At 42.8% G+C, this 230,686-nt stretch carries 202 protein-coding genes, 4 tRNA genes, 2 rRNA genes and 1 pseudogene (2 of these 209 only partly in view); 109 read left to right on the forward strand and 100 right to left on the reverse strand.

Translation table 11 applies throughout. From position 1 onward, the window contains the following. The 8 genes in view from L6E24_RS07620 to L6E24_RS07655 are tightly spaced (at most 41 nt apart) and all read right to left on the reverse strand, a layout consistent with a single transcriptional unit that may run on beyond the window. Positions 1-713 carry the beginning of a bifunctional N(6)-L-threonylcarbamoyladenine synthase/serine/threonine protein kinase gene (locus L6E24_RS07620; protein WP_257741393.1) on the reverse strand. 880 nt of this gene lie to the left of the window's left edge, so 713 of the gene's 1,593 nt are visible here — the first part of the coding sequence; it begins with the start codon at positions 711-713; its stop codon lies off the left edge, out of view. A 5-nt stretch (positions 714-718) separates the two neighbouring features. After that, the gene (locus tag L6E24_RS07625) at positions 719-871 is read right to left on the reverse strand and encodes a 30S ribosomal protein S27ae (RefSeq protein WP_257741394.1); all 153 of its coding nucleotides are present in this window, start codon (positions 869-871) and stop codon (positions 719-721) included. 5 nt (positions 872-876) lie between these two features. Continuing rightward, on the reverse strand, positions 877-1,176 hold the full coding sequence (locus L6E24_RS07630; protein ID WP_257741395.1) for a 30S ribosomal protein S24e: 300 nt from the start codon (positions 1,174-1,176) through the stop codon (positions 877-879). Positions 1,177-1,217: 41 nt separating this feature from the next. After that, a complete protein-coding gene (locus tag L6E24_RS07635; protein WP_257741396.1) occupies positions 1,218-1,724 on the reverse strand; it encodes a GTP-dependent dephospho-CoA kinase family protein in 507 nt (168 codons plus the stop codon). Between the two features lies 1 nt (position 1,725). Further along, a complete protein-coding gene (gene spt4, locus L6E24_RS07640) occupies positions 1,726-1,929 on the reverse strand; it encodes a transcription elongation factor subunit Spt4 (protein WP_257741397.1) in 204 nt (67 codons plus the stop codon). Next, positions 1,913-2,485 (reverse strand): DNA-directed RNA polymerase, encoded by a 573-nt coding sequence (locus tag L6E24_RS07645; RefSeq protein WP_257741398.1) that lies wholly within the window; start codon positions 2,483-2,485, stop codon positions 1,913-1,915. The genes spt4 and L6E24_RS07645 overlap by 17 nt, the downstream gene beginning before the upstream one ends. 23 nt (positions 2,486-2,508) lie before the next feature. Further along, entirely contained in the window at positions 2,509-2,922 is a 414-nt protein-coding gene (locus L6E24_RS07650) for a type II toxin-antitoxin system VapC family toxin (RefSeq protein ID WP_257741399.1), read from the reverse strand. Beyond that, positions 2,886-4,121: a translation initiation factor IF-2 subunit gamma gene (locus L6E24_RS07655; protein ID WP_257741400.1), complete on the reverse strand. Its 1,236-nt coding sequence runs from the start codon at positions 4,119-4,121 to the stop codon at positions 2,886-2,888. Before L6E24_RS07655 ends, L6E24_RS07650 begins: the two co-directional genes overlap by 37 nt. A 335-nt stretch (positions 4,122-4,456) precedes the next feature. On the opposite strand from L6E24_RS07655, the gene nikR reads away from it, so the two are divergent. Next, positions 4,457-4,879, forward strand: a complete 423-nt coding sequence (gene nikR, locus L6E24_RS07660; protein ID WP_257741401.1) for a nickel-responsive transcriptional regulator NikR — start codon at positions 4,457-4,459, stop codon at positions 4,877-4,879. Positions 4,880-4,936: 57 nt separating this feature from the next. Here the strand turns inward: nikR and L6E24_RS07665 are convergent, their stop codons facing one another. Next, positions 4,937-5,329 (reverse strand): DUF2098 domain-containing protein, encoded by a 393-nt coding sequence (locus L6E24_RS07665; RefSeq protein ID WP_257741402.1) that lies wholly within the window; start codon positions 5,327-5,329, stop codon positions 4,937-4,939. Between the two features lies 1 nt (position 5,330). Here L6E24_RS07665 and L6E24_RS07670 point away from each other — a divergent pair, with 1 nt between their 5' ends. Further along, complete coding sequence (locus L6E24_RS07670; RefSeq protein ID WP_257741403.1) at positions 5,331-6,455, forward strand: YcaO-related McrA-glycine thioamidation protein; 1,125 nt, start codon at positions 5,331-5,333, stop codon at positions 6,453-6,455. Between the two features lie 164 nt (positions 6,456-6,619). On the opposite strand, the gene L6E24_RS07675 is transcribed toward L6E24_RS07670, so the two are convergent. Then, positions 6,620-9,217, reverse strand: coding sequence for an oligosaccharyl transferase, archaeosortase A system-associated (locus tag L6E24_RS07675; protein ID WP_257741404.1), 2,598 nt, complete (start codon positions 9,215-9,217; stop codon positions 6,620-6,622). Between the two features lie 112 nt (positions 9,218-9,329). On the opposite strand from L6E24_RS07675, the gene asnB (L6E24_RS07680) reads away from it, so the two are divergent. Then, the gene (gene asnB, locus L6E24_RS07680) at positions 9,330-11,141 is read left to right on the forward strand and encodes an asparagine synthase (glutamine-hydrolyzing) (protein ID WP_257741405.1); all 1,812 of its coding nucleotides are present in this window, start codon (positions 9,330-9,332) and stop codon (positions 11,139-11,141) included. 3 nt (positions 11,142-11,144) lie between these two features. Here the strand turns inward: asnB (L6E24_RS07680) and L6E24_RS07685 are convergent, their stop codons facing one another. Beyond that, complete coding sequence (locus L6E24_RS07685) at positions 11,145-12,257, reverse strand: glycosyltransferase (RefSeq protein WP_257741406.1); 1,113 nt, start codon at positions 12,255-12,257, stop codon at positions 11,145-11,147. Positions 12,258-12,262: 5 nt separating this feature from the next. Further along, entirely contained in the window at positions 12,263-13,552 is a 1,290-nt protein-coding gene (locus L6E24_RS07690; protein WP_257741407.1) for a tRNA(Ile)(2)-agmatinylcytidine synthase, read from the reverse strand. 55 nt (positions 13,553-13,607) lie between these two features. Here L6E24_RS07690 and L6E24_RS07695 point away from each other — a divergent pair, with 55 nt between their 5' ends. From L6E24_RS07695 to L6E24_RS07705, 3 genes are all read left to right on the forward strand, one after another. Further along, a complete protein-coding gene (locus L6E24_RS07695; RefSeq protein WP_257741408.1) occupies positions 13,608-14,525 on the forward strand; it encodes a transcriptional regulator in 918 nt (305 codons plus the stop codon). Between the two features lie 55 nt (positions 14,526-14,580). Then, entirely contained in the window at positions 14,581-16,242 is a 1,662-nt protein-coding gene (gene thsA / locus L6E24_RS07700) for a thermosome subunit alpha (RefSeq protein ID WP_257741409.1), read from the forward strand. Between the two features lie 538 nt (positions 16,243-16,780). Continuing rightward, positions 16,781-18,667, forward strand: a complete 1,887-nt coding sequence (locus tag L6E24_RS07705) for a HAMP domain-containing sensor histidine kinase (RefSeq protein WP_257741410.1) — start codon at positions 16,781-16,783, stop codon at positions 18,665-18,667. Positions 18,668-18,813: 146 nt separating this feature from the next. On the opposite strand, the gene L6E24_RS07710 is transcribed toward L6E24_RS07705, so the two are convergent. After that, the gene (locus L6E24_RS07710) at positions 18,814-19,695 is read right to left on the reverse strand and encodes a methanogenesis marker 12 protein (RefSeq protein WP_257741411.1); all 882 of its coding nucleotides are present in this window, start codon (positions 19,693-19,695) and stop codon (positions 18,814-18,816) included. Positions 19,696-19,811: 116 nt separating this feature from the next. Between L6E24_RS07710 and L6E24_RS07715 the strand changes: the two genes are divergently transcribed. Beyond that, complete coding sequence (locus L6E24_RS07715) at positions 19,812-20,966, forward strand: CPBP family intramembrane glutamic endopeptidase (RefSeq protein WP_257741412.1); 1,155 nt, start codon at positions 19,812-19,814, stop codon at positions 20,964-20,966. Positions 20,967-21,536: 570 nt separating this feature from the next. On the opposite strand, the gene L6E24_RS07720 is transcribed toward L6E24_RS07715, so the two are convergent. From L6E24_RS07720 to L6E24_RS07730, 3 genes are read right to left on the reverse strand one after another with little or no spacing between them, the layout of a single operon-like run. Further along, positions 21,537-22,394, reverse strand: a complete 858-nt coding sequence (locus L6E24_RS07720; protein ID WP_257741413.1) for a DUF368 domain-containing protein — start codon at positions 22,392-22,394, stop codon at positions 21,537-21,539. A gap of 23 nt (positions 22,395-22,417) precedes the next feature. Next, positions 22,418-23,047 carry a uracil phosphoribosyltransferase gene (upp, locus tag L6E24_RS07725; RefSeq protein WP_257741414.1) on the reverse strand — a complete coding sequence of 210 codons (630 nt, stop codon included), beginning with the start codon at positions 23,045-23,047 and terminating at the stop codon, positions 22,418-22,420. A 2-nt stretch (positions 23,048-23,049) separates the two neighbouring features. After that, entirely contained in the window at positions 23,050-24,297 is a 1,248-nt protein-coding gene (locus L6E24_RS07730; protein WP_257741415.1) for a uracil-xanthine permease family protein, read from the reverse strand. 371 nt (positions 24,298-24,668) lie between these two features. Here L6E24_RS07730 and L6E24_RS07735 point away from each other — a divergent pair, with 371 nt between their 5' ends. The 3 genes from L6E24_RS07735 (at position 24,669) to L6E24_RS07745 (ending at position 27,818) form a co-directional block, all read left to right on the forward strand. Further along, positions 24,669-25,625: a nucleoside recognition protein gene (locus L6E24_RS07735; RefSeq protein WP_257741416.1), complete on the forward strand. Its 957-nt coding sequence runs from the start codon at positions 24,669-24,671 to the stop codon at positions 25,623-25,625. A 72-nt stretch (positions 25,626-25,697) separates the two neighbouring features. Beyond that, the gene (locus L6E24_RS07740; RefSeq protein WP_257741417.1) at positions 25,698-26,645 is read left to right on the forward strand and encodes an NAD-dependent epimerase/dehydratase family protein; all 948 of its coding nucleotides are present in this window, start codon (positions 25,698-25,700) and stop codon (positions 26,643-26,645) included. Positions 26,646-26,654: 9 nt separating this feature from the next. Beyond that, positions 26,655-27,818, forward strand: a complete 1,164-nt coding sequence (locus tag L6E24_RS07745; protein ID WP_257741418.1) for a cofactor-independent phosphoglycerate mutase — start codon at positions 26,655-26,657, stop codon at positions 27,816-27,818. 330 nt (positions 27,819-28,148) lie between these two features. Here L6E24_RS07745 and L6E24_RS07750 read toward each other — a convergent pair whose 3' ends face one another. Continuing rightward, positions 28,149-28,304: a hypothetical protein gene (locus L6E24_RS07750; RefSeq protein ID WP_257741419.1), complete on the reverse strand. Its 156-nt coding sequence runs from the start codon at positions 28,302-28,304 to the stop codon at positions 28,149-28,151. Between the two features lie 117 nt (positions 28,305-28,421). Here L6E24_RS07750 and L6E24_RS07755 point away from each other — a divergent pair, with 117 nt between their 5' ends. The 4 genes from L6E24_RS07755 (at position 28,422) to mch (ending at position 31,416) form a co-directional block, all read left to right on the forward strand. After that, positions 28,422-28,604 carry a hypothetical protein gene (locus L6E24_RS07755; RefSeq protein WP_257741420.1) on the forward strand — a complete coding sequence of 61 codons (183 nt, stop codon included), beginning with the start codon at positions 28,422-28,424 and terminating at the stop codon, positions 28,602-28,604. Continuing rightward, positions 28,594-29,220 carry a hypothetical protein gene (locus tag L6E24_RS07760; RefSeq protein ID WP_257741421.1) on the forward strand — a complete coding sequence of 209 codons (627 nt, stop codon included), beginning with the start codon at positions 28,594-28,596 and terminating at the stop codon, positions 29,218-29,220. Before L6E24_RS07755 ends, L6E24_RS07760 begins: the two co-directional genes overlap by 11 nt. 50 nt (positions 29,221-29,270) lie before the next feature. Beyond that, on the forward strand, positions 29,271-30,398 hold the full coding sequence (locus L6E24_RS07765) for an ORC1-type DNA replication protein (RefSeq protein ID WP_257741422.1): 1,128 nt from the start codon (positions 29,271-29,273) through the stop codon (positions 30,396-30,398). 70 nt (positions 30,399-30,468) lie between these two features. Continuing rightward, positions 30,469-31,416 (forward strand): methenyltetrahydromethanopterin cyclohydrolase, encoded by a 948-nt coding sequence (gene mch, locus L6E24_RS07770; protein ID WP_257741423.1) that lies wholly within the window; start codon positions 30,469-30,471, stop codon positions 31,414-31,416. A gap of 210 nt (positions 31,417-31,626) precedes the next feature. Here the strand turns inward: mch and L6E24_RS07775 are convergent, their stop codons facing one another. Next, positions 31,627-32,184: a hypothetical protein gene (locus L6E24_RS07775; protein ID WP_257741424.1), complete on the reverse strand. Its 558-nt coding sequence runs from the start codon at positions 32,182-32,184 to the stop codon at positions 31,627-31,629. A gap of 88 nt (positions 32,185-32,272) precedes the next feature. Next, positions 32,273-32,668, reverse strand: a pseudogene (gene tnpA / locus L6E24_RS07780) (IS200/IS605 family transposase). A 95-nt stretch (positions 32,669-32,763) separates the two neighbouring features. Between tnpA and L6E24_RS07785 the strand changes: the two are divergent. Together L6E24_RS07785 and L6E24_RS07790 are read left to right on the forward strand one after the other, a co-directional pair. After that, a complete protein-coding gene (locus tag L6E24_RS07785) occupies positions 32,764-33,192 on the forward strand; it encodes a helix-turn-helix domain-containing protein (RefSeq protein ID WP_257741425.1) in 429 nt (142 codons plus the stop codon). Next, the gene (locus tag L6E24_RS07790) at positions 33,131-33,826 is read left to right on the forward strand and encodes an RNA-guided endonuclease TnpB family protein (RefSeq protein WP_257741426.1); all 696 of its coding nucleotides are present in this window, start codon (positions 33,131-33,133) and stop codon (positions 33,824-33,826) included. The genes L6E24_RS07785 and L6E24_RS07790 overlap by 62 nt, the downstream gene beginning before the upstream one ends. Before the next feature lie 316 nt (positions 33,827-34,142). On the opposite strand, the gene L6E24_RS07795 is transcribed toward L6E24_RS07790, so the two are convergent. Continuing rightward, the gene (locus L6E24_RS07795; protein ID WP_257741427.1) at positions 34,143-34,964 is read right to left on the reverse strand and encodes a tetratricopeptide repeat protein; all 822 of its coding nucleotides are present in this window, start codon (positions 34,962-34,964) and stop codon (positions 34,143-34,145) included. A 242-nt stretch (positions 34,965-35,206) separates the two neighbouring features. Between L6E24_RS07795 and L6E24_RS07800 the strand changes: the two genes are divergently transcribed. Both L6E24_RS07800 and L6E24_RS07805 read left to right on the forward strand, forming a co-directional pair. After that, positions 35,207-35,848 (forward strand): hypothetical protein, encoded by a 642-nt coding sequence (locus L6E24_RS07800; protein WP_257741428.1) that lies wholly within the window; start codon positions 35,207-35,209, stop codon positions 35,846-35,848. Between the two features lie 112 nt (positions 35,849-35,960). Then, positions 35,961-36,338 carry an OB-fold nucleic acid binding domain-containing protein gene (locus tag L6E24_RS07805; protein ID WP_257741429.1) on the forward strand — a complete coding sequence of 126 codons (378 nt, stop codon included), beginning with the start codon at positions 35,961-35,963 and terminating at the stop codon, positions 36,336-36,338. Between the two features lie 118 nt (positions 36,339-36,456). Here L6E24_RS07805 and L6E24_RS07810 read toward each other — a convergent pair whose 3' ends face one another. Further along, positions 36,457-37,443: a hypothetical protein gene (locus L6E24_RS07810; protein ID WP_257741430.1), complete on the reverse strand. Its 987-nt coding sequence runs from the start codon at positions 37,441-37,443 to the stop codon at positions 36,457-36,459. Continuing rightward, complete coding sequence (locus L6E24_RS07815) at positions 37,444-38,970, reverse strand: SLC13 family permease (RefSeq protein WP_257741431.1); 1,527 nt, start codon at positions 38,968-38,970, stop codon at positions 37,444-37,446. It lies immediately after the preceding gene. A 376-nt stretch (positions 38,971-39,346) separates the two neighbouring features. On the opposite strand from L6E24_RS07815, the gene L6E24_RS07820 reads away from it, so the two are divergent. Then, positions 39,347-40,099, forward strand: a complete 753-nt coding sequence (locus L6E24_RS07820; protein WP_257741432.1) for a class I SAM-dependent methyltransferase — start codon at positions 39,347-39,349, stop codon at positions 40,097-40,099. Then, on the forward strand, positions 40,089-41,624 hold the full coding sequence (locus tag L6E24_RS07825; RefSeq protein ID WP_257741433.1) for an MBL fold metallo-hydrolase: 1,536 nt from the start codon (positions 40,089-40,091) through the stop codon (positions 41,622-41,624). The genes L6E24_RS07820 and L6E24_RS07825 overlap by 11 nt, the downstream gene beginning before the upstream one ends. A 236-nt stretch (positions 41,625-41,860) precedes the next feature. Here the strand turns inward: L6E24_RS07825 and L6E24_RS07830 are convergent, their stop codons facing one another. From L6E24_RS07830 to L6E24_RS07840, 3 genes are all read right to left on the reverse strand, one after another. Then, entirely contained in the window at positions 41,861-42,826 is a 966-nt protein-coding gene (locus tag L6E24_RS07830; protein ID WP_257741434.1) for a PAS domain S-box protein, read from the reverse strand. Positions 42,827-43,128: 302 nt separating this feature from the next. Next, complete coding sequence (locus tag L6E24_RS07835) at positions 43,129-43,923, reverse strand: response regulator (RefSeq protein WP_257741435.1); 795 nt, start codon at positions 43,921-43,923, stop codon at positions 43,129-43,131. Between the two features lie 193 nt (positions 43,924-44,116). Next, on the reverse strand, positions 44,117-45,307 hold the full coding sequence (locus tag L6E24_RS07840) for an ABC transporter substrate-binding protein (protein ID WP_257741436.1): 1,191 nt from the start codon (positions 45,305-45,307) through the stop codon (positions 44,117-44,119). An 85-nt stretch (positions 45,308-45,392) separates the two neighbouring features. Here L6E24_RS07840 and L6E24_RS07845 point away from each other — a divergent pair, with 85 nt between their 5' ends. Next, entirely contained in the window at positions 45,393-45,872 is a 480-nt protein-coding gene (locus L6E24_RS07845) for an LEA/WHy family protein (protein WP_257741437.1), read from the forward strand. A 74-nt stretch (positions 45,873-45,946) separates the two neighbouring features. Here the strand turns inward: L6E24_RS07845 and asnB (L6E24_RS07850) are convergent, their stop codons facing one another. From asnB (L6E24_RS07850) to L6E24_RS07865, 4 genes are all read right to left on the reverse strand, one after another. Next, positions 45,947-47,770, reverse strand: a complete 1,824-nt coding sequence (gene asnB / locus L6E24_RS07850) for an asparagine synthase (glutamine-hydrolyzing) (RefSeq protein WP_257741438.1) — start codon at positions 47,768-47,770, stop codon at positions 45,947-45,949. Positions 47,771-47,933: 163 nt separating this feature from the next. After that, a complete protein-coding gene (locus L6E24_RS07855) occupies positions 47,934-49,580 on the reverse strand; it encodes an ABC1 kinase family protein (RefSeq protein ID WP_257741439.1) in 1,647 nt (548 codons plus the stop codon). A 136-nt stretch (positions 49,581-49,716) separates the two neighbouring features. After that, positions 49,717-50,742, reverse strand: a complete 1,026-nt coding sequence (locus L6E24_RS07860; RefSeq protein ID WP_257741440.1) for a hypothetical protein — start codon at positions 50,740-50,742, stop codon at positions 49,717-49,719. Between the two features lie 284 nt (positions 50,743-51,026). After that, the gene (locus L6E24_RS07865) at positions 51,027-52,184 is read right to left on the reverse strand and encodes a PAS domain-containing protein (protein ID WP_257741441.1); all 1,158 of its coding nucleotides are present in this window, start codon (positions 52,182-52,184) and stop codon (positions 51,027-51,029) included. A 107-nt stretch (positions 52,185-52,291) separates the two neighbouring features. On the opposite strand from L6E24_RS07865, the gene L6E24_RS07870 reads away from it, so the two are divergent. After that, positions 52,292-54,073 (forward strand): IS66 family transposase, encoded by a 1,782-nt coding sequence (locus tag L6E24_RS07870; protein ID WP_257741442.1) that lies wholly within the window; start codon positions 52,292-52,294, stop codon positions 54,071-54,073. Here the strand turns inward: L6E24_RS07870 and L6E24_RS07875 are convergent. Together L6E24_RS07875 and L6E24_RS07880 are read right to left on the reverse strand one after the other, a co-directional pair. Continuing rightward, the gene (locus L6E24_RS07875; protein WP_257741443.1) at positions 54,043-54,636 is read right to left on the reverse strand and encodes a PAS domain-containing protein; all 594 of its coding nucleotides are present in this window, start codon (positions 54,634-54,636) and stop codon (positions 54,043-54,045) included. The genes L6E24_RS07870 and L6E24_RS07875 overlap by 31 nt on opposite strands. 699 nt (positions 54,637-55,335) lie before the next feature. Then, on the reverse strand, positions 55,336-56,493 hold the full coding sequence (locus tag L6E24_RS07880; RefSeq protein ID WP_257741444.1) for a WD40 repeat domain-containing protein: 1,158 nt from the start codon (positions 56,491-56,493) through the stop codon (positions 55,336-55,338). A 229-nt stretch (positions 56,494-56,722) separates the two neighbouring features. On the opposite strand from L6E24_RS07880, the gene L6E24_RS07885 reads away from it, so the two are divergent. Then, positions 56,723-57,745 (forward strand): type II glyceraldehyde-3-phosphate dehydrogenase, encoded by a 1,023-nt coding sequence (locus L6E24_RS07885; protein ID WP_257741445.1) that lies wholly within the window; start codon positions 56,723-56,725, stop codon positions 57,743-57,745. A gap of 39 nt (positions 57,746-57,784) precedes the next feature. Here L6E24_RS07885 and L6E24_RS07890 read toward each other — a convergent pair whose 3' ends face one another. After that, on the reverse strand, positions 57,785-58,612 hold the full coding sequence (locus L6E24_RS07890; protein WP_257741446.1) for a class I SAM-dependent methyltransferase: 828 nt from the start codon (positions 58,610-58,612) through the stop codon (positions 57,785-57,787). A 262-nt stretch (positions 58,613-58,874) separates the two neighbouring features. On the opposite strand from L6E24_RS07890, the gene thiM reads away from it, so the two are divergent. Together thiM and thiE are read left to right on the forward strand one after the other, a co-directional pair. Next, a complete protein-coding gene (gene thiM / locus L6E24_RS07895) occupies positions 58,875-59,675 on the forward strand; it encodes a hydroxyethylthiazole kinase (RefSeq protein ID WP_257741447.1) in 801 nt (266 codons plus the stop codon). Next, positions 59,675-60,304, forward strand: coding sequence for a thiamine phosphate synthase (thiE, locus tag L6E24_RS07900; protein WP_257741448.1), 630 nt, complete (start codon positions 59,675-59,677; stop codon positions 60,302-60,304). The genes thiM and thiE overlap by 1 nt, the downstream gene beginning before the upstream one ends. 80 nt (positions 60,305-60,384) lie before the next feature. Here the strand turns inward: thiE and L6E24_RS07905 are convergent, their stop codons facing one another. The 3 genes from L6E24_RS07905 to L6E24_RS07915 all read right to left on the reverse strand — a co-directional run bounded on the left by L6E24_RS07905 (position 60,385) and on the right by L6E24_RS07915 (position 65,946). Further along, positions 60,385-61,071, reverse strand: a complete 687-nt coding sequence (locus L6E24_RS07905) for an ABC transporter permease (RefSeq protein ID WP_257741449.1) — start codon at positions 61,069-61,071, stop codon at positions 60,385-60,387. A gap of 71 nt (positions 61,072-61,142) precedes the next feature. Beyond that, the gene (locus tag L6E24_RS07910; RefSeq protein WP_257741450.1) at positions 61,143-61,823 is read right to left on the reverse strand and encodes an ABC transporter ATP-binding protein; all 681 of its coding nucleotides are present in this window, start codon (positions 61,821-61,823) and stop codon (positions 61,143-61,145) included. A 4-nt stretch (positions 61,824-61,827) separates the two neighbouring features. After that, the gene (locus tag L6E24_RS07915) at positions 61,828-65,946 is read right to left on the reverse strand and encodes a HEAT repeat domain-containing protein (RefSeq protein ID WP_257741451.1); all 4,119 of its coding nucleotides are present in this window, start codon (positions 65,944-65,946) and stop codon (positions 61,828-61,830) included. A gap of 371 nt (positions 65,947-66,317) precedes the next feature. On the opposite strand from L6E24_RS07915, the gene L6E24_RS07920 reads away from it, so the two are divergent. From L6E24_RS07920 to cgi121, 5 genes are all read left to right on the forward strand, one after another. Next, positions 66,318-67,271, forward strand: a complete 954-nt coding sequence (locus tag L6E24_RS07920; protein ID WP_257741452.1) for a tyrosine--tRNA ligase — start codon at positions 66,318-66,320, stop codon at positions 67,269-67,271. Between the two features lie 191 nt (positions 67,272-67,462). Continuing rightward, a complete protein-coding gene (locus tag L6E24_RS07925; protein WP_257741453.1) occupies positions 67,463-68,251 on the forward strand; it encodes a serine protein kinase RIO in 789 nt (262 codons plus the stop codon). Between the two features lie 237 nt (positions 68,252-68,488). Then, positions 68,489-69,031, forward strand: coding sequence for a KH domain-containing protein (locus L6E24_RS07930; RefSeq protein ID WP_257741454.1), 543 nt, complete (start codon positions 68,489-68,491; stop codon positions 69,029-69,031). A gap of 172 nt (positions 69,032-69,203) precedes the next feature. Then, the gene (locus L6E24_RS07935) at positions 69,204-71,618 is read left to right on the forward strand and encodes an ATP-dependent DNA helicase (RefSeq protein ID WP_257741455.1); all 2,415 of its coding nucleotides are present in this window, start codon (positions 69,204-69,206) and stop codon (positions 71,616-71,618) included. Between the two features lie 301 nt (positions 71,619-71,919). Next, positions 71,920-72,774: a KEOPS complex subunit Cgi121 gene (gene cgi121 / locus L6E24_RS07940; protein ID WP_257741456.1), complete on the forward strand. Its 855-nt coding sequence runs from the start codon at positions 71,920-71,922 to the stop codon at positions 72,772-72,774. 1,035 nt (positions 72,775-73,809) lie between these two features. Here the strand turns inward: cgi121 and L6E24_RS07945 are convergent. Further along, positions 73,810-75,591, reverse strand: a complete 1,782-nt coding sequence (locus L6E24_RS07945) for an IS66 family transposase (RefSeq protein ID WP_257741442.1) — start codon at positions 75,589-75,591, stop codon at positions 73,810-73,812. Between the two features lie 860 nt (positions 75,592-76,451). Between L6E24_RS07945 and L6E24_RS07950 the strand changes: the two genes are divergently transcribed. The 9 genes from L6E24_RS07950 (at position 76,452) to cbiB (ending at position 84,887) form a co-directional block, all read left to right on the forward strand. Then, entirely contained in the window at positions 76,452-77,771 is a 1,320-nt protein-coding gene (locus tag L6E24_RS07950) for an ORC1-type DNA replication protein (RefSeq protein WP_257741457.1), read from the forward strand. A 203-nt stretch (positions 77,772-77,974) separates the two neighbouring features. After that, positions 77,975-78,466: an Lrp/AsnC family transcriptional regulator gene (locus L6E24_RS07955; protein ID WP_257741458.1), complete on the forward strand. Its 492-nt coding sequence runs from the start codon at positions 77,975-77,977 to the stop codon at positions 78,464-78,466. Positions 78,467-78,747: 281 nt separating this feature from the next. Further along, positions 78,748-79,905, forward strand: a complete 1,158-nt coding sequence (locus L6E24_RS07960; protein ID WP_257741459.1) for an aminotransferase class I/II-fold pyridoxal phosphate-dependent enzyme — start codon at positions 78,748-78,750, stop codon at positions 79,903-79,905. Positions 79,906-80,187: 282 nt separating this feature from the next. Beyond that, positions 80,188-81,084: a pyridoxal 5'-phosphate synthase lyase subunit PdxS gene (gene pdxS, locus L6E24_RS07965; RefSeq protein WP_257741460.1), complete on the forward strand. Its 897-nt coding sequence runs from the start codon at positions 80,188-80,190 to the stop codon at positions 81,082-81,084. Continuing rightward, the gene (gene pdxT, locus L6E24_RS07970) at positions 81,074-81,670 is read left to right on the forward strand and encodes a pyridoxal 5'-phosphate synthase glutaminase subunit PdxT (RefSeq protein ID WP_257741461.1); all 597 of its coding nucleotides are present in this window, start codon (positions 81,074-81,076) and stop codon (positions 81,668-81,670) included. Before pdxS ends, pdxT begins: the two co-directional genes overlap by 11 nt. Before the next feature lie 449 nt (positions 81,671-82,119). Then, the gene (locus tag L6E24_RS07975; protein ID WP_257741462.1) at positions 82,120-83,130 is read left to right on the forward strand and encodes an adenylosuccinate synthetase; all 1,011 of its coding nucleotides are present in this window, start codon (positions 82,120-82,122) and stop codon (positions 83,128-83,130) included. A gap of 19 nt (positions 83,131-83,149) precedes the next feature. Then, positions 83,150-83,359, forward strand: a complete 210-nt coding sequence (locus tag L6E24_RS07980) for a methytransferase partner Trm112 (protein WP_257741463.1) — start codon at positions 83,150-83,152, stop codon at positions 83,357-83,359. A 104-nt stretch (positions 83,360-83,463) separates the two neighbouring features. Beyond that, positions 83,464-83,982: a DUF7524 family protein gene (locus tag L6E24_RS07985; RefSeq protein WP_257741464.1), complete on the forward strand. Its 519-nt coding sequence runs from the start codon at positions 83,464-83,466 to the stop codon at positions 83,980-83,982. Then, a complete protein-coding gene (gene cbiB, locus L6E24_RS07990) occupies positions 83,964-84,887 on the forward strand; it encodes an adenosylcobinamide-phosphate synthase CbiB (protein WP_257741465.1) in 924 nt (307 codons plus the stop codon). Before L6E24_RS07985 ends, cbiB begins: the two co-directional genes overlap by 19 nt. A 28-nt stretch (positions 84,888-84,915) precedes the next feature. Here cbiB and artA read toward each other — a convergent pair whose 3' ends face one another. Further along, positions 84,916-85,764 carry an archaeosortase A gene (gene artA, locus L6E24_RS07995; protein ID WP_257741466.1) on the reverse strand — a complete coding sequence of 283 codons (849 nt, stop codon included), beginning with the start codon at positions 85,762-85,764 and terminating at the stop codon, positions 84,916-84,918. Positions 85,765-85,888: 124 nt separating this feature from the next. Here artA and L6E24_RS08000 point away from each other — a divergent pair, with 124 nt between their 5' ends. Together L6E24_RS08000 and L6E24_RS08005 are read left to right on the forward strand one after the other, a co-directional pair. Then, positions 85,889-87,067, forward strand: coding sequence for a histidine kinase dimerization/phosphoacceptor domain -containing protein (locus L6E24_RS08000; RefSeq protein ID WP_257741467.1), 1,179 nt, complete (start codon positions 85,889-85,891; stop codon positions 87,065-87,067). A 9-nt stretch (positions 87,068-87,076) separates the two neighbouring features. Next, positions 87,077-87,457, forward strand: coding sequence for a response regulator (locus L6E24_RS08005; protein ID WP_257741468.1), 381 nt, complete (start codon positions 87,077-87,079; stop codon positions 87,455-87,457). Positions 87,458-87,939: 482 nt separating this feature from the next. Here the strand turns inward: L6E24_RS08005 and L6E24_RS08010 are convergent, their stop codons facing one another. Beyond that, the gene (locus tag L6E24_RS08010; protein ID WP_257741469.1) at positions 87,940-89,340 is read right to left on the reverse strand and encodes a sensor histidine kinase; all 1,401 of its coding nucleotides are present in this window, start codon (positions 89,338-89,340) and stop codon (positions 87,940-87,942) included. 387 nt (positions 89,341-89,727) lie between these two features. On the opposite strand from L6E24_RS08010, the gene L6E24_RS08015 reads away from it, so the two are divergent. After that, positions 89,728-90,789 (forward strand): RNA-guided endonuclease TnpB family protein, encoded by a 1,062-nt coding sequence (locus L6E24_RS08015; protein WP_257741470.1) that lies wholly within the window; start codon positions 89,728-89,730, stop codon positions 90,787-90,789. A gap of 105 nt (positions 90,790-90,894) precedes the next feature. Here L6E24_RS08015 and L6E24_RS08020 read toward each other — a convergent pair whose 3' ends face one another. The 4 genes from L6E24_RS08020 to L6E24_RS08035 all read right to left on the reverse strand — a co-directional run bounded on the left by L6E24_RS08020 (position 90,895) and on the right by L6E24_RS08035 (position 94,430). Continuing rightward, on the reverse strand, positions 90,895-91,287 hold the full coding sequence (locus L6E24_RS08020; RefSeq protein WP_257741471.1) for an ArsR/SmtB family transcription factor: 393 nt from the start codon (positions 91,285-91,287) through the stop codon (positions 90,895-90,897). A 137-nt stretch (positions 91,288-91,424) separates the two neighbouring features. Continuing rightward, entirely contained in the window at positions 91,425-92,183 is a 759-nt protein-coding gene (locus L6E24_RS08025) for an ABC transporter ATP-binding protein (protein ID WP_257741472.1), read from the reverse strand. Continuing rightward, complete coding sequence (locus L6E24_RS08030) at positions 92,180-93,250, reverse strand: FecCD family ABC transporter permease (RefSeq protein WP_257741473.1); 1,071 nt, start codon at positions 93,248-93,250, stop codon at positions 92,180-92,182. The genes L6E24_RS08025 and L6E24_RS08030 overlap by 4 nt, the downstream gene beginning before the upstream one ends. 40 nt (positions 93,251-93,290) lie before the next feature. Beyond that, positions 93,291-94,430, reverse strand: a complete 1,140-nt coding sequence (locus tag L6E24_RS08035; RefSeq protein ID WP_257741474.1) for an iron ABC transporter substrate-binding protein — start codon at positions 94,428-94,430, stop codon at positions 93,291-93,293. Positions 94,431-94,732: 302 nt separating this feature from the next. Between L6E24_RS08035 and L6E24_RS08040 the strand changes: the two genes are divergently transcribed. Then, on the forward strand, positions 94,733-94,963 hold the full coding sequence (locus L6E24_RS08040) for a hypothetical protein (protein ID WP_257741475.1): 231 nt from the start codon (positions 94,733-94,735) through the stop codon (positions 94,961-94,963). Between the two features lie 92 nt (positions 94,964-95,055). On the opposite strand, the gene tsaA is transcribed toward L6E24_RS08040, so the two are convergent. After that, positions 95,056-95,490, reverse strand: coding sequence for a tRNA (N6-threonylcarbamoyladenosine(37)-N6)-methyltransferase TrmO (gene tsaA / locus L6E24_RS08045; RefSeq protein ID WP_257741476.1), 435 nt, complete (start codon positions 95,488-95,490; stop codon positions 95,056-95,058). Positions 95,491-95,588: 98 nt separating this feature from the next. Continuing rightward, positions 95,589-96,206, reverse strand: coding sequence for an FmdE family protein (locus L6E24_RS08050; protein WP_257741477.1), 618 nt, complete (start codon positions 96,204-96,206; stop codon positions 95,589-95,591). Positions 96,207-97,341: 1,135 nt separating this feature from the next. Between L6E24_RS08050 and L6E24_RS08055 the strand changes: the two genes are divergently transcribed. From L6E24_RS08055 to L6E24_RS08065, 3 genes are read left to right on the forward strand one after another with little or no spacing between them, the layout of a single operon-like run. After that, positions 97,342-98,034 carry a glycosyltransferase gene (locus L6E24_RS08055; RefSeq protein WP_257741478.1) on the forward strand — a complete coding sequence of 231 codons (693 nt, stop codon included), beginning with the start codon at positions 97,342-97,344 and terminating at the stop codon, positions 98,032-98,034. Positions 98,035-98,047: 13 nt separating this feature from the next. Further along, on the forward strand, positions 98,048-98,746 hold the full coding sequence (locus L6E24_RS08060; RefSeq protein ID WP_257741479.1) for a class I SAM-dependent methyltransferase: 699 nt from the start codon (positions 98,048-98,050) through the stop codon (positions 98,744-98,746). 31 nt (positions 98,747-98,777) lie between these two features. Then, entirely contained in the window at positions 98,778-99,737 is a 960-nt protein-coding gene (locus L6E24_RS08065; protein ID WP_257741480.1) for a lysylphosphatidylglycerol synthase transmembrane domain-containing protein, read from the forward strand. Positions 99,738-100,169: 432 nt separating this feature from the next. On the opposite strand, the gene L6E24_RS08070 is transcribed toward L6E24_RS08065, so the two are convergent. Together L6E24_RS08070 and L6E24_RS08075 are read right to left on the reverse strand one after the other, a co-directional pair. Next, entirely contained in the window at positions 100,170-101,693 is a 1,524-nt protein-coding gene (locus L6E24_RS08070) for a glycosyltransferase family 39 protein (RefSeq protein ID WP_257741481.1), read from the reverse strand. Between the two features lie 44 nt (positions 101,694-101,737). Continuing rightward, positions 101,738-102,115 carry a cupin domain-containing protein gene (locus tag L6E24_RS08075; RefSeq protein ID WP_257741482.1) on the reverse strand — a complete coding sequence of 126 codons (378 nt, stop codon included), beginning with the start codon at positions 102,113-102,115 and terminating at the stop codon, positions 101,738-101,740. Positions 102,116-102,189: 74 nt separating this feature from the next. Between L6E24_RS08075 and L6E24_RS08080 the strand changes: the two genes are divergently transcribed. Next, positions 102,190-102,675: a peptidylprolyl isomerase gene (locus L6E24_RS08080; RefSeq protein ID WP_257741483.1), complete on the forward strand. Its 486-nt coding sequence runs from the start codon at positions 102,190-102,192 to the stop codon at positions 102,673-102,675. Between the two features lie 105 nt (positions 102,676-102,780). Then, positions 102,781-104,310 carry a DNA-directed DNA polymerase II small subunit gene (locus tag L6E24_RS08085; RefSeq protein ID WP_373020855.1) on the forward strand — a complete coding sequence of 510 codons (1,530 nt, stop codon included), beginning with the start codon at positions 102,781-102,783 and terminating at the stop codon, positions 104,308-104,310. Positions 104,311-104,728: 418 nt separating this feature from the next. Here the strand turns inward: L6E24_RS08085 and L6E24_RS08090 are convergent, their stop codons facing one another. Continuing rightward, positions 104,729-105,886: a transposase gene (locus L6E24_RS08090; RefSeq protein WP_257741484.1), complete on the reverse strand. Its 1,158-nt coding sequence runs from the start codon at positions 105,884-105,886 to the stop codon at positions 104,729-104,731. Positions 105,887-106,330: 444 nt separating this feature from the next. On the opposite strand from L6E24_RS08090, the gene L6E24_RS08095 reads away from it, so the two are divergent. The 10 genes from L6E24_RS08095 (at position 106,331) to L6E24_RS08140 (ending at position 115,774) form a co-directional block, all read left to right on the forward strand. After that, entirely contained in the window at positions 106,331-106,834 is a 504-nt protein-coding gene (locus L6E24_RS08095) for an LEA/WHy family protein (RefSeq protein WP_257741485.1), read from the forward strand. After that, a complete protein-coding gene (locus tag L6E24_RS08100) occupies positions 106,835-107,446 on the forward strand; it encodes a hypothetical protein (RefSeq protein WP_257741486.1) in 612 nt (203 codons plus the stop codon). Between the two features lie 378 nt (positions 107,447-107,824). Further along, positions 107,825-108,622 carry a 2-amino-3,7-dideoxy-D-threo-hept-6-ulosonate synthase gene (locus L6E24_RS08105; protein ID WP_257741487.1) on the forward strand — a complete coding sequence of 266 codons (798 nt, stop codon included), beginning with the start codon at positions 107,825-107,827 and terminating at the stop codon, positions 108,620-108,622. A gap of 4 nt (positions 108,623-108,626) precedes the next feature. Next, entirely contained in the window at positions 108,627-109,409 is a 783-nt protein-coding gene (locus L6E24_RS08110) for a 2-amino-3,7-dideoxy-D-threo-hept-6-ulosonate synthase (RefSeq protein WP_257741488.1), read from the forward strand. An 11-nt stretch (positions 109,410-109,420) separates the two neighbouring features. Further along, positions 109,421-110,407 (forward strand): 3-dehydroquinate synthase II, encoded by a 987-nt coding sequence (locus L6E24_RS08115; RefSeq protein WP_257741489.1) that lies wholly within the window; start codon positions 109,421-109,423, stop codon positions 110,405-110,407. A gap of 13 nt (positions 110,408-110,420) precedes the next feature. Then, the gene (locus L6E24_RS08120) at positions 110,421-111,260 is read left to right on the forward strand and encodes a prephenate dehydrogenase/arogenate dehydrogenase family protein (protein ID WP_257741490.1); all 840 of its coding nucleotides are present in this window, start codon (positions 110,421-110,423) and stop codon (positions 111,258-111,260) included. Then, positions 111,257-112,084: a prephenate dehydratase gene (locus L6E24_RS08125; RefSeq protein ID WP_257741491.1), complete on the forward strand. Its 828-nt coding sequence runs from the start codon at positions 111,257-111,259 to the stop codon at positions 112,082-112,084. The genes L6E24_RS08120 and L6E24_RS08125 overlap by 4 nt, the downstream gene beginning before the upstream one ends. Next, complete coding sequence (aroA, locus tag L6E24_RS08130; protein ID WP_257741492.1) at positions 112,060-113,364, forward strand: 3-phosphoshikimate 1-carboxyvinyltransferase; 1,305 nt, start codon at positions 112,060-112,062, stop codon at positions 113,362-113,364. Before L6E24_RS08125 ends, aroA begins: the two co-directional genes overlap by 25 nt. 74 nt (positions 113,365-113,438) lie before the next feature. Continuing rightward, positions 113,439-114,755, forward strand: a complete 1,317-nt coding sequence (gene aroE / locus L6E24_RS08135; protein WP_257744004.1) for a shikimate dehydrogenase — start codon at positions 113,439-113,441, stop codon at positions 114,753-114,755. Next, on the forward strand, positions 114,752-115,774 hold the full coding sequence (locus tag L6E24_RS08140) for a chorismate synthase (RefSeq protein ID WP_257741493.1): 1,023 nt from the start codon (positions 114,752-114,754) through the stop codon (positions 115,772-115,774). The genes aroE and L6E24_RS08140 overlap by 4 nt, the downstream gene beginning before the upstream one ends. Positions 115,775-115,825: 51 nt before the next feature. On the opposite strand, the gene L6E24_RS08145 is transcribed toward L6E24_RS08140, so the two are convergent. The 3 genes from L6E24_RS08145 to L6E24_RS08155 form a co-directional block, all read right to left on the reverse strand. Beyond that, positions 115,826-116,314 (reverse strand): type IV pilin N-terminal domain-containing protein, encoded by a 489-nt coding sequence (locus L6E24_RS08145; RefSeq protein ID WP_257741494.1) that lies wholly within the window; start codon positions 116,312-116,314, stop codon positions 115,826-115,828. 205 nt (positions 116,315-116,519) lie between these two features. After that, a complete protein-coding gene (locus L6E24_RS08150) occupies positions 116,520-117,815 on the reverse strand; it encodes a uracil-xanthine permease family protein (protein ID WP_257741495.1) in 1,296 nt (431 codons plus the stop codon). 139 nt (positions 117,816-117,954) lie between these two features. After that, complete coding sequence (locus L6E24_RS08155) at positions 117,955-118,551, reverse strand: HdeD family acid-resistance protein (RefSeq protein WP_257741496.1); 597 nt, start codon at positions 118,549-118,551, stop codon at positions 117,955-117,957. Positions 118,552-118,708: 157 nt separating this feature from the next. On the opposite strand from L6E24_RS08155, the gene L6E24_RS08160 reads away from it, so the two are divergent. Then, positions 118,709-119,062: a DUF5518 domain-containing protein gene (locus L6E24_RS08160; protein WP_257741497.1), complete on the forward strand. Its 354-nt coding sequence runs from the start codon at positions 118,709-118,711 to the stop codon at positions 119,060-119,062. A gap of 153 nt (positions 119,063-119,215) precedes the next feature. Then, a complete protein-coding gene (locus L6E24_RS08165; protein WP_257741498.1) occupies positions 119,216-119,677 on the forward strand; it encodes a GNAT family N-acetyltransferase in 462 nt (153 codons plus the stop codon). Positions 119,678-119,730: 53 nt separating this feature from the next. Here L6E24_RS08165 and L6E24_RS08170 read toward each other — a convergent pair whose 3' ends face one another. Further along, the gene (locus L6E24_RS08170) at positions 119,731-121,383 is read right to left on the reverse strand and encodes a hypothetical protein (protein ID WP_257741499.1); all 1,653 of its coding nucleotides are present in this window, start codon (positions 121,381-121,383) and stop codon (positions 119,731-119,733) included. 346 nt (positions 121,384-121,729) lie between these two features. Here L6E24_RS08170 and L6E24_RS08175 point away from each other — a divergent pair, with 346 nt between their 5' ends. Next, positions 121,730-122,941 carry a tRNA (N(6)-L-threonylcarbamoyladenosine(37)-C(2))-methylthiotransferase gene (locus tag L6E24_RS08175; RefSeq protein WP_257741500.1) on the forward strand — a complete coding sequence of 404 codons (1,212 nt, stop codon included), beginning with the start codon at positions 121,730-121,732 and terminating at the stop codon, positions 122,939-122,941. Between the two features lie 60 nt (positions 122,942-123,001). On the opposite strand, the gene L6E24_RS08180 is transcribed toward L6E24_RS08175, so the two are convergent. After that, positions 123,002-123,502, reverse strand: coding sequence for a hypothetical protein (locus L6E24_RS08180; protein WP_257741501.1), 501 nt, complete (start codon positions 123,500-123,502; stop codon positions 123,002-123,004). A 117-nt stretch (positions 123,503-123,619) separates the two neighbouring features. On the opposite strand from L6E24_RS08180, the gene L6E24_RS08185 reads away from it, so the two are divergent. Beyond that, positions 123,620-124,165, forward strand: a complete 546-nt coding sequence (locus tag L6E24_RS08185) for a hypothetical protein (protein ID WP_257741502.1) — start codon at positions 123,620-123,622, stop codon at positions 124,163-124,165. Positions 124,166-124,429: 264 nt separating this feature from the next. Here the strand turns inward: L6E24_RS08185 and L6E24_RS08190 are convergent. Continuing rightward, a tRNA-Ile gene (locus L6E24_RS08190) sits at positions 124,430-124,502 on the reverse strand. 384 nt (positions 124,503-124,886) lie between these two features. Between L6E24_RS08190 and L6E24_RS08195 the strand changes: the two genes are divergently transcribed. Then, on the forward strand, positions 124,887-126,116 hold the full coding sequence (locus L6E24_RS08195; protein WP_257741503.1) for an exonuclease SbcCD subunit D C-terminal domain-containing protein: 1,230 nt from the start codon (positions 124,887-124,889) through the stop codon (positions 126,114-126,116). A gap of 9 nt (positions 126,117-126,125) precedes the next feature. Further along, positions 126,126-129,794, forward strand: coding sequence for an AAA family ATPase (locus tag L6E24_RS08200; protein ID WP_257741504.1), 3,669 nt, complete (start codon positions 126,126-126,128; stop codon positions 129,792-129,794). 108 nt (positions 129,795-129,902) lie between these two features. On the opposite strand, the gene L6E24_RS08205 is transcribed toward L6E24_RS08200, so the two are convergent. Then, positions 129,903-130,097 (reverse strand): DUF504 domain-containing protein, encoded by a 195-nt coding sequence (locus L6E24_RS08205; protein ID WP_257741505.1) that lies wholly within the window; start codon positions 130,095-130,097, stop codon positions 129,903-129,905. Positions 130,098-130,241: 144 nt separating this feature from the next. Between L6E24_RS08205 and L6E24_RS08210 the strand changes: the two genes are divergently transcribed. The 13 genes from L6E24_RS08210 (at position 130,242) to hepT (ending at position 142,798) form a co-directional block, all read left to right on the forward strand. Further along, positions 130,242-132,311, forward strand: a complete 2,070-nt coding sequence (locus L6E24_RS08210) for an acetate--CoA ligase family protein (protein ID WP_257741506.1) — start codon at positions 130,242-130,244, stop codon at positions 132,309-132,311. 136 nt (positions 132,312-132,447) lie between these two features. Beyond that, positions 132,448-134,220 carry an indolepyruvate ferredoxin oxidoreductase subunit alpha gene (gene iorA, locus L6E24_RS08215; protein WP_257741507.1) on the forward strand — a complete coding sequence of 591 codons (1,773 nt, stop codon included), beginning with the start codon at positions 132,448-132,450 and terminating at the stop codon, positions 134,218-134,220. Continuing rightward, positions 134,217-134,807 (forward strand): indolepyruvate oxidoreductase subunit beta, encoded by a 591-nt coding sequence (locus tag L6E24_RS08220; RefSeq protein ID WP_257741508.1) that lies wholly within the window; start codon positions 134,217-134,219, stop codon positions 134,805-134,807. The genes iorA and L6E24_RS08220 overlap by 4 nt, the downstream gene beginning before the upstream one ends. Before the next feature lie 171 nt (positions 134,808-134,978). Then, positions 134,979-135,125, forward strand: coding sequence for a hypothetical protein (locus tag L6E24_RS08225; protein ID WP_257741509.1), 147 nt, complete (start codon positions 134,979-134,981; stop codon positions 135,123-135,125). Between the two features lie 3 nt (positions 135,126-135,128). Beyond that, positions 135,129-135,920 carry a nitrilase-related carbon-nitrogen hydrolase gene (locus tag L6E24_RS08230; RefSeq protein WP_257741510.1) on the forward strand — a complete coding sequence of 264 codons (792 nt, stop codon included), beginning with the start codon at positions 135,129-135,131 and terminating at the stop codon, positions 135,918-135,920. A gap of 15 nt (positions 135,921-135,935) precedes the next feature. Continuing rightward, on the forward strand, positions 135,936-136,667 hold the full coding sequence (locus L6E24_RS08235; protein ID WP_257741511.1) for a metal-dependent hydrolase: 732 nt from the start codon (positions 135,936-135,938) through the stop codon (positions 136,665-136,667). 57 nt (positions 136,668-136,724) lie between these two features. Continuing rightward, a complete protein-coding gene (thrC, locus tag L6E24_RS08240; protein WP_257741512.1) occupies positions 136,725-137,927 on the forward strand; it encodes a threonine synthase in 1,203 nt (400 codons plus the stop codon). Next, positions 137,867-138,553: a hypothetical protein gene (locus L6E24_RS08245; RefSeq protein WP_257741513.1), complete on the forward strand. Its 687-nt coding sequence runs from the start codon at positions 137,867-137,869 to the stop codon at positions 138,551-138,553. Before thrC ends, L6E24_RS08245 begins: the two co-directional genes overlap by 61 nt. A gap of 779 nt (positions 138,554-139,332) precedes the next feature. Then, positions 139,333-140,427, forward strand: coding sequence for an ABC transporter substrate-binding protein (locus tag L6E24_RS08250; RefSeq protein ID WP_257741514.1), 1,095 nt, complete (start codon positions 139,333-139,335; stop codon positions 140,425-140,427). Positions 140,428-140,441: 14 nt separating this feature from the next. Continuing rightward, positions 140,442-141,395: a HAMP domain-containing protein gene (locus tag L6E24_RS08255; RefSeq protein ID WP_257741515.1), complete on the forward strand. Its 954-nt coding sequence runs from the start codon at positions 140,442-140,444 to the stop codon at positions 141,393-141,395. A gap of 23 nt (positions 141,396-141,418) precedes the next feature. Next, on the forward strand, positions 141,419-141,625 hold the full coding sequence (locus L6E24_RS08260) for a hypothetical protein (RefSeq protein WP_257741516.1): 207 nt from the start codon (positions 141,419-141,421) through the stop codon (positions 141,623-141,625). A 342-nt stretch (positions 141,626-141,967) separates the two neighbouring features. Beyond that, on the forward strand, positions 141,968-142,384 hold the full coding sequence (locus L6E24_RS08265; protein ID WP_257741517.1) for a nucleotidyltransferase domain-containing protein: 417 nt from the start codon (positions 141,968-141,970) through the stop codon (positions 142,382-142,384). Then, on the forward strand, positions 142,385-142,798 hold the full coding sequence (gene hepT, locus L6E24_RS08270; protein ID WP_257741518.1) for a type VII toxin-antitoxin system HepT family RNase toxin: 414 nt from the start codon (positions 142,385-142,387) through the stop codon (positions 142,796-142,798). 169 nt (positions 142,799-142,967) lie between these two features. On the opposite strand, the gene nifU is transcribed toward hepT, so the two are convergent. Both nifU and nifS read right to left on the reverse strand, forming a co-directional pair. Continuing rightward, positions 142,968-143,381, reverse strand: a complete 414-nt coding sequence (gene nifU / locus L6E24_RS08275) for a Fe-S cluster assembly scaffold protein NifU (RefSeq protein ID WP_257741519.1) — start codon at positions 143,379-143,381, stop codon at positions 142,968-142,970. A gap of 78 nt (positions 143,382-143,459) precedes the next feature. Continuing rightward, complete coding sequence (gene nifS / locus L6E24_RS08280; protein ID WP_257741520.1) at positions 143,460-144,647, reverse strand: cysteine desulfurase NifS; 1,188 nt, start codon at positions 144,645-144,647, stop codon at positions 143,460-143,462. Positions 144,648-144,946: 299 nt separating this feature from the next. Here nifS and L6E24_RS08285 point away from each other — a divergent pair, with 299 nt between their 5' ends. Then, positions 144,947-148,675 carry a PKD domain-containing protein gene (locus L6E24_RS08285; protein ID WP_257741521.1) on the forward strand — a complete coding sequence of 1,243 codons (3,729 nt, stop codon included), beginning with the start codon at positions 144,947-144,949 and terminating at the stop codon, positions 148,673-148,675. A gap of 31 nt (positions 148,676-148,706) precedes the next feature. Here the strand turns inward: L6E24_RS08285 and L6E24_RS08290 are convergent, their stop codons facing one another. Beyond that, entirely contained in the window at positions 148,707-150,698 is a 1,992-nt protein-coding gene (locus L6E24_RS08290; protein WP_257741522.1) for a S9 family peptidase, read from the reverse strand. Positions 150,699-150,898: 200 nt separating this feature from the next. On the opposite strand from L6E24_RS08290, the gene L6E24_RS08295 reads away from it, so the two are divergent. After that, on the forward strand, positions 150,899-151,291 hold the full coding sequence (locus L6E24_RS08295; protein WP_257741523.1) for a gamma-glutamylcyclotransferase family protein: 393 nt from the start codon (positions 150,899-150,901) through the stop codon (positions 151,289-151,291). Positions 151,292-151,321: 30 nt separating this feature from the next. Here L6E24_RS08295 and L6E24_RS08300 read toward each other — a convergent pair whose 3' ends face one another. Beyond that, positions 151,322-152,011: a phosphoribosylaminoimidazolesuccinocarboxamide synthase gene (locus L6E24_RS08300; protein WP_257741524.1), complete on the reverse strand. Its 690-nt coding sequence runs from the start codon at positions 152,009-152,011 to the stop codon at positions 151,322-151,324. Positions 152,012-152,080: 69 nt separating this feature from the next. Between L6E24_RS08300 and L6E24_RS08305 the strand changes: the two genes are divergently transcribed. Together L6E24_RS08305 and L6E24_RS08310 are read left to right on the forward strand one after the other, a co-directional pair. After that, entirely contained in the window at positions 152,081-152,290 is a 210-nt protein-coding gene (locus tag L6E24_RS08305) for a hypothetical protein (protein WP_257741525.1), read from the forward strand. A gap of 71 nt (positions 152,291-152,361) precedes the next feature. Further along, positions 152,362-153,549: a C45 family autoproteolytic acyltransferase/hydrolase gene (locus tag L6E24_RS08310; protein ID WP_257741526.1), complete on the forward strand. Its 1,188-nt coding sequence runs from the start codon at positions 152,362-152,364 to the stop codon at positions 153,547-153,549. A 60-nt stretch (positions 153,550-153,609) separates the two neighbouring features. Here L6E24_RS08310 and L6E24_RS08315 read toward each other — a convergent pair whose 3' ends face one another. Then, positions 153,610-153,867, reverse strand: coding sequence for a hypothetical protein (locus tag L6E24_RS08315; protein WP_257741527.1), 258 nt, complete (start codon positions 153,865-153,867; stop codon positions 153,610-153,612). Between L6E24_RS08315 and L6E24_RS08320 the strand changes: the two genes are divergently transcribed. Continuing rightward, entirely contained in the window at positions 153,862-154,431 is a 570-nt protein-coding gene (locus L6E24_RS08320) for a QueT transporter family protein (RefSeq protein ID WP_257741528.1), read from the forward strand. The two genes, L6E24_RS08315 and L6E24_RS08320, sit on opposite strands and share 6 nt — an antisense overlap. A 297-nt stretch (positions 154,432-154,728) precedes the next feature. On the opposite strand, the gene L6E24_RS08325 is transcribed toward L6E24_RS08320, so the two are convergent. Continuing rightward, complete coding sequence (locus L6E24_RS08325; protein ID WP_257741529.1) at positions 154,729-155,184, reverse strand: hypothetical protein; 456 nt, start codon at positions 155,182-155,184, stop codon at positions 154,729-154,731. Between the two features lie 372 nt (positions 155,185-155,556). Here L6E24_RS08325 and L6E24_RS08330 point away from each other — a divergent pair, with 372 nt between their 5' ends. The 3 genes from L6E24_RS08330 (at position 155,557) to L6E24_RS08340 (ending at position 157,987) form a co-directional block, all read left to right on the forward strand. After that, complete coding sequence (locus L6E24_RS08330; protein WP_257741530.1) at positions 155,557-155,829, forward strand: ACT domain-containing protein; 273 nt, start codon at positions 155,557-155,559, stop codon at positions 155,827-155,829. Positions 155,830-155,841: 12 nt separating this feature from the next. After that, entirely contained in the window at positions 155,842-157,206 is a 1,365-nt protein-coding gene (locus L6E24_RS08335; protein WP_257741531.1) for a PFL family protein, read from the forward strand. A gap of 190 nt (positions 157,207-157,396) precedes the next feature. Then, positions 157,397-157,987 carry an acetate uptake transporter gene (locus tag L6E24_RS08340; protein WP_257741532.1) on the forward strand — a complete coding sequence of 197 codons (591 nt, stop codon included), beginning with the start codon at positions 157,397-157,399 and terminating at the stop codon, positions 157,985-157,987. A 223-nt stretch (positions 157,988-158,210) separates the two neighbouring features. Here L6E24_RS08340 and L6E24_RS08345 read toward each other — a convergent pair whose 3' ends face one another. The 3 genes from L6E24_RS08345 to L6E24_RS08355 form a co-directional block, all read right to left on the reverse strand. Continuing rightward, complete coding sequence (locus L6E24_RS08345; protein ID WP_257741533.1) at positions 158,211-158,843, reverse strand: DUF2115 domain-containing protein; 633 nt, start codon at positions 158,841-158,843, stop codon at positions 158,211-158,213. Between the two features lie 118 nt (positions 158,844-158,961). Continuing rightward, on the reverse strand, positions 158,962-159,780 hold the full coding sequence (locus L6E24_RS08350; RefSeq protein ID WP_257741534.1) for a nitroreductase family protein: 819 nt from the start codon (positions 159,778-159,780) through the stop codon (positions 158,962-158,964). A gap of 74 nt (positions 159,781-159,854) precedes the next feature. Further along, positions 159,855-159,980 carry a hypothetical protein gene (locus tag L6E24_RS08355; RefSeq protein WP_257741535.1) on the reverse strand — a complete coding sequence of 42 codons (126 nt, stop codon included), beginning with the start codon at positions 159,978-159,980 and terminating at the stop codon, positions 159,855-159,857. A 45-nt stretch (positions 159,981-160,025) separates the two neighbouring features. On the opposite strand from L6E24_RS08355, the gene L6E24_RS08360 reads away from it, so the two are divergent. Together L6E24_RS08360 and L6E24_RS08365 are read left to right on the forward strand one after the other, a co-directional pair. Further along, a complete protein-coding gene (locus L6E24_RS08360; RefSeq protein WP_257741536.1) occupies positions 160,026-161,600 on the forward strand; it encodes a S41 family peptidase in 1,575 nt (524 codons plus the stop codon). A 169-nt stretch (positions 161,601-161,769) separates the two neighbouring features. Continuing rightward, complete coding sequence (locus tag L6E24_RS08365; RefSeq protein WP_257741537.1) at positions 161,770-162,657, forward strand: CPBP family intramembrane glutamic endopeptidase; 888 nt, start codon at positions 161,770-161,772, stop codon at positions 162,655-162,657. A gap of 120 nt (positions 162,658-162,777) precedes the next feature. Here the strand turns inward: L6E24_RS08365 and L6E24_RS08370 are convergent, their stop codons facing one another. The 12 genes from L6E24_RS08370 to L6E24_RS08425 form a co-directional block, all read right to left on the reverse strand. Further along, complete coding sequence (locus L6E24_RS08370) at positions 162,778-163,050, reverse strand: type II toxin-antitoxin system RelE family toxin (protein WP_257741538.1); 273 nt, start codon at positions 163,048-163,050, stop codon at positions 162,778-162,780. Continuing rightward, the gene (locus L6E24_RS08375) at positions 163,050-163,331 is read right to left on the reverse strand and encodes a DUF7557 family protein (protein WP_257741539.1); all 282 of its coding nucleotides are present in this window, start codon (positions 163,329-163,331) and stop codon (positions 163,050-163,052) included. Before L6E24_RS08375 ends, L6E24_RS08370 begins: the two co-directional genes overlap by 1 nt. 71 nt (positions 163,332-163,402) lie before the next feature. Continuing rightward, positions 163,403-164,299: a metal-dependent hydrolase gene (locus L6E24_RS08380; protein ID WP_257741540.1), complete on the reverse strand. Its 897-nt coding sequence runs from the start codon at positions 164,297-164,299 to the stop codon at positions 163,403-163,405. Positions 164,300-164,756: 457 nt separating this feature from the next. Beyond that, entirely contained in the window at positions 164,757-165,722 is a 966-nt protein-coding gene (locus L6E24_RS08385; protein ID WP_257741541.1) for an alpha/beta fold hydrolase, read from the reverse strand. A gap of 95 nt (positions 165,723-165,817) precedes the next feature. Continuing rightward, positions 165,818-167,791, reverse strand: a complete 1,974-nt coding sequence (locus L6E24_RS08390; RefSeq protein ID WP_257741542.1) for a S9 family peptidase — start codon at positions 167,789-167,791, stop codon at positions 165,818-165,820. Between the two features lie 194 nt (positions 167,792-167,985). Further along, positions 167,986-168,540 (reverse strand): class I SAM-dependent methyltransferase, encoded by a 555-nt coding sequence (locus tag L6E24_RS08395; protein WP_257741543.1) that lies wholly within the window; start codon positions 168,538-168,540, stop codon positions 167,986-167,988. Between the two features lie 125 nt (positions 168,541-168,665). Next, positions 168,666-170,759 carry a M3 family metallopeptidase gene (locus L6E24_RS08400; RefSeq protein ID WP_257741544.1) on the reverse strand — a complete coding sequence of 698 codons (2,094 nt, stop codon included), beginning with the start codon at positions 170,757-170,759 and terminating at the stop codon, positions 168,666-168,668. A 202-nt stretch (positions 170,760-170,961) separates the two neighbouring features. After that, positions 170,962-171,993, reverse strand: coding sequence for a mechanosensitive ion channel family protein (locus tag L6E24_RS08405; protein WP_257741545.1), 1,032 nt, complete (start codon positions 171,991-171,993; stop codon positions 170,962-170,964). A gap of 108 nt (positions 171,994-172,101) precedes the next feature. Beyond that, positions 172,102-172,575, reverse strand: a complete 474-nt coding sequence (locus L6E24_RS08410) for a flavodoxin family protein (RefSeq protein WP_257741546.1) — start codon at positions 172,573-172,575, stop codon at positions 172,102-172,104. 126 nt (positions 172,576-172,701) lie between these two features. Further along, positions 172,702-173,538 (reverse strand): hypothetical protein, encoded by an 837-nt coding sequence (locus tag L6E24_RS08415; protein ID WP_257741547.1) that lies wholly within the window; start codon positions 173,536-173,538, stop codon positions 172,702-172,704. A gap of 341 nt (positions 173,539-173,879) precedes the next feature. Continuing rightward, positions 173,880-175,586, reverse strand: coding sequence for a cache domain-containing protein (locus L6E24_RS08420; RefSeq protein WP_257741548.1), 1,707 nt, complete (start codon positions 175,584-175,586; stop codon positions 173,880-173,882). 247 nt (positions 175,587-175,833) lie between these two features. Continuing rightward, positions 175,834-177,624 (reverse strand): cation:proton antiporter, encoded by a 1,791-nt coding sequence (locus tag L6E24_RS08425; protein ID WP_257741549.1) that lies wholly within the window; start codon positions 177,622-177,624, stop codon positions 175,834-175,836. Between the two features lie 401 nt (positions 177,625-178,025). On the opposite strand from L6E24_RS08425, the gene L6E24_RS08430 reads away from it, so the two are divergent. Next, entirely contained in the window at positions 178,026-179,489 is a 1,464-nt protein-coding gene (locus tag L6E24_RS08430; RefSeq protein WP_257741550.1) for an MFS transporter, read from the forward strand. Positions 179,490-179,528: 39 nt separating this feature from the next. Here the strand turns inward: L6E24_RS08430 and L6E24_RS08435 are convergent, their stop codons facing one another. After that, positions 179,529-181,367 carry an ATP-grasp domain-containing protein gene (locus L6E24_RS08435; protein WP_257741551.1) on the reverse strand — a complete coding sequence of 613 codons (1,839 nt, stop codon included), beginning with the start codon at positions 181,365-181,367 and terminating at the stop codon, positions 179,529-179,531. 254 nt (positions 181,368-181,621) lie between these two features. After that, positions 181,622-181,969: an STAS domain-containing protein gene (locus tag L6E24_RS08440; RefSeq protein WP_257741552.1), complete on the reverse strand. Its 348-nt coding sequence runs from the start codon at positions 181,967-181,969 to the stop codon at positions 181,622-181,624. 41 nt (positions 181,970-182,010) lie between these two features. On the opposite strand from L6E24_RS08440, the gene L6E24_RS08445 reads away from it, so the two are divergent. From L6E24_RS08445 to brxL, 7 genes are all read left to right on the forward strand, one after another. Then, positions 182,011-183,591: a sodium-dependent transporter gene (locus L6E24_RS08445; RefSeq protein ID WP_257741553.1), complete on the forward strand. Its 1,581-nt coding sequence runs from the start codon at positions 182,011-182,013 to the stop codon at positions 183,589-183,591. A gap of 128 nt (positions 183,592-183,719) precedes the next feature. Beyond that, positions 183,720-184,685: an IS1 family transposase gene (locus tag L6E24_RS08450; RefSeq protein WP_257741554.1), complete on the forward strand. Its 966-nt coding sequence runs from the start codon at positions 183,720-183,722 to the stop codon at positions 184,683-184,685. A 490-nt stretch (positions 184,686-185,175) separates the two neighbouring features. Beyond that, positions 185,176-187,239 carry a hypothetical protein gene (locus L6E24_RS08455; RefSeq protein WP_257741555.1) on the forward strand — a complete coding sequence of 688 codons (2,064 nt, stop codon included), beginning with the start codon at positions 185,176-185,178 and terminating at the stop codon, positions 187,237-187,239. Beyond that, positions 187,240-189,612, forward strand: coding sequence for a phosphoadenosine phosphosulfate reductase domain-containing protein (locus tag L6E24_RS08460; protein WP_257741556.1), 2,373 nt, complete (start codon positions 187,240-187,242; stop codon positions 189,610-189,612). It begins immediately after the preceding gene. 11 nt (positions 189,613-189,623) lie between these two features. Continuing rightward, positions 189,624-193,802: a hypothetical protein gene (locus L6E24_RS08465; protein WP_257741557.1), complete on the forward strand. Its 4,179-nt coding sequence runs from the start codon at positions 189,624-189,626 to the stop codon at positions 193,800-193,802. A gap of 24 nt (positions 193,803-193,826) precedes the next feature. Beyond that, complete coding sequence (gene pglZ, locus L6E24_RS08470; protein WP_257741558.1) at positions 193,827-196,163, forward strand: BREX-4 system phosphatase PglZ; 2,337 nt, start codon at positions 193,827-193,829, stop codon at positions 196,161-196,163. Between the two features lie 46 nt (positions 196,164-196,209). Next, positions 196,210-197,625 carry a BREX system Lon protease-like protein BrxL gene (gene brxL / locus L6E24_RS08475; RefSeq protein ID WP_257741559.1) on the forward strand — a complete coding sequence of 472 codons (1,416 nt, stop codon included), beginning with the start codon at positions 196,210-196,212 and terminating at the stop codon, positions 197,623-197,625. A gap of 279 nt (positions 197,626-197,904) precedes the next feature. On the opposite strand, the gene L6E24_RS08480 is transcribed toward brxL, so the two are convergent. Then, positions 197,905-198,546, reverse strand: a complete 642-nt coding sequence (locus L6E24_RS08480; RefSeq protein ID WP_257741560.1) for a 3'-5' exonuclease — start codon at positions 198,544-198,546, stop codon at positions 197,905-197,907. Positions 198,547-198,611: 65 nt separating this feature from the next. On the opposite strand from L6E24_RS08480, the gene L6E24_RS08485 reads away from it, so the two are divergent. Continuing rightward, complete coding sequence (locus L6E24_RS08485; RefSeq protein ID WP_257741561.1) at positions 198,612-199,193, forward strand: nitroreductase family protein; 582 nt, start codon at positions 198,612-198,614, stop codon at positions 199,191-199,193. 79 nt (positions 199,194-199,272) lie between these two features. On the opposite strand, the gene L6E24_RS08490 is transcribed toward L6E24_RS08485, so the two are convergent. Together L6E24_RS08490 and L6E24_RS08495 are read right to left on the reverse strand one after the other, a co-directional pair. Then, a complete protein-coding gene (locus tag L6E24_RS08490; RefSeq protein WP_257741562.1) occupies positions 199,273-200,106 on the reverse strand; it encodes a DUF3307 domain-containing protein in 834 nt (277 codons plus the stop codon). An 82-nt stretch (positions 200,107-200,188) separates the two neighbouring features. After that, on the reverse strand, positions 200,189-200,869 hold the full coding sequence (locus L6E24_RS08495; RefSeq protein WP_257741563.1) for an RNA polymerase sigma factor sigma-70 region 4 domain-containing protein: 681 nt from the start codon (positions 200,867-200,869) through the stop codon (positions 200,189-200,191). Positions 200,870-201,236: 367 nt separating this feature from the next. On the opposite strand from L6E24_RS08495, the gene L6E24_RS08500 reads away from it, so the two are divergent. After that, on the forward strand, positions 201,237-201,845 hold the full coding sequence (locus L6E24_RS08500) for a type 1 glutamine amidotransferase family protein (protein WP_257741564.1): 609 nt from the start codon (positions 201,237-201,239) through the stop codon (positions 201,843-201,845). Between the two features lie 44 nt (positions 201,846-201,889). Here L6E24_RS08500 and L6E24_RS08505 read toward each other — a convergent pair whose 3' ends face one another. The 5 genes from L6E24_RS08505 to L6E24_RS08525 form a co-directional block, all read right to left on the reverse strand. After that, positions 201,890-202,549 carry a TfuA-related McrA-glycine thioamidation protein gene (locus L6E24_RS08505; RefSeq protein ID WP_257741565.1) on the reverse strand — a complete coding sequence of 220 codons (660 nt, stop codon included), beginning with the start codon at positions 202,547-202,549 and terminating at the stop codon, positions 201,890-201,892. Continuing rightward, complete coding sequence (locus L6E24_RS08510) at positions 202,500-203,726, reverse strand: YcaO-related McrA-glycine thioamidation protein (RefSeq protein WP_257741566.1); 1,227 nt, start codon at positions 203,724-203,726, stop codon at positions 202,500-202,502. The genes L6E24_RS08505 and L6E24_RS08510 overlap by 50 nt, the downstream gene beginning before the upstream one ends. Continuing rightward, positions 203,714-204,112, reverse strand: coding sequence for a molybdenum cofactor biosynthesis protein MoaE (locus tag L6E24_RS08515; protein ID WP_257741567.1), 399 nt, complete (start codon positions 204,110-204,112; stop codon positions 203,714-203,716). The genes L6E24_RS08510 and L6E24_RS08515 overlap by 13 nt, the downstream gene beginning before the upstream one ends. A 3-nt stretch (positions 204,113-204,115) precedes the next feature. Then, complete coding sequence (locus tag L6E24_RS08520) at positions 204,116-204,388, reverse strand: MoaD/ThiS family protein (RefSeq protein ID WP_257741568.1); 273 nt, start codon at positions 204,386-204,388, stop codon at positions 204,116-204,118. Between the two features lie 88 nt (positions 204,389-204,476). Beyond that, a complete protein-coding gene (locus tag L6E24_RS08525; protein WP_308219114.1) occupies positions 204,477-205,208 on the reverse strand; it encodes a HesA/MoeB/ThiF family protein in 732 nt (243 codons plus the stop codon). Between the two features lie 210 nt (positions 205,209-205,418). On the opposite strand from L6E24_RS08525, the gene larE reads away from it, so the two are divergent. Beyond that, positions 205,419-206,231: an ATP-dependent sacrificial sulfur transferase LarE gene (gene larE / locus L6E24_RS08530; RefSeq protein ID WP_257741569.1), complete on the forward strand. Its 813-nt coding sequence runs from the start codon at positions 205,419-205,421 to the stop codon at positions 206,229-206,231. Here the strand turns inward: larE and L6E24_RS08535 are convergent. Both L6E24_RS08535 and gad read right to left on the reverse strand, forming a co-directional pair. Continuing rightward, on the reverse strand, positions 206,228-207,085 hold the full coding sequence (locus L6E24_RS08535; protein ID WP_257741570.1) for a cache domain-containing protein: 858 nt from the start codon (positions 207,083-207,085) through the stop codon (positions 206,228-206,230). The two genes, larE and L6E24_RS08535, sit on opposite strands and share 4 nt — an antisense overlap. 185 nt (positions 207,086-207,270) lie before the next feature. Further along, positions 207,271-208,665 (reverse strand): glutamate decarboxylase, encoded by a 1,395-nt coding sequence (gad, locus tag L6E24_RS08540; RefSeq protein WP_257741571.1) that lies wholly within the window; start codon positions 208,663-208,665, stop codon positions 207,271-207,273. A 243-nt stretch (positions 208,666-208,908) separates the two neighbouring features. Here gad and L6E24_RS08545 point away from each other — a divergent pair, with 243 nt between their 5' ends. Then, complete coding sequence (locus L6E24_RS08545; protein ID WP_257741572.1) at positions 208,909-209,964, forward strand: DUF3821 domain-containing protein; 1,056 nt, start codon at positions 208,909-208,911, stop codon at positions 209,962-209,964. Positions 209,965-210,001: 37 nt separating this feature from the next. On the opposite strand, the gene L6E24_RS08550 is transcribed toward L6E24_RS08545, so the two are convergent. The 5 genes from L6E24_RS08550 to L6E24_RS08570 all read right to left on the reverse strand — a co-directional run bounded on the left by L6E24_RS08550 (position 210,002) and on the right by L6E24_RS08570 (position 213,576). After that, positions 210,002-210,640: a tetratricopeptide repeat protein gene (locus L6E24_RS08550; protein WP_257741573.1), complete on the reverse strand. Its 639-nt coding sequence runs from the start codon at positions 210,638-210,640 to the stop codon at positions 210,002-210,004. Between the two features lie 66 nt (positions 210,641-210,706). Further along, positions 210,707-211,606 (reverse strand): thiamine pyrophosphate-dependent enzyme, encoded by a 900-nt coding sequence (locus L6E24_RS08555; protein WP_257741574.1) that lies wholly within the window; start codon positions 211,604-211,606, stop codon positions 210,707-210,709. A gap of 1 nt (position 211,607) precedes the next feature. After that, the gene (porA, locus tag L6E24_RS08560; protein WP_257741575.1) at positions 211,608-212,768 is read right to left on the reverse strand and encodes a pyruvate ferredoxin oxidoreductase; all 1,161 of its coding nucleotides are present in this window, start codon (positions 212,766-212,768) and stop codon (positions 211,608-211,610) included. Between the two features lie 2 nt (positions 212,769-212,770). Then, positions 212,771-213,031 carry a 4Fe-4S binding protein gene (locus tag L6E24_RS08565; RefSeq protein ID WP_257741576.1) on the reverse strand — a complete coding sequence of 87 codons (261 nt, stop codon included), beginning with the start codon at positions 213,029-213,031 and terminating at the stop codon, positions 212,771-212,773. Continuing rightward, positions 213,031-213,576 carry a pyruvate ferredoxin oxidoreductase subunit gamma gene (locus L6E24_RS08570; RefSeq protein ID WP_257741577.1) on the reverse strand — a complete coding sequence of 182 codons (546 nt, stop codon included), beginning with the start codon at positions 213,574-213,576 and terminating at the stop codon, positions 213,031-213,033. The genes L6E24_RS08565 and L6E24_RS08570 overlap by 1 nt, the downstream gene beginning before the upstream one ends. 248 nt (positions 213,577-213,824) lie before the next feature. Here L6E24_RS08570 and L6E24_RS08575 point away from each other — a divergent pair, with 248 nt between their 5' ends. After that, positions 213,825-214,160, forward strand: coding sequence for a 4a-hydroxytetrahydrobiopterin dehydratase (locus L6E24_RS08575; protein ID WP_257741578.1), 336 nt, complete (start codon positions 213,825-213,827; stop codon positions 214,158-214,160). Positions 214,161-214,248: 88 nt separating this feature from the next. Here the strand turns inward: L6E24_RS08575 and trxA are convergent, their stop codons facing one another. Beyond that, complete coding sequence (trxA, locus tag L6E24_RS08580; protein WP_257741579.1) at positions 214,249-214,674, reverse strand: thioredoxin; 426 nt, start codon at positions 214,672-214,674, stop codon at positions 214,249-214,251. 163 nt (positions 214,675-214,837) lie between these two features. Between trxA and L6E24_RS08585 the strand changes: the two genes are divergently transcribed. Together L6E24_RS08585 and L6E24_RS08590 are read left to right on the forward strand one after the other, a co-directional pair. Continuing rightward, positions 214,838-214,912: transfer RNA gene (locus L6E24_RS08585), tRNA-Met, on the forward strand. 310 nt (positions 214,913-215,222) lie between these two features. Next, positions 215,223-215,297, forward strand: a tRNA-Met gene (locus L6E24_RS08590). Positions 215,298-215,494: 197 nt separating this feature from the next. Here L6E24_RS08590 and L6E24_RS08595 read toward each other — a convergent pair. From L6E24_RS08595 to L6E24_RS08610, 4 genes are read right to left on the reverse strand one after another with little or no spacing between them, the layout of a single operon-like run. Next, a complete protein-coding gene (locus L6E24_RS08595) occupies positions 215,495-217,714 on the reverse strand; it encodes a PKD domain-containing protein (protein WP_257741580.1) in 2,220 nt (739 codons plus the stop codon). 59 nt (positions 217,715-217,773) lie between these two features. Further along, positions 217,774-219,192, reverse strand: a complete 1,419-nt coding sequence (gene purF, locus L6E24_RS08600; RefSeq protein ID WP_257741581.1) for an amidophosphoribosyltransferase — start codon at positions 219,190-219,192, stop codon at positions 217,774-217,776. A gap of 4 nt (positions 219,193-219,196) precedes the next feature. Then, positions 219,197-219,379 (reverse strand): 50S ribosomal protein L37e, encoded by a 183-nt coding sequence (locus L6E24_RS08605; protein ID WP_004077315.1) that lies wholly within the window; start codon positions 219,377-219,379, stop codon positions 219,197-219,199. A 38-nt stretch (positions 219,380-219,417) separates the two neighbouring features. After that, positions 219,418-219,645, reverse strand: a complete 228-nt coding sequence (locus L6E24_RS08610) for an LSM domain-containing protein (RefSeq protein WP_004077316.1) — start codon at positions 219,643-219,645, stop codon at positions 219,418-219,420. Between the two features lie 116 nt (positions 219,646-219,761). Here L6E24_RS08610 and L6E24_RS08615 point away from each other — a divergent pair, with 116 nt between their 5' ends. From L6E24_RS08615 to L6E24_RS08630, 4 genes are all read left to right on the forward strand, one after another. Continuing rightward, the gene (locus tag L6E24_RS08615; protein ID WP_257741582.1) at positions 219,762-220,259 is read left to right on the forward strand and encodes an RNA-binding protein; all 498 of its coding nucleotides are present in this window, start codon (positions 219,762-219,764) and stop codon (positions 220,257-220,259) included. A 110-nt stretch (positions 220,260-220,369) separates the two neighbouring features. Further along, a complete protein-coding gene (locus L6E24_RS08620; protein ID WP_257741583.1) occupies positions 220,370-220,738 on the forward strand; it encodes a cell division protein SepF in 369 nt (122 codons plus the stop codon). 4 nt (positions 220,739-220,742) lie between these two features. After that, on the forward strand, positions 220,743-221,270 hold the full coding sequence (locus tag L6E24_RS08625; RefSeq protein ID WP_257741584.1) for a ZPR1 zinc finger domain-containing protein: 528 nt from the start codon (positions 220,743-220,745) through the stop codon (positions 221,268-221,270). A 118-nt stretch (positions 221,271-221,388) separates the two neighbouring features. Further along, entirely contained in the window at positions 221,389-222,372 is a 984-nt protein-coding gene (locus L6E24_RS08630; protein ID WP_257741585.1) for a Vms1/Ankzf1 family peptidyl-tRNA hydrolase, read from the forward strand. Between the two features lie 30 nt (positions 222,373-222,402). Here the strand turns inward: L6E24_RS08630 and L6E24_RS08635 are convergent, their stop codons facing one another. From L6E24_RS08635 to L6E24_RS08645, 3 genes are all read right to left on the reverse strand, one after another. Further along, a complete protein-coding gene (locus tag L6E24_RS08635; protein ID WP_257741586.1) occupies positions 222,403-224,634 on the reverse strand; it encodes a BMP family ABC transporter substrate-binding protein in 2,232 nt (743 codons plus the stop codon). Positions 224,635-224,703: 69 nt separating this feature from the next. After that, a complete protein-coding gene (gene purM, locus L6E24_RS08640; protein WP_257741587.1) occupies positions 224,704-225,714 on the reverse strand; it encodes a phosphoribosylformylglycinamidine cyclo-ligase in 1,011 nt (336 codons plus the stop codon). Then, positions 225,711-227,099, reverse strand: coding sequence for an aspartate kinase (locus tag L6E24_RS08645; RefSeq protein WP_257741588.1), 1,389 nt, complete (start codon positions 227,097-227,099; stop codon positions 225,711-225,713). The genes purM and L6E24_RS08645 overlap by 4 nt, the downstream gene beginning before the upstream one ends. 779 nt (positions 227,100-227,878) lie before the next feature. Between L6E24_RS08645 and L6E24_RS08650 the strand changes: the two genes are divergently transcribed. From L6E24_RS08650 to L6E24_RS08660, 3 genes are all read left to right on the forward strand, one after another. Next, a 16S ribosomal RNA gene (locus tag L6E24_RS08650) occupies positions 227,879-229,347 on the forward strand. A 79-nt stretch (positions 229,348-229,426) separates the two neighbouring features. Next, positions 229,427-229,499, forward strand: a tRNA-Ala gene (locus tag L6E24_RS08655). Between the two features lie 145 nt (positions 229,500-229,644). Next, positions 229,645-230,686, forward strand: a 23S ribosomal RNA gene (locus L6E24_RS08660) (it continues 1,885 nt past the right edge of the window). Together the 16S and 23S rRNA genes with 1 tRNA gene alongside form the textbook arrangement of a ribosomal RNA operon.

A 230,686-nucleotide genomic window follows, 5' to 3' on the forward strand; every position in this document is an offset into this window, starting at 1 on the left:
GCAAGCGCCCTCTCGGTCACCTCAACACACATTGCAAAGGCGCTCTCCTGAAAACCGGCACAGACATCTTCAATCGGAGCATTGCAGCTTTTTGCGGCGGACATCAGCCCGGAAAAAGCAAGATCCATACCCTTCACAGTATAGGGCAGATCTACAGGACTGCCCTCAAGTGCATATTTCTCAATCAGAGGGCCGCCGGGATGGGGCAGTCCCTTACTGCGTGCAAACTTATCAAGAGCATTGCCAAGGCCGATATCAAGAGTCTCACCAAATATCCTGTACCGTGATTTTAAAAAACCAAGTACCTGCGTATTCGCTCCGCTGGCATAGAGGACAACCGGGTCATCACATCCGCACTGCCACCTGCCAATCTCAACGTGGGCAACGCAGTGATTGACACCAATCAGAGGCACACCAAGGGAGAGAGACAACGTCCTTGCAGCAGTACCGACTGTCCTCAGACACGGTCCAAGACCCGGCCCCTGCGAGAAGGCAATGCCTGAAATATCAGCCGGGTTATGCCCCTCAAGAACTCTGGATATAACATCCTTTAAAACAGATGCGTGATGCTGAGCAGCCTCGCGCGGGTGAATGCCACCGCTCGGCGGGCTGTATGGTCTGGAATGCAGAGAGAGTACATCCTCTCCAAAAATTGCGGCACTAAGGTTCCAGGCAGTCCCCTCAATACCCAGTATAAGCCCTGGTTCAGGCATTATTCTTATTTATTGAATTCGGTATATCCGCACTTGCCACAGGACACACGATCCTTGTGTTCAGCCATATAGACTCCGGGTCCACAGCGTGGGCAGTTCTTCTTCTGCACTTCTGCCTTATCGCCCTCAACATTATAATATTTATAGCGGCTCACCATAATACTCAGGCCTCCTCTTCTGCCTCAGTCTCAGGATTATTGCGTTTTACCAGATAGTCAAGCTCAGTTGACTTAAGAGCCTCTGCATCTGTATAAATGCGTGCCTTTGCAATGATCTCCTGCTTACCGAATTCACTCTTAAGTGAATCAATGACACAGACTGTCACCGGCACATTGCGGAGTGCACAGAGTTTGCCCAGTATCTCTTTTCTTGAAGGTGTAGCGCCTTCATAATTAATAACAAAATCAAGCTCAGTGCGGTTAAGAAGCTTGTTTTCCTCTTCTTTTACGAATACAAAGTCCATCGATATCCCTCAAATATTGTTCGCAGATTTATTTAAATATATCAACCGGAAGAATCCGGAATTTCCTTCTTAACAAAGAGTGAAAAAAGCTCTTCTGCAACTTTTCTTGATTCAGAATCAACTATTCTGACCACAACACCCTCACCAGGCTGACCATAGAAGACTGCCGAACCCAGAGGGGCATACATCACCATAGGAATTACTGCAAGATCCTCCTCACCAATGACATAGACAAGAACAGGCGGACTCACTATGGCAGATAAAAGCACATCTATAAGCTTATCTGTAATTGTCCCTGCCGGATTTTCAACCTCAATCAGTTCTGCAGGAAGAATGGGTGTCTTGGTACAGATCTTTCTCATGGTTATGCCGTCAATAACCGCCACTTCAGGCACAACTCCGTTTTTGGCAAGGTTATAGGTCACAACATCACCGACCGCATACACCGGAGATTCACCTGAAAAGTTCAGAGCCGAAACTATATCCGGGAAAAGCTCCCCAAAAGGTTCTTTAAACCTGCCGCGATGCTCTTCTGGAAGATACCACATTTTAGCGAACTTTCAGGGCATACCTTCCGGGCATGTCAATATTCATCTTTTTTGCGATATCAGAATTTTTGGGATCCACAATATAGAGATAGCCAGCCCAGTCATCGCTGAGGTTTGAACTGCCGCAGGTCACGCATGACTCACCATCAACTACGTGGTGACAGTTGCGGCATACTTTAACGGATTTCTTATTGCGAGGAGCCATCTGCTGTCTCTCCCTCAACCTCTTCCTTCAGCCAGGTCTCTGTTCCAAGCCCTGCCTGTCTCATGGTAAGGCCGATTTTGCTCTCCCTTGGGTCTCTTTCCGAGAGCGAGAGCGAAACAACACGTGCACGAAGGCCATCTCCGACTGCGATCTGTCTGCGGCTCTCCTGGCAGACAAGCCTTCCGTTCTTCTCATCATAATTGATATATTCATCAGATATCTGGCTGACATGAAGCATTGCATCAATCGGACCAAGAGAGACAAAAGCGCCAAAACTTGTGGTTTCAACAACCTCACCCTCAATAATTTCCTGCATTGAAAGCCTCATTACAACAGAATCAAAAATTACAGAGTAGTAAACAGCGCCGTCACCCGGGATAATATCTCCTTCTCCGATCTCCTTTATCTCAGTTACTGCAATAAAAATTCCAATATCCTTGTCTATACTGCCCTCAAGCTGTTTCTGAAGTTCGTCCATCACAACAATTTCAAGGTCTTCACCAAGGCGGATAGGGGGCACACGCACCTTGTCCTCAAGCGTCATTCTAAAATACATAAATTAAATCTCCGGTGATTATTTCAGGCCTTAATGATCTCAAATGTCTTCTGTTTCCTTAAGGTTATTACATCAATATTCTTATCTAAGAGGCGCTTTTTCAGTCCCCGGTCATTTGTTGCGACAATCCCTCCGCAGTCTTCAGCAAAAGAGATTATTCTGTCATCAACAGTTAAGCCGGAATAAGGCCCGCCTGCGACTCTGCATCTCCGTGAAAGCATTATACCGACACGTGCCGCAGATGAATCACGCCCCTTTCCGGTGGATATTCCCTTCAGTTCAGAGAGAACATCTTCAAGAGTTAAAGGTTCATATGAACCCAAAATCCCTTCTATCCCAGAGAATATATCCACGCCGAACTGCCCCGGAATCATCAGGGCATTGGCATCAAAGATTACCTTTATTCTACCAGTGTTCCCATTCCGATCAGGCGCCACCTGCCACCGACCTGCCTGCTAATTGCAATTCTTGAGCCAACAGCGACACAGACCGGCCTTTTGAGCACAACTTCCACTACATCCTTTTTGGTATTGGTAACAACACCAACAGTGACAGCTGTTCCGACAGAGAGCATAAGCGGCTCCTTGTGTTTCAGCGGATCAATAGTGAACTCGTCATCTGCACCGACAACACGCTCCATAAGAACAACCTTAAACGAGAGTTTGTTCCATACCGGAGGAAGCCTGCCGACATGACCTGCAACCTGTCCGGAGAGTGCATCACTCTTGGTGATTGCCGGATCAAGCTTTGTACCTATACCAAGAAGTCCTCCGGGTGTTGCCTCAGTAACCTTCCTTGAACCGGAATTCATAGTAGTTACTTTGGTCTGAATTGATTCCCATCTGACCTGGTTTTCTGCCTCGACCTTCCTTCCGGGACGTATCTCAATATCATCACCTTCATTGAAGACACCCTGGGTAAGAGAACCTCCAATAACGCCTCCTTTAACATCCCGCCAGCTGCATCCCGGCTTGTTGATATCAAAAGAACGGGCAACAAGCATCAGAGGGTCATCTTTGGGATCCCTTTCAGGCACTGGAATATGCTTATTGATCGCCTCAATAAGGGCACCCATATTAATACCCTTCTGCGCTGAAACAGGAATTACCGGAGCATCCTCAGCGACAGTGCCCTTTACAAATTTTTTAATCTGCTGGTAGTGAGCAAGTGCTGCTTCCTGGGAAACAACATCTATCTTATTCTGAACAATTACAATATTTTTTATTCCGACAAGTTCAAGAGCCATAAGATGCTCTTTTGTCTGAGGCTGGGGGCACTTCTCATTGGCTGCAATTACAAGCATTGCACCGTCCATGAGTGCGGACCCTGACAGCATCGTTGCCATAAGAGTCTCGTGGCCGGGTGCATCCACAAATGAAATTGTTCTGAAAGGTTCGGTTTTACCGTTGCATACCTGACACTCCTTATCTGTCGAATATGATTCAGAACCTTCACATTCAGGGCATTTATAAAATGTTGCATCGGCATAGCCAAGCCTGATTGATATTCCGCGTTTTATCTCTTCACTGTGACGGTCTGTCCACTGGCCGGTCAGATGTGACACCAGGGTTGTCTTTCCATGGTCAACATGACCAACAAGACCGATATTTACACTTGGGATTAATGGATCGCTCACTACTACTCAAACCTCCTTATAAATATATGACAATATTACTTATACCTGATCTGTGGTAAATGAAAGCTCATAAAAGTACTGATGAACACACAAATCCGGCAAAAAAAGAGAGAAATCGTTAATTTAACAGCACATATGATTATTTTGGAGAAATAGCCGGTACTTTTTGCTCTTCACTCCGGTTTATTGACATGAGAGAAAAAACCAGACTTTTTTTTATCACCGGCATTCATAACAGCATAAAAGTTAAGAAATATTCTCAATAATTCACTCAAATAGTAAAACTTCCGAAAGAAATTATTTATAATAATTACAATAGTTAAACGGAGAGTAAAATGTCACAGGAATCAGACCTTTCAAGAATAGGAATATCGCTCCCAAAAAACCTTCTGGATAAATTTGATGAAATTCTGGAATACAGAGGATATTCATCCCGTTCAGAGGGGATACGCGATGCAATAAGAAATTACATCACATATTACAGATGGATGTCTGATGTTACAGGAGAGAGACAGGGAGTAATTACAATGGTTTATGACCATGAACACCGGGGTCTCCTTCAGACACTGACTGAAATACAGCATGAACATACTGATATAATCCAGTCATCCCTGCACAGCCATGTCTCACATGACAAATGCCTGGAGATCATTCTTGTCCGCGGCGATGCGGGTGACATCAAGAAAATTGCTGAAAGCCTGATGGCGCAGAAGGGTGTTGAATCGGTGAAACTGACAACAATAGCGATTGAAGATTAAATAATCAGTTAACAGAGTAATTGCGGCTGAAAAACACAAAAATATTTTTTTAAGATATTATCCCGCACCAACACCATCCACATGATCAAACGCATCTTTGATCTCGTCTGAATCAAGGCGCTTTTCATATTTCAGCCTTTCAATGCCGGAATTTTCGCCACGCTCAGCTTTCTTCTCATACTTATCCGTGATTATCAGGGTATCTGTCCGGTAATACAGGCCGGTCTCCTCAATCCTTGCAAATTCCTCTCCGTCAAAGAATTCAACTGAGTCAACTCTGCCTGATGTGCCGGTCTTTGGATACCTGACAAATGAACCTACAGCAAATGATCCCATACCTGTAATGAACTTTGTGTCGGCTATAATATATGGTTGTTTTTCCAATTTTTCAGTAATGTACAGTGCCGAACCAATAGCTATCGGAAATGTTAAAAAAACAGACCAAAGCATAATGCACAGGTCAGAAGATACTGAAAAGACCTTAAATCTGCTAAAACAGATTCTTTCTGATATCGGAGTCACAGAAGTCAGGGATTTGACAGCCTGTGACAGAGTGAAAATCCCGGTTTACTCCGCCATAACTCCGGATAACAGGCCCGGCGCACCAAGGGAGCATACAGGTAAAGGAGTTACTCCGGCAGATGCCGAAACTGCGGCAATAATGAATGCTGTGGAGAGTTACTGCGCAGAATACAGAGGGGAGAGGCTTATCACCGGAAGTTACGAAAATTTCGGGCCGGCAAGGGCCGTTGATCCAAGGGAGCTGATTCTGCCGCAGGAGCCTGAGAACAACCAGCTGCTGTACTGGAGTCCGGTATGGGACATCTTAAACGAGGAGGAGGTTCTGATTCCGGCAAATGCCATATATCACCCGTATGATCCTCCCGGAATGGCTAACCAGCTCTTCAAAAGCAGCACAACCGGCCTTGCAGCCGGAAATAATATGGAGGAAGCAATACTCCATGCCATGTATCAGATCATAGAAAAGGATGCCATAAGCATTGCCGAGAGCAAAAGGATGCTTGGCAGAAGACTTGTGATCGATACAGAAGGCACTGCAAAAGATCTCCTGAATAAATTTAAGGAAAACGGGATAGAGATTCACCTGTGGCTCTTAGACGGAAAAACATCCGTGCCTGTGGTCGCCGCAGCAGCGGACGATACAGAGACAAAAGATCCTGCAATGCTTGTGACAGGAACCGGTGCGCACCTCAGTCCTGAGATTGCGGTTATAAGGGCGCTCACCGGCATTGCAAAAAGCCGCGCTTCACTGATAGCAGATAAGAATGAGAATGCCGCCAAAAATCTTATGATTCAGAAGGCCGGATATGAGAGGCTTAAAAGGATAAACAAAATGTGGTTTAAGGAGAATGAGGATACAATAAAAATCTCTGACATTCCCGACAGCAGCACAGACTCCATTGATGGTGATATTAAGAGGGTGACAGAAGAGGTTGAGAGGCATGCTGACCGGATATGTGCCTGCGATCTCACTAAGACCAGCATTCCGGTGGTAAAACTAGTAATACCCGGATTTGAAGTCACCCACATGGACCCGACAAGAATTAAAAAATAACTACTATTTTTCCGGATGCACAATGTCCGGGCTGTCTCACTGATATTCAGGCACTCATAACCGGGGCTCAACAGCAGCCATCATCATAGAACAGACAATTAACATCCAGTCTCATTTCAGGAACAATTGTCTCAAAAAAGTTTTTAAAAAGGGAATATCAGATTTCAGTTGATATAAAGGCCGTTCATCACAGCATCCTCTGAAACCTTAAATGTCTCTCCGGTATCTATGACTGTATAATCCGAGAGAACCCTGGTTCCGTAATTATCGCCACCGGTAGAATAAGGAACAGTGAATTCACCGTTTACGCTCTCCTGCATATATGTGAACTTTCTGCCCTGATCTGACTCAAGGTTTACTGCAATTATTCCGTCACCACGGATTATTGCACCGGGCACATACTCAAATGTCTTGACATATTTCAGATCGGCTCCACCCTGTCCGCTGAGAACATTTGTCGGCGACTCATGCACAAGCCTGTAATGCTGAAGTGCCGGCACCTTTGTTGAAGGCTGAATAACATTAGGACTTAGGAGGGCAGCGCCTGCTTTCGCATTATTCCCGTTAAATGCTGCAACCGCAGATTCAGCGGCATCATAAGGCATATACTCAGCCTTTGATATTATCGGCAGTGGTGCGCCGTACATGTCTCCGCTGACATATTCGACATACAGCACCTCAGACGGAATAACAAGTGAACCGTCAAAGTTGTGCAGCTTTGAGATCATTGTCTCAAAATATTCGTCCCTGTACAGTGTGGCCGGGGTGAGTGAGCCGTCCTCCTGGTGCTGGTACAGGTTCATCACATATGGAGACTGCTGAAGCTCCGGATTGAACCATGTTGCCATTGCCCAGAATTTGGCTGTATCCATCTCGACATCGGTTATGACAAACCTTGTGTCAAGGTTGTCAAGCACAAGGTTTGAACCAGCCTCATCTGTCTGAACAAAGAATGCGGCGGAACCGTTTGGACCTGCAACCCCCTCCTGGAAGGGGTTTGCATTAGGCATCCTCTTGGCATTGAAGGTTATCCAGTGGCCGTAGTCCCACCATGACATAACGCCGTAGGCTTCCTCAGGATATTCAAAGGAGTCTTTTTCATATAGTTTGTAGTAATCAACTCCGGTTTCAGGAGTATTTGCACCCATCCACTCAAGGGATTCCATCCAGTCGCCGTTAATCCCGCCTACATTATTTGATACAGCAAGATCGACATTTACTGAGAAATAACTGAAGAGGAGCAGAAAAATTACACCAACAACTGCAATTCCGGCAGGGAATGCTTTTGGCTTTGCTGCATGTGCTTTTTTAACCGGTTTTTTCTTCTTCGCCGATGAACCCTCAGATTTCTTCTTTTTTCCCGTCTTTTCTTCTTCAGGCATCTCCTCTAAAATTTTATCCTGAGGCTTTATTCCGGCAAATCCAAGTATATCTTTCAGACCATAATCAAGTGTCCATGATATGAAGTATGCAGACATAAGAGCGATATTTGCACCGAGATAATACTCATACCTCAGCTGCACAGTTGTAGCATAGAGAATTACCAGCGACCAGACAATGGTGAAGATGAGCTCCGGTTTATGCTCACGGATAAACTGATAGACCATCACAAAGAATGCAAGGACCATCATTATCAGGCCGAAGTTAAACGCATTCCAGGCATTCTCAAAACTCCAGTGGTTTGCCTCCTGGATTGTTGATAGTGTTGTCTTATAGCCGAAAAAGCTCCAGAGGCCGTTAACAATTATAGTGTACAGATCAGGCAGAACAACCATAAGCCCAAGCAGACCTGCTATTGCAAGGCCGAATATTGCTCCGACATAGTAATATGAAGGTTTCTCTGAGAGATAGGTTGAAAGAGCATAAAGAACCACAGTTCCGGCAATAAGGGCAAGATATGCAAATATATGGCCGACAGAGTACCTTGCCATATCAAAGCCGTCAAATCTGATGCCGATGAGTGCAGCATAAAGAACTATCGCTGTCAGAAATGCAACCACATTGAAGAGAAGAAGAAAGTCTGATGTTTTATTCTTGATATGGTCATAAATGAACTGAATTCCGGTATAAATAGCCATAATAAATGCAAATAGAAGCATTGTCGGCATTACAGCAAGGCCCAGGAAATAGGCAAATCCTGCCCCGGCAGAGATCAGAGCCGGAATTTTGAGTGACTCGGTATTTTTGAGGTCCACCGGGTGATCCCTTACATATGAGAGGTAGAAGAGAATCACCAGACAGAAGAGCGTACTGAAGAATACCTCTGCCACATGGTGATCCACAAACCCAAAGAGGGACCTGTAAAAGAACTGACCTGATACTATTGCAGTAAGGAAAGCAGCAATAAGTCCGGTTTTATAACCGGAAAGACGCTCACCGGCAAAGTACATCACAGGCACCATAGCCGCACCCATAAGTGCAGGCAGCCAGGACGAGACATACATGATGTCAGTACGGGTTGCCGCACCTGTCACAATGCACATCACAGCCGCAATCAAAGGATACAGCGGCCCCCAGAAGTTGTTAGTCCCGTACGGATAATTCGTCATCGGGTCATACCACGGGTACTGAAGCGAATCTGAGATCAGAAGCTCAATCTGCCTCAGGTTATACCACGGATCATTGCCAAGCAGATTCACTCCGTCCACAGCAACTAAATTTCCGGCAGGAATGAGCCGGATCATTAAGGAGAGAAGTGTAAATACGGCAACAAGTCCCGCAATAATTAATATTCTCTTATTTTTAAACTGGTTAAAATCCATAAAATCTCCTTTGTCTTACATTTAACTTATGATATTAAAATTATTATTGAATTAAAAAGAACTTCGCCATAGGAAGAATAATTATTGGAATAAATATACAATATCTAATACAATGTGTGGAATCGCGGGACACTTCAAAATAACAGGAGAAAATATCAATAAGGATTATTTAATGCAGATGTCGGAAATTCTGTCACACAGGGGACCCGATGATTCAGGCTTCTTTATTGAAAATGAAATAGGTCTTGCACACCGTCGCCTCTCAATAATTGACCTCTCAGAAGAGGGCAGGCAGCCAATGACAAATGAGGACGAAAGTATCTGGCTGACATTCAACGGAGAGATATATAATTTCCATGAAATACGGGAAGAACTTATTAGTAAAGGACATAAATTTAGATCCAAAACAGACAGTGAAGTTATTATTCACAGTTATGAAGAATGGGGATCTGACTGTCTATTAAAATTTAATGGAATGTGGGCTTTTGCAATCTGGGATAAAAATAAAAAAGAGCTATTCTGCGCACGCGACAGGTTTGGAATAAAACCACTCTATTATACAATACAAAACAACAATTTCATATTCGCTTCTGAGATAAAAGCGCTCTGTTGCTACCCAGATGTCGGTAAAAAGCCAAACGACAGACAGGTGATAACCTTCCTTAAATGGGGTCTCTCAGATCATACAAACGAAACAATGTTTGAAGGTATTCTTCAGTTGCCGGCAGGGCATTTTATGAAAATATCAATAAATAACCAGCCAGAAATAATAAAATACTACTCTCCCGGCAAAAGTGATGAGATAATATCCGATAGTAATACCGATGAAAGAGATGCAAACGAATTATTGAATCTTCTTAAAGATTCAACAAAACTCCACCTAAGAAGTGATGTTCCGACAGGAACATGCCTGAGTGGAGGCCTGGATTCATCAACAATTACAGTACTTATTAGTAAAATATTGAAGGAAAATAGTCCGGATGCCCCAAAACAGAAAACATTTTCAGCCATTTTTGATGAGAAAAAGTTTGATGAAAGTGACTATATCAAAATTATTGTTGAATCCACAGATGTGAATGCCCATTACATCAAGCCAAATCCAAAAGAACTATGGAATGACCTTGATCACCTAATCTATTCAAATGATGAACCATTTATGCAGCTTACACTTTACTCACAATACTGCATAATGAGGTATTTATCAAAGGATGTAAAAGTTGTTCTTGACGGACAGGGTGCAGATGAAATATTTGCAGGCTACATTGCTTATTTATACAGCCATATCTCCAGCCTGATTCATAAAAGGCATTATCTTAAAGCCAGCAAAGAACTGACCGGAACGCTGAAGAACCATTCAGGATTTGTGAAGTATGCAATCAAACAGTTTTTTATTCGTAAAGGCAGAAGAGACCTGATAAATGGATATGAAGAACCACTGGAAAGGTATCAGGGAAATCTGAATGAAGCGCTGATAACAGATCTGACAAGCGCCAACCTCCCATATCTACTTCACTGGGAAGACAGAATGTCAATGGCTTTCTCAGTTGAAGCCAGAGTGCCCTTTTTAGATTATCGGATAGTCGAATACGCCAATAACCTACCCGGTGATAAAAAAATCAGAAAGGGAATTACAAAATATATCCTCAGAAAATCAATAAAAGGAATTATCCCTGAAGAAATCAGGTGCAGAATGGATAAAAAAGGATTTTCTACGCCTGAAGAAATATGGATGAAGGAGGAGTTAAAAGATAATATAATTGAAGTTATGAAATCCAGTTCGTTTAAAACAAGGAAATACTGGAACTCAGTATTAGTTTACTCAGATTATTGTAGCTTTATCAATGACAAAAAAGAATACTCCTCAGAAATATGGAGGATAGTATGTACAGAATTGTGGCTCAGAAAATTTTTTCCTGAGTCTTAACCCCTAAACAGAGGTACTATCCCAGATAGTCATATTTTTCCTGATTTTTAATAGCCCGACCAATAGATAGAATTGATTTAGTATAAATGATGATATAAAAGACGATTTTTTTAAACTGATAAAGAGGATGAATAAAACAATAATTACTGTCCCGACAAAAACACTATAAACCAATACTGAGATTATAAACAATATCAATCCAGAGAGAAAAAATGCCGGAGAGATAACATACATCATAATTCTGAAAGGGTAAAATCTTATCGAGAAAATTCTCTTCTCTGTAAGTAAGTCCATATTAAACAATGTTGCTTCAATAAGCCTCTTTGCCCTCCGGACTTTCTGTTTGTACTGTTTATTAATTTCAGGTGGAATTTTTTCATATATTACTGACTCAATCACATAGACAGCCCTGTAGCCACTCCTTATCGCTTCAAAAGCTGTATTTGCATCATCTGCGCCCCTGTTTTCCTTTATTGAAGATATAATATTCTTTTTAAAGGCAACCAGAGCACCATTGAAATTATATGTTGAATCATTTGCAGACTCCCAGTCACACATCCGTCCATAAAAATTCCTGTATATACCTTCCATTCCTCCTAATTTTTGGTTTTTAGATTCTTCAAAAGGCCTGACATCAGCACATACAGCCGCAACAGAATCATCAGAAACCAAACGTGAAATCAGAATAACCAGTGTATCTGCTTCAAAAAATTTATTCGCATCAGTTGTGACAATGATGTTATTTTTGGCCCTGCTCAAAGCAAAATTATATGACTTGTTTGTGCCCTTCCTTTCATAATTTGAAAATATTCTGTAGTTTATTCCAGAATCCCTCAACTTAGATTCTGCAAGATATTTGGTGTTATCATCAGAATGATCATCGATAAAAATAAGTTCAAATTTATCTTTAGGATAGCCAGTTTCAGCCAGATTATCAATTCTTTCAGAAATAATTTTCTCTTCATTATATGCAGAAATAATTATGCTTATATTGGGAAATTCCTTCAATAAATAAACAGAACAAGTTTTTTTCCCAAATTTAATTCCAAATAAATAATATATATATGGCAATGCCGAAACTGAGATTAACAGAACAGAAACTACAAAAATAAACATTTTACTCACCTATAAATCTGATTCGACTTAAACACCTGAAATTTCCCCCGGATGAGCGGCTTTGACAGGTGCCTTCTCGCAACTGGCGGAACCTCATACCAACCAGGGCTTAAGTTCCTTTCAGTAACGGTAATTTCCGGAACCATACTCTTTTCAGAGCATTTCCGGCATTTATAACCCTTGCCGGAACCCGCGCTGGTCATCCTCTTCCCGCATACGCAGACCGGAGGTTTCTCCTCTGTCAGGAGAGCAGTTTCAGTCACTTCAATCTTTTCAAGGTTTATACTGCCGCCCTTAAAACTGCCGCATACCCTGACAAGATCTCCGGGTATCAGTGCCCTGATAATATTCCTGAAATTTTTGGTCGGTTCATACGCCATGCATCTGACAGGAGATCCATCCATTCCTTCCAGCATGAAAGATACATGGCCGCCAGGCCCGGATTCAGGGGAGGAGAAGACCTTTCCGGAAATTCTGTAGGATTTTCCATCCTCAATATCTCCGGCATCTGCATCAGTCAGATGGGCATCAGTCCCCTGATTGGTCCTGAAGAGAGAGCTTCTCTCCGGCATCTGGGATATAATATATGAATCTGCCTTCTGTAGCCATTCCGGGGATTCGCCCCTTATGCCATAAATAACAGGATCAGGAGTGTGGGGCACACAGACAACTGCGTTATTGACAGTATCAACTGAGTCCCAGGTATGCGGATATGTCTTCTCCTCCGCCTCAAAGAGGCTCTCCCTATCCACATACCGCATGCCCTTATCCTCCGGATCTCTGTACACAAGAAGCTCATAGGTGCAGTCGTCAGCGCATTTATCCGAACAGTCACCCAACTCTGCAGCAACCGAAGCAGAAGCACCAATAAGGCCCCGTTTATTCTTCCAGCCCCTGTATCTCACCTTATCAGCCGGAATTTTATCCAGCATCCCGACAGTACCGTCAATTGTGCAGAAGTCCCTGAGTGCCCGGAGATAAAACCCGGCACCGGGCCTTGCATCCTCCGCCACTGCAACAACTCCCGGATTTGTGTTCCCGCAGCCAAAGTCAGCATATTTTTCGACCATAATGCAGGCTGTATCAAAGGCACAGTCCAGATCACCCTCACATATCAGGCATACAGCGGCATTGCCCCTGGTCTTAAATTTAACATTGGGATTAAGCCTGACAAGAAGCAGTTCCTTAACCGTTATACCCTCACTTCTGAGCTTATCCGAGAGGACTGAGGCGAGATAAGTCGTGCACATCCCTTCCGGAGAATCAGTGTCATCAAGTCCGAGTCTGAAAATCATGGCAAATACAGTATTAATATATATCCTCCGGGTACTAATCAACCTATATAGTGCAATGACGCATGAAAGACTGCTTCAGACCGTAATCAGTGTCCTTCTGATGGCGGGATACAATGTATCAGAGAGGTGCGGCATACGTCCGAGAAGCTTTGATCTCATCGCGAGAAAGAGTGAGAATATTCTCGTAATAAAAGTTGTGCCGCATATAGACAGCGTAGGCGAGGATAGTGCAAGCGATCTTCATATTATTGCAACACACCTCAGAGGAAAACCAATAATTGTCGGGGAAAAGGCAAGGGATTCTGACCTTGAGAGGGGAGCTGTCTATCTCAGATACGGCATCATTGCCACAAATGCAACAACCCTCTATGACTTTTTTGTTGATGAGGTGCCGCCTCTTGTATATGCCCAGCCCGGCGGCCTTTATGTAAATATTAACGGAAACAGGCTCAGAAATCTGCGTGAAGACCAGAACCTGTCACTGGGAGATCTTGCTGCCATCCTGGGAGTATCAAGACGTACTATATCCAAATATGAAGGCGGAATGAGCACAACTCTTGACATTGCCATCAAACTGGAGGAGATGTTTGACAGTGCAATTGTTGAGGCAATAGACCTGCTCTCACATAAAACTCCGGAAACAAAACATAAGGAGATGCCCTCCAGCGAGAAAATTCCGGCAGACTTCGAGAGGCTCGGACTTGAAACACATATCATGCAGAGAGCACCATTTGAAGCGCTTGTGGTATTTGAGAAGGAGACCATCCTCACCGGATACGGAACCACACAGAAGACAATCAGGCGCGCTGCACTCATAGGCAATATATCCGATATAACAGATTCAAAGGCAGTATGTGTCCTTACCGATTACAAAAAGAAGAAAAAGATAGGTAAAACACTGATTATTGGAGAATCCGAACTCTCTGACTTAAGTTCCGGAACAGACCTTATTGATATGATCAACCACACGTAAGGTATATATAGAACCACTAACCACATTTTTAGGGACTAATATAGGAGATTATACTATGGTAGCAAATCTTGGTGGCCAGCCAATCTTTATTCTTAAAGAAGGAAGCACCCGCACACGCGGTCGCGACGCACAGAGCGGAAACATTGCAGCAGCAAAAGCAGTTGCAGGTGCAGTAAGAACAACACTCGGACCAAAAGGCATGGACAAGATGCTCGTTGACACAATCGGTGATGTTGTCATCACAAACGATGGTGTTACAATCCTCAAAGAGATGGACATCGAGCACCCTGCTGCCAAAATGATGGTTGAAGTTGCAAAGACACAGGACGATGAAGTCGGAGACGGTACAACAACAGCAGTTGTCGTTGCAGGCGAACTCTTAAAGCGTGCAGAAGATCTCCTTGAGCAGGATGTTCACCCGACAGTAATTGCACACGGGTACCGCCTTGCAGCAGACAAATCACAGGCACTCTTAAAAGAGATGGCAATTGAGATCAAACCTGACGACATTGAGATGCTCAAAAAGATTGCCGACACAGCAATGACCGGCAAAGGTGCAGAAGCTGCAAAGGACAAACTCAACGATCTCGTTGTAAAAGCAATCACAATGATCGCTGACGAAGACGGCACAGTTGACACAGACTTTGTAAAGGTCGAGAAGAAGGTCGGCGGCACAATCGAAGACTCAGAGATCATCGAGGGTGTTGTAATCGACAAAGAGCGTGTACACCCTGCAATGCCAAAGAAGGTAGAAGCAGCAAAGATTCTTCTCCTCAACGCTGCGGTAGAGTACAAAAAGACCGAAGTGGATGCAGAGATCTCAATCACATCACCGGACCAGCTTCAGATGTTCCTTGATGAAGAAGAGAAGATGATCAAAGGAATCGTTGAGAAGATCATCGCATCCGGCGCAAATGTTCTCGTATGCCAGAAGGGAATTGATGACATTGCTCAGCACTACCTTGCAAAGGCAGGAATCCTTGCAGTACGCCGTGTAAAGAAGTCAGATTTAACAAAACTCGCACGTGCAACAGGCGCTTCAGTCATCTCATCCATTGATGCAATCGATGCAGGTGAACTTGGGAAGGCAGGACTTGTAGAAGAGAAGAAGGTCGGCGGCGAAGAGATGATCTTTGTCACAGACTGTGACAATCCAAAGTCATGCACACTTATCGTCCGTGGCGGTACAGAGCATGTAGTAGATGAACTTGACCGTGCACTTGAAGACGCACTCCGTGTAGTATCAGTTGCAGTTGAGGACGGAAAGTTTGTCGCAGGCGGCGGTGCACCTGAAGTTGAACTTTCACTCAGACTCCGTGAATATGCAGCATCACAGGAAGGACGCTCACAGCTTGCAATCGAGGCATTTGCAACAGCTCTTGAGATCATCCCACGCACACTTGCAGAAAATGCAGGTCTTGACCCAATTGACATGCTTGTTGAACTCCGCTCAGAACATGAAGCAGGAAATAAGACAACAGGTCTTAATGTATTCGATGCAAAGCCGGAAGATATGCTTAAAGCAGGCGTTATCGAGCCACTGCGTGTAAAGACGCAGGCAATTGCATCAGCAGCAGAAGCAGCAGTTATGATCCTCCGCATTGATGATGTCATTGCATCATCAGGCTCAGGCGGACCAAGCCCAGAAGAGATGGCTGCCATGGGCGGCGGTATGGGCGGTATGGGTGGAATGGGCGGCATGCCTCCCATGATGTAATAACATCCACCAAAAAACCAACCATATAAATTTTAACAAATATTCTTTTTTTCTGACAATAACAGAACCGGACTTACCCCGCAGTCCCTGCCTGACATCAAAACCCGGATTGATTTATTCATCAGGATTATTCCGGAACAGATCAGTTTTCCAGGATTTCCTCTCAAAAGAGAGGTATCCAGACTGGAACACAATAGCAGTTCAGCATAAAATGAAATCCAATTTGAGCTTTATTTTGCGATGATACTAAATGCCATAACTTCCCAGATACTTTTCCGGCACAGCCTGCATCTGTCCAATCCAAAAGGATGGGCGGGAAATAGATAATCAGACAGGTACAGCAGCTTTTAAAAAAGAAAGCCAACCATCTAATCCGGAAGGATAACAGAGATCCATAATCTGAATGCAGAACAGATATTGTAATGCAGTTAATTCACAGACAGACAGACATTTATTGAATTGAGAAAAATTATAATGCAATAAAATATTTACAAAATGTTTTATTTCCGGCAGAAAGGGAATTTCAGAGAGGAGTTATATGGACATAAAGAAGATGATCAGCAGGGACAGCCATTCATACTCAACGTATATCCTCCTGCTCTGCATTGCAATTATAGTCCCCTTTGTCATATGCCTCTCAATAGTACATTACACTCAGCTTTCGGACGATCTTACTTACAACAGCATTCAGCTTCAGGAAAATACCGAAATCAGCATGATAGAACTGACAAATGTCATAAATTCAGGTCTTGAAATCTATGACAGCAGCCTTGATGACAGACTGAAATCTGCCTTTGAAATATATCTTGCAGAATACAATTCATCCGGCGGAGAACTATCCGACAATGATCTTTTAGCCATAAAAAACCGGCTTGGTGACGGATATAATCTGTACATATTCAATGAGAGCAATATCATCACCAAAACAACATTTAAACCGGATTTAGGACTGGATTTAGGCAAATTTGAGTATTTCTCAGATTATCTTGACAATATCAGAAATGGTGATTCATACCACGGAGACAGGGTTGTAACAAGCATTCTGGACAGTTCAATCACAAAAAAATACGGCTATATCCCATCACCGGATCATAATGAAATTCTTGAGATCTCATATGACCTTAAACAAAATGATGCCAGAAAAAATTTGAAATACAGTGATACAGCAAATAGAATTCAGAACCTCAGTCCAAATCTCATTGAAATAAGATTCTTTGACATATTCTCCGATCCAATAGGGGATTCAGAATATAAATTTCCCGGCGAAGAAGAGATTATAAACCGGATCATCAGGTCCGGAAGTGATTATACCTACGTTGATTCCAAAAACCTGACAACAGTAAACTACAGGTATATTGACCTTTACAATCCGGATTATGGATCAGATCTCTCACTTGTAGCAGCCTTTGAATATAACGACTCAATACTGAATGAACAGCTGAACAGCCTGCTGATCTCACAGATTGCTGCACTTCTGCTCATGCTTTTCCTGATAATCCTCTCAATATATCTGGCAGCAGTGATTGTCACACGGCCGGTCAGGGAGATTGTGAAGGATGTTGACGTAATTGCCTCAGGTGATCTTGGACATCAGATCACTGCCAATAACGGAAGCCGGGAATTCGGGCAGCTTGAGAAGAGTATCAGAAATATGGTTGAAACTCTCAATGAGATGATCTTCCGGCTGAAAAGTTCAGAGGAGATTATAAAAGAGCAGAATGAAAATCTTGAAAATCTTGTTGGAAAGAGAACAGCTGAACTGAAAGAGGCCAATGAAGAGGCTAACTTCTATCTTGATCTGATGACGCATGACATAAACAATGCAAATATGGCAGCTCTCGGCTACGCTGAAATGCTTGATGACGGGACAGGAGGCTGCGTACCGGAATTTTCCGGAAAGGTAATAAATGCCGTAAACCAGAGCATCCGGATTATAAACAATGTCTCAATGCTAAGAAAGATCAGGGATTATAATAAGGTATTAAAGCCAGTCAGCCTGTCAAAAACCATTGATGAAGCCCTTGACCATATATCCGGTATCAGTCCGGAATATGAAAAGACAGATATCAAAGTCCTTGCAGATGAACTGTTAACCGAAGTATTTGTAAATCTCATAGAAAACTCAAAGAAATATGCAGGAGAAGAGTGCAGAATAAAAATCACTGCTGAACCAAAAGGCGGAGAAGTGATTATCTGCATTGAAGACAACGGACCCGGAATGCCCGATCACCTAAAAGCCAGATGTTTTGAGAGAACTGTCAGGGGTGAAAAGACAGCACGCCTGAAATCCGGAAAAGGCCTTGGTCTGCATATTGTCAGAACCCTCATTGAAGAAAGATATGGCGGAGAGATTTATGCTGCCGACAGAGTTTCCGGCAGTGAAAAAGATGGCTTAAAGATCTGCTTCACCCTTAAAAAAGCATAAATTATTCTGCCTGATAAAAACTCTCCCTCAGACATTCCTGAATACCTCTCCTGCGGGCACTAAGAGCTTAGATATCAACTAATGCCACTCCACGCAGGGATACTTCACACCTGACTGAATTAAAATCAGAAAAATAAAATATATATTCAGCGCTTCAGTTCAGATACTTTAAGTCCAAGAATCTCTTTTTTACCGGAGAATACATCAGATGCAATCATTGAAAGTCCGTCTGATGCCGCCCATTCGTCATATACAAAGACCTCCTCATCCAGCAGGGAAGATATAATATCAGAGACCTCTTCTGCCATTGATCCGGCAAGGGCAACAGGTGCATCACGGTTTAACAGTTTAAGCGAGGCACACTCCATTGCTGCAAACATTGCAATGGTATCTCTTCTGTATTCAGGAGGGACATTCTCATCAGTTCCGGCATGCAGAAATGCCTCGTTTGCTGTCCATTCACCGCTGTCAGTCTTTCTTATGCCATCAACATCAATAGCCCCGTGCTTAGTTCCGGGGGCGAAGATACAGGCATCAAATGCACCGGTGATATGACCGCCGGTCACAAGAAGACTCACTGTATTTGAGCTGATATCCGAAACTATGAAATTATCACCGAGATCCCGGTGAACCAGATAGGCAATGCCAATTTTCTCAGGACTTGTCTGGTGGGAATATACCTTAAATCTTGGATCTGTCGGTGAGTTCCTGTGTATGCCGGGAATTACAACCGCAGGAATGCCGCTTCTTTCAATCTCATCATACACTTTTGTCCCGCCGCCGATATGCTCGCCTGCGCCTTCCTTTGTGACAATACCCCTGTTTTTAACTTTATCAATGGGGGTGATCTCAGTTATCGCATCTCCCATCGAGTAGCAGACCGCAATGCCCTCTATACAGTCCAGTGGACAGAGGCGGTTTAAATCTTCATAACTGAAATTAACTGCATCCTTCCTGGAAATTTTAAATTTATCCTCACCTGAGGAGAACCTGATCGCAGATGTACCGTGATCAATACCAATATACATTAAACAACTCCGTCTGATTAATTTGCCCTTAATTATTAAAATAAGAATGACATTGGTTTATCCAAAAAAGATTAAAGAAAGAAATAAGAGATTAATGTAACATTCCGGATGACCAAATGAACAATAATGAATATTTCAACAAAAAAGGAGTAATTGCGCTTGTACTTTTTTTCGCAGTATTCTCCCTCTTCGCAGTGATACAATGGCCCGGAGGTGAGGCAAACGCCTTTGCAACCGCATCACTTGAGGTATCACCCTTTGTCCTTGCAGCAGTACTTGCATATCTCGCAGATTCCGGCAAAATTCCAAAACTTCTGGCGGCACTGTATATCATCTCCTTAATTGCAGGTATAGCCCTCATATCCGTATTTGTAGGTATAATGGGAATAATGCCTGCAAATCTTCTGACAACCGGAAATATCAATACAATAACGGACTCAATGGACACTGAAAAGATCATACAGTCACTTGAGATAATTCTCCTCTCATTTCTTGGTTTTATTATATCCTGCCTCTGCTATCTGAGACCGTTACGCAGGTACCTCTCCCACTACATTCCAATTGACCCTGAATCATTCCTTCATGCATCAGGACTTGTTATTGTCCTGTCAGTGGTACTGATTCTCATAATCCCGGTTACAGTCACAGGTGAACCACCCTTTCTGTCAGATGTAATTTTAAGCTCAGTAGTATCAGATCCGGAATTTATTTCCGGTACAGTAGGAGCTGATATCTACGGCCTCATATGGATGACAATAGGATCATTTACCGCTGCCGGACTCTTCTTAAAAAGAGATCTCAGGGGCATGCTGCGGAGAATCGGGCTTGAAAGGCCAACGGTCAGGCAGGTGCTGACGGCACTGGTAATCGGAGCAGTATTTGTTCTCCTCTTCACTGCCCTTGATGAAATAGTGACGGCAATATGGAATTTCTTAGGATGGAATATTACAGACACCGACAAATTTGAATTCCTGCTCTCACCATACCTCACAATTCCGGGCATAATTGCAGCATCTCTGTCAGCAGGCTTTGGCGAAGAGATTGCAGTCAGGGGAGTTCTTCAGCCAAGATACGGAATAATACTCTCGGCCATGTTCTTTGCCGCCCTACATGCCTTTCAGTACAACTGGGATGGCATAATTACGGTTTTCATCGCCGGAATTCTATTCGGGCTCTTAAGAACGCGCTACAATACAACATTCTGTGCAGTGACCCACAGTACATATGACTTTATCCTGTTCTTACTATTAATGCTTGGAGTACCATTATAGTAAATAGATTTAATTAATTCATTTACCACAAATCATACAAAATTGAGTAAAGTTCATAACACATGACTATGATATTACTATTGTAGAACTGCCCGCCGGACAATTACCTGACCCGTCCGGCCGGCAGTCTGCAATACCAAAAGCACCAGAAAGTGAACCTGATTAAGGTATATGACATAGTATCCATTAAAATCAGGGAGAAACAGACTCCAGTAACCATAAGTCTGTGTCAGGAGATAAACTAAAGTATTCCGAATCATAATCCGGAATTCACGACCATTCCGGAAAGAAAAATAAACCAGAACATCTGTCCATAACATAAACCAGAATATAAGCACGAGACCGGAAAAAATCCTGTAAACTAAAATTTATCCGGTAAAACGGCTTTTATCAGGGAAACTTCGCCAGTTTAAACGGGCAGAATTCCTACCTGAAAGATTAAAAATCCTTATTTTCTGCATCTTTGACTGATTTATCAGAAAGATCTGGTAGTCAGTAAAAAAATGTTCATTCTCCTCCGGACTCACTCATTAACATTAAAAAACCAGAAAATATTCAGTTTTGTGAACTTTAAGCACCATATCGCCTTCTGATAAATTCTATCAGAGCAATGACAAAAATTCCGAGAATAAGGAAGAGATAAATGCCTCCGTCAAAACCACCATCCTCAATGACTTTGCCATACAGCATCCTGGAAGAACCAAGCATAAATCCGGTGAGAACTGCCAGCATGAGGGCATGGTAATGACTTATCAGATATTTAAGAGCCTTTGTAAAGAGAAGAATACCAATTACCGCACCACCCATAAATGCCGCAATATCAATCACAGAGAGTGTCTTTATCGCATGGAGCATGTACTCATACTGGCTCATTATCATTGTAATGTACGCACCGGAAATTCCGGGAAGCACCATTGCACATATAGCAAAAGCCCCTGTAATGAAGAGGACGGGCAGGCTGTGACCAGGATCAACGGCACTAAGACCGGATACAGCAAGGCCGATTAAAATTCCGGCTATAAGCCCTGAGACTGTCTTTACTGAGACAGGGCCTGAACCCGAGAAAATCACAACCGCAGACGCAGCTATCAGACCTAAAAAGAAAGAATATGTCTCTGCCGAATAATTATTCAGAAGAACCAGGATGACACGTGACATCAGGATAAAGGACGTACCTATTCCTGCGGCAAGAACAATCAGGAATAAGAGGTCAATTCTCTTCAGCTCTTCTGAGAATCCGTCCCAGTCCCTCTTCAGGAAAGTTAACAGAAGTTCAGGTTCGATATTGCCGACAGCCCGAATCAGCCTCTCATAAATCCCGGTTATAAGAGCCATTGTGCCGCCGGATACACCCGGAATTATATCACAGACACCCATAAGTATGCCTTTGATGTACACCGGAAGAAAGCTTGATAATTTATCATTCATAATAATCAGAAGTTAAAAAAATATTATTTTGTACCAAAGAGGCGGTCACCCGCATCTCCAAGACCCGGCACGATATACCCGTTCTCATCCAGTTTAGTGTCAATAACTGCCGGAATTATGACTACATCAGGATGGTCCTTCTCCATCCTCTCAATGCCTTCAGGCGCTGCAATAACACAGAGCACTTTGATCTTCTGACAGCCTGCCTCTTTTAAGAGTGTACAGACAGCCGAGGTTGTTCCTCCGGTTGCGAGCATTGGATCAAGAATATATACAGTTCTCTCACTGATCTCATCTGCGAGCTTTGCATAATATTTCATCGGCTGAAGGGTTTCATGGTCCCTGTAATAGCCGATATAGCTGATTCTGGCAGTAGGGAAAAGATTCATAAATCCCTCCTGCATCCCGATTCCTGCTCTGAAGACAGGAATGATGGAAGGATCTTTCTCCAGATACTTCTCAACCTCAACAGGTTTACCCTCCCATCCGGTTATGAAATCCTTTGAGAGTTCAAGATCTTTTGTAGCTTCATAGGTAAGAAGCATGGTGAGTTCAGTGACGATATCCCTGAAATCCTTTGAGTTTGTCTTCATATCCCTCAGAAGGCTGACCTTATGTGTCACAAGAGGGTGCGAAAAAGAGTGAACAGACATTGTTAATTATTCGCCTCCTCACTACTTTTAACATCCTCCGGAAGTACAAGATTCAGAATTACACCGATTATTGCCGCAAGGCCAATGCCTGCAAGCTTAAATTCACCGATTGGAATAAAGAGTCCTCCGATTCCTGTGACAAGAATTAACGAAATAATTACAATATTCTTCTGCTTTGAGAGGTCCACCCTGTTTTTAATTAGCTGATCAATTCCAAGGCTTGCAATAAGGCCAAAGAGGAGTATCATAACACCACCCATAACCGGGCCGGGAATGCTCTGCAAAAATGCCCCGATCTTTCCGATAAATGAAAATATTATTGCAATGATGGCAGCTGCTGTCATGATCCAGGGATTAAATACCTTTGTCAGTGCCACTGCACCGGTAACCTCAGAATATGTAGTATTTGGAGGACCGCCCACAAATGACGCGAAGAATGTAGCTACACCATCACCAAGCATTGTTCTGTTCACACCCGGATCTTTGAGGTAGTTCTTACCTGTGACTGATCCAATCGCCAGAATATCACCAAAATGCTCAATTGCAGGTGCAATCGCAACCGGGACTATGAATAGTATGGCTGCAAGGTTCCACTCAGGAAAAACGAAATTGGGCAGTCCAATCCATACCGCGCTTCCGAGTGATGAAAAGTCAACAAGACCAAACCAGAGGGAAGCCAGATATCCAGTCGTAATGCCAAAGAGAATGGGCACAAGCCTCAGCCACCCTTTTGTAAACATAAATATTGCCAGAGTTGTGATGAGGGATATCCCTGCCACAATGAGGGCGGTCTCAACAGGTATTACCTGTAAATCTCCGGATTTTCCAAGTGCCATCCCGACTGCAACAGGTGCAAGAGAGAGACCAATCACAGAAATGACAGGGCCGACCACAATCGGAGGGAATACCCGGTTTATTACCTCTACACCGAAGATCGTGATGATGACACTTAACAGGACATAGAAGAGACCCGCAGCGGCAAGGCCGCACATGGTTGACGGAATACCCCATGTTGCCACACCGTATGTTATCGCCGGAATAAAGGCAAAGGAGGATGCCAGAAAGATTGGGACCTTCATCTTTGTAATCAGCTGAAATATCAGCGTGCCTGCCCCGGCGGTGAAGAGTGCCACATTGGGGTCAAGGCCGGTAAGAAGGGGAACAAGGACAAGTGCACCGAATGCAACAAAAAGAATCTGAAGTCCCTGAAAGCCTCTCTTAACTATATTTACGGGATTTATTTCTGTCATATGAGAATACACCTCAGAAATTAAGGGCGGTTTATTGCTAAAACCATATAGAAGCCATTCTGCATCTTAAATGAGCCAGCAGAATGGAGATTATAATAATTTTGAGGAAACTTTCAGATATAATGATCTTTTTAGCCCCCGGAATGAGTGCCGGACTCAATAATATACCCGATCAATCAGACAATATTTAAAACCATTGTAATTAAGTAAAATTAATTTGAACTAATAATTGAATATAGTAATATTTTTAATAACTTATTTCATAACAAACAGAGGGAGTTCAGACAGGTACGGATTAAAAATTAAATAAATTACTCCTTAAATAAAAATGCCTCTAAAAAAGAAGAAAATAATCTCCGGGAGATTATGAATTGATAGCACTGGATTTTCTTAAGGAGACACTGATACAGTTCCTAAACCTTTCTCTCCAGACGATTCCTTTTATGATTCCGGGAGTAATATTTGCAGAGTTTCTGATTGCAAAGAAGATTACCGGAAAGATTGCAAAATGGACAAAACCTCTGACCGGATTTGCAAATCTGAATGATATATGCGGAACCTCATTTCTCCTGGCTTTTATATCCCCGAAAGCTGCAAACACCATGCTTGTAAATTATAAAGATAAGGAGCTGATCTCAGAAAAAGAGATGATTGTAGCTTCTGTCATGAACTCCTTTCCAACCGTAGTTATGCACTGGCGTTATCTTCTCCCTGTTTATATCCCACTTCTTGGATTTACAGGGATTCTCTATTTCCTGATACTTATGGCTGTCGGGTTTGGAAAGACCGGAGTGGTCATGCTGTATGGAAGATTTAAATTCAGGGAGAGGGAGTATATCCCTGAAGAGGAGAGAGGAAGTGTAGAGTTCATAACCTCGAAAGCTGCGTTAAAAACAGCTATTGAAAGTTCAAAAAAGCCTCTCATAAAAATTCTCTCAATCACCATCCCGACACTGCTTATTGTATCAGTTCTTATAAATCTGGGAATATTTGATCAGCTTGGAAACGGAATGAAAAACCTGAGTTTCCTCTTCCCAATACCAACAGCCGCACTTGCGATTATTGCAGCGCAGTTTGGATCGTTTATCGCAGGCGCAGGTGTTGCTTCTGCTCTCTTAAACGGAGGTGAGTTAACTCCGGCAGAGATTATAACCACGCTGCTCATAGGAAATATACTAACGAGTGTTACAAGAAGCATAAAATGGTATGGCTCATCATACGCAGCAATCTTTGGCCCTAAAACCGGGGCTTCTGTTATGATAATCTCAACGGCTCTGAGAAACGGGATGATGCTCATTGCTGTAATCATACTTCTGACACTTTTCTAAGCTCAGCAACAGGTCACTCATCTCCGGCATAAGCAGAAATAAAAAATTACAGGCAGCACATATATTCCAGTAATGTATTCAGTAATCACAGGCGGAGCCGGGTTCATAGGATCACACCTTGTGGATGCCCTTGTAAAAAGAGGAGATAAAATCCTCATAATTGACAATTTAAGCTCAGGAAACCTGGATAATATAACAGAACACATAGAGAGCGGAAAAATTGAGTTCCTGAAGGCCGATCTTCTCTCAGACGGCTGGCAGGATTCATTTGCCGGCGCTGACAGGATATATCATATTGCCGCTGATCCGGATGTAAGGGCAAGCGCAGTCACTCCGGCACCCATCTTTGATAACAACGTGGCCGCAACCGAGAATGTCCTTGAGGCCATGAGAATTCATAATGTCCCTGAGATAGTATTCACCTCAACGTCAACAGTGTATGGTGAGGCGACTGTAATACCCACACCTGAGGATTATTCGCCTATGATACCCATATCAATCTACGGTGCCACCAAGATGGCCTGTGAGGCCATGATAGCCTCCTATGCCCACTCCTTTAACATGAAGGCATGGGTATTCCGGTTTGCAAACATAATCGGTGAGAGGAACAACCACGGAGTCATATGGGATTTCATACACAAATTAAAGGAGAACCCAAAAGAACTTGAAATTCTGGGTGACGGAAAGCAGGTAAAATCATACCTCTCAGTAACAGGATGTGTAAATGCAGTGCTTTTTGCGGTTGAGAACTCAGATGAGACCTTCAACTTCTACAACATAGGCTCAGAGGACTGGATTAGTGTCACTGAAATAGGAGAGATAATCACCGAAGAGATGAATCTCAAAGGCGTGCCGTTCTGCTATACCGGCGGAGACCGTGGATGGGTCGGCGATGTCCCGAAGATGCAGCTCTCAGTTGAGAAGATGAAAAGTATAGGCTGGATTCCGGAAGAGACCTCAAAAGGGGCTGTCAGGGCGGCATGCAAATCCTCGATCAGGGAGATCTGCGGGGAGAACTGAGATATAATTATGAAATATATTCTGATACTCGGGGACGGAATGGCAGATGAACCCCTTGAAGAACTTGGAGGAAAGACCCCTCTTGAATCTGCAAAAACCCCGAATATGGACCGAATTGCAGAGACAGGCAGATGCGGCATGCTCAAAACCGTACCTGAGGGCTATGAACCCGGAAGTGACATAGCAAACCTCTCCGTTCTCGGATATAATCCCGGTGAGTGCTATACCGGGAGAGGCCCCCTTGAGGCGATAAGCATGGGAGTAGAACTTGGAGAGGATGACATCGCCTACAGGTGCAATCTGGTAACCCTCAGAGACGGGATTATGGAGGACTTCTCAGCCGGACATATATCCGGAGAAGAAGGAAAAGAACTTATCGAATCCTTAAACAAAAAAATCCGGAGAGCAAAGGGATATCCGGGAGTGAGCTACAGAAACCTGCTTGTGGTTCCGGGCGGAGAAGGGTGCAGCACAACCCCCCCGCATGATATAGTGGACCGGGAGATCGCGCCGTACCTTCCGGAAGGCAGGGACAGTGAAGTACTTCTGAATTGTATGGAGGAGAGCCGGGAGATCTTTAAGGAACACCCGGTAAATACCAGGCGGCTTAGTGCCGGAAAGAGGGCTGCAACCTCCATATGGCCGTGGAGCGGCGGGAAAAAACCTGCAATGGAGAACTTTGAGGATAAGTTCGGATTTAAAGGTGCAATGATCTCAGCAGTTGATCTCCTGAAGGGTATAGCCCTCTGCGCAGGCATGGATACTATTGAAGTTCCGGGCGCGACAGGATATCTCGATACTGACTATATGGCAAAGGCAGAATATGCAGTCTCCGCGCTCAAAAAATATGATTTCATATACCTTCATATCGAGGCACCCGATGAGGCCGGACATCTTGGCAGCACTGAAGAGAAGATAAAAGCAATTGAGAGTGTTGATGAAGTCACAGGATATATCCTTGATAATACAGAGGATGCTATTATTGCAGTGCTTCCTGACCATCCGACACCGATCAGGTTAAAGACGCACACCTCAGATCCCGTACCATTCGCAGTCCTCGGCAGGGGGCATGACAATGCGGAATGCTACAGTGAAAAGGAAATTGCAGATAAAGGCGGATTCGGCCTGAGGAATTCTGAAGACCTGATGAAGATAATTTTCGGGAAGATCTGAGAAGAGGATCAGGATGAAGCTGCGGCATTTCCGGGAGAGAACAGTATTGTCTGTGAAACCCAAGTTTGACACTTGACCTATAAAGGCATTTTAAATCCCAAAATATCCAAAAAAGCCGGAATTGAATTTGACAGTTGACCAAATTTAAGGGTAAAATGGGAGTTTTATTTTTAGAATGTTCATGTCACATTAAATCTAAGCTCAAATTAAGGAGATTTTGATAGATTATTCTGCAAAAGTATGTAACTGTCAAATTCTTTTTTGCCACAAATAGGTGGAAATACATGAACTGTCAAACTTAGGGTGAAAATCTCCTGTTAATTGCTCACATTATGAAAAATAATCAAAAAATGTTCTCTGAACAGTAATGCCGGCATCAGATCCCTGCTTCTTCATACGAAGATAAACTCCGTCAGTGGGGGTAACTTTCATCATCTGCCGACCTTCAGAGAGATCAGTAATTATTATTTCGTCTAAGTAATACAAATAGTACACTATTCAGCCCAAAAATACCATAAAAAAGATCTCCCAAAAGTTACTCACGTGCCGGCAGGTTCTGCCTGCACACATTATAGATGAAACGGTGAAACGGTGCACTGTTTCATGATAGTCATACATGAGCCTGCAGGTTCACAGACAGCAGATGAAAAATTGAAGTTTTTCACAGGAGATATAGTAACAGAGGCTGAAAGATTAAAAAAACAGGTATGTCAGTACCTGAAAACAAAGAGAAATGCAGGCGGAATAAACACAAAAAAACTTCCGGATATGAAATATGCCAGATAAAAAGAGCCTCAAAATCGGAGTTACTGTAAACCTTGAGAATTATGAAAATCTCAGGGTAGAGGTAGAAGGAGAGATCTCAGAGGGATGCGGCCCGGATGAACTTATAAATTATCTTGACATAGTTCTCGAAAAATTCGGCAATAATGATCCGGATACTAAAAAAAGGGTGGACAGTTACAGAAGAAGAGTAATCCGGCAAAAACCAGAGCAGTCCCTGACATCTACCGGAAAAACAGAAGGGAATAAACAGTCTCTGTCACCCGAAGAACCGGACAATACAAAAAAAGAGAATGCAGGCCCGGCATCAAATCCGGATATAACAGCCACATATAATCCCGGCGGGGAAGAGAAAGATAAAAAAACGCATGAAATAAGATCAGGTACAGATTTAAAAGAAGAGATTACAGAAAAATCCGGAAAAACTGAGAACGACCCGGATAAAGTATCAGACATTCAGGAAGAAATTCTTCGGTATAAAGAGAATAATAAAATTGTAAATAAGACCACACTCTGTGAAATTTGCGGCTCTGCCGTTACACCGAAGGCAGAGCATGCCTCAAAGGTTATTGCCGGAAGGGTACTCTGCCGGAAATGCCTCGACAGGATGAAAAGATGAAGGATAGAGATAATATACGAAGCAGAATTTCCGGAGATGAGAGATAAGCCATGACAAAAGATCTTCTGATGTGGGATGAGACAATATTCAGGGACCCGGAAGTATTTGAGACAGATTTTATTCCGGAACAGTTCAATTTCAGAGAGAACCAGATCAAAGAACTGGCTTTTAAGATCAAACCCGGAATGTCAGGCTCAAGGCCGTTAAATACAATATGCAGAGGTCTGCCCGGAACAGGCAAAACAACGACAATAAAAAAGCTTTTTAGCGAGATCGAATCACACACACAGAGGCTTGTTCCGGTGCATATCAACTGCCAGATTGACAATACAAAATTTGCAATTTTTGCCCAGATATACCATAAACTTTCAGGAAAGAGTATTCCGGCATCCGGCACATCCTTCAAGACTGTCTTTGAGATGCTCTGCAAAATAATCCTGGACAGAAATATTGTCCTTTTAGTCTGCCTTGATGATGCAAATTATCTCCTTTATGAAAAAGAGATCAACAAAATTCTCTACACACTTCTCCGCGCCCATGAAGCTGTTAAAGGGGTAAGAATAGGAATAATTACTGTAATCTCAGATATGGACATCAACCTGATGGAAGAAGTTGACATGAGAGTCTCATCCGTCTTCAGACCTGATGAGATCTATTTTCCGCCATACACCAGTGATGAAATGAAAGAGATTCTCCTTCAGAGAGTTTACCAGGGATTTTATCCCAATGTTATCAAATCTGCTGTTATTGACATTGTTGTGGAACAGACGATGAAAGCCGGAGATCTCAGGGTTGGAATTGACCTCTTAAAGAGAGCGGGTATTAATGCGGAGATGGATGCCAGAAAGACAATTGAGATCGACGACATATGCCGCGCATATGAGGTCTCAAAGAATATTCATCTGAAAAATACCTTAAAGACGCTGAAGATTGATGAAATGGATCTGCTAAAGATGATCTCAGATCTGGCAGGCGAAAATAATGAGATCACCTCCTCAGATTTATTCATCACAGTAAAGGAGAAACTGAAGATGGGTTATACCAGATTTACCGAAACAGTAAAAAAACTGGACTCACTCAGAATAATCAATATTAATTATAAAGGTATCAGGGGAAGGTCAAGAATTATCACTCTGAGATACGAGCCGGACCAGATAAAAGAGAATCTCCGGAAATGAAACCTCCAAATGAATTTGACAAATATTATCTATTTTGTTTGATCAATGTATGAATCAGGAGGTTTAACTCTTGATTAGTGTAAATGAACTTGCTCTGGACATATTTGAGGGACTCGCAGAGTTTCCGGAAGATTATAACGTTGAATTCCACCAGCTGAACAACGGCGCACGATTTGTTGACTGTGGAGTAAATACAAAAGGCGGTTACTCAGCAGGGAGAATTTTTACAGAGATCTGCATGGGCGGACTTGGAGAGGTAACTTTCCGCAATGGACAGATTAACGGCGTACCAATGCCGTTTATTGACGTAAACACAGATTTCCCTTCAATTTCATGCCTTGGCGCACAGAAGGCAGGGTGGACAGTAAAGTCCGGAAAATTCTTCGCAATGGGAAGCGGCCCGGCACGTGCACTTTCACTTATGCCAAAGCACACATATGAAGTCATTGAATATGAGGACGAATCAGATTATGCAGTAATATGCCTTGAATCAGACACACTCCCGGACGAAGCAGTAATGGAGCATATTGCAGAGAAATGCGGTGTTGACGTTACAAATGTATGCGCACTTGTTGCACCTACTGCATCCATCGTTGGTTCCATTCAGGTCGCAGGACGCTGTGTTGAGACCGCAATCTACAAACTCAATGAACTTGGGTTTGACACAAAGAAGATCGAGTCTGCAATGGGCACTGCACCAATTCCACCAGTCAAGAAGGATTCAACAAGGGCAATGGGATGCACCAATGATGCAACCATCTACCACGGCCAGATCTATCTTACCATGAGAGCACCTGAAATCACTGACTATCTCGAAAAGATTCCATCCAACAAGTCTTCGTCATACGGTGAACCATTCTATGACACATTCAAGAAGGCAAACTTTGACTTCTACCAGATTGATACATCCCTCTTCTCACCGGCAGAGGTTATCATCAATGAGCTTACCGAAGGGGAGACATACCGCGTGGGTGCAGTCAATCCTGAAGTCACATTAAAGTCCTTTGGACTTTTATAAACCAAAAATATTTTTGAAATAATTATACAAGCAGAATACCGGCATAATCCGAACTACAATTACAGTTTTTTTACTGCCGGAATTATCTTTAGACTGTTTTTTTGGGAATTTTATATTCATACTGAATCCAGATACCGGACCTTACGTCATAACCGGATCCCCGGAAGAAAACAGAGAAAAATAGATTGATTCAGGAAAAATCGGGATTTCTTACTGGTACTCTGCAAGAACGGATTCAACCTCTTCTGCAAGCTCTTTTGCCTCAGTAAATGAACCGCCTATGCCTCCAGGGGTCTCAAAATCAACGATGACAACGGCATTGGCTTTTATAACCCCCACCTGTGAGATCCTGCGTTCGGTCCAGGCATATGCCTCGTCCCCGGCATCAATCTCGACCATTTTAAACCCGGAATACTGCCCTTTCTCAGCATCATAGGCATTCTGAGCCTCAGCTTTAGTAAGGTAAACGCTTGCTGCAATTACTGCCTTATCACCGTTTTCACTCTCAAGAACTGCCGTGCATGTATTGCCCTCACATGCAACATCAGAGACGGCCCAGACTTCTGCAATTGCCAGAAGCTTCTCCTCAATCTCCTGAAGCTCAGGATTGTCAGAGACTTTGCCGGATATATCACTGCCGCTGAGATCACTCTCCTGAACCTTTGATTTCAGATCGCCCCCCCGATCACCAGTACAGCCGGATGACAAAACCAGACAGACACCAAACAGAACGACTGCAACAGCACAAAAAACACTCGTGAACTTCATAATTTTCTTCAGTCTGAATAACAGATATAATTTTTTAAAAATTTAGCGTAAATCCCCTTGGTCTTTAGCCAAGGGGGTGTAAGCGACATTATCCTTGTTCTCGTATATATTTCGTAATTGTAGTTTTACTAACATTTCCAATTGTGCAATAGAAATATCCATCGCTCCATAATGTATGTTCTTTCCAATAATATAACTTCAAATAATCCCCATGTTGTTTCCACATATTGAACGTGGATTCTTGTTTCAATCGTCTGACTATTGATAAGATACTAATTTCTGGATAACTTTCAATGAGTAAATGAATATGATCTTTGTCACATTCCATTTCTAGAATATCAAAATCAGATTTGGATGCAATACAATTCAAAATTTGTTTTAGATCGTTTTCATATCCAATTATTACATTTCATCGATATTTGCATACAAAAATGACATGATACATAAGAAGGAATTTACTGTGATTGCGTTGTTTGTAATCCATATTAACAAAAGATATATATGTGGTTATAATCAAGTCAAATATGAATGTTGAGAGCCTACAAATACCGAATCTATCCTAACAAAGAACAGGAGAAAATGTTCTTTCAGCATTTCGGTGCCTGTAGGTTTATCTACAATTGGGGTCTGGAAAATAAGATCCGAACTTATGAAACAGATGGAAAATCAATATCGAGATTTGCATTACAAAAAATGCTACCTGATTTGAAATCAGAGCATGATTGGATGAAAGATGTTAATTCGCAATCAATACAGAGTGCATTGTTAAATCTTGAGAATGCATTTACTCGTTTCTTCCGGGAAAAGAAAGGATTTCCAAAATTCAAATCCCGAAAAAATCCAGTGCAGTCATTTTCAGTTCCACAACATTATATTGTGAATTTTGATACTCATAAAATTAAATTACCTAAAATTGGATGGGTTAAAACAAAATTACACAGGAAATATGAAGGAGCCCGGAAAAACTGCAACAGTATCAGTCACCTCAACGGGCAAATTTTTTATTAGTATTTTGATAGATGATGGGCAGGAGCAACCTCCTGCACAATGTTTTGATGTAAATACAACTGTGGGTGTTGATGTAGGTATCAAAGATTTTGCAATACTTTCCAATGGGGAAAAGATTGAGAATCCCCGATATTTGAAACAGTCAATTCTCCGAATGAAAGTGTTGCAAAAACGATTGAGTAGAAAACAAAAAGGTTCTAACAACAGAAATAAAGCAAAAAATGCAGTAGCAAAAATTCATGAAAAAATTCACAATCAAAGAAGCGATTTCCAGCACAAACTCTCTTTTAGATTAGTATGCGAGAACCAAGCAATTGCTCTGGAAACTTTGAATGTTGAAGGGATGCTAAAAAATCATAAACTGGCACAACATATTGCTGATGCATCATGGAGTTCATTTGTTACTCAATTGGAATATAAAGCACAAAAACAAGGTAAAACTATCTTACGGATTGGACAATTTGAACCATCTACAAAAATCTGTAGTGAATGTGGATATTACAACCGTGACTTGACTTTATCTGATAGAGACTGGATTTGTCTGGATTGTGGGATACATCATGACCGGGATATTAATGCCGCAATAAATATCAGGAAATTTGCTTTAGATAGACAGAATCTAATTGGAATATAATATCTTTGCACCCTTGGAACGAGGGGAAGGGCCTGTGGACTTACGAACAATGGTTCGGGGTATGAAGCAGGAAGCCTCTGGGTCTTTAGCCCAGAGGTAGTTCACTTATCCAATATACTGAAATATCCTGTCAGCTGTCACATATCATAAGCAAAGATCTGAATTAAGCAAAAAGTCATACATAAACCAGCGATTAGCAGATAAACCGGAAATATTCCAAAAATTCACCCAGTACCGGCATTTCTGCCTGCATACAGATAATGGATGAAACATCAGGACGTTTGATGATAATGTTTCATGAAAAAATGATAATTATTCAGAGATTTTCCAGGATGTCCTGGTAACTGCTGATACTCTTCTCATAACTGCCCATAATTTTGGCAGCAACCGCCGGATATACAAGGGGATCAATCTCAACAGCCTTCTGATATGCCTCAACCGCCCTTCTGTGCGACTCAAAAGAGGAGAAATCTATTCTCTTTACCGAATCCCTCTCTGACGGAACCTTACCAAGCTCCTTATACATATCCTTGAGCTGGCCCTTATCATAGAGGGACTTGTAGAGATAGGCATCCCCAAGGCCGATCCAGGCCTTTGAGCTGGAAGGATTGATCTCAAGTACTGAATTATAGCAGGCAATTGCCTCATCATACCTCTGAAGCTTTACAAGCACTGCTGCTTTCTCATGGTAGGAGGTCTCATCTTCTCCTTCGACTGTGTCCGCACCCATAGATGAGAAATCATACATATCAACAACCATCTCATAGGCTTCCACACATTCAGCAAGATCCCCCGACTTTGCACTTAATTCAGCAAGTTTGTACAGATCGCTCTTATCTGCCAGGGCTCCTTTGTCTGCAATAATAAATTTCTGCATCTCTGATGCCGACTCGTACTCTTCAAGGCCGCAGAGTGCATCAACCTTCATCTCACGTGCCTCAATATTTGACGAATCCGCTTCCAAAACCCAGTCTGTTGTCATAACCGCAAGATCATACTTATTCTGCTCAATCAGATTTCCCGCAAGTGCATTTCCAATCCCCGATCTCAGTTCAGTATTTTCAGAGATTGCAGGCGGAATTACAATGCAGGCAAACGCAATTACGGCAATTATAATTAAGATGGTCTTGACTTTCATTATATAGCTCAATGATCTGAATCATATGATATTTAAAAGTTTAGATCACTACTGATAGGCACAAAAATATAGCCTGTAATTCAACATATTTTCTGGAACAAAAGGAATTGCACCCCTTATTATCAGGGCAGACTGATATTACATTACACCTCTTCAGCAGTAGAGAATATTACATGATCAGAAAACAGAGACCTTCTTTGTCAAATATTAAATATATATCAACCAACTATTAGATTATCAATATGCACTCTGACTCCGAAGGTATGACTGTACTTGAACTGCTTATCCTTACAGGACTTTTCCTGATATTTATCGGCCTCTTCGGCGGCACAATATACAGTGCATTTTTTGGTTCTGATGCACAGATTACAGGCGGAATTGTATCAGGGAGTGTCAGAGGAGAAACTACAGTCATCTATACTGAAGGCAGCATCTCCGGTTACGAAGACATATGCGGAACATTTGACGGTGTAGAACTCTATACCGCCAGACCTGACAGCAGAAAACTCGGAAGCATACTGCTGCCGGTCAAGACAACCATATCCTCATACACAAAAAATCCGGTTGACATCAGAAGTTTTACAGTAATGGTATATTACAGCGGCAGCAGTGAAACCCTTACCTATTCTGAAAAAAATCCGCTTGAGAAACCTGCATGGACAGTTGCACAGAGATCAGGCTATATCCCGCTTCAGGATGCAGATGATGACTATCTGATTGAGTCTAACGAAATATTTGATATACTGGTCTATCCAGGAAGTTCACTACCGCCGGGAGCAAATTTCGGGGTTGAAATTTCATCAGGTACAGGTATTCCATTGAAGGAAGACCTGACAGTCCCGCCGCAGATAGATTCCAGAGAGGTGGTGATATTAAAACCCTGAAAACTGATGAAACAGACCATTCTGCACATGTATTAACATCAGACCCACCTGCATCAGGGCCGGTTAATTTCCGGAATTTCAGGTTATAAACAGAGAAAATGAGAATATAACCATGTTATTTGAGAGAGAAGAGAAGACAGCCCTTATAATTCTTGCCGCAGTGATCATTGTCCTTTTTTTGGCACAGTTTGCCATCTCAGGTTATGACAAGTCAGAATTTGCAGAAATTTATTCAAATGAATCAGAAACAGGCAATTTGGTAATTCTAAAGGGTGAAATTAACACAATAGACAGGACAAAATCCGGCGGGCATATAATCCTCGATGTGTCCGGTGTAAAAGTATTCATTCCGGGAGGAGAGGAATACAATCTCTCAGTTCAGAAGAATGATATTGCTGAGATAACAGGAACTGTCGATCTTTATAACGGGGAAAGGGAGATAGTTGTGGATAAGAGAGAAGACATCAGAATAACGAAGAAAAAAGGCTGATATACCCCTATCCGCTGCACAACCCAGACATATTACCCCTGTACAATGCTCCCAGACTGATCAGGGATGTAATATTCCGGAAAAATAAAATATTCAGGTTAAATATTCTGAAAAATGCTTAAACACTGAAGAGATCATCATCATCTCTCTCAAATATTGATGATCTCTTAACCGTTTTATCCGGTTTGGGTATTTCATCATCATCCCGGTCAGATACTGAAAAACTTTTTACCGGCTTTGCCTCTTCGGGTTTTTCAGTAACATCTCTGTCAAAGACTGAAGAAGTCATAAACCTCTTTTCCGGCCTGATATCTTCTGCAAAAGACTCCATGATCGCATCTTTATCAGTTTCCTCTTCCGGGATTATATTCTCAAAAATATCATTGTTATTATGAACAAAATTGATCTCATCCTTTACCTCATTGGAAGTTCTGCCAGGACTTTCCATTAAATCTTCTCTCCTCTGAGGTTCATTTTCACTCTGCCTGATATTATCATCCTCCCTCTGGTTTGTATATCCAAAACCGGTATAAAAGGGATCATTCTCAGGACTTTTTTTATTCTTTTTGGATTTGGCAGGTGAATCAATATTCACGTTACCGGAAAAATCACCACTACCACTGCTATTATCCTCCTCAAAGCCCCCGGATTTTCTGCTACTCCCAGAAGATCTCCCTCCCGACATCTCCTTTGAGCCAAAAGCGTCTGAAAATATATCACCATCTCTCTCTTTTACTGATCTATCAGCACAATGCCCTTTTCTACCAGGCCCCGACTCTCCAAAACCTGTATAAAACGGATCCTCAGATTTGATCTTCGAACCTGAGCTCTTTTTTACCGGAGGTTTGCCGGTACGCCCAAAACCTGCATCCACCAGGTCTTTATCTTCATTATCATGACTTTCTTTTGAGGTTAACTTTCTCCTGTTCTTTCCCTCAACACCTGCCCCCTCAAGTCCGCCTGATATAAACTTCTCTCTTCTCATATACCTAACAACTATAGAATCCACAGATAATAAGAATAATGTGATTAAGTAAACCAGAGAGATTATAATTGTAACCGCAATTATAATTATAAAATAATATGGTGAGTATCTGGTGCTCACTCAGACACCGGTCACAGGTTCAAGCCCCCAGACAGGAATCTCCGGAGTAAGGCCCAGCACCCATGTGATCACAGTGAGCATGAAGATAGTCATAACAAAAATACCGATCAGATTCAGTATCCATCCGGTTCTCATCATATCACGCATTGTCACATAACCTGAACCGTATGCCACAGCATTCGGAGGGGTTGCAACGGGCAGCATAAATGCCATTGAACATGCAAATGCAGCGGAAAGCATAAGATAGTACGGATGAACACCCATACTGACCGCAGTAACTGCCATTATCGGCATCATAACTGATGCCATTGCAGTGTTGGATGTGACTTCAGTCAGCAGCGAGACGATTAAACCAACAACCAGAATTGCAATAATTATATGCAGTCCGTGAAGGAATGTCATATGCTCCATAATAACTCCGGCAAGTCCGCTCTTAATAAAGGCCTTTGAGAGGCATATACCCCCTCCAAAGAGAATAAGAATGCCCCATGGGATCTTCTTTGCCCACTCCCAGTTCATCGTAAATATACCCTCTTCAAGGTTAACCGGCAGAAGGAAGAGCATTAGTGCACCGGCTATAGCAATTGTGGAATCACCCACAAATGGAAGATATGTGCTAATACCCGGAATTACAATATCCCCAATATGCTTCTCAGTTCTCATAATCCAGGCAATGGCTGTAGAGACAAAAATAATAAGCGTCCATCTCTCACCCGCACTCATATTACCAAGGCCCTTTAACTTATCCTGAATAAGGTCTTTCCCGGACGAAATTTTATCAGGCATTTTCCTGTACGGCCCATATACCAGCCACAGCCATGCCAGGGGCATCAGCACACATGCCATCGGGAATGCAAACTTCATCCAGGTGAAGAAATCAATCGAAGGTGCATCAGGGAATATTGCATCGAGCTGCGCAACAAATATCCCGTTTGGCGGGGTTCCGATAATAGTTGCAAGCCCGCCGATCGTTGCCGCATATGCAATTGAGATCACAAGGCATTCTGAAAAATCCCTCTGTGTCTCACTCATCTCCTCAAGGCTCAAATCTGACTTAGGAAGTATAGTCGCGATAATTGCAACTGCAATCGGCACCATCATCATCGCAGTGGCAGTATTTGAGATCCACATTGACAAAAAACCGGTTGCAAGCATAAAACCAAGAACAAGCATCTTTGGTGAGCTGCCCACCTTACTTATTATATGAAGTGCAATCCGCTCGTGAAGACCCCACCTCTGCATCGACATTGCAATGATAAAACCGCCCATAAAGAGAAATATTATCTTGTCTGCATAGGGTGCACAGGCCTCTGCCGGGGTTAAAACTCCAAGAAGAGGAAAAAGCACTATCGGGACCAGGGCAGTCGCCTGAATTGGTATGGCCTCAGTCACCCACCATATCACCATCAGTGTCGTGGCGGCGGCAACATATTTTGCCAGTACCGGAAAGACAGCAGGGTCAACGGGGAATATAAGTATAAGAAGAAAAACTATTACCCCAAGATACCGACCCAATCTCTTTTTCATAACAGAGTGTTTTTGGCATTATTTCTATTTTTAAGTTCCTCTTTTAAAATTCAGCCATATTAAACCCAAATCGCGTAAAAAATGAATTAAACCCAACAAATACAAATTCAAGCAAAAATCAGGATTTAAATTTTATATTGAATCCAGAATAGGCCCAAAATAAGAAAAAAAACGGATAAAGTCATTTTTTAAAAAAAATTACAATCTGCATACTGAAAATCCGGCATTATGACAATTAATCCATTGCGCAGGAAATATTTATAATAGCACAGAATATGTAAAAATATCTGAATCTGCCACAATTTTATTTCATTTTAAAACTAAATCTATTCAGATAATTTATCCCCGGAATAAACTTCAGCAGGTTACAAAAAATATGAATTTTGAAGAAATTGTAAATATATCGCAGGGTCCGCTCGCAGTAATGAACCCTGTGAATCCCGAAAAAATACTGAAATTGTGTACACTTGCAGGTATATCAGAAGATTCCTTTGTACTTGATGCAGGATGCGGAAACGGTACAGTAATTGCATCAATATCAGCTGCATTCAGTGCCAGGTGCTCAGGTATAGAGATCCGTGAGGAAGGATATTCAAATGCTCTTTTAGCAATAAAAGATGCAGGACTTGAAGATCTCATAAATATTTACCTTGCAGATGCATCAGAGTACAAACCTGAGCCGGACGAAGAGTACGATCTTGCCATAGCCCTTGGCAGTTCACAGATCTGGGGCGGTATTGAAGAGACAGTCTCCGGACTTAACAGTATCATAAAAGAAGACGGCAAAGTAATAATCGGAGAAAGATACTGGAAGTGCAGCTCCCCCTCTCCGGAATTCTCAAGGGAATGGCCTGAAATACTTACTGAGTATGAAATTCTTCAGATATGCAGAGAGAACGGATATGAAATACAGGCAGTTATACATTCATCTGAGAGTGAATGGGATGACTATGAATCCGCCATATGGGGCAACTGCCTGAGATGGCTGTCAGATAATCCCGGACATCCCGATGTCGATGAGGTAAAATCCTATTTCAGCAGAATACAGGAGGAATATCTGGCATATGCACGGGAATATATAGGCTGGGCCATGTATCTCCTGACTCCGGCACAGAGAAATGAAGAATAAATATAAAGGTGAAATTTTGAACCGCTACTCATTTGTATCCCAGATCAGGGAGGGACCAAAATCACTGAGAATTGCCGCAGAGATCATCACCGAACTCAACGGAAACATAAACAGAATCCATTATGACCAGCATATTGATCCAAATACCGCCTTCTTTGAAGTTACATGCTCTGAAGATGAATATGAACAGATAAGGAAGAACCTATCTGATATAGCTTACCTGCGGACATCAATAAAAAGCCTGCCCTATTTATGCTTTGATGTCAAACTGCCGCACAGAAGCGGAGCGCTGCTCGAATTCCTGGAGCAGACCGGCAGTGAAAGAGCAATGATTGGATCTATTGACTTTGATGACTCCGGAAGCATTCCTGACAGGGTAACCGTCAGCATGAACCTTGAGGACACAGAAAGGACAGAAATTCTTCTGAATAAACTTAAGGCCCTATACCCGATTGAAATTCTTGAGTACAGTGAAACAGGGGATGAGCTTGACAGAACAGTCTTTTATGTCAGATTTGCCCATGAAATAAGACAGTATCTTGCAGATGATTCAGATGAACTCCTTATGGAATTCATAAAAGATATCAATCACAATGTTCAGGAGTTAAAAAAACATGGTGAAGATCCAGACAAAGTCTTTGAAAATTACCTCAGATGTGGGGAATACTTAAACTCAACCTCCGGATCAGGTTTTTATGCAGACGTTCAGGAGATTGAGATAGACAGGGATGTAACCCTCTTCTGTTTCCAGCTTCCGGCAGGTGGCAGTATATTCCTCTTCGACACTACAGATGAGATCGTCATGATAGATACAGGATATGGAATATATGCCGAAGATGCCAGGAAGATGTTTGCATTTTACGGCCTTGACATACAAAATAAACTGAAGTACATAATCACAACTCATGCAGATGCAGATCACTGTGGCGCAGGTGGAGCATATAACGTACCGGCATATATGCATCCGGCAACTCTGAAAATAATTGAATGCGGCAACAGGGCATGGGGATCAAAGAGTGAGAACCGGGTGCTTGAACGAATCTACACCACAATGATTGCCCTCTTCTCAAGATGGAACCCTCCGGAGAGTAAGAATATTGTACTCTATCCGGAAGGTTCAGAGAAGAAGAGATCTGTCTTTGATATCATCTCAGTCATTGAAATAGGAGGAATCAGATTTGAAGTGCTTGCGGGCAGGGGAGGACATCAGTACGGCCAGCTGATAATATATTCAGATGAAAAAGGAATCATCTTCACCGCCGATACCCTCATGAACTTCTCAAGTCTGTCAGAAGAGAGAAAGAGATACAATTCAATTGCCGACTTCCTGATAACCTCAGTCAATGTTGATAGTGATCTCGCGAAAATTGAGAGAAAAGCAATCTCTGAGATAGCTGATGATTACTATAAAAGAACAGAAGAGAGATGCATCATATGCGGAGGGCACGGCGCAGTATCATATCCGGATGAAAACGGACGCCTGAAGACATATGATAAAACTGAGCATTATACACACAGTGTATAATCATGGACTGCCGTCCGCCTGACTCAGGGAAACAATAAAAAACAGGTTTCAGAAATCCGGAGATGAACCGGATAAATATCCGGAATTATCATCTACCATATAGTCAACCCTGAATTATCCGGAAAAGCCGTTAAAATAATACATATAACTACCCATTATTGGAATAAAAGCTTATTTTTCCCCAAATAATCTGTATCTGCATCAGACATAATGGTCGACTATGCACTACAATAAGACTATTCATCTTTCAGATTTATCCTCTCAAAACTGAAATTATAATGTTTTATCAGAAATTCCCTTATCTTGGATGATTCAAGCCATTTTCTGTCAAGGTCTGCTACAAGACCGTCAATAATGCCAGCCTGTCCGAGAATAATCTCCGACTCTTCATGACCCAAAAAATCCGCAGTACCTACAATAATTGCCAGAGGATTTCTTATCTCATCATTAAGTATTGCAAACTGATTCAGATTATTTTCTATCTGTATAAGGGCTTCTTCATACTGCTTTTTTGCTTCGATCCACTCTGAGAGGTCCCTGCCCACATACTGGACTGCATCTGAATTCCCTCCACCATCATCAATAGACGACAGACTGAATTCAATCAATGCCTCTGTATCATCAGATCTGTTAATCCGCAGAAGGAAGGTCCTGCCCTTCACTCTGTGAATATTATTCACAACATCTATTATTTTATTGCCGGATTCAGGCGAGACAAAAGATAAAAAATCTCTCCCTATAACATCTTCCGGAGAATATCCGAGAATTTTTTTCACCGCAGGGTTGATATATTCAACATCACGCCCGCCTGATGTAAGCAGAATAAGATCCTGGCTGCTCTCTGCAAGGCTTCTGAACTTCTCCTCACTATGCCTCAGATCATCTTCAGCAGCTTCTCTTCTTTTAATATGGAGGGAAATCAGAAATCCGCCGATTATACAGAAGATAAGAAAAATAAGCCTCACAAATATACTGTATGCCGATGCAGTGAAGAGCATTGAATCCACTACAGATTCCGGAACTTCATTTATCATGAAATGAAGATTTGACGAAAAGAAGTAATACTGAAAAAAACTGTCCGCAGTCCAGAATAAAACTCCCAGGAGAATAAAATATAAAAATACCTTATTAGAGGTTTTAGAGAGCATACCCCCATTATTTTCCGGAATTATAATCTCTTTCTGAAACGGCACTTCACTCATCCTCAAAAATTATTTCTCACAAATATACTGCAATAGATGAGAAAACCCCACTCCGCTGTTTTCAATTGTAGGAGACGGACTATATATAATGGTTATTGATAATCCGGAGTTACAGACAATTACAGAATACATAGCCGGTTCATCATTCCGTAAGGAAAAAACCCATCTCAGCCGGGCCGCGGCACAATAACATTTCAGGATAAATTAAGGTTCAATTTAAGCTTCATTTTACAACAATATTAATGCCGGAACCTCTCTCATACAGTTCCGGCGCACCAAAATCAAAAAAAGCCCCGAATAAATCAACAGTTCCGCTCCTCTTCAAAGAAAAGACAGTATAATGAATTACTATTATCAAGTCTTTTAAATGAGATATTATAGTCCATATCTCCGATGCCGGCATTAAACGGAACTGAAATCTCACAGAGGGTCTGCCGGCCATTTTCACCAGATAAAAGAGACAATCTGAGATCATTTTCATCAAAACTCAGAAAGTCCTCAACTTCCATTCCCACGAGATCGTCCGGAGTTCTGCCTGCCATACGGCAGAATGATTCGTTGACCTCAATTATTCTCTTGCAGTCGCCGCCTTCAATAGCAAATATAAGCAGTGGGATGCTGATATGATTGAATATCTTTCTGTATTTCTCTTCACTGTCCAGCCTTTCCCTCTCTGCCTTTACAGCCTTATGCTTATTAAGAACAGTCTCAATTGTTGTATATATCTCTCTTGGCCTTGCAGGTTTTGTGAGATAACCGTAAGGCTTTGTTCCGATGGCCCTCTTTAAGATCTCATCTCCACTGTATGAAGTGAGATAAACAAAAGGAATATCACCAATTTCCCTTAGCCTCTCAGCGACATCAATACCATCAATCTCATCTTCAAGATTAATATCAATAAGGGCGATATCCGGATGCAACTCCTCTGCAATCCTGATTGCATCAGAACCTTTGGTTGCAAGGCCGACTACATCATATCCAAAAGAGCCAAGCGACCTCTCAAGGCTCAATGCAACGATAATCTCATCCTCAACTATGAGAACCCTGTACGCCGGTATGCTCTCCTCCTCTGTATTACTGATAACCAGAAAGACCAACTCCTTTTTATATCCAACATGAACTGTTACAATGCAATTTTCTTACTGAAACCTGAAAACAGATTTATTGTAATTTATCCAAACCGCACAATCCCCAATCACAGCATCAATATGCAACAATACAAATCCTTAAATTTTAGAATATATAAATCATTGAGATTTGATTGCAGAGAAGATGATGAATTTCAGGAATTTAATCGGTGTAAATGACATCAGAAGCTTCAATCAGCCCCGGAGGAACTTCAAATCCGATCTCTTCAGCGGTTTTCAGGTTAATAATTATTGAACTATCCCTTCTGTATTCAGCACTGAGATTAGAGATCTCACAGCCATTTAATATCCTGGAAAATGCATCTGAATAACGTCTTCCGAGATATTCATAATCCGGCTCAGCAAAACTCATCAGAACGCCATATCTGACCAGTTCAGGGTCATCAACGGCAAAAGAGGGAACTCTGTTCTCTGTTAACGGTTTTAAAAACTCTTCTGCATTTAAAGGACTTACTCCGTTCTGGGTTGTGATGATGAGAGCATCAGTTACAGGTGCGAGGTATTTATAGGCATCATAAACACTCCTGCGGCTCATTTCAATGTCAGGGTGATCATCCACAGTATAATACTCTATAATCTCAACTCCGTAATCATCAGAAAATCTCCTTAGATCTTCAATATGGCTGTATGATCTGCTCTCAGGGGTTGAGTTATCATATGCAATGCCTATTGTTTCAAACCGGAAGATGTAGTAATACAGTCTGAACTGATCGTAGTAGAAATCAGAGTCATAGACAGTATAAATATTACCCGGCAAATAAACCCCCGAATCCGGAACAATCCCTGTAGCAGCGGGATTTACCGAACCCATGACAATCACCGGAATATCTGCACTCAGACTTTTGCAGTCAGTCCCCGCCCATGTGCCAAGCGCTATTACAAGATCAATCTCTCCATCATCTGAAAGACTTTTCAGATCTTTTAAGTTTCCGGCCCTCAGTGTGTTATTCCATTCGGAAGAGAAGTAATGCTCTTTTCTGAAGTTTAAATAATCACTCCGGCAGTTTTCCGTGATATAATCAAGAACCGCAGGAGTGCTGTTTAAATTAACTGTATCTTCAGTAAAATATCCTTCAATCCACCCGTATTCTGCAATGCCGGCAGCAAAATTTTTCAGATATACCGGATATGTCTGGTGATGCCCACCCTGTACAACAGCAATATTCCAGGAAGAATTATCTTCTTTTTGTACAGGAGAGAGATTCACATCCGGACATCCATTCACAGCGTAGAATGGTAAAAATATGAAGATAAAAGCCATAACCATGACTAAAACAGGAATTACAGTCAGTGCCGCAATAGTTATTTTTCTGTGGTAATCCGGTACAGCCATCAAAAACTCCGAATATAATATCTGAATAATATGAAGATCTGCACAAAAATAACAATGATCTCCTGACTATGAGATTTTAGCCCTGATGATATTCAAATTATGTTATGACAAAACCCTGAAAAACTTTTTTGCATCACGAAACAATCATTCAGTAATGAACAATGAGATAAAACCTGACATTCAGATAAAAGATATTCACCTCTCAGGGATTACCACCAGAAAATTTTCACTCTCTGCTGAGCTTGATATAATCAACCCGTTTCCGGTGGGAGGCAGTGTAAAATCAGTAATATTTGAGATATTTTTTGAAAAAAGCACAGGGGAATCAGTTTATCTGGGCAGAGGCAGGAAAGACGGCATAAAAATTGAGAAGAGTGGCACCACAGCAGTTTCAGTTCCTGTTGAGATAGAGAACATCTCCGCAGTAAGCGCCCTTATCACCGCACTGACCGACAGAATTGAGATTATCATAAAGGGAAAGGCAGATTTTGACCTCAAAATTACATCATTATCCATACCATTTGAGAGACGGGAGAAGATAAATTCATTAACTGACCTTCTATGAAGTATTTTTTTACCATCCAAAAGATGCGAACCGGATAAGATGAATCATCTCAAAAAAATATATTTTTCCGGAGATCACAGCAGTTCACTGCGCCCGTCAAAAAATATCCTCAGCCACAATTCCGAGCAGAAAACCCTCCAGAAATCCTTAGAATAGCCCGTTTTTCCGGATAGGAAGAGATTATAATCTTTCAGGATTTCATTTGCATCCCAGTACTTTCTTGAGGCAAATTCATCCGAATTAAAGACATTACCGACAATGTCAGATATATCCTCACCAAACCAGACCTCATCAGGTGCAACAAAACCCATCTTGTCCATCCTGCACCTCACACTCTCCGGAATCAGACCTTTTGCCGCCTTTCTCAGGCAGTATTTTGTAACTCCGCCTCTGATCTTCTGGTCAAGCGGGAGTGATGCAATATATTCGACAAGCCGGTAATCAAGGAAAGGCACCCTTGACTCAATAGAAAAAGCCATCGAATTTCGGTCCTCATAACGCAGAAGTGCCTGAAGGTTATTTCCGGACATTTCATTATACAGTACCTCATCAAGTGTGCCTGCATAACGGTCAGTGAAAGGCACTACCCCAAAAAGATATGATCTCCTCTTTTTTCCGGACTTAAGCTTAGCCGCCGCATCAATGAAAAATCTCCTGTGGTGCTTCATAATGCCTGCAATCTCCCTTAACAGTGCAGCAGGAGAGAGAGACAGAGATCTGATATGTGATGCCTGATAGCCAAGGTACCCGGCAAGCTGTTCATCTGCGCCCTGTCCGTCAAGGACAACCTTCACACTCTCACCGGCAAGCTTCATAACACAGTACTGTGAATATATCGAGAGTGAGTCAAAAGGCTCCTCCTGCGTGGTTATCAGGCTATAAATATCATCTCTGAGATTATGTACATCCGGAAATATTCTGTATCCGGATGCCCCTGTCTTCTCAATTATCTCATCAACAAAAACTCTTTCATCATACCTCTCATCCTCATAGCATGAGGTAAATGTCTTCTGGCGGTCTCCGACACTCAGGGGATTTTCCTCCCTTATCAGAACGTTTATTATTGCAGTTATTGTGGATGAGTCCAGACCGCCTGAGAGACAGGTACCCACGGGGACATCACTTCTGAGCCGCAGTCTTACCGAGTCGCGGAGAAGTTCGTATAAACCGTATGCCGATTTATCATCAGTGATATTTCCGGCGGAGAAGAGTTCCTTTGATACTGATAAATCCCAGTAACAGACCGGATTTTCAGGTTTACCACCTCTTACAGTCATATAATGTGCAGGCTTTAAACTGCATATCCCTTCAAAGAGTGTCCTTTCGTCATTGTCAGTTATACCACACGAGAGATAGAGGAGGAGTTTTTCATCATCAGGAGTTGTTCCTATCTCAGGATTTTTCAGAAGAGCTTTAATTTCGGATGCGAAATAAAAGGAATTTCCGGATAATGAATAATAAAATGGCTTTATTCCGAATCTGTCCCTTGCACAGAATAAGAGTTTTTCCACTTTATCATACAGCGCAAAGGCCCACATCCCGTTAAATCTCTTCAGACATTCAAATCCCCATTCCTTATAGGCATGGATGATAACCTCAGTGTCACTTTCAGAACGGAATGTATGGCCAATTTCTTTCAGTTCGGATTTCAGCTCAATATAGTTGTAAATTTCACCGTTAAAGACTAGAATAATCTCAGAACTCTCATCTGCCATCGGCTGTGCGGCATTGTCAGTGATATCAATGATAGAGAGCCTGCGGTGCGCAAGTCCGATATTGTCATCATAATAAAACCCCTCACCGTCAGGCCCGCGGTGAGCAAGAGCAGAGGATATGCTGCTGAGCATGTCCCTTCTTACAGCCCCGTCCTGCGCATAAATACCGGCAATTCCGCACATATTATTACATAAAAATCTGTGCTATTATGATAAATATCAACTTGTCATATCCGGAAAGATTCTCTGCCGTAGAAGATTTCAATACAGCCCCGGATAAGGACTGGAGAAAGAGAAATAAAAGATCTATCGGTACAAAAAGTATTGTGGATATTTCAGGGAAATATCACCGCTTTTTATCATAAAACAGGAATTTAATAACCATTGCAATACCAAGCCCAAAGGCTATTACATAAACAATTATCGTGAAATAGACAAGCCATGACGAATATTCTATATCTGCCGAAAATATAACAAGGGATGCACCAATTACAAGCGCAGAGGCCACAAGACCGAGAACCATCTTATCTGAGGCCTGTTCAATGGTGCGTGAGAGATCCTTTACATCATTGGCCACAATGTCAACATGGATATTGCCGGTTGAGATGTTGTTCAGCGTCCGGCTGATAATCTTTGGAAGTTTAAGAACCCCGTCTATTCCGTCAAGCATAGATGAAGTGGATCTCTTCAGCCTCTTTTTAGAGAGATATCTGTGCTCAATAATCTCTCTTAAGTAAGGTCTTGACTCCTCATAGAAGTTAAAGTCAGGAGATAGTTTCACACCAATATCAAGCACCATAACAATCACTTTCAGAAGCGACATCAGGGTGTCCGGGATCTTAATATCGTACCTGTTCAGGACTCTTGGAATATTCTCTATTGTGTCACCCGGATTCACACTGGAAAGCTCCACACATTCACTGTCAAAGAGGGTATAGTAGATCTCATCCTTGACATCCTCCATATACTCTTCTTTGATGGTAACCCCAAGTTTCTGGAAGGTCTCAATTAGCATATCGACATCGTTGTCAACAATTGCCAGAAGGAGGCGAATGAAAAGATCACGCCTCTCAGGCCTGACAATCGCAACAGCACCGAGATCAAGGAAGGAGAGATCACCGTACGGTGTCACCCGGAGATTGCCCGGATGGGGATCGAGATGAAAGAAACCGTCCTCAAATATCATCTTGAGGTACGCTGAAAAACCCCTTGAAGCGATCTCCTTTGGTTCATACCCATATATTCTTATACCTTCGGCGTTGTCCACCCTGATACCCTCAATATACTCCATTGTGAGCATCTTTGTGCCGGAATACTCCCAGTATATCTTTGGGAATTTGATACCCTTCTTATCCTTAAAATTACGCCGGAATATATCTGCATTCTTCCCTTCAGAGACATAATCAAGCTCCTTTCTCATCATCTTCGTAAAGTCGCCGACAAGACCGGAAAGGTTGTATGCCCTTGCTGTAGGATTGACCTTCTCAAGGCGGGATGCCATATTCTCAATGATTACTGTATCTGTGGCAATCTTGTCCTCTATGTCAGGCCTCTGTATCTTAATTGCAACTATTGTCCCGTCATGAAGAATGGCCCTGTGCACCTGCCCGATTGAAGCCGCAGCTATCGGCTTTTTCTCAAAATAGGCAAAGGCCTCATCAACCGGCCCTGTATAACTCTCTATTATCGGGCGGAGTTCTTCAAAGGTGACAGGTTTTACGTGCTCATGGAGTTTTCTAAGCTCCCTGATCATCTCCGGGGGAAGCCTGTCAGTCTGTGATGCAAGCATCTGCCCGAATTTTACAAATGTCGGGCCAAGTTCTTCAAGCCCGAGTCTGATTCTCTCATAAACGGATCTCTCGTCCGGTCTTGCCCTCTTGAAAAAAACCCTCCTCCGCGTTGCTTCCGGGTCAATTTCATCAAGGACAATTCCAAACCCGTAATTCATCATGACATCGGCTATCTGCTTATACCTCGTCAGGCGGGTTACCATAAAGAGAATATTCCAGCTTAATACTAAAAAAAGATATAACCTGAAAACCGGTCAGAGATGGTAATATTCAGGTAAATGTTATCTCCGGACTGGAAAAAACGGTTAATCAACCGGAAAAAGTTCCGGTCTGACTGCGTTACAGTACTCTTCTGCCACATCCCATCCATAGTAGTGACAGAGCTGCCGCAAGAACCGGCACTACAACCGAAAACGGAGACTGAGGGGTTTTCTGTCCCATCGGAGTTATAGCTTCTGTTTCTGCTGCCACAGATGTCTGTACCGGGGTCTGCACAGATGTGGCAGTCTTTTCATTTCCAGCCGGAGACTTCTCCATGACCTCTGTTATTGTTATCGTCATGGTTGTCTTATATGAGCCGTCCGGCCTTCCAATCTCAAACATATACTCACCTGCGGGGTAATCCGATGCGTCTATTTCAACATTCCACAGATTTAAGGGGTGGGAGCCTGTGACATAAATATTTCCTGATGTGCCACCCTCAGGCATGTCTGAATCCTTTGAGGTCGGGCCGAATTCTAGCGGCTGGAGCGAGTAAAACAGTTTTTCACCAGCGGCAAAATTTGTACTGCCGCTCAGTGATATTACTCCTTTTTCATAGACCTTATCATCTGAATTGTCCTCAATGAGAGGATCTTTGAGGATAAACGAGGTATAGGAGTACATATCATCGATATCATTTGAGTCAAGCATACCCATAAGCGCCGCTGCGGCCTGCCGACCCTGAAGGCTGCCCGAACCTCCGATGATAAAAGAAGAACCAGCATCTGAGGTTACAATAGTCTGCCCCTGTGCATCTGTTGATGTGTAAACGTCAAACTTCCCGTTGTATCCGGGATGCTGCACAATCACATAATACTGCCCCGCGGCAAGACTGGATGTTTCAGACGGTGAAAGTTCATAACTATAGTCACCCGAAGATCCCACTGAGATCATATTTCTGTCCCACAAATTATTGCCAAATAACCATACCGCAACACCCTGGGACGGACTTCCGGCTGCAAAACCCGATACTGTTACAGTGTCACCTTTTGCATAACTGAGAAGATCATCAGCAGGATCTGAGCCCGATACAACACCTGTGATAAGTACAGGGAGAAGAAAGAGAGCAGATGATAAGATTACAAATATTCTGTATTTATTCATAGTTTCACAACCAAAAAATTTCTGCGTCGCTTCATGAAAAGGAGAACATGAACCTTTCACAGGTATTTATACCGGGTTATGTATCTGATATTAGAAAATATTGACTGAAAACTGATCGGGAAAAATAACAGTGATTTAAACCTGTATTTATCGGTTTCAGAGAGGAAAGATACCTGCATAAACAGGACAGTTCAGGACAGTTCAATGCCGGAATTATCCGTTGCAGCCCTATTGGAGGGTATGTCCCTCGCTCCGGGCCGGGTAGATGGCAGTTCAGTCCCGCCTTACCCTTTAAGCGCAGTCTCAGAGGCGGATGAGACCATAGCAGTAACATTCCCGTCGTCGTCCTTCAGAAGGGTATTTTGCCATATAACTTCCATCTCTGTTCCGTCCCTTCTCATAAGAGTGCCAATTTTATCCGGTGACGGTACAGTTTTTCCGGATATAATATCTTCAAAGGTCTTCTTCGATGCCTTTCTGAGATTTTCAGGGACAAAGAGTGAAAACCAGTCTTTTCCGGAGATCTCACCCTCTTTGTAACCTGTCATTTCACAGCCTTTTTTATTGAGGCATTCTACTGTTCCGTCTCCTCTGATTACAGCTATCATAACCCCTGCAACATCAAGACAGCCCTGAGCCATATCCCTCTGCCTGATGGCCTCGCCCTCGGTTTTTCTTAGAGAGGTGATATCATCAGCAATTGTCATTATGTATTCCAGAGTGCTCTCCGGCCCTTTCACAGGAGATTTCCTGACCCTCAGTACGCGCTCACCTTTTCCAGGCATATTTATCTTTAAATCAGGCATCTCAATTGAATCTCCGGTTCTCACAACCTCACTGTCTCCGGATATTAGAGATTCTGTAATTGTATCATGAAACAGTTCACAGCCCATCTTTCCGTTGGCTTTTTTCCGGTCAATGCCAAAAAATTCCTCGGAAGCACGGTTAAAGAAGATATATCTGCCCTTTTTTGTCTCCTTAACCATAACCATTGATGGTATATTCTCAAATATTGAATTCAGGAATGATTTCCATCTGAAGAGATCGCGGTATGCCTTCTTTCTCTCAGTTATATCCCTGCATACTATCCTAAATCCTGTAAGATCACCAATTTCATCATACTTTGGACAGATGCTTGATTCAAGGCAGACTGGCTTTCCGGCATTATTCAGCACTGAGCATTCAAATAATTCCGAACTTCCGCCATTGGTGCAGATTCCGGAGAAAAACTCCGCAATAACCTTCCTCTCACCGGCATCCTCTATAAAGTCAAGAAGGGATTTTCCAAGAATTTTACATGAGTCATGTCCCAGGATATGGGAGGTTCTCGGACTTGCATATGTGACGTTATAGTCTTCATCAAGATCAAGTATGGCATCATTTATCTCCTCTACAAGGGACCTGTAATTCCTTTCACTTTCCTTTAAAGCTTCTTCCGCCATCCTCTTACCAGTGATGTCCTCAAGAATTACGTATCATATCCATAATGTGAGGTAATGTGATAATGGATAATAATTTGTACTTATAAATTCAAAATATAGAATACATTATGTCAAATGGTATCTTCAAAGAATTAGAATCCGTAATAACTCCTGATCGGATAGATAATTCTCCGGATAAAGACATAATATATTTGCTCATCTCAGCCTTTGAGGAACTATCTGCAAAATACGATAAATTATATGAAGAGCATCTTCAACTCAGAGATGATTACAATCATCTAATTGGTGAACAGGGTAGGCCGGAAGCCGCAAAAAAAGGAAAAAGAAAAGGGGGTTCTGGCAATAAAAATCATTCTACTGAGGAGGAACGCTCAAAAAAAGAGAAATCAGATCAAAATAATCCAAATAAAGGCAGAGGAAAACGTAATCATAAAATCGAAATCCATGAAGAAAAGATCTGGTACTCTGACAAAAATAAACTTCCGAAAGATGCAGTTTTTAAAGGCTTTTCTGAATTAATCATACAGGACATTGAAATTCGTCCGAGAAATACAAAGTTTTTACTTGAAAAATATTATTCCCCTTCAGAAGGAAGATATCTCTTAACTGATCGACCTCAAGGATATGGTGGAGAATTTGGTCCTGGAATAAAGGCACTTATTATTGAATGCAAAGCAATTTGTGGAATGAGTGAAAATGGAATTAGAGCCTTTTTAAATAACCATGGTATCTTTATAGCCCAATCTACAATCTCAAGGAAATTAACTGAAAAGAATGAGGTTTTAGATAAAGAATCGGAAGATATACTAAAAGAAGGAATAAAGTCCTCCGATTACCTCCAGACAGATACAACTGGAGCTAATGTAAATGGCACTCAATATAATACACATATCTTTTCAAACCATAATTTCACAGCATTTAGAACTTCTCCAAAAAAGGATAGAATTAGCATAGTTAAGCACATTATGGAAGTTTTAGAACCCAAGTACCTATTCAATGAGTTTGCCTTTGAACATTTATCCAATCTTAGAACCGCAAAAAAATGGATCAAAAAACTTAGAGAAAATATTTACAACTCTTGCTTTAGTGAATTTGAATTAGAAAATAGTTTGGTTGAGTTATTTGGTCAAGAAGGGTTTAAAACGCTTAAAAAGCGAGTTACTGAGGCTGGATTGATTGCTTATTACAGATCACAGAAAGATTACCCAGTTCCAAAAATTCTTCTTACAGATGATGCACCCCAATACGACAATATCACTGAAGAACACCAGTTATGTTGGGTTCATGAAGCCAGACACTATAAAAAATTAAAACCTAAAACTGCTGTAATGAGAAAAGTCCATGAAGATTTCATGGATCGGTTTTGGGCATTTTACAGAGAGATGAGAGCATATAAAGACAATCCATCTCCAGAGTGGGCATTAAAAATTAGAAAGGACTTTGATGAGTTATTTAACAGCGAGACTGAATATAAAGAGTTGAACCTAAGAATTGAGAAGACACACCGGAATAAAGACTTCTTACTCACATTCTTAGATCACCCTCACGTCCCTCTTCATAATAATGATGCTGAGCTTGGAGCACGAGCACAGGTCAGACATCGTGATATAAGCTTATTTACAAGAAATGAGAAAGGAACAAATGTTGTAGACAGAAATTTAACAATTGTTAAAACTGCTAAGAAGTTGGACATAAATCCCTTTGATCATATAGCCGGTTTGATCATAAATGGTCATAGACAAAAATCACTTGCTGAGATAATAGCATGCAAAAACCAGAAAGCAACCTTGGATGATCTTAAAATAGAGGGTAAAAATTCAGTTGCTGCAAAAGAGGACCTTTCAAATGTACCGGTAGGTCAACACAGATACATTTCATCCAACTTATAAAAATTCATTTTTAACCTATTTCTCCGATTTTGGATATGATACAGAATTACTGTAACTCCCGGAGAGGAATCAGAGAGAACTGTAGGGATTATCCTTATTCTGTAAAAGTGCTCTTCTCCACCCCTGACTATTCTTATCTCATCCGTTGTTTCCTGCCCTTCAAGAGCAGACTGTATTTTATTGTTAATAAGAGGGTGATCAAATCCGACAAGTGCAGAATTTCTGATCTCTTCTCCAATCAGATCTTCTTTTGCAATTCCAATCATGTTGCAGAGATGATCATTTGCCTGCACAATTACCTGACTGCTGTCAAGAACCACAACCATATCCGAAGAAAAATTTATTATTGCTGATATGGGTGCGCGCTGTGATATGAAAAAGACCTTTGCCTTTCCATAATTTTTCATATCAACCTGTCCGGAAATTCTGAGCATGTCAAGATATCTTGAGACAGTATTTCTGTTGAGTGATATATGAGCAGCTATATCTGAAACAGACATCCCACGTGGACTTGTTTTTAAAACAGCCATTATCTTTTCAAGCTCTTCAGCATAGGAATCCATTCTGATAAGATATGTACTACATCGACTTTACTTATGGATTTCGTTGTTGCATGACTCAATGCCGCACCCAATGCAAAACTTAATGCCTGGCATTGAAAGATACATTTATATACATCCCCTACAAACATAGTAAATGCATACCAGTGGCATTTTTTGAACACTGGAAATCTAATAAAATAGACAAATTTGGCATCCGAGGAATTTTGTCTGCAAAAAATGGTTAAATTCAATCATTTCAAAGATCTGCCTTCGGCAGGATCCATGACAAACACATAAAATTCCATAACTTAAATTCCATTCGAAAATCCTCCACATACCCGGGAAAGATTTTAAGCTACCAGACTGATGGAAAATATAAACGTACCTCTCAAATAAGCAGTACAGGTTCCCAGGATGTCCATATGCCCATAATAACAGCAACACACGTACCAGCAACAACCAAATTTCACCATAAACCAACCTTTAACCAAACACAACACTCCTTTTAAATTAACTTTTTTTGTAATCTTAATGCCCGTTTATTGGAAAATAAAGCATTTTGAGGATGTTTCCCGCATTAATCAGGAATATTGTATCCAATAAAATGAATGAATTATTGACAAATAAATATTCTAAGACTGCAATTATATCGCCCCGAAAGCAAAAAATAAAAATCTGAATTTTTTATCCGGAAAAAATCCGGCATCATAACGAAAAAAGTTACCGGATAACCGGTTCAGGCATCTTATAGATGAATGACTCACCCTCTTTTCCATAAGAGCAGTCCTTCTCTGCTATACCTGATATTACCAGCCCGCCGTCTGATGACGGATGAACTGAGGTCAGTTTTGCATCATAAAATGTATTTTCCCATACAAATTCACCTAGATCGTTCATCTTAACAATCCGGTAGCCGTTCTCCTTAAACAGTCCGAAAGGAGTCAGACCTGACATATAATATCCATCAGTGGCCGAATCAGCTACATAATAGACAAATGAAAATTCTGACGCGGCATTCCTTACACCTATGGCAGCACCATTATCATCAAGGAATGCGATTCTTGGGATATATACCATCTCAGTGTAGCCGTATTCACTGTTTTTAAGGAATACAGGATTATCTTTTACCGTCAGAAGGGCTGCAACATAGCCTGAATCCTGTCCCGGTGTTATCGAATAAAAACTGCCTGACAGTAAGCCGAAATACTGGTTTGCCCAGATCATTTCACCATCATCACTGTACTTCATAATAAGGCCTTTGTCATCATCCGAAGACATAAATGCAGATATCGTTCCGGAAAGAACAAAACCTCCGGATGGATCGTTCTGAACAGATTCAAGGTCAATCATGCCGTTTGTAACACTACCCATCGTCTTATTCCACTCTTCGTTACCGTCAGAACCAACTTTATACAAAAATGAGTTCAGCCATGACCCGGCAAGCAGGACACCGCCTTCCGGAGTTACCTCAACTGAGGAGATTACACCAATAGGCTGATGATATCTCCACTCAACTCCGCCTGATTCATTTACCTTAATCAGGTCTTCGCCATCACAGAATAGAATATATCCACCCAGAGGTGAAGCTTCCACAAACCGCACGCTTCCGTTCTCATCACCGCCAAGATTGTGGGAAGTTTGGACCGTCTGACCTGAAGCATCAAGGCCAAATATTACGCGACCATATTCATCACTTCCGCCGGCGATATAAGTTCCGTCAGCATTCTGCCAGACGCTGTTAATCTCAGTATCCGTACCGGAAAAAGTCCTGACCCACTCATCCGGGCTGCATGCGCCTGAAGCCGGGAGCACTGCCAGCACTGCCAGAATTACCAGTACAGCAGAGAATTTAACCCCTAAAGTCCTGCAAATAACCATAATTAAAGATATGCTTAATAATTAATAATCCTGTCCGATTGGCAACAGTTCACAGAAAAAAATGTGATAAGACCGGTTACAGCAGGGCACAGATTCCAAAATTTTACTGCGGCGTACTCTCCAGACCTGTTTTTTTGACAGATCATATATTAACATACACTGAAAAACCAGGATGTTCAAAAATTCCGTATGAAAATATTTTATCCTAAGATAACCCTAACAGATGGTAATGATTAAGGTTGCAGTAAACGGCTATGGAACGATCGGCAAGAGGGTTGCCGATGCTGTTTCAGCTCAGCCGGATATGGAGATTGTGGGAGTATCGAAGACAAGGCCAAGTGCAGAGGCTGTAATTGCCGGAAAAAGAGGTTATCCACTGTACATAGCCGACATCTCAAAGAAGGCAGATTTTGAGAGCGCAGGTATAGCTATCGCCGGAAGCGTTGAGGAGATGATACAGGCGGCAGATATTGTTGTTGATGCCACACCCGGAGGCATAGGTGCAAAGAACAGGGAGTTATATGAAAAATATGGCAAAATGGCCATCTGGCAGGGCGGAGAGGCTCACGATGTCGCAGGCTTTTCATTCAGTTCATCATGCAACTTCGATGATGCGAAGGGCAGGACATTCGCAAGGGTTGTCTCCTGCAATACAACAGGCCTTTGCAGAATAATTAAGCTTGCAGACGATGCCTTCGGTGTTGAAAAAGTCCGTGCGACAATGGTCAGGAGGGGCGCAGATCCAGGAGATTCAAAGAGAGGGCCTGTCGATGCCATTGTCTTAAATCCTGTGACAATACCGTCGCACCACGGCCCTGATCTCCAGACTGTTCTTCCGGAGATAGACATTGTCACAACCGCCCTTGTGGTTCCGACAACATTTATGCACATGCATATCCTCCAGATGGACCTGAAGGAGACCGGAGACCGGGATAAAATTCTTGAAATGATAAAGAACCATTCAAGAATAGGGCTTATCAAAGGATTTACCGGCATAAAAAGCACAGCCGGACTGAAGGAGTACGCATCTGATCTTGGAAGGCCGAGATCTGATCTATGGGAATCCTGTGTCTTTGAGGACTCAGTGTCAATAGTTGACGATAAAGAACTCTACCTCTTCCAGGCAATACACCAGGAGGCAGATGTCGTTGTTGAGAATGTGGACTGCATCCGTGCAATGGCAGGAGATGACATCACAGCCGCTGAATCAATAGCACTTACAGACAGATCGCTGAATTTTGAAGCGATTTAAAAATTATCCTATTTTTGAGCTGAAAAAAATGAAGGGAGATCACTTACGCCACGATATGAGCGCCTGTTTTGTCGTCTCCTTCAGATAGTAACTGCCTGACGATTCCTCAAGGAGATCGCTGTAGTATTTTTTTGCATAGATCTTCTCATCGCCGGATATTATCCTGTTCACAACAGCAGAGGATACAGCCTCCTCTATACTGTTATATTTATAGACCCATTCGTTCTCAATGAGCTTCACATCCGCATATATGCCCATATCATGAAGAACATTTAACAGGCAGATATAATCAGGATAATGAGGCTTTCTGATATATCTTACACCCTTCTCCTCTGCAATATAGGCCCTTATCCTCTCCTTTATCTGCTCACCTGCAAACCAGAATATATGCACATCCCTTCTGCTGGCTCTGCTCAGTTTGTCAAGCGCCCACTCGGCATCATAATATCCCATAGAGTAGGCTGAGATCACAACATCGTGGAGATCAAAGTCCTTTTTGAGGCATACGTCCTCCCACCTCTTCTGGACACATCGGGCATTTTTAAGGCCGGCTTTAATCATGTTCTGTCTGAGGTAATAGAGCATTCTCGCAGAAGGATCAACTGCCGTTACAAAACTCACCCTCTCTGCAACAGGGACTGTAAGCCTGCCTGTACCTGCGCCAACATCAAGGACGGTGTCATCCGGAGAAAGATTCAGGAGCGACAGCTCCCTTAATGTATTGCTGTAATTGCCTTCAGAGGACTCGACATAGTTGTCCGCCCGCTTATCCCATGCAGAACCCGGATCTGTCTCATCCTCAAAGAATGACGGCCTTCTGCTCACCGAGAGTTTCCAGAGTTCATTGTAGTCAATGAGCCTCTTCATAACAGTTCATTATTGTCATATCTTAAAGATAATAATTCTTGAAAAAACCAAGGTTTCAGGGAGATATAGTGCCCTAAAGAGCAGCCAGGATATGACTGATTTCAGGATAACATTTAAAATATCAAAAATTTACAACCAAAAGACGAAAAAGAGAATAAATCAGGATTTTAAAAGATCTGCGAAGTGGAAGAGATAATCCGGATAAACGCAGATAAAACAATTCCATTCATTATAGTCAGGGAAGATATTACTATCTGATTTTATGGATTCTCAGGATATCTTTGGTCTTTTGGATAAAGTGAGGGCAGAAAAGCCCCTCATTCACCATATAACAAATTATGTGACTGTAAACGACTGCGCCAATATAACAATCTGCGCCGGCGCGTCTCCGGTGATGGCCCACTACCCCGACGATGCAGAGGAGATGGCAGCGATTGCAGGAGCACTTGTTCTTAACATAGGAACGCTCTCCCCAGAACTTGTGGATGCAATGATTATAGCCGGAAAGAGGGCAAATGAGACAGGAGTACCGGTGATCCTCGATCCGGTCGGGGCCGGCGCGACAAAAATACGGACAGAGAGCACTTTTAAAATATTAAAAGAGGTCAGAATTTCGGTGATAAAAGGCAATGCAGGTGAAATTTCAGTAATAGCCGGCACAGGAGGAGTTGTGCGTGGAGTAGATTCAGGAGGGATCTCAGGTGAGCCACTGAAAGCCGCAGAGGCATGCTCCGACCTTACCGGCGCAACTGTGCTTATGACAGGCCCAACAGATATTGTAACTGACGGCAGGAGATCATACTCGGTCTCAAACGGACATCCGATGATGGGCAGTCTTTCAGGTACTGGTTGTATGGCAGCATCATTATGCGGCTCATTTGCACCGGTTGCTGACGACCTCCTCATCTCATCACTTGCTGCGGCTGTCACATTCGGAATAGCCGGTGAAATCGCAGGCAGTTCGTGCAGAGGCCCGTACTCCTTCAGGACTGAACTGTTTGATACCCTCTTCCGGATGAAGAGAGAGACAATAGAGAGATATGCAGATTTCAGGACGATATAATGTCATATGGCCTGTACGTTGTAACTGACAGAATTATCGGGAGGGGAATGACACATGCCGCTATGGCTGCACTTGCAGCCGAGGGTGGTGCGGATGTTATCCAGCTGAGGGACAAGGACATGCCGGCATCAGACCTCATAGCCGAGGCGGTAAATATCAGGAAAATTACAGAAGATTCAGGCACACTCTTCATCGTCAATGACAGAATTGATATTGCTCTCGCCTCAGGAGCAGATGGTGTGCATCTTGGACAGTCCGATCTTCCGGCTGAATACGCACGCAGCATAGTTCCGGATGACTTTATTATAGGAATATCAGTCTCAACAGCAGATGAGGCGCTGAGAGCCGTAAAGGCGGGCGCGGACTATATATCGCCCGGCCCTGTATTCCCTACCGCAACAAAGAGCGATGCAGGGAATGCTCTCGGCCTTGACATGGTCTCTTCCATTTCAGCTGCCATTGATACTCCTGTGGTTCCAATCGGAGGAATATCCGGTTTAAACGCTGCATCTGTCATCAGTGCAGGGGCTGAAGGTGTTGCAGTAATATCAGCAGTCTTTGGAGGGAAAGATGCAGTATCAGCAGCAGCAGAACTGAAGGAAATAATACAGAAGGCAAAAAATCTGTAAAATACCATCCTTTCATTGCCGGAGATCTCTCTGCTTAAATCTGAATTTCAGCTTAATTCACCTTAAACATCATTTAAAATTCAGAGTGATGAAAAATCAAACTTTTTTTCAGCGATTGCAACCACAACAAGCGCCGCCAGAACTTCTGAAGAGAAGATCATAAACATAATTACGAGCTGATACTCCGCAGCCCATATCGGATTCACACCCCCTATTATCATTCCTGCCATTGAACCGGGCAGGACAACAATTCCAAGCGACCTCATTCTGTCAAGGGAGGGAATGAGCGAGGCCCTGACACTCTGCCGGATATGTGCCGTCAGTGCCTCATTGTCTGATGCACCAAGCGACAGGGCGGTTTCAATTATATCTTTATGAGACTTTAACTCAGCTGAATAACGGTTTAAGACAAGTGAACATACAATCATCGTGCCACCTATCGCCATACTCCCCACCGGAATAAGAAATTCCGGTTTTACGGGTAGAACTCCGAGAACAATAAGTATAAAGATAATAGTTCCGGCACCCGTCCCTATTGCAGGAAAGGTGACTGAGAAGGGATTTGACATTCCCGATGCCCTCTCCGCTGAACTTTTTGCAGCAATTACAGCCATAACAATCAGCACAGTAACCGTAAGAGCCGGACTGTCAGCCTCAAATACTGCAACAATCACCAGAACAACAGCCATAAGCTGAAAAACGGCCCTGAAAGAGGCAATTATCACATCCTTTTCTACACCAAGCCTTCTCCATGCCGAAAGACCCACAACAAGCAGAATAAGTACTACTGAAAGAGCCAGATTAAGCAGTCCGGCAATAGGATCATATGCACCACCAATCAGATTATCTCCTCCAGAACTCCGTTTTCAAGATGCATATGCCGGTTTCCCATCCTTTTCGCCTGATCTGCATCATGTGTGACAATAATAAAGGTGATCTTCCTCTCACGGTTCAGGGCAGAGATGAGATCTTCCATCAGCAGTTTACTGTGCCCGTCAAGGGAGGCTGTAGGCTCATCAAGCAGGAGAACGGAGGGCCTCAGTGCAAGCGCCCTGGCAACTGCCACCCTCTGCTTTTCCCCTCCGGAAATTTTTGCGGCATCACGATCCAGAATATCTCTCTTCAGCCCGCAGCTCTCTGCAAGAATGCCAAAGTCAGGACTCTCAAGGTCCCTGTTTGCAGCAAAAGAGAATGGCAGTCTAAGATTATCAAGAACAGTGCCGGGGAAGACAGACGGTGTCTGCCCGACAAGAACTATATTTCTCCGGATAACTGTTGCCTCAGGCCGGCTGATATCCCCGCCCCTGAAATAAACTGATCCCTCATCAGGCACAATCAGGCGGTTTAAACACCTTAAAAGCGTGCTCTTCCCGCTTCCGGATGGCCCGGTTATTATCAGGCATTCACCTTCAAAAAGAGAGAACGAGAGTCCCATAAATATATTGGCATCTCCGTATTTCAGGGATATATTATCTGCCTTTATCTCAGGTACAGTCATCCCCTTATTCTGACTCAGCATTTTTTCAGTCCTGATTATTCTCTGAATTTTTTATCCTCTCAATTAGTAATTCAATGACATCTCTGCTGTTGTTATCCTTAAGATCGTCTGCATATCCCTCAAGAACCGGGATTATCTCAGAACCCGACTCTAGAAGAAATCCGGCAGCAGTCTCAGACACTTCCGGATCAGTGCTCAGGGCAAGGCCGGCAAGCGCCTGCACAGACTCCTCACCACCTATGGAGAATATGCTTTTTACAGCAGAGATCCTTCCGGGAGCATCCTCCTCACCCACATAGGAGATCAGATATCTGACAGCATAACTGCCTGCCTTCTCAACCTCAGCCCAGTCATTATCAGCTATAAGCTCTGTAATATTCTCCCTTCTGCTTATAAATTCATATAAATCATTCATCTTCTGCTTTTTCTTTTCATTCTGAACCTTACCGGCTGCCTTCTGAATATATGGAAGGGACTTTCCCCCGGATCGGATCAGGAATGTACATGCAGTCTCCGAGACAACAGGATCGTCATCAGCACTCTCGACTGACAGTATTGAGAGTGCATCATTGCCTCCGATATTTCCTATAATCCGGGCCGCCTGCCTTCTGGCATCCGGATTGTGCCCTTTCAGGATAACAATAAGCTCTTTTAAGGCCGGCCTGCCCATTTCTTCAATCCCATGCCATTTCCCTTCCGAAAAAAGAGAGCGGAATTTCTGCCTGAATTCTGTCTTTCTGATAATCCTGTTTAATCTTTCAGTTTCATCCGGATCAGATCTCTCTCCTTCAGCACGCCTCAGTGCCGGAAGAAGAACTGCACCTTTCCTGAGAACTGCCTCCTCTGCCCTCGCGGATATTGAATCATCCACATCATACAGTGCATAGACAAGAAGGGAATAAAAGTCCGGGCCGCCTGATGAGATGATAAATTCAAGTGCCTCTTTTCTCCTGCCGGAATATGGGTTCTCCATAATATTTTTCATAGCCGGAAGTGCAGCAGAGCCAGATCTTTCCAACTCTTTCCATTCACCCAGGGCCGCAAGGTAATACGACTTATCTGTGAGATCTTCAGGAATTATGGAGAGATCCCTCATTGCAGATGCAGCAGTCTCTTTTAAAAGATCATTCTCATCACCCTTCAGGGCTGACAACAGTTCAGGCCCGGCTTTTGAACCGTATTTTTTAAGGGAGATAACGGCAGGCCCGCGAATTTTACTGCTTTTTGAACCAAATAAAGATATAAGAAGCGGTATTGCCCTTTCATCATCAATCTTACCGAGAATTTCCACAGCTGCAGAGTTTACCTCCGGGTTGTTATCCTTTAGAGCATGGGTTAGTGCATCCAGGATCTTCCTGTGGCCAAGTTTATACAGGGCATATATCAGGGCCACCCTGACAGGAGTCTCTTTTTCAACAAAAATCCGGTCAAATATCACATTTGAGGCAACTCTGCTTCCCGTCCCCGACAGCTTTTCTGCCGCCAGTATTTTTATCTCCGGACTGCCATAGTTTAAATACCTCATAAGCCCGCTTATACCGGGTTCACCAAATTCCGGCAGAATTCCGGCAATAATCTCACGAAGATCGTCATCGGCACTGATCATTGTATTCAGAAGAGGCTCAACTGCCGGTTCGCCCATCCCGATAATTCTCTCAGAAGTTGCCTTTCTTCTCTTTTTATCATCACTTTTCAGACCTATTACAAGCCTTGAGATCTCCATTGAGATCTTCTTCTTGAGCTCAAGCTCTTTTCTGATTATATCATCGATCTCATTCTGGGTGAGCTGCTTCTTAATATCCTTTGCAGCCTTTTCATCCTTCTCAGATGAGGCATTCTTTATCAGCTCATCGATCTCATCCTGGCTGAGTCTGTTGCCCAGAAGTTCAGTCGTCTTCTTACTCTCAGCATAAACAGATCTGTGGATCAGTTCATCGATCTCATCCTGACTGAGTTTTTTGCCGAGCAACTCACCGGTCTTCCCTGACCTATCTGATCCTGCACCCCGGATAAGTTCATCAATCTCATCCTGCCTGAGCTTTCTGTCAAGAATCTTTAAGGCATCCTCATCATCAGCACCTAAAAGCTGATCAAGCAGTCTGTCAATCTCACTTACCGACAGTTTTCTTCTGATAAGGCCGGCGGTTTCACGACTCTTCTCCGAAAATTTGCTCAGTTCACGTTTAATCTCCCTCTGTCTGAATATTTCAAGAATTGTCCCGGCATTCCGCCTGACCTCCTCATCACTGTCCTTTATAAAACCCCTGACATATGATATAACCCTGAGATCGTCTATCTTTGAGAGGACACTGAGCATTCCAAGTTTTTCCATCTTTGTCCCCTGAATGCTCACTCTTCTGACTTCATTCATCAGGTAATTGAACATGAAATTGCTGATTCTTAAGAGACCTGCCATTGCCTGATTTCTGACATTTAGCTGCGGATCATTGAGTGACCTGGTAACCGGAAGAATCCCCGAAGGATCACTTATGCCGCTGATTGCTTTGAGTGAGCATATTCTTACATTCTCATCAGGGGTAAATATCATATTTTCAAGAAAAGTGAGAGCATTGTTACCCATTTTTGCAACCGATTCCGAGCATTCATCCCTTACACCATCATCCGGATCAGCAAAATGCCTTATAAGAATCGGTATTGTCTCCTTCTTTCTGAGTTTACCAAGGGCATAGGCCGTTGCCCGCCTGACACTTGGGTTCTCATCCTCTATTGTATCAAAGAAAACCGTTATGGCCTCATCTGACTGTAGATCACCAAGTGCTTCAACTGCAACAACTTTCACACTGCTTTTATCATCTTTAAGCAGTTTAAGAAGGGCATCAACTGACTTTTTACCATATCTCTTCAGTGATTCGACAGCCACGATTCTTATTACAGGATCATTACTTGCAAGCGCCTGTGCAATTTTTCTGGAATTGATAACTGAAAAACCACTTTTTTTAAGGAGCTCCTCCCAGTATTCCGGAGAATTGAGATCAAGTATCTCAGACTCCTTTTTCAGGAGTTCAAGAGCTTCATTATCTTCGGCCCGTCTGTCCTCTTCATTAAAATACCGGACTGCATCCGCCGCCCCTCTTCTGACTTCAGGTTTTCCTGATCTTTTTGCTTCGCCAATGGCCGCATATGCTGGTTTGCCTATTGAATAAAGAGTTTTAAGAGTATTTTCCTTAATTATCGGGCTTTTATCCCCAAGGAGATCAATGAGGCATGGCAGGGCGTATCTCCCCATCTTTGCAACATCATTGTAACTTCCCCTGACCATCAGTGATTTGGTTTTTAGGTAACTGTCCGGAGGCCGCCACCCGATCTTCTCCAGTGACCAGGATGCCTCAACTCTGACATCAAATTCAGGGTCATCAAGTGCCCTGATAATATGTGGTATTAAGGCTGCATCACCCTTATCACAGGCTGATTCAATCGCAGACTGCCTTACAGAAGGATCTTTATCCAGAAGTAATCTGCACAGCAGAGGTACAGATCCGGCCTCATTTACCTTAGCAAGTGTATGTGCAACCTTCTGCCTGAAATGAGGATCAGGATCTTCTGCTCCAAAACTGAGAGCATTGAGAGCAGGCCGGCCCATCTTACCAAGTTCTTCCCAGTTTCCGGCAGAGAGGTGATAAAATGATTTTTCAACCGGATTCTGTGAGTCCCATCCAATGTTGTCAAGTGATTTGACTGCCCTCTCCCTTACTGATTTATCACTGTCCTTCAGAAGAGAGACCAGCATATTTTTATGGCTCACGTTTGGATTTACGAGATACCCAAGGGTTAAAGCTACTCCCTGACGTGCCTTTGGCCTTTTATCGTTTATAATGCCTGAAAGCGGTCCGATAATATCGCCGCCCTCTGCTGAGATCTGCGCTATTGTTCTGGCTGCGCCGTCCCTTGCATTATCCTGTCCGGTTATAAGGAGACTGACAAAAGTGCCGATATTATCGCCGCTGTAAGACCCCAAAACTTCAGCAGCTCCGCTGCGCATAGTCTCACTGCCACTGTTCAACGCCTTTAAAAGAGGAATGGCTCCTTTTTTGCCGATTTCCTTCAGCCTTTTGATCGCTTTTTTCTTCTCCCCCCTGCTGCCGGAGTCCAGCAGTTCAAGCAATCCCGTAATCTCATCGGACACTTGGATAAATCCGTTAAATTCAGTGATTTATTACTATTTGAAAAATTATACCGGCCCCCGAATTATTACCCCGATATTATTATTCAGTAATGTTTCCTTTAACCTGCCCGAATATTAATGGTTCGCATAAACGGCATCATGTTCAGTATTATAGCATATTCCATCTTCAGGAAGGCCAAAATCACTCATACCAGGCAATTCAGAGAGAATTAAGCAGAAATATTCCGGTACTTAAGAGTCCTTCCGGAAATTTCCGGCCCAAAAGTATCCCTGAGACGGAGACATCAAAAGGGGAGAACAATTAGATCCTGATGGAGACTGCTTAAGTAAACACAATAACTTAATCCTGATTCCTGACCCATTAATATGAAATGGATGAATACGAACTTGCAATAAGAAATACGGTAGAGATTGTCACCGAAGACCAGTTAAAAGAGCTGATGGCCAGACCGGAAAAATCTGTTTATGCCGGATATGAACCATCAGGAGAGATTCATCTCGGCCACCTCGTCACAATTAACAAATTAATGGATCTGAAAGAGGCAGGATTTAAGATCAAAGTTCTGCTTGCCGACCTTCACGCATTTTTAAATCAGAAAGGAACTATGGAAGAGGTCAGGGAGATGGCTGACTACAACAGAAGATGCTTTGAAGCTGTAGGACTTAAGGGCAAAAATGTTGAGTTTATCCTCGGAACTGATGTTCAGCTGACCCCTGAGTATGAACTACAGGTTTTAGAGCTTTCACAGCAGATAACCCTTAACCGTGCAAAGAGAAGCATGGATGAGGTCGGAAGAAATATGGAGGCCCCACGGGTTTCACAGATGGTCTACCCAATTATGCAGATGGTTGACATTAACACACTGGGTGTCGATATGGCACTCGGCGGCATTGACCAGAGAAAGATCCACATGCTTGCAAGGGAATATCTGCCGACAATCGGCGCAAAAGCGCCTCTCTGTATGCACACTCCGATAATAAACGGATTAAACGGTAAAAAGATGTCATCATCCGAGGGCAATTATATCTCAGTTGCCGACTCTGAAGATGCAATTAAGAAGAAGATGAAGAAGGCATTCTGCCCTCCGGAAATCGAGGAAAACCCTGTCCTTCAGGTCCTGAAATACCATGTATTCCCAAGAATGGAGACTGTCACACTTAAAAGACCTGATAAATTCGGAGGAAACCGCGAATTCTCATCCTATGAAGAGTGTGAGCAGGCATATGCAGCCGGGGATGTTCATCCTGCCGATCTGAAAGGTATGACAACTGACGGATTAATTGAAGTCCTCGCAGATGCAAGGGATTACATGAATCAGGATTAAGTTTTTGGTTTTATAGTGCACTGCATAATGCTTTGGGATAATTAAAGTGAAACGGAGATTTTTCCAAAGCATGCACTTATACTAAGCCGGAGATCTCTTTCCAGGATTGCTTTTCTGGAATGAAATTCCGAAGATAAACAGATTCCGGCAGAAAATATATCAGATATAAAATTCCGGTGGTGAAATTTCAATTGGACAGAGACAGAATAATAGAGAAACTTGACCGTGAAGTGAGTAAACTCGGTGTCAGGGTTAAAGATGCTGACAGCATGAAGGTGATGGAGAATGTCTTTGACGACCAGACCCTTGTTGCCCTTTATAAGCTTGTAAATAAAGGCAAACTCTCAGTAATAGGTGGATCTATATCCACAGGAAAGGAGGCTAACGTCTTTTATGCTGAGGATTCCGAAGGAGCACCGGTAGCGATAAAGATATACCGCATTCAGTCTGCAAACTTCAATACTATGAACCAGTACCTGGTGGGCGATCCAAGGTTTTCATCAGTCAGAAAATCCAAAAAAGAGGTGATATTTGCCTGGACACGGAAGGAGTACTCAAATCTCAACAGGGCGCACGATGCCGGAATAAGATGTCCGAAGGCGAGATACTTTGACAGGAATATTCTTCTCATGGATTTCTGCGGCGAGGATGAGATACCATACCCACAGCTCAGACATGCCGGTATTGAAAGAGGAGAGGGTCAGAGGCATTATGATGCTATTATTCATGATATTAACCGGATGTACAATGATGCCGGGCTTGTCCATGCAGATCTCTCCGAATTTAATATCCTCTATGACGGATCTGAGCATATTATAATTGATATGGGACAGGCAGTGACACCCGATCATCCGCGTGCCATAAAGTTTCTCGTCAGGGATATTCTGAATATAAACCGGTTTTTTGCCCGTTTGTGCGATATCAGGGGTGAAGAGGAGATCTTTAAGGAGATAATCGGTGAGGACAAGATGCAGCCCTGAGAAGAAGAAATTATTCCCTGTCAGGTAAGAGAAGAAGTTCTGCCCTGAATGTGTGTAATATTTATTCTGACCGGAATAATTCATTATTATCGAGAAAAATCTTTATTTTACAGTTTTGGCTTGTGCCTGAGGAGGGCATATATTAGTGCAGGATATATCCACTGTATAAATGCCGCATCCACTACATTATATGAGGCATGAGATTCAATTGATAACTAACTATTTGACGTTGGTAATATGGCAGAACAGGAAATAAAAGTTACACAGAACCGTATTGCTGTAATAATAGGCAAAAACGGGAAAACAAAGAGAACTATTGAGAAAAAGACAGAGACTTCACTGAGGATTGACAGCGAGGAGGGCCTTGTAACTGTCAGTGGTGAGGATGCTGTAAATGTCTTAAATACGACGCAGGTAATACGGGCAATAAATCGTGGTTTCTCACCACAGAGGGCACTTACGCTTCTCGAAGATGAGGATATGATGCTGGACATCATTGATCTTACCGCATACTGTAATACCACTAAACAGATGGAGAGAATCAGAGGAAGAATAATCGGCAGGGAAGGTAAATCCAGAGAGCAGATTGAGGATATGACCGGAGCCATAATGTCTGTACTTGGAAAGACAGTCGCAATTATCGGCGAAGTTGAACAGGTCAGAAATTCGAGAACAGCTGTTGAGATGCTCATTGAAGGGCTGCCTCACGAGAGTGTCTTCTCATTCCTTGATAAAAAGAATAAAGAAGCAAAGCAGAATATGCTTGAATATTATTATTAAGATTATAGGTGGCAGCATTCTGATGCACCGCATTATAGTCCAGTCTGATAATAAAATATACTTTCCCGGATATGAAGCCAACATTTCCACTCCAGAAAAAACAATTTTTTAAAAGCTTTTTCCTAAATACACCCCCAAATATAGGATTTAGACAGGAAATGAGGGGGTCTCTTTGAGAATATCCTCATTACCCATAGGTGCTGCTCTTGCTGAGGCATATGAAAAAAGAGGGATCACTGATCTCTATCCTCCGCAGGAGGAATGTGTCAGCAGCGGACTCTTTGAGGGCGCAAACCTTCTGATCTCTATTCCTACTGCCAGCGGAAAGACTCTCGTTGCCGAGATGGCAATGCATCATCATATCTCCGGCAATGGAAAATGCCTCTACGTAGTTCCACTCAGAGCACTTGCAAGCGAAAAATTTGACGAATTTTCAGAACGCGGAGCAAAAATCGGGATTGCAACCGGAGATCTTGACAGAAGGGACGATTATCTCGGAAGAAATGAAATTATTATCGCAACAAGTGAAAAGGTCGATTCACTCCTCAGAAATGGTGCGGGGTGGTTAAAATCTGTTTCATGCCTTATTCTTGATGAAGCACATCTCATTGATTCACCTGACAGGGGTGCAACACTTGAGATGGTGATAACAAAACTCCGTTATTTAAACCCGGAAATGCAGATTATAGCCCTTACTGCGACTATAGGCAATCCAAAAATTTTTGCAGGATGGCTGAATGCTACCCTTGTTAAATCAGAATGGCGGCCGGTTGACCTGAAAGAGGGTATTTTTTACCGGAATTCCATCTTTTTTGGTGAGGAACTAAAAGCGATAACTCCTGTAACAAAGCATGAGGATGTTAACCTCTGCCTTGACTGTATTAAAGACGGAGGGCAGTGTCTTGTCTTTGTAAATTCAAGGAGAAATGCCGAGAGTTTTGCAAAGAGAATGGCTCAGGCTCTAAAACCGGAGAAATCTGAACTTCCTGACCTTAAAAAGAAACTTGAAGAGGCTGCTGATACAGAAATGGGTAAAACACTTGCCGTATGTGCAGGCTATGGCGCGGCTTTTCATCATGCAGGAATGAAGAGGGAACAGAGGGCTATTATTGAGAAAAATTTCCGTAACGGAAATATTAAGGTTATATCATCAACTCCGACTCTCGCCGCAGGACTTAATCTTCCGGCAAGGCGCGTAGTTATCAGGGATTATCTGAGGTTTAAAGCCGGAGAAGGGATGCAGGCAATCCCTGTAAGGGAGTACAGGCAGATGGCCGGAAGAGCCGGAAGGCCGCATCTTGATCCTTATGGTGAGGCAGTTTTGATTGCAAAGAGTGAAGAGGTGGGTGCGGGCCTTTATGAGGAATTTATTGAGGCTCCGGCTGAGGATGTCAAATCAAGGCTTGATGACAATTATATACTCACCGGGCAGGTGCTCTCACTCATTGCAACTGGTTTTGTTAAAAATAAGGAGGAACTGGCTGAATTTCTTGACAGGACTTTTTACAGGTATCTTAACAGAAGCATGAAACACCTTGAAGAGACTCTTGACGAAATTATTGACTTTTTAGTCTCTTCCGGAATGATAACCGTAATTGATGACTGTCTCTCTGCAACTCGATATGGATCACTGGTATCACGGCTTTATATTAATCCCTACAGCGCTGATATCATTACAACTGAACTGAAATATAGTGACAGGACAGAAGCAGAAATAACTGACGATCTTACGATAACTGAACTGAAACATACCAAAGATTCTGAGGAAATAAAGAGTTTTACTGATATCGGACTGCTTCAGATGCTCTGTGTTACTCCGGATATGTACACGCTTTTTGTCCGGAAAAGTGATATTCCAATGCTTGAGATATTCCTTTATGAGCATGAGGATGAATTGTGGTCCGGAGTATCGTATGATTCAATGGAGGAGGATTTCCGGGTATTAAAAACAGCAATGATGCTGAATGACTGGATCTCAGAGGTTAATGAGGAGACTGTCTGCAAGAGATATAATATAGGGCCGGGAGACATTCACAACTCTGTTGAGTCCATAAACTGGCTTTTATATTCAGCGTCAGGAATTGCTGCGATGATGGCACCTTTACATAAGAAGCATCTCTATGATCTCTCTCTCAGAATGAAGCACGGGATTAAAAAGGAACTTCTTCCTCTGGTTAAATTCAGGAATATCGGAAGGGTCAGGGCAAGAAGGCTTTATAATAACAATATCAGAACTGTCACTGATCTCAAAAAAGCCGGTTATGATAAGGTTTCCCTGGTTATAGGACAGAAGAATGCAAAGAGCATCTTTGATGAGATCATAAGGTCTGAAGGAGATGATGGTAATGTCAATAGAACTCATGATGACGAAATATTTAATAAAAATCTGAAAGAAAAGAAAGTATCTCAAAATAAAGCAGGAGTAAAAAATAATAGGAAAAGTGAAGTTCAGGAAGCATCGTCCGGTATCTTACAGGCAGGAAATAATTCCGTGAAAGTGGATGATGATTCCGGTAAAGAAGAGAAAAAAGCTGGAAAAAAGGTTAAAAAGAAGGGATCTACACAATCCTCTCTTTTCAGTTTTTAATATTTGGAATATTTTACTCTCTTAACATTTGCATGCAGGCAAAATAACACACAATATTCAAAATATATTATAGAAACTACCACATTATTCTGTAAATTAGCAGAATGATATTTTATAATAACTACAGATTAAAATCTTAGAAGAGGTCTCAGAAATTTGGAGAAGAAGTTTTTCTGCTCCGGAATAATTTCTTTATTCCTGATGACAACTTTATATTAACCAAATGATGTAAAAGATCGTTTTAATTGATTCAGGTTATATCTTTAAGAATTTGAATTTATGATAATACAGGAGGGCTGATATGAAATATACCATTTTACAGGCAGAAGTTGTTATATCTGACGAAAAGGATTTTTTAAGTAGTATAAGACAAATTTCAGTCGAAAATGATGTTTATATAACTTTTTTTGATGCAGACTATATTGCGGGGAAGGAACATATTGAATCTGCATTTTTACATGGTTTAAGAGCATTTTATGAAGGAGATAATATTTCCAGGACACCTGATATGGAGGTTTTGCTGTATGCTGCCGGAACAAGACAGTGTAGTTGCGCAGTTAAGATTGGCCTTAAAAAGGGAGTGAAAGAGTATTATATCCTCATCTTTGATTTCTTGGAAAGTCAAAAAATTTCGGATGAAAATTTAAGTGAAAATTCAGGATTGGAATTATCCTGTTCCAGGCTAAACTCAGGTGCTGACACTAATAAAAAGGATTCTAAATTCAAAAATGAAAATTCGGATATTAATAGTGATAAAAATTTAAAATTAAAAGAAGAAAAATTTTTGAGTGATGTTCCGGATTTTTTTTTGATGGATGCGATGCCCGACAAAATACCGTTTGTTCAACGATATTTTCAGGGTTATAATAATTTTTTAGAACAATTTGCAGAAGTTGTGGCTTCTTTAGAAGATATATCCTGTAAATTTCTGGATATTAACCTATTACAGAATAATATATCAGAAAAGAAAAGATCTGATTTGTTTCCGTCAGGAAATTCAGAAATAAAAGGGAATTCAGATACTATGAAAAGCTCTGAAGGAAAATCTGTGAAAGATTTTTTTGAGATTACTGAAAAAGAGATTTTAGCTGCTCCGGAGAGAGAGATTGTGGATTTTGTTCTTGAAAGAGTGGCATTACTTGAGATTAGTAAATAATTTTTATTTTCATTTTTTTCCTTAGTTTTTCCTGAAAAGTTTAAGATTTTTTTAAAATTTTTTAAAATCTGTTATTTTTTTGCTCCTTACATTTTTTTAGAGGATGAATTAACAGATATTAGGAACATCAACAGGAGACCTGCAAAAATTTAAATTTTTGCCGGATTTCTTCATTTTTTGATCTTTTTTGAATATTTTTTTGGTTTTTCAGGTAATTTACATCATATTTTCTTTGAATTTTTTAAATTTTTGTAAATTTTTTTCCTGTTTCTCCACACTTTTGTTTCAAAAAGTAACAAATTTGTTATAAAATTTTAAATTTTCTCGGTAATTTACCTGAAATTTTGAAATCTTTTTTTGGGTTAGCTTAAAATTAAAACTCTTAATTTCCATTATTTTTTTAATTTAAAGCATTTTTAATATTTTTTCTAAAACTTAATGAATAATAGGTGAAAAAAAAATCTGACTCTACCCCCACCCCTTTATTTCCTATGGAACTTTTTTTTAGGATATGGGTCGGCGGAAAATACCTGTGGCAAAAAAACAGGTAACAGAAAATAGTCATAAGTAAATATGCAAGTAATAGTATATATAGTACAGAGATCTTGTTTTAATTTGAACCTAATCTGAATCTGATTGATAACTGAGAAAAAAAATTTAAACTTAAACAAAAATTTTTTAAATTTAAGCTAACGCGTAATTATTTTTAAATTATAACTTTTAAACGCGAATTATAACTTTAAAACCTGAATTATTAAATTTAAACTTGAATTATAACTTTTAAATGCGAATTATTACTTTAAAACCTGAATTATTAGATTTAAACTTGAATTATAACTTTTAAATGCGAATTATTACTTTAAAACCTGAATTATTAGATTTAAACTTGAATTATAACTTTTAAATGCGAATTATTACTTTAAAACCTGAATTATTAGATTTAAACTTGAATTATAACTTTTAAACCTGAATTATTAGATTTAAACGCAAATTGTATCATATCCAAAATCGGAGAAATAGGTTAAAAATGAATTTTTATAAGTTGGATGAAATGTATCTGTGTTGACCTACCGGTACATTTGAAAGGTCCTCTTTTGCAGCAACTGAATTTTTACCCTCTATTTTAAGATCATCCAAGGTTGCTTTCTGGTTTTTGCATGCTATTATCTCAGCAAGTGATTTTTGTCTATGACCATTTATGATCAAACCGGCTATATGATCAAAGGGATTTATGTCCAACTTCTTAGCAGTTTTAACAATTGTTAAATTTCTGTCTACAACATTTGTTCCTTTCTCATTTCTTGTAAATAAGCTTATATCACGATGTCTGACCTGTGCTCGTGCTCCAAGCTCAGCATCATTATTATGAAGAGGGACGTGAGGGTGATCTAAGAATGTGAGTAAGAAGTCTTTATTCCGGTGTGTCTTCTCAATTCTTAGGTTCAACTCTTTATATTCAGTCTCGCTGTTAAATAACTCATCAAAGTCCTTTCTAATTTTTAATGCCCACTCTGGAGATGGATTGTCTTTATATGCTCTCATCTCTCTGTAAAATGCCCAAAACCGATCCATGAAATCTTCATGGACTTTTCTCATTACAGCAGTTTTAGGTTTTAATTTTTTATAGTGTCTGGCTTCATGAACCCAACATAACTGGTGTTCTTCAGTGATATTGTCGTATTGGGGTGCATCATCTGTAAGAAGAATTTTTGGAACTGGGTAATCTTTCTGTGATCTGTAATAAGCAATCAATCCAGCCTCAGTAACTCGCTTTTTAAGCGTTTTAAACCCTTCTTGACCAAATAACTCAACCAAACTATTTTCTAATTCAAATTCACTAAAGCAAGAGTTGTAAATATTTTCTCTAAGTTTTTTGATCCATTTTTTTGCGGTTCTAAGATTGGATAAATGTTCAAAGGCAAACTCATTGAATAGGTACTTGGGTTCTAAAACTTCCATAATGTGCTTAACTATGCTAATTCTATCCTTTTTTGGAGAAGTTCTAAATGCTGTGAAATTATGGTTTGAAAAGATATGTGTATTATATTGAGTGCCATTTACATTAGCTCCAGTTGTATCTGTCTGGAGGTAATCGGAGGACTTTATTCCTTCTTTTAGTATATCTTCCGATTCTTTATCTAAAACCTCATTCTTTTCAGTTAATTTCCTTGAGATTGTAGATTGGGCTATAAAGATACCATGGTTATTTAAAAAGGCTCTAATTCCATTTTCACTCATTCCACAAATTGCTTTGCATTCAATAATAAGTGCCTTTATTCCAGGACCAAATTCTCCACCATATCCTTGAGGTCGATCAGTTAAGAGATATCTTCCTTCTGAAGGGGAATAATATTTTTCAAGTAAAAACTTTGTATTTCTCGGACGAATTTCAATGTCCTGTATGATTAATTCAGAAAAGCCTTTAAAAACTGCATCTTTCGGAAGTTTATTTTTGTCAGAGTACCAGATCTTTTCTTCATGGATTTCGATTTTATGATTACGTTTTCCTCTGCCTTTATTTGGATTATTTTGATCTGATTTCTCTTTTTTTGAGCGTTCCTCCTCAGTAGAATGATTTTTATTGCCAGAACCCCCTTTTCTTTTTCCTTTTTTTGCGGCTTCCGGCCTACCCTGTTCACCAATTAGATGATTGTAATCATCTCTGAGTTGAAGATGCTCTTCATATAATTTATCGTATTTTGCAGATAGTTCCTCAAAGGCTGAGATGAGCAAATATATTATGTCTTTATCCGGAGAATTATCTATCCGATCAGGAGTTATTACGGATTCTAATTCTTTGAAGATACCATTTGACATAATGTATTCTATATTTTGAATTTATAAGTACAAATTATTATCCATTATCACATTACCTCACATTATGGATATGATACCGCAAATTTTTAATTTTAAACCTGAACTGTTGCATATAAGGAAGATCCAATATTACTATTAGACCATTATTTTTTGAATATTACATTTTTATTGCGATTTTGAGACCCACATATTTAAAAAAACTGATTTAATTATACACTAAATATAAGCTGAATTTTTTTGATTATCACCTGAATTTTTCTAAATTCCACATTATTTTTCTGAATTTAATTTATTAAATTTACAAAAACCTGAAAAAACTGCCTAATCTTAATAATTTTTCCAGTGGAAATAAAGGGGTGGGGGTACATTTTTTTCAAAAAAATTTCAGAAAAGAGACAAAATTTTCTGAATATTTCAAAAACTCCAGTGGAAACAAAGGGGTTAAATGCTATAGGAATGAGATTAGTAATAACAACCGGTAAACTTTACCGGCAATGATATCTCCGGAATTTTTACAAATTTTTTAGTCCAGGCTGTTCTGAAAAAAATATCAGGAATATGACAGTTTAAGGATTAAAATACAATTCCTCTGGATTACAAAATTAATTTCCAGAATCTTATCAGCAATATTACCTATAACATCAGACTATGTAACAGGCGAAAATGTTTATGTCAGGGATGCGCAGTTTCCTGTTAATAACAATATTTTCATTAAAAAAAGGTAAAAATTATCTGATAACAGATTCTGAATTGAATTATTTAAAAATTTAATTCAAAAACTCATTCAAAAACTCAGTTTAAAAATTTAGTTTAAAAATTTAGTTCAGGAAGGATAATTCATAAAATGAGGAGGAACAATATTGACTAACAACCCGGAGAGCAAAAATGGGAAAAATCCGGGTAATAAAAAATCCGGTTCATCAGGACTTTTTAACAAGTATCTGAATAACAGAGGAATTTTTAGAAACAGAGAAGTACTCAGGCACTCTTTCAGACCAAATAATCTCCCTCACAGGACACCACAGATTGATTCAATTGCAGCGATTCTTGCTCCATCCATAAGAAATGAAACACCATCAAATATTCTTATTTATGGTAAAACAGGAACAGGAAAAACCGCATGTGTAAAATATGTCGGTGCTGAACTTGAAACTGCGTGCCGTGAACTTGGAAAGAGATGTAATGTCATACATCTGAACTGTGAACTCATCGATACTCAGTACCGGGTGCTTGCCCAGATTGCTAACGAAATAGAAAATCTGGACAACAAACCAAATGACAAGCCGCGTACAAGCATTCCAATGACTGGCTGGCCAACTGATCAGGTCTATGCAGAACTTAAAAATCTGCTGGAATCACTTGGCGGAGTTAATGTAATTGTACTTGATGAGATTGACAAACTTGTCAAAAAAAGCGGTGATGAGATTCTTTATAACCTTACAAGGTTTAATGGTGAACTGAGAAATGCAAAGATAAGTATGATTGGAATTTCCAATGATTTGCGATTTACCAATTTTCTTGATCCAAGAGTTCTATCGTCCCTTTCAGAAGAGGAACTGGTATTTCCTCCCTATAATGCCCCTCAGCTCTGTGACATTTTACAGGAAAGGGCAGATGTTGCCTTTGAAGAAGAAGTTTTAGATCATGGATGTATTCCTCTATGCGCTGCACTTGCTGCCCAAGAACACGGAGATGCAAGAAGAGCGCTTGATCTGTTAAGAATATCCGGGGAACTTGCTGAAAGAGAAAACGCACCTAAAGTATCTGAGGCTCATGTAAAATCTGCCCAACAGAAGATTGAAACTGACAGCCTGATTGTCTGTGTCTCTTCACTGCCTACTCAGAGTAAAGCCGTTCTTTATGCAATGCTGATTTTATCCGATCTTAACCGGCCTGTTTTCACCACCGGAGAAGTGGCTCAGGTTTACAGGGATGTTGCACAGGCACTTGATGTAGATGTTTTAACTCACAGAAGAATTACAGATCTGATCTCAGAACTTACCATGCTTGGTGTAATCAATTCAAGGGTAGTATCAAGAGGAAGGTACGGCAGAACCAAGGAGATGTGGTTTGGAACCGGAACTTCCGGAATACGGGAAACACTTTCAAAAGACGAGAGATTTGAGGAAGAAAGACTTCATCAGATTGATATAGGCAGATTCAGAACCCTTTTCAGATAAACTCTCTCTTTAAATAAAAAAACCCCTTCCCGGATAAAGAAATAGTTTTTTTCTGCTCCGGTTTTAATTTCAGTTTCAGTTTTCGATTTTTCTGTTACCTTCTTTTATCAGGAGTTATGCGGAACAAAAATCAGAACCAATAGCATCTATTAATCAGTATTAAAACAAAAAACTCCGTTGACAAATATTGTCGGAGTCAGATAATGGATGAAAATGACAGGATGATATTATCCATACTTGAGGAAAACTGTAAAATTTCAGAGCAGGTCCTTGCAGATATGACAAATCTCAGCCGGGAAGAGGTCATATCACGAATAAAGAAGCTTGAGGAAGACGGAATAATTAAAAATTATGTAGCGTGCATAGACTGGGAAAAAGCCGGAAACGGAATAGTGGCAGCTATAATTGAACTTAAAGTCTCACCGGAGAAGGATTACGGATATGACAAAATCGCCGAAAAAATCTCAAAATTCCGGCAGGTAAAATCCCTTAGGCTTGTAAGCGGAGCGTATGATCTTGAAATTCTTGTAACCGGCAGGGATATACACGAAATAGCAAGATTTGTATCAGGACAGATTGCACCACTTGAAAATATCAAAGAGACAGGGACAATTCTTATAATGAAAACTTATAAGGAGAACGGCCAGCTTTACTTTGAGAAAAAACAGGTTGAAAGGCTCCCGTATTCATTTTAACTGTCTTAAAACGTTTAATGTCCGTTAAACCGTATTAGTCAGCTAAATTCAGATTAGTCAGTTGAGCCTGTATTAGTGTTAAATCTTTGACATTATCAACTAAATCTGAAAGTGTGAAAATGTTAAATTATAAGTAAATGCTGAAAAATCCTGGAAAATCCACGCTCATAAATTTATGGCAGACATATTTTTGGGTTTTAAACTTTAATCAGGGTTTAATAAATATGATAAATAATACCACATAAACATCAGGGATAAGAGAAAAACCGGAGAAATAAATTATGAGAGACTTTCGCTCAGCCAGAGTACGCGAGATACCGCCTTCAGGGATAAGAAAATTCTTTGACATCGCCCAGGAGATGGAGGATGTGATATCACTTGGTGTCGGAGAACCGGACTATGATACACCATGGAATGTAAGGGAAGCAGCAATCAGTTCAATTGAGAAAGGTTATACAGCGTACACCTCAAACAGCGGCTTAAATGAACTCAGAGATGAGATATCAGTCTACCAGAAGGAGAGGTTTGGTGTTGATTACAATCCTAAAAATGAGGTACTGGTCACCACCGGAGCATCAGAGGCACTTGATATAACAATAAGAACGGTTGTCAATCCTGGTGATGAGGTGCTTGTCGCAGAACCGGCATACATAGCATACTGTTCAGGAGTCATACTGTCCGGAGGCGTGCCGGTATATGTACCATGCCCTGCAAAGGAGAATTTCAGGCTTACACCTGACAGCCTTATGGAGAAGATAACTCCAAAATCAAAGGCATTACTCTGTAATTTCCCGAACAACCCTTCCGGAGGTGTGATGACTGTGGATGACTACAGGGCAATAGCAGATATCATTGTTGATCATGATCTCCTCCTCATCTCAGATGAGATCTACAATGAGATAACCTATGAAGGAATGCCTTCATCTGCCGCCTGTGTTGAGGAACTTCGTGAGAGGACAGTGATAATAAACGGTTTTTCAAAGGCGTATTCTATGACCGGATGGCGCATAGGATATATCTGCGCTCCGGAAGAGATCGCGGCAGCTGCACTGAAGATCCACCAGTATGTAATGCTCTCTGCACCTACTATGTCCCAGTATGCAGCTATTGAAGCAGTTAAAAATGGCTGGGACGCAAGAAATGAGATGGTCAGGGAGTATAACATAAGGCGCAACCTTTTCGTAAACGGAATGAGGCGTGCCGGACTTGAATGCCATATGCCCAAAGGTGCAATATATGCTTTCCCGTCTGTTGAGTCCACAGGACTGTCAGATCAGGAATTTGCAGAACGCCTCTTAAAAGAAAAACATATAGCCGTAGTTCCGGGCAGCATATTTGGCCCTTCCGGCACAAACCATCTCAGATGCTGTTATGCAATTTCAAGGGATAATCTTGTAACAGCGATTGAGAGAATCGAAGAGTTCGTGAATGAACTTTAGGCTTTATAACTGAGACTTAAAAACGCTAAATGAATTTTAAAATAGACAGAGGATTTTGTAACGGACTATCTCTGCAAACTCCGGTACTCACAGGGGATACAATCATCTGCGGCACCCCTTTATTTCCACTCGAAATCGAGAATAAAATGCCCTTATTGGGATAATGTTGGTTATTTAAAAATATTTTTTTTAATTATAATATTAAAAACCTCTAAATGCCATTTGGGTGAGTCAGTGATGACTACCCTATATTTATTTCATTGCATGTTCAAACTAAATGCCATGAAATTAGAAGACCTCAGGTTTGGAACCGAGCTTTTAAAGAGAGGGTTTGCATCTATGCAGAAGGGTGGCGTTATTATGGACGTTGTCAATGCAGAACAGGCAGAAATTGCTGAATCTTCCGGAGCAATTGCAGTGATGGCACTGGAACGTGTCCCGTCCGATATCAGAAAAGCCGGCGGCGTTGCAAGAATGGCAGATGTGGCAAAGATCGAAGAGATAATTGAAGCCGTATCTATCCCTGTGATGGGCAAGGCGCGTATCGGTCACTTTGTAGAAGCACAGGTTCTTGAAGCGATCGGTGTGGATATGATCGATGAGAGCGAGGTTTTAACACCAGCCGATGAAGAGTTTCATATTGACAAGCAGAAATTTACAGTGCCATTTGTCTGCGGCGCAAGAAATCTTGGAGAAGCCTGCCGGAGAATTGCCGAAGGCGCAGCTATGATCAGAACCAAAGGCGAGGCCGGAACAGGCAATGTTGTTGAGGCAGTGCGCCATATGAGATCAATATCAGGTTCTATCAGGCAGCTTGAAGGCATGAATGACCAGGAGATTGCAATGTATGCAAGAAAGATCGAAGCGCCCTTTGCAATTGTTAAGGAATGCGCAACACTTGGCAGGCTTCCGGTTGTGAACTTCTCAGCAGGCGGTATTGCGACACCTTCAGACGCAGCAATGATGATGCAGCTTGGTTGTGACGGCGTGTTTGTAGGATCAGGCATATTCAAATCAGAGACCCCTGAAGTAATGGCCCGTGCGATCGTTGAAGCGGTGAACAATTTTGAAGACCCGCTTGCTATTGCAGGTGCAAGCCGGAATCTTGGTGAAGCAATGCCCGGCCTTGATGTTCACACATTAAGCGATGAAGAGGTGCTCTCAACACGTGGCAATTAAGATCGGTGTTCTGGCTCTTCAGGGAGATGTAGCTGAACATATCCATGCATTTGAAGATGCAATCACTGAGTCAGGCCTTTTTAAAGACTATAATGTATTTGCCTTAAAGAAAGCAGAAGAGATACCGTCATGTGATGCAATAGCCATCCCCGGCGGAGAATCAACAACAATTTCAAGGCTCATTGATAAAAATCACATGAGAGAAGAGTTTGAAAGTTTTAGCGGCGGAATTTTTGCAACCTGCGCCGGTATGGTGCTATGCGCAGGATCTGTCGATGATGATAGATTAAAGCCACTCTCTCTTATTGATATCAAAGTCGGAAGAAATGCCTTTGGAAGGCAGAAAGATTCCTTTGAAGCTGAAATAGAAATTAAAGGATATAAAGAGCCTTACAGGGCAATATTCATTAGAGCACCTGTTGTAGAATCAGCAGGTGCGGGTGTTGAAATTCTCGCCGAGATTGATCAGGGCATTGTTGCCGTACGATCAGGTAAACATATGGCGATCTCATTCCATCCGGAACTGACAGGTGACTTCAGGCTTCACATTGATTTTATTAAAAACCTTAAACTAACGGAAGAATAATTCCGATTTATGGAATAATAATTCCATTAAACAGAAATTTCCGGTTAAAAAAACCGGAACAAATATTTATATCAGCTTTTTTATTTCAATACCGGAAGTTTTGTCAGATGGAATTTACCCTTATGAATTTTCTGCTAAATATCTGCCGGATTCCTCTGACTAATATCTCTCTCTGATTTTTCTGTCTGATTTTTCTGTCTGATCTCTCTGCTAAATATCTGCCGGATTCCTCTGACTAATATCTCTGCTGAATTTTTACTACCTTTTCCGGCTGAATTATCTCTATTTTCCAGCAGAATGCAGTATTTAAATTTGTGATTTTACCTGTCCTGAAATATGCAGAATGCAGTATTTGAATCTGTTATGTCATCCGTTCAAAGATCTGCGGAATGCGGGTTATCATCAAAAGGTTCATCAGGGTATATAACCCCATCTTTAATGAAAAATAAATGAGTTGTACAATAATCGTTGGCGGTTTTTTTGGTGATGAAGGCAAGGGCAAAATTGTTGCCCATGTTGCACATAAAGATAAACCCTCAATCATATCACGCGGCGGTGTCGGCCCGAATGCAGGTCACACAGTTCAGGTAGGCGAAAAGGAATACGGTGTAAGGATGATCCCTTCAGGATTTGTATTCCCCGAAGCTAAATTATGCATTGGAAGTGGTGTTCTCGTAAACCCTGAGGTATTCAAAAGCGAAGTGGATATGGTCGGAGTCGGAGACAGAATTTTTATCGATGGAAGATGCAGTATCATTGAGGAAGAGCATATCCGTCAGGATAAAGCCAATGAGCATCTTTCAAAGACCATCGGTTCAACCGGAACAGGATGCGGCCCTGCAAATGTTGCAAGGGTAAACAGGGTTGCAAAACAGGCAAAGGATATTCCTGAACTTAAACCTTATCTGGCAGATGTCTCACTTGAGATCAATGAAGCTATTGCAAGGGGCGAAAATGTCCTTCTTGAAGGAACGCAGGGCTTTGGAATCTCCCTTTACTTTGGCACATATCCTTTTGTCACAAGCAAAGATACATCTGCCTCACAGATTGCGGCAGATAATGGTGTAGGCCCTACAATGATCGATGATGTCATTGTTGTTTTTAAGGCATATCCGACAAGAGTCGGTGAGGGACCTTTTGGAACTGAGATGACCCGTGATGAGTCACACGAACTTGGTATTCAGGAATTTGGAACCGTAACACACCGCGAGAGGAGAATCGGTGTCTGGGACGGCAAGATGGCACGCTATTCCGCAATGATTAACGGATGTACAATTGCAGCCATAACAGGAATTGATCACGTGGATCCTGAATGCTTTGGCGCAACAGAATATGAGCAGCTTACACCAAAAGCACTTGAATTCCTTAAACAGGCTGAAGAGGATATTGGTGTTCCTGTAAAGCTCATATCAACCGGCCCTGAGATGACTCAGATCATTGATATAAGGGACAGGAAATAAATTTTTTTGAGGAATTAAAATGAAGATGTCAACCTATGAGATACTCTGCTGCCCTGTATGCAAGGGAGATCTTACTCTTAAGACTGATAAGAAGGTAATTCTTGAGAGTGGTGAGGAAGATGTAATTGAAGGTACTCTCAGGTGCGGGAGCTGTGGTGTTGATTATCCAATCAGTGAAGGAATACCGGACCTTCTTCCAAGGGACAGGGATGGAATAGTTTCCGGCTGAAGGGTGTGCAATACTAAACATACGGGCTACTGTTGTTAAATGCAGAGGCAGAGATATTTCAGATGCTGATATACGGATCAAAATAGTAAATAAAGGCAGTAATTATGGTTGAATTCGAGGTAATTATAAACAAGTCCGGAATTAATTCAATAGAAGCACCTGAAGAAGTAGATCTAGAGAACGGTGAAAATATTGTCTTAAATCTGGTCAATAACGGAACACCTCTTCATCTTACAGTATCTGCTGTAAACGGCAGAAAATTTACCCCGTTTTTGCATGAAAATTTATTTCTGGAAAATAAAGTCATACTTAAAATTCCTGTAATGTCTGATGCGCCAAAAGGCACCTTTAGAATTGAGATTATTACAGGTTACGGTACTGTACGTTATGGCATTGCCATTAATGTGACGGACAGGGCGATTGAAATTCCGGAGGAGATAGAAGAGATTCCTGAACCTGAGGATCATACTGCTCTTTATATGAAAGCCGGATTTACAGCTCTTATTGGTGCAGGGTGGGTCTTATATATCTTCGGACTTTATGCTCCGGGAGTTGTCCCCGGCATTATACCGATAATTCTCATAACTGCCGCGGCATACATCGGATGGCAATACCGGCCCTGATTATCTGGCTGTCACTCTTATTTGACAGAGTTGCAGGTGACCCTCCAAACAGGTACCACCCGGTTGCCTGGCTTGGCAGATTTATCAGTTTATGGGGAAGACCTGAGATATATCCGGCATGTTTACAGAGATTATCTGGTCTTATCTTCTCTCTGGTAACTGCGCTCTTATTTGCACTGCCGTTTTTTCTCTTTGATCTCTTTACATACGGAATAATTGCTGTCATTGCAGGTGCTGCGCTGTTAAAGATCTGCCTGGCCCTGCGCTGCCTTGAAGAGCATGTTGAATCTGTCACTGAGGCAGTGCTAATGGGGGACGGACGCAGTGAGGCAGGTATGCTTGTATCGAGAAATACCGCTTCGCTCTCTGAAGAGGAACTGCTCTCAGCTGCATATGAATCAATGGCTGAAAATCTGGTTGATTCTGTAGTCTCGCCTCTCTTTTATTACACAGTTGCCGGACTTGGAGGCGCAGCATTCTTCAGGGCGTACAATACCATGGATGCAATGCTTGGCTATAAGGATGAGAGGAGGTATCTTGGCTGGTTTCCGGCAAGGATGGATGACCTGCTTAATTTTATACCGGCAAGGATTGCAGGATTATCACTTATAATTTACTTCTTTTTTAATGGAAGCTTAAAGGAAGCGTGGCTCTGCATGAGGCGTGATGCAAAAAAGAGGCCGGGGATAAACGGTGGCATCCCTATGGCACTTATTGCAGGCGGCACAGGAATCCGGTTTGAAAAACCCGGCTGCTATACCATTGGGGACCCTGTCAACACTCTTTCTGAATCCGGAAAAGATATTGTAACAGCTGTCAGGTATGCAACACTGATCTCGGCCCTTATATTTTCAGCTGTAATTGTACTGTCAGGAGATATTGTGCTGAATATTTTATTCAGATGATATGTCTGATTCTCTTTTAACGGCTAAATCATCTTCTGATCTCTGATGATAGATCTTTAAGGCCTCTGTAGTATATATCTGCAATATTTTTTATGAAAACCGCAATTTTGGGATTTATTATAATTATTGCATATCCGACTGCGATAAGAGTAAGAAGGGAAAGTCCGAACTCAGATATGATATTGTGCGCCCAGAAGTAACTCTCATAGCCAAACTGACCGTTTGATGCGATCTCCGGAAGGAAAGGAAACCACTGTTCAGTATATGAAATTATTACAAAGACATTTCTTATAAGATTCATCATCATGATAAAGGCAACAACAGTTACAACCGAGATTATTTTCTGTTTTGTATTGGATCTGGCCGTAAAAACCGCGCCTGTCATTATCGCTATCGCCTGAATGCCTGTGCATCCGAGTACAATCTCCACCCTGAAGATGTCATGCATAAACATATTCCATTCCGGAAGACTGTAAGCGAATCCAAGGGCTGTGAAGAGAAATCCGGTCATCTCTACATTGAGAAGTATTAGTGCATCTCCAAGAAGGGGTATATAGGCAAAAGGGGCAAAGATCAGGTAAGCTATTGATGCACCCCTTGTAAGCATTATTATATTTTCATCCTCTGCGAGGCATCTTTTTACTGTAATAAAAAGTACAGGAAGTGCGAGAAATGCTACTATAGGATATGCGATATTGTTTTCTGAAAAATACTCCGGAAAATTAGCAAATACTGATGCAACAAGGAATATCCACCCTACAGAAGCAAATATTTTTTTGTACTTCCCAGGGAAGAGAAATAGAAGAAAACCTGCAAATGAGATTGATGCAAGCAAGGTCTGAATCATCTGTCTGTTTAAGTTTGATCTTTGACGCAATAATATTTGCCTGAAATAACTGTGAAAAGTTATGCAATATAATATTTTTGGTGCATTAACGCATATCAGAAAGAAGAACAATTAAGTATATTGGAGGATTATAATATCATAATCTGGTGTAATTATGTCAAGACAAATTGAAGAGAGTAAGCGGGAACTTTCAAGGGTTATGGAACTCTTAAAGGATGAGCCAAGAGGGCTTTCAATAACAGATATTTCAAGACTGCTTAATATGAACCGGAATTCGGTTTCCAAATATCTTAATATGCTGCTGATATCCGGAAAGGTCGATATGAGAAGTATTGGTGTTGCAAAGGTCTATTTTTTATCTCACAGAGTTCCGATCTCTGCGATGCTTGATTATTCCTCCGATGCAATTGTGGTTCTGGATGAGAAACAGAAGGTTGTCCAGGCCAATGATAACTTCATCTCATTCACCGGATATAACAGGAATGAACTGATTGGGATGAGAATTCCTGATTCATCCCTTCCTGTTATAACAAATCCAACAGTCCTTAAAACAACAAATGATCTTCTGAGGGGCGAGGGTGAAGCAAAGGAGATAGAGTGGGAGGATGAATCCGGAGATTTTTTCTACCTTGTAAAATTAATACCAACAGTCTTTGATGAGGGTAATCCGGGAGTTACTATCATTCTTGAGGATGTAACCGAGATCAGAAAGGCTCTGCGTGAAAAGGAGATGCTCATTGATGAGATACATCTGAGGGTCAGGAATAACCTTCAGGTAATCTCCAGCCTTCTTAACATGCAGTCTCAGGGCATTGAGGGTGAGCAGTCAAAAGAAGCACTCTCAGAAGCTCAGAGAAGGCTCTCTGCACTGGCGCTTGTCCATGAAAATCTTCATTATTCATCAGATCAGCAGCATATCAATGTGGCTGAGTATGTAAAAAGTCTTGCAGAGGATATCTCTTCCGGCCTTAGTACTGACTGCTCAGGAATTAATGTTGAGATCAATGCAGATATGGATCTTGGTATGGATCTCTCTATACCATTCGGAATGATGGTCAATGAACTCCTGACAAACTCCTTTAAGCATGCCTTTCCGGATAAGAGGGGTGGCAGAATAATACTTACGCTTAAGAAGGTGACACCATCAGTTTATACTATGACCTTTGAAGATGATGGAGCAGGTTTTCCGGTGGATTTTGACAGGATGAATATCACAACTCTCGGTCTTTCACTGGTTAAAAATATTGCAGAGAGGCAGCTTTCCGGGTCAATGGACATCATCAGCGGAAACGGCACCAAAATAATAATTAATTTTTCAGAGGAGAATAACTGAGGGGCAATTATGAAAGAATTCTCTATTTTGATTGTTGAGGATGATGCGATAATATCAATGGATATTGAGCAGAGGGTGCAGAAGCTTGGCCATAAAGTTGTCGGAGTCGTTGACCGTGCGGAGAAGGCCTTCCGTACAATTATCGAAAAAAAGCCGGACCTGATTCTGATGGATATCAATCTCAAGGGTGAGATGGACGGAATTTCAATTGCTGACAGGCTGTACAAGGAAATGAACATCAGGGTTATCTACATTACAGCATATTCTGACGCAGGTATGAAGGAAAGGGCAGAAAAAACATATCCTCTGGGTTATATTATCAAACCAATCCGTGAAAATGAACTTAACAGAGTGCTGGAAGCTGTAGCATCTGAACTGTCAGGAAATTAGTGCAGGTTAACCTAAGTTGGCAGTTCATCTTTAATGCCTCCGGGGATGTTTTGGTTTATTGAATTTTAAGGGAACAAGGTATTCATGTGCCTTACATTTCTGCCTGCATACAGATAATGGATGAAATGGAACAGGTGTTCAGTTCAGGCGTAATACGCAGAGAACAAAATATATTTCATGAAAGTCGCTTTAAATGGTTTGAAAAATTAAATCAGGTTTTTAAAAAGTCATTTGTGACTTTTTTGTATGTTATGGAGGTGTAATGGTTTTTTCCTGATTTCTGCACTGGTATCTTCACCTGTGCTATAATATAAGATTAGTTCAGGACTATATAAAAGATCTAAATACTATGAATCATATGGTTTAACCTGGTGGTTATCCCTGCTCATCGTCTAAATTACTGGTAGGTGTTTCACGGGATGAAAACGGAACTGTTGCTGGTAGTGGTTATTCCTTTGTATCGTCCAAGTCACTGAATGGTATTAACCTACAGGAAATTTCATCTTAATCATATAATTTTTTTCATCTCCCTGAATTGGTTCAATACTGAACTGGCCTTCAAACTGTCCAATAATTATATTTTTCACAAGTTCAATTCCAAGAGATCTCTCAGACTCTCCGGAGAGGATCTCCTGAATTTCGGCCTCTTCCGGTCGGCTGCCACTGTCGCTGTATGTTATTTCGGCAAAATTCCGGTTGCATTTAACTGATATCATTATCCTGCCTTTTTCTGAATCCTTAAATGATTTCTTTACAGAATAGATCAGCAGTTCATTTATGGCAATACTAAGCGGCACTGCTATATCAACCGTAAATGTACATTTTTCAGCGTTAATCTGATTTTCAATCTCTTTTTCCGGAGCATAATTCTGAATTGTCTGCCGGAATAATTTTTCAAAATGTGATCCTGCTTCAATGCGGGAGTAATTGTCAGATTCATATACGCTCTCATGCACCATAGCCATTGAAAAGATTCTGCTCTCTGCCTCTTTCAGTGCAGATGCCGATTTACTCGTATCCTCTTCTGAAATCTGCATTCTAAGGAGGCTTTTAATAATCTGGAGATTGTTCTTTACTCTGTGATGCATCTCTGAAAGCATAAGATTTTTCTCTTTCAGGGAGTTCTGCATCAGTGAGAGCATATTTTTTGAATCTGTAATATCAATCAGGAGCAGAAGAATCTGGTCCATGTAAAATGAAGGAAGCATAATGAGGTAAAAATATCTGTTGATGGATTCTATGTAAATGTCAGTCTCAGAACTTGTTTTCCATCTGCTGACAACTCTTAATCTTTCAGGGCAGAGACTACAGATTTCAGGTATGCTTTTGCATATATCTTCTTCGTTATATTTGGCAATGCCGGATTTTTGATGCATAAAAGTCTCTTTGAATACACCATTTGTTTTTATTATCTTAAATCCCGGTTCTTCTTTATTTTTATCAATTATCGCAACCGGAAATCTCACGCTCTCAAAAATATCATTAAATATCCTCTTCATTCTTGAGATGCCTACTCCTGAATTGTAAAGGGATGTAATATCGGCTATTGTGTATAGCAAAATTTCGCTTTCCGGGCCGACTGTTGTATTATGGATTTCATAGATTCTGTCTTTTAGTCTGATATATTCAGTATTTCCGGTTTTTTCCGGAATAAAATCCTCAATTTTTATTTTTTCTTCATTTTCGGTTTTAATTCTGCTGAAAAGTTCTGTAATATTTTCTCCACATATGTCATTATTTTCATCCCCAAAATTTTTTAAAGCCTCTTTATTTGTCCAGATAATGCTGCCTTTTTTATCGGTTGCAATCAGGGAGAGTACAATACTATTCAGTATTTTAGGATAGTATTTTACAGAAAAATCAGTATTATTTTTATCTATCATATTTTATTACATCTCTCATTTTTTCCTGAGATAGGGGCAGGCTTATATTATTGTCTATAGTTCATTCATTAATTTAAAAATCTTCCTCTCAGCTGACGGTTTTTCCGGACGGGAAAGTAAAATTTTGTAATGCAAAAGTTATTTGTCCGGGTATCTGATTGTCAGGAGTGTTTACATGGTTATTGTGATGGATGAAATTTTAAAAAATTTAGCGTAAATCCCCTTGGTCTTTAGCCAAGGGGATGTAAGCGACATCATCTTTGTTCTCATATATATATTTCGTAATTGTAGTTTTACCAAAAAATATATGGGGGGTTGAAATCAAACCAAATATATATGTTGAGAGCCTACAAATACCGAATCTATCCTAACAAAGAACAGGAGAAAATGTTCTTTCAGCATTTCGGTGCCTGTAGGTTTATCTACAATTGGGGTCTGGAAAATAAGATCCGAACTTATGAAACAGATGGAAAATCAATATCGAGATTTGAATTACAAAAAATGCTGCCTGATTTGAAATCAGAGCATGATTGGATGAAAGATGTTAATTCGCAATCAATACAGAGTGCATTGTTAAATCCTGAGAATGCATTTACTCGTTTCTTCCGGGAAAAGAAAGGATTTCCAAAATTCAAATCCCGAAAAAATCCAGTGCAGTCATTTTCAGTTCCACAACACTACATTGTGAATTTTGATACCCATAAAATTAAATTACCTAAAATTGGATGGGTTAAAACAAAATTACACAGGAAATATGAAGGAGCTGAAAAAACAGCAACTGTGTCAGTCACATCAACGGGCAAATTTTTCATTAGTATTTTGGTAGATGATGGACAGGAACAACCTCCTGTACAACATTTTGATGCAGATACAACTGTGGGTATTGATGTAGGTATCAAAGATTTTGCAACACTCTCCAATGGTGAAAAGATTGAGAATCCCCGATATTTGAAGCAGTCACTTCTCCGACTGAAAGTGTTACAAAAACGATTGAGTAGAAAACAAAAAGGTTCTAACAACAGAAATAAAGCAAAAAATGCAGTAGCAAAAATTCATGAAAAAATTCACAATCAAAGAAGCGATTTCCAGCACAAACTCTCTTTTAGATTAGTATGCGAGAACCAAGCAATTGCACTGGAAACTTTGAATGTTAAAGGGATGCTAAAAAATCATAAATTGGCACAACATATTGCTGATGCATCATGGAGTTCATTTGTTACTCAATTGGAATATAAGGCACAAAAACAAGGTAAAACTATCTTACAGATAGGACAATTTGAACCATCTACAAAAATCTGTAGTGAATGTGGATATTACAACCGTGATTTGACTTTATCTGATAGAGACTGGATTTGTCCGGATTGTGGGATACATCATGACCGGGATATTAATGCCGCAATAAATATCAGGAAATTTGCTTTAGATAGACAGAATCTAATTGGAATATAATATCTTTGCACCCTTGGAACGAGGGGAAGGGCCTGTGGACTTACGAACAATGGTTTGGGGTATGAAGCAGGAAGCCTCTGGGTCTTTAGCCCAGAGGTAGTTCACTTATATATTTTTATCCACGTCTTTGATTTTTTTAAAGCCGGACAGGCTATCCATAAATATTTCACCTTTATCTGTCAGCCTGTAAATAATCCAGGTTCCGTGGGCCTCACCTGTGATAAGCCCGGAGTTTTGCAGTATTTTAAGGTGGTATGATAGTTTTGAATCCGGAATTTCAAGTACCTGTTTAATGATACAGACACACAGTTTATGGACCTTCAGCATTTCCAGAATTGTCATTCTTATTGGATCTGATCCTGCTGAAAAAAGCCCGCTCATCTCTGAAATCTTATCTTTGTCAGGTATTGTCTCTATTATTCCTTTTATACCGCCGCAATCACACAGAGTTTTTTCAATACTGCATGGAAGATTTTTATCAAGTCCAAAATTATCCAAATTATATCACCATTAAAGACAGAAAATTAATTCCGGAGTCCTGTACAGTTTTTATAACTGTTCATATTTAACAGGATTTCTTAAGGCTGATATGGCTGAAGTTACACTTTTAAAAATAAGTTAATTGTGGCAGTTTTTCAGTCAGCTATCGGTACTACTACAGATCCACCTGTAACACTTTCAACTGCCACACTGACTCCATATACTGCCCTGATGTTCTCAGGGTTTATTATCTCAGACCCTCCGGCGGCAAAGACCCTGTTGTCTTTCAGCATGAGAAAGCGGTCTGAAAACCTCAGGGCGGTGTTTATATCATGCAGGGTCATGACTGCTGAGACGTTATGCCCTTTTACAACCTCACATATTATTTTAAGGATCTCCTGCTGGTTTCTGAGATCAAGGCTGCTTGTCGGTTCATCGAGAAGCAGAAGTTTTGGCTCCTGTACTATGGAGCGGGCAATTGATATCTTCTGAAGTTCTCCGCCGCTCATCTGGTCGATGTAACGCATTGCAAGGTCCTCCATCTTCAGTCTTTTTATCACGGCATCGACAATTCTTATATCTTTTTCAGAGGTGCTCCAGACAATGTGAGGCCTTCTTCCGAGAAGAATGGCATCATATGCAGTGAGCCGTCCTTTTTCGCAGTGCTGGGGAACGTATCCTACTTTTTTTGCAACTTCCGGCAGGCTAATTTTCATGATGTCCTGATTTTCAACCATGATGGAGCCTGATTTTGGATTGTGTATTCTGTTTATACACTTCAGAAGGGTTGTTTTGCCAACACCGTTTGGTCCGAGAATTGTGAGGATTTCATTGGGCCTTACGGAAAATGAGATGTCGTTTAAGACTTCCCTGCTTTTGTAGTTAAATTCCACTCCGTTAATGTCAAGAATCAATTCGTATGCCCCCTTATAAGAAGATAGATAAATACCGGTGCTCCCATGAATGCTGTGAGAATCGCAACCGGAAGTATATGCGGTGCAAGAATGAGCCTTGCTGCTGTGTCGGATGCCAGCAGGAGTATAGCCCCGCAGACGAGAGTTCCCGGAATCAGGAATCTATGATCGTCTCCGATAATCCTTCGTGTGATATGCGGGCAGACAAGTCCGACAAATCCGATAACTCCGAGGAATGATACAATTACTGCTGAGAGGAGGGATGATATTACCATGCCAAGAAGCCTTATCCTCTCAACATTTACTCCAAGACCCTTTGCAGTCTCATCTCCGGCATCAATTGCATTATAATTCCACATATTCATGATGAAGTAAGCCGAGCAGGCTATTGTTAAAATACCCATAAATGCAAGTTCACCCCAGTCAGCCCTGCCGACATCACCAAATGTCCAGAATACAACTGCTGCAAGCTGTACATCGTCTGCAAAGTACTGAAGAAACATTGTTCCGGCAGTGAAGAGCGATCCTATTGCAACACCTGCAAGGACCATGACTTCGGGTGAAGCACCACGGACTTTAGATATCAGGAGTATGATTCCGGTTGCGACCATTGAAAAGATAAATGCGATTATGGTGGTGATGTACGGATTGTTCAGGACTACAGCATTCACTCCGGAACTCTGCATGGTTCCGGTACCGAGGATTATTACAGAGAATGCGGCCCCGAATGCTGCTGCGTGTGATATTCCGAGGGTGAAGGGTGAGCCGAGAGGGTTTCTCAGAATTGACTGCATTGCAACGCCTGCAACCGCAAGCCCTGCACCGGCAACAATTCCGGTAAGAGCCTGAGGCAGTCTTATATTCCATATTATTGTCTGCCACTTTGATGATGATGTTATTCCAAGAAGAGTTTCAAGTACATCAAGCGGAGGTATTCCGACTGCACCGACCGATATTGAATATATGAGAAGAATAAAGAGCAGAACTATTCCTGCAATAATATAGGTTATTTTTCTGCCTGTGTATCTTTTGTATTCTTCCGGAATTTTTCCGCCGTTAAGATGCATAATCTGTCCAGTACTGTAAAAATAGATTTATATCCGGAAATTACTCTATATCCAGTTTTTTAAAGACTTTATTGTCAAATTCACCATCCATCTCATCAAAGACCGGTTCTCCTATGAGATAGGTATAGATCTCATCTGCCTTTGCCTCAGGATCTATGTCGCTGAATGTCTCAGGGTAGAGAATTTTTCCTGTGTAGTAGGCATCTGCAATCTCACTTCCATGGTTTATGGAGTACCAGTTGTATGGTAACACGCCGTACACTTCTCCGGATTTAACCGCACTTAACTGCTGGTAGGAAGGGTCGTCTTTCAACTCAGTTATTGCATTTGGATCGGTCTGGAGGGTTGAGAGGTCAACAAAGATAATTTCAGGGTCCCATTCAACGATCTTCTCCTTAGCAACATCTGCATGCTCTGTTCCCATCTCTCCTGCAACGTTGAGTGCATTTATGAATAGGAATGGTGGGTATGCAGGTTCTGTCGACTGGAAGCCATGAGGTCCGCGATATGCTATGCCGCCAACATAGGCTGTTTTTTTGTCTTCATCCGGAATATTTTCAGTTCTTTTATTGAGATCATCAGTTGTCTCATCAAAGAATGTTATTAGATCTTCCGCTCTCTCTCTCTGTCCTGTAACTTCACCCATAATCCTCAGGGTTTTGTCCATATCGTCCCTGTAAACTCCAAGTGTTCCGTAGTTGAGGGCAACAACAGGTATTCCTGTCTTTGATGACAGCTCATCTGCATCGCTTGCAGAGGTCACAAATGTTTTAAAGATGACCTGGGGGTCTGCTGCAACAATCTTTTCAGGGTCGTCATTGCCCCTGAATTCTCCGATTAGAGGATATTCTTTAAACTGAGGGTTTGCAAGTGAGTACGGCCTTGCATCAAACATTGTCTCCTTTATTTCAATGTCATCCACACCGACAATTTTATCCTGTGCCTGAAGGTATGTAAGGTATCTCAGGCATCCTGGTCCTGAGCATACTATCCTGTCAGGATTTTTTGGAACGCTTACTTCTCTTCCGAGTGAATCTGTAATGGTAATGGTATCACTTTCTGCTGTTCCAACTGTATTTTGTGTGTTTTCTGAAGCATTGCCGGTGCATCCACAGGTAAATGTAAGCAGAAGGCATGCAAGAACTGCCAGTGCTGTAGCCGGTTTTAATAATTTTTTCATAAATAACACGTACCTTAATAGTAATAGATCTTAATCGATGTAGTTAATAAGAATTTCTAAAAATGTATGAATTGTTAGGATAAATTTTTAATATTTATTAATTTGATTATAATTAATACAGATTACTTAATAATCGTGCTGCATTTGTTGTTTTACGGGAATTTTGGTTTTTTATTGTAAACCTAAATTTTGTGCCTGGAACAAAACCTTAATGTATTTTTGCGCATATGAGTAATATATACAAACGAGGTGAAAGAAAAATGCCAGGATTTGACAGAATGGGGCCCCAGGGAAGAGGGCCAATGACAGGAAGAGGAATGGGACAGTGCCGGTCTGAAAATATTCAGGGAGCGTCCGCTCAGGCTGACACAGAAGGAAAAACAGATAATATTGGTGTTATCGGAACTCCTGGCAATGCTGCTCCGGCAGGAGGCGTTGTTTACGGTGTTGGCCGCGGTGGTGTTCCACGTGGTTGCGGAATGGGATTTTGCGGCGGACGTGGAGGAAGAGGCAGGGGAAGAGGAAGATTCTGAAGAGGATCTCCTTTTTTTCTGAAAAATAAGTCTATTTTAATATCGTATTTATTTTCATATGATTCAGATTCCTTAATCTGATTCATATGATATTATTTTATATTCAGTCCTTTTGCTTCCCTGATACAGTCTATGGAGGGGACGTAGGGCTTTATGTCTATTACCGGAGTGTTATTGAGAGCGTCAAGTCCTGAAACTTTGATTATACCGTCTTTTACTGATATTATCCGCGCTATATCAAAACCAACTGGGTTTGGCCTGTGGGGTGACCTTATGGTGAATACAGGTTTTGATTTTTTTGCTCCCGGAGGTGTGCCTGACATGATCTCTCTGTCAGCCTTATCAAACCAGAGGAGGACTATAAGGTGTGTGGTGCCTTCAAATGTTCCAAGACCTTCCCGGAATTTTTCATAAATCTCAATCTCCATCTCTTCGTCCGGTTTTAATGCGCCCTGCCTTGGCGCATCTCCGGGGTTTTTGTACGGCGATTTTACAATCCCTATGGGGTAAACTTCATATTTATCCATATTTTATCTCTCTGATTAAGGAATTTCAAATCCGGAAGTTCGTATTTCCGGCTGCTTATATTATTAATTCTTACTGCGGATCCTGATTTTCACTGTAGTTATCTGTTTATTCCGAGGTATTCGTCATAGCAGGGGATACATACTATTTTTCCATCCTGAACTCTGGCCCTTGATTCGGATACTGTCTCACCGCATGAACTGCATTTAACTGAGCTGAATATTCTTGCCCTCTCCGGGATTTCCGGTTTAATATGTTTAATTTCAAATATTTCCTCTGCGGGTGATGTGAGGTAGATGTCAATCAGTTTCAGTCTTGCTCTGTCAAATGCTGCGGTTTCGGCGGGAGTTGCATTTCCGGCAAAGACATTTGCCCGTGCTTTCATCGCTTCGGGATCGATCTTATCCATTGATGACGTATCTTTCAGGACGATTCTTACTGCATCGCTGCTGTCTCTTAAGATAAATGTATAGACCTGTTTGCCGTAATCCCTGAATATGAGATTTCCCTTTCCCATTGTGCATCCGGTGACGAACTGCACTCCGTCAACGCTGCATGCGTCATTTTCTGCAATGCAGACGAGTTCTTCGTCTTCTGCTCTGTCAGAAAGGAGTTCTTTCATTGCGATCTCTGAGGCGCGGTAGCCTATTGCAAGGCCGGGGCAGTTGTGACCGTGGAATTTTATTGCATCTTCGTATGGTTTTATTGTGATTTCCATAACAGATAATTTGGGTTTTTATTACTAAATATGATGTTTGTTTTAAGATTTAATAAATCAAATAACTAAAAAAATGTAAACTACTCATTTTTGACCCTTCTATTTGTAAGTAAAGATTTCATATTGAGATCATCTGGTTCCTTACGAATGTCATCTGTCATATTCATATGGCAGACTTTAATTTCTTCCCCAAAGTCAATATCAGTTCTCCCCACTCTCTTAAGTTTCCTTCATATTTCATCAGTTAAGTAAAATTTAATTCTAAAATTCTCCTGTTTATCCCCTAAACTTAGTTACTATTTGCCATAAGCTCAGTAATTTATTACAGACTAAAGATCAAATCAACTTTTAAGTCTTGTAGTTCAGGCTCATTTCAGTAGAGAACCTTCAAAAAGAATGAAAATAGAAGTAATGTGATCGATTTGATATAGTAGAGAGATATGCAAAGCTATTGCTGCCCCCCGAAATAGTTCATATTGTAGCTTATAACTGCCCTTTCGCGGATCTGAGATCCAAAATCCTGGATTGGTACAAAAATCCCGATTTGCCACACATTTTACCCAAAAAACATCTCGGATTTCCAGAGGTGAGAAGTAAAACCGGAATATCATTTTACTCAATCATGAATAATAATTCCATCTATAATCTGATAAATATGGCCTTAATGTATAAATTAATTCCAGATATGAGGATTTAAGGTTCAATTTGATCATTTGCCTTTTGATATGGGCGAAAGCGGTGTTATAATTTAGATTTAGAGAAATGAAGTGTGTGTAATTCTCATCAAATGGTCTGAAATATATCCTGATAGAATCGTGTCCCAAATTTCAAACCATGGTTCATTAATCCTGTGACATCTCTTTTCTTTCATTATATTTGTGAGAATTCTTTTTGAATAGGATTCATATGTCATCAGTTAAGGTTTATCTTATCCGATGACATATGTAATATACTCTTTAATAAAGATGGTCAATCAGTTTATTATTTGATTTTTTTCTCTTTTAACCATGTAATGCTGAAATATTTATGATTGTATTCGGTTGCTTCCAAATAGGATATATAGTTTCCAAAATAATATATTACTTATTCCATGTCTGGCTTCAGTATTAAAACAGGCCCAGCTTTAGATAAAGATGTGGCTATTGTTGTGCCCTGCTATAATGAAAGTGAAAATATTCCAAGAATAACCAAAAAAATTTTCGAATTAAAGAGAGAAGGAGTTCTTATTGGGATTGATTTTGTTTTTGTAAATGACGGAAGCAAAGATGACAGTCTTGATCTGATTAAAAATTACTCTTCAGAATATGAATGGTTCAGATTCTGCAACCATGAGGTAAACCGGGGTTTTGCCCATGCGCTTAAAACCGGAAGAGAGTATGCAATAAGAGATGGTTATAATATAATTGGACAGATTGACTGTGATCTGACTCATCCCCTTGAAATGATTGGTGGTATGAAAGATGAACTTGCCCTGTGCGATATGGTGATTGCAAGCCGATATGTAGGTGATGGGGGAATGAAAAATGTACCATTACAGAGAGTATTGTTAAGTCGCACTGCACAGATATTTTTCAGGACTGTTTTCAGGATAAGAACAAAGGATGCAACAAGTGGATTCAGACTTTGCAGAAAGGAGATATTTGAGAAGATAGATCTTGAAATAGATACTTTTGCAGTACAGCTTGAACTGACAATAAAAGCTGAGAGAAATAAATTTAGAATTTCTGAAGTTCCTTTTGTCCTAGTAAACAGAAGGTTCGGATCTTCGAAATTTAATTTAAATCAGTTTCTTGTTTATATCAGTTCAGTAATTAAATTAATATTCTGATCAGGAGTTAAATATGTCTGAAGAAGTATGGGAAAATGTCTGGAATCGTGAACATATCAGAAGCGATTATAGTCTGAAATATATTGATTTCATAAAAGAATTTGAGTCTTCACTTCCGGAAAAACTGAATATAATTGAGGTAGGGTGCGGTACCGGACAGACTCTTGAAGTATTTTCTGATAATAATGTAACTACTGGCATTGATATCTCTAAAAACGCCTTAAAGCAGTCAAAAGGGAGATGTAACAGTCAAATACTTGGAGATATGTTTTATATCCCTTTTAAGGACTGTTCTTTTGATCTTGTTTATAATTCAGGTGTTATTGAACATTTCCCGGATCCTCAGAATTCTGCCGCTGTTCGTGAAATGGGGAGGATTACAAAGAAAGGGGGTTATGTCATGATTATTGTTCCGAATTCATATTGTATCTGGTACAGAGCATGGAAATCTCTTGCTTACAGGGTCCAAAAATTTGAATTCGGGTATGAAGAAGATTATTCTGTCAAAAGGCTGACCAGCCTTATAAAAGATTCATGTGATGATCTTGAAATTGAAAGAATATTTGGTCTTCAGGCACTTTTCCCGCTTGCTACCAATAAGAGTGAGATTCTTCCTGAGAATTTCAGAAAAAAATTAGGTCGAATAGAGGATTTCCTTCCTAAAAAAGAGTACTATGGTTATGCTGTTGGTGTAATAGCAAGGAAAAACTAAAGCCTGTTATTTAATATAAAAAGGAAGACAGATGAAAAAAATAAAATATCTGCTCACAATTATCGGCATAATCTTATTTTTGTATATACTGCTGAATGTGAATGTACCATACCTTTTAAAGATATTATCTAATATTGATACTTATTTCCTGACAATTGCATTAATTATATATTTTGTCTGTCTTTTTTTTAAGATATTAAAATGGAAGTGGATAACAAATATAATCGCTCCTCAATTTTCATTTTTTTCTGCTTCTGTCTCTTATCTGACGGGATTTGCCTTCTCTACAGTTACTCCTGCTAAAATGGGTGATATATTAAGAATATTTTATGTTAAACAAGAAGGAGTCGAGTATGGAGATGCTCTTTCAGCACTTGTTATGGATAGAATAATTGACATTCTGATGCTTTTTATTATTGGAATTACAGCCTTAATTTCATTTTCTCAGTTTTATGGAATACAAATTATTCCTATTGAGGTAGTTGCATCTGTTTTACTTATAATAATACTCTTTGTCCTGATGATCTCAAGTAGGAAGTCTTTAAGATTACTATTAATTCCTGTATATAACTTATTAATTCCGGAAAAATGGAAGAATTGTGCTCTTGAGCAATTTAGTCATTATTTTAATGGTATTAACCGGCTCATCTCCTCCCCTGGTAAAATGTCAAAAGCAATAGGTTCAGGGCTTGTTTCGTGGATTTTGCCGTTTTTTTACTCATATTTTCTGGCTTTATCAATAGGTGTGGAACTCCCTTTTATCTTTTTTGTAGTTGTTATACCGATTATAGCAGTAATTGAACTTCTGCCGCTTAGTGTTTCAGGAATCGGAACAAGAGATCTGGCCTTAATATTCTTCTTTGGATTGTATAATATTCCGGCAGAGGCAGCAGTTGCATTTTCTATATTATATCTTTTCATATGCTTCTGGATGCTTGGAATTATTGGTGTGGTTGTCTGGTTGAGATATCCTGCTGATATTGATTACTAATAATAAATTGGAAACAATTGGATATATCAAGCGGGATTTCTTCAAAGTTTCCACCTTTAATTCATTTGTTTATATTAACATGAAGTTGCTCCTGTGCCCTTATTCGACGAGAAGTTCATGGTAAAACAAATAAAAGCCCTTTTATGTTTGGTGTGGGTGAAATTTGATCCGTCGAATTACTAATTCAGCCACAAATGGACTCGCTGTTTAATTGCTCCGGAATATAGAAAAAACTCTATGAATTCAGCATTTGGCTAAAATAATCTATTATAATCATGCAAAAAAACAAGTTATTTGTTGGAACCTCTGGTAACTAACCACAGGATTTAGCTAGGAGCTGCATTTACCTGAATTCCACCCATTAAGTTATGAGTGGGTGGAAATCCATGATATAAGTTTCAGATATTCGTAGTGGTGTGGGTTGTTAATATATTATGGGTTGGATTTAAGTAGGTAAATACCCATATGTTGCCCTAAAACATTTCCATTATCTTGTAACCACTTTAACGTACCTCCACTAGGGTCCGCAGCCATAATATCTCCGGTCATTATGTAATACTTTGTTTTCTCCGGATATTTTTTATTAATATCCATAAGTGTTTCATGTGATGATGCTAATAGTTCAATAGTTCGGTCCGAGCTGTTTGAATAGTAATAGTTTAATGGCTGCACCATATATCCTGGTATTACAACAATAATATCTCCATTTTCAGTTATACCATTAAGGTTTTCTGAAAAACCTTTCCAGTCATTTTTTGAATATCCTGTATAGTATGTAGCCATAAATGGTATGTTTATCAAAATCAAAAAGGCCATAAATACATAAATAAATTTATTGTTTTTAATAATATTTTTTAAGGGTACATAACTTAATCCTATTCCAATATAAAAAACAGGAAGCAGGTATATAAGATATCTGGGATTCGTCGGAATTTTTGCAGATATTATCACACTAAATATCAGAGGGACAATTATCAGTCCTAAGATAAGAATGGAGTAACTTAAATTTTCTCTCATTAAATATAACGTCCCTATCAAAAAAAGAAGAATAAACATTACTGCAATATACCAGTTATAACCTGAGAAGTATTCGAATGACGCACTGATTAATGAAATGCCTAATATTCCACTTGTGGGTGCTTTTTCGGATAGTGCAAGATATCTCTGATAAAGAACAAATATCAATGGAAGAGATATTATTAAAAATGATAGCAAGCCTATAAGAAAAATCTTACATGAAGATTTATTATTTCTAAATTCTTTATAATTTGTAATAATAGCGTGAATCATCAAAATTCCGGTGCCTATAATTACATAGTAATGTGACCAGAGAGCCAATGCAGATGTAAGACCAAAAATTATCCACCATTTAACATTTTTTTCTTTAAGTGCATATAAATAGCACAATAGTGATAATGAAAAAAAGAAGAGAGTCATTGTATATGAGCGTGCATCCTGCGAATAAAATATGGCAAATGGAGATATTGTTATAAGCAGGGCGCTAATTATTCCTACTTCTCTGTTTTTGATCTCACATCCAATAAGGTAAAATATTGGTATTGCCAAAATACCAAAAACTGCTGGCCAGAATCTGAGGATAAATTCAGTTTCACCAAAATTCAACATAAGATGTTCTATCCAATAAAAGAGAGGGGGGTGGAATTCAGAGATAATTGATGACTCAAAAATTTCAAAGAGACTTCTTCTGGCATAATTAAGTGTTGTTGCTTCATCCAGCCATAATGAATTAAAGCTTAGATTATATAACCTAAGTATAATTCCGATAATGATAAGTCCAGTTAGTATCTGAACGAAGCGATTATATCTGATTCCATTTATAATATTTTTTGCGTTTAGGTCTCTATAGCTATTTATACTGTATTTCTCTTCTATAAATACAGTATTATCATTCTTTACTTCTTCACCTTTCTTTTTCCTGCCTGATTTCTTCCCCATTTATATCAACAATATCTTTGATCTATTTAATAAAAAGACATTTGCTATGCATTTTCAGAGATCTCTTCATCGGCCTCACTCCATTCCGGATCGGCAATTGCAAGGAAAATCAGATCAGAATCTCCGGAATTTTCAATATACTGAACAGCTCCCGGCGGGATATAGACTGCCTGTCCGGGATATACCTCAGCCTCCTCCCCGTCAATATGCATAATTCCCTTCCCTGAAAGAATGTAATAGACCTCGCTTGACTCCTTAAGCCTGTGCGGAACTGTTTTTTCATATGCAGGCACAACTGCATGTGCGATACTGTATCCTGCTTTCAGATCAAAGTCCTCATTTTTCCGGTGTAAAAGCTCGCACAATATACATCCGTCTGCGGAACGGAAGTATTTCTGATCCTTAATGTCCTTTATTAACACTGAAGAGATTTTGTTTCCTGAACTGATCAATTTTTGTTTTGTAAGTTCAAATATTAAGGCAGGAGTTAATATTTATGTCAAAGAAAGTAAAATTTGAGACAAACCTCGGCGACATCATCATAACACTCTATGATGACATGCCAATTACAGCCGGAAATTTTGAGAAGCTTGTGTCTGAAGGATTTTATGACGGAATTATATTTCACAGGGTCATAAGCGGATTCATGATTCAGGCAGGATGTCCGAGGGGCACAGGAACCGGAGGTCCGGGTTACGAAATCAAAGATGAGTTTGTAAAAGGGCACTCCAATGTAAAAGGTACCCTTTCAATGGCAAACACAGGGCGGCCTAATACTGGTGGAAGCCAGTTCTTCATCAATCTTGTAAACAATAACTTCCTTGACTGGGATAACACTTCAACACCTTCCAAACATCCGGTATTCGGAGAGGTCTCAGAGGGTATGGATGTAGTAAATAAAATTGCCAAACTTCCGACTGACAGAGGCGACAAGCCAAAGAAAGAGGCTAAAATAATCAAGGCAACTCTTATTGAAGAATAATAAGAGTTTTTAAAGTTTAATATTTTTTGCACTTTGTGGTTATATCTGTTCTAATGGATAATCCACTATTGTGCTTTTATTATTGCTGCAAAGACTGCTCCGGCAATGGTATCTCAGATAAAATCAGACTATTATAAAGATATGAACAGCATCACCACAGCAATTATTACGAGATTCCTGGAGGCAGGGCTTCAGGTACATCCTGAGGTGGTTGTGTATCTCCAGCAGTCGGGTGATGTCACATTAATTGATAAGATAATATCAAATGTACCTGAGAAGGCACCTGTTGCACTTCCCTGCCATATCCCCGGATATAGTCAGGATGGATTTGAACCTCCAAGGCCCCGTCTTAAGGACTCCGGAAGCACAGATAATCTGCCTCCGGTAAAGGCAGAGAGGGATGGTACACGCTTTACAACTCCGGGTGATGTTGATGTTGTCAGGGGTATGGGTGTTGAGGAGAAGGGGGGAGTTGACTATACCGATTTTACATATTATTTCAGAAACCGGTATGATAAACTATCCAGATTCCTCCGTGGAAGGGGTGATCCTATGCCAATATCTGCCCTTACTCAGACTTCCAGATATCAGCAGCAGGAGGTCGCTGTCATCGGGATGGTGGTGGAACTGAGGAATACTGCCAAGGGTCACAGAATGGCAGTCATTGAAGATCCGACTGACAAAATCAATGTCCTCTTCAATAATAAGAGAGATGTCTTTGAAGAGGCTGAGAAGCTCATTCCTGATGAGGTTATACTGGTTAAGGGAAAGCTTTCAAGTGACGGCAATCTCTTCTTTGCTGATACAATGCACAGACCTGATATTCCGCTTAACAACGCACCTTTTAAGAGTGAAACTCCCGGAAAGGCTGTTTTGATATCTGATGTCCACGTAGGAAGTGATACATTTCTTGAAGAGGAATGGGAACGGTTTTCAGACTGGCTCTATGAGTTTGATGCCCGTTATCTTCTGATTGCAGGTGATGTTGTTGATGGTATAGGAATTTATCCCGGACAGGAGAAGGAACTCACCATCAAAAGTATTGACGGGCAGTATGAGGCATTCGGAAAGATGCTCAAGAAACTTCCGAAGGATATTCAGATAATTCTCTCCCCTGGAAACCACGATGCAATCAGGGGTTCAGAACCTCAGCCCGGTCTTCCTGAGCGGTTTTCAAGGCACTTCTCCGAGAATGTCATACTCGTTAAAAATCCGGCCTTTGTCAGACTTCAGGGTGTGGGTGTACTTATGTACCACGGCAGAAGTTATGATGACTTAATCTCCATGATTCCTGGTGCATCATACACAAAACCGGCGGATATGATGGTAGAGATGCTTAAGCGCCGTCATCTTGCATGCACTTATGGTATGAGAACACCGATTCTTGCAGCAAAAGAGGATGAACTGGTTATTGATCCCATACCTGAGATTCTGCATACCGGACATGTGCATATCTGCGGTGCTGTAAACTATCGCGGAGTATTATGTATAAATACGGGCACATGGCAGTCACAGACTTCGTTTCAGAAGCAGATGAATATCCAGCCAACTCCTGCAAGGGCGGTCGTTGTGGATCTCCAGACGCTTGAGCCTAAGATATATGATTTCACAGGCAATATCCCTGTGATGGAATGAATCAAAATCGGGCATCCGTTCGGGTTATCTGCTGATATAAAGATTATATCCCGTTATTTCAATGAATTGTTGAAATTTTTCATCTCCAGTACTTTAAATTAAGTGCTCGATTAATATTTAAAATTGATGAATATTGTTTTAAAAATGTCTTACTGTATACCCCTAAATTGAATATTATATCCAAATGTCCTGCATTTCAAATTTGAGGGATAAAAATGTATTTTGTAAACCGATTTTGGTTAACACCATTTTATCCCACTTGAACCACAACACACTGCTTCATATTTCATGAATAAATGTCTGAATAAATGAGTTTGAATCGAAATTATACCGTTTCCAGTAAAGATATTGTAAAATTTAAAATAGCTACCGCTAAACCTGGCCATCTGCATACTCAATTCATGAAGATGTCTGAATATCAGCTTATGGCAATTTCATTAAGGCTCAATAAATGGAAATGCTCCCAAGCCTCTTTAATTAAGATAGTGATAAAATGGTGCAAGGGAAATCGATCTCTATAAATTACCTTTGGTCCCCTCTGAAGTTTTGCAAATCTCTTCCATTTGATTGAAACCCAATGGTTCTGTATTATAAAAGAGATTAAAAAATAATAAAACCTAACTACCGGATCCTTAGTGGATGTCCTTGCACCACTTTTATTAGCAAGGACATATGTGGACTCAATGGCAAATCTGTGTTTATACAATCTTCTAATCGATTTTGGAGATTTACATACCTTATAAACTACAAATGCTCGATGAAGTACACCATTTTTGCCTTTCTTTCCCATTTGATAGACAATACAGTCAACTATTTCTATCTCCAATGGGAACTTTGATTTTGAATTTAGGGTGTGTTTAAAGGATTTTGATTTTTTACCTTTTAGATTCTTTTTGAGTTCCTCACCATGTTGCTTCACCGGCATGAGGTGTGGGACATCTGATTCTTTTAGGTAGCTAAAGATTTTACCTGTGTAGAACTCCCTGTCTAACATTAAACATTTTATTTTCAGACCTAAACTCCGAATTAACTCAACACATGTTTTTATTCCATCTAAATTATTATCATTATCTTTCCAGGGAATAACAAGAAAGGTGAGGTGCTTATCCTGGTCCACAATCGATAAAGTCATGTAAGCAAAGAACTTGGTTGTCGATGCTTTCTTCTTGTTGCGTATAATATTAGGATCTTCTTCTTCGTCTTTAACCCCATAATATGGCTTGAGGGTTTTATCAATAGCAAAATTGTAAGCCCTGCCTTCTATAATTATGCCTTCCCCTGCCAATAAAAGTATTTTAGAGGAATCTGATTCTAATTTCTCCATGTCAATATTATGTAAATATTTCAGACAGGTTGTATGGGATGGCAAACCATCTGTCATTTTTACAAGTCCTGAAATCGAATTTTTAGAACATGCCGCTGCTATTGTTCCTCTTACAATTGTTTTTGAATCATAATATCTGCCATCTGGAAAGGAGATATGATCCTCAATAATATCACAGATCAATTCAAGTTTTCCAAGCTTCAGTCCTGTATCTGACTGGATTTTGCTGTTTTTTTGACCAAATATTGCCACAAGGATGATGTTTTGGAGGCAATATATATCTATTGATTGGCAATTGGTACATCAAAAAAACAAGATCATATTGAACATTTGTCTGATTCAGATTGTGCAAACATTCCACGGCACGCAGCAGAGGTTTTGACACAATATAATATTGAGAAGTACTTAACTATTTGAGTTTAGGCAGAAAACTCCGGGGTCTTATGTGATGAAATTTGCGGAATCTTTAAAGTACTGATCTCCGGAAACTATCGCAAACCCTCTTTTTAATTGCGGGCAAAAGTGCTCATAAACCATATGTGGGTTTATTGATTGGCCATTCTTTTTTCAGGATGAAGATCTCTCCTCAGGAAAACAACCTGTTCGAATGGTTATTCTGATTCATCTTTATGTGGCAGAAATATCTGAATTATGCAGATATAATTTAATACAGGCAAAACAGTATTTCAGGTTATAATGAATGAGAAAAATCTGAAGATCATTCTTGCCGCATTTCCGGTTGTGATAATTATTATTGCTGTAATTATTCCGCTCTACACAACCGGCTGGGACTTTGAAAAGGCGCTTTACGGCACAGATCCGACTGCCGTTATAGAGTCATTTGAGATGAAGGGGCAGGATATGACTGGTGGCTACTTTACTCCGCAGAACTATACTCTGTCTGATGACGGCGGGAGTCTTACTCTCACCGGGATTATGAAAAATCCTTACTCTGAAGATATAACAATAACAAAACTTGGCTACAGCATAATAATCGGGGGTGATCCGGCAGAACTGAAACTTACCCGCAGTGTGGTAATTCCCGCGTCCGGCACAGGTGAGGTCGTCCTCTCTGCCCCGGTAAGTGAGAGCCAGTTAAGTTCCCTTACCTCTGGTGAAAAAGTTGCCTATGGTGACAGTCCGCTTTCAGATATGGCAATTGATATGTCAGGAATAAAAGTTGTATCGGAGGGTAAGTAAATGCCGGATAAATTCACAAATTCTGTAACTCAGGGGACGAAGTCTGCACAGAATGATGATGAAGATTGCGGATTTAACTATCCGGGTATCATTGCCGGAATTCTGATGATAATTCTGCCTTTTACCGGTAAGTGGTGGCAGCTGACATTTGGGGATGGTGCCCTTTATATCGCTGCATCTCCGTTTGGACTTACAGTTTACTCATTTGGAGAAGCGATTATATCTCCGCTGATAACCTCTCTGACTATGGCGCTTACGGGGATTATAATAGTATTCGGAATAATTCTCATTGTGGGATCGGTATTTGCCAATATGCCGGAGAAGAGGAATATATCTGTAATTCTTATAAATTCCGGCTCTCTGAAGGCAGTTTTTGTGGTACTGGTCTTCTTTGTTGCAGTCATAACCGCAGGAATAATCTTCTCGCAGTACTTCTCCTTATATGGTTTTTCCGGAAGTTTTCCCATTCTGTCAGGATATTCTGCTATGGCAATGAATTCGGGTGGATTTTCGGTGATAATTCCTGTAAAATCTGAACTGTCTCCAGCACTTCTCTTTGCTGTTGCAGTGGCAGTTGCAGGTCTTGCAACCCGTTATTACGGGAAAAAGTAATTTTTTGGCCTCCGGCCACTCTTTTTTTCTGCCCGGTATTTCGCAACAGAGTAGATTTTATATATTATGCTGTCTTTTATTTGTGGTAATGTGTGGTGAATGTTTTTTCGCCGGTGAATGTTTTTATCGTTAACAGCCACCGCTCTATCCTCCGCACAGAAGTTGCTTTCTGTTTCTTGAAATCGCAACCATTAGCAGCATTGGCTTTTGTCTTTACTTTTACATTTTATTATTATTTTAGCTGGTGCTGCGGCTTTTTGTATGTCTTCTGAATAAAATGACATCCGAAAAGCCGCCTTACAGCTTGGCGTTTTAAAATAATTTTATGGCTTTTCGGATGTCCCTTAATTTATATGTAAGTTCATGGAATGATTAAACATGATGGGAAAAGAAATCCGGCTTGAAAGGATAATGAAGAGAGAGTCCGGCACTACCGTTATAGTGCCGATGGATCACGGTGTCTCATCCGGGCCTATTCCGGGTCTTATTGATCTTGAAAGGAGCGTTGATCTCATTGCACTTGGCGGTGCAAATGCTGTAATCGGTCATATGGGCCTTGCACTTCATGGCCACAGAAGAGGTGGCCCGGACATCGGCCTTATACTACACCTCTCTGCAAGTACAGATTTAGGTCCTGATCCTAATAACAAGGTGATGGTAAATACCGTTCAGAATGCCCTTAAAATGGGTGCGGACGGAGTATCAATGCATGTAAATATCGGTGCTGAATCAGAGGCGAGAATGCTTTCTGATCTTGGAAGTACAGCAATTGAGTGTATAGAATGGGGCATGCCACTTCTTGCAATGATGTACCCGAGGGGCAAAAAAATAAATGCCGATAATATGACCAATTCGATAAAGATCGCCGCAAGGGTGGCCTCTGAACTTGGTGCTGATATCGTTAAAACGGTGTACACCGGAGATCCTGACTCATTCCGGGAGGTTACAGACGGATGCCATGTTCCGGTGGTCATCGCCGGCGGTTCAAAGATGGGTGATATCGAGACGTTAAGGCTCATTGAGGGTGCAATGGAAGGCGGGGCTGCGGGTGTATCAATCGGCAGGAATGCTTTTCAGCATGCACACCCGGACAGGTTTGTCCGTGCGGCTGCAATGATTGTACATGAGAAGAGAAGCGCCGAAGAGGCGATTGAAGTAATAAAGAAAGGGATCTGAGATTATGATTGGAAAAGAGATCAGGCTTGAGAGGATAATGAACAGGAATACGGGGAGAACAGTCATAATCCCTATGGATCACGGTTTTACACTCGGACAGATCGAAGGCCTCGGTGATATGCCTAAGATTATATCCGATGTATCTGATGGCGGTGCGAATGCCATAGTTCTTCACAAGGGAATGGTCAAGGCGGGGCACAGGAAGCACGGGCGTGACATCGGACTTATTGTTCATTTATCTGCAAGCACATCCTTAAATCCCGATCCCAATGACAAAGTGATGGTATGCACAGTTGAGGAAGCCATCGGCATAGGTGCGGATGCGGTATCCATTCATATCAACCTCGGTGCTCCTCATGAGTCAAAGATGATTGAGGAGGCCGGAAAGGTCTCAAGGGAATGCGCCCGCTGGGGAATTCCGCTTCTTGTTATGATCTATCCAAGAGGAGAAGGGGTTGATCCAACGTCCCTTCAGTCTGTCGGCCACTGCGTCAGGGTTGCCGAGGAACTTGGGGCAGATCTCATAAAGACCAATTACACAGGCGACCCTGAGACATTCAGAAAGATAACATCGTCATGCTCAGTGCCCGTACTTGTGGCCGGCGGTGAGAAGGCAGGGGATCTTGAGACTCTCAGAACTGTCAGGGAATCTGTCCTGGCCGGAGGTGCAGGTGTGTGCCTCGGCAGAAATTCATTCCAGAGGAAAAATCCGGCAGAATTCATAAGTGCACTCTGCAAAGTTGTTCACGATGAGGCAATGCCGGAAGAAGCGGTAAAAAATCTCTGAGGGTGACAAAAATGAAGGAATTCTGGGTTGATCTCAGCAAGTGGGATAAGGATCTGGCAACCGCTGCGATAGAGGGCGGAGCCACAGGAATCTTATGCAAAAAGGCAGAAGATGTCAGGAAACTTGGGCGAATAAAAACCATCTCATCTGATGGTGATCTGGTTCCTGGCAGAGATGTCTTTGAAATTCATATTAAGGATACAGAAACAGCAGAGAAGGCTGCTGAACTTTCAAAGAAGGGTTACACAATAGTCCATACCACGGACTGGACTGTAATTCCGCTTGAAAACCTTGTTGCCGGTTCTGACCGGATAATTGCCTCTGTTGAGGACGCTCCGGAGGTAAAGACAGCTCTTGGGATTCTTGAAAAAGGGGTTGCAGGTATTCTTCTGAAAAATCCAACCCATGAGAAGATAAGGGAGGTTTCCGCAATCACCACCGGAGGCGGGGGAAGTATTGGTCTTGAGGTATTCACAGTTACTTCAGTCACCGATGCCGGAATGGGTGACAGAGTCTGTGTGGATACATGTACTCTTATGAAAGAGGGCGAGGGTATGCTTATTGGAAATACATCGTCGGCATTTCTGCTTGTACATGCGGAAACTCTTGAAAATCCATATGTTGCGCCGAGGCCGTTCAGGGTCAATGCCGGAGCAGTGCATGCCTATGCTATGATGGAGAACAAAAAGACCTCATACCTCTCTGAAGTAAAGTCAGGCGACCGGGTTTTAATCGCAGACAGGGATGGCGGAATATCCGGTGCGACTGTCGGCCGGGTCAAGATAGAGAAGAGGCCGATGCTTCTTATTAAGGCAGAATCCGGTGGTAAAGAGCATACCATGATACTCCAGAATGCAGAGACCATCCGGCTTGTAAAAGAGGGCGGCACCCCCGTCTCTGTCATATCTGTAAAACCGGGCGACAAAATCCTCGGTCATATCGAAAAGGGCGGACGGCATTTCGGAATGGCTGTTGATGAGAGCATACTGGAGAAGTAATCCGGAATTTCAGATGAAAGTCGGAATCATTGGCGGCACGGGTGGTATGGGCCGCCTCTTTGCCCCTCTTTTTGAGAGAGCCGGTTTTTCTGTCATTGTTTCAGGCAGAAGTACGTCTATCTCAAACCGGGATATTGCAGAAGAATCTGATATTGTCATAATTTCGGTTCCGATTCATGAGACAATATCTGTTATAGAGGAGATCTCACCGTACTTAAGGGCAGATCAGATCCTCTGTGATTTTACATCGGTCAAGGAAGGACCTGTAAATGCCATGTTAAAGACTGAGGCAGAGGTTCTCGGCCTTCACCCGATGTTTGGTCCGTCTGTCTCTTCACTGTCGGGGCAGACAATAATCTCAGTTCCCGCAAGGTGCAGGCAGGAGAGTGCTGATATTCTGTATAATGTATTCAGAGATGAAGATGCCACAGTCATTGAGATGGATGCCGGAGAGCATGACCGGGTGATGGGTGTTGTACAGGGCCTTGTCCATTTCGCAACTATTTGTGTGGCTGATGCCATCCGGAATTCCGGTATTTCTCCCGAAGTTATAATTCCGGTTATGAGTCCGGTGTACAGGATTGAGATGGGTATTATAGGAAGGATACTCGGCCAGAGTCCTGAACTCTACGGCGATATTCTTATGATGAATTCAAAGTCTGCTGAGATGGCAGGGAAGTTTTCCGAGTCATCCGGTGAGATGCTCAAATACATCAGAGAAGTGGATTATGAATCCTTTAAGGAACTTTTTGAGAAGAACAGAGAGTTCTTCTCCGGGTATATCCCTCAGGCTACGAGGGATACAGATCTTGTAATTGACGCACTGGCAAAGTCCGGGAGGCCGGTTAAATGAAGATAGCAGCACTTGGCCCTGAAGGGACGTTCAGCCATGAATTAGCAGTTAAGATCTCCGGAGATTCTGAAGTAGTCCTCTTTCCGACAATAAAGAGAGTATTTGCTGAAGCGGAAAAAGGTGAATGCTTTGGTCTCGTTCCGGTTGAGAACAGCGATGCCGGTGGGGTTGGTGAGACTCTTGACGGACTTATGGATACGGGGTGCAGGATTGCTGCTGAGTATTATATGCCTATACGGCATAATCTGGCATCTGATGGCGTACCGGCAGGTGGGTGCAGAGTTCTTTATGCCCACCCGCAGTCACATGCACAGTGCAGCAGGTTTATCGAAGATCTTGGCATTCCCGTAATTCATACGGCAAGCAATGCAGACAGTGCACGGCTTGCCCTTCAAAACCCCGGTTCATGTGCAGTTACATCAGTATCTGCCGCAAAAAATTTTATGCTCGATATTATCCGGCCGGATATCCAGAATTCTGATAATAATATTACCAGATTTCTCCTGATCTCGCCTGATAAAGGAGAATATCCCGGCGGAATTTCTGAGGTCCGTAAAACGGTTTCTGCTTCCGGCAGAAGAAAATGCAGTATAATAATTGACCCGGAGACTGACAGGCCCGGACTTTTGTACAATATTCTGGGTGTTTTTGCAGGTGAAAAAATTAACCTGACAAGAATTGAGTCAAGGCCCTCTAAGAGGGGTATTGGGAGTTATGTCTTCTTCATAGACTTTGAAGCTGAATCAGGGGAGAAACTAATATCTTCACTGAAGAGAATTGCAACAGTGAAGGAACTTGGATGTTACGTAATGGAGGAGGTGTAAAAACGGGCTTAAAAATTAAAAAGGCGGGAGCTGTTGATATTGAACTCAGAGCGCCGCCGTCAAAGAGCTATACTCACAGGGCACTCATATGTGCGGCACTTGCTGAGGGAGAGTCATTTATCAGAAATCCTCTGGATTCAGAGGACATTGATGTAACTGTGAATGCCCTTATACGGCTTGGGGTATCGTGCAGAAAGACAAAAGAGGGTATTGCTGTTGATGGATGCGGAGGTGTGCTTCCGGATGTTGGTGAGGTGACAATTGACTGCAAAAATTCCGGTACAACACTAAGGCTGTTATCAACCCTCTCTCTTCTCTCACCCGGAAGAGTGACCCTTACAGGCACGAAGAGGATGAGGGAGAGGCCGGTAGGCGATCTTGCGGATGCGATAATACAGGCCGGAGGAGATGTTATCTTCACCGGAAATGAAGGCTTTCCCCCTCTGAGGATTTCAGGCACACTTTCCGGGGGCAGAGTCATCGTTGATGCTTCAAAGTCAAGCCAGTATGTATCCTCGCTTATGCTCTCAGGCCCTTATTCAGATTATCCAATGAATATTATGCCTAAAGGGAGCATTGCCTCAAAGCCTTATCTCAGGATTACAGCTGATGTCATGAGAGCATTTGGCATTATTCCCCGTGATGAGGGTGACGGGAGTATTCTGATCCCACAGGATGTATATTCTGTGTCAGATTATTCTGTCGAGGGGGATTACTCCTCTGCATCATATCTTTTTGCAGTTGCCGCAGTATGCGGCGGGCGTGTGAAAGTCAGTAACCTGAATCCTTATTCCATTCAGGGCGACAGGGCATTTTTAGGGATGCTCAGAGATATGGGCTGTGATATTGACCTGGATTCATATCCGGATTCTGTTGTGGCTGAATGCAGGAAGAGACTGAGTGGTATTGAGGTTAATATGTCCGGATCTCCGGATGTTATCCAGACGCTTGCTGCTGTGGCACTCTTTGCAGACGGTCCCACAACAATACACGGCATTAAGAATCTGAAGTATAAGGAGAGTGACAGAATCCGGGCAGTTATTAATATGGCTGAGGCATGTGGCGGGGCTGTTGAGGCAGGAGACGATACCATTGTTATATCTCCGGCTGAGTTCCGTGAATGCAGGATTGATCCTGCTGATGATCACAGAACAGCGATGTCTGCGGCAGTTATAGGTCTTGGTGCAGGAGGAGTTGAGATTGATTCCCCTGAATGCGTCTCGAAGTCATACCCGGAATTTTTCAGTGAGTTAAGGAGGGCTGGCTTATTGCACGAATAGTTCTTACAGGATTCAGGGGCAGCGGAAAGACAACTGTCGGCGGACTGCTCTCACTGAAGCTGAATCTCCCCTTCATTGATACTGACAATCTCATTGAGGAAGAGCGGGGCATGTCAGTATCAGATATATTCGAGGAGTTTGGTGAGGAGGATTTCCGGCTTACAGAATCTTCTGTGATCTCAGAACTTCCACCTGGTGACTGTGTTGTCTCAACAGGCGGTGGCGTTGTCCTTGACCACGATAATGTCAGGCATCTCAGGAAGAACTCCCTTGTATTTTTCCTCAATATTACCCCTGAAGAGTCTGTACAGAGAATTACCGGGAGTGAAAGACCGCCGCTGACCTCCCTTCCGCTTGACCATGAGGTTGCTGTGATTATGAAGGATCGGATGCCGGCGTACCTCAGATCTTCGGATTTCTGCATTGACGGAGAACAGAGTCCTGAGAAGATCTCTGATGAGATAGCCGGGATTGTGGAGTCCGGAGATCTGACTATTCCGGGGAGGGAATTACTGCAGAAATTCTTCAGAAATTCCATAATGCCTTCGGAGGATGAGAGGGGACTTGCCCTTGATGTTGTCGGTGAGAAGAGTCCTGTCAGTCTCTGTGCAATCTCCGGCAATCCCTGCATGCACTCTAAAAGTCCGGCAATATACAGGAAGATCTTTGAAAATTATGGAATTTCCGGATTTTATACATATATGGAGGCCGGGGATTTTAGTGAGATTATCAGAACTGCCGAAATTTCAGGGGTGAGAGGGCTTAGCATCACTATTCCTTTCAAGGAGGATGCTGTGGATTTCATGACCGAAATATCACCTGATGCTGCGGCAATAGGTGCTGTAAATACTGCTGTTAATTTCTGCGGTAAATTTTATGGCTTTAATACCGACTGGATTGGAATTGCAGAACCTTTAAAGAGGTCGTTTAAGGATGCCGGCGGGAGCATAGAAGGAAAGAGTGCGGTGGTTATTGGTGCAGGCGGCGCTGCCCGTGCGGCGGTCTATGCCCTTATTGTACTTGGTTTTGATGTGACTGTCCTGAACCGCAATGAGAAGAAAGCAGCTTTACTTGCGGAGTCTTTTGAATGCCGGTCAGGCGGGTTAAATGAGATACATAACTGTGTCTTTGATGTCATCATCAATGCAACTCCTGTCGGGATGAACAGGGCCGGAGGTCTTATTGTACCTGAATCTACCTTCAGAGAGGGCATGAGGGTCTTTGATCTCGTGTACACTCCGCCTGATACGGAACTTCTGAAGATGGCTGAGAAGAAGGGTTGTATCTGTATCTCCGGCGCGGAAATGTTTGTGTATCAGGCAGTTGAGCAGTTTTTCCTCATGTTTGGTTTCAGACCGGAAGAAGAGGTTATCCGTGAGGCTATGCAATGAATACCTTTGGCAGATTTTTCAGGTTTACAACATTTGGTGAGAGCCACGGTAAGGCGCTTGGTGTTGTTGTTGACGGCTGTCCTGCCGGTATTGAATTTTCAGAGAAGGATATGATGCCGCTCCTTGAGAGAAGAAGGCCTGGCCTCTCGCCGCTGTCAACTCCGAGGTCTGAATCCGATACCCCTGAAATACTCTCAGGTGTTTTTGAAGGTGTGACAACCGGAATGCCGGTTGCCATGATTGTCAGGAACAGAGATGCGAGAAGCGGAGACTATGAATCTGCAAAAGAGCTGTTCAGGCCCGGACATGCGGATTACACCTATCATGCCAAATACGGAATCCGGGACTACCGCGGCGGCGGGCGCAGTTCGGGCAGGGAGACGGTTTCAAGGGTTATGGCAGGTGCCCTCGCGATGAAGATGCTTTCCGGAAGAGGGATGTCGTTTGAAAGCCGGATTGTATCAGTTCATGGCATATCTGATCCTGAACTCTTTGAGGAGGAGATTCTCTCTGCAAAATCGGCGGGAAATTCAGTCGGTGGCGTTGTTGAGGTTACTGTAAAGGGATGTCCTGCCGGAGTTGGCGATCCGGTATTTGGAAGGCTTGATGCCGCTCTTTCGGGTGCGATGATCTCGATTGGTGCTGTGAAGGGTGTTGAGATTGGGGACGGTTTCTCTTCAGCAGACGTGTACGGGACTGAGAATAATGATCTTATGGCTGCTGATGGTGCCGGAAATCCGGTATTTCTCTCTAATCATGCCGGAGGAATTCTCGGTGGCATCTCAACCGGAGAGGATATTGTCATCAGAATTGCTGTAAAGCCCACACCCTCTGTATCGTCTGAGCAGAGGACTGTTGATATTTACGGGAGTAACAGGTTAATCTCAACCGGAGGAAGGCATGACCCCTGCATAGTGCCGAGGATTACTGTTGTTGCGGAAGCAATGGCGGCGGTTGTAATTGCCGATTCGTATCTGTCAATGAGGGCATATGGCTCATTTGAAGGATCGGAAAAATAACCGTAAAATAACCCTTTTTTTGAAATATTACTCTGAATAAAGATTTTGTTTTCAAATCTCAACAGAGTTTCTGCATATTGTAATATCCTTTTCAGTGTCAATCAGAATAAATATCCACTTTCCCTGTGCGAGACCTGAAACATTGCCGGATTCAGGGTTTTTTGCAGAGAGTGTAAAATTTTCTTTGATTTTATGATAGAAGAGATAGGCGGTATCTCCGGTTCTGAAGTCTGTAAGGCAGTTTCCTTTTGCTACTGTATGCATCTGGCCGTTGGGGTCAGTAACTTTAATCTCAGCCTCATCACCTGTGCGGACAAGAATATCATCACCTGCAACATTGAATACCTTAAAGTAATACTGAGAATCCTCGGTTTTAACCGGTTCAATCTTAAAGTAAGCCTGTTTAGGGCTTTCTTCCCAGACCGGAATACTGAATACATATATCCCTGCAACTGCTATGAAGGCAACTGCAAGCCCCACCATCAGAAGCGTGCCTAATACTGGTGCTTCCGCCCTTTCATGATCAAATTTTTTCATCATCTCTCCCTCCCATTTTCCATTTTTATTCTGAAATTATTTAAATTTAAAATATTATTCTGGCCTGAAATTTTTATCCGGGTATATAATTATACAGGACGATGCTAAGATTTATAATTTTGGCGCATTTTTTGGAGATCCGCAGTTGTGCTGTTCACTATCTGAGATGTAATTCATGATGCCGTGAACATTAATGGAGGATATTTACTCATATCTTCCTGAAGATGATATGCTCAAGTATCAGAACACTCACAACTCCGGCAACAAATCCGTTGGCGACAACCGGGCGTATAAGTAAAGGCAGTGCATCTGCGGCATCGGGCGGCAGGAATGATATCAGGTTTCCTAAAATGATCGGAAAACCTATGATAATTCCGTTATCAAAGTCAAACGGCTTACCTCTCAGGTCCCTGAAGAATACATACAGGGCGGCAGAAAACTGCGATGACATGACAAAGAGAAGCAGGCACCCTATGATTAGTGTTGGAATGGCGGCCATCAGGGGCACTGCTCCGGGAATAACTGCAAGTAATACCAGAATTGCACCTGCCGGAATCAGGGTATACCGTGACGCATTCTTAGTATCAAGTATCATGCCGGCGCTTGTGGAGTAATTGACACCGCCGACAGCACCGAAAAATCCGGAGACTGCGTTAATAATTCCGGTAAAGAACACCCCCCGTCTGTACCTCTCTCTCATACCTTCGGCTTCTGTTATATCACCTATTCCCTGAATAGAACCAATATCATTCACAATAAGAGCAAGATAGCAGATTAAAAATGAGATTATCACTCCAGGCTCAAAATCCGGATGAATCATTAACGAGTTTATTTCAGGTGTATAGGCTGTGGCAGAAAGTCCGGATTCCAGAAATGATGTGAATTCCAGAGGAAATATGATGAAATATACCGCCGTTCCGATGATTATAATCCAGAGCAGAATTGTTGCCTTCCATACTCCCTTAAGAATCCGGTTGGCATAGATTATCAGCATCATTGCAAAAAAAGCAAAAATCAGTTTTAAAAAGACTGTCCCGTCGCTGCAGTTTCCGATAATCAGATCAAGTATTGTTGGTATGAGTGTGAAGGCTATCAGCATAAGAACAACTGTAATCACCCGTGTGGTAAACATCCGCCCGATATACTGCAAAAGCCCTGCGGCAGCAATAAGGGAGCCGATAACCGCACTAATTACAATGGCAGTATAAACTGAATCCGGAGAATAACCGGCAGATGAAATAGTCCCTACAAGAAGCACTGCTGCCGGACCAAACACCACTGGTAGTCTGTGTCCTGCGATAACCTGTATGACAAGAGCGATCCCGGTTATGAACATAAGCTTTTGCAGGTAAAAAATCGCTTCACCCGGATTATCAGTGTGCATCCCGGAGATTATCATTCCTATAATCAGCACAAATGATAGCGAAATAGCCGCCCACATAATCCCGGTGGCGACATTCTCCCCAAAGGGTGGCTTTTCATCTACATCATATCTGAATTTCATCTGCAAATTCAGTTTATACCCCTAAATTAATACCTCTTGTCATAATCCTGCGGTCAGTAGACCGGACGCTGCTGAAACTGCCTGAAATGTCTGTGTTAAAAAAAGAAATATTCTGGGATAAAATCCCTTTCTGGTAATATTACTGCTGTTCCTCACTCATTGAGGATGAGATCTCCTCTGGTGTCTTTCCCCTGAACATAAGGCCGGTAATTATCATTACAATTCCCCATGCAACAGCAAAGACCCCAAGAATCCAGACCATTGTTTCAGTGCCGATTCCGGGGAACATCATTATGTAAAATCCTACAAAGAGTGACAGTAATCCCGCAATGACAAGAAGAATCTTATAGCCGACTCCTCCGTTTCCGGTAAAGGCCATCCAGAAATCTGTAAATCCGGTCATAAGTGCCCAGAATGCTATCAGATATGTTACCAGAAGCCATGCGGAAAGAATATTTGATATTGCGAAAAATCCGAGGATTATTGCAAGAATTCCGAGAATGATTAGAGCCGCGGATGCACCTGCACCTTCATGTGACTGTGCCCCCTGAATAATCGTAATAATTCCATAGACTATTACAAGTGCCCCGATGAAGTACCCAAAGAAGAGAATTACAAACGGGGTCCATATCAGCGCTGCTGTGCCCATTATAAGTGCAAAGAGACCCATCAGGACAAAAGTCCACCAACCGGGTGTGAAATTCATTGCACCGGCAAAAGTTTTAATTTCAGTCATTTTAATCAACCTTATGCTCTATTCTAAAGCATTAAGTAATATAATTGTTCGCATCCGGAAATTTATTCCGGATTAAACAGACAATATCGGGGTGATTTTTCCTTTAAACAGACAAATCAGAGATAATTATTATAATGGTGAGGAATAATGAGATAATATGGCGTTCTGGATTCCGGCATTTGCCGGGTTTCTCGTTATGATACTGCTTTCACTGCTCTTTGGGCATGCACATCCTATGGCATCATTTGCCGCACCTGTAATAGGCGGCTTCATAGCCGGAATACTGGTCGGTGAGGGGACGATGGAGGGAGCTAAGGCAGGATTCACCTCCGGAATATTTGGTGCAATTATCGCGTCCATTCTGATTCTTGTCGGAGGGTTTGCATTTTTCGGCATAGGCGGACTTGCGGTTGGCATTATTGTTGACATAATTATTATTCTGGTGTTTTCGCTTTCATTAGGTATTCTGGGGATTATTGGCGGTGCTATTGGCGGGCTTTTTTCCCGTTGATCTGATTGTGTAAATGAGGTGTACAGATACTTCAAATCTGATTTTTTTGCCTGAATCAGAGTATTCTGTAATTATTCATATTGTATTCATTCTCCGTTTATTTGTGGCATATACGCAGAGATATATCTCTTTTCAGGTGTAACATAATATTTAATGGAGATCGGAATTTACAGGGATTCTGATTTTTCAGGCATTATTAATCTTGACAGCCAGACAAATGATGAAAAATATACACCTCAGGTATATTTCCGCCATGCAGCGTCAATACATGCAGACACTTATCTTGTTGCACGGGATAAAGACGGAACTGTTGCCGGATACTGTATCGGGGGCATTATACCTAAAAAACCGGATGAGGGCTGGATTTTGAGGATTTATGTCGACTGCCAAAGGAGGCACGGCGGAATAGGAAGGAAACTTCTTGAAGAGACCATCGGGGTGCTTGAAAAGTCAGGAGTTAATAAGATCTATCTTACAGTGTCTCCGGTTAACGGGCCGGCTCTGTCATTATACCGGAAATACGGTTTTTCTCCCGAAGAGAGAATTAAGGATTATTTCGGAGAAGGTGAGGATCGGTTTTTAATGGTCAGGAATAAAAGTCCTGCTGAGGTTTAGCGGATAATGTCCTGATGTCCGTGGCAGAGATCCGGTCTGAACCTCCGGTAATCTCACATGGCCTCAATTTTTCTGAATCTGAATATTATTCTCCAGTCCTGCTGTTCACGGAGTGTTATCTCGTTAATCTCCTGCAACAGATCACATAATTCTGACATTGTATCGGCGTGTTGGATCTCGTTTTTAACTGAGGAGAGGTGCCTTACAGTATGTGAATACCTCTCTGAATTTCTGAGATATTCTCTCTGCATTCTTATTGCACCTATTGCAGAACCTACGGCCGGCAGGGAGATCGTCAGAAATGCAAGTGCCATAGGGATTCTGGCATCGTAATATGACTCCCAGTGTCCGATTCCCGTAGCGTGCATTACCGCGAGAATCAGGGTCAGGATAAAGAGAATTTCCCCTGTTTTTGCGAGCAGTCTGTATTTTTTTGCTGAATCCAATCCGAATTTTTCGTAATAGCCAAGTCTGTTATTCACCCAGGCTGAGAGGAAGAACTTTCGGAGCGGTTCAAAAGGGACATCTATTCTGCAATATTTCAGTGGTACAGTCTCAATAATCTCCTCAAATGCCATAACCATCCAGTCATTCGGCCGGTGGGCAAGGCTCATATGTGGTGGTGTATCCGGTTTTTCACATGTTGTACAGATTACGCAGAGGAAGAATGCCGCACGTATTCTCTCTGCAAGGAAGTTGTAGTCTATCCACTTCCTGTGGTAGTCACCATATCTTGATCCCATCATCAGGGTAATAATCAGTGCGATCTCTGCGACTTCAATCCATACAAGATATGGCTTATCGGGGAAAAAAACAGTCTGCATGGCGATTGTCGCAACTGCAAGAGCAGCAAGGATGGATACTAAAATCCCTGTGATTCTGTAATACCTCTTGTACATTTTCATAAGAACCTTAGTTCTGGTAAAATGGGGCAGAAGGGTCATATACAAAGGTTCAAGGTTCTTCTCATGAAGTCCTGCTTTTTCAGCCTCTTTCATTAAGGCTTCCCTGTACCTGTTCTGGTTTTTCATAAAAGTGCGGGCACTGAACTTCTCAGTATTGAAGGTATTGAGATCACGGTAAGACTCAAAGATCCGGTCATCATGTGGCAGGTCATAAGTATGGCCGTTTTGTGGGTCTATTGAGACGATTGTTCTTCCATACCTCCTTGCAAGTGAGAACATGCTGCCCTTTCTGTATTCCTCTGAATCAGGTTCATACTCACCTACCACAATAACAAGATTTGAGTCATTTATGAGGGCATCATATACGGGATCAAATCCGGGTCTGGAATCTTCAAGTTCAAATGAAACCGTTTTGCAGGAGGGGCTTCTTTCAAAATGAGACTTTCCCTCTCCCTTTACTTTGGGATGTCTTACAAGTACGATCTCCGGTTCGGAGCACCTGTTCCAGACGGCATCTGCAAGTACCATCTGAAGTATTTTATGTTCTTCCCCCGGACAGAACGGTATTAAAAAGCGGTACCTGTGTGGTGTATTGGAGAGTAGTTTCTCAGTTTTGGTAAGGACCCTTTTAAATCCCTCAACTACAAGTGCCAGGTCATAGTCCTTCCTGCTTGCAATCAGGCCTATTCCTACTGTTGTTCTTAGAGGTCCGGGAGTGACAAGCGGAGTGTCATTGTCCTGTTCCTGCATATGCATAGCCTTTGCATCTTCGAGAGGGTGTTTTTCTTTACGGATTTTCATAAGAACGTAGCAGGAAACCCCTGTGTCTTTAGCTCAGGGGTAGTTGACCTCTTGATGTGTACTTCAGTTTTAAGCAGGTCTCCGTTCATAAGAACGTAGCAGGAAACCCCTGAGTCTTTAGCTCAGGGGTAGTTGACTTCCTGCTTTATTCCGAATTTCTTTATGTGTCCCGTATTTTCCTGATATTCTGTAGATATGTTTCAGCTTTAATTAAACGTATCTTCCTTTTAGTTTCAGGATAGATCAGTTCACAGTGCAGAATCCGATATTGCATAATAACCGGTATATCTTATCTGTCCTGATGATCACTCTTTTTTCCCGCCGGATATAATAATTAACTGACTATATGGAATTTTTAAGAGAGAGAAAGGTTCATTTTGAGACCTATGGCTGCACCTTCAATTATGCTGATACAGGAAAACTAATGGATATAGCCCTTTCCCAGGGTTGTACAGTTGTCCCTGCAGATGAGGCTGAGACTGTTGTTATCAACACCTGTACGGTCGTCGCCCAGACCGAGAGGGCAATGATTAGAGCAATTCAGGACTACAGCGATCGTGAAGTTATTGTAACGGGGTGTATGCCGGTTGTTCAGTCAGAACTGCTGAGAAGTGTCAGGCCTGACCTCAGGATCATTCTTCCGGAGGAGATTTACAGGCATTCTGACAGGATAGGTCATTCTGTTGACGGTGGTGTCGGTATTGTACAGATGGGGACGGGCTGCCTTGGCTGCTGTACGTACTGTATTACCAGGTCTGCCCGTGGAGAACTTAACAGCAATTCAGTTGCTGATATTGTCTCTGAAACTGAGAAGCTGGTATCTGAGGGTGTTCATGAAATTCAGCTTACCGGTCAGGATGTAAGTGCCTATGGTTATGACTGTGGTGTAAATCTCGGCATTCTCTTAAAAGCCATGGCAGAAGTAGAGGGTGATTTTGAGATCCGGGTTGGGATGATGAATCCTAAGACTATTCTGCCATATCTGGATGAGATAACTGACGGGTTTCTCTCTCCCAAAGTGTTTAAATTTGTTCATATACCTGTCCAGTCAGGTTCTGATAAAGTCCTCTATGATATGAAGAGGGGTTATACTTCAGCAGATTTTGAGAGGATTGTGGCAGAGTTCCGGAAGAAAATTCCGGATATCCGGGTTTCAACCGATCTGATAGTCGGATTCCCGGGTGAAACCGATGAGGACTTTAAAGAGACCCTTGAGATGGTTAAGAGGGTCTGCCCGACCAAGGTCAATATCACAAGATTTTCAGTGCGTGAAAATACTCCGGCAGCAGAATATAAGGATATGCCGGACTGGATGAAAAAGGAGAGATCAAGGGCGCTTACTGTTGCAGTGCATGAGATTTACAACCGGAATAATGAGTCTTTGATCGGAAAGGTAATTCCTGTATCTGTTACTGAGAAGAAGAAGGCCGGTACGGTCATCGCCCGTGACAGATCATACAATAATATTGTTGTTATGGGAGACCATAACATCGGTGAGTCCTTTGATGCAGAGATCACCGGGCACAGAACCCATTATCTGATCGGTGAGAAGATCTGATCTGCGGGTTACTGCCGGTTTATATATTCTTTTTTTTATGAGTCTTTTATTCTTTTTCTGTCAGTCTCCAAACATATTGAACATCGGTTTTGTAGGGTCATACTCCTCATCCATCCCGAATATGAGCTTATGGGTCCCTGTAAATTCCTTCCCATCCTCACTTTTGTAGCTGAGGTATATATTTGCGCTTCTTTCGAGATTTTCTGCGCTGTAATCAAAGATCCCGTCAGGTTCGATATTTCCGGCTGAGAAACTTATGTTTTTCTTCTTTATCTCCCCTTTTACATCAAATGCAGGTTTGTTTCCGATATTTGTAAGGACAATCTTTCTTTTGTCGTCTGATACATAAGGGATTATAATTGGCCTTTCTCCTACTTTTTTTCCGGAGTCACTGATTACAAAGGCCATTATTATTGTTCCGGTAATTATGACCCCAAAACCTATGAAGAGCGGGTTTATTATACCAAGGAATGCTGTTGCCGCAATACATATTCCTGTAACGGCAATCCTGAACATATTCATTAAAAGGTAATTGGACGGAAGATATATTTCAGTTTCCATGTGTTTGCAGCATGGGGCTGCTCAATATGATACATAGATCTGATTTTTTATGCCACATACAGATTATACACATCAAAGAAAGAGTGTTTTTTACTATTCCGGTCAATTCTTTGATCAATGGATATAATTGAGGAAGGTTTTGACTGCATTGTCAGTAAATTAAAGGAAGCAAAGAAGGATGAGAGTGAACTGGCCGGGAAAATAAAGGATAATGAGGTTCTTCTTCTTGCGCGTATGGGTGAGAAGGCAGCGCAGCTTGTGGAAAGTTACGGGCTTAATATGCTTCTTCGTGCAAAAAACGATGGCAAGGGAGAACTTTATGACACCATCTATTACGACAATAAGATGTTCATCCTTGCAAAGAGCGATCCCCTGCCTTTCAGGCCGGACAATTCTTCTATGCCTGTCTCAGATCAGTTCTGCGTCCTTGATTCGGAGGGGAAGTTCTTTGAGATCTATTATTCTACCCATGAATACATGACCGATTCATACGCTGAAGAGATGACTCCTGAAAAAGCTGTTGATATTTACGGATATGAGATCACTTTTATGCTCTATAAGGCATTTCAGCAGTACCTCAAAGAAGAGCAGGATCTTGTGCATTCACTTGAGAAGACGATTGCATTTGTCTTTAAGGAAGATTCAGTAGAGAATCCAGCCTGAAAATCCCTTTTTTTACTAACACAGGCTGTACTGTCCTGCTACAGTGAGGAAATATTTACTGATCCTGAACTGAGAAGGGATGATTAAGAAATGTGCGCCGATGGTGGCAGATCGTTTCTCCGTGCCGGAAGATTGGGCAGGCATTCACGGCTGAGATTTTTATCCGGACTTAAACGCCGGACTGACCGAAAATATCAGATTATCATTTTTCAGGTGACTTTACAGTTTAAACTGATGAATAAGTAAAAATCACAAAAAGTGTAGTGGGCCCGGTGCGACTCGAACGCACGACCTCCCGGTTATCAGCCGGGTGCACCACCGACTATGCTACGGGCCCTGATTGCTGTTGCCTAGATACATTGGATCGGGTTGTTGTTATATCTTTTGATTTTGATCTGACATCTCCGGGTGTCATCAGGAGATTATATTCCCCCTGTTTCCTTTAGGAAATTCTGATGAATTTCAGACCGGAATTACAGTATTTATCTGTTAATAATTCCTCATTTTGGCCTGTATTATTGTCTGTAATCTTAAATGGGCGGATAATCTGGCGTATATACTCTGTCATCGGCCGGGTAATTCCTCCCGGGTTTTTGGTATATTCTGCTGCCTTTAATATATAATTCCATCAAACAGTTCTGGAGAATATTCCTGAAAATAATCCGGCGGGGATGCAGGAGCGCCATAATTTTTCCGGAAAGTAAACAGGGATCTGATTAATATGAGAATACTTCACACATCCGACTGGCATATTGGCCATAATCTCTATGGCAAAAGCAGATATGAGGAATTTGAAGCCTTTTTTGACTGGCTTATCGACTGTATAGATAGGGAGCGCATTGAAGCCCTCATAGTTTCGGGGGATATATTTGATACCACAAATCCATCCAACCGCTCACTTGAGATATATTACAGATTTTTATGGAGATTGTCTGAGACAGACTGCCGGTATGCAATAATTACCGGGGGCAATCATGACTCCCCCTCTCTTCTGAACGCGCCAAAGGAGATACTCAGATGTATGGATCTGCATATCTTCGGGGCAGTGACAGATGAAATTTCTGATCATATAGTTGTCCTGAACAACGCAGAGGGTAATCCCGGTGCAGTTGTCTGTGCAGTGCCATATCTCAGGGACAGGGATATAAGACGGTATAAACCCGGACAGGATGCCGAAGAGAAGGGCCTTGAACTGATAGCTGCAATTGGTGAATTTTACAGAAGGATAGCAGATGAGGCAGAAAAAACCGTTGAAAAATCCGGTTATGACCTGCCGGTGATCGCAACCGGACATCTCTTCGCTGCCGGAGGAATGACCACTGAGGGGGATGGCGTGCGGGACATCTATGTGGGAAAGCTGTCAGCCTTCAGCCCGTCAGGTTTTCCGGATACCTTTGATTATGTGGCGCTTGGCCATCTGCATATGCCGCAGAAGTCAGGAAAAGAGCATATCAGGTACAGCGGCGCTCCTCTGCCGATTGGATTCTGTGAGGCAAAGAGAAGGAAGTCTGTAGTGGTTGCTGATTTTTCATCCGGAAAAACACCAGTTATTGAGGAGATAACCGTGCCCTGCTTTATGCCGCTGTATTCCCTTCAGGGTGACAGTGCTGAGATTACTGATAAGCTCAGAGATCTCATATTTGCTGCTGAAAAATGCTGTGTTGAGATAATTTATGTGGGCAGGGCATCAGCAGTTGAGGTGAACAGGCGCTTTACTGATATGGTGAAGGATACGCCTGTAGATATACTCCGGATTAAGAATCTGCAGATTGCAAGGGACTCTGAGGCCTCATGTGATTCCTGCATAACTCTTGAGGATCTCGATGAAAATGAGGTCTTCAGGCGCTGTCTTGCAGTAAATGACGTTTCTGAGGAGGATTATGGAGAACTTCTCAGTGCATATGGTGAAATTCTTGCCGAGATTCATGAAGGGGACCATAATGCAGAGTAGGTGGCTGATATGAAAATTCTGAAGTTACGTTTTAAAAACCTCAATTCTCTCTACGGAAAGTGGGAGATCGACTTTACAGTGCCTGAATATGAGTCAGGCGGAATATTTGCAATAACCGGCCCGACAGGTTCGGGCAAGACAACCATACTCGATGCCCTCTCCCTTGCCCTCTATGGTGAGACTCCCCGGCTTGGAAAGATCTCACAGTCCACAAATGAGGTGATGTCGAGGCTCTCATCCGACTGCTTTGCCGAGGTGGAATTTGAATCTGCCAAAGGGTGCTTCTGCTGTAATTTTTCCCAGAGAAAATCCGGCAATAATCCCGGTGGAAAACTCCAGGGGCCTAAGCATGAGATATCTGATCTGAAATCCGGAAAGATAATCGAGGATAAAAAATCGAAGGTGCCTGGTGTTGTCGAAGAGATGACCGGCATGGATTATGACCGCTTCAAGCGCTCAATTATGCTTGCACAGGGTGACTTTGCGGTCTTTTTAAATTCACGTCCGGCAGATCGTGCACCCGTTCTTGAGCAGATCACCGGGACTGAGATCTACACCGAAATTTCGGTAAAGGTGCATGAGAGAAAGAAATATGAGCAGAATATCCTTGACGGTATGCAGGAGTCACTCAGGGCCATAAACATCATCTCTGATGAGGAGGAGTCGGACCTGAAGGAGAGGTTTAATTCACTGAATCAGGAAGGTTCACTTGTCAAAGCGAAGCTTGATGAGACTGACAGGTTTATCCGGTGGGTTGAGGATATCTCAAATATTGAGGCTGAGATCTGCCGCCTGAATGAGGAGCAGGAGGAGGTAGCAGTTCTGAGGGATAATTCAGCAGATGATCTTGAAAGGCTTACACTCTTTAAAAAAGCCTCGGAATTTAAAAATATATATGAAAATCTCCGGCAGAAGAGGGCAAAACAGTCTGAGGAGAGTGTGACCTTTGATGATTTAAATGCTGTATTTCCGGAGCTGAAGGATAAATATGATCTCTCTCTCTCTGAGTATGAGACAGCACTTACAGAGAGGTATTCTGCTTCAAAAAATCTTGATGACAGCCTTGAAGTCATCAAAAAAGCCAGAAAATCTGATATAATTATTGATGGCTGCCTGAAGAATATATCCTCTGCCATAAAGAGCCTTGAGGAGCTGAAGGTGAAAGAGGAGGTATATAAAGCAAAGATCTCACGAATATCAGAGAATATCTCATTTCTGGAGTCTGAAGCGGAGAGACTGTCACAATACCTCTCTGAAAATGAGGGGCTTAAAACCCTCAGGGGAAATATGGCTCTCACAGAGGAGAAGGCAAAGAAGTACACTGCATGCCTCAGGGAGGAGTCCGGACTGGCTCTTAAGCTTAAAAAATCCCAGAAAGATATTGCTGAAAAGAAGAAGCAGATCTCCGGCAGGCAAAAAGAGCTTTCAGATATAAACGTCAGGCTTTCGGAATGCAGGGCTGAAAATGAGAAAATATCGGAAGAGATACAGAGTCTTCTTGCCGGCAGAAAGATCAGTGGTTTTTATGAGCTTGACAGGGAGTACTCCGGATTGTCATCACATCTTAAAGAAGCCCTCCGGTATGCTGACGAAGCAGAAAATGCTGCCAATAAGCTCTCTTCTATTGCAGAAGATAGTGAAAGGGACAGTGCAGAGCTGATAACACTCAAAGATAAGTATTCTCTTCTCTCAGGCAGGAAGAATGAAAAATCTGAATATATCAGGGTGCTGGAGGAGAATTATGCACTTGCATCAAAGATTAAAAGCCTTGATGATGAGAGAAAGAAGCTCGTTTCAGGAAGACCATGTCCGCTCTGCGGCTCTTCGAAACATCCGTATGCAGCAGAAATTCCTGAATCTGACGGGACGAAGTCTAAGATTGAGGCTGAAAAACTGCTTCTTGAGGAGATTTCCTCTCAGATTTCCGGAACTTTCTCTGATATAGCTGTTCTTGAATCTAAGATTAAAGGGGATAAGAAGAGATCTGAAGAGCTGTTATCCGGAATAACGGAGCTTAAAGAGGGCCTTGCAGAGTGTCTGCAAAATGCCGGCATGAACCCTGAAGAGACTGGCAGGGATGAGATCCGGAAGAAGGCCCTCTGCTGTGAAGATAAACTTGCAGAGATCCGGCTTGTTATCAGGGATTATGAACCTCTGCATAATAAACTCGGTGAGGCTGAAAAGATGCTCTCCGGACTTTTGGATAGGTCAGCGGCTGCTGAGGGTGAGATTAGGGAAGCAGAATATCTCCTTAAGGAGGGTGAATCTGCGGAAGAGAAGATCTCCGGAGATCTCATACAGATGAGGGGTGAGTCTGAGAGCCTTGCGGGTGTGCTTGAGAATGAATATCGTACATATGCTCCCGGAGAGAGTATGCCGGAGAAGAGAAGTGAAATCCCGGCTCTCTTAAAAGAGATTCTTCTGACATACAGTACAAAAGAGAAGGAGCATGAGGCTTCCGCGAAGAAGCTCTCCCACTGCCGTTCAGATCTCGATAAATTCTCGGCACTGCTCTCGGAGGCCGTAGGTAGGAGGCAGGAGAAGTCTGAAGAAGCCGGAAAGCTTGAATCGGAAGTGGAACTGCTGAAATCTGAGAGATTTGATCTTTTTGGGGATAAAAATCCCGATGAGGAGGAGATGAGGCTTAAATGTCTTGCAGAAGAGGCTGAAGCCCTCCTTATCAGGAAGCGTGAGGAGAAGGAGAATCTCTCTTCAGAAGTGATAAAGCTTGAGAGCAGAATTGAAGGCTTTGAGAAGACAATTTCCGTCCTGAACTCTGAAATTGCGGATTTAAACGAGACCTTCCTCTCAACAATCCACAGTGCCGGTTTTGAGTCTGAGACCGCTTTTGAAGAGGCAATCATTCCGGAATCCGAAGCTGAAAGAATCTCGGCAGTGGAAGAGGAGATCAAAACCGGAGAGATGAGGGTTGCACATCTTCTCTCTGAAAAGTCCGGCATTCTTGCTGCTGAAAGGGAGAAATGCCTGACAGAGATGGGGGCAGATGAACTCCGTGAGGTTCATACAGCGCTTACTGAGAGGCAGAGGGATATCGATCGCTCAACCGGAGAGGTATCAGTGAGGCTGAAGACGAATGATGAACAGAAAGGTTTCGCATCTGGAAAATTACAGGAGATTGAAGAGCATAAGAAGGTTCTTCTCCGGTGGGAGAAGCTCAATGAGCTTATCGGCTCACATAACGGGAGCAAATTCCAGAGGTTTGCGCAGGGGCTTACCTTTGAGATCCTCGTGGTTCATGCGAACAATCAGCTCAGGAAGATGAGTGACCGGTACATACTTGTCAGAAGTGACTCAGACCCGCTTGAGCTCGGCATAATTGACAACTATCAGGCAGGAGAAGTCAGATCTACCAAAAACCTCTCCGGAGGGGAGAGTTTTATTGTCAGCCTCGCCCTTGCACTTGGCCTCTCTGATATGTCAGGGAGCAGGGTCAGGGTGGATTCTCTCTTCCTTGATGAGGGATTTGGGACACTTGATGAAAATTCCCTTGATATAGCCCTTGACACACTCTCAGGCCTTCAGCATGAAGGTAAGACAATCGGTGTAATATCTCACGTTCCTGCTCTTAAGGAGAGAATTTCAACCAGAATCAGGGTGCAGAGAAAGAGCAGCGGGAGAAGTGTAATCAACGGGCCGGGATGCAGTGGGACGGCATAACCCTCAGATTATTTTTTTATATGCTGAGTCCTGAAAATCTTCAAATCCGAGTCTGATCTCTCCGAGTCTGATCCCTCCGGGCTCTGACTATCAGACTTAACAGGCAGTTCATCCGGCATGCTCCCACAGAGGTATTCCGGCATATGAGATTTTTATGATGCGGTGATATGGTATTATTTTAATCCCTTTTTCTGTCTCAACTTCAAACCAGTCCCTGTCAGGTTTTCTGATATATTCTCCCTCTGCGATCGAGAGATCTCCGGGTGCGCCACGATCTCTGTAATATATGGTTGCTTTTTTCATGTCAAACTCCGGATCATGCCAGATCCGGAGAAGAAGGCTGTGGCTTGTTCGCATAATGGTGATAGTGGCGCTGATTTTATTTCAGGTTTGCCGGGGTGAGGATCTGCCACAGTTAAAAATACCAGATGTGATCTAATCAATGATATGAATGGGCATCTGTTATCCGAACCGGAATGTTATGATCTCCTGAACCGTTATGATATCCGGGTTCCGGATTACTGTCTGTCAGAATCTGTTGGTGAGGCCCTCTCTTCTGCTGAAAAAATAGGCTATCCTGTCGTTTTAAAGATTGTATCGCCCGATATTTCACATAAGAGTGATGTCGGCGGGGTGGTTACCGGAATTTCCTCTCCGGAAGAACTTGAATCTGAATATGAGAGCCTCCTGATTCGTATAAATAAGAGGATTCCTGATGCTGAAATTTCAGGTGTGCTGGTATCTGAGCATGTGGAAGAAGGGCCTGAGGTTATCATCGGTGGTAAGCTGGACTCTGTATTTGGCAGGGTGATCACCTTCGGGACTGGCGGGACACTTGTTGAGCTTATAAAGGACATCTCAGTCCGTCTTCTTCCGGTTGACAGAACCGGGATATCTGAGATGATCGATAAGACTAAGATCTCTGCCATTATCGGGGGATACAGGGGCGGTGAGGAGTATGACCGCTCTGCACTTGAGGAGATAATTGCTGATGCCGCCCGCATGTTTCTTGAAAATGAGGATATTATCTCCTTTGACATAAACCCGCTTATTCTCCATTCCAACGGGGCTGTTGCTGTGGATGCAAGGATAATTATCAGTGATGAAAAGATTCCGGCTGACACTCCGGCTTCCACGCCACCCCTGTTGTCAGCTCCTGAAAAATTTACCTCACCACAGAGCATTGCTGTAATTGGAGCGTCCTCATCTCCGGGCAAGCTCGGATATTACCTCATGCACAATCTTCTCCCGTTCTCAGGTGATATTTACCCTGTAAACCCCAGAGGCGGCTCAATACTTGGCAAAGAGGTATTTAAAAACATCTCTGATATTCCCGTTATCCCTGACTGGGCAGTGATAGTGGTTCCTGCAAAGTCTGTCCCTCAGGTTATGAGGGATGCAGGGGAGAAGGGAATAAAATCAGCAGTGATAATCTCTGCCGGTTTTAAAGAGGCCGGATATGAGGGCGCAAAGCTTGAAGAGGAAGTTGTCAGTATTGCAAAAGAATATGGCATCAGGTTTGCCGGACCAAACTGCCTCGGCATAATGCTTCCGTATGAAGGAATAAATGCAACCTTTGGCCAGAAGATGCCAAAACCAGGGCCTGTTGCATTCATATCCCAGAGCGGCGCGATAATTACGGCGGCAGCAGACAGGGGAATTGTCGGTAATACGGGGCTTTCAACCGTAATTTCGGTTGGAAACCAGGCAGATCTTAATTTTTCCGATTATCTTGGGATGCTTCTTAAAGACTGCAGAACAAAGGCGGCCGTATTCTATATTGAAGGGCTTAAGCCGGGGCGTGAATTTACAGAGATGGCAGGGAAGCATGCAAAAGAGCTGCCTGTAATTGTACTTAAGGCCGGAAAGACAGAGATGGCAAAGAAGGCGGCAATGTCACATACCGGCTCGCTGGCAGGCAGTTATGAGATCTATAAGGAAGCGTTCAGGGAGGCCGGTATAATAAATGCCTTCTCACTCAGCAGCGCTTTCTCTGTGGCAGGACTTCTGGCATCTGAAGGATGGCCCAAAGGCAGGAGGGCGGTTGTTGTTACGAGCGGTGGCGGTTTTGCAGTACTCTCAGCCGATTTTGCGGGTGAAAACGGTATAACACTGATCCCCCTTCCGGAGAGGATGAAAGAAGAGCTTGACAAATTTATGCCTGAAGGCTGGAGCGGACAAAATCCGGTGGACATCATAGGGGATGCCGGAGCTGAGAGATATGCAAGGGCACTTGATATTCTCATCAGGTACCAGGACTTCTGGGACATAGCCTTTGTTGCTGCGTCTCCTGTAACCTCCATTGACCCTATAAAGCTTGCAAAGGAGATTGTCCGGTTCTCAAAACAGACCGGCAAGATGGTTGTCGGATGTATGATCAGCGGTGAGAGTATGCAGCCCGGAATCAGTATCCTGAATGAGAATCATATTCCAAACTTCGCTGAGCTGTATGATGCTTTTAAAGCGGTAGGGCTTGCACTTGAGGCAGGGGAAGGTGCGGGTATCTTTGATGAATAAATAATTCCGGGATTTTCTCTATTTCCTGGTCATGTTAACCAAAATTCCGGCCTGGATCTCCCTCTCTGAAATATCCGGATATTTTCCGTCATATTAAATGCCACCCGGATACAGACATTATCAACAGGTTTGAAATATGTCTGAAAGATATTTGCTTGGAAATGAGGCTATAGGTCGTGCATGCCTTGAGGCAAACCTCGATTTCGCAAGCGGTTATCCGGGAACCCCGTCTTCTGAGATAGTGGATTTTTTACGATACCAAAAGGAGAGGGAATTTTACGTGGAATGGTCGGTCAACGAGAAGGTTGCGTTTGAAAACGCCCTTGGTGCAGCATGGACTGGTGTCAGATCACTTGTCACAATGAAGCATGTCGGCCTCAATGTCGCTGCTGATCCTCTCATGACGAGTGGATATACGGGGATTAAGGGTGGTATGGTCATAGTATCCTCAGATGATCCATATGCACACAGTTCTCAGAACGAGCAGGATTCAAGGAATTATGCAGCGTTTGCAAAAGTTCCATGTCTTGATCCGGGAGATATTCAGGAGGCATACTCAATGATGGTCTCAGCTTATGACCTCTCAGAGGAGTCCGGTCTGCCTGTAATCTTCAGGCCGACAACACGCATCTGCCATTCCAAGAGCAATGTTTCTGTGGGTGAGTCAGGGCAGGAGCACAGAACTGCTGCCTTTGAGAAAGATCCAAAGCAGTTTGTTGTAATTCCGGTGCACACCAGGGTTCTTCATAAAAAACTGAATGAGAAGCAGAAAGGTCTTGCAGAGAGACTCGTTGAGATGGGCTTTAACAGGGCAGAGGTGAGGGGAAAGACTGCCGTTGTCGCAGCCGGAATTTCGGCATCATATGTTGAGGAGATTATTCCTGATGATGTATCGTTTGCAAAGATCGGTGCATATCCGATAGATGAGGAATGGCTTGGAGAGTTTGCCGGGAAGCATGAGAAGATCCTTGTTGTTGAGGAGTTATCGCCTGTTGTGGAAAATGTCCTGCGGCAGGTATCCTGCGGCGCTGAAGTCTTTGGCAAAAAGAACGGTTGTGTCCCGTATGAGGGCGAACTTGATCCTGCATCGGTTGCGCTCGCCTTTGAGAAGGCAGGGTTTGAGCATAAATATGAATATACAGTTCCTGAGCCTGTAAGAGATCTGCCGCCAAGGCCGCCTATTCTCTGCGCCGGATGTGGACATCGGGCAGCATTTTATGCAATGAAGAAGGTATTTGGCAGCAAAGCCATCTACCCCAGTGACATCGGCTGTTATACACTTGGCATTCAGCTTGGAACGGTTGATACAACGATCTGTATGGGTGCATCCATAACAGTCGGAAGCGGTATTGCATCAGCAGGTGAGGAGAATGATGTCGTCTGCTCAATTGGTGATTCAACCTTTCTTCATACCGGAATTAACGGCCTGATAAATGCTGCATACAACGGTGCCAATATTACGGTTGTGATCCTTGACAACAGGATTACTGCGATGACAGGTCATCAGCCCAATCCGAATACCGGAATGACTGCAAAAGGTGTTTTAAGCCCTTCTATCTCCCTTGAGACCCTCTGCCGGTCATGTGGTGTATCCTTTGTGGAGACGATTGATCCATATGACCTCACAGGTACTCTGAAGATGTTTGAGAAGGCAAAAGCGAAGAAGGGTGTAAAGGTCATCATAGCAAGGCAGCCATGCGTCATTGATGCAAAGAGGTCAGGTATTAAGAGAAAGCCTGTCACTGTTGATGCGGAGATCTGCACCGGATGCGGACTTTGTGTTAAATTCGGCTGTCCGGCAATTGAATTTACGGATAAGAAGGCATCAGTCAATTCACTCTGTATGGGGTGCGGTGTCTGTGCTGATATCTGTCCTGCCGGGGCAATAAGACCGGAGGGTAAGAGATGAGCGAAAGTTTTGATCTGTTGATTGTCGGAGTCGGAGGTCAGGGTACTGTTCTGGCCTCAAATATAATCGGTGAGTCGTGCCTTATTGAAAAGCGATCTGTCAGGTCTGCCGAGACTCACGGAATGGCACAGAGGGGCGGTTCGGTTGAGACCCATATACGAATTGACGGGAAATACGGTTCGCTTATCTCTCCCGGCACTGCTGACCTGATAATCTCATTTGATCTCCTTGAGGCACTCAGGTACAGTCATTTCCTAAAGAAAGGCGGAAAGATAATCTCATCTTCCGGAATAATAGTTCCTGTATCTGCCTTCCAGCAGAATCTTGAGATTCCGACACCTGAAGAGTTAATTGAGAGAATGTCCGGATTTGACCTCACTGTCATTGACGCGGAGAAGATTGCAGGGGAGGCCGGAAGCCTGCTCTCTCAGAATGTGGTGATGCTTGGTGCCTCTGCATCTGCGCTTCCGCTAAAGGTTGAGTCTATGACTGAAGCTGTACAAAGCCTCGTTCCTCCAAAAACAGTGGAGATCAACACCAGGGCCTTTGAGTATGGCTTTAAAGCAGCCCAAAATAATATTTCATAAAATCTCATTTTTAGAAATATTTTTTTTAAATCTGATGGATTTACAGGAAAATTCTTGTTTCTCTTTTCTATCCGAATAATATAAGGTAATCAATGTCCAAATTTTAAAAGTTATATGAGTGAAATTCAGGTTTATGCTGGGGGAATACTTGCGTCCACGGGAATAATCCTTTTGGGAATAATCCTTATTATGGAGATAATCGGCTACGAAACAGGAATGTTATATGCTTCAATGCCGGTTTTTGCTCTTCTTGTTGTCCTGGGTGTTTTGCTGATGATTCTTGGTTCAAAAGAGTCTGAATGTTCCAGTGAAAACTGATATATGAAACTGAATCTCTGCTTTTCTCAGTTTAGATCTGTAATGGAAGAGCCGGAGAAGAATCTTCTCCGCGCTGAGGGAATGATTGAAGAGGCCTCATGCCGGAATTCTGATATCATTATCTTCCCTGAGCAGGCTTTTACCGGGTGGGACCCCCTGTCCCGCAGAAATGTGGAAGATGAAGACGGCCTTACCGTATCATCACTCCGGGAATATGCGGAGGAGTATTCTGTCGGAATATTGGGATCATACAGAAGAAAAACGGATACAATTCCGGAGAACACCGCTCTTCTGATTGGGGATGACGGGGATATTGTAGCTTCCTATTCAAAGATTCATCTCTTCACTCCCGGAAGAGAGGGTGAGGCGTTCAGGGCTGGCAGCAATCCTGCTGTTGCTGATTATAAGGGTGTTAAGACAGGCATTGCAATATGTTATGATCTCAGGTTTCCGGAATTATTTGCATATTACAGAAAATGTGGTGCTGAGATTGTTTTCGTTCCTGCTGCATGGCCATGCAGGAGAATGAATTACTGGAGGTTATTTTTACATGCCCGTGCGGCAGATAACCGGTTTTTTGTTGCCGGAATTAACACAACCGGAGAAAATCATGTTGACACCTACTGTGGGGGTTCTGTGCTGATTGATCCCTGTGGAGAAACAGTTGCCAATGCGGGCGGGGGAGAGGGTCTCACATTTACATCGGCAGATACTTCTGCTGTTAGTGGAGCAGAAAATATTTTGCCGGTATTTCCTGATCGCAAAGAAGAGTTATACATAAAATGGCTCAGATAGTATTCTGCTGATCTTATGAACGGAGAAGAGCATGTAATTTTAAGCCTGTTGTCGGCAGGTGTTATCCTCACACCGCTGCTTGGCAGTATAGGGCCGATAATCCCGCTGGTCTGTCTGATCGGGGTATTTATAGGTTCACTTGCCCCTGATGCAGATACTCCTGCTTCTTCGATTATGCACGGGTTTTCGGGCAGACAGGGCCGTTTAAGGTCTGTGAAGCGGCATACTATTATATTTCTTCCGTTATTTGGCTATATTCTGAGGTATCTTGTATTTTATCCGGCCTCGGCAGTTGTCTGGCTTTTCACTCTTGGCAGGGAAAAACCGCGCCACCGTGGTGTTATGCATTCACTGCTGGGTGCTGTTATTGCTGCACTGGTTATAGGGCTGATACTCTATGGTACAGTTGTTATTCTTGCAGGGTTTGATGCTAAGATCTGGATCTATGCCTTCCTCTCCGGATTTTTATTCGGATACCTGATGCATCTCATTGAGGACTCATGTACCAGGCACGGGGTCCGCTGGCTTTATCCGCTCAGTAAGGCAAAGCTCTCCGGAAATCTGGCTGCTGAAAGTTCCGGAATCAGGCTGTCGTTTGTGGTTGTTGCAGGGGCATTTCTCTTTGTGCTCATCTCATCCCCTGTACTGCATATCCCTGTTCCTGAGGGCGGCGGGCTGGCATATGGATTCATAATCTTATCCATTGCATGGGTGGCTGTAATGGCAGTTGCAGGTGTGCATTCCTGAAACTGAGATGGTGCATATCCATCACCTATAATTCCGGCAAGAGCAAAAAGATAAGGTATGTTTCGTCTCGTCTGTATTAACTGCGGAGCTGAATATGATCAGAGTGAGATAATCTACCGCTGTTCAAAATGCAACCATCTTCTTACGGTTAAATATGATCTTGAGTCCCCCGGTTTTACAAGGGCAGACTGGAATTCACGCCCGTTAAGCCTGTGGAGATACAAAGAGATCCTTCCTGTAACAGGAGAACCTGTAACCCTTCAGGAGGGTGGCACACCTCTTTACCATATGAAGAGGATTGGTGAGGAACTCGGCCTTAAAAACCTATATGCAAAGCATGAGGGCCTGAACCCGTCAGGATCCTTTAAGGACAGGGGTATGACTGTCGGAGTTTCGATGGCCCTTCAGCTTGGAATGAAGACGGTTGCCTGTGCGAGCACCGGAAATACGTCTGCAAGCCTTGCCCAGTACGCGGCAAAGGCAGGCATACCTGCGGTGGTTCTGCTTCCGGCAGGAAAGGTTGCTCTTGGGAAGGTTGCCCAGGCTCTTATGCATGGAGCAAAGGTCATTGCAGTCAGGGGCAATTTTGACCGTGCCCTTGAGATGGTACAGGAACTCTGCCTGACCGAAGGGCTGTATCTTCTCAATTCGGTAAATCCGTACAGGCTTGAGGGCCAGAAGACAATTGGTCTTGAGACTGTCGATCAGCTTGGTGAAGTGCCTGACAGAATGGTTCTTCCGGTTGGAAACGCAGGCAATATATCTGCGGTTTACAAGGGAATGCTTGAACTTGAGGAGCTTGGTTTTACTGATAAGATCCCGGTTATGACCGGAGTTCAGGCAGCAGGCTCAATGCCGGTTGTGAAAGCCATCGCAGAAGGTCTTGAGGTGCTTGAGCCTCAGAAAGATCCTGAGACGATCGCAACTGCCATAAGGATTGGTGCGCCGGTCAATGCTGAAAAGGCGCTTCTGGCTATACGTCAGACCGGCGGAACCGCTCTCTCGGTTACTGATGATGAGATTCTTGAGATGCAGCGTGACCTTGCCAGAAAGGAAGGTATCGGTGTTGAACCTGCATCTGCGGCATCTGTTGCAGGTATTAAGAAGATGGCAGAGGCAGGACTGCTTGATAAGGATGAAAAGATTGTATGTGTTGTAACAGGACATCTCTTAAAGGACCCGGAGACGGTGATAAGACAATGCGATCCACCTGTGGAGATAGACGCGGACCTAAAGTCGCTGCGTGCTGTTCTGCGCTGATTCTGCTGCTTGTTTTTGTGGTGTTTCCGGCATCTGCCCTTGATGCCACTTTTTTTGTGGCTGAGAACGGTTCTTCATATCATGTGGATATGGAGATTAATGATGTCTCTGAGTTCAGTTTTGAAAAACCCGGTGTGCTTGGCGAGAAGGTTCCGGCAGAAGCGGGCAATATTTCACTGATTTATCAGAACGGAAGTGCGGCACCTTTTGAGGATAAAGGCAGAAGTATTGAATTTGAGAAGGGCAATTATACCGTAGGTTATGACTCCGGGATTGACAATCATGATTTTCAGGCTCTCTTTGACAACCGGTATAATATTTCGGTATATCTGCCCTCTGTCTTTGATGTCAGAAACCCGCTTTTGGGGATGGTCTCAACAGGCGGTGAGGTTATTGCCGGGGATGAGGTTTCAGAAGATGAGAGTTTATCAGGCAATAATACAGTTAATGATACAGATTCCGGTTACGAAGGACTCCGGATTGACTGGGTGAAGAGAAATTATGCAGAAATAAGGTTTTATGACTCTTTCCAGGAGAAGATGCTGATGATATTCGGATCACTGTGGCTTGTTGTTGCTGTGGTCTTTTTAGTGCCCTATCTGATGACGAGGAGAAGAAAGGAGTAGGATAATCCCGGACAGTTCTTCATAGTTCTCTTTTGTATTTTTGATGATCTGCTCTTTTTTGTCCGATTCAGTGTTTTCCAGAGCGGATGTGCGATATTTGTAAAGGACAGATCAGGGTTGAGTGATCTGAAGGTGAAGATATTGCTGTGGCATCATAACCTTCAGCCTTTTCCTGATAGGTTTGCAAAAAGGAGGGTGGGGGTCTTTTTTAGCCTGTATATTGTAGAAAAAGGCTTTTAAATCAGTATTCCGGTTATTGCATTTGTTGCCGGGTGGGGTGCCTTTAAAGATATTCCAGGATTTTTTCAGGTCTTAAATAACTTAATGTTCTAATATTCACTTTACTAACTCTTCGAACATATGTTTAACTTTATGGCCTATCACATGTGTGGGGCGTTTGCTTTGGGTCTTTATTTCCGATTAAATATTTATGATTTTTAGTTTGGTAAAAAGAAAATTAATGTTTTTAATGCCGATTGTGGGACACATTATTTTTTCATGTTTATATAGGGCACCTGAAATCACAGTTATTCTATTCCTGAAGCCCAGACCGGAATATCTAAATATTATTGTTCGAGTACCTGGGATGGGTCTTAAATATATGAGCTGATTTGGATGAAATATTAACTCCTTCTGAAATGATCAGAATCCGGGGATTAAATACAGTTGTATGTTTTGAGTACACGGGTTTTTTTGCATTGGATCTTTGCAGAATTACTATGGAATCCTGAAATCTGAATGCAATATATGTTGGTGAGTTATATTTGGTGTTGGTTAAAATGAGAGTTATAAATTATTTTGTTTTGTTCGTGATTGTTACAGCCATGATATTTATGGCAGGCTGTACATCGGAGGCTGCGAGTACGCAGGACAAGGTTCCTGCAATAAAAATCGGAGTTATGTGCCCATATACCGGAGACTTATCTCCATATGGTCAGGCAGTTAGAAATGGGGTAAACCTTGCGTTTGAAAAGGCAAATCCGGAAAATGTGGAACTGGTATATGAAGACAGTGCCGGCAGTGTAAAAGCTGCAATGGATGGTATCAGGAATCTTGTTCAGGAAGAGGATGTTCAGGCAGTTATCGGAGACATTACTTCAGGCTCGACATTAACTGCTGCTCCGTTTGCGAATAAGTATCATGTTACACTGATAAGTGCATCTTCCACAAGTCCGGATATTACTGATTCCGGGGATTATATATTCAGGACAATTCCAAGCGATGATCAGCAGGGCAGATTTGCGTCAGAACTGATTTATACAGAGGGTCATCACAACCTTGCGTTAATTTTCACTAATAACGGGTATGGAGTTGGCCTGACAAAGGTTGTCAGAGAGAGTTATGCAGATCTTGGTGGCAGAATTGTTGCTGATGAATCTGTTGATGCTGGTTCTTCTGATGTTTCTGCATTAGTTTCCAAGTTAAAGGCTGTAAATCCGGATGCTGTTTATCTTATCAGCAATTCACCTGAGATCACTGCACTGGTACTAAATGAGATTGCAGTTCAGGGAATTGATACCCGCTTATATGGCTCAGAGGGGCTGATGGGTCAGACAACACTTGATATCGGAAAACCTGCTGAAGGGCTTACCATTACTGCTGTCAGTTCAGGCACACCTGAATTTGCTCAGGAATACGAGGCTGCCTACGGTGAAGGCCCTGGTCCTTTCTCTGCTCAGGGCTATGATGCTGCACTTGCACTTTTTAAGGTAATTCAGGAAGGTGCATTAACAAAGGAAGAAATTAAAACTGCATTATACAGCGTTGAACTTGATGGAGTTACCGGTAAAGTCAGTTTTGATGAGAATGGAAACATAGATGGGGGTTATATTGCTTCAACTGTTAAAAACGGACAGTTTATTGAGGCTATATAATATCGAGGGATCTCATGAAAATTTCAATCTTACAAAAAATACTGGTAGTAATGCTTATAGTGGCAGTTCTTCCTCTGATTTCCCTTGGTTTTCTTGCTGTAAATGATGAAAAAGCGGTAGGAATGTCAGCAGCAGAAGATGCAAGAATTCTTGGAGATTCTACTCTGAAAAGTGCCAGATATGCTCTTGAAAATCTTGGCGAGGATATGATCGAGCAGAAAGCCAAGGATGTTAGTAAACAGTGTGAAATTTATCTTCAGGCACACCCTGAGATGACTATATCTGAGTTGCAGGCAGACACGGAGTTTCAGAAGATAACAGTTCAGAAGGTTGGTGAGACAGGCTATACATACCTGTATGAAAAAGATCCTGCCACTATCAGATTTCATCCGGATTCTGAGCTTGTAGATGTTCCAATGTCAGACTTTAAAGATCAGTTCCCGGCATGGTGGGGTATTATAAGGCCAACACTTAGTGGTCTTACGATCTGCGGTTATTATGACTGGGAAAGTTCCTCCGGGGAAGTCAGTGAAAAATTTGCATATATGACTCCCGTTGAAGGGACTCCCTATGTTATAGCGGCAACGACCTATATCAGTGAGTTTAGTGAGCCGGTAAACAAAATTGAAACAAAAGTTCAGTCAGAAATCGATAATACGATTAATGAAATAAAGGTCTCTACCGAAAGTGTGAGTACTCAGAATACAATTCTCCTGATGACCCTGATAACGATCTTTATTGTTATAATTGTTTCATACTTCTTTGCATCCACTCTTACCAGTCCGATTAAGAGACTTACCTCAGTTGCTGACAGGGTAAGCATGGGTGATATGGAAGATACTGATATAGATATTGAAAGTGAGGATGAAATCGGTGAACTTGCCGACTCCTTCAAACGCATGATTGTGAGTGTGAAGTATTACATGTCGAAGGTGAAGGATCAGGACGATGATGAGAGTGATGAGTGATGACCGGAACAAAGTACCAGAAAATGGTTGTAAATTATCTGGCGAAGAAGATGGGTCCTGCTGCGAATGATCTTGTAAAGGATGTCTGTAAAAAAGCGGGTTTTTCTTATAGTGCTCTGTCACCGGAGAATATGGGTGCATTTGCTGACTGTTTTGAGGTGGAAGCTTCAAAATATCTGTCAGAGAAGGATATTAAGTTCACATCCGGAGTTATCAGGAAGTTAAAGTAGTTTTCATTATGTGCTGCTTTTCTGGTTAGAAAAGCCTGCATTTTGAATTTAATCCCATATTTACATTTTTTAAACACGTTATGTATTTTCACCTCCGATAAGAGCAGCGGCTCAGGAAAAAACATCTGTTCTGTGGGTAAATGTGCTGATGCCGTAAATTGTTTAAATAATATTTTATGAGATATATGCGGGTTTCTCTCTCCAATTTATTAAATTTCGTCAAACTCTGCGTGCCTGAGGGAGAGAAGACAATAGGGCTTTTGTGAATGCCGGTATTTCTATGTACAGGTGCCTGCCTGGCTTCCCAAAGGATTATTGCATAGATTAGTTAAAATATCTGTAATGATCAGCATCCCTGACTGTGCAATTCTTTCTGTTGATGAGAAGAGGCAGTTAACCGCAATAGCTGAAGAATTATCTGAAATTCCGGAAGTAAATGCGATTATTCTTTTTGGTTTCAGGGCAGGCGGAAGGCCAAAACCTTATTCTGACATTGATATATGTGTCATAACAATGGACTGCCCGAAACGATCCGATAAGGAGGAGATTGGTTCATTTTCTGCCCGGAATGTTGATCTCTCGATTTTTGATGATCTTCCTGTTTTTGTCAGATTCAGCGTTTTTCAGAGTGGATCTGTTATATTTTTAAGGGATAAATCAAGGCTTAATGAACTTAAAGTAAAGACATTATTGCAGTATCATGATTTTCAGCCGTTTCTTGAGAGGTTTGCGAAGAGGAGAGCAGGGGTTTTGGAATAAATGAGTAATATTAACAGGGTATCTGTAATTCTTGGGGATGTCAGGTATTATCTTGATGAGTTTAGGGATATATCATCGGAGGATGATTATGATCTGGAGGAAAGGAAGACATATTATGCTGTTTCAATGATTCTTTTCACAATTTTAAACTCTGTTATTGAGCTTGGTGAAGAGTTAATCACTGAAAAAAACCTTGTTGTACCTGGTTCTTACAGGGAAATCTTCAGACTTCTTGGAAAAGCAGATATTGTTCCAAAAGATCTGGCAAAAGATCTCTCTTCGCTTGTCTATTACAGAAACAGGCTTTCTCATCAGTATTCCGGTTTCAATGAAGATGATCTTGAATCTGTAATTTCAAAACTGGCGGTAATTGAGGAATTTATGTCATGTGCAGAAAAAGAACTTATTTCATGAATATCTTAACGCAGTCTTTTATGTGATCTAAATCATATAAAATTGCACATGGTGGATTTTTGAATTCTTCCTGCTGTTAATGGTTACAGTTTTTTTGATTATGTACCAGACAAATAGTGTCTGCTAAAAAATTGTTCATGAAGACGGAAAGCCGGCAAAAAATATTGTTTTAGTGGTGGTGATGATGCTCTCTTTTTGTTTCTTCAAAGAGTGGCAGTCCCTGCTTTTTTCTGTAGTCGTTGATTGCCTTGTGTATTGCGTCCTCGGCAAGAACGGAGCAGTGAACCTTTGCAGGTGGGAGTCCTTCAAGGGCCTCGACAACTGCCTTATTGGATAAGTCCCATGCCTCCTCAAGCGTCTTTCCCTTCACAAGTTCGGTTGCCATACTGCTTGATGCAATGGCCGCTCCGCATCCGAAGGTCTGGAATTTTATGTCCTCGATTACATTTTCCTTAACTTTGATGAAAACCTTCATTATGTCGCCGCACTGCGGGTTGCCTTCCTCTCCAATACCGTCTGCATCCTTTATTACACCTGTATTTCTTGGATTTTCAAAGTGATCCATTACCTTTTCATTGTACATTTTTTTTCATCTCCATGCTGTATTGTAGCTCTGATACTTATTAGTTAGTTCTTTCCTGAAATCCGGTTTTAGTGAAGATTATTGTGCCGTTCTGAGTTCTTCCGGTGTCAGGGGTGACATATTTCTGAGTTTCTGAACAATGCCGGGCACAGCATTAAGCACATAGTCAACATCCTCATCACTGTTCATCTCACCAAGGGTCAGGCGAAGGGAACCATGTGCTATTTCAATGGGGACATTGCAGGCTTTCAGAACATGAGAGGCATCAAGTGAATCCGAAGTGCAGGCACTTCCTGTGGATGCGCAGATGCCCTTTCTGTTCAGCATGAGAAGTATGGACTCGCCCTCGATGTATTCAAAGACCACGTTTACATTATTCGGAAGCCTCTTCTCCGGATGGCCGTTTAAATGTGTCTTTGGAATCTTTAATAGCCCTTCTGTAAGTCTGTCCCTTAGTGCAGATATTCTTGCAGATTCTTCCGGCATGTTATTGACCGCTATTTCGATTGCCAGACCCAGTCCGGCAATTCCCGGTACGTTCTCTGTTCCCGCACGTCTTCTTCTCTCCTGTGCACCACCATGCATCAGGGGATCGACTTTCACACCTTTCCGGATATAGAGTGCACCTGTTCCCTTTGGGCCGCTGAATTTATGCCCGGATAGTGAGAGCATGTCGATGTTCATCGCCTCCACATCTATGGGCACATGCCCTATTGCCTGCACTGCATCGGTATGAAAGATTACTCCCTTCTCCCTTGCTATTTTCCCAAGTTCTGCAACCGGCTCAATTGTTCCGATCTCATTGTTGGCAAACATAACAGATGCCAGAATTGTTTTGTCTGTTATGGCCTCCTCAAAGTCCTTTGGATCAACAAGTCCGTATTCATCCACAGGCAGGTATGTTATCTCAAAACCATGTTTTTCAAGCCATTCAACCGTATGCAGAACTGCGTGGTGCTCAATGGGTGTTGTTATTATGTGGTTGCCGGATTTTTGGTTCGCAAAAGCAGCACCTTTTATTGCCCAGTTGTCAGACTCGGTTCCGCCGGATGTGAAATATATCTCCTTTGGATCTGCGTTTATTGCCGATGCAACCTGTTTACGTGCCTTTCCGACCGCTTCTCTGGAATCTCCGGCAATACTGTACAGTGAAGAGGGATTGCCGAACTTCTCTGTCATATATTCTGACATAATGCTGACAACCTCCGTCCTTGTGGGTGTTGTTGCTGCATTGTCCATATAAATTAAAGGTTTATTGTCATCCATTGGAATCTTTTGCTCCGTCTGATCTTTAATTCTGATTAATAATATCCTTATCTTGGAAAAACATTATGTGTGTAGTTTTCAGGTTATTACTGAATAGATCTATTTTGTGTTGATCCTTTATGCTCTCTCCCATTTCCGGCATTATCTTCCGGCATGTTTAATAAATTATTTACAATTCTGCGTCACTGTTATTTTAATTGTGACTGTCCCCGGTGCAGTCTGACCGGACAGTATATTTTCGGTTGCCATCAGGAAAAGGGCGATCCGTCATTGTCCTGCTATCGGGAGAGGTATCTGCCATGGGAGTTAAGGCTGTTTTATTGATGGTGATGTTTATCTGCGGCCTTTTCTTATCCGTTTCTGCATTCCCATCGGATAATGATACTGTTTTTATTCAGGAAAACGGGTCTGAGATGTCCGGAGCCAATGCAACAGCCACTTTTAATGTTCCGGCTGCTTTACCTGTTCCGGCAGTTAATACAGGCCTTTTAGATTCTGCTGATGATGTGATTGATGATAGCTGTCCTGAGAGCAGCAGGTTTACTCCTGTTATCCACCCTTCCCTCTGGAATGTCTCATACATTGAAGGGAACTATAGCAGCATCCTGGATATTCCTGAAATCGGAGACGGTGATACCATCCGCATCTGGGGTGTTAAAAACTACTCTTATGAAGGTGGCATTATCATATCTGCACCGGATGTTACCATAGAACAATGGAGGGGGTCACCATTTCGCCCTGTAATCACAAACAGCTCAGATATTTTGGGCAGTGAAGCTTCAGCAGTTACTGTCACAGCCGATAATCTCACCCTGAACAGTCTGAATTTTTCTAATACCGGGCTTTTGTCCGGAGGTGATGGTGCCGGCGTGAATGCGTCCGGAAACAGGGAGAAACCTCTTGAAAAACTTACAGTCACCAACTGTATTTTTACTTCAAATAGTGTAAACAGGAGCAGAGAGAACCGGCGCTGCGGTGGAGCGATAAGTGCAGTTTATGTCAGTGGATTTCTGGCTGAAGGGACAGAATTCAGATCAAATTCCGGATATTACGGGACAGTATATCTTAGGGGTGGAAGTTTTGTCTTTTCAGGGAATACCGTTTTTGGTAATCTTGTTAAGTACGGCGGCGGGATATATGCGGAAAGCTGCAGGCTGGCAGTTGATGACACCATTATGCTCTCCAATGATGCCGGTGAATCAGGCGGTGGGGTATATGCTGAACTGTCCGTGCTTACGATGAAAAACACTACTGTTGGCTTGGGTATTATTGGCGAATCCGGTGGTGGGGTGTATGCTAACGGCAGCACGCTTTTCATTGTAAATTCCACACTTGAGGCCAACTGTGTTGGCGAATCCGGAAGTGGACTGTGTGCAGAGAACAGTATTGTCAGAATTGAAAATTCCATTGTAAATTACAATCTCTGTGATGAATCAGGATGTGGTGTCTGTTCTTACGGCGGTGAAATTACAATTACAGACTGCGCTGTAAACAACAATTCCGGCAGTAAACGTGGTGGCGGGGTATATGCCGAAACCGGCACCCTGAGAATTGAGAATTCCAGCGTAGAAAACAACACAGCAGCAATATCCGGCGGCGGCGTATTTGCTGAAAGAAGCCCGTTAACACTTGTAAATAACTTATTTTGCAATGATGAAAACTTCTGTGCCAGCGCTGCCGACTCTGATTATATCTGGAATGCTCTCTTTAACCGGACTTTTCTTCCGGCAGGTAATATTGCCGGGGGGCCGTATCTTGGTGGAAATGTCTGGGCTAATCCGGCAGGCACCGGCTTTTCAGATACCTGTCCGGACATGAATTATGACGGTATCTGTGATGAAAATCTTTTTTTTAAGGACGATATGAATGTAACTGTTGGCACTGATGAACTTGCGCTGGTGTATAACTGTTCCAGGGGGACTCTGAGAGTTTCGTCCGTACCTGCCGGTGCTCTTCTGTATGTGGACGGAGTCAGCATCAGCCGCAGTACAGACTCTCCGGTTTTGTTATACCTCCCGGCTGGAGAATGCACCATCGGAGCAGTTAAGGATGGTATGGTAAATCTCACTGCGGTAAGTGTCACTTCAGGGGAGAAGAGTTCTCTTGTACTTACTCTTGAAAGTCCTGTTCTGGTCCCTTTGATCAAAGCCGATCCTGTACGCGGAACGGCTCCTCTGAGTGTTGCTTTCAGCGGCAGTGCAGCGGGGAATGTGGTGGCGGATACATGGAACTGGACATTTGGTGATGGTGAGAGTGCCTACTCACGGAATGCCACTCACATCTTCAGTAGAGCCGGAACCTGGCCGGTTCTGCTGAATGCTTCCACCTCTGCAACCGGTTTTTCAAATGAGACATCCAGAAAGATTGAAGTTCTCCTGCCTTCACCGGTCATTGGTTCACCTTTAAGTCCGGCAGCAGACCAGAGTGTACGTTTTGCCGGCAGGGTGTACGGACTGCCTCAGCTGCTGGTTCTTGATTTCGGTGACGGAACTTCTTCTTATATATTGAATACTCCGGGAATTATGGGTTATAATACATCTCACAGTTACGCCTGCAAAGGGACATATGCTGTGAATCTTACGGTTAAAGCGGCCGGTGTCAGTGCTAACAGCAGCAGAGTAAATGTTACAGTTGTTGATCAGATTCCGGATGTCAGGGCCGTAAATATGACATATTTCAGAATTCCGGGGGCATACGTTGTACAAACCGGAGATGGGAAACAGAAAATTTCGGTGAACATATCCGGCGTAGTGTCATCAGGCGGGGCAGTAATGGCTGTAAACAACACTATAATTGTCACGAAATCTGATGGTTCTGTAATTGAAATTTCAACCGAATCGGCAGAAGAGAGCGGGGGTGACATCTCAGGCAATGTGACGAAGGTGTTAGTTCTTCCAAAACCTGTATCCGGATTTATCTGTGACCGGGCAGGCACGGCTGAGGTTGGTCTGGCTGTTATGGTTTCAGGTTATGAAGAGGAGGCTGCACTTGAGACAGATATTGCAGCAGGTGTTGCAGATGATGCAAAAGCTGCATTTACTGCTGCCTGCCCAGAAATTGGGGAGTTTGCTTATACTGTTTATTTTTTCAAATCCGGATTTTCGCGTAAATCTGTTATTGAGGGAGTTACCATGAACTTCTCGGTGAAAACATCCTGGGTGGCGGAGGTTGGCGGCAGTAACTCTGTCCGCATTCTTCGATGGAGGGATGGCGGCGCTTCTGCTGTGATAACTCCGGTTTTCATCGGTTATTCCGGTGAAAATTCTGTTTTTCAGGTGACAACGGATGGTTTTTCAGTATATGCTGTTGCCTCAGTACCCGCCTATTCTCAGGGAGGTGGTGGTGGCAGATCTTCAGGGTCCGGAGGATCTTCTTCTGTTGGTGTTGATGCGGTATCCTGCCTGAAAGCCGGTGAGGAAACCATTCTGAAACTTAAAAATGGGGCAGTGAGAGAGGTAGGCGTTCTTCCGGCAGTGGATATATCTGATCTGATGATTACTGCTGAACAGAAATCCGGCCCTGAAAATGGCATTTCCTATCCGGATGCAGAGATTTACCGGTATTATCTGGTAACTCTGTATAAAGCAGAGATCAGTGACATTGCTGAGATAACCTATACATTTGGAGTCCCGGAGGGCTGGCTTGAGGAACACAATGCTGTGCCGGCACTCTGGTGGTATGATTCAGCCGGAAAGATGTGGACGGAGTGTTCCGCGAAGATTTCCGGCAATGATGGAGGAATAGTAATTGCTGAGGCGAAATGTCCGGGTGTCGGGTGGATTGCCCCTGGAGGTATAACTGCTGATACTCCGGATGCCACGGGAGATTACAGAAAAGATGGTCCTGAATGCGGCAATGATTGTAGTAATACAGTGGCTGTTATCCACCCTGACGATTCTGAGGCAGTATCCTCTTCTGAAGGGACACTGCCGGTGCATGACAGAGAGGCCTCACCATCCGGTATGGCAGGTTTACTCATTGTCCCTGTTGCAGCAGCACTTCTCCGGCGGATTATTCTACGGAAATAATATTGCCTTAAAAGTCAGGAATGAACAAAAATTATGAGATCAGGTATCTGTTTAACCACCCAAGTTCTTCCTGAACTTTTCTGTACTGGTGGACGTAATTCCTGAGACTATGGGATTCTCCGGGGAACATTATAAACTTCACAGGTGCGGAACTCTCCTCATAAAATGTCCGGTAGGTAACCACTGCACTTGAAGTCTCCACATCTGAATCTTTGGTTCCGCTCATCATCAGGAGGGGTGTTGTGACATTTTCTGCCCGGTATATTGGTAATATATTTTCATACAGCCTGGGATTTTTGAAGGGAGACTCTCCGAAGTACCTCTTTGCCATTATAGTTCCGTCTGTACTGGCCAGTTCAGCATAATATTCGGCAGTTCCGGCTCCGCAGACGGCGGCTTTCAGAGAGGTATCCCATGTTATCAGGTCAAGAGTCAGTATTCCACCGTTTGACCATCCGGTCGAACCCGTCCTGTTTACGTCTGTTATGCCAGTCTCTGCAAGATACTCCTTTCCTGATATCAGGTCCTGAGCAGGCAGGTCATAATAATGTCCGTCTTCAATTGACTCTGCAAAATCAAACCCGTAATTTAAACTGCCGTGATAATTCACCGAAAGTGCCACAGCACCCATATCTGTAATCAGATGGTAGGGAAATTCCCATGTATCCCTCCAGCTATCAAAATCGGTGTAAGCCGGGCCACCGTGAATCACAAACACAAGAGGGTACTGTCTGCCTTTTATGTAATCCGCAGGATACCTGACTACCCCCTCAATCTCATCTCCAAGGGCACCGGTAAAGTGGACAATTCCGGAATTTCCTTTTATTTTTGGCAGGATGTCAGAGTTTAAATCTGTTATCTGCACCTCATATTTTATACTGCTCCCGGTAACGTCTGCGGCAAAAAACTGCCCCGGTGTATCAGCCGAGTTAAAGTCATAGACAACTTTATTCCCGTCGGAACTGCTGGCAAGTGCAAAAATATTTCCCTGATGCGTACCTGAAAGGATCTGGCTCTCCCAGCCGGAATCTGTATGCCGGAAAACAGCAGTCTGCGGGTTTGTCCCGTTCGCCAGCATGCCGAAAAAGCCGCCATTAAACGGCGTTATCTCAACATGATAGTTAAACCTGTCAATGTGAAGCCCTTTATCCCATTTCAGTGGAACTTCCTCGATTTTTCCCTCTTTTGGGTAATAAGCAAGCAGATCTGCGGTGTACAACATAGGATATGTCATTCCGCCGTACCGGAAGCGTTCGATATATATGACTGAACTGTCGGGTGCCCAGCAGATCGCATTTTCATTGTTTCCCCCTTCAGTCCGGCTGAAGATTAATTTTTCTGCTCCTGTGGCTGTATCTAAAAGTACATACCGGTAAACCGGGCCTGAAGTCCATCTGTCGGGATTGGCCGTTGACTTATACAGAATATAGTTCCCGTCCGGAGATGGAACATACATGGTAATTACATCGTCATTTGATGAGAGAGGCTCTGTGATTCCTGTTATAAGGGAGTATTTTTTTAGAATTTCAGGTCCGGGTTTTTCATCCACCACAAATGTATCATCATAATATCCTCCTGTCATCTTTTTTTCTGCCCCGTTAGAAACTGATCCAGTGTATATCAGTTCATCTTCATTGAGCCATGAAAATCCGTCGGGAAGTTCCGGAGAGATATTCTGAGGTATATATGCAGTCCGGCTGGCAAGTGACACGATTTTTAAAACAGTGTCTTTACTCTCTTTCTGTACAGCAGTATAGGCAGCCTGTCTTCCTTTTGGGGAAAGAACACATGAACGTGCAGTTTCGTCTTCCCCGGAAAGTCTGTATTCACGCCCTGTTCTGAGATCATAATATATCACTGTTCCGTTGATATATTCAGGCAGAAGTGCTGTTCCTTCTGTTTTGAGATATACGAGGCCGGAACCGTCCGGTGACAGAGTGAACATACCTGCATATTCCATATGTAACAGATCCTCTATGGTTAGATTGTCACTTTTCTCTCCTGATGCCGGAGTAACTGACATTATTGCGGCAAACGCCAGAATTAAGGCTAATCTGAAATATTTCCGGATATTAAATACCTCCTGATCTTCAGAGTTGACGGGAGTTATTGTTATGTCTGTTGATATTTTCCTGAACTTTCATTTTCATATAATATTCCGGATAATATGATCTCTTCTGGTTTCTTTTTTAATTTTAAACGGCAATATTTTCTGTAAACCTTATGATAGAGAGACTTTTTGTTTATGGTACACTTATGGAACCTGCTATTCAGAGGGAAGTCTTTGGAAGGGAGATTTCCGGAGCTACTGATTCACTGTATGGCTACAGGTTGGGAACGGTCACTTTTGGGAATGAGACGTTTCCTGCGATAAGGAGTGTATCCCTTAAGTCCGGTGAAGATGGGCATAACTCCGGAAAGGCGTTTTTTGCAGGAAGAGTCCGGAGTCCGGAGATCAAATCAGGTACGGGAGAGGATGAAGTTTCCGGCATTGTTCTCACACTATCTGATGAGGAACTGTCAGAGGCTGATTTCTATGAGGGAGAGTATTATGCAAGAAAGGAAGTCAGCCTTAAAAGTGGTCTGAAAGCATGGGTGTATGTAATCGAGGATTAATCACAAATTTTCAGGCAAAAAAAAGTTTTTTTATTCGTCAAGGACTATTCTTTCAAGGTCAAGCGGCATGATATACTCTCCGTTGCGGAAAGCACGCATATTTCCTCCTGAAATTTCATCGATTAACACGATCTCATCTCCAACCCTGCCGAATTCAAACTTGATGTCGTAGAGTTCGATATTCTTCTTTGCAAGTTCGTCCTTCATGATGGCTGTGATCTGCTGGGTTAATGATTTGACCTTTTCGTACTCGTCCGGGGTAAGAATTCCGAGATATTCGAGTGCGTCCTTTGTAATCGGAGGGTCCTCACGGTCATCGTCTTTTAATGTCGTCTCAACAAATGCGGGCAGTGATGCGGCTTCTTCTATGTAATCCCCATAGCGCCTGTAAAAACTTCCGACCGCACGAAGACGGCAGATAACTTCCAGGCCCTTTCCGAAAGTCTTTGCAGGCCTGACTGTCATGGTGACATTGTCGACATCAGCATCGATATAATGAGTGGGGATTCCCTTCTGATTTAATATTTCAAAGAAATATTTTGTCAGCCGGATACAGGCACGGCCTGCACCTTCCATAGTAAGCCCGACGGTATTCATGCCGGGGTCGAATACACCGTCAGCTCCGGTGCAGTCATCTTTGAATTTAAGCAGATAATTTCCGTTATCAAGTGCATAGACGTTTTTTGTCTTGCCTGTATAGACCAGTTTCATAGATTCCATTGAACTCATAGCGTTCCTCATTTTTAATAGATACAGATATTGTTTGGTGTAGAGGATTTAAAATGTGTTTTGTCAGGGCAGGAAGGACGAGAAAAATGGGCTAATATTTCCGGCGCAGCACCTTTCTTACCTGACAATGCGGCTGACATGCTAATTCTTCCTGGAACACAGACTCTGTTAATCATATGTTATATCATTGTCTCGGCAACGGGTGAGAAGATCGGCTGCATCGGTCTGATTGTTCCTGATTCCGGCCCTTTCTCAGAGGTATCGGTCTGAAGGATCAGGCCCCTAATATTTTATCGCTTCTTTTCGAATGCATTATCATCTGGAGAACTAATGTCTGGATTATGAAACTACTGTATGTACTCATTGCGGCCTGCATCCTTGTATTAACCGCAACCGCGTACACCTTCCCGGCAGCGGCCGGTTCGGACGAACTGAAATTGGTTTCTTCATTTGAAGGGGGGGAGCGCTGCAGCGCCGGACCATATGACGTGTTAGTTCTCTCCGGCTCCTACCGTGAGATGGGAAGACAGTACGGCAGCCTGATGAAGGACGAACTTCTGGCGGTATATGATGTCGTGACCGAAAATGCTATTAAAAACGGGTATGCCGTTGAAGAACTCCATAATGAGGTTGCTGTATCATGTGAATTTCAGCCGAAGCGGATGAAGGAGATCTATGCAGGGATGGCCGAGACATCTGGTCTGACAGAGGAGGATATTCGGGTTATTTATTATGGCCCTGTCATCTATCTCTGTGGCGGAGTCTCATGTTCATTCCTTGCCGCATGGGGCGATTATACCCCGGACGGAATGGTGGTTCTCTCCCGCAACTGGGATCTTTCTGATTCTGCCTCTGTATTCGATCCGTATTATGTGCTGGTTGTTTATAATCCGTCGGACGGGAGCAATGGGGTTGCGACCTTTGGTCCTGCCGGAACACGTCCGGAGACCTTAATGAACAGCGAAGGCCTCTTCATTGCCAATGATAACGATGGGGGTTCGGGAGGCTATCTGACAATGAATGACCGTCCTGATCTCATCTCTGAATTCTTCAGGTTCATGCTCGATTACTCCACACTGAAACAGCTTGACGCGGGCATCATGGCCACCCGTACGGATACCGGATGGATCGTGAATGCGGCCGGACCGGAAGAGGCGTACTCATACGAAGAGACGGTCTGGGAGATAAAAAGGCGGGACGGCAACGGCATAATCGCCGCAACGAACCATTTCGCTGATCCGGCATGGAACTTTGCCGGGATGCCGGCTGAGAATTCTCTTGTACGATATAATAACCTGTTCTCACTTGCAGATAAATCAAAAGGAAGTATAGATGCATCGGAGATGATGAATATTCGTGATATTCTCATTGATGATGGCGGTGCGAGATTCCTGCATTATAACCTGGGAGGATACGGTTATTCCACAGATCACCAGGTGGTCTTTGTTCCTGAAACCCGGGAACTCCGGATCAGGGTTCTTGATTCTGACTGGCAGAAGGTGGAGCTTGCCACTCTGTTTAAATCCTGATTTGATCAGGAAAATGCAATATTTTTTTATATCTGCCCAGGACTGACAGGTACCTGCGGTTTATGCTCCCGGTTCAGGATTAAGTAAGTATGTCACTCTCATCGTTATGGCTTTCTTCCTTTTTCTGTTTCCAGGCGGAATCCGGCTGCCGGAAGCAAATGATCGGGTAATGGGCATAATCGCTTTTATTGCCTTCTTTTTGGTTTTATGGTTATGCAGGCCGGAGATGCCATGGGTTGTAGCTGCTGAAGGGGCAGCCCTTATGTGATAGTTTTGGAAAAGGTCTTTTCCGGATAAACGAAAAAGAGTGTTATGCATGAACTCATAGAAGTCTGGAAGAACAAAAGAGGGCTGGTGCTGATTGCAGCGACTGCGGTCATGTATACACTTATCCTGACTGTCTTTAATGAGGTCCAGTGGGATATTGCAGGCATCGCGGTACGCCCTGCGGCAGCGCTTCCTGTTCTCTTCGGTATCCTGCTGGGGCCTGCCGCAGCCTGGGGATTTGGGATCGGCAACATTGCCGGAGATCTGACCGGTTCGTGGTCGCTGATGAGTGTCTCTGGTTTTCTTATCAACTTTCTCTACCCGTATCTCTCTTATCTCCTTTGGCACAGGCTTATGAAAGGGCGTGAATTAAAGATGGACAGGTATGGTACGGGTAATTATCTGCTTACTGCATTTATTGCCACTTTCGTGTGTATGGCACTTCTTGCGGCTCTTGGGGCGGTCTTCTTCGGCCGGCCCTTTGAGAGCAAGTTCATCGCTTACTTCAGCAACAATATCATATGGGCAATGATTGCAGGTTCTCTTCTCTCATGGCTGACATTTAATGTTGCAGTCCGGAAAGGGCTGGTATATGGGAAGAAATGGAAGGTTTAATTCGTGCATTTCAAATTTATGGCTTTTATGATCTGATTCGGGACGCTGCCAGCAGGCTGTAAAACTCCTCCGGAATATTGGTCATCAGGACACGGGGTGCCTGGATTTCATAATATTCCCGGTTGTCTCCGGAGGCTTTTATCTTCTTTCCGGCAATTTATGTAACCAGTGAAAATTCACTCTTTGTGCACCGGATACAGGTCTTCGGCAGCAGCCGGATGTTTGACGGGTCAAATTCTATCTTTTCTAAGTACGGCTGAGCATACCTGATTCCGGCTGCAATATACTTTTCCTGCTTCAGGGATATTTTTTGCCGGAATATTCCTTCCCGATGCAGGAGATCAGATAGAGAATCGGTATGAGTGAAAATATTACAAATAATTCCGGGATGGATGTACTGCCAGGATGAAGGGTCTGCCTTGTTACTCCTGAATCAAGGAGGATGAAGCTGAAAAATATTAATGACAGTGTACCTGAAATAACTCTTTTTTTGGGAAACCGGATGACTGAAACGGCCAGTAATAATGCAGTCAGACCTTCTGTGAATAGGTAAATGCCTGCGTATAATCCAGCAATCCTGATCCCGAAGAACCAGCCCTCCCAGTTTAGTATGAAGACAAACATGAGCATGCAACTCCAGAATAGCAGAATTGCAATGAGACAATATCTGAGACTTTTTTCTGCAATGCTTACTATTTTTGTAAATCCTGAAGATACTGTTACAGATTTACTGCCTTCACATTTCTCTTCCATGGTACACTCCCATAATATGTTTTTATTCTGGTGGCATTTATAATATGTGTTGATTATGTGGGTGTTGTCAGGTATTTTTCATTGATTTATCAGTAAAATCCTTTTGGTGTCTGGAAAGGCACTGTATGCAGGGTAGATCATTTAAAATACAGAGCATATCCGGGTGCCGGAGGGTTCGAATTTTCATGTTTCTCACCTCATGCATATAATGTTCCGGAGTAGATTGTCCGGATTTTAAAGTTTCACTGCGGGGAATGGCTGGATATTAAATTTTTTCCGATACTTCCGGGAGTAAATCCTGCATTTATTCCTTCCCTTTTAATCGGATTAATGCCGGAAGAATGACATACATATTGTAAGGATCGTAAAGACATGAAAAAGAGCATTATTACTGTCGTCGGAAAAGATACGGTTGGGATTATCGCGAAGGTCTGCACGTACCTGGCGGAGAATCAGGTAAATGTAGAGGACATCTCACAGACCATTGTGCAGGATTATTTTAATATGATGATGATCGTTGATACTGGCGGTTCGTCAAAACCGTTTGGTGAGATGGTAACTGAACTCGAATGTCTCGGTGATGAGATCGGTGTAAAGATCAGATGCCAGCGTGAAGATATTTTTACAAAGATGCACCGCATCTGAGGGGAATTTCTGATGATCAACAGACTAGAGGTAAATGAAACAAACAAGATGATCGAGCAGGAGATGCTGGATGTCCGTACAATAACAATGGGCATCAGTCTTCTGGACTGCTGTGATTCTGATCTTGATACTCTGAACCGGAATATATACAATAAGATAACCTCTTCGGCGAAGGATCTCGTCTCCACCGGCAGGGAGATTGAACTTGAATACGGAATTCCGATTGTAAATAAACGTATCTCTGTCACTCCTGTTGCACTTGTCGGAGGGCGGGCCTGCAAATCCCCTGAGGATTTTGTGACAATTGCAAAAACCCTTGATAAGGCTGCCAAAGATATGGAGGTAAACTTCCTCGGTGGGTACTCCGCTCTTGTCTGCAAAGGCATGACTCCTGTCGATAAAAATCTCATCCGGTCAATCCCGCAGGCACTCTCTTCCACAGAGAGGGTATGCAGTTCGGTAAATATCGGCTCCACAAAGACCGGAATCAATATGGATGCCGTTAAGCTTATGGGAGAGATTGTTAAGGAGACTGCGATTGCCACAAAGGATGACAGTTCCCTTGGCTGTGCAAAACTGGTAGTATTCTGCAATGCTCCGGATGACAACCCGTTCATGGCCGGAGCTTTTCATGGTGTGACTGAAGGCGATGTTGTAATTAATGTGGGTGTGAGCGGCCCCGGTGTTGTAAAACGTGCACTTGAAAAGGTACGTGGTGAGAACTTTGAGGTTCTCTGCGAGACCATCAAAAAAACGGCGTTCAAGGTGACCCGTGCCGGACAGCTTGTAGCTCAGGAGGCTTCGGGGAGGCTGGGCGTTCCTTTCGGGATTGTTGATCTCTCCCTGGCACCGACCCCTTCTGTCGGTGACAGTGTTGCGGAGATTTTAGAGGAGATGGGCCTTGAGTCTGTCGGTGCCCCGGGAACCACCGCTGCCCTTGCCCTCCTTAATGATCAGGTGAAGAAGGGTGGAGTGATGGCAAGTTCGTTTGTCGGCGGACTGTCTGGTGCGTTTATCCCTGTAAGCGAGGATAAGGGTATGATAGATGCTGTAAACCGCGGAGCAATCAATATAGAGAAGCTTGAGGCTATGACCTGTGTATGCTCGGTTGGTCTTGATATGATTGCAATTCCGGGCAACACACCTGCCACAACGATTTCGGGCATCATAGCAGATGAGGCTGCAATCGGTATGATCAATCAGAAGACAACCGCAGTACGCCTGATTCCTGTAATCGGCAAGGATGTCGGTGAAACCGTTGAATTCGGAGGACTGTTAGGCTATGCACCTATTCAGCCGGTGAACAGATTCAGCTGCGAAGAATTTGTAAACCGCGGAGGCAGGATTCCGGCACCGATTCACAGTTTTAAGAACTAAACCCATATAATTAATTTTTTATTTTCTTTTCTCTCCTATTTTATGCTTCATTGCTGTGTTGGATCTCTAATGGTGGTGCGTTTGCAGTTGCAATGGTTTAATGCTGTGCACCGCAAACATATGGTCAACAATGGTTTGGTGCACATTTGCTTGGTATTTTCTGTCCGTGTGCACCACTCCTGGAGATCTTATGGAACCACTGGAAGAAAAAAGCAGGAACAATCTTTTCCTGATGGATAATACCGCAAATCCGGCACCTCTGGGTCTGTGTGCATTTGGGATGACTACAATTCTGCTCAGTATACACAATGCCGGGATAACCGGACTTACAAGCCCCATTATTGCAATGGCTCTCTTATACGGCGGACTTGCACAGCTCATAGTCGGCATTATGGAATGGAAGAAGAACAACACCTTTGGAATGGTCACTTTCGGGAGTTTTGGCCTCTTCTGGATCTCATTTGCGGCAATCCTGATACTGCCTGAACTGGGACTTGCAGCATCACCAACAGCCGTTGACATGGCCTCCTTCCTTATTGTATGGGGTCTGTTAATCCTGGGGCTTTTCATCTGCACCTTAAAGATGCACCGTATTCTTACGGTAACATTTGCAGCGGTTCTGCTCCTTGTGATATTCCTTGTTGCCGCAAATTTAACCGGCATTCACCTGGTTCATACGCTTGCCGGAGTTACCGGAGTTATTGTCGGTTTACTTGCACTTTATATGGGTGTCGGGGCTGTAATCAACGAGATTTATGGCAGCCGGGTTCTTCCGGTCTAACCATTGATTTTTTCAGCATTAATACAGGGAAGCTCTCTTTTTTTCTGACTTTGCTTCCGGCTGAAGGAGAATTAGACAAAAAATGAACGAATCTGAGCAATTATTTTATTATCCGCTCTTATTTGTGCAGTCTTTTACAGAATGAGATCAGTCTGCCTCTATTTTTCTAAATAATCCATCCACGTGCCTGTTCACGGGTGAGATATTTAATCTATTTTCCTGTTTACCCGTTATAATGATGGAAGTCAAAGGTCTTTTTTAAGTATTCCTGCTTCCTGTGAGTGCTTCCCTTTACAGGTGGCTTTAAGTATCCAACCTCAGGTGTCTGAAGTGCCGGACAGAAGGGGCATAGTGCCGAATCAACATCGTTCGATTTTTTTCTTACCGGACAGTAATAGATTCCGTCAATAAGCTGTACTGAATCTCCGCCCGGAAACGGCATACCTACAGGATGTGGCGGGATTTTTTTAACGAAGATACAGAATCCTGCAAGAAGAAACTTCAGGAACCGGAGACGGGTGCTTTCTTTATTTCCTGAGCATTTAAGAGCAACCATTTGCCAGAAATTTTTGTTGTTTTCAGGCAGAAGCTCTTTCATCTGCGAAAAAGATCCCTGCTGGTTCATAAGCCTGATATTCTCCCATGTTTCATGCAGGTGCCCTGTAATCATCTTCTCAAGCTTCTTTTTGTATGACGGCTCAATTCCTTTTACACTGCCTGAAAAGTTCCACTGCATCCGGCGGAGATCGCGTGTAGAGTATCCGGAGATTATTGCCGCGATTTCCCTGCCCAGTTCACCACGGGTCTGGAGCTCTCCAAGCTTTTCACATTTATTCTCTAATCTTTCCTCTGCCATTATTACTACATATCTCTCTGTTTGGGATAATATCACTTCATCTTAGTGCAGTTCCTGCTATACCGGTTCTTCTCCTTAATAGCTTTCGTTTACTGCGGTGACTTTTATCCGTTATACCTTAGATCCATGTAACTTTTACCGGATCTCTCCGGGGAATGCCGTGAACAGTGTGCTTTGGGTAGCCGAACATCATCGCGTAAGAGCATTTTCGCCCGGCCGGAATTCCGATCTCCTTTTGGAGCGGTTCATATTCGGCGGCAGCCATTGCGACGAACCCGGCCCAGCAGGTGCCGATCCCTGCTGCCGGGGCCGCGACATCGAAGTATGTCATGGCGATAATCCCGTCTACAGGTGCGACCGGTTTGTCCTCCGGAATATGGTTAAATAGCATATGAGGCGCTCCACGGCAGATTACATCGTAGCCGCCCTCGTATATCCCTGCCAGCGCCGCAAAGAATCCGCTTGCGGGATGATCGCTCCCTATGAACGTCTTCATCCATTCGACTGTAAGGTCTCCTATTTTCCTGACCTTCTCCGGATCGTGGACAACGATCCACTCCACCGGCTGGCCGTTCTCTGCCGAGGGTGCATAACTGGCAACTTCGAGGAGTTCTTCGATCTTCCCCCGTGGTACGGATTTTGCCTTATACATCCTCGCCGAGCGGCGTTTTTTTAGATAGAATCCAATCTCCTTCTCCGGAATCTCTCCTGCACCTTCGGGCAGGATCTCCTTCTCCTCCGGGCGGAAGTTCAGGATAAGGGCTCCCTTTGGGCAGAACGCCTCGCAGTGGCCGCAGCGGATGCATTTTCCCGAATTTTCCTCCCTGACGTTTGGGAACGTCTCTTCTCCGGCAGGATTGATAATGCCGAGGGGACAGGCCTCGGAGCAGGTCCCGCATTTTGTGCACAGGTTTTCGTCAACGATTATTGTATCCATATCTTACATTCTCCCTAACTATCAGAATTTGGTTTAGCCGGTCTCCTTTAACTTTCTTTCCGTCATCAGCTGCCTTATGCGACATCTCCATAAATAACTGCAAATATTCTGCTGATAAATATGAATGCCCCGGTAAGTGTGATTTTGTCTGCTGAGAAGACCATAATTCCACCCTCATTTTTGTCCGCAGTCAGATTCACAACATTATTATTCTCATCTCTCCTAAATCCGGTTTAGAACAATAAATGTCGAAAATTCCCCTTTTATTCATCATGTGCATTCTTGCAGTTTTTATTGCATTTTCCGGGTGCACTCAGTCTGAAGCTGATGTACAGATTCCTGTGACAGTTTCAGGAGATGCTTCAGACAGGTTGATCCTGAAGGATGCCTGCACTCCGTTTGAATGCGGCAATGAGTCGGAGTATAACGATCTCCTGGCAGGGGCACTGGAAGGTGTGGCTGCGAATAAGACCGGAATTGCGGATTACTCAAACCAGTCGTGGAGTTCTGCATTTCTCTCCCTTAATACTCTGCTGGATGAGAGGTATGCGTTTAAGGAGTGGAGATCGGTTGACTTTGACCGTCTTTATAGTATCTATGCCCCGGCATTTGCCGATGCAGAAGAAAAACAGGATAAGCCGGCATACTACTGGGCTTTAAGGGAGTATCTCTATGCCATCCCTGACGGACACGTTGATGTTATCCCAATTTCCGGGGAGTTCGGTGCAAGGTCTGCGGATATTGCAGGTTCTTATGGAATAGGCATTATTCAGACTGATTCAGGGAAAGTAATAGTGAGTTATGTTGCAGAGGGTAGTGAAGCAGAGGCTGCAGGAATTGCTTTTGGAGATGAAATTCTGACCTGGAACGGAGAGGAGATCCATGATGCAGTTAATGAGACCTCATATATCTGGGCCGGAAAAAAGCCCTCGACCGCTGAAGGAGTTAATCTTCATCAGCAGAGGCTTTTAACACGTGCACCTGTGGGGGAGACAGCCACCATAACTCTTGCAGATCCGTCCGGTCCAGATTCCCAGATGGTAAGTCTCACTGCATTTGATGACAGCTATGAAGGCCTGAGAAAGACGTCACTTTTCCTTGGGACAGAAGTGAATGATTATGGCGTAAACCAGTCCTGGTCTGAGATACTTCCACAGATCAGCAACAGTAATGCTGCTTACCGGATTCTGCCCGGAGGTTATGCGTATATAGCAGTCTATCAGGAGTCTTTTGATGTTTACGGGCAGTTTAAGGATGCAATGATATCTGCGGCCGGGAATAACACTCCGGGAATTGTTCTTGATTTCAGGTTCAACAACGGCGGCGACGACAACCTTGCGGCCTGTTTTGCCGGTTGGTTCGTTGAAGAACCTGTATTCTATGAATATACCACAACCTATGATCCCGGAACAGGAGAATTTCCGGTTGTGTCAGAAGCATGGTCATCCCCTCAGCCTGATGGTTACGGCGGTCCCGTGGCAGTACTGGTAAGTCCGGATACAATCAGTTCGGGGGAGGGTCTCCCGATGGTCTTTAAAAATACAGGCAGGGGTAAGATCATATCATGGTACGGAACAAACGGGGCATTCGGCATGAACAATTTACAGGCGATAATGCCGCTTGATATGTATATCATGTTCCCGGACGGAGCTTCGCTTGATGAAGAAGGAATCATTCAGGTTGACAGCAATGCTGAACTCATTGGTGGAGTTTCCCCCGACATCCGTGTGCCGCTGAATGAGGATACGGTAAAGCGTGCAGTGAATGGAGAGGACGTTCAGCTAACTTATGCCCTGCAGTGGCTGGAAGAACAGCAATAAGATATCTCTTATGAAACAGTGCACTGTTTCATTTATTTTCTGTGAACCAGCTGAGATGGTTCATGGATGACTTTTTTGGACATTTTGGAGGGATAAAATTGATTTTTGAACCAAATGTCAGACCCGGGATGCCAGCAGAAATATTAATTTTAATCTGCTTATCATTAGTATGCCACTTTTGCCTGAAAAACTGAAAGAAGACAGATTCTCCGGAGAAGATAAAGCACGAAAGAAGGTCTGCCTTTTTCTTATTCTTACATTACTTTTAAGCTGCATCGGGTGGTTTCTGGTTACATCGGCGACCAATGCCGGGGATTACCAGAATCTGCTTGTATTTACGATTTTTACAATGTGGTGTCCCGGAATTTCGGCAGTTATAACCCGCTTTTATTATCAGAGGAGTTTTGCCGGATTTGGTTTTTGTATGGGTAAACCGCTCTGGCTTTTGCTTTCTGTAATTATTCCGATATTTGCAGGATTATTAATGTTCGGGTCAGCGTGGATTTTTGGAATTGCTGATTTTAATAATGCCAAAGCATCAGTTATTTTCAGTACAGGCTTTATTATTCCCTTTGTTTCTGCAATAGGTTTCAATCTTTTTGCCGCAGCAGGCGAGGAGATCGGCTGGAGGGGACTTTTGGTCCCTGAGATGGCAAAATTCATGGGATTTACAAAACTTGCCCTGATTTCAGGGGCCATCTGGACATTATGGCACTTTCCTCTTATCTTCTTCTCCACATACAGCGGTGCAGGTCCGCTTTGGTATTCAGTCCTTGTTTTTGTCCCGTCTGTCATGGGTGCAGGGCTTATTCTGGCATGGCTCAGGCTCAAGTCAGGAAGTGTTTATACTGCGATTCTCTTTCACGGGTTCTGGAATTATTTTATCCAGCAGTTTTATCCGTCCCTGACCGTTCCTACGGAGGCCTCCGATATGATGCTTGGTGAATTCGGGTGGGCCTGTGCGATTCTTTATCTGGTCCTTGCAGCAGTATTCTGGTATTTCAGGGGTGCACTTCCGGATATAAACAAAGGGGTCTCAAAGACTGGTTCTTCATAAAAAATATTATTTTGTCTCTTTTAGTCTCTGCAGCTGATAAGCCACACGATATATTCCATCTTTTGCAGTTTGTTGGATCAAACTGCAAAACTTAGATATTAATAATAACTGAGGACATTTTCAGAATTTTCTGTACACACTGCTCCGGTGACCAATTTCAATTACATGGATTACCATTACATCGTTTATGACAGAGATCACCGCCCTGTACTGCCCTATCCGAAGCGAATAAAGCAGAGGGTCATCAAACCCATGAAGAGTTTTCAGGGAATGAGCCGGGTCTTCTTCTTCGGCCAGTTTTTCCAGTCTGGTGACGAACCTGAGAGAGATCTCACGGGGGATCTTTTTTAGTGCATGCCGGGCGGACGATGAGTACCTGAGCTGAAATCTCATCAGTCTTCCTTCTCTTTCTTTTCGCCGGGATATTTCTTATCTGTCTCTTCAGCCACGCTGAGGTCAGCCAGGACATCTTCATGTGTATAATATATCCCTTCACGGTATTCTTTGAGAGATTTCTCGATGTTTTGAATTGTCTCTTCACTCAGGGGCTCATCATCGACCGTTGAATTGATGAGACGGCTGATGACATCATCGAAGGACTCACGTGGATGCTTTTTGAGCCTTGAAAGACTGTCTCTAGTATCCGATCTGATCCTGATTGAAGTGGACTGCATGCATGGGTATACACATGCATATATTATAGATGTTTGGACTGTTGCATCCTGTTGATGTCCGCAAAGCAATTTTATGATTTAGGTTTTTTGGCTAAATATTCCCGGAATTTCGGCGGGTAAAATATCAGTCCCGAAACCCTCAGGGGATCATATGCCCTGATGCCTTCCGGTCTCTGTTCAAATACGACAAGGTACGAATAATACCTCAGCCTCTTCATATCCGGATCGTCTGCAAGGTCTTTGATATCCTCCTCTCCGACACCGTCCGTTTTTTTATACACCGCTTCCCCGTACACGCCTTTGGTCAGCGAGTACCTCCTGACTGTGTACTCCTTCTCATCCCCGGATACGATTATCCAGTGCAGGGGGTTTAATGTAGGTATTGCCTCATGGCCCCTGAACCTTCCGGCGACAAAGCCCTTTTTTATGAAAGCAAAAGCGATGACTGCGAAGAAGACGATCCCCCAGACATAAATCCCGCTGGTATCTGCAAATTCTGTAATAAGTCCCGTAATGAGCATGAGAAGAAATACAATGCTTACAATTGAGAGAAAGATACTCGGGCCGGGGAATATGCCGAGGGTGTATTTTTCATCCGAAAACGGGTAAAAAAGCGGTATTCCGGGATACGCAAGATAATCGAATGCCACATGCAGGAGTGCTCCGCCGATCATCATTCCAAGGCCGAATATCTGGAATACGGGATCTGCCGGAGGCGATAAAATCCCGGAGAGCTTCATGAGGCAGACTGTAAAAAATCCGGTGACTGACAGGAGAAGAGACCCTGCAATGCTGTGGGTGATCCCGCCGTGGGAGAAGATGTACAGGCGTGGGTCGGTATCGGAGAGACGCTGCATAAGGATGTCCATATCAGGGAGAACCGTCCCGATAACGCCAAAACACACCAGATAAATATCCATATGCCCTCCGAGGAGGATCATGGAGAAGGCATGAGTCAGGAAATCCATGCTTCTCTTTTGGAAGGTGGGGGTGATTAAAGGTGTAGGCTTCGGAAATTTCAGGGCTCTAAACCGGACAAAAATGACCTCATTCAATACCTTCCTAAATAACGGCGATTTGGGCTTATTTTTGTGATCTGGCGATCGGATCTGTAGGTCATATATTCCTGCCATATATCCTGCTTTTTACAGGAATCAGGGCATAAAATACAGAGATATAAAGGCCCGCTATTGGCACTTTTTTTCAGTCGGTGTTTGTATCCAATCGACCTGATATCATGGAATGACGGGCTTCTGTTATGGTTAAATATTTCTGGTTATTTCGGTTATTTTTTGATTTTAATCAAAATTTGGCCTTGATTTCGTCAAAATTTGGGGGTTTTTGGGATTATATTGGCTTATGCTGGCTAATTTTAGTTCATTTGGTCTTTTTTGGGGTTATTTGGGCTTATTTGAGGTCTTCTTTTTATTTGTGCTCAAGGAGGAATGAGACAACCTTCTCCCTGAGTTCATCTACATGAGGTGAGATCCATCCGCAGATCAGGTGTGATGCCTCTTTTACCCAGTAAGACTCAGCACCCGGTATGTTTTCATACGCATAAACACCGTTATAGAAGAGCACGTCACTGTCATGAGTGCCATGGACGATTAAAGAGGGGCAGGTTATTTTATCCACCGGCAGGTCACCGATCCGGGCCATCTTATCCAGGTCGTTTTCAAGGCCGGGTTTTCTGTGCTTATAGTCCGTCATCGAGCGTACCATCCGGAAGAACATTTTTACCTGATTGGGGTCCTTTATGGCAGTCTTTACCTGCTCTTTAATCTGCTCCGGACGGCAGAGTGATGAGTGCTTAATCACATCCTGAAGGCTCTTTTCCGGGAAATGCAGGCTCATCTGCTCCATCAGCTCAACTCCGGTTCTCGACATAATAAGTTTTTCCATGACTTTCCCGATATTGACGGAGAGGAGATACTGCGAAGAGACCGCATCCATAGCAACAAGGCATTTGACCCTGTCAGGATGCCGGATCGAAAATTCGTAACCGGAGGCTCCTCCGGCAGAGCCGAACATCAGGTGGACTTTCTCTATTTTTAAGGCGTCCAGCAGGGCAGCGAGTGCATCAGCCTGCTCAGCCGGAGTTTTTCCGGTGTCAAGGGGAGTTCCCAGGTATCCCGGCCGGCTGACAGAAAGCAGTGAGAATCCTTCTGTTGTTATCCAGTCGAAGAGGAGCAGGGACTGGTCATATCCGCCCGGTGTACCGTGAATTGCAAGGATGACCGGCCCTTTCCCTATGAGAGAGTACTCCATCGTCCCGAAAGAGGTTTCAGTTGTCTGTTTTGTACTGAGGAGTTCGTTCTGCCGTGCTATCTCCTCCTTCAGCCACCTGTGATAGTCCGATGAGAAGAGTGAGTCCGATGAATTTTCTGCCATGGATAGTTGTTAAGAAAAGAGGTTAAAATAATTTATGATGCGTCCGGTCTGTGTAATATCTCTTCGTTACAGGCCGGATTGTTATATCTTCCCTGTTATAATGAAGAGAAGAGGTACTGGTCAAGCCAGTCCAGCTCTTCCTGTATCTTACGTGCCTGCGTCTCCGGCGTTGTCATGTGGTGCGGCTGATCTTTGAAGAGAACGAACCTCACTGGTGCCTGGCTTCCTTCCTTATACGCCCGGTATGTGACCCAGGCACTGGACGGGTCCACCTGTGGATCTTTCGTTCCGATCATCATCAGAAGCGGGGTTCTGACATTTTCTGCCTGGTAGACGGGCAGAATATTCTGGAATGCCGCAGGGTCCTGATAAGGACTCTTCTCATAATACATCCTGTCCATCACGATGCCGTTTGTATTCGCTATCTGCGAGTTCTCGTCGGCTGTCCCTGCACCTGAAACCGCAGCTTTCAGCGTTGGATCTTTGGTTATAAGGGCAAGAGTAAGTATTCCGCCGTTTGACCACCCGGTCACACCGACCTGTGAACGGTTGATGATCCCCATTTCCGCAAGGTGATCGACTCCGGTCATAAGGTCCTCCGTTGGCAGGCTATAATAATTTCCTCCCTCAATTGAACGTGCAAAGTTGAGTCCGAAATTTGTGCTGCCGTGGTAATTGACCGAGAGTGTGACTGCTCCTTTGTCCGTTATCAGGTGGTACGGAAACTCCCAGGTGTCACGCCAGCTGTCAAAATCAGCATAGTTCGGCCCGCCATGGATGACAAGCACCAGTGGGTACAGCTTTCCCTTCTCATATCCCGGCGGGTACCGGATGACACCATATACCGTATCGCCCTCTGCACCTTCCCATTTCGTGACTTCGGAAGTCCCGAGGTCCTTCTGTATCAGGTCCTGGTTCAGGCCGGTCAGCCTGACGGGGTCTGTGATCCCGCTTCCCGAAACCGCTGCCCTGAATAACTGGGGCGGTGAGCTGGCTGAATTGTAATTGTATACTATGGTGGAGCCCGTACTGTCGGATTCGGCAGCAAAGATGTTTCCTGCATCCCTGCCGTTAAGCGTTGTCATCTTCCACCCGCCATTGCTCCGCGTTGCCCGGACAAGTTTCGGGTTTGTGCCGTCAGCGAGGAAGAGATAGGCTCCGCCGTTGAACGGGTTGACCTCAATATCACTGTTGAATATATCAATATGCAGCCCGCGTTCCCAGTTGAGGGGCACTTCCTCAAGTTTTTGGGTAGCCGGTGAATAGACAAGAAGTTCTGCTGCATTTTCGACCGGGTACCTAAGACCTCCGTTGATGATCTTCTCGATATAGACGTCACTGCTGTCCGGTGACCAGGCAAACTGATTTTCGTCCTGGTATCCCTCAACAAGAGTGAAGAGTTCCTTCTCCTCTCCGGTAAGCGTGTTTAGGAGAACATACCGGAAGGTTGCCCCGGTCTCCCAGGACTTCGGGTTGGGGGATGCCTTGTATAATACATATTTTCCGTCCGGCGAGGGCTCCCAGATCGTAATGACATCATTGTTGGCAGAGATGGGAGCAATAACCCCGTCTTTCAGCGAATAGGTCCTGAGGATGACTGGTCCCGGCAGTTCATCCGCGACAATAGCAACTTCGCTGTCCGTTGCAGCACCGGCCGGTGCTCCCGTGAAGATCAGGCGGTCGTTTCCAAGGAAGAGAAAACTCCCGGCAAGTTCATCTGTTACACCTGACAGGGCGGTTCTCTTCCGGTCCGTCAGATTCGTCAGATACATGGATACAGGCCCGCCTTCACGGGGCATTGCCGCATATGCCACCTTTTTACCATCGGGAGAGAGTGCACAGGCGGTGACCGACTGATCTGGACCTGTAAGTGCAAGTTCAGTGGCGGAGTTCACATCAACGTACATCAGTGTGCCGTTGTTCGCAGGGGGTTTAAGGTCGGTTCCGGCTGTCCTGATGTACACAAGGTTTCCCCCGTCTGCCGAGAGGGTGAAATGGCCGGGTGTCTCCATATAGAGAATATCATCCGGTGTCAGGGCGGAGGCAGATGCCGCCGGTATAAATGCCATTGCCAGAGCAGAAAGCAGAATAAATGTTAAAATCACAGGAATGCGCCACAATATCATATTTTTACAGAGGTTGTTCTGATATATAACATTTGGCAGTTTATTTCCGGTTCATCTTCTCTCCTGTAATTCAGGAATTACAAATTAACGTTTAAATATGAAACCTCTTACTGTTGAGACTTTAGGACCAAACAGAACTATTGTGCCTTCTTATCGACAACATATACCATCATTTTATCCACCGGGATTACTCTGGTGATACCCGTTTCTTTCAGATTCTCTTCCAGTTTTTTAAGGTTAACAGGTTCAAAATCCTCCCTGCTGTGCACCTCTGAAAATCCTTCTTCTGTGTATTCTACAATAATAAAGCGTTTTGAAGAAACACGCCGGAATTCAGATAACGCCTGATCTCTGATTTTGATGGGGAAGTGGTGCAGGGCACAAAAGCTGATGCAGACATCGAATGCATCGTCGCAGTAGTAGAGATCTGCCGCATCCTCCTCTTCAAAACTGATTCTGTCTGAAACACCCTCTTTCTCTGCATATTCCTTCCATAACCGGAGTTCTTTCCGGTCAATATCAACGGAAGTAACAGAGCAGCTGTAATACTTCGCGGCTATGGCAGAGAGTGGTCCGGCACCTATATCCAGTATTTCAAGGTTGTTTACCCCGGCGAGATCAAGAACCTTCTTCCTGACCTTTACAAAATCTTCTTCATCCCTGATCTTCTCTTCTTCTGCGGAATCCCTCATTGTCATCGCCCTTAATTAATTTCAGCCTGTTTTATGGATATTTTTCTGCAATATGTGGGGCCGGATTCAGGGTTTTTTCGGGTGTCCCTGACTGAATCCCGGCCTTAAGAAAAATCGCCGGACTGTTATGTCTGTTGTTCCTCTATTCCAAGATGTTTATACAGTGCCTCAGGTCCCGGTTCCCTTCCGAGGAAATTTTCAAGAAGTGTCATTCCGTCCTGCATATTGCCCTTTGAGAGAATTTCTTCACGGAATTTCATTCCGGTTGTCTGGTTGGTCATGCCGCTCTCTTTGAATTCATCAACGATTTCCATTGCATAGACCTTTGACCAGAGATACCCGTAATATCCGGCATCATATCCACCCATCATATGGCCGAATGAGGCCGGCTGATGTGTCCCGGCAGGTGGTCTTGTGCCCGTAATATCCTCATATGTCTGATACCAGACCTCAGTTGCATTTACAGGTCCGGCAGCAGTGTGAAACCGCATATCCTCCAGGGAGTTGATGATCAGGCGGCTGTATTTATTGCCTGATCCAACATTCCGGGCATCAGTTACCCGTTCACACAGTTCCACCGGAATCTTTTCAGAGGAATCATTGTAATGGCCGGATATTGATCTTAACACTTCGGGGTCCCACGCCCACTCTTCAAGCGTCTGGGAGGGTGTCTCAACAAAGTCCCACTCTACACTGAATCCGGAGAGACTGCCATATGGAGCATCTGTCAGAAGGAAGTGCATTGCATGCCCGGCCTCGTGAAAGAGTGTCTCTGTCTCTGTAACTGTCAGAAGTGACGGTCTCTCTTCTTCCGGTTTGTGGAAATTGCCTATGATTGTCACAACCGGAACTGAGTATCCGTCGTCCTTCAGCCTTCCGGTTATGAGCGGATAGGCACAGAAATGTCCGTATTTCCCCTCACGGGGGTAAAGGTCAAGATACATATATCCTATAGTCTCATTTCCGGTTGCGTTCTTCACCTCATAAAGCCGGACGTCAGGAGACCATACGGACGCATTCTCAACCTCAGAGAATCTGATGTCAAAAAGGGTTCCATAGATCCTGAAAAGTCCCTGAAGGACAGTGTCGGCCGGGAAGTATTCTCTGACCTTCTCTTCATCATATGCATACTGCTCTTTTTTCTGTATGTTCAGGAGGTATGTAATGTCCCAGGGACTTACTGATGTTGCCTCGGGGTCAATACTCCTTTTAACTGTAAGGAGTTCTCTCATCTCACCGGTGTATTTCTCCTTTATGGGTTCTTTCATTGATGTCAGAAATTCCATGACATTGCTGGTATTCTCTGCCATTCTGCCGTCAGTTTTGTAATCTGCCCATGTGGAGTATCCGAGTGCCTCTGCAATTTTCTGCCGGAGAAGTATCGCTTCTTCAAGTAGAGCCGTGTTTGTATCTGCCTGCCTGTTATTGTATGCCCAGTACATCCTCATTCTCGTTTTCTCATCTCCGGCATATGTCATAACCGCAAGATAGTCGGGAGATTTCGTGGTGACAAGGTATGTTCCCTGTGGGGTCTGTTCAAATGTTTCGACTGATGAAAGCGGCACCCCGGCAAGTTCTTCAGCGGTAAACTCAAGTGTGGTGTTGTCGCTGTTCAGGTTGGCAGAATACCGGGTTTCAAGCTGTCCGAGTCTGTTTTTCATCTCACGGACCTCTGAAAGCTTTTCTTCCGGAAGTTCAAGCCCGTTCTTTTCAAACTCCCTGATTGTTACGCTGTAGAGGCGTGCTTCCTCCGGATTACGGGGCACCTGCTCCTTAAGTGCATCATAGAGTTCCCGGCGGGTATAAACCCCGGTTTCGAAAGTATTCGCAGACTCCTCACAGGATGTGCCTTCCGCAGCTATTTCTGCATCAGGATACACATATCCCATCAGTGTCAGAGGACCGATGGCATCTGAATAGTCCATCATTGTCCGTTCAAATGCAAGGGCTGTGTTGTCAAAAGTTCGCTTTTCCGGTGTTATTTCAGCAATGGCATTCAGTGAGGCATCTGCGGCCTCTTTTGTTTCCTCAGCAAGCTGTGTTATCTCTCCGGGGGAGTAATGTGTCTGTATGGGACTGTTTTTTTCCGGAAGTCCAGTTCCTGCTGGTTCTTCATCTCTTGTATTCTGGAGGCATCCTGCTGTCATGAGAAGTATAACGGTCAGGATAATGATAGATGAAAAACTGTATCTAAGAAATTTATTGCTGTCTTTATGCATAGGAAATCAGTATTCTGATATTTTTCTGAAGGGGGATAAAGAGTATTATCTGTACTGGACAAAAAGAGGGGAGGGCGGCAGGGTTGTGTGTTAATCTCCCTTCAGCGGTTCCTCTGATTTTAAAAAATGTAATTCTTTGTCTGTTATCTGTTTACCTGAATTCCCTGCGTAATTTCAGTTTTTATCTGCATTGTGGCTGTGTTTACTCACCAGCTTTTAAGTGAACATCCATCTGCGGGAACGGTATCTCTATTCCTTCCTCGGCAAATCTGCGTTCAATCTCAAAATTAACGTGATCCTTGATGTCCCACGACATATTGAACTTCTTTGCCCAGATGAGCATCATGAAATCAAGGCTTGATGCACCGAACTCCAGGAAGTAAACGGATGGTGCGGGGTCGCTTAAGACATAATCTGTGTTTTTTATGGCATCACCGGCAATTTCATAGAGTATCTCCTTTACCCTTCTGACGTCGCTTCCGTATCCTACAGATACCGGAATCCTGACTTTAAGTTTTACATCCGGCATCGCGTAATTTGTGATGATGGTATTGGAGATCTTTGAATTTGGTATGGTGAGCATCTGGTGGTCAAGTGTCTTAAGGCGTGTCGAACGTGGTCCGACTGAGATAACGTCCCCAAGTTTGCCCTCGATCTTTATCCTGTCACCTATTTTGAAGGGTTTGTCAACTACTATTAAGGCTCCGCCAAAGAAGTTTGAGATTAGGTCCTGTGCTGCGAGTGCTATTGCTATTCCGAATATTCCTCCGGCTGCAAGGAGTGGAGTTATATTAATCTCAAGATAGCTCAGTATCAGGAGGAATCCTATGAACCAGATGATGTATTTTGCTGAAACCTCGAGAACATCGATTATTTTATCATCCAGGTCGCTTTCGGTCTGATCAGATACCCATCTCCCGTACAGGCAGATGAAACTCTCAGCAAATGTGGCCACAATCCACGTTGCAAAGATAATGATTAGTGTATTGAAGTATCTGCTGCTCAGTATCCATGCGTAGCCCTCATGAATGGGGATATACTGGAGAGTGATAAAGACGGTTGAGACTAATATCCCGATAACTACCGGTTTTTTAAGTGATATTATCAGAATGTCGTCAAGTTTTGATTTTGTTTTCTCGGCTTTCCTTTCAAGTACCTTAAAAATCCTGTACGTGACATATGCCAGAATTGTGCCTGTAAAGAAGATCACCGCTGCGATGTTAAGATCTGACATTTGGGTTTACAGTTTTATTTTATAAAATATTTTAAGCTATATTTTGGTCCAAAGATTTTTGGAATTCATTTCTGCCGGGAAATATGGTAATTATGTGGAAAATCAGATTTATGGTGATTTAACAGCATTGATAAGTGCATTGACTTTGTCTTCATCCTTCACGTCTTTTCTGTCGAAGATAAACCCGCCTGCAACTTTCACTCCTCTCTTCTCAAGGGCCTCTGCAAGAAGAGGGATGGTCTCTCCGGGCTTTCCCCCGCAGGTTGCAAAGATGACTGCTTTTTTTCCTTCGCAGCCGGAAAGTGCATTTACTGCCGCATTTATGGGCGGTGCTGCCCTGAACGCCCAGACAGGAGTGCCGATTACAATTACATCCGATGCGGAGACATCAATTGATGCAGGTTCGATCTCATCGCATTCACCTTTTGCTGCCCGAAGGCATCCGAGTGAGTAAGCGGTTATCTTTGAATATGGCTTTTTTGTCTTAACTTCAATTAGATCACCTCCGCATGCCTGCTGAATTTTTCCTGCCACTCCGCGGGTGATTCCGGTGTATGAATAGAATATAGTTGTTGTTTTCATGGTTTTTCCCTCATTCTTTTTTATCTTCTGTATTTTTTATGTCATTTTACAGATGAAGGCTGAATTTTTCCGGTTAATCTGAGATGCTTTACGGGGAAGATTTAATCCTTTGCCTGAAGTCATTGATCATTCACATTTTATTCCGGATTTTGGGCATTTTGTTACGCACCCGCTGCAGGGCATTGTTACAAGCCTGGCAATGTATGGCGCGAGGGGGGCGGCGGTTCTGAGGAGAATACGCCGTTTTAAGATCCATTTTACAGACGGAACAAATAACGGTGGAACAAATGTGCGGATTGTCATGCATCTGAATGCATCCACCCCGTCCGGCCCGAATGCTTCTCCGGGGCAGTTTCCGATGCAGAGTCCGCATCCGGTGCAGAGCGGGAGAATGTCTGCTTTTCTTCTGCATGATTCTTCTCTGTCTTCTTCTCCCGGTGTCATACCGGGGGCTGAATCTGCCATGTTTCCGGTTGTAACCGAAATTTTGGCTGCCTGTAATTTGGGAATCCGGTTGCCGGTTACAATTCCGCTCAGAAAAACCCGCGGGCCGTATTGTGGTGTCAGGAGTAGTGAACTCTTTCCTATTGTTCCAAGACCTCCTGCGGCTGCTATCTGCTTTAACCTGACAAGCCCCCTGACCTTTCCTTCTGTTATTGTAACCGGCAGATAGAGGGGTACAGGTTTTGCAGAAATACCTCCGGCACTTATCAGAGCAGAGAGCTTTTTTGCTGTCATGTCAAGTGACTCGGCTATTATAAGCATCTCCCTGGTCTTCTCTTTTGGGGGCAGATTATAGACGGACAGAGGTATCTCCTTTGCAAAGATGATCACGGAGCCTGCACCGGGGAGGAATTCGTTTACATAATTCCGGTCAGGCGGAGGAATTTCTGTAATACTCACTTCGGCAAATTCCTTGATACCTTCACTGCTGAAAAATGTATGTATGTCCGGGACGGTCATTTATGATCTGTTATGGACATTTCCGGCTATAAAGGATTCGGAGAAAGGGCAAATCTGTGAAGGGGATGGTGCAAATTATTATGTATTATGCACTGTCTCTATAGTCTTGTGAACTACCTCTGGGTCTTTAGCCCAGAGGTAGTTCACTCCATATTTTCAGATATATGTCTGTGCGAATGCAGCGTGGTCCTGATTTAATAGATATTCGTGATATGGCTGATCTCCGTGAGATTGCACCGGCACAGCAGAAAAAACCAATTATATTCCTGACCGGCACTGATGGACTATTATATTAAATCCGAGAATTGATTCTCAGAAAAAATTGAGTTTTGATCCTGCATTCATATGCTTTCGGTATAGATACCTGACCCGACAAGCCATTCATTATTGACCGGTGTGACATAGCAGAGTTTTAATCCGGAATCTCCTGTTTCCGGGTTGAAGTATTCGGCATATACAAATCCTCCTCCACGCTTTGCAGCGGATATCTCCCATCTGATAATTTCTACTCCATAGGTGTCGGAGAAATCGAGCCGGTCTGTGCCGATAAGTTCCGGCTGGAACGGAAGTGCCAGCGTGGTTCCGTCATATTCGTAGGCAAAGATGTAATTTACACCGTCTGCGAAAGTCCCGTTAAGGTCATTGAAATCGGCAATTGCTCCTTCTTTATCGTTAGCCTGTGCATAGTCACGTGCATTCTTCACCCTTTTTACAAGTTCATCTATCTCTGTCTCATTGAATACAGCGGGAATTTCCGGAAGGTAAATCCCCGCCCCGACAAACCATTCGTCATCAACCGGCATTACATATGAGAGTTTGAACTCTTCTTTATAGTTATCTTCAGGATTCGGGTATATGTAGTAGAGTGATCCGCCGCCATTTTCTGCTGTATCAATTGCCTCTTCGATGAATTCAACGCCGTTTGTATCTGTAATTCCTGCACGGTCGGTTCCCAACATCTCCTTCTGGTAAGGGAGCGCAATTACCGTTCCGTCTGTCTCATACGCGAATATGTAAAGTTCTCCGCTGATGAAAGATCCGTTTACGTTATTGAATTCATTTAATGCAGCTTCTTTTCCGTGTTCCTTTGCGTATGCAGCGGCATCATTGACAAAAGCTTTAAGATTTTCATATCGTGAGTCAGTCGTTTCCGGAATTTTCACCGGTTCAGCTGCTGCTTCGCCTTCGTTTTCACTGCCTGAATGGGTGACTACAACCCTCCATTCAGCACCGTTAATTCCGGCTGTCTTCCAGGAGGCTGCCTTTGTGACATTTTCGTTCCAGTTTTTGTCTGAGAATGTATATTCTGCTGTTCCGGACGGCTCCTTAAGAATCTCTTTTAATACTGCCTGAAGTTCCGGGTCGCTGTACATCGAATCGGTCATGAGATTGTTGCCGATCTCCTCTTCTTTGGTATCATAGATCAGAGTTCCGTCTGTCTGTGCAACCCAGACATCATATGGTGTATTTTTAATGACCGGATTTATCTGTCTGGCAAGGAAAGTATCCGGCTTGTAGGTTATGTCGGTGTAGCCGAGATATTCGCCTGATTTGGAAAATACAGGAGAACTCTGTGAGATCCCGGTGAACCCTTCGGCCATTGTAAATACATCACTTACAATCGCTATCTGCTCTCTGTTTGCGGTCTGAACCTGCGACTGCCAGCTTAAATCCTCACCTGCAACGCCTGCGTAGTTTTTTGGCATCGCTGTCAGGACTACACCCTCTTTTGATATAATCAGCGATGAAACCGCCCACGGATAACTGAGAAGGTTGTCTGAGAGGATTTTTTCAGCTGCGTCTCCTGTGAGTCCTGCTTCTGAGAGGGCGGCACTGTTTCCGGAAAGGCCGCTGTTTATCTCTTCCAGTCCTGCATCTATGGACTTCGTGAGTTCATCTGCAACGGTTTGCATAGCGTTTTCTGTTTTTGTATCGGTTGCAGTGTTAACCCCGTCTGTCTGTGTATCGCTCTCCTGTCCGGTGCATCCTGTAAATGCAATTATAAGAGCCATTATCAGAATAACTGAAAATATAAGACTTTTTTTCATAAATCCATTTCACCTGTAAATATTTTTACCGGAATATTCTGACAGGTATTCCCGTCCCTGTCTTACTGTTAATATGTATGTTTTACGGATATGAAGTTAGCTGAATATCAGAAGAGTTTTTTTGTATATTATCATTGGTGATCTTTGTGTTGGGCGGGAGAGTATATCTCCCGTTTCTCCGGTACACAAAGACCCGTTTCCGGTTCAGATTAATTTTTCCGGAATCAATAACTCTATTTTATGCAGATTATCTTTTTTGTGCGACGATAATAAGGAATTCCCCGTCTGCAAGACGGGAATCACTTCCGGGTACGGCAAGAGTTCCGTCACTGTTCACTCTCATGAAGGGTTTTGTCCCTTCAGGTGTTCCGCCATATTCTGGCTGTTCTCTGCTGTCAATGGCCCTGAAACTATATCCGTTCTCAAGCATCTCCAGCAGTTCATCCTCCATGCGACCAAAAAGGCCGTACGGAGTTTTCGCCAGTATGTCAATTTTTCCTCCAAAAACCCTTCTGTCCTGCATATCCCGTGCCGTTCCGAATATGATCATATTTTCCGGTCCGACAGAGTCGATAAACGCGTCCTCCGCTGATCCGATGCTGTCTTTATTTGAAGAAGCTATCAGGAGCCACGCAATTTTCATTTTAAAAAAATGTGCATCGTCCAGAATTTCTTCATCCCCCAGATCAACCAGAGAACCTGTATAGGATTCAAACGGTATCTTTCCGGAATCCGCAACACTCTGAAGTCTCTTACTGCCCGGTGCCAGTACCATAACCGTTGCTCCTGCTGTATGCAGGGCTGATGCCAGGTCGAGAGCCCAGCGCTGTTCCCCATAGATGGCAATTCCAACGGGTTCGGGGTCTGCAATCTTCAGCACACGGGAGAGGACAGGTGTTCCCAGTCCGTAGATAACTACTGTGGACAGTATCACAATGAAAACAACGGGGACCATTTCGGGGAAATTAACCCCCACTTCGTTTAAATTAAGTGCGAATAATGAAGCAGTAGCCGCAGCTACAATACCCCGCGGGTGCAGAGCCCCGATAAATATCCGCTGTGCACGGCTGTAACCCAGACCATGAGTGGCCAGGAAGGCTACCAGCGGCCGGGCAATGAATACATATACCACTACCAGAGCCAGAGCGGGTAACAGATACTCTCCCATGGCAGAGAGATCAACCATTGCAGCCAGCATGATGAACAGAATGCCGATGATAAGCGGTTCAAGTGTTTCAGTCAGAACCCGTATGCTGCCAAACGGTGTCAGGGGCTGGTTTGCTATGACAAAACCCATGGTTAACGCGGCGAAGAGACCTGCCTCTGAAAATATCAGTTCCCCTACGGTGATAACCACTATCCCCAGCATCAAAGCAATGAGGCCGCTGAGTCCTTTGGGTATATTGCGTGTACGATCCGCGTAAGTGTAGAAAAGAGCTGCCACAATACCAAGAATCACGCCCACTGCCATGGTCAGAAATATATCCAGGAACGGGTTCGGGTTCTCAGCAGTAATAAAGCTGATCGCGGCCACCGCAAGAGCAGCACCAATCGGGTCAATAATAATGCCTTCCCATTGCAGAACCGTGCCTACCGGTTCCTTTGGGCGGGCAAAGCTGAGGATTGGCCCAACCACGGTGGGACCGGATACTACCAGCAGGGCAGAGAGGAGAAATGCCAGCGGGAAAGGGACATTAAGAAGTAAGAGTGCGGCCGCAGTACCGATGGCCAGTGTCAAAACCGCCCCGGAAGTTACCAGCCGCCAGACAGAACGGCTCACACCGGACTGCAGGTTATTCAGACGAAGTTCCAGTCCGCCCTTTAACAGTAAAATTCCAACACCAATTGTCACCAGTGGAAATAAGGCATCTCCAAAGATTTCCTGTGGATGTACCAGCCCCAGTACCGGGCCGGCAATCATACCGGCCGGCAGAAGAAGGAGGATTCCCGGAATTCTGAAGATCTTTGCCAGCCACTGCATTGAGATGCCAAGACCGATGATCAGGCCCAGGCCAATATAAATAAATTCACTGCTCATTCAAATCATCACTGTCCGTCATGCACCTGCCTGCTTTTATCTCTCATACAAATATTATCTTCTCTCCGGTTCCTGTTTTCTTTAACAATTTATATCTTTCATTTGATATTTGATCCGTTATTGTGTTATCTTAATTTAGGTATTATGTGACATTCTATGAGGAAGCAATTCTGCCTTATTTTGATTAGATTTTATAATATGGGTAGAAAATGCTGAGTCCAGAGCTTAACTAAGATTTCATGTTGGTTAATATTTCGTTATATCACTTTCTTCCCTGCTGTCCCGGCATTGCGCAGGGCCGCGACCGAAAGGCTCACAGTGGGTCTTTGTCAGAATTAATACCAAACGATTTCATAAGGTTTAACATTACATAGAAATTACTCTTTATATTGATGGGAATTTTGCCTGGTAATAACAATAAGAATCCTTCAGGGGATTTCAGACAGAAAATAATGCTCGCTACGGTCTGCTTCTCGATGCTTATGATATCGCTTAACAGCACAATCGTGTGCGTTGCCCTCCCTACGATTGCCGAATCGTATCATGTTTTTGCAGACGATGCCTCATGGGTGGTTCTCGCATATCTGCTGAGCCTTACAGGGACTCTTATCATATTCGGGCGGCTGGCGGACGTAAGCTCTCCAAAGCGGATATTTATAACCGGACTTGGAATCTTCGGGTTCTTTTCATTTATGTCCGCTTTTATGCCGAATCTGGAGCTGTTAGTCGCAGTCAGGTTCTGTCAGGGAATCGGTGCAGCAATGCTTGTTTCTGTCGGCGGAATTATTGTCAACAGATTTTTACCTCAGGAATCAGCCGGGAAGAATCTTGGACTGATGACATGCGCAATAGCTGTCGGTTATGTGGTCGGTCCGCCACTTGGGGGATTTATCAGCAATTTTCTCTCATGGAACTGGGTTTTTTTAATCAGCGTTCCTTTGGCAGTAATTATACTGCTCATTGCCTCATTCATAATTCCGGAAATAAAAAAACAAAAAGAAGAAGGACTGCCAATCGATCTTCCTGCTTCGGCCCTTTTTTTTGCCGGCATGATATTATCGGTTGTCCTTCTGTCATATGCTGATCATCTAATCAGAACCCCGCTCCTCATGGTGCTGATACTTGCCATTGCAGCAGCATGCTGGGTAATATTTATCCGGAGGGAGAAAAGATCAAACTGTCCTCTTCTTCCCCTGCACCTTCTTGGCTCATCCGGGTTTGCACTTGCAATCCTGGTGTGCCTCGGAAACGCCCAGATGGATGCAGGTTCGGTATATCTCTATCCGTTTTACCTTGAAATAGGAAAGGATCTTTCTGCATGGACCTCGGGACTTTTAATTTTGATCTTTGCAGCCGGCATGGGCATATTCGGATTTTTATACGGGAAAATTTCCGGTAAAAAAAGTTCGGAGCAGATCAGTATCATAGCTTCTGTGATCCTTTTGTTCTCATTTGCAGGTGCATTGATAAGTATGTTTTCTCCCGGCCTTTTTATGATTGCAGTCGCTCTGTTTCTCGGCGGTTCGGCAATCGGAATGCTTACAACCGCTAACAACCACATCATCACCGCAAAAACTCCGCCTGAATCACAGGGAGTTGTATGGAGTATGATAATGACGATAAGCGGTCTTGGCTCTGTCACGGGGATTGCGGTATTCGGCCTTCTGTTCAGCATATTTGTGGGTGATACACAAAAAACATCAGAGCTCACACAGGAGATTAATCCTGGTGGATTTGGTGTACTTTTTGTATACGGAATGATCGTCTCGATCCTGCTGATAATAGCAAACTACATTCTGGCAGGAGAGAAAAAAGATAAAAATGAAGGTAAAAATGAATTTGTGAAAGAAGAGATCAATACCTGAATTCTGGAGATCTCATTATAATAAATCCTTTTCTGGCCGTTACGGTTTAATGCCTGATATGAACATTCTCTCAGAGTCTTCAGAAATATCCCCACCTTTTTCATCGATTATAGATATGTCCCCAAGTCCGCCTGCAATCATCATAATCCTGTACACTGAAGAGTAGGCACCGGCGGACTGCTCACCGGGAAGACTGCTGCCCTCTCCCTGAGATACCGGAGCTTCAACAACCAGTTTTCCTCCCGATCTCAGGAAGGTTATGTACCTGCGAAGTGTGAGCGGATCGCGTTTTTCATTGAACGGACCCGGTCCTGTCAATATAATGTCGAAGCGGCTTTCGAAGTCCATTTCATTCAGATCCAGGTTCAGGAACTCTCCGGGAATATTGTCGGCCTTAAACTTCTCCCTGGCTGTTCTGACGCTTTCAGCATTATTGTCTATTCCGGTAATCTTCAGCCCCTTTCCCGCGAGAACCCTGATCATTTCCCAGTCATTGCAGGGGCAATAGAGAAATTCCTCGCCGTCTTTGAGATTTAAATGAGTGAATATCAATTCTGCATCAGATCTGCACTCTTCCTGCTCTCTCACGATGCCGGATTTAAGGCTCTCTCTGAATACACTGTCTATGCCGGAATTTTCATCCGCCTTTTCATCGAGTTCATAAAGCCGGTCCTGTGCAAGATCTTCAAGATCAGATATTGTCCTGTAATCCGTAAGCAAAACATCTTCTACCGGGTGCTTGAGGAATATAAGCCCCGGAGCCGTCTGAAGATCAATGGTATCTTCAAGATTCCCCGACTCTATCAGATGGATCAGATTTCCGCTGTGCACACTGGGAAGTTCGCACAGCAGATCAAGAAGTGGGATCTCCTTCAGCTGCCCGCTCCTGCCTGATCTTAATACTTTCATCATCAGGTGATTTTTAATTGTATATTTATTTTCAATCTCCCCCATGAATTTTTCAGGATTCACGTAAGAATCAATTGCAAGGTCCACCTGGTTCTGTCCGATGCACTCATCCATCAAATCGGGCGGCAGTGAACCCCCCATTACCCTTAAATTTGTTTCTATCAGTCTGGGGCCTGATTCGGTCATCATTATCTCCGTGTGTGTGGGTCCGCGTGTTACTTCAAGGGCTTCGAGAGTGCTGAGAGTATATGATATTATCTCATAAAGGGGATCTCCGGGTTCAGGGTACGGCAGGAGCCTTGCATAGTCATATATCTGCGAGATTCCGGGGAGGTAGATCTTTTTATATACCCAGAAATCGGTCAGGAGATGTCTTCCGTTGTAGCTTACGGTATTGACAATATATTCCGTGCCTTTAAGATACTCCTCCGCAAGCACAGTGTTGTTTTTATTCCCAAACAGATCGCTGGTTCCCGCCAGGTTATTCCATGCCGTTTGCAATTCCTCTTCATTCCTGCATATATGAACTCCTACAGTTGCTGCACCTTTGTTCGGTTTTATGACGATAGGCCATTTGCCAAGTTTTTCTGCCCATTTCAGGAGGTCGTCTTCAGATTCGGCTTCATGATATGCCATAGTGGGCACACCTGCCTCGGTCAGGGCCTTTTGCATCAGAAATTTATCCTTTCTTGCAGCACGTTTATTCCTGCCGTTTCCGGGCAGATTCAGCAATTCGGCAAGTGCTTCGGCAAATTCAACTCCGGAATCCGCTGCGGGGATAACTGCAGTAATATTACGGCCTTTCAGCTTCTCTGCAATCTCTTCCGGGTTGTTATCGCTGACCAGCCACTCTGAAAAGATATCTCCCAGTTTGTTCTTTGTCTCTTCCATCTCCAAGCGGAATACAGGTGACATATCAGGGGTGCTTACCACATGGATGATGTCGTAACCGCGATTGAAAAGTTTCACCGGAAAGAATTTTCCCGTGGAAAAAGCATCAATGATTACGACTGCAGGTTTTTGTTTGTCTGTCATGGTCATATTCTCTAATTTTTAGTTTGTTCTGTTTTTAATTATAATATTGTGGTCTGGCGATTAAAAACGGATTTTCAATTTGAAATTACAAAGATAACCGGATTTAGTCAGATTGAAGAGATCTGTCGCCTGTCAGTTGAAAATAGTCTATGAAAAAGTCCGGTTCCACGTTCAGATGGTAAAAAAATTTATTTTATAAAATCTGAAAGTGCTTCATTATCCGAGTCGTAAAAATCAAAAATATTGTTAAATCCGGATACAACGAATACATCCATGACAAAAGGTTTTAATCCGGATAATTTTATGTCTCCTCCTGATAGCTTTACTTTTTTCGATGCCAAAAGCATTACTCTAAGCCCCGAGCTGCTGATATAATCCACTTCATTCATATTGATTATAATCTTCTCAGAACCTGATTCTATGGCCTCTTTCAGATATTCATCGAGAATACCGGAGTTTTGTGCATCTATCCTGCCTTTGACCATAATAATTTCAGCTGGTTCCGATTTTTTCCGGTTAATTTCCATGATATTCATTTTCTAATCGGAACAGATAATATCTTCCTGTTTTTTCAGTTATGCGAAAGGAATCATCATCTATTTATCATGTTTATGCAATTGTAATAATAATGGCAGAACGGCAAATCTGGAGTTCACGAACGACATTTATTCTGGCATCAGTAGGCAGTGCTATCGGATTGGGAAATCTGTGGAGATTTCCTTATGTCGTTTACGCGAATGGTGGGGGGGCTTTTCTCATTCCTTACCTGATCGCACTTCTCACTATAGGGATTCCTCTTCTTATTCTAGAGATGGGAATCGGCTACAGGACTCGATCCGGTGCTCCCCGTGCCTTCAGCAGGCTACTTGGCAGGAAGTATAACCTGTTCGGATGGATGATGGTTCTGGTCGCATTTTTAGTTGTTACATATTACGGAGTGATCGTCGCCTGGTGCCTTGATTATACTGTTTTCTCTCTCAATCTTTCATGGGGTTCCGATCCACCGGCTTTCTTTTATGATTCCTTTCTAAACGTTTCGGATGCTGTTGATGGGATCGGCAGTATCAACATTGTTGTTTTAGGTGGAGCGATCGTTGCATGGCTCTGGATTTACACATCCGTATTCAGGGGTGTCAAATCATTAGAGAAGATGCTCTGGATCACTGTGGTTCTGCCCTGGATTCTTATCATTGTTTTCGTGGTCCGCGGCATCACGCTTCCGGGTGCGATGGACGGGCTTGCCTTTTACCTTACGCCCGATTTCCAGGCACTTCTGAATCCGGATGTCTGGGTTGCGGCATACGGCCAGATCTTTTATTCACTCTCACTTGCATTTGGGATAATCATCGCATATTCACGTCTTATCGGTGAAAAGCAGGATCTCGTGAAGAACGGAGTCATCATCGCCCTGGCTAATTGTTTCACCTCGATCTTTGCCGGGCTTGCGGTATTTTCCACTCTTGGATATCTTGCACATACCAGTGGTGTTGGAGTAACTGAAGTCGTGAGAGGAGGAATTGAACTGGCCTTCATCACTTACCCGTCCGTTATAAATGCCCTTCCTATTATGCCCGAACTATTTGGCGTTCTTTTCTTCCTGATGCTTGTAAATCTTGGTATAAGCTCGTCTTTTTCCATAGTTGAGAGTCTGAATGCCGGAATTCTGGATTACATAAAAAAGCCGGAATGGCTGGTAACAGGTGTGATCTGTATAGCTGCGTTTATAGTAGGCCTCATTTATATGACGAATGGGGGTCTGTATATGATTGACCTTGTAGACCACTATCTGATGGCTTACATCCTGCCGTTTATCGGGCTTTTAGAGGTGGTATTCATAGGATATCTCTATGGTGCCCCAAAAATGAGGACCTTTATCAACAGGTACTCAGATCTTCATCTGGGCAGGTGGTGGGATTACTGCATTTGTTTTGTCGTGCCCGGTTTTCTGATCTTCGCTCTTTGTCTTAACTTCTATGAAGGTATATTCCAGCCTTATGGAGGTTATGAAATGCTTGACAATATAATCGTATACCTGCTTATCGGCGTGATTTTTATTCTTGCAATATTCATGTCCAGGCTTATCCGTAATAGTGATGATGATGATTATGATGATGATGCGGACTCCTACCTGCCGGGAGATATGGATTCAGATATTTGAGGGATGGTTTTCTCATGGGAAAGAGTGAAATGCCGGAGTTCATAAGCAATTGCCTGCGGAGAATTAGGTTGTGTCCTAAGATAGCATACCTTATTGTGTGATGAATGACATATATTTATGTGATACATATGGCTCGCCCACGTGGAAAAATAGATGTTGTCTGCCAAAATCCTGAGTGTCAATATTATCTCAAAGAGGAAGGAAAGGATATAATCAAACGAGGAAAAGATGCCAGAACTTCTCATCAACGATATTACTGCAAACACTGTACAAAATTTTTCATGGAAACTAAAGGTACTCCCCTATTCTACAAACACCTATCTGAAAAAGAAATTATAACCATTTGCAAGCATTTTGTGGAGAAAAATGGAATAAGAAGCATCGAAAGATTAACGGGTCACCACCGCGATACAATTGGACGGTTGCTTACTGATGTAGCTGAGCATGCAGCAAAGATGAATGATATACTCATTGAAGAACTTGATCTAAGCCCTATAGAATGCGATGAGTTCTGGAGTTTCATTAAAAAAAAACAAAAAAATGTTGTCAAAGAAAGCTCAGAACCAGATTTCGTTGGCGATGCATGGACATACACAGCAATAAAACGAAAATCCTATTTTATAATTTCTTTTGCAGTTGGAAAACATAAACAAGCAACCTGTAATGTCATGATGAATGACCTTTATGAAAGAATTAAGCTCCCTGATCCACAATCAAAACTTGAAATTTATACTGATGGGAATGACCAATATCTGACAAGTTTAAATGCTCTTTACGCTAATCCCTGCGTTAACTATGGTCAGTTAATAAAAGTCCGGAAAAAGGGGAGAGTTGAAGAAAAATACAAAATTGCAGTTATTGGTGAGCCGCCGTTATCCAAAATTGAAACTACTGATGTTGAAAATTCTAATGGAATCCTTCGTGAAAGAGTTGGCCGTTTGGTGAGAAAAGCGAAGACATTCTCAAAGTTAAAACCAAAATTAGAATCAGCATTAGATATTTTTCAATTTTATTGGAATTTTATGAATGAATTCAAGAAAAAATCTACACCAGGAATGATTGAAGGTATAATAGGACTTACGCGAAACGATTAATTTGTAAACTCAATGAGCCTAACAATAAACCAAAATAATCATTTGCAGTTTCCAAACATTTAAGTCAAGTTTTGTACTGCGTAAGTCCTATATAATTGATAGAAAGATTACATGGCCAGTATTTTTACATTCAATAATTAAGTATGTTAATTGGTGCCACTGCCGAAAATTTAAGCACATAGATCTAAAGTGGGCTTGAAATTGAATAATGATGGCATATTTCCCACTATTTATAATCTGATGAGATGCCTTATTTAATTTTCATGTCTCATAAGGCATTTTATCATAAAAAATGGTCCGTAAATTAGCCATTTATTAAGGTTCTGTGCCTAAATATGACAGGTAGTTAGTTTGTAATTACCCAGAAACTAATATATTATTCTCTGCAACTAATATATATTAGATTAATTGAAGTGGGTGGTTAAAAATTACAATTTTTGATTATTCTGAGGTGTTTGGCAAGTTAAAGAGAATTTATTTCTGGAATCGTTTGTCGGAGACTCAGGTAAATATACATGTTGATAAATCTGTAATACGCTACAATGGTTTGGTGCTGCCAGTTAGGATGCGTCCTTTTTTTGATGCAGAATTTTTAAATCCAGGTGGTATATTGGAAATTAGTCTGATTCATGAGAATAGTGGGATTAAATACAGTTCTTGCATCCGGAGGGCAAATAATTTAGATGAAAATCAAATATCACCTACACGTATATATTGGGATGAAGCACTTAGTGATCTAATTGAATATTTAATTTTGGATGGGAATGATGTCTTAATATTAAAATTTATAAAATTTACATTGGTTAAAAATAAGTATTATATTAATATTGGACGCAGTGATTTGCAATCTGGAAATGATCAGTTTAAGCGTCTAATTTCAAATCATGAAGATCCTGTGCTGCCTAAAATTATTAATAATTCTCAGGAAAACATTGTTGAACATCCACTCGCAAAACCAGATACGGTGGCAGGGTCTCATTTCAAGCAGACGATTTATGAGGCGTGTGAACCTGAAATTAATGGAAATCGAATTAAGATGGAGTATGAAAAAATCCTTTGTCAAAATAAATTATCTCATAAATATAAATTATATGCAAAAGTTCTCACAAAACAATTTCCACGAGGAATAAATCTCAATAATCAGCTTCAGGTTGTCAGGTGCATGGTTGCATTTAAAAAAGCTTTTTTTGAAAATTATAACGAAGAATGGACCGGGGATTACGATCAATTTATCAAGGATATTATAGAGATAACTGTTGCATGTGATGATACGACAATGTTGTCAATAACATCATTAAATATTTCTGATTCCTTACTAAATGAGATAATTGTTCATGTTAATAATCTTTTTGAGTCAGGGGAAGCGATTGTTTCTTCTGATGAACTTTATATCAAGTTTAAGCAAAGGTTACTCCAGACAAATATTTACAATTCCACCACGCTAGAGAATGTTGTTAGATACTATATAGGGGGTAAATACAATTTCACTGATGGTTATATTTGTTCCCAAGAATTGTCCAGTATAGATGGTTATATTTTTGATAAAGTGTTAGCGGCACTTCTGAAATTTTCCGGTCCAATGTCTTATGAGGAACTTATACGTACACTCCCCCATTTTCCTGATGAGAAAATTAGGGACTGCCTTAAAAGTTCCTCTAAAGTTATCAGAGGGAAGAAAGGATATTATACTCATATCGATTGTTTTGATATTACGTTGCAAGATAAGGAGTTGCTCCTTACAACTATTAATGATAATATGCAAGATAATGTAATTACCACTGCGGGTCTTTTTGATGCATATCTGGCAATTAACCCTGATTTCTTTGATCGAAATTTCATAACTGATATCGTGTCGCTTAGTGACATTTTCAAATATTGTTATCCATCAAAATATACTCATAAACGTGGGCAGATAATTTTTGGAGACGGATTAATTCTCAGTTCAACCGAGAAGGTGGTACGTCATCTTATGTCAATGAAATCTTTCACGTATCATGATATGGATGAATACAAAAATTCAAACCATTATAACGTTGATTGTCGAGGGGTTCTTAAACCAATCTTAAAAAAATATTTTCGCCTTGATGAAAATCGGTTTATTTCAATCGATCAAATAATTATTTCAGAGAACGTATTAAATGGTATTGAAAATTTGCTCATGGATGAATTAAAAATGGGGTATGTCTGTTCTGCAAATATCAAAAATTATCTATCATATCCATATATTGGATCTAATCCATGTACCCCATATCTTCTTGAGAGTATTATTAGGATTTACGGCAGCAAATTCAGATGTCCATTGAAACTCATTGAGTATTATACTGGCTGCAAAAAACCCCGAGGAATTATTGTTATATTGGACTCAGATTTTACCACTTATGAGGATGTCCTGATAGATGTTCTAAAAAAGCAAAACAGCCGGGAACCATTTGAAAATCAAATGAAAGCAATAGAATATCTTAAAGAGAGAAATTATATGCAAACTGCTTTACGAGATGGATTCTCAAGCATCTACTCAAAAGCGATTGCTAAATACGATTTTTTTGGTATATAAATGTACAAATATGAATGGGATCCAGAAACAGGTGGATATCTACTTACAACAACTTCTGAAAGTATTGTTGGAAAAGAACTCCGGCCGGTATATTCTTCTGAATTAGATTTACTAGGATTTAACAAATATTGGACTTATCCAAGAGATGATACAAAACCTTTGCTCTGGGCAGAAAATAACTTATATTATTATTTAGGAAGAATTGTTGGTAAAACGAGTGGTGGAAGTCTCTATAACCGACCTACACTCATAATTATTGAGGATGGATTGGAATTAACCTTTGTAGATGTAGCACTAATGGTGAATAAAAATCGTGTCATAATGGATGCTCTTGTTCATGATACACTTCTCACGATCTATGCTACATACCAACAGTTCAAAAATAACATTGATATTTTTTACGTTGCATTCAGTGGAGGAAAAGATTCAATAGTTGCACTTGATTTAGTACATCGTACTCTTCCAAAAAATGAATTTCTGGTTTTGTTTGGAGATACAGACATGGAACTTCCAGATACATACTTGTTTATGAATGTTATATCAAAATTTTACAACGATATTTCCTTCCATGTGGCCCGTGCTGAAATAACCTCTGTCGAATCTTGGAATATATTTGGTCCCCCAGCACGTGGTATTCGCTGGTGTTGCAGTGTGCATAAGACAGCTCCACAAATTAGGTATTTGCGTAATTTATTTAAAAAATCAAACGTAAGAGGGATGGCTTTTACGGGAATCCGGGCAGAAGAAAGTAATGCCCGTTTCTTATATGACATGGTGAGTGTCAGTAAAAAGCACCCTGGACAGGCAAGTTGCCATCCAATTCTTCAATGGAATTCTGCGGAGCTTTTCCTATATATCTATGGTAATAATCTCCCCCTCAACGAAGCATATAAAAAAGGGAATTCGCGCGTAGGTTGTCTATTATGTCCGATGTCTGGAGGGAAACATGAGTTCATCAAGATGTCTTGTTATCCAGATGTGATGACAAAATACATAGACATAATTCGGAATACCAGTTCAAAAACCTTTGATCGATTATCAGATATGGATCACTTCATAGAAGATGGTGGATGGAAAATACGTTGTTCTGGACGTGAAATAAAAACTGGTAAAAACCTTATAGATGTGATAAGTAACAAAAAAGAGCTAAGAATCATCTCCAAATGTCCGGCGGATGACTGGAGTGAATGGATAAAAGCACTAGGGGAGTTCTGCCAAATAGATAACAATTGCTATCTTGTAACATACAATAATGCGACATATCATTTTACTGTTACCAAAAATGAAAACCAGTCTTTGGAAGTGATTTTGCCACTAATTGGGGGAGGTAAAAGTGAAATTTATTTTGTTTCACTATTCAAAAATGTTTTTCGCAAAGCTGCCTATTGCAGAAGATGCGGAGTATGTGCAGCAGAATGTAAGTTTGGATGTATCACTATGAACCCAGACTCTATGAAAATTGATGGCAATGAATGCAAACATTGTGCTCAATGTCTAAAAATTAAATACGGATGCTTAATATGTTCGTCAATAAAATTACCATTAAGCAAAGGGACTGAAAAAATGGTTGGAATGGATAGATATATGACATTTGGATTCCGGAAAGAATGGCTTGATTCATATTTCAAAGATCCTGATAAATTCTGGGATCATAATGATTTAGGAAGTAAGATGATTCCGGTATTCAAAAAATTTTTACGGGATGCAGGGATTATCTCTGGAAAAAGAGATCTTACACTTACCAGAACAGGACAACTGCTCAGGTCTATAGGTTCAGATTCTGAGGTTACATGGGCAATTATTCTGGTTAATCTCTCATACACTCCTCAAATTGGATGGTATGTAAGAAATATTGTTCCTGGTACCAGTTATACAATGCAAGATCTCAAGGCGCTCCTTCCCGAAGATATCAAAGACACAGTGAAACGCAATATTGTGAGTGCTTACCGTAATATTATGGTACAAACTCCGATTGGAAGCCAGATTGGACTTGGTCACCCTCAAAAATCCGGTTCAAATGTAAAATATTTGGAGAGAATAAAATGGGAAAATCCGATTCCTGAAGTAATATTATATGCCTTCTACAGATATGCAGAAGAAAATATTCAGGAAGATGATAGTATTCGTGACAATGTTAACTACCGGTTTACATTAACCGAGATCTTATCCGAAGATCCAGACATTTCCGGATTGAGTCCCTCACAGATATTTGATATTGATAGAGATACATTCAGGCACATTCTTGAAGGGTTGTCTATTGAGTATTCAGAGTATATTTCAACTTCTTTTACCCATGATTTAGACAATATTGTTCTTTCTCAAAATAAAACATCAGAAGAGATTCTTGAAAATGTCATGGTGGCGATAAAATGATGAGTAATAATATGACTGATATTGTATATGATAATTTTTTTGAAATTGATCCAAATTATTTCCCTATGATGACAGAAGAACTCATCAAATCTGAAGATGGTAAATGGAAGGGATTCTACCCACATGAAAAATTTGTAGAGTTAATTAAACATACTGTAAATACGCTCAATCGTCACGAAAAACAATCTCTCTGGGTCACAGGGGCATATGGTACAGGTAAGTCTCATGCAGTTCTGACGATAAAATGTATGCTTGAAGCGAAAAGAGAGGATGTAACCGAGTATTTTGAAAAGAATGATCTCGATATGGATCTCTGCAGTCGCCTTAACAACCTAAAAGGACAAGGGCATATTCTCACCGTTTACCGGAATGGATCTGCAAGTATTGACTCAACAGCAGCTCTCACTCTTGCAATTCAGAGCAGTATTAAAAAGGCACTGGAAGAGCAGGGTATTGAAAATAAATCAAATATTACATTAAAAGAGACAATTGTCAATAGATTAACTACAAAAAAAATTTATTCAGATTATATTGACAAATTAATGCAGGAAAAATACAACTATCTCTTTTCACCCTATTCTAATGTTACAAGTTTTCTTGAGGCAATTCAAAACTCTGATGATGAAATATCAAATCAGCTTATCAATAAATATCTCAATATGCTCAATATGGAGGGGATAAGTGGACATCCTATCGAACCAAATGATTTAGTTCGGTGGATAGATGAAGTTCTCAAGGCAAATAACTTAACTTCTATTTTCTTTATCTGGGATGAGTTCACTGAATTTTTCAAGATCAATCAAAATAAACTCACAGGTCTTCAGGAAATTGCGGAATCTACACAACATATGCCATTTGTTCTGATGCTGGTTACCCATATTTCCGGAAAACAATTGCCATTAGGTGATTCCAAAAAAATTTCCGATCGCTTTGCTCCTCCAATTGAGATATGTCTGCCAGATAATACCGCGTTTAAACTCATGGGAAAAGCACTTGCAGTAAAGGATAATCAGGAGGTTTGTTCACAGTGGCAAACCCTTAGAAGTGAACTTTGGAGTAATGTATGCAATTCGGGCAAGCTTGTTATCAGATCAACAAATAATAAAGTGACAGAAAATGATTTTAAGGAAATATTACCGATCCACCCATATGCAGCTCTGATTCTTAAACATCTATCCGCCCGTTTCAATTCCAATCAAAGAAGTATGTTTGAGTTCATAAAAGGAGGGGATGTTAAATCAGAATCCATAAGTTTCAAATCATTTATTCACCAAACCGGACCTTTCTCCCCTATTCCATATCTTACTTGTGACAAATTATGGGATTACTTCTACAGTAGTGACAAAGCCCGATTAGATACAGAACTTAAGGATTTATTGAACACATACAATATTCATAAAGACAACAAGGCATTTGATTCAGATACATTATTGATCTTAAAAACAACCCTACTTCTTCAGGGTCTTTCAAATCAAGCATGGAATGTCCCGATACTGAAGCCAACACTGAATAATTTGACATATGCCTTTGAAGGAACCGATCTCGCAAAAGTTCGAATAGAACAGATCCTTGAGATTCTTATAGGAAATGGTGTTTTATCTTCGCATCCCGGCAAAAATAGTGAAATAGAATATGTCGCTCTTCGTGCTAACAGTGACACTGCGGTAATCAGTCAGTTAGTGCAGGAAATGTCAAAAAAATATACAACACTGGAACTTATTCAAAAGAACAATGATCTCGATAAGTTATTTGAATTACCCGAGGAGCTCTCTCTTCGGTATGAATCATCATATTTAACGATCACTAACATTGACGCTGCATTAAAACGTAAAGTAAATAATCCTCCAAACAAAATTCGATTGTTTTTCACATTTGCTAAAGATGATCAGGAAGCAAGCATCATTAATGAAAAAATCCAGAATTTCCTATCGGCATGTTTGGATTCTGGAATAATTATTGTAGACACGTCATTATCTTCGCTTAAATCCAAAAATTATGATGATATTATTGAATGTCTGGCAAATGTGCGTTACTGGAAAGATAAGAATATTTCAAAACAAGTTACCGCATATGATAGTCGAGTAACTGATATCATTAATCAATGGAATAAGGAACTCATAAATGGAGTATTCGTTCTCTATGATTCTTCTCATAATGGACAGAAATTCTATAGTTTTGATTTACTTACAAGGCAACTAAGGCAGATCAATGAAGAACGTTTCCCGAAAGGTATTGAACGTCTTTCCAATTCGAAGACACTGCGTACTATCCAACAATCAAAGAGAGGAGCAATTATGGCGGCATCTGGTGGTGAGAAACCATCCGGAATGTTTAATTCTCTTGTCCAGCCTCTTTCTGAGATCTGGACTGATAATTATTATTGGGGGCATGCACCAGATCATCTCTTATCACAGATTAAAAATGAACTTAAAATTTTCATGGATAAGAGGTTTACTAAAGATGGAAAGGTAGACATATACGATATATGGGACTTTCTGACACGTCCGCCCTATGGATTTCTCCCATGTAGTTTAAGTGCTTTTGTTCTTGGTTTCCTTCTTCGGGAATATGCAAATGACCAGTACACCTGGTCTAACGGCTCAATAGCAGAGCCAATGTCAGCTGAAAAGCTTGGAGAACTCATAGATGGTGCCATAAAATCAATTCCTGGAAATCGTCCGTCTTCTCGATATATTGTACAAATGACTGAGGAAGAAAAAGAATTCATGAATTCTTCTGCGTTCGTATTTAATGTCCCTTCCGTCCAGTGTACTTCAATTGAAAATACCCGTAACAAGATCATTAATGCAATAAATGGACTTCGGTATCCACTTTGGGCATTAAAAAACTACATCGACTCACAAAATACTACACAAAAAGATCTTCTCAAAAATATCATTGATGATTACTGCTCTATTTCAAGTAGTTCCCCAGATGCCAAAAAGGTAGTTAAAGCAAAAGTCAATTCAATTGGGAAGACGTTTCAGCAACATGCTGGATTGAGCAATGCGGTTCGGGATCTAATCACACCCCAAAACACAAGGGAAGGTATGGATCTCTATGTTCGGGCCACATATCCGGATTTAATTACAATTGCACAATCACTTAATGATAATAATTATCTTGAAGCCATTAAAAACAGATTCAGTGCGGATAGTGCTTGGTTGTGGTGTAGCGATGATATCGATAATGCAATCATGGAAGTTGTCAGTGATTATCGGATTTTTGATTCCAGTAATCATTTCATTGGAACAAAAACATCAATCCAAGATGTAATTAGAGAGTGGAATAATAAATTGAATGAGATCCGTATTCCTTTTGATATTATCCTGTCCTCTGAGGAACAGTTAACAAAACCACTCACCATGCTCTTTAACATGTGTAAGACAAGATCACTCTCATCTTCTGATAAGAGGGAACTAAGTGATGTGTTACAGTCATATAAAATAGAGTTGGATGAATTTTTTTGTTCTGACACTCAAATTCGAATATTCAATGAGAATTTTTCTGATAAATTCGCCAATCTAAGTATAGACAAAATTAAGGATTTGTATTTATCTCTTCCAAGAGGGCAGATTTATCAGTCAAAATCAGAATATGATCAGCGTGTTGTGGCTAAGATTGAAGATCTTCGCTGTGTTCAGCTCTATCAGCATCTAGAAAGTGAATGGTATAGAATATCCGGAGAAGTGGATCCAAAAGTATGGTCTAACAAGTATGAACTGCCGATACTGTACCTTTTCGATGATGAACCTGGAAAAGCAAGAGACCTTTGTTCCATTCTTTTAAATAAAGGATCCAGCGATGAATCTAAAATAGAGGGAGCAACAGCGTTCCTCAAAAACTGTTCTGACTTTGCAAAAATTAAAGATATGGAATATATCCAGATGGTGTTCCAGAAAAAAATACTTGGGGATTATGAGTATGTAATTGAACCAGAGGATATTTCCGCCCTTATTTTGGAACTCAAGTCCAAAGTTGATGAAGACATCTATTCATGGGTTGACAAGAGAACTCTTGTAGATAAAGTCGTGGAGGACTATGCAAAAAAATCATATCTTAAATCAGGATTTACGAAAGCATTCTCAAAGATTGATAATATGTCTCCGGATGAGGCAAAAAAATATCTCAAAGATCTTATCAAAAACGATCTGCGGGTAGGTATTGCAATCATCAGGCGTTTGGAATGATCCTGTAAATATTGGGTTAAGATCATGAATTATCAGACATACGAAGAACTCTTTGAAAGAATTACCCAATCGCCAGCAACAAGATCAGAAACGATCATTGTGAATGTTAATTCCCATGAGAATTACACGAATCTTGTTAATAATTTTTTAGAGAAAAAACAGGTTCAATTAAGTAATTATGTCAAAGGGGATCAATACCCTGATCTTTTACAGTGCTATGCAGAAATAGAGAAAAGCGAAAATACTACTCTTGTATATGGCTTTTCACAACATATGATGATGATCTCCGAGAAAGAACGTCGTGAGATCTGGTCAAATATATTAAACAACATCAAGTTATCTACGACTCCACAACATAGAGTAATTTTTTTGTTTTACCAGATGGAAGATGTTCTGGCGAAGAAAATATACGATGATTTACGGTTAAATGAACGAATATTTCTTTTAAAAGATGTTCGGTCTGATCCAACTGGAAACGTATTTTTAATTTCAAATTCTGTAGAGGTTGAATCATCAAATTCTGAAAGGATCTTCTCTGGCTATAACCAGTATTTGCAGGAAGTAGAAATAAATCCAGCAACTAATATTACCGTTGTCACAAAATTCACACATGATCCATACTCTGAGCGGCTAATACAGGTTACGCTGATTCCATCAGCGTACAAATATCTTGTTGTCAAAAAACAGTTCCCCAAGAGTATCCCTGAGTCAGTTGGAACCGCAGATAATTGGCTAACTTTGGTAAAAGATATCAAGGGAATTGCATCTGTAACCACATATTTTTCATCTATTTTTAAAGGCCAGATGTCAAAATCCCTTTTGGGAGAATGGAATGATCTTGAAAGCCCTCAGAAAAAATGGTATGCTTGGCTTCATATGAAATTGCTATCTCTCAAAGATATCAATTATACCAGCTGTTTTGAAGAATATATTCAGTATGTATTGAGTTTAAGTAATTCTGTTGATAAATTAATTCATGAATATTATTTTGGGATACTAAAGATCTCTCCAAATGATCCTTGTTATCAAACATATTATAATGAGAGAAAAAAAGGATTGAAGGATCTGAATAATAACCTAATTCTCAGTGAATATTGTGAGGAAGTTAGTCATTATGGCGAGACGATGATTTACTATCTCACCGATACTTCCGATTATGAGAAAAAACTTATCCTTGAGTGGATTTCGGGAAAAACCTCTTTTGATTCAGAGACCCTTGGTCTGATTAAGTTAACATATCCTGACCTCTGGATATATCTAAAAGAATATTCCGTTCCTTTGGACATTTCGGATCACAATATTTATACAAAATATTTTCAGGCATATAAAGAACAAAAAGTTCAAAACAGACTTGATCCACTGTTTTGTAAGGAAGTAAATACTATTGCAAATGTAAAGGAGGGGGAACGCCCATATTATAGTCTCTCAACCCGTGAGGCAGCTTTTGAAAAACTAGATGTTCAGAATACACCTGTTTATTTTATAGATTGTCTCGGGGCAGAATATCTAAGTTTTATTGAAGCCTTTTGTGATAAAAATAAATTATCTTGCTCTGTACAGCTTGTAACTGCCAAATTCCCAACAGAAACTGAGTATAATACCGAATTCAGGAACAAAAAAGGAATGGACTTGACAGAAATGCGTGAGTTAGATCAACTCAAGCATAAAGGAATTGAAACATATTCTGGTGATAATCCAATTCTCCCCTATTATTTAATTAAGGAATTGGATATCCTTCGTAAATACCTTAACTCAATCCTTCAGACTGTTCAAAAAAATCAAAAAGTCGTGATTGTGACAGATCACGGTTCTTCACGGTTGTGCGTTCTGAGTAAACAATCCTGCGATAATGATTATTCATATGACGGAGATGCAAAGAATGCTAAAAGAAGATACTGTGAAAATATGAGTGGTGACATATCTAACCCCCATTTGCTCAGAGATGGGAACTACTGTGTTTGGGCAAATTATAACCAGTTTACTGTCCGGGGCCCTCCTCCTAAATGGGAGCTGCATGGAGGAGCGACTATTGAAGAAGTTGTCATTCCGCTCATTGAAATCTCTAAAGACAATACAAAAATCAAACTTATCTGCAAGACCAATGAAATCAAGCTCAAAGTTGATCAGATTCCAATAGTAGAGTTTGTCACAATACCTAAATGTCAGAGCGTCGTCTTTGTTGTTGAGAAAGAAACATACTCATGTAATACATCCGATAACGGATCCGAATGGATATGTGTCTTACCAAAAAATATCAAAACGGGAACATACACTGGAATCGTGAGAACAAATGAGAAAAATGTGGGTGAGCTGTCCTTCTCAATCACAAAAGGACTTAAAAAGAAATCATTTGATTTGTAAAGAGGATTAAGTCATGGAAAATAAGTTACGGACAGTTTTTTCAGATATGGTAGTATATAAGAATCTCAAGGAGAGCAATTACTTCTCTGACCTCAGTATTCCTTCTTTTTTAAGGGATTGGATCATGCAGGAATATTCCGACGATAAAGGAAATATTGACTATGAGATTGTCGGAAAACAGATTGAACGGCTCTATCCCCAAAAAGATGAATGGCTTTCAATAAAAGACCGAATTATTCAGGGAAATGAGTCTGTAAAAATCCTTACAAGAATCAGTGTGGATATTGATATCTCTACCAATGATATTACATTCTCTCTTCCAATTTATGATTTATATAACAAATTAACATTGATTGAACCATGGATCTGGGATAAGTATAAGGATGAGCTTCTGGTTTCAAAAGAAATATGGGGTATTGTTGAACTTGGATATTTACCGCCAGGAGATAATAAAAAAGATGGTAAAATTATCCTGAAGAGTTTTCAGAATTTCTGTCCCTATGAAATCGATTTGGAATATTATAAGGAGGCGCGAAAAAACTTTACAATAGATGAGTGGATAGATGTTCTTCTTGGTGCAATAGACTACAATCCATTAGGATATAAAGATAATATAGATAAAAGGACAATGCTTTCCCGTCTTCTACCCTTTACAGAGAAACGTGTTAATATTGTGGAGTTGGCACCAAAAGGTACTGGGAAATCTTACCTATTTGGAAGATTGAGCAAGTATGGCTGGCTGGCATCCGGTGGGAAGATGAGCCGGGCAAAAATGTTTTATGATCTTCAGAAAAAAACGACTGGCCTAGTTGGATCGTATGATTATATTGCATTTGATGAGGTGCAGACAATTTCTTTTTCTGATCCTTCTGAAATGAAGGGAGCACTCAAAGGATATCTTGAAAGTGGTGAGTGTTCTGTTGGTGATAAAAAAATTGTAGGCAAAACTGGAGTCATCCTTCTTGGAAACATCGATATGAATGATATGGATGAAAATTGTGATATGTTTCGCTCTCTTCCAAGGGTTTTCTATGAGAGTGCACTTATTGATAGATTCCATGGTTTTATTGCCGGGTGGAAAATTCCTCGAATGAATGAGGATCTTAAAGCACAAGGATGGGCACTAAACTCTGAGTATTTTACAGATATTCTTCATCAACTACGTGATGATCTGAGTTATCGTGCGATTGTAAATGAGCTAGTTATTATCCCCCCTCAGTCTGATACCCGGGATGTAGAGGCAATTAAACGTTTGTGTACTGCTTATATCAAGCTCTTCTTCCCTCATGTCCATCAGGCATCAGATATTAGCATGTTCGATTTTATGACCTATTGTCTTAAGCCTGCTATAGATATGAGAACGATTATTAAGAGACAGTTAGCTATAATTGACCCGATTGAATTTGGTAAAAAAGGAGTCCCATATCTTTCAATGAAGGATGTACATGAAAAAAACAATTAGGTGTTGTTACTGCAATACGGTCCTGAGTAAGGATGAAATTGGGGCAACACAGAAATTTATTCATCGAGAGACTAAGCAGTTCATGTGTTATAGTTGTCTTGCCGAGTTTGTTGAATGTACTGTTGATGAATTAAAATGTCAAATAGAGCGTTTTAAAGAGGAAGACTGTGGATTGTTTAAGTAATATTTTACATCCTAAGTTTGACAGTTGAATAATTTTGTAGGGTAAAATATGTTTTTGAACCAAGTGTCATACTTTGGATAATAAAATTAATCTCTCTACAAAACTCCTCTCTTCTTTAATTCGAAAAAGCAGCGTGCACATGCCCTGACATCGGCAGCTGCGTCATGGGCGCCAGCAAACGATTCTCCGAATAATATTTCATGCAGTTCACTAAGTTTCGGCGTTTTATATCCGCCGTTCTTTCTTGGCAGTGCACAATAGTCCTTAACCGGTTTTGGTCTCATTGTGCATACTGACTCTTTATCCTCTATCTCGTTTTCGATGCCATATCTGGCTAATTCCGCACATACAACCGGATAATCAAAACTAATGTTATGGGCAACCAGACATCTTGATTTTTTTACTTCGGCACTGAATGCACTGAAAGCCTCTTTGCCCGGAATTCCAACTTTGAGTGCTTTTTGTCTTGTAATCCCATGAACTTTTACGGTCTGCATGGGTATGCTGAAGGTCAGCGGCTTCACGATTGCATCATATGAGCTCCTCTCCTCTCCGTCTTCTGAATATCTGGCAAAGGCAATCTGAACAACCCTCGGCTGGATTATTTCATTGTTTGACGGATCATGGCTGCGTCTTGGAAATCCGTTGGTTTCAACATCGAAGAAGAGATACATTATGCACAATTTTCGGAGAGCATTGTATTTGTAGGTTTTTGATTCGGAAGATTTACCCGGCATTTAAACTGCCAAAATATTATGATGTTTCAAAATGAAGGATGATATAATACGGGTGATTATGAATTATGACTGGTGAAAACGAAGTAATCAAAGCAATACTGAACCGGAGAAGCATCAGGAATTATCGTGATGAGGAGGTTTCTGACGAAGAGATTAAAAAGCTGATCAATGCCGGAATACATGCACCGTCTGCTCTTGCACTTCAGCCGTGGAGTTTTGTTGTAGTGAAGGACCGGAAACTTATGGATAAGGTCTCGGACTATGCAAAGCCGATAGTCATCGAGAGCCTGAAAAAAGCAAAGACGGGCGGGATGACTAAGAAGTACCTTGAGATGGTCGGGGAGGAGGGATTTTCTATATTTTACAATGCACCGCATCTTCTACTTATTCTCGGCCGGAATGATCTTTTATATTCTGATATCGACTGTTCCTTATGTGCTGAAAATATCATGCTCGCCGGAGCATCGCTTGGGATAGGGACATGCTGGATCGGTTCTGCAAAAACCGCAGAGAACAGTCCGGAACTGATGGGTGAGCTTAAAATTCCGGATGGCTGTCACATCGTCGCCCCGATAATATTCGGCTACAGGGCAGAAGAGCCTGAAACTCCTGCCAGAAACCCAGCCGAGATCACCTGGCTGAAGTGAAAAAAAGGCTATTGATATGGTTTGGTTATACTTCCCATGCAGATACTGTTTAGACAGTTTATCTGTCCCTGTCTTCCGATTAAGGTAATATTCCGTATGACATGCTCAATATATTCGTCAGCCCGCTCAATGATCCCGGAGATAATACTGCCAATGAAAAAAGAGTTGCAAGACCTGCAAGTATTACAATTGTCATGCTAAGAAATGTTCCAAGAAGATAGTATTCGACCAGATCATTTCTCTCTTCCCTGAACCTGAATATAGATTTAGCGGTTATCAGGAATCCTATTGCTGCATACTGATTAATTAACAAAAATGTCAGTACCAGAATTCTTTCAAGATAACCAATTAATCTTCCCGCATTATCAAGATTCTCGTATTTAACCTCTGAAAATGTGCCGTCTTCTTTTTTATTATCATTGGCAGTTATTTGATTCCTTAAAGGTTTTAGTGCATAATTTATCAGGAATCCTGATGGTCGGATTATGATAAGGTAAGCTGTTATTATTGTCAGAAGGAGCAGGTTTTCAAATATTTCCGGAGTAGATATTGCCAAATCCGGGCCACTAAACCCTTTAATTATCACTATGATTCCAAATAATACCAGGATATGCAGAACCTGATCAAAAATAAATGAAAACACAGGCATTTTTCCTTTTGAATCAAGATAGACCTTTAATATGTCAATTGCAGCATGAGTTACAAATACCAGGGGAATAATCCATAATGCACTGAGTAAACCTGAAAAAAGATATGTTAGTGCCGCAACAAGAAATGAGTGAATGTATAACTTTTTTGATCTCCAGATATTCTCTCTTTTATCTTCGACCCATTCATCTTTCTGAAGGTAAAAGTCACCAATCAGGTGTGCGATGAACATTCTGAGAAACACTGCCTGAACTGCAATGATCATTGTTCAGCTCCGTCAATTAGTTCTCTATACCTTTCAATCCAGGCTGTGACAGAACTACAGTGGCGAAGTCATGTTATTTAAATTAACTCTGGATTGAAGGCCTTATTTGGCTTCTTTTTATGACGATCAGGCATTGTGTCACAGCCTGAATCATCACCTTAGCTGAATCAAAATTTGCTGAGTTTAATTTTGATGATACATTGCTCTGGCTGATATTCAGGATTTCAGCAGTTTCCATCTGGTTTTTCCCGGATAATGTATAATAAACAACTTTTGCTTGATTTGATGTCCATTTTGAGATTACTGCGTCCAAAAGGGCACATTCAGTCTTTAGTTCTCTGTTTACTTCCGGAAAATTCGTTTTGATAACCGTTTTTTGTCTTTTTTTATCCATCCTGTCAAGTTCCGGCCCGGAATTTCTGAATGCTTCGCCATCGGAACTGCTAATATTTTCTTCATTATAGTGATCTATGTCCCCTACACCAATGGCGATCCTTACATCAGGTCTGATCTTACTTTTGGAATCAAATTTGCGGGAAATGATATAGGCTCTGATGATCAATGCAGTACTAAGGGCATCTCCTGGTGAAGGCAGAACCGCCTGAAAACTATCTCCCCGGAAGATTTGATAAATAAGTCCTCTCTCTTTCAAAATGCTTAGGATTTCCCGCAGGCAATTCACATAGTTGATTCTGTCTTCTTCTTCCAGTTTTGAATAGTCAGTTAAATCTCCGGTTAGAGCTGCAAATAATCTTTTACTCATCTTTTGTCTCTCTCTCTCTCCAAATATCAACTAATAATATGATAATGTTGCATTATAGTGTTTTATTGTAATATTGTGCTGTGGCATGATATTTATGATTTATCATGTTCTAATTGGAAATCTGTGAAAGTAGAAGAACCTGATACTCCTGTTAAGAACCCACCGGAGATTACCTGGCTAAAGTGAAATTCCGGATGATGTGAATTGCTGAATTCAGTGAATAACGGTATAGTCGACCCTGAAGCACAATTTATCCGGCATGGTTTCAGACATTATGCTTTGAACCGTCCCGGCTGTCGGTTCCGCATATCTCCATTCTTTTTTAATGAGAACAGTCACATATTATTCTCAGAAAATCGGTGATGAAATGGACAAAAATGTATATCTCTATGTATGCCCGGACCTCGCTGACTGGGAAGCCTCACTTGCTATAGCAATGATATCCAATCTCAATACTGACCTTCCTAAGAAAATGAGCTATAATATCGTCACATTCGGACTTACCAGAGATCCGGTTAAAACCTCCGGCGGGGTTACCATACTTCCGGATTGTGATGTCGATGCTGTCGATCTCACCGAAGCGGCGATGGTCATTCTTCCCGGTTCATCGCATTACGAACATGATGACCCTGCTCAGCTGGTCCCGCTCATCCGGAACTGTATCAATAATAATATCCCGGTGGCGGCGATATGCGGCGGAACACTGTTTCTTGCAAGACATGGATTTCTCGATACTGTCAGGCACACAAGCTGCGGGCAGGAGTGGCTGAAAGAGCATGCCCCGGATTACCGTGGAGAGCACCTGTACGAGGCCGTGCCGAGTGTAAGCGACGGAGGCATCATCACGGCAAACCCCTTAGGTTTTGTAGATTTTGCCTATAATATCATACAGGCGCTGGATGTATTCTCGCCGGAATTTCTGGAAATCTGGCATGGTGCGGTTAAATCCGGATATCTGGATGTGGATCAGTTTTAGAACAAAAAAGAGATCAGCCTGAAACTCCGGTGAATATTTTTATTTTATTCCCGCATCTTTCCGGCAATAAGAGAGAGCAGTGCCTTTGCATCCTCCCTCTTCTGTGAATAGGGGACTTTCCCGATGAACTCCATGAAATTTCCGGCTGATGCTTCTCCGATGCTTTCCGATGCAGCCTTAATTATTTTTCTGTATGTCCTCTCCGGATAATAGATGTCAGAGGCTGTCTTCAGGATGATGGTGCTCTCATCCGGAGTTATGACTCCTTCATCAACAGCCCTCTCAAGATTGATTCTTATATCGATCAGGGCATCCGAGATGGACTCTCCGGTAAATGGGTCACAGGCAAGTGCAACCTCATCATCAGACTCAACAACACCGTCCCTGTACATCTCAAATACCCTGCCGATGCCTGTCATCCCGAAATCCTCAAGCTCACATGCACGAAGGGCACCCATAGAGGACGCACCATAAACTTTTATTCCGGAATTTAACAGCTTTAATACCTCACGATGGCCTACAGAGCAGTCCTGAAAGAAGAGGCCGTCTATTATGCAGACTATTTTTGGCTTCTCTGCCATTACTGCCTCAAGATCACCACGTTTTACGGGGGGACGGTATTCCGCAGAAGGGCCGGGCAGAATCTGTTCTGCCTCACTTAGCGGCAGACTTGGCCCTAGAAACACGACTGCGTCTGGCTTCATTGCACCTCTTTCCATATCTCTCATTGTCCATTGCAAATACCTCAAGTCCGGGTACGATTACCCTGACAACAGGTATGCCGGTCTCATCCATTGTCAGGTCAGAGACAATTATTCTCTCAAATCCGGCACTCTGAAGTTTATCAGAGAGATAGTTAATATCTGTCCGGAAGTCATCAGACTCAAAGGTATGTGCGGATGTAAAATCAGAGACCTCAGAGAGATCAAACCACTTCTTATTAAGCCTCTTTGTCCTCTCATAGCCAAGATTTATCCTGAATGAAGCTTCCGTTGCGTTCTCCCTTGCACCGTGAATCTGGGTTGCACGGCTCTGTGCAACCTCGGTAACAGCCCTCATTGCGGCAACCGCCGGAGAGAGATGCGTTCCCATGCCTATGCAGAGAAGTGCCGGATCTTTAAGCTTAACATCGTCAGCAACTGCAGCAACGGTTGGAACACCAAGATCACTTGTGATATCCCTCAGAATTATATCAACATCGTTCTCCGCAAATTTAGAGACCATACCGTCAAGAATCTCATGTCTGAAGTTTTCAATGACCGGCCCGGCATTTCCCGATGCCTCAACAACCGACCAGGCATCCCTCTCGATAATCTCACATAGGGCATGGAAGACCGCCTCTTCAGTCGCATTTCCGGATGCGATACCATTAGTCCCGGTCCTGAAAAACCTCACACTTCCGTGCGGCACAGGGTGAAATACCGCATGTGCAGGGACTAAAACCTCTTCATCACTTATTATGTCATATCCGGTTGTCCACGGGATTGGTGAATCGGGGTCAATTCCACGGGGAAGAATCAGATCTGCCGGATTGAGAGCTTCTCCCTCACCAAGAGAAGAAAACTTCTCCGTAATAAGATCACGACCGTTCAGCTCCGCAGAATATCTCTCAATGCCCTCCATAATCGCAGAGACCTTTGCGGCTGTATGGGTTGCCCCTTTTCCGTTGTACACCGAAATTGCACCCTCGGCTGCACCGGGCCTCATACAGGAATAGACCGGAATTCCAAGCCTGTCAAGTTTTGTAATGTCTGCAACCCTTGTAATGCCACAGGATTTCGCAAGCGGCTCAACGATCTCCAGTGTCTCCTCAGGTGATTTTGTCCTGTGTGTGCCGCCGCAGTACTTCTTTTTGCATGAATTAAGTTTCAGTGATGCCACTCCTCTCCTCCTCCGGTTTTGATGTCCTTCTTCCATATCGGCACAAATCTCTTTATTTCCTCAAGAATGAAACTGCACCCTTCAAATGCCTCATGCCTGTGTGCTGCCGAGACCTGAATTACAAGTATCGTCTCTCCGACAGCTAACAGTCCGTTTCTGTGGATGATGTCAATGGATAGTAGAGAATACTTCTCCTCTGCCTCAGCGGCAATTTTATTCATATCCGAAACTGCCACCTCATCAAAGGACTCGAAGTCTATCGCCTCAATGCCGTCATCCCTGACAGTTCCGACAAAGATTACAAACCCGCCTGCAAGAGGATTTGCAGCCTCCTTAAAGAGTGCTGCAATGTCAATATCCTCCTTTGTGATCTCAATTCTGCCCATATTTCATCCTCCTGATACCGGCGGGTAGATAATTATCTTATCCCCGTCTTCCGGAATTATCCCATCCGCAGATTCAGCGTCCACCCTCTGACGGTTCAGCATTATTAATACATCATCACGTAGTTCATCACCATAAAAGAGCGTCTCCCTGCTCTTCTTCTCTTCCGCAAAAATGAGTAAAGCCCCTTTTATTGTGGTCCCTTCCGGAAGTTTTACCTCTCCTCCGGGGCCGAAAACATCCTTATATCTTGCAAATGCCTGAAATTCCACTTTCATCCTCAAAAATCTCCTTTACCTATTATTTTACCTCATCCCTGAATATTTTATGATTTTACTGCCGGAATCTTTTTTACTGCCATTTTATCTATATATCCGGAATGAATTCCTTATTGCCGCATACAGGACAGTTTGGAGCACGGCTGATCTCAATCCTCTCGGCAGTGCAGTATCTTCCGTCCCAGAGCATAAGAACATCCTCAAGTCCGCCTTTTTCCCCGGTAAGGACCCTTATCGCCTCACCCGCCTGAATGGTTCCTATAACACCGGCAGTCGGGCCGACAACAGGAAATATTTCTGTCTTCCCCGATGCCGGGTAGAGGCAGGATAGGCATGCTGTCTTATGGGGTATTACGGTTGTTGCCTGACCTGACCATCCTGAAATTCCGCCGTGTATCAGTGGAATATTCAGGTTTACTGCTGCCCTGTTCAGGACCTGCCTTGTCTCAAAGTTGTCAAGACAGTCAACAATTATATCACAGCCTTCAACAAATCCGGAGACATTCTCCTCAGTTATTTTCATGTCAATGCCGCGGACGAGAACATCCGGATTCATTGAGGAGAGCTTCTCTGCCGCAGATTTAGTTTTTCTTCTGCCGATGTCTTTATCATGGTGAAGGAACTGCCTGTTAAGGTTTGAGAGATCAACAGAGTCGCAGTCGGATATTATTACTTCTCCTACACCGGCAATTGTGAGATATGTCGCAACCGGACTTCCAAGCCCGCCTGCCCCTGCGATAAATGCCTTTGAATGGGAGAGCTTCTCCTGCGCCTCCTCACCGAAGAGGAGAATCTGCCTTTTGTATCTCTCAAAATTCATATTCATCACCTTTAAGTGTCGCAATCCCGGAAATATATGTGGTTTCGCAGCCATTATGTTTATAGCAGATGCTCTCTGTAACGGCTGCATATTTCCGGTACACAACTATATATTGAATCTGCTCAAAGGGGTATTTAGATTATCGAAAGTTATGGGCATTTCATATGGAATTTATAACCGGGATTTTCACTCTGCATTTTTGGTGTTTATATGATTTTGAGAAAAAACGGCATAGAAGAATGCCTTGAGGAAAAAATAAGAAAATCCGGAAGCCTTCTGGTCTCATACTCCGGCGGGATTGACAGCACTCTTCTGGCAGTAATTGCAAGGGAAGTTTTAGGAGATAAAATGTCATGCTGCCTTGTAAAGACATCATTTATGCCTGAGAGTGAATATCTTTCTGCCATAAATACAGCGGAAGAACTGGGGCTTCCACTGGAAACAGTCAGCATTGATCTCCTGAATAATCCGGATGTCTGCAAAAACAGCAGAGAACGGTGCTACTTCTGCAAGAAGGCATTATCTGAAATTCTTCTGAACCATGCAGCAGGTTCCGGTTTTAATCATGTTGCAGACGGCACAAACGCCAGTGAGACTGAAGGCTACCGTCCGGGTTACACCGCCGGATGTGAGATGGGCATTCTGCACCCTTATGCTGAATGCGGGATTACAAAGCAAAGTATCATAAAATATGCTAAAGACCTTGGCCTCTCTAATGCTAATAAACCGCCATCTCCATGCCTGGCAACAAGAATACCGTACGACACTGAAATTACGGAAGAGAAGATTGGAAGGATTGAAAAAACCGAGGACTGCCTGAAAAGTCTTGGTTTTGAATATTTCAGGGTGAGGGATCACGGCGATATTGCAAGAATTGAAGTTTCCGGCGATGAAATGATAAATATACTGGAATTCCGGGACGAAATAACCGAAGAATTCCAGAAAGCCGGTTATCTCTACACCACACTTGACCTTGAGGATTTCTCCGGCGGGAACTTTGACCGGAAATATTTGAGGGATTAACCCTGAATTGCATCCTTAAAGATTATAATCCTCCACTCCTTGCCTAAATATTTGAGAGTGTTCCAGTATGCCAGTTTTTTTGTGAGCTGACCTGTGTTATCCGGAGATTTGTAGAATGTATATGCCCCGCTTCCGTCATCATTTGCTGCGATTGTCTTGCCAAGCATCATCAGGTTTTTAAACCTCGTGAACGGTTCATCCACAAAGAGATTTTTGCCAACCTGACCACTGTCCCTGTCATAGAGAATAAATCCGTCAGGCTGCATTACTGTAACCGTAATCTCTTTTTCATGTTCAATCGGGCCGATTATCTCAGCAAGAAATTCCGAAGGGTCTGCCATTGCGAGAACACTGCCTCTGTATTCACCATCGGAGGATAATACCGGCCATGCAATCTCAATTCCGGTAAAACCCTCCTTTGCAATGAATGCATCAGATAAGAGGGGTTCTTCTGAACCGACTATGGTATCTCCGGGTTCGCTTCCTGTAATATCAATTCCGACAGATCCGGAATAGATCTCCGGTGCAACGGCTGTAATTGTACCATCCGGATTTACTGTGGCATATGAAAGTGCATACTCTGATCTGTTCCACAGTCCGTCAAGGACCACCTGAACTTCCGGTGATGACAATGAATCACCTGCTGACAGTTCCCCGGAGGCGGATTCAAGATCACCTGATATGGAGTCGAGGATTGTCTTAATATTATTTTTCAGATAGTCAAGGTCGTTTATTATGGCCTTCTCCCCTTCACCCATCGCAGGAGGAAAAATATACTGTGCCGCAAGAAGAACGCCTGCTGCAATTATTACCACGATTATTGTTGATAGTGGGAGTTTTTCATGCCAGGACATGATATAGAATTATCTCCCGGATATTATTATTGCTGTTACTTTAGCAACAGTCTTTTTCTTATGCTGCGGGTGAAGGGGGAGGGGAAATCCTGATTTTGAAAGTTAAGTCCACTTTACCCTGCTCTGGCAGCCAACATTCCGGTGAGGTATTATTTTCCTCCTCCGGAATGGTTCTGAATTAAGCTTCAGTGATGAAATCCCGTTCCTGAATCCTTATCGTGAACCGGCTCCGGCTGTTTCTCCAGAAGCGGGAGCTGTCTTTTAAGATCTGCAAGCAGCATATCCGCAAGGTCAAAGGAGAAGCCCCTCCTGATGACAATTCTGAGTGCTGCCAGATCTTCACGGTTTTTTGGGAATGTGTATGCCGGAATGAGCCATCCTCTCTCCCTCATTCTGTTTGAGACATCAAAGACCGTGAAATTGTCAATCCCGTCCTTTAACTTAAAGGCAAAGACCGGCAGTTCATCTCCTCTTGTAATCAGTTCAAAAGGGCCTAAGTTTTCAATTTCAGAGGCGAGGTGCATGGCAATATCGCGTGAATACTGCTGAACCTTCGTATAGCCCTCCATGCCAAGCCGCAGGAAATTATAGTACTGAAGCACAATCTGTGAACCAGGTCTTGAGAAATTCAGGGCAAATGTGGGCATGTTTGATCCGAGGTAGTTGACATAAAATATCAGGTCCTCCGGGAGAGCTCCTGCATCACGCCATATAATCCACCCGACACCGGGATAGACAAGGCCATATTTATGCCCGGAAGTGTTGATGGATGCAACCCTTGGCAGCCTGAAATCCCAGACGAGATCCCTGTCAAGGAATGGTGCAATCATACCTCCGGAAGCTGCATCAACATGTACAGGGACGTTGATTCCTGTCTTTTCCTCGAATCTGTCAAGGGCTGTGCAGATATCCTGTACTGGTTCATAAGAGCCGTCAAATGTAGATCCAAGTATTGCCACCACTGCAATTGTATTTTCATCACAGAGCTTTACCGCCTCTTCGGCAGAGATATGGAAGCGGTCTCCTTCCATCGGGACAAGACGCATCTCAACATCCCAGTAATTGGCAAATTTCTCCCAGCAGATCTGCACATTGATGCCCATAACGATATTTGGCCTGTCTGCCGGCTTTCCTTCCGCCTTTTGCTTATGCTGCCATCTCCTCTTGAGTGCAAGTCCGGCAAGCATCGCAGCCTCACTTGACCCTGTAGTCGAACATCCGGTGGCCTTATCCACATCCGGAGCATTCCACAGGTGGCTTAAAATGCTGACACACCTCATCTCCAGATCGGCAGTCTGCGGGTACTCGTCCTTGTCGATCATATTCTTGTCAAATGTCTCGGCTGCAAGTTTCTGCGCCTGAGGTTCCATCCATGTACCGACAAAGGTTGCCATGTTAAGCCTTGCATTTCCGTCCAGCATCAGTTCGTCATGGACAATCTGGTATGCCAGATCCGGATCTGTCTCATTCTGTCCAAGCCTGTCACGCGGGATTGTTTCATTGCCTTCCTGTACGAAAATAGGATCAATTTTCAGATCTTTAATCTCTTTTTGTGGCCCTTTCGGATGTTTGAGTCCCATAATGATTCTCCATTTTAAATAATCTGTATAATCCGGAAAATTGGTGCATCAGCTGTGATGACTGTTTATGCCCGGAATCCTGAATGTTATTATCCAGTCAGTAATGTTCTTCTTACGGCAGACTGATTAATCTTTCCTGCTTCCTGAATTAAGATCTGATTAGATCCCGGTGTAGAATTCCGGAGTAAAAGCTATATCCGTTTAAGGAGGAATTAAAATATCAGAAAAAAGAGAGGAATTCAGATGAAAAAATCCGGATTAATTACTATAACAGGACTTATCCTGTTCTTATTGTTCATAGCACCGGCATCTGCTGTGCTGACAAATATCGGCCAGGGGGATACCGTATTTCTCGGCGAGGAGGGCCTGACGCTTACCCCGTCAGTATTTTACAGTTCAGGCGGCGTAACAGATAACCAGCTTGCGTACTTTGGCTCAGGAGCAAACCCTGCGACATCTGCACCGTCATATATGATAACTCCTGACAAAAGCAGCTTTTATGTCGATCCCAATACATTTGGTGATAAACAGTCGGCCTGGTACTCCTATCCTAACGGCTCAAAGAACGGGCATGTTGCTTTTTATGTCAATTCCCCGGCAATAGGAATTAAACTCTATGCTGTCAGGCCCGGAGACTCCTTTGACCTTACCAATGGCAAGGTTGTGAAGGGTGAAGGCCTTGACTTCAGAATTGATTCAAACCTCAATCCGATATTTACCAGAAGCGGTGTTGCTGCCGGTGATGACGGCGTTGATATAAAGTTTCAGGATGGGGTCGGTGCAACCCTGACGGCACTGTACGACTGCACCGGAAGCATTGTAAGCATAGTTAATATCCACCCGACATCGTCCATGTTTTACCTGCCGTCCGGAACCCCTGCGTGTGTATGGGATACGGGCAATGACGCCTATAAGATGGGCAGTTACAAAGTCTGGGCGGAATGCAATGTCAATGGCATGAAGGACAATCTTGGATCAATTACAGGTGAGACAGTAACCAGTCCGATCCCGTCACTTGCGGCTGCTGCAGCACCAACATCCACGCCGACTCCGGAAGAGACAACAGCAACAGAGACACCTGTGCCTGCTACAACTGCCCCCACAACTGCACCGACAGCTGTTGTAACTGAGACAGAAACACCAGCTCCTGTTGTAACCGAAACTCCGGTTGTGACTCCGGCTGTAACAGCTACGTCAAAAGGTCCGGCAGATCTTCCGCAGACTCCGTTAAGTATGTTAACAGTTATATCCGGAATTTTGGCTGTATTTATCGCTGTAAATATCCTGAAAAAAGAGTGAAATTCTTATATTTCTTTCCTGGGAAAAATCCCGGTCTTTATTTTTTGCTGTGATAATACAGAATGCCCGCAGTGATTACTCCGGTTATAACAAAGGGCAGTGGCAGGGGCGATTTTTCAGAATTATTCCCGCCTTCAGCCATATCCTCTGCATATCTTTTGTTGGCAACTGCACGGCTGTCTCCGGGTGAGATCTCAAGTGCCTTTTCCGATACGGCAATCTCTTCGTCATAGCGGCCAAGTTCACCAAGGGCTGTTCCCTTTGTTATGTACCCTTCAATGCACTCAGGATCTGTCTCAATTGCCATGTCAGATGCCTCTACAGCCTCTTCATACCTCTCAAGCCCTATCAGAGAGGATGCCATATTAACCCAGCCTTCAGGCTGATCGGGCCTGATTTCAGTCGCCTTTTTGGCAGACTCCAGAGCTTCATCATACCTGCCCATTGCATTCAGGACTCCGGCCTTTGTAGTATATGCAAGAGTGAAATTTTCGTCTATTGCAATGGCGCTGTCAGCCGCAGAAAGTGCCTCGTCAAAATTCCCTTCATTTGCATAGTCTACTGCAAGATTGTAGTACTCTATCTTGTTCATATCTCCGGCAGAGACCGGCTGTGCAGCGATAATCAGTATCCCTGCCATTGCTATAATCATTAATTTCAGGTATGTTATTTTCAAATTAGTGCCTCGCCTATTCTGTACTGGAATAGTTAGGATTGGGCAGGAAAAAAAGATATTGCGGGTTTAGTTTTTATCCGGCATCTTGATGTCAATGCCGTATTTTTCTGCATTATTGTCAGCGATAGCCTGAATCTTTGCTATCTCCTCTGTGTTTTCAGCCGGCCTGTAAAGGTGGCGGAATCTCTTCTGGGATTTTAAGTAGGCATCGACAGGCTCTCTTTTAACCTTCTTTGCCTTTGTAACGACACCGTCCTCCATCTCGAAGTTAACCCAGAGTCCGGAGTTGATCGCCATCTTCCCGATATCCATTGTTTTGGCACCGTCAAATCCCCAGCCTGTGCAGCAGGGTGTGTGAACCTGAATATAACACGGACCTTCGGTATTGATGGCCTTTTTGACCTTCTTCATAAGGTCAGCCGGGTATGCCACAGAGGCCGTTGCCACATAAGGTGATCCGTGTGCTGCAAGTATTGCCGGAATATCTTTTTTGGGCCTCTTGTTTCCGGTTGAAAGTTTCCCTGCCGGACTTGTGGTCGTATCGGCATCATATGGTGTTGCACCTGAACGCTGAATTCCGGTGTTCATATACGCCTCATTGTCGTAGCAGATGTATGTCACATCATGCCCTCTCTCGAAGAGACCGCTTATACACAGGATTCCGATATCAAAGGTTGCGCCGTCACCTGCAATGACAACAACCTTCTCACTCCGCCCCTGCTTCTTAATCGAGGCCTCAACTCCGGATGCAACAGCTGCTGCATTCTGAAAGAGTGAGTGAACCCACGGGGTTTTCCATGCCGTTTCGGGGTAAGGTGTTGAGAATACTTCCATACATCCGGTTGATGCAACAACGATTGTATTCTCACCTGCGGCTTTTGTAATCAGCCTTGCCGCAAGTGCCGGGCCGCATCCTCCGCATGCCCTGTGTCCTGCGTCAAAGTACTCTTTCTCTTCTCCCGTCATTTTAAAGCAACTCCTCTCTAAGGCCGAAGAAGCAGTCATTTCTGCCCTGCTCTGCCCAGTCTGCAAGTTTCTGAATATCTCTCTTTCTGATGTCCCTTCCTCCGAGTCCGCCGACATACGAATAGACATCAGCACCCTGCTTACCTACGGCATCCTTGACCTCAAGGCCTACTGCGCCAAGCATTCTGGAACCGATTGAGATATTCTTCTCAAGGACTGCAACCTTTGAGACTCCTGAGAGTGCTGTTCTGACCTCTTCATACGGGAAAGGTCTGAATGAGCGTATCTTTAAGAGGCCAACCTTACGTCCTGCCTCTCTCATCTCATCAACAGCATCCTTTATTGTACCGCATATAGATCCGATTGCAACTATTGCAACATCTGCATCATCAAGGCGGTAGCCTTCCACAAGCTCTGAATAGTCGCGCCCGAAGGTCTCTGAGAATTCCTGACCGACCTCTCTTAAGACTTTCTTTGCTTTGATCATTGCAGCATGAATCTCATACCTGAACTCCTGATAGTAGTCAGGCGTTGCATACATACCAAATGAGATCGGATCCTTTGCATCAAGCCTCTGGTACGGTTTAAATGCAGGCAGGAAACTGTCAACCTCTTCCTGTGTGGGGATGTCAACCGGTTCATAGGTATGTGTGAGGATAAACCCGTCAAAGCAGACCATTGCCGGAAGGAGAACATCATAGTTCTCAGCCGCCTTGTATGCAAGGAAGTGAAGATCCATTGACTCCTGTGCATCCTCTGCATACATCTGCATCCATCCGGAATCCCGGAGGAAGAGTGAGTCCTGGTGGTCATTCCAGATGTTTAACGGAGCACCGAGTGCACGGTTTGCAATTGTCATTACAACAGGCTGGCGCATGCCTGCGACATTGAAGACAACCTCTGCCATAAAGGCGAGTCCCTGTGATGTTGTGGCTGAATATACTCTTGACCCGGCACATGCCGCACCAAGGCATGAGGAGAGTGCTGAGAACTCACTCTCAACACAGATATACTCTGCATCAAGATCGCCGTCAGCAACCATCTCTGCAAGCCTCTCGACGATATGTGTCTGCGGTGTGATTGGGTATGCCGATACAACTTCCGGTCTGGAAAGCCTGACTGCCTCTGCTACGGCATGTGATCCTTCCATTATCTGAAGCATTGTTATTTCTCCTCCTGTTTCATCTCAATTGCATCCTTTGGGCATTCCTCGGCGCACATGCCACACTCTTTGCAGAAGTCATAATCAACCTCAGGATAGCCTTCTTTGCTCTCTTCAATGCAGACTTCCGGGCAGATCATCGTGCATGTGCCGCACTTGTTGCATTTATCTGAGTCAATCTCCGGTTTGAACACGCGCCACGATCCGGTCTTATTGTCTCTTGCCTTTCCCGGTCTTGATGTGCATCCGACTGAAAGTGCCATTATTGTGCCTCTCCCTTTATTAGTTCAAAGGCCTTCTTTGCGGCCATAATATTCTTTTCACCGAGTGCTCCGGGGAATCTCTCCTTTAAGGCCTCCTCAAGCGCCTCAATCTCGATCTCTCCTGTAGCTGCTGCAAATGCGCCCATAAGGGTTGTATTTGCGATTGGAAGGCCAAGTATTTCAAGCGCGATTGATGTTGCATCTATTTTTATAAGCCTTACACCTTCAGGAATTTCTGCTTCGATCTCCTTTTCAGTGTTAATCAGCGCAATTCCGCCGGATTTAAGGCCACTGAAGACATCAACGTCTTTGATCAGAGTGCTGTCCTGTACAATAACGTAATCAGGTTCATAGACCTGGCTTCTGAGCCTGATTTTATTGTCATCAAACCTGACAAATGCCTGCACCGGCGCTCCTCTTCTCTCTACGCCGAATGCAGGGAATGCCTGTGAATAGACTTTGCTCTTGAATGCTGCTGTAGCTATCAGCTCGGCAGCCGTCACTGAGCCCTGTCCTCCTCTTCCGTGTATCCTGAGTTCTCTCAAAAAAATCCCTAAGTAATTTTACATGATTAATTAATAAGAATTGTCGTTATTCACAAACAGTTCATTTTTTTAAAAAAATAAATGTTAACCGGTTGTTTTTTTCCTGTTGGGTGGCTGATGTGCTGTAATGGGCCTGATATCAACTCTTATTTCTCATGTGTTCTCCATGATTTGGTTCGGTTTTTACTGCATCTCCTGTGCGTCTCTCAGGATTATATTTTTCTTATAACACCGTATAGAATAATACAATGGATCTTCATAAGCAGAGATGCGACCCTGAACCTTCCAGAATCTCCCCGCTTGCCCGACGGGATATTCTTGATTATATTGACCGGGTGCCCGGATGGGAAATTTCCGAGAGAAAACTTGTCCGGAAGTTTGATCTCAAATCATTTGAGGGATGTCTTGACTTTCTTGCTGATCTGAATGATCTCTCAAAGCGCGAGGGTCATTTTCCGGATGTTATGATTTATAACCGTAAAAATCTTGTAATTGCCTGGTACACCTATGAAAGTGGCGGGATCACAAGGAATGATTTTATCATGGCAGCAAAAATGAACTTTAGTGAACGATTCAGGGTCTGATCTCTGTTTTAAAATTATTTTCCCTGTCTCTATTTTTAGGATTATCTTTTAATGCTCTGTTATTTTTCACCGTTATTGTCTTTATTTTTCAGATCTGAAAGGTGGACTTTATTCTCTTCCTGATATTCTCCTTTGGATATGCGCCTGTAAGCCTGTCTGCTATCTGGCCCCCTGAGAAGAATAGAAGTGTCGGAATTGCAGAGATCTGAAAGCGCATTGCGATTGGCTGATTTTCATCGGTATTGCATTTGCCAAAGGCGACTTCCCCGCAGAATTCTGCTGCCAGTTCTTCCATTGCCGGCGCTATCTTTTTGCACGGGCCGCACCATTCAGCCCAGAGATCTATAACTGCATGCCTGTTTGCAGCAATAAAGTCATCAAGGCTGAGTTCGTTAATCTCTGTAATTCCCTGACTGGTGCAGGCAGATCTTCTCTCAATTGTCTTCTGCATCTCCTTAAGCCTCTTCTGCCTTATCATCTCAAGGTCATCATCAAACCCTTCCTTCTCATCCATGAAGAGTGTTCAGACTCATATCCTTTAATATATTCCGGATTTCTGAGATTATTTTTCAGAACCGTTTGTTTCAGCAATACTTCGGGCATATTCCGTTCCGGGATTTATATCTGAAATAGAAAGTTATATCCCATCTCCGGTAAACATAATATAGCACTCGCAGAGCGAGGTGGGGTAGTCAGGAAATCCCGTCGGGCTCATAACCCGAAGACCAATGGTTCAAATCCATTCCTCGCTATTAATGTTCTTCTTTTTGTGAAATATTTTCCTTTAGCATATGCACTCTCTGTATCTTTCCTTCATTCAGAATCTCCCGGAATGCTGTATTATCATCTGATTGGGTCATCCGGAATATTTTCTGTAATCACAACTTCCGCGTCATTTCTGAGGTCAGAATTAATTTTATCTCCTTTATGGTGTTACTTTCCTGTTATCTCTTCAGTTTGTGCTCTTATCTCCGCATTTTTTGATTTGTCTCTTTCGGATTTTTGCTGCTTATGATGGTGAAGGTTTATCCCTTTGCAGGTGAATGTAATATAGCACAGTGGAGCGAGGTGGGGTAGTCAGGAAATCCCGTCGGGCTCATAACCCGAAGACCAATGGTTCAAATCCATTCTTCGCTATCAGTTCTTTTATTCTGAATATTTTTTTACAGTAGCTAATGCCCTCTCCGGGTATTATCATATGTTGCAGTTCTCTAAAAAAACAGGTTTTTATCACATTTCGGGTATTTCTACCTGAAATATGTGGTTTTATCCCTTCAGAATAGTCATACATGAGCCTGCGGGTTCACAGATTATGGATAAAAAATAGAAGTTTTTCATAGGAGATCTTTAAGTCCGTTAGCCGGATTGCCGGCGCTGCTTATGAAATCCGGAGTTTTTTCTGTCTCAGGGATTGCTGTGATTCCGGATAGCATCTCTTCCATCTTCTCATTGCCGCTTTCACTGATTAAAACCCCTGCATATCCTGTAATATTCTGGTACCCGGCGATAACACGGATACTTCCGGGTGATATGGCAGTGAACAGGCCGTCTGACGATATTTTTCCTTTCTGACCGTCTGATACTGTCCATTCCGGCTCAACCGGGAAGTATCTGCCTTTTGTATCGGTCGCACCTGCCTCAAACACCACGCTCTCTCCCGGCTTTAATCCGGCTGATACAGGATTTATGTATATTTTTGTGATCTCATCCCCTGTTTTTCCGGCAGGAACAGACATTATGGTTTTAATATCGGATGCGAAGCCGTTCCCGGCCTCAAGTGTGATGTCATATATTCCCGGCTCTTCAAAAGTGTGCAGCGGGTTCTGCTCATCCGAATATTCTCCGTCGCCGAAATACCATAACCATGAATCTGTGTAGCCATCTGACTCATCGGCAAACTGAATGGTAAGCCTCTCAGAATTGTTCTCCGGATAGTGGCAGGAGAAATCTGCATAAACGCTGTTTTCTGCTGTTATATATCCGGTTTTATTCTCTGAAACCTCTCCGAATTCGTTTGAGACAGTGAGATTTACTGAATAAATTCCTGGCCTGGTATAGACATGCACCGGGTTTTTGTTGTATGATCTGCTCCCGTCACCAAAGTCCCATACTCTCTCGCTTATCTTTCCGGATGACATATCCCTGAACTGAACATTCAGCGGCGCGGCACCTTCCCGGTTGAATGCCGAAAAATCAGCTTCCGGGACTTCTTCTACGGAGATGATTTTCTTCCTCTCTGCCGTAAAGCTCCCAAGTTCATTCTCAACTGTAAGTGATACGTCATATATTCCGGGTTCACTGTAGGTGTGTACCGGAGATGAGGATTCTGAGTATTCGCCATCTCCGAAATCCCACAGGTATGCTGTTCCCGATGATGCGCTTACAATGGCCCTTCCTGTAAACGTAACTTCAAGTGGTGCTGTTCCCGACAGCGGTTCCGCCTCAAATCCTGCAAGCGGCAGGGTCTTAGCATCAAGCCTGCATATTACAATGCAGTGACTGCTGCTGTCTTTCTCTCTCCAGACAATCCGGTTTTCTGAGACCTTCGGGTCTGAAACACCTGTTTTTGGTTCTGAAAGGATGCCTCCGTTCTCCGTCCTTAAGTCATAGAGCCTTATTGCCGTTCCTCTGTCCCCATAGCATTCATACACCACATAATCCCCTGAGATGTCCGGGTTTCTGCAGAATCCATCTCCTGAACTGAGAACTGTCGTCTCACCGTTGTCAGTGTCATACATTACAACAGCACCTTCCTTATCTCCTCTTCCGTTAAAGACCACTTTTCCCCGGTAAACTTCAAAACTGTCCGGAAAATCTCTTATGAGGATTACTTCATCTCCGGTTTTGAAGGATTTCCTGTGAAGGTCACCTGCTTCGGTCCAGTAAACATAATCGCTGTCTATTTTGGGGGAATGCTTATCTGATGTTCCGGAGATCCGCAGAGGAATTCCTGCCTCATCCGGTGACATTTTTATGAATATATTGGTGTAGCCGTTTAAACGGCCGTCAAGCCAGACAAGAAGGTTTCCGGATATTCCTGCATCTCCCTGGCTGGATAGATGCGGATCTGCGGCTTTTGCTGTACCGTTCTGAATATTATATACAAAAATCTGCCCCGGTCCGTTCAGGGTTCTGTTCTGAAATGCAACCTTCCCGACCGAAATTTCGGGCCTGAAGTCTGAATATCGCGAATCTGTGATGTCTGTGAATGATTCTTTACTGAAGTCATAAAGTCTGAGCCTGTTTATGCCGGAATCTGATTCTGTAAAGGCGAGATAATCCCCTTCGATGTCATAATTCAGCACCGGATTGTTGCCACAGCTGATCTCTGAGAGTTCTCCGGAGAAGGTGAACTCTATTGCAGAAGAGTCTGATACTAAAAATGCCGGAATGATGACTGTAATCATAATTGCTGATATTATGGTTTTCAGGTGAACTGCCCTGTCAGTCTCCGGAAATTTATATACTTTACAGGCCGTTTTTCCGGTGCGCATACAATCTGATATTGTTGTGGTCTGTATTATAAAATAGTTGGATATTTGATCATCCGGCATCTCCGGACCTATACCCGGGTCCGCATTATCGCCGGATTACTTATTTCAGGATAAGTTATTCAATCAAATTCTTTTAGCGCGCTCTGATATGTGCCTGATCTGTAGGCAACACATCGCGGGCAGGATTTCTCTTCTCCGATTTTAATCGGATATGTCCCTGTAAGACATCCTATGCAGAGATCATCTGGCGAAAGTCCTGTTGCCTTTATGAGGGACTCTATTGATATGTGATGCAGTGAGGTTGCCCCTATGTGTCTGCAAACCTCTTCCTGGCTCCTTGTACTGGCTATGAGCTCTTCTCTTGTTGCCATATCCACTCCAAGGTAGCAGGGTGATTTGATTGGCGGGGACCCTACTCTCATGTGGATCTCCTTTGCGCCTGCATCCCTGACAATATCAATGATTCTTCTGGCCGTTGTTCCCCTGACTATACTGTCATCCACAAGAACAACTGATTTATTCTTTATGTGACCTTTAACAGGGTTGAGCTTTATTCTGACGGCGTTTTCCCTTGCTTTCTGATCAGGCATAATGAATGTACGGCCTATATACCTGTTCTTTATCAGACCTTCTCTGTATGGTATGCCCGAACTCTCGGAATATCCGGTTGCGTGTGCAATGCCTGAGTCAGGTACAGGGGAGATTATATCTGACTGTACAGGTGCTTCAAGGTGCAGTGACTGGCCTATTCTTCTTCTGACATCATATACCAGTTTCCCGTCAATGACAGAGTCCGCACGTGCGAAATATATGTACTCAAATATGCAGTGGGCATGTTCTGATGATTCAGCAATCTGTGTGCAGGTTATACCCTCACTGTTAATTTTAATCAGTTCGCCGGGTTTGACATCGCGGATAAAATTTCCGTTCAGGGCATCTATTGCGACTGACTCTGAGCAGACTATATATCCGTCATTTAACTTCCCAAAACAGAGCGGCCTTATTCCAAGTGGATCCCTGAATGCATATACTGTATCGTCAACAAGAAGTGCAACTGAATAAGAACCCTCAAGTCTTTTCATACATGCTAAAACAGCGTCCTCTATGGATGAAGAATGCGTCAGCTCTTCAGCAATAATATTCCCGATTACCTCGGTGTCTGTGGTTGTACAGAATATCTGCCCGCGGTTTTCGTATTCTTCCTTTAACTGCCGGGTATTTGTAAGATTCCCGTTGTGGGCAATGGCAAATTTTCTGTTTTTAAATGTGAAATAAAAAGGCTGAATGTTCTCAGGGATCTTTGCCCCGGTTGTCGGATAGCGGACGTGCCCGACACCTGAATTTCCTTTGAGTTCATCAAGGATTCCGGCATCGAATACTTCTGCAACAAGGCCCTGTGCCTTGTGTTTATACAGATTTATGCCGTCAAAAGTAGTGATTCCCGCGCTCTCCTGTCCTCTGTGTTGGAGGGCATAAAGAGCGTAATAGATCGGGAAGGATACTCCGCCGGCATCTGTGATGCCAACGATTCCGCACATAGTTTCAGTGGGTTGGAGTCTTTGACTTCTTGGTTACCCAGTTGTATGAGCGCATTCTGCTGGTTTTTCCGAATCCACAGGATGAACATATCTTGTGGCGTTTGTGGTACGATAACTTACCGCATCTTCTGCAGACAATATGTGTCTGAGTCTGTCTTTTTCCTCTTGAAGGGGTACCCTTACTCATCTTAAATCACCATTAACAAAAGCATCAGATTTTTTTAATTATTCGACTGAAGGAGAGATGTAAATTACATTGTCGCCGCGTACAATCAGTGTGCCAGCTTTTGTTGTCACACCGTTTATCTCTTCCTCGGCATTCTCAAGTACAAGGTTCATGTGTACATCGTAACCCTGAAGTACTCCACGGATTTCTCTTCCGCCCTTAAGGCTTACGATGACAGGCTTCTGGTTAAGAGCCTTGTCTAAAATTTCAAGTGGTCTTTTGGTCATAAAATTCCCTTGTCTCTTTGATGAGGATTAGTATAATTGCGAGTGGAAGATACATAAATATAGCGCAAGAGAATAAACAGGCATATGCCCGATGTTATATTCGTGAGGAATAAAGAATGGCCAAAATTGGAGTGAAAAAGAGGTATAGTCTCCGGAAATCAAAAGTTTCTGATATATTTAAAAAACTTGAGGAGCAGATCGGAGAATCTTCTGCAATATTTAAGAAAGACAGAATTGAGGTTGTTGAGACAACAGCTGATTTTGAACTATATCTGACTGACAGAAATCCGTGGCTTATGGAGCTTAACGGGTGGGTATTTCCTACCCTGCGTGGCATTGTTAAAAATTCCTTCCCTGAAAGGAAGGTTGTAGTGGATTCCGGCGCAGTCCCTTATATGGTGAACGGCGCTGATCTCATGCGCCCCGGAGTAATCTCTGTCAGCCATGATATTAAGAAGGGAATGCCATTTGTGATATATGAGGTCACGCACGGCAAGCCCCTTGCCATTGCCGAGGCGCTTATGGATGCCGCAGAGATGGAGGCGGCTGATAAGGGCAAGGTGGGGAAAAATGTTCATTATGTCGGCGATGACCTCTGGAATCTTGAGTTTTAATGCTGCATTGGAATTTTTTGCATAATTTCATGTGAGATCTCCCTTTTTTTTAATGCCGGCCGGGAACACAATGGATAATAATAAATAAAATTCATTCTACAATCTTTGCTATGGCTAAAAAGTTTGGTTCTCTATTTAGAAGGGGCAACCAGCCGGAGGAGTCCGATTACATGGAGCTCGACCTTGCCTCAATTGAGTCTACAGGCGAAGGCGGACCAGCTTCCATGTATATCAAGATCGCAACCATAAATGAAATCCGCGACACTCCAAGAATTAAGGACGAAGTATATAACGGCAATATTGTTATTGTTGATATCGGGCGGCTTAAGATGGACAAGATCACATATGAGAGGGTACTGAAAGATCTCAGTGATGTTGCACAGGATGTGAATGGAGATATCTGTGGTCTTGGTGACCAGAAATATGTCATACTCACGCCTATGTCTGTGAAAGTTTCACGCGAGAAGATTGGAGGATAATTATTTGAAGAGGGTTATTGTTGCACCCTGTCCGAACTGTTCGTCAGATATAGAATATATATACCAGACTGAAAATATTCCTTATTTCCCGGACATTCTGATCTCTTCTGTTGTCTGTGACTGCGGCTTTAAATCTGTTGATGTCCAGATTATGGGCGATACTGACCCTGTACGGTACACTCTTTCAGTTGAATCTGAAGAGGATCTCAGTGTAAGGGTCATCAGAAGTACGGGCGGGTCTATAGAAATTCCTGAACTTGGTATCCTTGTTGAACCGGGGCCAATGTGTGAAGGTTTTATCACAAATGTAGAGGGAGTTCTGTACAGGTTTGAAAATACTATTGAGGGGATTCTTACCTGGGCAGAGGATGAGCAGAGGGAGAACGCTGAAAAACTGCTGGATACCCTCAGAAAAGCCAGAGCCGGAGAAATACCTTTTACACTCATCGTTCAGGACAGTTGCGGAAACAGCGGCATTGTAAGTGACAGGGCCGTGAAGTCTGATTTCATACCATATGAGCATGAGGATTAGGACTCCTGGATGAGTTTTTCTCCGGAATTATAGATTATATGCTGTGCGGTGCATGATTGTGTCAGGATAACTCCTGGCTGTTTTTTTATTGGATATATGCGATATCCGGCTGATAGATATGCTTGACAAATTTCTTGGAAAGGATCACAAACGGGAGCTTGAGGCGTTAAATTCAGAGATCTTCCGGCTTGGAAAGGAGAATGAAAAGCTGAGGCTCAGGCTCTCCAAAAGGGAGGAGAAGGCCGCTCAGGACCCTGCAAAAATTCAGGAACTCTCTGAGGCTCTCAATAGGGCTGAGACAAAAGTCCGGGTGCTTGAGCATGAGCTTTCGGCACTTAAGGATATGAGTACTGCTGATGATTCTCCTTCATACAGCCGTTTTACTCTGAGCAGAAGGGAGAGCCTTGGGTTTACTGAAAAGATCCTCCTCCTTGCCGGAAATTACAGTGTCAGGGCATGTTATCTCCCACCGGACGGGCTTTCTGACCTTACAGAGGATTTTTTGGATGAGAGGATGAGGGAACTGTCAGAGTCTGTACGTTCTGACACTGGTATTTTCTTCTTTTATGAACCGGAAAATGATCCATTCTTCTTTTTTGCAGTTATCCCGCCTTTCTCTGTCTCCGGAATATCGGGCAGGATTCCTGCTGAAGAGTGCGCAGGGCATCTCATGGATTCACTGTCAGGGCGCAGGGATATCTCATTTGTGTGTGCCCATGCCGGCAGCAGTTTTATTGGTCTGGCATCTGAGGAGGGTTTTTTATCCGGGAAGTATATCGAGACCGGAGTTAAGGAGAAGCACAGCAAGGGTGGCTGGTCTCAGAAGAGATTTGAGCGGCTGAGAGAGGAGGACATAAAGAAGCACGGTGATAAGGTCAGGGAGAGTTATGAGGATTTTATCCGTGATTCAGGACTTATCCCGGACAGTGTCGTCCTCTGTGGTGAACCTGCGCTTAGTGAATATATAATTTCAGGCATTCATAATAGCGGCGGCGGTTCAGCTCCTCTGATTAAGAAAATTATTGATGCTAAGCCTGAGAAGCATGCCGGAGAAAGAATTGTAAAAGAGATCTGGTCATCTGTCTGGTACAGGATTGTCTGAATCCCTGCACCTGACATTTATATTCCAAAATTAAATTCTTTCTGTGTATCTTCTCTCTTCTGTCTCTGCTGCATTCCTCCATTTTTCCATAAGTTCTGAATACTTATCTGTAAATTTATCACTTGTCAGAAGTCCTGTCCCGCTGTTCTCCATTGAGTACAGTATATTTCCTGATTTGAAATCTCCTGCAAGTGTTTCATTTATTCCGGTTTTCACAGATCCTTCTATATTTTTCACAACCGAAGCGGCTATCACCCCTGGTGCAAGATACGACTGATCAACGTCTTCGCCAATGAGATAAACTCCTCCGTGGTTTATTGCCGAATTTACGATGCCTGTATTTGAACTTCCGGCAAGCATGATTATAACGTCCACCCCGGAGTTATACATCCGGTCTGCAACCTCTTCTGCTTTATCCGGCATTGAAAAACCTTCAAATCCGGAAGATACATAATTTACCGATGTATAGACATCCGGATCATAGGCATATGCCCCTGCTTTAAACCCTTCAGTGAACGGTTTTATCACTCCGGCATCAGTTCCGGCAATTATCCCTATATTCTCCGTCTCTGTCATCTCTGCGGCAAGGACTCCGGCAAGATATGAACCTCCGTATGGCATGAATGTGCAGACTGCATGATTGCTCAGATTGCTCCCGCTCTGCTCAACTCCGATAAACCTGATGTCAGGGTTCTTCTCTGCCCAGTCTGCTGTGTATTCATCAAACTCGTAACCTATGGTTATCACAAGGTCTGGTTTTTCTGTAAAACTGCCCGATGCAAATATTTCATTCACTTTCGGTGCGTCATTCAGTGAGAACTCCCGTTTGATGAAACTGTTCTCTTCATATGCAGAAGAGAGTCCTGTATATGCTGCATCTGCAAAAGAGCGGTCACCTTTCACTGAGGGATAGAATATCCAGACTGTGCCTTTTTCTTCACTTGTTTCTGCCGGAATTCCGGTATATGATAGTCCCGGAAGGCGCGGCTGATACTGCTTATCTGATGAATAATATTTTCTCTCCCTGAAATCCCCCTCTTCAATGACCCAGCAGGCGTAATAGCCACTGTCCGGCCCAATCATACCGTCTCTGAAGTCAAGTGTGCCCGAAGCACCTGATACGTCAGGTTTACCTCCTGAAAGTATGTACGAGATCGACTCTCCGGCTTCCTGGCTGTCCCAGCCTTTGTATATGCCTGAGGTTGCTGTCACGCTTTCAAAGGCTTCTGCATATGTCTCTTCCGGGTGCGTCATATTCCACGCGGCTGTATATGCTGCAAGCATTACCGCGTCATATGTCTGTGCCGAAAATACTCCCGGAAGTTCTTTATTTCTTATTGAATATGGTATGTAATATCCTGTCGTGGGGTCATATGAGGGTGATATGCCACAGATTCCTTCCGCATTTATACCAAGTTTCTCAATTATATATGGTGATCTTCCGCCGTCTGTCAGGAAGAGTTCTGCATCTGATCCGGCATCATTCAGGTTCTCCTTTATCATAACAGCCTCTTCGGGCATGACTGCGGCTATTATGTAATCCGGATTCAGGGCTGCGATGCTGTAAACCAAGTCTGAGTCCTGGGTTTTGTCATTTGTCAGTGTTATGCTTTTAATCAGTTCTATTCTGACAGATTCTGCATATTCGGGTGCATATCCGTCAAATGTCCTGCCATAGGCTGAATCCTCATATATAAGGCATGCCGATTCTGCGCCCTTCTCTTTTAATATCTCAAAGATTACTGCTGCCTGTGCATGGTCCCCGGTGACTGTTCTTCTGAAATATCCGGAGTCCGTGAACTGTGCGGATACTTCCATTGATGAAGCTGAAGGGCTGATCAGCAGTTTTTTATTTTCAATAAATACAGGTGCTGCCTTTAATGCCTCTTCACTTGATGAAGGGCCGATGAAGATGTTTATATCCGGATCTCCGGCTGCCTCTTCTGCAATCTCTGTGATCTCCTTTCCGTCTGTATCAAAAAAGAGAGCTTTCACAGGTGTACCGCCAATTCCGCCGGCGCTGTTTATGTCAGATACTGCCATCTGCACCGGTGTTTTAAAATCAAATATTTCTTCGCCGGATATGGGCAGAAGAACACCTATTTTTATTTCTGTTGTGCCCTGTGGCGGGCCGGCAGAGCTGTGGTCTGTTTCAGAACCACCTAAGCATCCGGCTGTGAATATTACCAGTGCAGATGCTGCAAGAACTGTAAACTGAAAAAAAAGCCTGAAATAATTATTGTAATTTTGTTTTATACCCATCCTTATATAGGGGTTGTTCTCTTTTTGGATATATATCAGTTGGATGACAATTGTTCATCTGTCTGACAATCAGTGGAATTCCTCACCTTCAAGGCGGATTCCCGGTGATGAGGATATTCTTCCTACTACTGAGGCATCAGGGGCGGTTCTGAGAATTTCACTCTCCTCTGATTCCGGAGCTATGAATACATATCCCATGCCCATGTTGAATGTGCGGTACATCTCATGCTTTTCCACATTTCCAACCTCTTCTATCCAGTCATATACCGGCTGGGGTTTTACCGGGTTTTCAATCTCAAAGCCGAATTTTCCGAGCCTTTCCAGGTTTCTGAGTCCGCCGCCTGTGATGTGGCACATGCCATGGACTTCTGCTGCGTCTGTGACCTTCAGGACTTCGCTGTAAATTCTTGTCGGTGTCAGCAGTTCTTCACCAAGTGTCTTTCCCCAGGGCATCTTCTCGTCATATCCTGCATATGAATCAACTATATTTCTGGCAAGGGTGAGGCCGTTTGAGTGAATTCCGCTTGATGGGAGGCCGAATATAAGGTCATCTTCCTTAATTCCGGAGCCGTCTATGATCTTATCCTTCTTCTGAACACCAAGGCATGTGCCTGCAAGATCAAGGCCATTTACGAGACCTTTGAGGGTTGCAGTCTCGCCACCTATGAGGTTCATATTGGAGAGGCGTGCGCCTTCGTTTAGCCCCTCGCCTATCTGGCGCATCTTGTCGGTCTGCACACTTTCGGTTGCGATATAATCAACAAATGCAATTGGCTCAATGTTCATCACATAGAGGTCGTTTACATTCATTGCAATACAGTCGATACCCAGTGTGGACCAGTCTTTCATCCGGTCAGCAACAAGCATCTTTGTACCGACTCCGTCAACCGCAAGTGCAAGGACATATTCTCCGAATTCAACAAGTCCTGCGAAATGGCCGACATTGCTGTACATACCAAAGTCACCTGTCCTTCTGTAGGTGAGCATCTTCACAAGTGCCGATACGCCTTCTGCCTCAAGGTTGATGTCAACTCCGGCATCCCTGTATGTGTGGCTCTTTTTCTCAAATAGTGGGTTCATTCCTCACATTCTCCTGATAATTCAAATTCATCGTGAAGTACTTTTACAGCTTTTATTCCATCGTCTTCCTTTACAATGAATGAGATGTTTACTTCTGATGAGCCTTGTGAGATCATCATCAGGTTGATCTCGTTTTTGCCAAGTGCTGTAAATATTCTGCCGGATATTCCAGGTGTGCCTGCCATGCCCACGCCTACAACTGCAACGGCGCATATGTCACGGTCATATGTGACTTCTCTGATGTAGCCGCCTTTTTTAACAGAACCAAGGGCTGATATTGCTATGTCGAGATGTTCATCGTCCACTACGAGTGATATGTTGGCTTCGGAGGAGGCCTGTGATATCATCATTATATTGACACTGTTTGAGGCAAGTTCTCCGAATATTGCCCGTGCAACTCCCGGCCTTCCGACCATCTGTGCGCCGGTGATGTTGATTAAGGATACCTTGTCTATGTAGGTTATGCCTTTTACAACTCTCTTGTCCCTGTGCTGTTTTGAGAGGACACAGCTTCCGCCTGCGCCGGGATTGAAGGTGTTCTTCACCCTTACAGGAATTCCTTTCTGCATGGCCGGTTCGATTGATCGTGGGTGGAGGACTTCTGCTCCGAAGTATGAGAGTTCCATTGCCTCAAGGTAGGATATATCAGGCAGGACTCTTGCATCCGGAATAATTCTTGGGTCAGATGTCATAATTCCGTCAACATCTGTCCAGATCCAGATCTCTTCCGCGTCGATTGCCGCGCCTACGATTGCTGCTGAGTAGTCTGATCCTGATCGTCCGAGGGTTGTAACAATGCCTGTGCCTGTGCACCCCATATATCCCATAACTACGGGGACATACTCCTGCATCAGTGGCAGGACGCGGGACTTTATCTTCTGTTCACTTTCCGGGAGGACATTTGCACAGCCGTGCCTTTCGTTTGTCATTATGCCGGCTTCACATCCGTTTAGCGGAACAGAGGGGATTCCTTCCTCTCTTAATGCAGCGCTGACAATTCTTGCTGAAAGCCTCTCTCCGAATGAGATTATATAGTCCTTTGATCTTGGAGTGAGCTCGCGCAGGTTGTGAATTGCAGTCAGGATATTTCTCAGGTTTTCGAGTTTTATGTCGATCTCCTGCATTACTGTATCTGTTTCGCCTGGTGCAACTGCCTCAAGGACCTTTTTATGGCGTGCCCTGAGTGAATGGATCGTTGTCTCGATCGGTGGTTCGTCCAGTGATTCAACTGCTTCCTTTGCAATGATATGGAGCTGATCGGTTACTCCGGACATTGCAGACACAACTACTGCCAGTTCGTTTCCGGTATTGTGGTGGTGTTTCAGTATAGAGACTACGCGGGCGATGCACTTTTCATCACCTACGGATGTCCCTCCGAATTTCATTAAAAGTCTCAATTCAGCTCACTCGTTTTTTGTTATATCTCTTTACATTTATGGCATTTTGATAGTATTAATGTAAGGGTGGGTATGGGGAATCCGGTTTTTTTGTTTGTGCTTATCCTGTGTGTGTCAGATCAGTTGAGCACTGTTAATAATAAAAATGAGTTCTCTCTCCTGAAGTTTTTTTGATTATGGTTGTCTGTGAATGATTCCGGAGATGTTTCTTAAGAATCTGCGCCGGTATAATCTCTTCATTATTTTTGTAAATTTTTCCGGATGTTCATCTGACTTTTATATGGAGGTTTGTGGTGATTTGCGCGAGTGATCAAAATGTCATGGAAAAACGGCGTTCTGCCGTTTTTTTGTTACGGATGATTGGGTTTTTCCTGAAAATTCTCTCATTTCCTGCAAGGGTTTATATGTGGCGGCATACAACATTGTAAGGCCGAAGTATTACGGGAACAGACGCCTCAGGGTGGCTGTAACGTTTAATTCGGGAGTCCTGTGAGTTTTTTCACAGGGTGGAAGTAAAGCTAAGATGGATTCGCTGAGATATGCTTTCCTCTGCTTTTTGTAAATCGTAAAACAATGTGTTTATATAACAATAAACCTTACATTGTTACCTCGATTCTTAGATGGAGAACCGAAAGCACCCGGATGGGGGTGTCGGTTCTGACGTTGGCACTGACAATGCGGAAATTTGTTTAATAACCGCTAATTCCTTTTAGATAAACTAGTGAAAAATCGATAGTGTGCCGAAGTGTAAGTACTTCAAACAATTAATTCTGGTTGATCCTGCCAGAGGTCACTGCTATCGGGGTTCGATTAAGCCATGCGAGTTGAGAGGGTTAAGACCCTCGGCAGACTGCTCAGTAACACGTGGATAACCTGCCCTAAGGTGGAGGATAACCCCGGGAAACTGGGGATAATACTCCATAGGTTAAAGATACTGGAATGTTCTTTAACCGAAAGTTCCGGCGCCTTAGGATGGATCTGCGGCCGATTAGGTTGTTGTTGGGGTAGTGGCCCAACAAGCCTGTAATCGGTACGGGTTGTGGGAGCAAGAGCCCGGAGATGGAATCTGAGACACGATTCCAGGCCCTACGGGGCGCAGCAGGCGCGAAAACTTTACAATGCAGGAAACTGTGATAAGGGAACCCCGAGTGCCCGTATATGCGGGCTGTCCGGATGTCTAAAAAGCATCCGAAGAAAGGGCCGGGCAAGACCGGTGCCAGCCGCCGCGGTAATACCGGCGGCTCGAGTGGTGGCCACTTTTATTGGGCTTAAAGCGTTCGTAGCTTGAATAATAAGTCTCTTGGGAAATCTGCAGGCTTAACCTGCAGGCGTTTAAGAGAAACTGTTGTTCTAGGAACCGGAAGAGGTGAGAGGTACTCCGGGGGTAGGAGTGAAATCCTGTAATCCCCGGGGGACCACCGATGGCGAAGGCATCTCACCAGGACGGCTTCGACAGTGAGGAACGAAAGCTGGGGGAGCGAACCGGATTAGATACCCGGGTAGTCCCAGCCGTAAACGATGTGCGTTAGGTGTGCCGGTGACCACGAGTCTCCGGGGTGCCGAAGGGAAACCGTGAAACGTACCGCCTGGGAAGTACGGTCGCAAGGCTGAAACTTAAAGGAATTGGCGGGGGAGCACCACAACGGGTGGAGCCTGCGGTTTAATTGGACTCAACGCCGGAAATCTCACCGGATAAGACAGCGGAATGATAACCAGGTTGAAGACTTTGTTTGACCAGCTGAGAGGAGGTGCATGGCCGTCGTCAGTTCGTACTGTGAAGCATCCTGTTTAGTCAGGCAACGAGCGAGACCCACGCCAACAGTTGCCAGCATGTTCTCCGGAATGATGGGGACACTGTTGGGACCGCCTCTGCTAAAGAGGAGGAAGGAATGGGCAACGGTAGGTCAGCATGCCCCGAATTATCCGGGCTACACGCGGGCTACAATGGTCAGGACAATGGGTAACGGCACTGAGAAGTGTAGTCAATCCCCTAAACCTGTCCCAAGTTCGGATTGTGGGCTGCAACTCGCCCACATGAAGCTGGAATCCGTAGTAATCGCGTTTCAACATAGCGCGGTGAATACGTCCCTGCTCCTTGCACACACCGCCCGTCAAACCACCCGAGTGAGGTTTGGATGAGGCTGTGGTTTATTGCCGCAGTCGAATCTAGGTTTCGCAAGGGGGGTTAAGTCGTAACAAGGTAGCCGTAGGGGAATCTGCGGCTGGATCACCTCCTAACGAAATATCGTGAGGGGTAATTAGCGGTTATTAAACAAACTGTAAAATTGTCAGTGTTAACATAAACAAAAAGCAGAGGGCTCATAGCTCAGCTGGAAGAGCGCGGCGTTTGCAACGCCGAGGCCGGGGGTTCAAATCCCCCTGGGTCCATAGCCGTTTTTTCGGAAACGGCTTTTCAATGCACCCGTTGATGTGAATCGACGGGGAAGGGCTGAGAGTCAGTAAGGACTCTTTGAGGCCGTGTATAGGTATTCACACAACGACGTTAAATGGATTTTAACGGTTAAACCGATAAAATGCTGAATTACGTTCTGCCTGTCAGTGAATGGCTCGGTTCGAGTGCCGACGAAGGGCGTGCCAAGCTGCGATAAGCTCCGGGAAGACGCAAGGATTCTATGATCCGGAGATACCCTAATGGGACATCCTGTGACATTAAGTCACGATCGGTAACGATCGGTAACCCCCCGAATTGAAACATCTCAGTAGGGGGAGGAAGAGAAATCAAACGAGATGTCGTTAGTAAAGGCGATCGAAAACGACAGAGTTCAAACTGAATCCCGGCAACGGGAGATGTGGTGTTGATAGGCCCACTGTTTTTGTGAGATATGAAGTGGAATTTGTTCTGAAAAGTCAAACCAAAGAGGGTGACAGTCCCCTACACGTAAATCTCTCACATATATGTGGTGTCCTGAGTAGCGCGGGTTGGAATTCTCGCGTGAATCCGGGGGTCATCAACCTCCAAAACTAAATACTCCTCGAAACCGATAGTGTAATAGTAGCGTGAGCGAAAGCTGAAAAGTAACCCTGAAAAGGTGGTTAAAAGTGCCTGAAACTGGCAGGCGATGGTGTGTTATGGCGTTAAAGGATCTTTACCGCGAAAGAATCAGCCGCGAGGCTGTAGTATGGGCGGTATTGCCAGCGTCATAACTTACGTTTTGAAGAACGGGCCAGAGAGTTTATTCTGTCGGCGAGGTTAACCCTGCGGGAAGCCGAAGCGAAAGCGACAGGTTCGTAGTGCCTTACGGCACATGGGACGACGTATTAAAAGTGCGTGAAGTCGGCAGGATAAGACCCGAAGCCTAGTGATCTATGCGTGGGCAGGCTGAAGCGTGACGAAAGTTGCGTGGAGGGCCGAAGCGGTATTGATATGCAAATCATTCGTGTGACCTGCGTATAGGGGTGAAAGGCCAATCGAACTAGGCATCCGCTGGTTCCTCTCGAAACATGCCGTAGCATGACCTGGATGGAGATAGACGGTGAGGTAGAGCACTGATTGTGGGAGTTGGGGAAGAAATTCCTTACCCTGCTGTCAAACTCCGAATTCCCCGTCATCTGAG

This window comes from Methanoplanus endosymbiosus (assembly GCF_024662215.1).
In the GTDB taxonomy this organism is placed as follows: Archaea; Halobacteriota; Methanomicrobia; order Methanomicrobiales; family Methanomicrobiaceae; genus Methanoplanus; species Methanoplanus endosymbiosus.

Excerpts from the sequence above, each read along its gene's own strand:
- L6E24_RS07625 (WP_257741394.1), bottom strand. The coding sequence starts at position 871 with ATGGTGAGCCGCTATAAATATTATAATGTTGAGGGCGATAAGGCAGAA.
- L6E24_RS07630 (WP_257741395.1), bottom strand. The coding sequence starts at position 1,176 with ATGGACTTTGTATTCGTAAAAGAAGAGGAAAACAAGCTTCTTAACCGC.
- L6E24_RS07635 (WP_257741396.1), bottom strand. The coding sequence starts at position 1,724 with ATGTGGTATCTTCCAGAAGAGCATCGCGGCAGGTTTAAAGAACCTTTT.
- spt4 (WP_257741397.1), bottom strand. The coding sequence starts at position 1,929 with ATGGCTCCTCGCAATAAGAAATCCGTTAAAGTATGCCGCAACTGTCAC.
- L6E24_RS07645 (WP_257741398.1), bottom strand. The coding sequence starts at position 2,485 with ATGTATTTTAGAATGACGCTTGAGGACAAGGTGCGTGTGCCCCCTATC.
- nikR (WP_257741401.1), top strand. The coding sequence starts at position 4,457 with ATGTCACAGGAATCAGACCTTTCAAGAATAGGAATATCGCTCCCAAAA.
- L6E24_RS07665 (WP_257741402.1), bottom strand. The coding sequence starts at position 5,329 with ATGCTTTGGTCTGTTTTTTTAACATTTCCGATAGCTATTGGTTCGGCA.
- L6E24_RS07670 (WP_257741403.1), top strand. The coding sequence starts at position 5,331 with ATGCACAGGTCAGAAGATACTGAAAAGACCTTAAATCTGCTAAAACAG.
- L6E24_RS07675 (WP_257741404.1), bottom strand. The coding sequence starts at position 9,217 with ATGGATTTTAACCAGTTTAAAAATAAGAGAATATTAATTATTGCGGGA.
- asnB (WP_257741405.1), top strand. The coding sequence starts at position 9,330 with ATGTGTGGAATCGCGGGACACTTCAAAATAACAGGAGAAAATATCAAT.
- L6E24_RS07685 (WP_257741406.1), bottom strand. The coding sequence starts at position 12,257 with ATGTTTATTTTTGTAGTTTCTGTTCTGTTAATCTCAGTTTCGGCATTG.
- L6E24_RS07690 (WP_257741407.1), bottom strand. The coding sequence starts at position 13,552 with ATGATTTTCAGACTCGGACTTGATGACACTGATTCTCCGGAAGGGATG.
- L6E24_RS07695 (WP_257741408.1), top strand. The coding sequence starts at position 13,608 with ATGACGCATGAAAGACTGCTTCAGACCGTAATCAGTGTCCTTCTGATG.
- thsA (WP_257741409.1), top strand. The coding sequence starts at position 14,581 with ATGGTAGCAAATCTTGGTGGCCAGCCAATCTTTATTCTTAAAGAAGGA.
- L6E24_RS07705 (WP_257741410.1), top strand. The coding sequence starts at position 16,781 with ATGGACATAAAGAAGATGATCAGCAGGGACAGCCATTCATACTCAACG.
- L6E24_RS07710 (WP_257741411.1), bottom strand. The coding sequence starts at position 19,695 with ATGTATATTGGTATTGATCACGGTACATCTGCGATCAGGTTCTCCTCA.
- L6E24_RS07715 (WP_257741412.1), top strand. The coding sequence starts at position 19,812 with ATGAACAATAATGAATATTTCAACAAAAAAGGAGTAATTGCGCTTGTA.
- L6E24_RS07720 (WP_257741413.1), bottom strand. The coding sequence starts at position 22,394 with ATGAATGATAAATTATCAAGCTTTCTTCCGGTGTACATCAAAGGCATA.
- upp (WP_257741414.1), bottom strand. The coding sequence starts at position 23,047 with ATGTCTGTTCACTCTTTTTCGCACCCTCTTGTGACACATAAGGTCAGC.
- L6E24_RS07730 (WP_257741415.1), bottom strand. The coding sequence starts at position 24,297 with ATGACAGAAATAAATCCCGTAAATATAGTTAAGAGAGGCTTTCAGGGA.
- L6E24_RS07740 (WP_257741417.1), top strand. The coding sequence starts at position 25,698 with ATGTATTCAGTAATCACAGGCGGAGCCGGGTTCATAGGATCACACCTT.
- L6E24_RS07745 (WP_257741418.1), top strand. The coding sequence starts at position 26,655 with ATGAAATATATTCTGATACTCGGGGACGGAATGGCAGATGAACCCCTT.
- L6E24_RS07755 (WP_257741420.1), top strand. The coding sequence starts at position 28,422 with ATGATAGTCATACATGAGCCTGCAGGTTCACAGACAGCAGATGAAAAA.
- L6E24_RS07760 (WP_257741421.1), top strand. The coding sequence starts at position 28,594 with ATGCCAGATAAAAAGAGCCTCAAAATCGGAGTTACTGTAAACCTTGAG.
- L6E24_RS07765 (WP_257741422.1), top strand. The coding sequence starts at position 29,271 with ATGACAAAAGATCTTCTGATGTGGGATGAGACAATATTCAGGGACCCG.
- L6E24_RS07775 (WP_257741424.1), bottom strand. The coding sequence starts at position 32,184 with ATGAAGTTCACGAGTGTTTTTTGTGCTGTTGCAGTCGTTCTGTTTGGT.
- L6E24_RS07785 (WP_257741425.1), top strand. The coding sequence starts at position 32,764 with ATGTTCTTTCAGCATTTCGGTGCCTGTAGGTTTATCTACAATTGGGGT.
- L6E24_RS07790 (WP_257741426.1), top strand. The coding sequence starts at position 33,131 with ATGAAGGAGCCCGGAAAAACTGCAACAGTATCAGTCACCTCAACGGGC.
- L6E24_RS07795 (WP_257741427.1), bottom strand. The coding sequence starts at position 34,964 with ATGAAAGTCAAGACCATCTTAATTATAATTGCCGTAATTGCGTTTGCC.
- L6E24_RS07800 (WP_257741428.1), top strand. The coding sequence starts at position 35,207 with ATGCACTCTGACTCCGAAGGTATGACTGTACTTGAACTGCTTATCCTT.
- L6E24_RS07805 (WP_257741429.1), top strand. The coding sequence starts at position 35,961 with ATGTTATTTGAGAGAGAAGAGAAGACAGCCCTTATAATTCTTGCCGCA.
- L6E24_RS07815 (WP_257741431.1), bottom strand. The coding sequence starts at position 38,970 with ATGAAAAAGAGATTGGGTCGGTATCTTGGGGTAATAGTTTTTCTTCTT.
- L6E24_RS07820 (WP_257741432.1), top strand. The coding sequence starts at position 39,347 with ATGAATTTTGAAGAAATTGTAAATATATCGCAGGGTCCGCTCGCAGTA.
- L6E24_RS07825 (WP_257741433.1), top strand. The coding sequence starts at position 40,089 with ATGAAGAATAAATATAAAGGTGAAATTTTGAACCGCTACTCATTTGTA.
- L6E24_RS07830 (WP_257741434.1), bottom strand. The coding sequence starts at position 42,826 with ATGAGTGAAGTGCCGTTTCAGAAAGAGATTATAATTCCGGAAAATAAT.
- L6E24_RS07840 (WP_257741436.1), bottom strand. The coding sequence starts at position 45,307 with ATGGCTGTACCGGATTACCACAGAAAAATAACTATTGCGGCACTGACT.
- L6E24_RS07845 (WP_257741437.1), top strand. The coding sequence starts at position 45,393 with ATGATATTCAAATTATGTTATGACAAAACCCTGAAAAACTTTTTTGCA.
- asnB (WP_257741438.1), bottom strand. The coding sequence starts at position 47,770 with ATGTGCGGAATTGCCGGTATTTATGCGCAGGACGGGGCTGTAAGAAGG.
- L6E24_RS07855 (WP_257741439.1), bottom strand. The coding sequence starts at position 49,580 with ATGGTAACCCGCCTGACGAGGTATAAGCAGATAGCCGATGTCATGATG.
- L6E24_RS07860 (WP_257741440.1), bottom strand. The coding sequence starts at position 50,742 with ATGAATAAATACAGAATATTTGTAATCTTATCATCTGCTCTCTTTCTT.
- L6E24_RS07865 (WP_257741441.1), bottom strand. The coding sequence starts at position 52,184 with ATGGCGGAAGAAGCTTTAAAGGAAAGTGAAAGGAATTACAGGTCCCTT.
- L6E24_RS07870 (WP_257741442.1), top strand. The coding sequence starts at position 52,292 with ATGTCAAATGGTATCTTCAAAGAATTAGAATCCGTAATAACTCCTGAT.
- L6E24_RS07875 (WP_257741443.1), bottom strand. The coding sequence starts at position 54,636 with ATGGATTCCTATGCTGAAGAGCTTGAAAAGATAATGGCTGTTTTAAAA.
- L6E24_RS07880 (WP_257741444.1), bottom strand. The coding sequence starts at position 56,493 with ATGGTTATTTGCAGGACTTTAGGGGTTAAATTCTCTGCTGTACTGGTA.
- L6E24_RS07885 (WP_257741445.1), top strand. The coding sequence starts at position 56,723 with ATGATTAAGGTTGCAGTAAACGGCTATGGAACGATCGGCAAGAGGGTT.
- L6E24_RS07890 (WP_257741446.1), bottom strand. The coding sequence starts at position 58,612 with ATGAAGAGGCTCATTGACTACAATGAACTCTGGAAACTCTCGGTGAGC.
- thiM (WP_257741447.1), top strand. The coding sequence starts at position 58,875 with ATGGATTCTCAGGATATCTTTGGTCTTTTGGATAAAGTGAGGGCAGAA.
- thiE (WP_257741448.1), top strand. The coding sequence starts at position 59,675 with ATGTCATATGGCCTGTACGTTGTAACTGACAGAATTATCGGGAGGGGA.
- L6E24_RS07910 (WP_257741450.1), bottom strand. The coding sequence starts at position 61,823 with ATGCTGAGTCAGAATAAGGGGATGACTGTACCTGAGATAAAGGCAGAT.
- L6E24_RS07920 (WP_257741452.1), top strand. The coding sequence starts at position 66,318 with ATGGATGAATACGAACTTGCAATAAGAAATACGGTAGAGATTGTCACC.
- L6E24_RS07930 (WP_257741454.1), top strand. The coding sequence starts at position 68,489 with ATGGCAGAACAGGAAATAAAAGTTACACAGAACCGTATTGCTGTAATA.
- cgi121 (WP_257741456.1), top strand. The coding sequence starts at position 71,920 with ATGAAATATACCATTTTACAGGCAGAAGTTGTTATATCTGACGAAAAG.
- L6E24_RS07945 (WP_257741442.1), bottom strand. The coding sequence starts at position 75,591 with ATGTCAAATGGTATCTTCAAAGAATTAGAATCCGTAATAACTCCTGAT.
- L6E24_RS07955 (WP_257741458.1), top strand. The coding sequence starts at position 77,975 with ATGGATGAAAATGACAGGATGATATTATCCATACTTGAGGAAAACTGT.
- L6E24_RS07960 (WP_257741459.1), top strand. The coding sequence starts at position 78,748 with ATGAGAGACTTTCGCTCAGCCAGAGTACGCGAGATACCGCCTTCAGGG.
- pdxS (WP_257741460.1), top strand. The coding sequence starts at position 80,188 with ATGAAATTAGAAGACCTCAGGTTTGGAACCGAGCTTTTAAAGAGAGGG.
- L6E24_RS07975 (WP_257741462.1), top strand. The coding sequence starts at position 82,120 with ATGAGTTGTACAATAATCGTTGGCGGTTTTTTTGGTGATGAAGGCAAG.
- L6E24_RS07980 (WP_257741463.1), top strand. The coding sequence starts at position 83,150 with ATGAAGATGTCAACCTATGAGATACTCTGCTGCCCTGTATGCAAGGGA.
- L6E24_RS07985 (WP_257741464.1), top strand. The coding sequence starts at position 83,464 with ATGGTTGAATTCGAGGTAATTATAAACAAGTCCGGAATTAATTCAATA.
- cbiB (WP_257741465.1), top strand. The coding sequence starts at position 83,964 with ATGGCAATACCGGCCCTGATTATCTGGCTGTCACTCTTATTTGACAGA.
- L6E24_RS08000 (WP_257741467.1), top strand. The coding sequence starts at position 85,889 with ATGTCAAGACAAATTGAAGAGAGTAAGCGGGAACTTTCAAGGGTTATG.
- L6E24_RS08005 (WP_257741468.1), top strand. The coding sequence starts at position 87,077 with ATGAAAGAATTCTCTATTTTGATTGTTGAGGATGATGCGATAATATCA.
- L6E24_RS08010 (WP_257741469.1), bottom strand. The coding sequence starts at position 89,340 with ATGATAGATAAAAATAATACTGATTTTTCTGTAAAATACTATCCTAAA.
- L6E24_RS08015 (WP_257741470.1), top strand. The coding sequence starts at position 89,728 with ATGTTCTTTCAGCATTTCGGTGCCTGTAGGTTTATCTACAATTGGGGT.
- L6E24_RS08030 (WP_257741473.1), bottom strand. The coding sequence starts at position 93,250 with ATGCATCTTAACGGCGGAAAAATTCCGGAAGAATACAAAAGATACACA.
- L6E24_RS08035 (WP_257741474.1), bottom strand. The coding sequence starts at position 94,430 with ATGAAAAAATTATTAAAACCGGCTACAGCACTGGCAGTTCTTGCATGC.
- L6E24_RS08040 (WP_257741475.1), top strand. The coding sequence starts at position 94,733 with ATGACAGGAAGAGGAATGGGACAGTGCCGGTCTGAAAATATTCAGGGA.
- tsaA (WP_257741476.1), bottom strand. The coding sequence starts at position 95,490 with ATGGATAAATATGAAGTTTACCCCATAGGGATTGTAAAATCGCCGTAC.
- L6E24_RS08050 (WP_257741477.1), bottom strand. The coding sequence starts at position 96,206 with ATGGAAATCACAATAAAACCATACGAAGATGCAATAAAATTCCACGGT.
- L6E24_RS08060 (WP_257741479.1), top strand. The coding sequence starts at position 98,048 with ATGTCTGAAGAAGTATGGGAAAATGTCTGGAATCGTGAACATATCAGA.
- L6E24_RS08065 (WP_257741480.1), top strand. The coding sequence starts at position 98,778 with ATGAAAAAAATAAAATATCTGCTCACAATTATCGGCATAATCTTATTT.
- L6E24_RS08070 (WP_257741481.1), bottom strand. The coding sequence starts at position 101,693 with ATGGGGAAGAAATCAGGCAGGAAAAAGAAAGGTGAAGAAGTAAAGAAT.
- L6E24_RS08080 (WP_257741483.1), top strand. The coding sequence starts at position 102,190 with ATGTCAAAGAAAGTAAAATTTGAGACAAACCTCGGCGACATCATCATA.
- L6E24_RS08085 (WP_373020855.1), top strand. The coding sequence starts at position 102,781 with ATGGTATCTCAGATAAAATCAGACTATTATAAAGATATGAACAGCATC.
- L6E24_RS08095 (WP_257741485.1), top strand. The coding sequence starts at position 106,331 with ATGAATGAGAAAAATCTGAAGATCATTCTTGCCGCATTTCCGGTTGTG.
- L6E24_RS08100 (WP_257741486.1), top strand. The coding sequence starts at position 106,835 with ATGCCGGATAAATTCACAAATTCTGTAACTCAGGGGACGAAGTCTGCA.
- L6E24_RS08105 (WP_257741487.1), top strand. The coding sequence starts at position 107,825 with ATGATGGGAAAAGAAATCCGGCTTGAAAGGATAATGAAGAGAGAGTCC.
- L6E24_RS08110 (WP_257741488.1), top strand. The coding sequence starts at position 108,627 with ATGATTGGAAAAGAGATCAGGCTTGAGAGGATAATGAACAGGAATACG.
- L6E24_RS08115 (WP_257741489.1), top strand. The coding sequence starts at position 109,421 with ATGAAGGAATTCTGGGTTGATCTCAGCAAGTGGGATAAGGATCTGGCA.
- L6E24_RS08120 (WP_257741490.1), top strand. The coding sequence starts at position 110,421 with ATGAAAGTCGGAATCATTGGCGGCACGGGTGGTATGGGCCGCCTCTTT.
- L6E24_RS08125 (WP_257741491.1), top strand. The coding sequence starts at position 111,257 with ATGAAGATAGCAGCACTTGGCCCTGAAGGGACGTTCAGCCATGAATTA.
- aroA (WP_257741492.1), top strand. The coding sequence starts at position 112,060 with ATGTTACGTAATGGAGGAGGTGTAAAAACGGGCTTAAAAATTAAAAAG.
- L6E24_RS08140 (WP_257741493.1), top strand. The coding sequence starts at position 114,752 with ATGAATACCTTTGGCAGATTTTTCAGGTTTACAACATTTGGTGAGAGC.
- L6E24_RS08145 (WP_257741494.1), bottom strand. The coding sequence starts at position 116,314 with ATGATGAAAAAATTTGATCATGAAAGGGCGGAAGCACCAGTATTAGGC.
- L6E24_RS08150 (WP_257741495.1), bottom strand. The coding sequence starts at position 117,815 with ATGAAATTCAGATATGATGTAGATGAAAAGCCACCCTTTGGGGAGAAT.
- L6E24_RS08155 (WP_257741496.1), bottom strand. The coding sequence starts at position 118,551 with ATGACTGAAATTAAAACTTTTGCCGGTGCAATGAATTTCACACCCGGT.
- L6E24_RS08160 (WP_257741497.1), top strand. The coding sequence starts at position 118,709 with ATGGCGTTCTGGATTCCGGCATTTGCCGGGTTTCTCGTTATGATACTG.
- L6E24_RS08165 (WP_257741498.1), top strand. The coding sequence starts at position 119,216 with ATGGAGATCGGAATTTACAGGGATTCTGATTTTTCAGGCATTATTAAT.
- L6E24_RS08170 (WP_257741499.1), bottom strand. The coding sequence starts at position 121,383 with ATGAAAATCCGTAAAGAAAAACACCCTCTCGAAGATGCAAAGGCTATG.
- L6E24_RS08175 (WP_257741500.1), top strand. The coding sequence starts at position 121,730 with ATGGAATTTTTAAGAGAGAGAAAGGTTCATTTTGAGACCTATGGCTGC.
- L6E24_RS08180 (WP_257741501.1), bottom strand. The coding sequence starts at position 123,502 with ATGGAAACTGAAATATATCTTCCGTCCAATTACCTTTTAATGAATATG.
- L6E24_RS08185 (WP_257741502.1), top strand. The coding sequence starts at position 123,620 with ATGGATATAATTGAGGAAGGTTTTGACTGCATTGTCAGTAAATTAAAG.
- L6E24_RS08195 (WP_257741503.1), top strand. The coding sequence starts at position 124,887 with ATGAGAATACTTCACACATCCGACTGGCATATTGGCCATAATCTCTAT.
- L6E24_RS08200 (WP_257741504.1), top strand. The coding sequence starts at position 126,126 with ATGAAAATTCTGAAGTTACGTTTTAAAAACCTCAATTCTCTCTACGGA.
- L6E24_RS08205 (WP_257741505.1), bottom strand. The coding sequence starts at position 130,097 with ATGAAAAAAGCAACCATATATTACAGAGATCGTGGCGCACCCGGAGAT.
- L6E24_RS08210 (WP_257741506.1), top strand. The coding sequence starts at position 130,242 with ATGAATGGGCATCTGTTATCCGAACCGGAATGTTATGATCTCCTGAAC.
- iorA (WP_257741507.1), top strand. The coding sequence starts at position 132,448 with ATGTCTGAAAGATATTTGCTTGGAAATGAGGCTATAGGTCGTGCATGC.
- L6E24_RS08220 (WP_257741508.1), top strand. The coding sequence starts at position 134,217 with ATGAGCGAAAGTTTTGATCTGTTGATTGTCGGAGTCGGAGGTCAGGGT.
- L6E24_RS08230 (WP_257741510.1), top strand. The coding sequence starts at position 135,129 with ATGAAACTGAATCTCTGCTTTTCTCAGTTTAGATCTGTAATGGAAGAG.
- L6E24_RS08235 (WP_257741511.1), top strand. The coding sequence starts at position 135,936 with ATGAACGGAGAAGAGCATGTAATTTTAAGCCTGTTGTCGGCAGGTGTT.
- thrC (WP_257741512.1), top strand. The coding sequence starts at position 136,725 with ATGTTTCGTCTCGTCTGTATTAACTGCGGAGCTGAATATGATCAGAGT.
- L6E24_RS08245 (WP_257741513.1), top strand. The coding sequence starts at position 137,867 with ATGCGATCCACCTGTGGAGATAGACGCGGACCTAAAGTCGCTGCGTGC.
- L6E24_RS08250 (WP_257741514.1), top strand. The coding sequence starts at position 139,333 with ATGAGAGTTATAAATTATTTTGTTTTGTTCGTGATTGTTACAGCCATG.
- L6E24_RS08255 (WP_257741515.1), top strand. The coding sequence starts at position 140,442 with ATGAAAATTTCAATCTTACAAAAAATACTGGTAGTAATGCTTATAGTG.
- L6E24_RS08260 (WP_257741516.1), top strand. The coding sequence starts at position 141,419 with ATGGTTGTAAATTATCTGGCGAAGAAGATGGGTCCTGCTGCGAATGAT.
- L6E24_RS08265 (WP_257741517.1), top strand. The coding sequence starts at position 141,968 with ATGATCAGCATCCCTGACTGTGCAATTCTTTCTGTTGATGAGAAGAGG.
- hepT (WP_257741518.1), top strand. The coding sequence starts at position 142,385 with ATGAGTAATATTAACAGGGTATCTGTAATTCTTGGGGATGTCAGGTAT.
- nifU (WP_257741519.1), bottom strand. The coding sequence starts at position 143,381 with ATGTACAATGAAAAGGTAATGGATCACTTTGAAAATCCAAGAAATACA.
- nifS (WP_257741520.1), bottom strand. The coding sequence starts at position 144,647 with ATGGATGACAATAAACCTTTAATTTATATGGACAATGCAGCAACAACA.
- L6E24_RS08285 (WP_257741521.1), top strand. The coding sequence starts at position 144,947 with ATGGGAGTTAAGGCTGTTTTATTGATGGTGATGTTTATCTGCGGCCTT.
- L6E24_RS08290 (WP_257741522.1), bottom strand. The coding sequence starts at position 150,698 with ATGTCAGTTACTCCGGCATCAGGAGAGAAAAGTGACAATCTAACCATA.
- L6E24_RS08295 (WP_257741523.1), top strand. The coding sequence starts at position 150,899 with ATGATAGAGAGACTTTTTGTTTATGGTACACTTATGGAACCTGCTATT.
- L6E24_RS08300 (WP_257741524.1), bottom strand. The coding sequence starts at position 152,011 with ATGGAATCTATGAAACTGGTCTATACAGGCAAGACAAAAAACGTCTAT.
- L6E24_RS08310 (WP_257741526.1), top strand. The coding sequence starts at position 152,362 with ATGAAACTACTGTATGTACTCATTGCGGCCTGCATCCTTGTATTAACC.
- L6E24_RS08320 (WP_257741528.1), top strand. The coding sequence starts at position 153,862 with ATGCATGAACTCATAGAAGTCTGGAAGAACAAAAGAGGGCTGGTGCTG.
- L6E24_RS08315 (WP_257741527.1), bottom strand. The coding sequence starts at position 153,867 with ATGCATAACACTCTTTTTCGTTTATCCGGAAAAGACCTTTTCCAAAAC.
- L6E24_RS08325 (WP_257741529.1), bottom strand. The coding sequence starts at position 155,184 with ATGGAAGAGAAATGTGAAGGCAGTAAATCTGTAACAGTATCTTCAGGA.
- L6E24_RS08330 (WP_257741530.1), top strand. The coding sequence starts at position 155,557 with ATGAAAAAGAGCATTATTACTGTCGTCGGAAAAGATACGGTTGGGATT.
- L6E24_RS08335 (WP_257741531.1), top strand. The coding sequence starts at position 155,842 with ATGATCAACAGACTAGAGGTAAATGAAACAAACAAGATGATCGAGCAG.
- L6E24_RS08340 (WP_257741532.1), top strand. The coding sequence starts at position 157,397 with ATGGAACCACTGGAAGAAAAAAGCAGGAACAATCTTTTCCTGATGGAT.
- L6E24_RS08345 (WP_257741533.1), bottom strand. The coding sequence starts at position 158,843 with ATGGCAGAGGAAAGATTAGAGAATAAATGTGAAAAGCTTGGAGAGCTC.
- L6E24_RS08350 (WP_257741534.1), bottom strand. The coding sequence starts at position 159,780 with ATGGATACAATAATCGTTGACGAAAACCTGTGCACAAAATGCGGGACC.
- L6E24_RS08360 (WP_257741536.1), top strand. The coding sequence starts at position 160,026 with ATGTCGAAAATTCCCCTTTTATTCATCATGTGCATTCTTGCAGTTTTT.
- L6E24_RS08365 (WP_257741537.1), top strand. The coding sequence starts at position 161,770 with ATGCCACTTTTGCCTGAAAAACTGAAAGAAGACAGATTCTCCGGAGAA.
- L6E24_RS08370 (WP_257741538.1), bottom strand. The coding sequence starts at position 163,050 with ATGAGATTTCAGCTCAGGTACTCATCGTCCGCCCGGCATGCACTAAAA.
- L6E24_RS08375 (WP_257741539.1), bottom strand. The coding sequence starts at position 163,331 with ATGCAGTCCACTTCAATCAGGATCAGATCGGATACTAGAGACAGTCTT.
- L6E24_RS08380 (WP_257741540.1), bottom strand. The coding sequence starts at position 164,299 with ATGGATTTCCTGACTCATGCCTTCTCCATGATCCTCCTCGGAGGGCAT.
- L6E24_RS08385 (WP_257741541.1), bottom strand. The coding sequence starts at position 165,722 with ATGGCAGAAAATTCATCGGACTCACTCTTCTCATCGGACTATCACAGG.
- L6E24_RS08390 (WP_257741542.1), bottom strand. The coding sequence starts at position 167,791 with ATGGCATTTATACCGGCGGCATCTGCCTCCGCCCTGACACCGGATGAT.
- L6E24_RS08395 (WP_257741543.1), bottom strand. The coding sequence starts at position 168,540 with ATGAGGGATTCCGCAGAAGAAGAGAAGATCAGGGATGAAGAAGATTTT.
- L6E24_RS08400 (WP_257741544.1), bottom strand. The coding sequence starts at position 170,759 with ATGCATAAAGACAGCAATAAATTTCTTAGATACAGTTTTTCATCTATC.
- L6E24_RS08405 (WP_257741545.1), bottom strand. The coding sequence starts at position 171,993 with ATGTCAGATCTTAACATCGCAGCGGTGATCTTCTTTACAGGCACAATT.
- L6E24_RS08410 (WP_257741546.1), bottom strand. The coding sequence starts at position 172,575 with ATGAAAACAACAACTATATTCTATTCATACACCGGAATCACCCGCGGA.
- L6E24_RS08415 (WP_257741547.1), bottom strand. The coding sequence starts at position 173,538 with ATGACCGTCCCGGACATACATACATTTTTCAGCAGTGAAGGTATCAAG.
- L6E24_RS08420 (WP_257741548.1), bottom strand. The coding sequence starts at position 175,586 with ATGAAAAAAAGTCTTATATTTTCAGTTATTCTGATAATGGCTCTTATA.
- L6E24_RS08425 (WP_257741549.1), bottom strand. The coding sequence starts at position 177,624 with ATGAGCAGTGAATTTATTTATATTGGCCTGGGCCTGATCATCGGTCTT.
- L6E24_RS08440 (WP_257741552.1), bottom strand. The coding sequence starts at position 181,969 with ATGAATATCATGGAAATTAACCGGAAAAAATCGGAACCAGCTGAAATT.
- L6E24_RS08445 (WP_257741553.1), top strand. The coding sequence starts at position 182,011 with ATGCGAAAGGAATCATCATCTATTTATCATGTTTATGCAATTGTAATA.
- L6E24_RS08450 (WP_257741554.1), top strand. The coding sequence starts at position 183,720 with ATGGCTCGCCCACGTGGAAAAATAGATGTTGTCTGCCAAAATCCTGAG.
- L6E24_RS08460 (WP_257741556.1), top strand. The coding sequence starts at position 187,240 with ATGTACAAATATGAATGGGATCCAGAAACAGGTGGATATCTACTTACA.
- L6E24_RS08465 (WP_257741557.1), top strand. The coding sequence starts at position 189,624 with ATGACTGATATTGTATATGATAATTTTTTTGAAATTGATCCAAATTAT.
- pglZ (WP_257741558.1), top strand. The coding sequence starts at position 193,827 with ATGAATTATCAGACATACGAAGAACTCTTTGAAAGAATTACCCAATCG.
- brxL (WP_257741559.1), top strand. The coding sequence starts at position 196,210 with ATGGTAGTATATAAGAATCTCAAGGAGAGCAATTACTTCTCTGACCTC.
- L6E24_RS08480 (WP_257741560.1), bottom strand. The coding sequence starts at position 198,546 with ATGCCGGGTAAATCTTCCGAATCAAAAACCTACAAATACAATGCTCTC.
- L6E24_RS08485 (WP_257741561.1), top strand. The coding sequence starts at position 198,612 with ATGACTGGTGAAAACGAAGTAATCAAAGCAATACTGAACCGGAGAAGC.
- L6E24_RS08490 (WP_257741562.1), bottom strand. The coding sequence starts at position 200,106 with ATGATCATTGCAGTTCAGGCAGTGTTTCTCAGAATGTTCATCGCACAC.
- L6E24_RS08495 (WP_257741563.1), bottom strand. The coding sequence starts at position 200,869 with ATGAGTAAAAGATTATTTGCAGCTCTAACCGGAGATTTAACTGACTAT.
- L6E24_RS08500 (WP_257741564.1), top strand. The coding sequence starts at position 201,237 with ATGGACAAAAATGTATATCTCTATGTATGCCCGGACCTCGCTGACTGG.
- L6E24_RS08505 (WP_257741565.1), bottom strand. The coding sequence starts at position 202,549 with ATGAAGCCAGACGCAGTCGTGTTTCTAGGGCCAAGTCTGCCGCTAAGT.
- L6E24_RS08515 (WP_257741567.1), bottom strand. The coding sequence starts at position 204,112 with ATGGGCAGAATTGAGATCACAAAGGAGGATATTGACATTGCAGCACTC.
- L6E24_RS08520 (WP_257741568.1), bottom strand. The coding sequence starts at position 204,388 with ATGAAAGTGGAATTTCAGGCATTTGCAAGATATAAGGATGTTTTCGGC.
- L6E24_RS08525 (WP_308219114.1), bottom strand. The coding sequence starts at position 205,208 with ATGAATTTTGAGAGATACAAAAGGCAGATTCTCCTCTTCGGTGAGGAG.
- larE (WP_257741569.1), top strand. The coding sequence starts at position 205,419 with ATGATTTTGAGAAAAAACGGCATAGAAGAATGCCTTGAGGAAAAAATA.
- L6E24_RS08535 (WP_257741570.1), bottom strand. The coding sequence starts at position 207,085 with ATGTCCTGGCATGAAAAACTCCCACTATCAACAATAATCGTGGTAATA.
- gad (WP_257741571.1), bottom strand. The coding sequence starts at position 208,665 with ATGGGACTCAAACATCCGAAAGGGCCACAAAAAGAGATTAAAGATCTG.
- L6E24_RS08545 (WP_257741572.1), top strand. The coding sequence starts at position 208,909 with ATGAAAAAATCCGGATTAATTACTATAACAGGACTTATCCTGTTCTTA.
- L6E24_RS08555 (WP_257741574.1), bottom strand. The coding sequence starts at position 211,606 with ATGACGGGAGAAGAGAAAGAGTACTTTGACGCAGGACACAGGGCATGC.
- porA (WP_257741575.1), bottom strand. The coding sequence starts at position 212,768 with ATGCTTCAGATAATGGAAGGATCACATGCCGTAGCAGAGGCAGTCAGG.
- L6E24_RS08565 (WP_257741576.1), bottom strand. The coding sequence starts at position 213,031 with ATGGCACTTTCAGTCGGATGCACATCAAGACCGGGAAAGGCAAGAGAC.
- L6E24_RS08575 (WP_257741578.1), top strand. The coding sequence starts at position 213,825 with ATGGATCTTCATAAGCAGAGATGCGACCCTGAACCTTCCAGAATCTCC.
- trxA (WP_257741579.1), bottom strand. The coding sequence starts at position 214,674 with ATGGATGAGAAGGAAGGGTTTGATGATGACCTTGAGATGATAAGGCAG.
- L6E24_RS08595 (WP_257741580.1), bottom strand. The coding sequence starts at position 217,714 with ATGCCGGATGATCAAATATCCAACTATTTTATAATACAGACCACAACA.
- purF (WP_257741581.1), bottom strand. The coding sequence starts at position 219,192 with ATGTGCGGAATCGTTGGCATCACAGATGCCGGCGGAGTATCCTTCCCG.
- L6E24_RS08605 (WP_004077315.1), bottom strand. The coding sequence starts at position 219,379 with ATGAGTAAGGGTACCCCTTCAAGAGGAAAAAGACAGACTCAGACACAT.
- L6E24_RS08610 (WP_004077316.1), bottom strand. The coding sequence starts at position 219,645 with ATGACCAAAAGACCACTTGAAATTTTAGACAAGGCTCTTAACCAGAAG.
- L6E24_RS08615 (WP_257741582.1), top strand. The coding sequence starts at position 219,762 with ATGGCCAAAATTGGAGTGAAAAAGAGGTATAGTCTCCGGAAATCAAAA.
- L6E24_RS08620 (WP_257741583.1), top strand. The coding sequence starts at position 220,370 with ATGGCTAAAAAGTTTGGTTCTCTATTTAGAAGGGGCAACCAGCCGGAG.
- L6E24_RS08630 (WP_257741585.1), top strand. The coding sequence starts at position 221,389 with ATGCTTGACAAATTTCTTGGAAAGGATCACAAACGGGAGCTTGAGGCG.
- L6E24_RS08635 (WP_257741586.1), bottom strand. The coding sequence starts at position 224,634 with ATGGGTATAAAACAAAATTACAATAATTATTTCAGGCTTTTTTTTCAG.
- purM (WP_257741587.1), bottom strand. The coding sequence starts at position 225,714 with ATGAACCCACTATTTGAGAAAAAGAGCCACACATACAGGGATGCCGGA.
- L6E24_RS08645 (WP_257741588.1), bottom strand. The coding sequence starts at position 227,099 with ATGAAATTCGGAGGGACATCCGTAGGTGATGAAAAGTGCATCGCCCGC.